This is a genomic window from Citrobacter sp. RHBSTW-01044 (assembly GCF_013781945.1).
GTDB lineage: Bacteria > Pseudomonadota > Gammaproteobacteria > Enterobacterales > Enterobacteriaceae > Citrobacter > Citrobacter braakii.
Window position 1 is genome coordinate 1,608,626 of the sequence record NZ_CP056180.1, and the last position, 230,686, is coordinate 1,839,311.

At 52.6% G+C, this 230,686-nt stretch carries 196 protein-coding genes, 1 tRNA gene, 1 pseudogene and 1 riboswitch (2 of these 199 cut by a window edge); of the genes and pseudogenes, 111 read left to right on the forward strand and 87 right to left on the reverse strand.

The genetic code is table 11. The annotated features are described in order from the left end of the window. From yfaE to ubiG, 4 genes are all read right to left on the reverse strand, one after another. On the reverse strand, positions 1 to 203 hold the 5' portion of the coding sequence (yfaE, locus tag HV352_RS07790) for a ferredoxin-like diferric-tyrosyl radical cofactor maintenance protein YfaE (RefSeq protein ID WP_016153800.1). Its footprint begins 52 nt before the window's first position; only the first 203 of its 255 coding nucleotides appear in the window; the start codon lies at positions 201 to 203; its stop codon lies off the left edge, out of view. Continuing rightward, positions 203 to 1,333, reverse strand: a complete 1,131-nt coding sequence (gene nrdB / locus HV352_RS07795; protein ID WP_016153799.1) for a class Ia ribonucleoside-diphosphate reductase subunit beta — start codon at positions 1,331 to 1,333, stop codon at positions 203 to 205. The genes yfaE and nrdB overlap by 1 nt, the downstream gene beginning before the upstream one ends. 112 nt (positions 1,334 to 1,445) lie before the next feature. Beyond that, positions 1,446 to 3,731 carry a class 1a ribonucleoside-diphosphate reductase subunit alpha gene (gene nrdA, locus HV352_RS07800; RefSeq protein WP_016153798.1) on the reverse strand — a complete coding sequence of 762 codons (2,286 nt, stop codon included), beginning with the start codon at positions 3,729 to 3,731 and terminating at the stop codon, positions 1,446 to 1,448. Between the two features lie 443 nt (positions 3,732 to 4,174). After that, positions 4,175 to 4,903, reverse strand: a complete 729-nt coding sequence (gene ubiG / locus HV352_RS07805; RefSeq protein WP_016157023.1) for a bifunctional 2-polyprenyl-6-hydroxyphenol methylase/3-demethylubiquinol 3-O-methyltransferase UbiG — start codon at positions 4,901 to 4,903, stop codon at positions 4,175 to 4,177. Positions 4,904 to 5,061: 158 nt separating this feature from the next. Between ubiG and gyrA the strand changes: the two genes are divergently transcribed. Continuing rightward, on the forward strand, positions 5,062 to 7,698 hold the full coding sequence (gene gyrA, locus HV352_RS07810; protein WP_016153796.1) for a DNA topoisomerase (ATP-hydrolyzing) subunit A: 2,637 nt from the start codon (positions 5,062 to 5,064) through the stop codon (positions 7,696 to 7,698). 43 nt (positions 7,699 to 7,741) lie between these two features. Here gyrA and HV352_RS07815 read toward each other — a convergent pair whose 3' ends face one another. The 6 genes from HV352_RS07815 to atoS form a co-directional block, all read right to left on the reverse strand. Continuing rightward, complete coding sequence (locus tag HV352_RS07815; protein ID WP_181635319.1) at positions 7,742 to 8,926, reverse strand: acetyl-CoA C-acetyltransferase; 1,185 nt, start codon at positions 8,924 to 8,926, stop codon at positions 7,742 to 7,744. A gap of 30 nt (positions 8,927 to 8,956) precedes the next feature. After that, positions 8,957 to 10,279 carry a TIGR00366 family protein gene (locus tag HV352_RS07820; protein ID WP_016153794.1) on the reverse strand — a complete coding sequence of 441 codons (1,323 nt, stop codon included), beginning with the start codon at positions 10,277 to 10,279 and terminating at the stop codon, positions 8,957 to 8,959. Beyond that, the gene (locus tag HV352_RS07825) at positions 10,276 to 10,926 is read right to left on the reverse strand and encodes a 3-oxoacid CoA-transferase subunit B (protein ID WP_016153793.1); all 651 of its coding nucleotides are present in this window, start codon (positions 10,924 to 10,926) and stop codon (positions 10,276 to 10,278) included. Before HV352_RS07825 ends, HV352_RS07820 begins: the two co-directional genes overlap by 4 nt. Before the next feature lie 2 nt (positions 10,927 to 10,928). Further along, the gene (gene atoD / locus HV352_RS07830; protein WP_016153792.1) at positions 10,929 to 11,588 is read right to left on the reverse strand and encodes an acetate CoA-transferase subunit alpha; all 660 of its coding nucleotides are present in this window, start codon (positions 11,586 to 11,588) and stop codon (positions 10,929 to 10,931) included. A 199-nt stretch (positions 11,589 to 11,787) separates the two neighbouring features. Further along, positions 11,788 to 13,173 carry an acetoacetate metabolism transcriptional regulator AtoC gene (atoC, locus tag HV352_RS07835; protein WP_019077262.1) on the reverse strand — a complete coding sequence of 462 codons (1,386 nt, stop codon included), beginning with the start codon at positions 13,171 to 13,173 and terminating at the stop codon, positions 11,788 to 11,790. Beyond that, complete coding sequence (gene atoS / locus HV352_RS07840; protein ID WP_181635320.1) at positions 13,170 to 15,008, reverse strand: two-component system sensor histidine kinase AtoS; 1,839 nt, start codon at positions 15,006 to 15,008, stop codon at positions 13,170 to 13,172. The genes atoC and atoS overlap by 4 nt, the downstream gene beginning before the upstream one ends. A gap of 168 nt (positions 15,009 to 15,176) precedes the next feature. Here atoS and rcsC point away from each other — a divergent pair, with 168 nt between their 5' ends. Continuing rightward, complete coding sequence (gene rcsC, locus HV352_RS07845) at positions 15,177 to 18,023, forward strand: two-component system sensor histidine kinase RcsC (protein ID WP_149381521.1); 2,847 nt, start codon at positions 15,177 to 15,179, stop codon at positions 18,021 to 18,023. A gap of 111 nt (positions 18,024 to 18,134) precedes the next feature. Here rcsC and rcsB read toward each other — a convergent pair whose 3' ends face one another. Together rcsB and rcsD are read right to left on the reverse strand one after the other, a co-directional pair. After that, a complete protein-coding gene (gene rcsB, locus HV352_RS07850; protein WP_003027592.1) occupies positions 18,135 to 18,785 on the reverse strand; it encodes a response regulator transcription factor RcsB in 651 nt (216 codons plus the stop codon). A 16-nt stretch (positions 18,786 to 18,801) separates the two neighbouring features. Continuing rightward, positions 18,802 to 21,471, reverse strand: a complete 2,670-nt coding sequence (rcsD, locus tag HV352_RS07855) for a phosphotransferase RcsD (protein WP_016157016.1) — start codon at positions 21,469 to 21,471, stop codon at positions 18,802 to 18,804. A gap of 738 nt (positions 21,472 to 22,209) precedes the next feature. On the opposite strand from rcsD, the gene HV352_RS07860 reads away from it, so the two are divergent. The 6 genes and pseudogenes from HV352_RS07860 (at position 22,210) to mgtE (ending at position 29,557) form a co-directional block, all read left to right on the forward strand. Beyond that, a complete protein-coding gene (locus HV352_RS07860; protein ID WP_016157015.1) occupies positions 22,210 to 23,334 on the forward strand; it encodes a porin OmpC in 1,125 nt (374 codons plus the stop codon). Between the two features lie 115 nt (positions 23,335 to 23,449). Beyond that, the gene (gene apbE / locus HV352_RS07865) at positions 23,450 to 24,502 is read left to right on the forward strand and encodes an FAD:protein FMN transferase ApbE (RefSeq protein ID WP_016153786.1); all 1,053 of its coding nucleotides are present in this window, start codon (positions 23,450 to 23,452) and stop codon (positions 24,500 to 24,502) included. Between the two features lie 79 nt (positions 24,503 to 24,581). Beyond that, positions 24,582 to 25,646, forward strand: a complete 1,065-nt coding sequence (gene ada, locus HV352_RS07870) for a bifunctional DNA-binding transcriptional regulator/O6-methylguanine-DNA methyltransferase Ada (RefSeq protein WP_181627189.1) — start codon at positions 24,582 to 24,584, stop codon at positions 25,644 to 25,646. Next, positions 25,646 to 26,336: pseudogene (gene alkB, locus HV352_RS07875) on the forward strand (DNA oxidative demethylase AlkB). Before ada ends, alkB begins: the two are co-directional and overlap by 1 nt. Before the next feature lie 35 nt (positions 26,337 to 26,371). Further along, positions 26,372 to 28,015, forward strand: coding sequence for a multidrug ABC transporter permease/ATP-binding protein (locus HV352_RS07880; protein WP_016157011.1), 1,644 nt, complete (start codon positions 26,372 to 26,374; stop codon positions 28,013 to 28,015). Positions 28,016 to 28,120: 105 nt separating this feature from the next. Then, on the forward strand, positions 28,121 to 29,557 hold the full coding sequence (gene mgtE, locus HV352_RS07885) for a magnesium transporter (protein ID WP_016153782.1): 1,437 nt from the start codon (positions 28,121 to 28,123) through the stop codon (positions 29,555 to 29,557). On the opposite strand, the gene HV352_RS07890 is transcribed toward mgtE, so the two are convergent. Beyond that, positions 29,520 to 30,767 carry a SulP family inorganic anion transporter gene (locus HV352_RS07890; RefSeq protein ID WP_181635322.1) on the reverse strand — a complete coding sequence of 416 codons (1,248 nt, stop codon included), beginning with the start codon at positions 30,765 to 30,767 and terminating at the stop codon, positions 29,520 to 29,522. The two genes, mgtE and HV352_RS07890, sit on opposite strands and share 38 nt — an antisense overlap. 278 nt (positions 30,768 to 31,045) lie before the next feature. Here HV352_RS07890 and mqo point away from each other — a divergent pair, with 278 nt between their 5' ends. Next, positions 31,046 to 32,707, forward strand: a complete 1,662-nt coding sequence (mqo, locus tag HV352_RS07895; RefSeq protein WP_047416262.1) for a malate dehydrogenase (quinone) — start codon at positions 31,046 to 31,048, stop codon at positions 32,705 to 32,707. 47 nt (positions 32,708 to 32,754) lie between these two features. Here mqo and eco read toward each other — a convergent pair whose 3' ends face one another. Beyond that, positions 32,755 to 33,252, reverse strand: a complete 498-nt coding sequence (gene eco / locus HV352_RS07900) for a serine protease inhibitor ecotin (RefSeq protein ID WP_029139607.1) — start codon at positions 33,250 to 33,252, stop codon at positions 32,755 to 32,757. Between the two features lie 413 nt (positions 33,253 to 33,665). On the opposite strand from eco, the gene napF reads away from it, so the two are divergent. The 15 genes from napF to HV352_RS07975 all read left to right on the forward strand — a co-directional run bounded on the left by napF (position 33,666) and on the right by HV352_RS07975 (position 45,851). Next, on the forward strand, positions 33,666 to 34,157 hold the full coding sequence (napF, locus tag HV352_RS07905) for a ferredoxin-type protein NapF (RefSeq protein ID WP_016157008.1): 492 nt from the start codon (positions 33,666 to 33,668) through the stop codon (positions 34,155 to 34,157). Further along, on the forward strand, positions 34,147 to 34,410 hold the full coding sequence (gene napD, locus HV352_RS07910; protein WP_016153776.1) for a chaperone NapD: 264 nt from the start codon (positions 34,147 to 34,149) through the stop codon (positions 34,408 to 34,410). The genes napF and napD overlap by 11 nt, the downstream gene beginning before the upstream one ends. Continuing rightward, positions 34,407 to 36,893, forward strand: coding sequence for a nitrate reductase catalytic subunit NapA (gene napA, locus HV352_RS07915; RefSeq protein ID WP_016157007.1), 2,487 nt, complete (start codon positions 34,407 to 34,409; stop codon positions 36,891 to 36,893). The genes napD and napA overlap by 4 nt, the downstream gene beginning before the upstream one ends. A 6-nt stretch (positions 36,894 to 36,899) precedes the next feature. Further along, positions 36,900 to 37,595, forward strand: coding sequence for a ferredoxin-type protein NapG (gene napG, locus HV352_RS07920; protein ID WP_016153774.1), 696 nt, complete (start codon positions 36,900 to 36,902; stop codon positions 37,593 to 37,595). Further along, entirely contained in the window at positions 37,582 to 38,445 is an 864-nt protein-coding gene (gene napH, locus HV352_RS07925) for a quinol dehydrogenase ferredoxin subunit NapH (RefSeq protein WP_049041119.1), read from the forward strand. The genes napG and napH overlap by 14 nt, the downstream gene beginning before the upstream one ends. After that, positions 38,442 to 38,891 carry a nitrate reductase cytochrome c-type subunit gene (napB, locus tag HV352_RS07930; RefSeq protein WP_016153772.1) on the forward strand — a complete coding sequence of 150 codons (450 nt, stop codon included), beginning with the start codon at positions 38,442 to 38,444 and terminating at the stop codon, positions 38,889 to 38,891. Before napH ends, napB begins: the two co-directional genes overlap by 4 nt. A 9-nt stretch (positions 38,892 to 38,900) precedes the next feature. Beyond that, complete coding sequence (gene napC / locus HV352_RS07935; protein ID WP_003027548.1) at positions 38,901 to 39,503, forward strand: cytochrome c-type protein NapC; 603 nt, start codon at positions 38,901 to 38,903, stop codon at positions 39,501 to 39,503. 20 nt (positions 39,504 to 39,523) lie between these two features. After that, a complete protein-coding gene (gene ccmA / locus HV352_RS07940) occupies positions 39,524 to 40,144 on the forward strand; it encodes a cytochrome c biogenesis heme-transporting ATPase CcmA (RefSeq protein ID WP_016153771.1) in 621 nt (206 codons plus the stop codon). Next, on the forward strand, positions 40,141 to 40,800 hold the full coding sequence (ccmB, locus tag HV352_RS07945) for a heme exporter protein CcmB (RefSeq protein ID WP_003027542.1): 660 nt from the start codon (positions 40,141 to 40,143) through the stop codon (positions 40,798 to 40,800). Before ccmA ends, ccmB begins: the two co-directional genes overlap by 4 nt. A 76-nt stretch (positions 40,801 to 40,876) precedes the next feature. Continuing rightward, positions 40,877 to 41,614, forward strand: coding sequence for a heme ABC transporter permease (locus HV352_RS07950; protein WP_047416261.1), 738 nt, complete (start codon positions 40,877 to 40,879; stop codon positions 41,612 to 41,614). Then, a complete protein-coding gene (gene ccmD, locus HV352_RS07955; RefSeq protein WP_016153768.1) occupies positions 41,611 to 41,823 on the forward strand; it encodes a heme exporter protein CcmD in 213 nt (70 codons plus the stop codon). The genes HV352_RS07950 and ccmD overlap by 4 nt, the downstream gene beginning before the upstream one ends. Next, entirely contained in the window at positions 41,820 to 42,299 is a 480-nt protein-coding gene (gene ccmE / locus HV352_RS07960; RefSeq protein WP_016153767.1) for a cytochrome c maturation protein CcmE, read from the forward strand. Before ccmD ends, ccmE begins: the two co-directional genes overlap by 4 nt. Continuing rightward, a complete protein-coding gene (locus tag HV352_RS07965; RefSeq protein ID WP_016153766.1) occupies positions 42,296 to 44,251 on the forward strand; it encodes a heme lyase CcmF/NrfE family subunit in 1,956 nt (651 codons plus the stop codon). Before ccmE ends, HV352_RS07965 begins: the two co-directional genes overlap by 4 nt. Next, positions 44,248 to 44,805 carry a thiol:disulfide interchange protein DsbE gene (gene dsbE / locus HV352_RS07970; RefSeq protein ID WP_181635323.1) on the forward strand — a complete coding sequence of 186 codons (558 nt, stop codon included), beginning with the start codon at positions 44,248 to 44,250 and terminating at the stop codon, positions 44,803 to 44,805. Before HV352_RS07965 ends, dsbE begins: the two co-directional genes overlap by 4 nt. Next, a complete protein-coding gene (locus HV352_RS07975) occupies positions 44,802 to 45,851 on the forward strand; it encodes a cytochrome c-type biogenesis protein CcmH (RefSeq protein WP_047359193.1) in 1,050 nt (349 codons plus the stop codon). Before dsbE ends, HV352_RS07975 begins: the two co-directional genes overlap by 4 nt. 59 nt (positions 45,852 to 45,910) lie before the next feature. On the opposite strand, the gene narP is transcribed toward HV352_RS07975, so the two are convergent. The 4 genes from narP to HV352_RS07995 all read right to left on the reverse strand — a co-directional run bounded on the left by narP (position 45,911) and on the right by HV352_RS07995 (position 48,936). Then, complete coding sequence (gene narP, locus HV352_RS07980; protein ID WP_016153764.1) at positions 45,911 to 46,558, reverse strand: nitrate/nitrite response regulator protein NarP; 648 nt, start codon at positions 46,556 to 46,558, stop codon at positions 45,911 to 45,913. A 207-nt stretch (positions 46,559 to 46,765) separates the two neighbouring features. Then, positions 46,766 to 46,842, reverse strand: a tRNA-Pro gene (locus HV352_RS07985). A 74-nt stretch (positions 46,843 to 46,916) separates the two neighbouring features. Further along, positions 46,917 to 48,677 carry an LPS biosynthesis-modulating metalloenzyme YejM gene (gene yejM, locus HV352_RS07990; RefSeq protein ID WP_075849326.1) on the reverse strand — a complete coding sequence of 587 codons (1,761 nt, stop codon included), beginning with the start codon at positions 48,675 to 48,677 and terminating at the stop codon, positions 46,917 to 46,919. A gap of 31 nt (positions 48,678 to 48,708) precedes the next feature. After that, on the reverse strand, positions 48,709 to 48,936 hold the full coding sequence (locus HV352_RS07995; protein ID WP_003027506.1) for a YejL family protein: 228 nt from the start codon (positions 48,934 to 48,936) through the stop codon (positions 48,709 to 48,711). Between the two features lie 134 nt (positions 48,937 to 49,070). Between HV352_RS07995 and yejK the strand changes: the two genes are divergently transcribed. Next, the gene (gene yejK, locus HV352_RS08000) at positions 49,071 to 50,078 is read left to right on the forward strand and encodes a nucleoid-associated protein YejK (protein WP_016157002.1); all 1,008 of its coding nucleotides are present in this window, start codon (positions 49,071 to 49,073) and stop codon (positions 50,076 to 50,078) included. A 120-nt stretch (positions 50,079 to 50,198) separates the two neighbouring features. On the opposite strand, the gene rplY is transcribed toward yejK, so the two are convergent. Together rplY and HV352_RS08010 are read right to left on the reverse strand one after the other, a co-directional pair. Beyond that, the gene (rplY, locus tag HV352_RS08005) at positions 50,199 to 50,483 is read right to left on the reverse strand and encodes a 50S ribosomal protein L25 (protein WP_016153758.1); all 285 of its coding nucleotides are present in this window, start codon (positions 50,481 to 50,483) and stop codon (positions 50,199 to 50,201) included. A 124-nt stretch (positions 50,484 to 50,607) separates the two neighbouring features. Then, positions 50,608 to 52,368: a DEAD/DEAH box helicase gene (locus tag HV352_RS08010; RefSeq protein WP_032931694.1), complete on the reverse strand. Its 1,761-nt coding sequence runs from the start codon at positions 52,366 to 52,368 to the stop codon at positions 50,608 to 50,610. Positions 52,369 to 52,518: 150 nt separating this feature from the next. On the opposite strand from HV352_RS08010, the gene rsuA reads away from it, so the two are divergent. The 3 genes from rsuA (at position 52,519) to HV352_RS08025 (ending at position 55,110) form a co-directional block, all read left to right on the forward strand. Then, the gene (rsuA, locus tag HV352_RS08015; protein ID WP_016153756.1) at positions 52,519 to 53,226 is read left to right on the forward strand and encodes a 16S rRNA pseudouridine(516) synthase RsuA; all 708 of its coding nucleotides are present in this window, start codon (positions 52,519 to 52,521) and stop codon (positions 53,224 to 53,226) included. Positions 53,227 to 53,241: 15 nt separating this feature from the next. Continuing rightward, positions 53,242 to 54,432 (forward strand): Bcr/CflA family multidrug efflux MFS transporter, encoded by a 1,191-nt coding sequence (locus HV352_RS08020; RefSeq protein ID WP_016157000.1) that lies wholly within the window; start codon positions 53,242 to 53,244, stop codon positions 54,430 to 54,432. A gap of 333 nt (positions 54,433 to 54,765) precedes the next feature. Then, entirely contained in the window at positions 54,766 to 55,110 is a 345-nt protein-coding gene (locus tag HV352_RS08025) for a YejG family protein (RefSeq protein WP_029139605.1), read from the forward strand. A 3-nt stretch (positions 55,111 to 55,113) separates the two neighbouring features. Here HV352_RS08025 and yejF read toward each other — a convergent pair whose 3' ends face one another. From yejF to HV352_RS08070, 9 genes are all read right to left on the reverse strand, one after another. Continuing rightward, positions 55,114 to 56,703, reverse strand: coding sequence for a microcin C ABC transporter ATP-binding protein YejF (gene yejF / locus HV352_RS08030; RefSeq protein WP_047500955.1), 1,590 nt, complete (start codon positions 56,701 to 56,703; stop codon positions 55,114 to 55,116). A 1-nt stretch (position 56,704) separates the two neighbouring features. After that, the gene (locus HV352_RS08035; protein ID WP_016153752.1) at positions 56,705 to 57,730 is read right to left on the reverse strand and encodes an ABC transporter permease; all 1,026 of its coding nucleotides are present in this window, start codon (positions 57,728 to 57,730) and stop codon (positions 56,705 to 56,707) included. Continuing rightward, positions 57,730 to 58,824, reverse strand: a complete 1,095-nt coding sequence (locus HV352_RS08040) for a microcin C ABC transporter permease YejB (RefSeq protein WP_016153751.1) — start codon at positions 58,822 to 58,824, stop codon at positions 57,730 to 57,732. The genes HV352_RS08035 and HV352_RS08040 overlap by 1 nt, the downstream gene beginning before the upstream one ends. Continuing rightward, positions 58,825 to 60,639, reverse strand: a complete 1,815-nt coding sequence (locus tag HV352_RS08045) for an extracellular solute-binding protein (protein WP_181635324.1) — start codon at positions 60,637 to 60,639, stop codon at positions 58,825 to 58,827. Positions 60,640 to 60,738: 99 nt separating this feature from the next. Next, entirely contained in the window at positions 60,739 to 62,298 is a 1,560-nt protein-coding gene (locus HV352_RS08050) for a cyclic di-GMP phosphodiesterase (RefSeq protein WP_181635325.1), read from the reverse strand. 172 nt (positions 62,299 to 62,470) lie between these two features. Next, a complete protein-coding gene (gene mepS, locus HV352_RS08055) occupies positions 62,471 to 63,040 on the reverse strand; it encodes a bifunctional murein DD-endopeptidase/murein LD-carboxypeptidase (protein ID WP_003027474.1) in 570 nt (189 codons plus the stop codon). 413 nt (positions 63,041 to 63,453) lie between these two features. After that, the gene (locus tag HV352_RS08060) at positions 63,454 to 64,167 is read right to left on the reverse strand and encodes a phosphatase PAP2 family protein (protein ID WP_019077242.1); all 714 of its coding nucleotides are present in this window, start codon (positions 64,165 to 64,167) and stop codon (positions 63,454 to 63,456) included. Positions 64,168 to 64,202: 35 nt separating this feature from the next. After that, positions 64,203 to 65,189, reverse strand: a complete 987-nt coding sequence (locus tag HV352_RS08065) for a GTP-binding protein (RefSeq protein ID WP_181635326.1) — start codon at positions 65,187 to 65,189, stop codon at positions 64,203 to 64,205. A 119-nt stretch (positions 65,190 to 65,308) separates the two neighbouring features. Then, positions 65,309 to 66,775, reverse strand: a complete 1,467-nt coding sequence (locus tag HV352_RS08070) for a fructuronate reductase (RefSeq protein WP_181635327.1) — start codon at positions 66,773 to 66,775, stop codon at positions 65,309 to 65,311. 202 nt (positions 66,776 to 66,977) lie between these two features. Between HV352_RS08070 and uxuA the strand changes: the two genes are divergently transcribed. Further along, positions 66,978 to 68,168: a mannonate dehydratase gene (gene uxuA / locus HV352_RS08075; protein ID WP_181635328.1), complete on the forward strand. Its 1,191-nt coding sequence runs from the start codon at positions 66,978 to 66,980 to the stop codon at positions 68,166 to 68,168. A 45-nt stretch (positions 68,169 to 68,213) separates the two neighbouring features. Here the strand turns inward: uxuA and HV352_RS08080 are convergent, their stop codons facing one another. Next, a complete protein-coding gene (locus tag HV352_RS08080; protein ID WP_016156993.1) occupies positions 68,214 to 69,686 on the reverse strand; it encodes a PLP-dependent aminotransferase family protein in 1,473 nt (490 codons plus the stop codon). Positions 69,687 to 69,851: 165 nt separating this feature from the next. Between HV352_RS08080 and torC the strand changes: the two genes are divergently transcribed. From torC to torD, 3 genes are read left to right on the forward strand one after another with little or no spacing between them, the layout of a single operon-like run. Beyond that, a complete protein-coding gene (gene torC, locus HV352_RS08085; RefSeq protein ID WP_181635329.1) occupies positions 69,852 to 70,991 on the forward strand; it encodes a pentaheme c-type cytochrome TorC in 1,140 nt (379 codons plus the stop codon). A gap of 3 nt (positions 70,992 to 70,994) precedes the next feature. Beyond that, a complete protein-coding gene (torA, locus tag HV352_RS08090) occupies positions 70,995 to 73,493 on the forward strand; it encodes a trimethylamine-N-oxide reductase TorA (RefSeq protein WP_104651228.1) in 2,499 nt (832 codons plus the stop codon). Beyond that, complete coding sequence (torD, locus tag HV352_RS08095; protein WP_016156990.1) at positions 73,483 to 74,115, forward strand: molecular chaperone TorD; 633 nt, start codon at positions 73,483 to 73,485, stop codon at positions 74,113 to 74,115. Before torA ends, torD begins: the two co-directional genes overlap by 11 nt. A 57-nt stretch (positions 74,116 to 74,172) precedes the next feature. Here torD and yeiP read toward each other — a convergent pair whose 3' ends face one another. Beyond that, on the reverse strand, positions 74,173 to 74,745 hold the full coding sequence (gene yeiP, locus HV352_RS08100) for an elongation factor P-like protein YeiP (protein WP_016153740.1): 573 nt from the start codon (positions 74,743 to 74,745) through the stop codon (positions 74,173 to 74,175). A 157-nt stretch (positions 74,746 to 74,902) separates the two neighbouring features. Here yeiP and HV352_RS08105 point away from each other — a divergent pair, with 157 nt between their 5' ends. Further along, positions 74,903 to 75,157: a YkgJ family cysteine cluster protein gene (locus HV352_RS08105; protein ID WP_016153739.1), complete on the forward strand. Its 255-nt coding sequence runs from the start codon at positions 74,903 to 74,905 to the stop codon at positions 75,155 to 75,157. On the opposite strand, the gene setB is transcribed toward HV352_RS08105, so the two are convergent. Continuing rightward, entirely contained in the window at positions 75,154 to 76,335 is a 1,182-nt protein-coding gene (gene setB, locus HV352_RS08110; protein WP_016153738.1) for a sugar efflux transporter SetB, read from the reverse strand. The genes HV352_RS08105 and setB overlap by 4 nt on opposite strands. A 368-nt stretch (positions 76,336 to 76,703) precedes the next feature. Here setB and fruB point away from each other — a divergent pair, with 368 nt between their 5' ends. From fruB to fruA, 3 genes are read left to right on the forward strand one after another with little or no spacing between them, the layout of a single operon-like run. Further along, positions 76,704 to 77,834 carry a fused PTS fructose transporter subunit IIA/HPr protein gene (gene fruB, locus HV352_RS08115; RefSeq protein ID WP_181635330.1) on the forward strand — a complete coding sequence of 377 codons (1,131 nt, stop codon included), beginning with the start codon at positions 76,704 to 76,706 and terminating at the stop codon, positions 77,832 to 77,834. Next, entirely contained in the window at positions 77,834 to 78,772 is a 939-nt protein-coding gene (gene fruK / locus HV352_RS08120; RefSeq protein ID WP_003834544.1) for a 1-phosphofructokinase, read from the forward strand. Before fruB ends, fruK begins: the two co-directional genes overlap by 1 nt. 16 nt (positions 78,773 to 78,788) lie before the next feature. Beyond that, positions 78,789 to 80,477 (forward strand): PTS fructose transporter subunit IIBC, encoded by a 1,689-nt coding sequence (fruA, locus tag HV352_RS08125; RefSeq protein ID WP_181635331.1) that lies wholly within the window; start codon positions 78,789 to 78,791, stop codon positions 80,475 to 80,477. A gap of 79 nt (positions 80,478 to 80,556) precedes the next feature. On the opposite strand, the gene HV352_RS08130 is transcribed toward fruA, so the two are convergent. Together HV352_RS08130 and HV352_RS08135 are read right to left on the reverse strand one after the other, a co-directional pair. Further along, entirely contained in the window at positions 80,557 to 81,855 is a 1,299-nt protein-coding gene (locus HV352_RS08130; protein WP_181635332.1) for an anaerobic C4-dicarboxylate transporter, read from the reverse strand. A 76-nt stretch (positions 81,856 to 81,931) separates the two neighbouring features. Further along, on the reverse strand, positions 81,932 to 82,651 hold the full coding sequence (locus HV352_RS08135; protein WP_016153734.1) for an amino acid racemase: 720 nt from the start codon (positions 82,649 to 82,651) through the stop codon (positions 81,932 to 81,934). A gap of 353 nt (positions 82,652 to 83,004) precedes the next feature. Here HV352_RS08135 and hypT point away from each other — a divergent pair, with 353 nt between their 5' ends. The 4 genes from hypT (at position 83,005) to HV352_RS08155 (ending at position 87,431) form a co-directional block, all read left to right on the forward strand. Then, positions 83,005 to 83,916, forward strand: coding sequence for a hypochlorite stress DNA-binding transcriptional regulator HypT (gene hypT / locus HV352_RS08140; protein ID WP_181635333.1), 912 nt, complete (start codon positions 83,005 to 83,007; stop codon positions 83,914 to 83,916). A gap of 303 nt (positions 83,917 to 84,219) precedes the next feature. After that, positions 84,220 to 85,161 (forward strand): pseudouridine kinase, encoded by a 942-nt coding sequence (locus HV352_RS08145; RefSeq protein WP_016153731.1) that lies wholly within the window; start codon positions 84,220 to 84,222, stop codon positions 85,159 to 85,161. Then, positions 85,149 to 86,084 (forward strand): pseudouridine-5'-phosphate glycosidase, encoded by a 936-nt coding sequence (locus HV352_RS08150; protein WP_016156984.1) that lies wholly within the window; start codon positions 85,149 to 85,151, stop codon positions 86,082 to 86,084. The genes HV352_RS08145 and HV352_RS08150 overlap by 13 nt, the downstream gene beginning before the upstream one ends. A gap of 96 nt (positions 86,085 to 86,180) precedes the next feature. Beyond that, positions 86,181 to 87,431: a NupC/NupG family nucleoside CNT transporter gene (locus HV352_RS08155; RefSeq protein WP_047359178.1), complete on the forward strand. Its 1,251-nt coding sequence runs from the start codon at positions 86,181 to 86,183 to the stop codon at positions 87,429 to 87,431. A 43-nt stretch (positions 87,432 to 87,474) separates the two neighbouring features. On the opposite strand, the gene HV352_RS08160 is transcribed toward HV352_RS08155, so the two are convergent. From HV352_RS08160 to HV352_RS08170, 3 genes are all read right to left on the reverse strand, one after another. Further along, positions 87,475 to 88,563, reverse strand: coding sequence for a sugar kinase (locus HV352_RS08160; protein ID WP_047359177.1), 1,089 nt, complete (start codon positions 88,561 to 88,563; stop codon positions 87,475 to 87,477). Between the two features lie 2 nt (positions 88,564 to 88,565). After that, on the reverse strand, positions 88,566 to 89,423 hold the full coding sequence (nfo, locus tag HV352_RS08165; RefSeq protein ID WP_046275457.1) for a deoxyribonuclease IV: 858 nt from the start codon (positions 89,421 to 89,423) through the stop codon (positions 88,566 to 88,568). A gap of 71 nt (positions 89,424 to 89,494) precedes the next feature. Beyond that, on the reverse strand, positions 89,495 to 90,544 hold the full coding sequence (locus tag HV352_RS08170; RefSeq protein ID WP_016153726.1) for a YeiH family protein: 1,050 nt from the start codon (positions 90,542 to 90,544) through the stop codon (positions 89,495 to 89,497). Between the two features lie 244 nt (positions 90,545 to 90,788). On the opposite strand from HV352_RS08170, the gene yieE reads away from it, so the two are divergent. Next, entirely contained in the window at positions 90,789 to 91,661 is an 873-nt protein-coding gene (gene yieE, locus HV352_RS08175; RefSeq protein ID WP_047500977.1) for a DNA-binding transcriptional regulator YeiE, read from the forward strand. Between the two features lie 203 nt (positions 91,662 to 91,864). Beyond that, positions 91,865 to 93,334, forward strand: a complete 1,470-nt coding sequence (gene lysP / locus HV352_RS08180; protein WP_016153724.1) for a lysine-specific permease — start codon at positions 91,865 to 91,867, stop codon at positions 93,332 to 93,334. Between the two features lie 65 nt (positions 93,335 to 93,399). On the opposite strand, the gene HV352_RS08185 is transcribed toward lysP, so the two are convergent. Both HV352_RS08185 and fghA read right to left on the reverse strand, forming a co-directional pair. Further along, positions 93,400 to 95,385, reverse strand: coding sequence for a ligand-gated channel protein (locus HV352_RS08185; RefSeq protein ID WP_016156980.1), 1,986 nt, complete (start codon positions 95,383 to 95,385; stop codon positions 93,400 to 93,402). Positions 95,386 to 95,733: 348 nt separating this feature from the next. Then, positions 95,734 to 96,570, reverse strand: a complete 837-nt coding sequence (fghA, locus tag HV352_RS08190; RefSeq protein WP_049042014.1) for an S-formylglutathione hydrolase — start codon at positions 96,568 to 96,570, stop codon at positions 95,734 to 95,736. 321 nt (positions 96,571 to 96,891) lie between these two features. Here fghA and folE point away from each other — a divergent pair, with 321 nt between their 5' ends. From folE to mglC, 6 genes are all read left to right on the forward strand, one after another. After that, positions 96,892 to 97,560 carry a GTP cyclohydrolase I FolE gene (gene folE / locus HV352_RS08195; protein ID WP_003027410.1) on the forward strand — a complete coding sequence of 223 codons (669 nt, stop codon included), beginning with the start codon at positions 96,892 to 96,894 and terminating at the stop codon, positions 97,558 to 97,560. A gap of 14 nt (positions 97,561 to 97,574) precedes the next feature. Next, a complete protein-coding gene (yeiB, locus tag HV352_RS08200; RefSeq protein ID WP_047500983.1) occupies positions 97,575 to 98,732 on the forward strand; it encodes a DUF418 domain-containing protein YeiB in 1,158 nt (385 codons plus the stop codon). Positions 98,733 to 98,876: 144 nt separating this feature from the next. Next, positions 98,877 to 99,902 (forward strand): HTH-type transcriptional regulator GalS, encoded by a 1,026-nt coding sequence (gene galS / locus HV352_RS08205; RefSeq protein WP_047359172.1) that lies wholly within the window; start codon positions 98,877 to 98,879, stop codon positions 99,900 to 99,902. Between the two features lie 293 nt (positions 99,903 to 100,195). After that, positions 100,196 to 101,194 (forward strand): galactose/glucose ABC transporter substrate-binding protein MglB, encoded by a 999-nt coding sequence (gene mglB / locus HV352_RS08210; protein ID WP_016153719.1) that lies wholly within the window; start codon positions 100,196 to 100,198, stop codon positions 101,192 to 101,194. 71 nt (positions 101,195 to 101,265) lie between these two features. Next, positions 101,266 to 102,786, forward strand: a complete 1,521-nt coding sequence (mglA, locus tag HV352_RS08215; protein WP_016153718.1) for a galactose/methyl galactoside ABC transporter ATP-binding protein MglA — start codon at positions 101,266 to 101,268, stop codon at positions 102,784 to 102,786. Between the two features lie 15 nt (positions 102,787 to 102,801). Next, the gene (gene mglC, locus HV352_RS08220) at positions 102,802 to 103,812 is read left to right on the forward strand and encodes a galactose/methyl galactoside ABC transporter permease MglC (RefSeq protein ID WP_003027393.1); all 1,011 of its coding nucleotides are present in this window, start codon (positions 102,802 to 102,804) and stop codon (positions 103,810 to 103,812) included. Positions 103,813 to 103,869: 57 nt separating this feature from the next. Here mglC and preA read toward each other — a convergent pair whose 3' ends face one another. From preA to HV352_RS08260, 8 genes are all read right to left on the reverse strand, one after another. Next, the gene (preA, locus tag HV352_RS08225; RefSeq protein ID WP_181635334.1) at positions 103,870 to 105,105 is read right to left on the reverse strand and encodes an NAD-dependent dihydropyrimidine dehydrogenase subunit PreA; all 1,236 of its coding nucleotides are present in this window, start codon (positions 105,103 to 105,105) and stop codon (positions 103,870 to 103,872) included. Next, on the reverse strand, positions 105,099 to 106,340 hold the full coding sequence (locus tag HV352_RS08230; protein WP_016156975.1) for an NAD(P)-dependent oxidoreductase: 1,242 nt from the start codon (positions 106,338 to 106,340) through the stop codon (positions 105,099 to 105,101). Before HV352_RS08230 ends, preA begins: the two co-directional genes overlap by 7 nt. A 232-nt stretch (positions 106,341 to 106,572) precedes the next feature. Continuing rightward, positions 106,573 to 106,812 carry a DUF2542 family protein gene (locus tag HV352_RS08235; protein WP_016153715.1) on the reverse strand — a complete coding sequence of 80 codons (240 nt, stop codon included), beginning with the start codon at positions 106,810 to 106,812 and terminating at the stop codon, positions 106,573 to 106,575. Positions 106,813 to 106,814: 2 nt separating this feature from the next. Then, a complete protein-coding gene (gene sanA / locus HV352_RS08240; RefSeq protein ID WP_016153714.1) occupies positions 106,815 to 107,534 on the reverse strand; it encodes an outer membrane permeability protein SanA in 720 nt (239 codons plus the stop codon). A 181-nt stretch (positions 107,535 to 107,715) separates the two neighbouring features. Continuing rightward, complete coding sequence (cdd, locus tag HV352_RS08245) at positions 107,716 to 108,600, reverse strand: cytidine deaminase (protein WP_047500989.1); 885 nt, start codon at positions 108,598 to 108,600, stop codon at positions 107,716 to 107,718. A gap of 148 nt (positions 108,601 to 108,748) precedes the next feature. Next, complete coding sequence (locus HV352_RS08250) at positions 108,749 to 109,444, reverse strand: CidB/LrgB family autolysis modulator (protein WP_016153712.1); 696 nt, start codon at positions 109,442 to 109,444, stop codon at positions 108,749 to 108,751. After that, a complete protein-coding gene (locus HV352_RS08255; RefSeq protein ID WP_016153711.1) occupies positions 109,441 to 109,839 on the reverse strand; it encodes a CidA/LrgA family protein in 399 nt (132 codons plus the stop codon). Before HV352_RS08255 ends, HV352_RS08250 begins: the two co-directional genes overlap by 4 nt. Before the next feature lie 131 nt (positions 109,840 to 109,970). After that, a complete protein-coding gene (locus HV352_RS08260) occupies positions 109,971 to 110,879 on the reverse strand; it encodes a LysR substrate-binding domain-containing protein (RefSeq protein ID WP_016153710.1) in 909 nt (302 codons plus the stop codon). 126 nt (positions 110,880 to 111,005) lie between these two features. Here HV352_RS08260 and HV352_RS08265 point away from each other — a divergent pair, with 126 nt between their 5' ends. The 6 genes from HV352_RS08265 (at position 111,006) to dusC (ending at position 117,003) form a co-directional block, all read left to right on the forward strand. Further along, the gene (locus tag HV352_RS08265; protein WP_181635335.1) at positions 111,006 to 112,364 is read left to right on the forward strand and encodes an aromatic acid/H+ symport family MFS transporter; all 1,359 of its coding nucleotides are present in this window, start codon (positions 111,006 to 111,008) and stop codon (positions 112,362 to 112,364) included. Between the two features lie 11 nt (positions 112,365 to 112,375). Then, a complete protein-coding gene (gene gtdA, locus HV352_RS08270) occupies positions 112,376 to 113,413 on the forward strand; it encodes a gentisate 1,2-dioxygenase (RefSeq protein ID WP_103928379.1) in 1,038 nt (345 codons plus the stop codon). Positions 113,414 to 113,428: 15 nt separating this feature from the next. After that, a complete protein-coding gene (locus HV352_RS08275; RefSeq protein ID WP_181635336.1) occupies positions 113,429 to 114,130 on the forward strand; it encodes a fumarylacetoacetate hydrolase family protein in 702 nt (233 codons plus the stop codon). Between the two features lie 8 nt (positions 114,131 to 114,138). After that, positions 114,139 to 114,783, forward strand: coding sequence for a maleylacetoacetate isomerase (gene maiA, locus HV352_RS08280; protein ID WP_075849054.1), 645 nt, complete (start codon positions 114,139 to 114,141; stop codon positions 114,781 to 114,783). Positions 114,784 to 114,797: 14 nt separating this feature from the next. Then, positions 114,798 to 115,991, forward strand: coding sequence for a 3-hydroxybenzoate 6-monooxygenase (locus tag HV352_RS08285; RefSeq protein ID WP_047359167.1), 1,194 nt, complete (start codon positions 114,798 to 114,800; stop codon positions 115,989 to 115,991). A gap of 61 nt (positions 115,992 to 116,052) precedes the next feature. After that, complete coding sequence (gene dusC, locus HV352_RS08290; RefSeq protein ID WP_019077218.1) at positions 116,053 to 117,003, forward strand: tRNA dihydrouridine(16) synthase DusC; 951 nt, start codon at positions 116,053 to 116,055, stop codon at positions 117,001 to 117,003. Between the two features lie 184 nt (positions 117,004 to 117,187). On the opposite strand, the gene HV352_RS08295 is transcribed toward dusC, so the two are convergent. Continuing rightward, on the reverse strand, positions 117,188 to 117,922 hold the full coding sequence (locus HV352_RS08295; protein ID WP_016153703.1) for a class I SAM-dependent methyltransferase: 735 nt from the start codon (positions 117,920 to 117,922) through the stop codon (positions 117,188 to 117,190). Between the two features lie 169 nt (positions 117,923 to 118,091). On the opposite strand from HV352_RS08295, the gene mdtQ reads away from it, so the two are divergent. After that, positions 118,092 to 119,531: a multidrug resistance outer membrane protein MdtQ gene (mdtQ, locus tag HV352_RS08300; protein WP_109017510.1), complete on the forward strand. Its 1,440-nt coding sequence runs from the start codon at positions 118,092 to 118,094 to the stop codon at positions 119,529 to 119,531. A gap of 24 nt (positions 119,532 to 119,555) precedes the next feature. On the opposite strand, the gene HV352_RS08305 is transcribed toward mdtQ, so the two are convergent. After that, positions 119,556 to 120,128: a DedA family protein gene (locus tag HV352_RS08305; RefSeq protein WP_016153701.1), complete on the reverse strand. Its 573-nt coding sequence runs from the start codon at positions 120,126 to 120,128 to the stop codon at positions 119,556 to 119,558. A gap of 164 nt (positions 120,129 to 120,292) precedes the next feature. Here HV352_RS08305 and HV352_RS08310 point away from each other — a divergent pair, with 164 nt between their 5' ends. Together HV352_RS08310 and pbpG are read left to right on the forward strand one after the other, a co-directional pair. Then, entirely contained in the window at positions 120,293 to 120,880 is a 588-nt protein-coding gene (locus HV352_RS08310) for a Yip1 family protein (RefSeq protein WP_016153700.1), read from the forward strand. Between the two features lie 180 nt (positions 120,881 to 121,060). Then, positions 121,061 to 122,008, forward strand: a complete 948-nt coding sequence (gene pbpG, locus HV352_RS08315) for a D-alanyl-D-alanine endopeptidase (protein WP_016153699.1) — start codon at positions 121,061 to 121,063, stop codon at positions 122,006 to 122,008. Between the two features lie 100 nt (positions 122,009 to 122,108). On the opposite strand, the gene dld is transcribed toward pbpG, so the two are convergent. Beyond that, the gene (gene dld / locus HV352_RS08320) at positions 122,109 to 123,818 is read right to left on the reverse strand and encodes a D-lactate dehydrogenase (RefSeq protein ID WP_016153698.1); all 1,710 of its coding nucleotides are present in this window, start codon (positions 123,816 to 123,818) and stop codon (positions 122,109 to 122,111) included. 232 nt (positions 123,819 to 124,050) lie between these two features. Between dld and bglX the strand changes: the two genes are divergently transcribed. From bglX to HV352_RS08345, 5 genes are all read left to right on the forward strand, one after another. After that, positions 124,051 to 126,348 (forward strand): beta-glucosidase BglX, encoded by a 2,298-nt coding sequence (bglX, locus tag HV352_RS08325; RefSeq protein WP_181635337.1) that lies wholly within the window; start codon positions 124,051 to 124,053, stop codon positions 126,346 to 126,348. A 217-nt stretch (positions 126,349 to 126,565) separates the two neighbouring features. Next, positions 126,566 to 127,483: an ABC transporter substrate-binding protein gene (locus HV352_RS08330; protein WP_181635338.1), complete on the forward strand. Its 918-nt coding sequence runs from the start codon at positions 126,566 to 126,568 to the stop codon at positions 127,481 to 127,483. A gap of 15 nt (positions 127,484 to 127,498) precedes the next feature. Beyond that, complete coding sequence (locus tag HV352_RS08335; protein WP_016153695.1) at positions 127,499 to 128,665, forward strand: ABC transporter permease; 1,167 nt, start codon at positions 127,499 to 127,501, stop codon at positions 128,663 to 128,665. After that, entirely contained in the window at positions 128,658 to 129,605 is a 948-nt protein-coding gene (locus HV352_RS08340) for an ABC transporter ATP-binding protein (RefSeq protein ID WP_016153694.1), read from the forward strand. Before HV352_RS08335 ends, HV352_RS08340 begins: the two co-directional genes overlap by 8 nt. Then, the gene (locus HV352_RS08345; protein ID WP_016156966.1) at positions 129,589 to 130,320 is read left to right on the forward strand and encodes an ABC transporter permease; all 732 of its coding nucleotides are present in this window, start codon (positions 129,589 to 129,591) and stop codon (positions 130,318 to 130,320) included. The genes HV352_RS08340 and HV352_RS08345 overlap by 17 nt, the downstream gene beginning before the upstream one ends. Here HV352_RS08345 and HV352_RS08350 read toward each other — a convergent pair. Together HV352_RS08350 and mlrA are read right to left on the reverse strand one after the other, a co-directional pair. Beyond that, positions 130,301 to 130,408 carry a protein YohO gene (locus tag HV352_RS08350; RefSeq protein WP_003027354.1) on the reverse strand — a complete coding sequence of 36 codons (108 nt, stop codon included), beginning with the start codon at positions 130,406 to 130,408 and terminating at the stop codon, positions 130,301 to 130,303. The genes HV352_RS08345 and HV352_RS08350 overlap by 20 nt on opposite strands. 74 nt (positions 130,409 to 130,482) lie before the next feature. Then, on the reverse strand, positions 130,483 to 131,214 hold the full coding sequence (gene mlrA, locus HV352_RS08355) for an HTH-type transcriptional regulator MlrA (protein ID WP_016153692.1): 732 nt from the start codon (positions 131,212 to 131,214) through the stop codon (positions 130,483 to 130,485). A gap of 225 nt (positions 131,215 to 131,439) precedes the next feature. Between mlrA and HV352_RS08360 the strand changes: the two genes are divergently transcribed. Genes HV352_RS08360 through HV352_RS08370 form a run of 3 tightly spaced genes read left to right on the forward strand, consistent with a single transcriptional unit; the run spans position 131,440 to position 134,358 of the window. Continuing rightward, complete coding sequence (locus HV352_RS08360; protein WP_016153691.1) at positions 131,440 to 133,125, forward strand: sensor histidine kinase; 1,686 nt, start codon at positions 131,440 to 131,442, stop codon at positions 133,123 to 133,125. Further along, positions 133,122 to 133,841 carry a two-component system response regulator BtsR gene (gene btsR, locus HV352_RS08365; RefSeq protein WP_016153690.1) on the forward strand — a complete coding sequence of 240 codons (720 nt, stop codon included), beginning with the start codon at positions 133,122 to 133,124 and terminating at the stop codon, positions 133,839 to 133,841. The genes HV352_RS08360 and btsR overlap by 4 nt, the downstream gene beginning before the upstream one ends. 46 nt (positions 133,842 to 133,887) lie before the next feature. Next, the gene (locus tag HV352_RS08370; protein WP_016156965.1) at positions 133,888 to 134,358 is read left to right on the forward strand and encodes a DUF1456 family protein; all 471 of its coding nucleotides are present in this window, start codon (positions 133,888 to 133,890) and stop codon (positions 134,356 to 134,358) included. Between the two features lie 42 nt (positions 134,359 to 134,400). Here the strand turns inward: HV352_RS08370 and HV352_RS08375 are convergent, their stop codons facing one another. Both HV352_RS08375 and metG read right to left on the reverse strand, forming a co-directional pair. Then, positions 134,401 to 134,859: a YehR family lipoprotein gene (locus tag HV352_RS08375; protein WP_016156964.1), complete on the reverse strand. Its 459-nt coding sequence runs from the start codon at positions 134,857 to 134,859 to the stop codon at positions 134,401 to 134,403. A 207-nt stretch (positions 134,860 to 135,066) separates the two neighbouring features. Next, entirely contained in the window at positions 135,067 to 137,100 is a 2,034-nt protein-coding gene (gene metG, locus HV352_RS08380) for a methionine--tRNA ligase (RefSeq protein WP_181635339.1), read from the reverse strand. A gap of 164 nt (positions 137,101 to 137,264) precedes the next feature. Between metG and apbC the strand changes: the two genes are divergently transcribed. The 6 genes from apbC to HV352_RS08410 all read left to right on the forward strand — a co-directional run bounded on the left by apbC (position 137,265) and on the right by HV352_RS08410 (position 143,971). Further along, positions 137,265 to 138,374 carry an iron-sulfur cluster carrier protein ApbC gene (apbC, locus tag HV352_RS08385; RefSeq protein WP_016153686.1) on the forward strand — a complete coding sequence of 370 codons (1,110 nt, stop codon included), beginning with the start codon at positions 137,265 to 137,267 and terminating at the stop codon, positions 138,372 to 138,374. Positions 138,375 to 138,638: 264 nt separating this feature from the next. After that, positions 138,639 to 138,920 carry a DUF2574 family protein gene (locus HV352_RS08390; protein WP_181635340.1) on the forward strand — a complete coding sequence of 94 codons (282 nt, stop codon included), beginning with the start codon at positions 138,639 to 138,641 and terminating at the stop codon, positions 138,918 to 138,920. A 272-nt stretch (positions 138,921 to 139,192) separates the two neighbouring features. Then, complete coding sequence (yehD, locus tag HV352_RS08395; RefSeq protein WP_181635341.1) at positions 139,193 to 139,732, forward strand: fimbrial protein YehD; 540 nt, start codon at positions 139,193 to 139,195, stop codon at positions 139,730 to 139,732. Positions 139,733 to 139,795: 63 nt separating this feature from the next. Next, positions 139,796 to 140,476, forward strand: coding sequence for a fimbrial assembly chaperone (locus HV352_RS08400; protein WP_049041084.1), 681 nt, complete (start codon positions 139,796 to 139,798; stop codon positions 140,474 to 140,476). A gap of 13 nt (positions 140,477 to 140,489) precedes the next feature. Next, positions 140,490 to 142,976: a fimbrial biogenesis outer membrane usher protein gene (locus HV352_RS08405; RefSeq protein WP_181635342.1), complete on the forward strand. Its 2,487-nt coding sequence runs from the start codon at positions 140,490 to 140,492 to the stop codon at positions 142,974 to 142,976. Between the two features lie 11 nt (positions 142,977 to 142,987). Further along, entirely contained in the window at positions 142,988 to 143,971 is a 984-nt protein-coding gene (locus tag HV352_RS08410; protein WP_103928370.1) for a fimbrial protein, read from the forward strand. A gap of 53 nt (positions 143,972 to 144,024) precedes the next feature. Here the strand turns inward: HV352_RS08410 and HV352_RS08415 are convergent, their stop codons facing one another. Further along, a complete protein-coding gene (locus HV352_RS08415; RefSeq protein ID WP_019077205.1) occupies positions 144,025 to 144,357 on the reverse strand; it encodes an RcnB family protein in 333 nt (110 codons plus the stop codon). 221 nt (positions 144,358 to 144,578) lie between these two features. Next, positions 144,579 to 144,675: riboswitch (TPP riboswitch) on the forward strand. Positions 144,676 to 144,706: 31 nt separating this feature from the next. Here HV352_RS08415 and thiM point away from each other — a divergent pair. The 3 genes from thiM to HV352_RS08430 are packed head-to-tail and all read left to right on the forward strand — an operon-like array spanning position 144,707 to position 147,080. Beyond that, a complete protein-coding gene (gene thiM, locus HV352_RS08420) occupies positions 144,707 to 145,495 on the forward strand; it encodes a hydroxyethylthiazole kinase (protein ID WP_103766534.1) in 789 nt (262 codons plus the stop codon). Continuing rightward, positions 145,492 to 146,292: a bifunctional hydroxymethylpyrimidine kinase/phosphomethylpyrimidine kinase gene (gene thiD, locus HV352_RS08425; RefSeq protein WP_181635343.1), complete on the forward strand. Its 801-nt coding sequence runs from the start codon at positions 145,492 to 145,494 to the stop codon at positions 146,290 to 146,292. Before thiM ends, thiD begins: the two co-directional genes overlap by 4 nt. A gap of 41 nt (positions 146,293 to 146,333) precedes the next feature. Further along, entirely contained in the window at positions 146,334 to 147,080 is a 747-nt protein-coding gene (locus HV352_RS08430; protein WP_181635344.1) for a GntR family transcriptional regulator, read from the forward strand. On the opposite strand, the gene HV352_RS08435 is transcribed toward HV352_RS08430, so the two are convergent. The 3 genes from HV352_RS08435 to HV352_RS08445 are packed head-to-tail and all read right to left on the reverse strand — an operon-like array spanning position 147,054 to position 150,294. Continuing rightward, a complete protein-coding gene (locus HV352_RS08435; protein ID WP_049269029.1) occupies positions 147,054 to 148,019 on the reverse strand; it encodes a PfkB family carbohydrate kinase in 966 nt (321 codons plus the stop codon). The two genes, HV352_RS08430 and HV352_RS08435, sit on opposite strands and share 27 nt — an antisense overlap. Then, complete coding sequence (locus tag HV352_RS08440; protein ID WP_019077202.1) at positions 148,016 to 149,020, reverse strand: ADP-ribosylglycohydrolase family protein; 1,005 nt, start codon at positions 149,018 to 149,020, stop codon at positions 148,016 to 148,018. The genes HV352_RS08435 and HV352_RS08440 overlap by 4 nt, the downstream gene beginning before the upstream one ends. Beyond that, complete coding sequence (locus HV352_RS08445; RefSeq protein WP_016153674.1) at positions 149,017 to 150,294, reverse strand: nucleoside permease; 1,278 nt, start codon at positions 150,292 to 150,294, stop codon at positions 149,017 to 149,019. The genes HV352_RS08440 and HV352_RS08445 overlap by 4 nt, the downstream gene beginning before the upstream one ends. Positions 150,295 to 150,546: 252 nt before the next feature. Between HV352_RS08445 and fbaB the strand changes: the two genes are divergently transcribed. After that, positions 150,547 to 151,599: a class I fructose-bisphosphate aldolase gene (fbaB, locus tag HV352_RS08450; protein ID WP_016153672.1), complete on the forward strand. Its 1,053-nt coding sequence runs from the start codon at positions 150,547 to 150,549 to the stop codon at positions 151,597 to 151,599. A 22-nt stretch (positions 151,600 to 151,621) separates the two neighbouring features. Here fbaB and yegS read toward each other — a convergent pair whose 3' ends face one another. The 7 genes from yegS to HV352_RS08485 all read right to left on the reverse strand — a co-directional run bounded on the left by yegS (position 151,622) and on the right by HV352_RS08485 (position 157,239). Next, positions 151,622 to 152,521 carry a lipid kinase YegS gene (gene yegS, locus HV352_RS08455; protein WP_046275436.1) on the reverse strand — a complete coding sequence of 300 codons (900 nt, stop codon included), beginning with the start codon at positions 152,519 to 152,521 and terminating at the stop codon, positions 151,622 to 151,624. A gap of 131 nt (positions 152,522 to 152,652) precedes the next feature. Further along, positions 152,653 to 153,384: an arginine ABC transporter substrate-binding protein ArtJ gene (gene artJ, locus HV352_RS08460; protein WP_016153670.1), complete on the reverse strand. Its 732-nt coding sequence runs from the start codon at positions 153,382 to 153,384 to the stop codon at positions 152,653 to 152,655. A gap of 246 nt (positions 153,385 to 153,630) precedes the next feature. Next, a complete protein-coding gene (gene artM / locus HV352_RS08465; protein ID WP_016153669.1) occupies positions 153,631 to 154,299 on the reverse strand; it encodes an arginine ABC transporter permease ArtM in 669 nt (222 codons plus the stop codon). Further along, positions 154,299 to 155,015: an arginine ABC transporter permease ArtQ gene (artQ, locus tag HV352_RS08470; RefSeq protein WP_016153668.1), complete on the reverse strand. Its 717-nt coding sequence runs from the start codon at positions 155,013 to 155,015 to the stop codon at positions 154,299 to 154,301. The genes artM and artQ overlap by 1 nt, the downstream gene beginning before the upstream one ends. A 6-nt stretch (positions 155,016 to 155,021) precedes the next feature. Then, complete coding sequence (artI, locus tag HV352_RS08475; protein WP_016156951.1) at positions 155,022 to 155,753, reverse strand: arginine ABC transporter substrate-binding protein ArtI; 732 nt, start codon at positions 155,751 to 155,753, stop codon at positions 155,022 to 155,024. A gap of 16 nt (positions 155,754 to 155,769) precedes the next feature. Next, complete coding sequence (gene artP / locus HV352_RS08480; RefSeq protein WP_016156950.1) at positions 155,770 to 156,498, reverse strand: arginine ABC transporter ATP-binding protein ArtP; 729 nt, start codon at positions 156,496 to 156,498, stop codon at positions 155,770 to 155,772. 225 nt (positions 156,499 to 156,723) lie between these two features. After that, positions 156,724 to 157,239 carry a lipoprotein gene (locus HV352_RS08485; protein WP_016153666.1) on the reverse strand — a complete coding sequence of 172 codons (516 nt, stop codon included), beginning with the start codon at positions 157,237 to 157,239 and terminating at the stop codon, positions 156,724 to 156,726. A 251-nt stretch (positions 157,240 to 157,490) separates the two neighbouring features. On the opposite strand from HV352_RS08485, the gene HV352_RS08490 reads away from it, so the two are divergent. Together HV352_RS08490 and HV352_RS08495 are read left to right on the forward strand one after the other, a co-directional pair. Beyond that, the gene (locus HV352_RS08490; protein WP_001160725.1) at positions 157,491 to 157,814 is read left to right on the forward strand and encodes a heavy metal-binding domain-containing protein; all 324 of its coding nucleotides are present in this window, start codon (positions 157,491 to 157,493) and stop codon (positions 157,812 to 157,814) included. Then, positions 157,811 to 158,641 (forward strand): N-acetylmuramoyl-L-alanine amidase, encoded by an 831-nt coding sequence (locus HV352_RS08495; protein ID WP_016153665.1) that lies wholly within the window; start codon positions 157,811 to 157,813, stop codon positions 158,639 to 158,641. The genes HV352_RS08490 and HV352_RS08495 overlap by 4 nt, the downstream gene beginning before the upstream one ends. On the opposite strand, the gene HV352_RS08500 is transcribed toward HV352_RS08495, so the two are convergent. The 4 genes from HV352_RS08500 to poxB all read right to left on the reverse strand — a co-directional run bounded on the left by HV352_RS08500 (position 158,638) and on the right by poxB (position 163,946). Continuing rightward, entirely contained in the window at positions 158,638 to 159,651 is a 1,014-nt protein-coding gene (locus HV352_RS08500; protein ID WP_016153664.1) for an NAD(P)-dependent oxidoreductase, read from the reverse strand. The genes HV352_RS08495 and HV352_RS08500 overlap by 4 nt on opposite strands. Positions 159,652 to 159,745: 94 nt before the next feature. Next, positions 159,746 to 161,179, reverse strand: coding sequence for an SDR family oxidoreductase (locus HV352_RS08505; protein WP_016156947.1), 1,434 nt, complete (start codon positions 161,177 to 161,179; stop codon positions 159,746 to 159,748). 10 nt (positions 161,180 to 161,189) lie between these two features. Next, positions 161,190 to 162,191, reverse strand: a complete 1,002-nt coding sequence (gene ltaE, locus HV352_RS08510) for a low-specificity L-threonine aldolase (protein ID WP_181635345.1) — start codon at positions 162,189 to 162,191, stop codon at positions 161,190 to 161,192. A 36-nt stretch (positions 162,192 to 162,227) separates the two neighbouring features. Next, positions 162,228 to 163,946 carry a ubiquinone-dependent pyruvate dehydrogenase gene (poxB, locus tag HV352_RS08515; RefSeq protein WP_181635346.1) on the reverse strand — a complete coding sequence of 573 codons (1,719 nt, stop codon included), beginning with the start codon at positions 163,944 to 163,946 and terminating at the stop codon, positions 162,228 to 162,230. A gap of 152 nt (positions 163,947 to 164,098) precedes the next feature. Here poxB and HV352_RS08520 point away from each other — a divergent pair, with 152 nt between their 5' ends. Then, entirely contained in the window at positions 164,099 to 164,533 is a 435-nt protein-coding gene (locus HV352_RS08520) for a DoxX family membrane protein (protein ID WP_016156945.1), read from the forward strand. Positions 164,534 to 164,605: 72 nt separating this feature from the next. Here HV352_RS08520 and HV352_RS08525 read toward each other — a convergent pair whose 3' ends face one another. The 5 genes from HV352_RS08525 to aqpZ form a co-directional block, all read right to left on the reverse strand. Further along, positions 164,606 to 166,222, reverse strand: a complete 1,617-nt coding sequence (locus HV352_RS08525) for an FAD-NAD(P)-binding protein (protein ID WP_181635347.1) — start codon at positions 166,220 to 166,222, stop codon at positions 164,606 to 164,608. 201 nt (positions 166,223 to 166,423) lie between these two features. Beyond that, the gene (gene hcr, locus HV352_RS08530) at positions 166,424 to 167,392 is read right to left on the reverse strand and encodes an NADH oxidoreductase (RefSeq protein WP_047414009.1); all 969 of its coding nucleotides are present in this window, start codon (positions 167,390 to 167,392) and stop codon (positions 166,424 to 166,426) included. 10 nt (positions 167,393 to 167,402) lie between these two features. Further along, on the reverse strand, positions 167,403 to 169,055 hold the full coding sequence (gene hcp / locus HV352_RS08535) for a hydroxylamine reductase (protein ID WP_016153657.1): 1,653 nt from the start codon (positions 169,053 to 169,055) through the stop codon (positions 167,403 to 167,405). Between the two features lie 155 nt (positions 169,056 to 169,210). Continuing rightward, positions 169,211 to 170,110, reverse strand: coding sequence for a lysine exporter LysO family protein (locus HV352_RS08540; protein WP_016153656.1), 900 nt, complete (start codon positions 170,108 to 170,110; stop codon positions 169,211 to 169,213). 144 nt (positions 170,111 to 170,254) lie between these two features. Further along, on the reverse strand, positions 170,255 to 170,950 hold the full coding sequence (gene aqpZ, locus HV352_RS08545; RefSeq protein WP_016156940.1) for an aquaporin Z: 696 nt from the start codon (positions 170,948 to 170,950) through the stop codon (positions 170,255 to 170,257). A 372-nt stretch (positions 170,951 to 171,322) separates the two neighbouring features. Between aqpZ and HV352_RS08550 the strand changes: the two genes are divergently transcribed. Continuing rightward, a complete protein-coding gene (locus HV352_RS08550) occupies positions 171,323 to 172,981 on the forward strand; it encodes an ATP-dependent endonuclease (RefSeq protein WP_016153655.1) in 1,659 nt (552 codons plus the stop codon). On the opposite strand, the gene HV352_RS08555 is transcribed toward HV352_RS08550, so the two are convergent. Beyond that, complete coding sequence (locus HV352_RS08555) at positions 172,978 to 173,928, reverse strand: VirK/YbjX family protein (RefSeq protein WP_016156939.1); 951 nt, start codon at positions 173,926 to 173,928, stop codon at positions 172,978 to 172,980. The genes HV352_RS08550 and HV352_RS08555 overlap by 4 nt on opposite strands. A gap of 160 nt (positions 173,929 to 174,088) precedes the next feature. Between HV352_RS08555 and macA the strand changes: the two genes are divergently transcribed. Together macA and macB are read left to right on the forward strand one after the other, a co-directional pair. Continuing rightward, positions 174,089 to 175,204 (forward strand): macrolide transporter subunit MacA, encoded by a 1,116-nt coding sequence (macA, locus tag HV352_RS08560; RefSeq protein WP_016156938.1) that lies wholly within the window; start codon positions 174,089 to 174,091, stop codon positions 175,202 to 175,204. After that, positions 175,201 to 177,147, forward strand: coding sequence for a macrolide ABC transporter ATP-binding protein/permease MacB (gene macB, locus HV352_RS08565; RefSeq protein WP_016156937.1), 1,947 nt, complete (start codon positions 175,201 to 175,203; stop codon positions 177,145 to 177,147). Before macA ends, macB begins: the two co-directional genes overlap by 4 nt. Before the next feature lie 74 nt (positions 177,148 to 177,221). On the opposite strand, the gene cspD is transcribed toward macB, so the two are convergent. Further along, entirely contained in the window at positions 177,222 to 177,446 is a 225-nt protein-coding gene (cspD, locus tag HV352_RS08570; RefSeq protein WP_003036813.1) for a cold shock-like protein CspD, read from the reverse strand. 323 nt (positions 177,447 to 177,769) lie between these two features. Between cspD and clpS the strand changes: the two genes are divergently transcribed. Both clpS and clpA read left to right on the forward strand, forming a co-directional pair. Continuing rightward, on the forward strand, positions 177,770 to 178,090 hold the full coding sequence (clpS, locus tag HV352_RS08575) for an ATP-dependent Clp protease adapter ClpS (protein WP_003036810.1): 321 nt from the start codon (positions 177,770 to 177,772) through the stop codon (positions 178,088 to 178,090). Positions 178,091 to 178,120: 30 nt separating this feature from the next. Next, positions 178,121 to 180,397, forward strand: coding sequence for an ATP-dependent Clp protease ATP-binding subunit ClpA (clpA, locus tag HV352_RS08580; RefSeq protein ID WP_016153651.1), 2,277 nt, complete (start codon positions 178,121 to 178,123; stop codon positions 180,395 to 180,397). Positions 180,398 to 180,657: 260 nt separating this feature from the next. Here clpA and yegQ read toward each other — a convergent pair whose 3' ends face one another. The 8 genes from yegQ to HV352_RS08620 form a co-directional block, all read right to left on the reverse strand. After that, a complete protein-coding gene (gene yegQ, locus HV352_RS08585; protein WP_046275427.1) occupies positions 180,658 to 182,019 on the reverse strand; it encodes a tRNA 5-hydroxyuridine modification protein YegQ in 1,362 nt (453 codons plus the stop codon). A 159-nt stretch (positions 182,020 to 182,178) separates the two neighbouring features. Further along, the gene (locus HV352_RS08590; RefSeq protein WP_181635348.1) at positions 182,179 to 182,511 is read right to left on the reverse strand and encodes a YegP family protein; all 333 of its coding nucleotides are present in this window, start codon (positions 182,509 to 182,511) and stop codon (positions 182,179 to 182,181) included. A gap of 135 nt (positions 182,512 to 182,646) precedes the next feature. Further along, positions 182,647 to 183,369: a two-component system response regulator BaeR gene (gene baeR / locus HV352_RS08595; protein ID WP_019077149.1), complete on the reverse strand. Its 723-nt coding sequence runs from the start codon at positions 183,367 to 183,369 to the stop codon at positions 182,647 to 182,649. Further along, positions 183,366 to 184,769: a two-component system sensor histidine kinase BaeS gene (baeS, locus tag HV352_RS08600; RefSeq protein WP_016153606.1), complete on the reverse strand. Its 1,404-nt coding sequence runs from the start codon at positions 184,767 to 184,769 to the stop codon at positions 183,366 to 183,368. The genes baeR and baeS overlap by 4 nt, the downstream gene beginning before the upstream one ends. Beyond that, on the reverse strand, positions 184,769 to 186,181 hold the full coding sequence (locus HV352_RS08605) for an MFS transporter (protein ID WP_181635349.1): 1,413 nt from the start codon (positions 186,179 to 186,181) through the stop codon (positions 184,769 to 184,771). The genes baeS and HV352_RS08605 overlap by 1 nt, the downstream gene beginning before the upstream one ends. Continuing rightward, positions 186,178 to 189,252, reverse strand: a complete 3,075-nt coding sequence (mdtC, locus tag HV352_RS08610; RefSeq protein WP_016156934.1) for a multidrug efflux RND transporter permease subunit MdtC — start codon at positions 189,250 to 189,252, stop codon at positions 186,178 to 186,180. The genes HV352_RS08605 and mdtC overlap by 4 nt, the downstream gene beginning before the upstream one ends. After that, entirely contained in the window at positions 189,253 to 192,375 is a 3,123-nt protein-coding gene (locus HV352_RS08615) for an MdtB/MuxB family multidrug efflux RND transporter permease subunit (RefSeq protein ID WP_181635350.1), read from the reverse strand. Further along, a complete protein-coding gene (locus HV352_RS08620) occupies positions 192,375 to 193,622 on the reverse strand; it encodes an MdtA/MuxA family multidrug efflux RND transporter periplasmic adaptor subunit (protein WP_181635351.1) in 1,248 nt (415 codons plus the stop codon). The genes HV352_RS08615 and HV352_RS08620 overlap by 1 nt, the downstream gene beginning before the upstream one ends. 279 nt (positions 193,623 to 193,901) lie before the next feature. On the opposite strand from HV352_RS08620, the gene HV352_RS08625 reads away from it, so the two are divergent. Continuing rightward, positions 193,902 to 193,961 (forward strand): type I toxin-antitoxin system Ibs family toxin, encoded by a 60-nt coding sequence (locus HV352_RS08625; RefSeq protein WP_109017525.1) that lies wholly within the window; start codon positions 193,902 to 193,904, stop codon positions 193,959 to 193,961. A 99-nt stretch (positions 193,962 to 194,060) separates the two neighbouring features. On the opposite strand, the gene yegD is transcribed toward HV352_RS08625, so the two are convergent. After that, positions 194,061 to 195,413 carry a molecular chaperone gene (yegD, locus tag HV352_RS08630; protein ID WP_046275425.1) on the reverse strand — a complete coding sequence of 451 codons (1,353 nt, stop codon included), beginning with the start codon at positions 195,411 to 195,413 and terminating at the stop codon, positions 194,061 to 194,063. Positions 195,414 to 195,549: 136 nt separating this feature from the next. Between yegD and alkA the strand changes: the two genes are divergently transcribed. After that, positions 195,550 to 196,419, forward strand: a complete 870-nt coding sequence (gene alkA / locus HV352_RS08635) for a DNA-3-methyladenine glycosylase 2 (RefSeq protein WP_181635352.1) — start codon at positions 195,550 to 195,552, stop codon at positions 196,417 to 196,419. Here alkA and HV352_RS08640 read toward each other — a convergent pair. Beyond that, positions 196,387 to 199,716, reverse strand: a complete 3,330-nt coding sequence (locus tag HV352_RS08640) for a diguanylate cyclase (protein ID WP_155574507.1) — start codon at positions 199,714 to 199,716, stop codon at positions 196,387 to 196,389. The genes alkA and HV352_RS08640 overlap by 33 nt on opposite strands. 315 nt (positions 199,717 to 200,031) lie before the next feature. On the opposite strand from HV352_RS08640, the gene udk reads away from it, so the two are divergent. The 3 genes from udk to asmA all read left to right on the forward strand — a co-directional run bounded on the left by udk (position 200,032) and on the right by asmA (position 203,222). Then, positions 200,032 to 200,673 carry a uridine kinase gene (udk, locus tag HV352_RS08645; RefSeq protein WP_003036776.1) on the forward strand — a complete coding sequence of 214 codons (642 nt, stop codon included), beginning with the start codon at positions 200,032 to 200,034 and terminating at the stop codon, positions 200,671 to 200,673. 91 nt (positions 200,674 to 200,764) lie between these two features. Further along, positions 200,765 to 201,346, forward strand: a complete 582-nt coding sequence (dcd, locus tag HV352_RS08650; protein ID WP_016153598.1) for a dCTP deaminase — start codon at positions 200,765 to 200,767, stop codon at positions 201,344 to 201,346. A gap of 25 nt (positions 201,347 to 201,371) precedes the next feature. Next, positions 201,372 to 203,222, forward strand: coding sequence for an outer membrane assembly protein AsmA (gene asmA, locus HV352_RS08655; protein WP_103766506.1), 1,851 nt, complete (start codon positions 201,372 to 201,374; stop codon positions 203,220 to 203,222). Between the two features lie 44 nt (positions 203,223 to 203,266). Here the strand turns inward: asmA and HV352_RS08660 are convergent, their stop codons facing one another. Beyond that, positions 203,267 to 204,850 carry a TerC family protein gene (locus tag HV352_RS08660; RefSeq protein ID WP_019077138.1) on the reverse strand — a complete coding sequence of 528 codons (1,584 nt, stop codon included), beginning with the start codon at positions 204,848 to 204,850 and terminating at the stop codon, positions 203,267 to 203,269. Positions 204,851 to 205,504: 654 nt separating this feature from the next. On the opposite strand from HV352_RS08660, the gene HV352_RS08665 reads away from it, so the two are divergent. The 23 genes from HV352_RS08665 to rfbC form a co-directional block, all read left to right on the forward strand. After that, on the forward strand, positions 205,505 to 206,644 hold the full coding sequence (locus HV352_RS08665) for a polysaccharide export protein (protein ID WP_047499630.1): 1,140 nt from the start codon (positions 205,505 to 205,507) through the stop codon (positions 206,642 to 206,644). A 5-nt stretch (positions 206,645 to 206,649) separates the two neighbouring features. Further along, positions 206,650 to 207,099 carry a low molecular weight protein-tyrosine-phosphatase Wzb gene (gene wzb, locus HV352_RS08670; RefSeq protein ID WP_016156925.1) on the forward strand — a complete coding sequence of 150 codons (450 nt, stop codon included), beginning with the start codon at positions 206,650 to 206,652 and terminating at the stop codon, positions 207,097 to 207,099. Next, positions 207,096 to 209,258 carry a tyrosine-protein kinase Wzc gene (gene wzc / locus HV352_RS08675; RefSeq protein ID WP_181635353.1) on the forward strand — a complete coding sequence of 721 codons (2,163 nt, stop codon included), beginning with the start codon at positions 207,096 to 207,098 and terminating at the stop codon, positions 209,256 to 209,258. Before wzb ends, wzc begins: the two co-directional genes overlap by 4 nt. Positions 209,259 to 209,378: 120 nt before the next feature. Continuing rightward, on the forward strand, positions 209,379 to 210,221 hold the full coding sequence (gene wcaA / locus HV352_RS08680) for a colanic acid biosynthesis glycosyltransferase WcaA (RefSeq protein ID WP_016153592.1): 843 nt from the start codon (positions 209,379 to 209,381) through the stop codon (positions 210,219 to 210,221). 2 nt (positions 210,222 to 210,223) lie between these two features. Next, a complete protein-coding gene (gene wcaB / locus HV352_RS08685; protein ID WP_016156923.1) occupies positions 210,224 to 210,712 on the forward strand; it encodes a colanic acid biosynthesis acetyltransferase WcaB in 489 nt (162 codons plus the stop codon). Continuing rightward, the gene (wcaC, locus tag HV352_RS08690) at positions 210,709 to 211,926 is read left to right on the forward strand and encodes a colanic acid biosynthesis glycosyltransferase WcaC (RefSeq protein WP_181635354.1); all 1,218 of its coding nucleotides are present in this window, start codon (positions 210,709 to 210,711) and stop codon (positions 211,924 to 211,926) included. The genes wcaB and wcaC overlap by 4 nt, the downstream gene beginning before the upstream one ends. Continuing rightward, complete coding sequence (wcaD, locus tag HV352_RS08695; RefSeq protein WP_065554135.1) at positions 211,901 to 213,118, forward strand: colanic acid polymerase WcaD; 1,218 nt, start codon at positions 211,901 to 211,903, stop codon at positions 213,116 to 213,118. Before wcaC ends, wcaD begins: the two co-directional genes overlap by 26 nt. Positions 213,119 to 213,123: 5 nt before the next feature. Further along, positions 213,124 to 213,870, forward strand: a complete 747-nt coding sequence (gene wcaE, locus HV352_RS08700; RefSeq protein ID WP_019077134.1) for a colanic acid biosynthesis glycosyltransferase WcaE — start codon at positions 213,124 to 213,126, stop codon at positions 213,868 to 213,870. A 9-nt stretch (positions 213,871 to 213,879) separates the two neighbouring features. Continuing rightward, entirely contained in the window at positions 213,880 to 214,434 is a 555-nt protein-coding gene (gene wcaF, locus HV352_RS08705; RefSeq protein WP_016153587.1) for a colanic acid biosynthesis acetyltransferase WcaF, read from the forward strand. A gap of 24 nt (positions 214,435 to 214,458) precedes the next feature. Then, on the forward strand, positions 214,459 to 215,580 hold the full coding sequence (gene gmd / locus HV352_RS08710) for a GDP-mannose 4,6-dehydratase (protein WP_016156920.1): 1,122 nt from the start codon (positions 214,459 to 214,461) through the stop codon (positions 215,578 to 215,580). A gap of 2 nt (positions 215,581 to 215,582) precedes the next feature. Continuing rightward, entirely contained in the window at positions 215,583 to 216,548 is a 966-nt protein-coding gene (locus tag HV352_RS08715; protein ID WP_181635355.1) for a GDP-L-fucose synthase, read from the forward strand. Positions 216,549 to 216,550: 2 nt separating this feature from the next. Then, on the forward strand, positions 216,551 to 217,030 hold the full coding sequence (locus HV352_RS08720) for a GDP-mannose mannosyl hydrolase (protein WP_019077132.1): 480 nt from the start codon (positions 216,551 to 216,553) through the stop codon (positions 217,028 to 217,030). Continuing rightward, complete coding sequence (wcaI, locus tag HV352_RS08725) at positions 217,027 to 218,253, forward strand: colanic acid biosynthesis fucosyltransferase WcaI (protein ID WP_016156917.1); 1,227 nt, start codon at positions 217,027 to 217,029, stop codon at positions 218,251 to 218,253. The genes HV352_RS08720 and wcaI overlap by 4 nt, the downstream gene beginning before the upstream one ends. Then, positions 218,253 to 219,689, forward strand: a complete 1,437-nt coding sequence (gene cpsB / locus HV352_RS08730; protein ID WP_019077131.1) for a mannose-1-phosphate guanyltransferase — start codon at positions 218,253 to 218,255, stop codon at positions 219,687 to 219,689. Before wcaI ends, cpsB begins: the two co-directional genes overlap by 1 nt. 127 nt (positions 219,690 to 219,816) lie before the next feature. Beyond that, positions 219,817 to 221,187 (forward strand): colanic acid biosynthesis phosphomannomutase CpsG, encoded by a 1,371-nt coding sequence (gene cpsG / locus HV352_RS08735; protein WP_019077130.1) that lies wholly within the window; start codon positions 219,817 to 219,819, stop codon positions 221,185 to 221,187. A 54-nt stretch (positions 221,188 to 221,241) separates the two neighbouring features. Further along, positions 221,242 to 222,636, forward strand: a complete 1,395-nt coding sequence (gene wcaJ, locus HV352_RS08740; RefSeq protein ID WP_016156914.1) for an undecaprenyl-phosphate glucose phosphotransferase — start codon at positions 221,242 to 221,244, stop codon at positions 222,634 to 222,636. A 1-nt stretch (position 222,637) separates the two neighbouring features. Beyond that, the gene (gene wzxC, locus HV352_RS08745) at positions 222,638 to 224,116 is read left to right on the forward strand and encodes a colanic acid undecaprenyl disphosphate flippase WzxC (RefSeq protein ID WP_019077129.1); all 1,479 of its coding nucleotides are present in this window, start codon (positions 222,638 to 222,640) and stop codon (positions 224,114 to 224,116) included. A 23-nt stretch (positions 224,117 to 224,139) separates the two neighbouring features. Beyond that, positions 224,140 to 225,420, forward strand: coding sequence for a colanic acid biosynthesis pyruvyl transferase WcaK (gene wcaK / locus HV352_RS08750; RefSeq protein WP_016156912.1), 1,281 nt, complete (start codon positions 224,140 to 224,142; stop codon positions 225,418 to 225,420). Then, positions 225,417 to 226,637 (forward strand): colanic acid biosynthesis glycosyltransferase WcaL, encoded by a 1,221-nt coding sequence (gene wcaL / locus HV352_RS08755; RefSeq protein WP_019077128.1) that lies wholly within the window; start codon positions 225,417 to 225,419, stop codon positions 226,635 to 226,637. Before wcaK ends, wcaL begins: the two co-directional genes overlap by 4 nt. A gap of 11 nt (positions 226,638 to 226,648) precedes the next feature. Continuing rightward, entirely contained in the window at positions 226,649 to 228,043 is a 1,395-nt protein-coding gene (wcaM, locus tag HV352_RS08760; RefSeq protein WP_137379542.1) for a colanic acid biosynthesis protein WcaM, read from the forward strand. A gap of 164 nt (positions 228,044 to 228,207) precedes the next feature. Then, entirely contained in the window at positions 228,208 to 229,101 is an 894-nt protein-coding gene (gene galF, locus HV352_RS08765; RefSeq protein ID WP_000609089.1) for a GalU regulator GalF, read from the forward strand. 425 nt (positions 229,102 to 229,526) lie between these two features. Beyond that, entirely contained in the window at positions 229,527 to 230,426 is a 900-nt protein-coding gene (gene rfbD / locus HV352_RS08770; RefSeq protein ID WP_019077126.1) for a dTDP-4-dehydrorhamnose reductase, read from the forward strand. Beyond that, positions 230,426 to 230,686, forward strand: partial view of a dTDP-4-dehydrorhamnose 3,5-epimerase gene (rfbC, locus tag HV352_RS08775; protein ID WP_019077125.1) — the 5' end (the start) only. 294 nt of this gene lie beyond the right edge of the window; only the first 261 of its 555 coding nucleotides appear in the window; it begins with the start codon at positions 230,426 to 230,428; the stop codon falls past the right edge of the window. Before rfbD ends, rfbC begins: the two co-directional genes overlap by 1 nt.

Sequence of the window (230,686 nt, forward strand, 5' to 3'; positions counted from 1 at the left end):
TCACCTGGCTGAATGAAGGCCAGAGGTTCGGCAATCCAGTCGACCTGTCCCGCTACCAGACGGGTACGGCAGGAGCCGCAATAACCTGCGCGGCACTGGTATTCAACTTCAACATTGTGCGATTCGAGCGCGGCAAGCAGGGAAGGGTGTTCATCCTGGCACAGCAGTTGTGTGCCAGAGATGCGCAGAGTAACGCGGCCCATCAGAGCTGGAAGTTACTCAGGTCGTCGGTATCGACTTCCGAATCGATCTGGCCGACCAGGTAAGAGCTGACTTCCACTTCCTGCGGCGCAACCTGCACGTTATCAGACACCAGCCAGGTGTTGATCCATGGGATTGGGTTAGAGCGGGTCTGGAACGGCAAGTCGAGTCCGACAGCCTGCATACGGATGTTGGTGATGTACTCAACGTACTGGCACAGAATGTCTTTGTTCAGGCCAATCATTGAGCCGTCACGGAACAGATAATCCGCCCACTCTTTTTCCTGCAGCGCGGCCTGTACGAACAGGTCGTAGCATTCTTGTTTACACTCTTCGGCGATTTCCGCCATTTCCGGATCGTCCACGCCGCTGCGCAGCAGATTCAGCATATGCTGGGTCCCGGTCAAATGCAGGGCTTCATCGCGGGCGATCAGGCGAATAATTTTCGCGTTGCCTTCCATCAGTTCGCGTTCGGCGAAGGCGAAGGAGCAGGCGAAGCTGACGTAGAAGCGGATCGCTTCCAGCGCGTTCACGCTCATCAGGCACAGATACAGCTTCTTCTTCAGTTCACGCAGGCTTACGACAACCGTTTTACCGTTAACGGTATGCGTGCCTTCGCCCAGCAAATGCCAGTAGCTGGTCATCTCAATCAATTCGTCGTAATAGCTGGAAATGCCTTCCGCGCGTTTCTGGATCTGCTCGTTGGTGACGATGTCATCAAACACCACCGCCGGATCGTTCACGATGTTACGAATGATGTGGGTGTAGGAACGGGAGTGGATCGTTTCTGAAAACGCCCATGTTTCCACCCAGGTTTCCAGCTCAGGGATCGAGATTAACGGCAGCAGCGCCACGTTCGGGCTACGTCCCTGAATGGAGTCCAGCAGCGTCTGATATTTCAGGTTGCTGATGAAGATATGCTTTTCATGTTCCGGCAGCGCCTGGAAGTCGATGCGATCGCGAGAAACATCAACTTCTTCCGGACGCCAGAAGAAAGAGAGCTGCTTTTCGATCAGTTTTTCGAAGATGTCATATTTTTGCTGATCGTAGCGGGCGACGTTCACCGGCTGGCCGAAGAACATCGGTTCCAGAAGTTGGTTATTTTTCGTCTGTGAAAAAGTGGTGTATGCCATTGATGTGAATCCTGTGTGGGATGAGTGCCGGATGGCGTTACAAGCACCCTTTCCGGCCTACAAACCAAGCTACTGTAGGCCGGGTGAGCCTGGTGCCACCCGGCATCGTTCATCAGATCTTACATGCGCCGCTTTCGCAGCCATCGTCCTGAATGGACGGCACCAGATCGTCCTGAGAATCTTCCGCACCGTCACGGGTGTTTTGATAATACAGCGTTTTGACACCAAATTTGTAGGCGGTGAGCAGGTCTTTCAGTAACTGCTGCATCGGTACTTTTCCGGATGGGAAGCGCGACGGATCATAGTTGGTGTTGGCGGAAATCGACTGATCGATAAATTTCTGCATGATACCTACCAGTTGCAGATAGCCATCGTTGTTCGGCATTTCCCACAGCAGTTCGTACGCGTCGTGCAGGTGTTCGTAGTCCGGCACGACCTGGCGCAGAATACCGTCTTTCGACGCTTTGATGCTCACATAGCCGCGCGGTGGTTCAATACCGTTGGTGGCGTTAGAGATCTGCGAAGAGGTCTCCGATGGCATCAGGGCTGACAGCGTGGAGTTACGCAGACCGTGCGTTTTGATGGATTCGCGCAGTTGTTCCCAGTCCAGATGCAGCGGCTCGTTGACAATAGCATCGAGATCTTTTTTATAGGTATCGATCGGCAGAATACCTTTGGAGTAAGTCGTTTCGTTAAACCACGGGCACGCGCCTTGCTCTTTCGCCAGCTCGTTAGAGGCTTTCATCAGGTAATACTGAATGGCTTCAAAGGTTTTGTGAGTCAGGTTGTTCGCGCTGCCGTCAGAATAACGCTTACCGTTTTTCGCCAGCCAGTAGGCGTAGTTGATCACGCCAATACCCAGCGTACGGCGACCCATCGCGCCGCGTTTGGCGGCAGGAATCGGATAATCCTGATAATCGAGCAGCGCATCCAGCGCGCGCACCGCCAATTCGGCCAGCTCTTCCAGCTCGTCCAGGCTGTTGATAGCACCGAGGTTAAATGCGGACAGCGTACACAGCGCAATTTCGCCGTTTTCGTCGTTAACGTCGGTCAGCGGTTTGGTCGGCAGGGCGATTTCCAGGCACAGGTTAGACTGGCGCACCGGAGCGACAATTGGATCAAACGGGCTATGAGTGTTGCAGTGGTCAACGTTCTGAATATAGATACGCCCGGTAGAGGCACGTTCCTGCATCATCAGTGAAAACAGCTCAACGGCTTTCACGCGTTGCTTGCGGATACTGTCGTCGTTTTCATATTTGGTGTACAGACGTTCGAATTCGTCCTGGTCAGCGAAGAACGCATCATACAGGCCCGGGACGTCGGACGGGCTGAACAGCGTGATGTCGCCGCCCTTCAGCAGACGGGTGTACATCAGTTTGTTGATCTGTACGCCGTAGTCCATGTGACGCACGCGGTTGCCTTCGACGCCACGGTTGTTTTTCAGGACCAGCAGGCTTTCAACTTCCAGGTGCCACATCGGGTAGAACAGCGTTGCAGCACCGCCGCGTACGCCGCCCTGGGAGCAGGATTTTACCGCGGTCTGGAAGTGCTTGTAGAACGGAATACAACCGGTGTGGAACGCTTCACCGCCGCGGATCGGGCTACCCAGCGCACGGATGCGACCGGCGTTGATACCGATGCCGGCGCGCTGGGAAACGTATTTCACAATCGCGCTGGAGGTGGCGTTGATGGAGTCCAGGCTGTCGCCGCACTCGATCAGTACACAGGAGCTGAACTGACGGGTAGGGGTGCGCACGCCGGACATAATCGGCGTCGGCAGCGAAATTTTAAACGTAGAAACGGCGTCGTAGAAACGTTTTACGTATTGCAGACGCGTTTCACGCGGATAGTTAGAGAACAGGCACGCCGCTACCAGAATGTAGAGGAACTGCGCGCTTTCATAAATCTCACCGGTAACACGGTTTTGTACCAGGTATTTACCTTCTAACTGCTTCACCGCAGCGTAGGAGAAGGTCATATCGCGGTCGTGTACGATGAACGAGTCCATCTGCTTGAACTCTTCTTCCGTGTAGTCTTCCAGCAGATGATTGTCGTATTTGCCCATTTCAACCATTTTCACGACATGGTCGAACAGTTTCGGCGGTTCAAACTCGCCGTAGGCTTTTTTGCGCAGATGGAAAATTGCCAGGCGAGCAGCCAGGTACTGATAATCCGGTGCCTCGCGCGAGATCAGGTCGGCGGCAGCTTTGATGATTGTTTCATGGATATCGGATGTCTTGATACCGTCATAAAACTGAATGTGGGAGCGCAACTCGACCTGAGAAATCGATACGTTATTCAGTCCTTCTGCCGCCCAATCCAGAACTCGGTGGATTTTGTCGAGATTGATGCGCTCTGTACTACCATCACGCTTTGTCACCAGCAGACTCTGATTCATGTGGTTTTTTACCTGTCCGTGAAAGAAAAAATATCCCCCATATTATCCACAAAGTCATGTTGTGACTAAGTCTGTGGATAAATACTATATGTAGGGGTTGTTTGATAAAGTAGACGCTATATGGTGAGTATTCTAGTAGGGATTCTTTTCAGTACAAGAGTTGATTTTGAGGTTAAATTGAGGTTGCAAAAGGGTAATAATCGCTAAGTGCGCGTCTTATAAGGCCTGGCGAGGATGTCAATAATTGAGAAAAAAAATAGAAAATTTGATCGAGTGCTGATTTCTTCATCTAAGGCAAGGTAAGTTCTTATGACCTGGCGCAAAAATTGCCCTGACGATCCTACTCAGGATTGGTAGGCGATGCGCAGGCCCGAAAGCTGCGCACTATCAGGTACGGTGCCGGATTGCGGCGTTGCACGCCTTATCCGGCCGGGTGGAGGAGGTTAATCTGCTTGCGCGGTAGTGTGTAGCATATAGTTCACATCAACGCCGGGGCCGAGTTTAAAACTGTTGGTGATCGGGTTGTAGTGCAGGCCGGTCATATGACGCTCTTTCAGCACGGTCTGGTCAACCCACTCTAACAGTTCAGCCGGCTTAATGAATTTTTTCACATCATGCGTACCTTTCGGCACCATACGCAAAATATATTCCGCGCCGACCACCGCCATTAGCCAGGATTTGCCGTTGCGATTAAGCGTGGAGAAAAACACTTCGCCGCCCGGTTTGACCAGTCTGGCGCAGGCCCTGACCACCGATTGCGGGTCCGGTACGTGCTCCAGCATTTCCATGCAGGTCACAACGTCATACTGATGCGCATGTTTTTCCGCATGTTCTTCAACCGTTTCTTGAACGTATTCCACCTGGATGCCACTCTCCAGCGCATGCAGTTTTGCTACCTGTAACGGTTCAAAGCCCATGTCCAGCCCGGTGACGGTTGCGCCCTCGCGCGCCATGCTTTCCGCCAGAATGCCGCCGCCGCAGCCGACGTCGAGTACCTTTTTACCAAACAGGCCGCCTGAGCGCTCCGTGATATAGCCCAGGCGAAGTGGGTTAATACGGTGCAGTGGCTTAAATTCACCCTCAAGATCCCACCAGCGTGACGCGACTGCTTCAAACTTGGCAATTTCTTCCTGATCAACGTTGTGAGTTACCGGAGGTTTTTCGGCATTCATTGGGGCTTCTACTCCTAAATTTGCGATGCAAATGAGTATATCAGCCTGACGGGATGAATAAAGCCTCTGTCAGGGGGAATCCATTTACCTGAATCTGCACGGATGTGTTATAATTTGCGACCTTTGAATCCGGGATACAGTAGAGGGATAGCGGTTAGATGAGCGACCTTGCGAGAGAAATTACACCGGTCAACATTGAGGAAGAGCTGAAGAGCTCCTATCTGGATTATGCGATGTCGGTCATTGTTGGCCGTGCGCTGCCGGACGTCCGAGATGGCCTGAAGCCGGTTCACCGTCGCGTACTTTACGCCATGAACGTATTGGGCAACGACTGGAATAAAGCCTATAAAAAATCTGCCCGTGTCGTTGGTGACGTAATCGGTAAATACCACCCTCATGGTGATACCGCCGTTTACGACACCATTGTTCGTATGGCGCAGCCATTCTCCTTGCGTTACATGCTGGTAGATGGTCAGGGTAACTTTGGTTCTGTCGATGGCGACTCCGCAGCGGCGATGCGTTATACGGAAATCCGTATGTCGAAAATCGCCCATGAGCTGATGGCTGACCTGGAAAAAGAAACGGTGGATTTCGTCGATAACTACGACGGCACCGAACAAATTCCTGACGTCATGCCAACCAAAATTCCTAACCTGCTGGTGAACGGCTCGTCCGGTATCGCGGTAGGTATGGCAACCAACATTCCGCCGCACAACCTGACGGAAGTGATCAACGGCTGCCTGGCATACATTGACGATGAAGACATCAGCATTGAAGGGCTGATGGAACATATTCCGGGTCCGGACTTCCCGACCGCCGCGATCATCAACGGTCGTCGTGGTATTGAAGAAGCCTACCGTACCGGCCGTGGCAAAGTGTACATTCGCGCACGCGCGGAAGTCGAAGCGGATGCCAAAACTGGCCGTGAAACCATCATCGTCCATGAAATTCCGTATCAGGTGAACAAAGCGCGCCTGATCGAGAAAATCGCCGAGCTGGTAAAAGACAAACGCGTTGAAGGTATCAGCGCGCTGCGTGACGAGTCTGACAAAGACGGTATGCGCATCGTGATTGAAGTGAAACGCGACGCAGTCGGGGAAGTGGTTCTGAACAACCTCTACTCCCAGACCCAACTGCAGGTTTCTTTCGGTATCAACATGGTTGCGTTGCACCATGGACAGCCGAAAATCATGAACCTGAAAGATATTATTGCTGCGTTTGTACGTCACCGCCGTGAAGTCGTAACCCGCCGTACTATCTTTGAACTGCGTAAAGCCCGCGACCGTGCGCACATCCTTGAAGCACTGGCGATTGCGCTGGCGAACATCGATCCGATCATCGAACTGATCCGCCGTGCGCCGACCCCGGCAGAAGCGAAAGCAGCGCTGGTCGCGCGTTCGTGGGAGCTGGGTAACGTTTCTGCCATGCTGGAACGTGCCGGCGATGATGCCGCGCGTCCTGAATGGCTGGAACCGGAATTTGGCGTGCGTGACGGTCAGTACTACCTGACTGAACAGCAGGCCCAGGCCATTCTGGATCTGCGTTTGCAGAAACTGACCGGCCTTGAGCACGAAAAACTGCTCGACGAATACAAAGAGCTGCTGGAGCAGATCGCTGAACTGCTGCACATTCTGGGTAGCGCCGATCGTCTGATGGAAGTCATCCGTGAAGAGATGGAGCTGATTCGTGAACAGTTCGGCGACGCACGTCGGACCGAAATCACCGCGAACAGCGCTGACATCAACATCGAAGATCTGATTAGCCAGGAAGATGTTGTCGTGACCTTGTCTCATCAGGGCTACGTGAAATATCAGCCGTTAACCGATTACGAAGCGCAGCGTCGTGGCGGTAAAGGCAAATCTGCAGCACGAATTAAAGAAGAAGACTTTATCGACCGCCTGCTGGTGGCCAACACCCATGACACGATCCTCTGCTTCTCCAGCCGCGGTCGTTTGTACTGGATGAAGGTTTATCAGTTGCCGGAAGCAAGCCGTGGTGCGCGTGGACGTCCTATCGTCAACCTGCTGCCACTGGAAGCTAACGAACGTATCACCGCAATTCTGCCAGTACGTGAGTACGAAGAAGGCGTCAACGTCTTCATGGCAACCGCCAGCGGTACCGTGAAGAAAACAGCGCTGACCGAGTTCAGCCGTCCGCGTTCAGCCGGTATCATTGCGGTTAACCTGAACGAAGGCGATGAGCTGATTGGCGTTGACCTGACGTCTGGTAGTGACGAAGTTATGCTGTTCTCTGCTGCCGGTAAAGTGGTGCGCTTCAAAGAAGGGGCTGTTCGTCCGATGGGACGTACCGCGACCGGCGTACGCGGTATCAAACTGGCGGAAAGCGACAGCGTGGTATCGCTGATCGTTCCGCGCGGTGAAGGTGCTATCCTCACCGTTACCCAGAACGGCTACGGTAAACGTACGGCGGCGGAAGAGTATCCGACCAAGTCTCGTGCGACCCAGGGCGTTATCTCCATCAAAGTCACCGAGCGCAACGGTTCCGTTGTCGGCGCAGTGCAGGTTGAAGATACCGACCAGATCATGATGATCACCGATGCAGGTACGCTGGTGCGTACTCGCGTGTCGGAAATCAGCGTGGTAGGGCGTAACACCCAGGGCGTTATCCTCATCCGTACTGCGGAAGATGAAAACGTTGTGGGTCTGCAACGCGTTGCTGAACCGGTTGATGATGAAGAGCTCGACTCCATCGACGGTAGCGCTGCTGAAGGGGACGAGGATATCGCGCCTGAAGCGGAAAGCGATGACGATGCAGCGGACGACGCTGAAGAGTAATTAAGACGTGATAAAAAGGGCCGGAAATATCCGGCCCTTTTTTTTAATTCATTCGCTCCACTATCATCGCAATGCCCTGACCGCCGCCGATGCACAGCGTGGCCAGTCCAAGCGTTTGATCCCGTGCCTGTAGCGCATGCAGCAGCGTCACCAGTATTCGCGCGCCGCTGGCGCCGATAGGGTGTCCCAGCGCAATTGCCCCACCGTTGACGTTAACCTTTTGCGGATCAAACCCCAGCGTTTTACCAACGGCAAGAAACTGAGCAGCAAATGCCTCGTTAGCTTCGATCAGATCGATATCAGAAAGCTGTAAGCCGCTCAGTTGCAGTGCCTTCAGCGTGGCGGGAACCGGCCCCATGCCCATCATAGCCGGTGCTACGCCGCCACTGGCCCAAGATTTGATTCGCGCCAGTGGCTTCAGCCCAGCCTCCAGTGCTGCGGACTCTTCCATTACCACTAATGCCGCTGCACCGTCGTTGATCCCCGAGGCGTTACCTGCGGTGACGGTTCCTGCTTTATCAAAGGCTGGACGCAATGCGGCGAGGCCTTCTGCCGTCGAGTCAGCTTTGGGGAATTCGTCACGCTCAACGATGATGGTTTTCTTCCGTGATGACACGCTGACGGGCACGATTTCAGCCTCAAATGCGCCAGACTCGATTGCGGCAACGGCTTTACGCTGTGACTGCAGAGCCAGTTCATCCTGCATTTCGCGGCTGATGCCATACTCTTTGGCAACATTTTCTGCAGTGATCCCCATGTGGTAACCATGCTCGGCGCAGATCAGGCCGTCGCGCAGAATCACGTCGGACAATTGCCCGTCACCGAGGCGATAGCCCCAGCGGGCTTTTGCATCTAACAGGTAGGGGGCAAGGCTCATGTTTTCCATCCCTCCCGCGACGATCGCCTGGGCTTGTCCGGCCTTGATAGCGAGGGCGGCAAGCGCCACGCTTTTCAGGCCAGAGCCGCACACTTTGTTGACTGTAAAGCCGCAAACGGTGTCGGACAGGCCGCTTTTTAATAATGCCTGACGCGCTGGGTTTTGCCCGAGTCCTGACTGCAGCACGTTGCCCATAATCACCTCGTCCACGCGCTGTGGGTCAAGGTGCGCGCGTTCAAGAGCGGCTCTAATGACGATTGATCCAAGCTCGACGGCACCCGTAGTTGCCAGTGCGCCGTTAAAACTGCCGATTGCGGTACGTGCCGCGCTGACGATGACACAGTTTTTCATTTTTCAGTTCCTTTAATTAAGTTGTTGCCGTCAGAACAAGGTCAATCCAATAACAAAAATGACGCCGGAGAAGAGCAGGGCGGTGATGCAGTAGCCCATAATGTCGCGTACTCCGAGACCGGCGATGGCCAGCGCGGGTAGCGCCCAGAACGGTTGTGCCATGTTCATCCACTGCTCACCGTAGGCGATGGCCATGACTGATTTGCCAAGATCGGCACCCAGCGCCTGAGCGGCAGGCATGACGAACGGTCCCTGAATAACCCAATGGCCACCGCCGGATGGCACGGCAAAGTTAATCAGTGCTGAACTGAAGAAAGTCATCAGTGGGAAGGTATCTTTGTTGGCAACGTTGATGAAAAATTCAGTAATGAGCCCACCGAGGCCGGAGTGCTCCATCATCAACTGAATGCCGGCATAGAAGGGGAATTGCACCAGAATCCCGGCGGTACTCCGTGCGGCAGCACTAACGGCACGCATATAGGCCATCGGCGTTTTGTGCAGCAGCAGACCGGCAATCATAAACATCAGGTTGACGGTATTGATGGTGATGTTGAAACCTTTCTCGGCAAAATAGATACCCAGATAGGCAATCCCTAATGCACCGATGATCAGCGCCAGAATGCGGCTCTCTTCCAGTTTTTCAGATGGCGGCGCATCTGGCGGCAGTTTCTTTTGAAAATCAGCTTCTTCCAGTAACAGTTTCGGATCGATGCTCACCACATCTGAAGGTTTTGGCGTCATCATCCGGGTGATAAACGGCATCACCACAATCAGGCCGAGCGTGATGAAAATATTGAAGCCGGTGAACAGGGTATCCGCGACAGGAATGAGGCCCGCTACGTGCTCGACCGGGTTGCCAGGCGTTGCCGCCAGCAAAGGCATTGAGCCGGAGAAGCCGCCGCCCCAGGTCAGGAACCCGATGTAGGCGCAGGCAATCAGTAACGGATAATCGGAACCCGGTACCCGACGAGCAACTTCGCGGGCGAACATCGCCCCGACCACCAGACCAAATCCCCAGTTAATAACGCAGGCAACTGAACCAAAAAAAGTCACCAGCATGACGCCCTGAGCGGGGGTTTTGGCGGCGGATGCCGCCGTACGCAGCAGGCTTTTCACCGGCCCGGAACTGGCTAACGCATGGCCGGTTACGATGATCAGCGCCATCTGCATACCAAACGCCAGCAGGTTCCAGAAACCGTCACCCCAGAATTTCACCATGCTGATGGGGGTCTGCGGCGTTAACCACAGCGCGATGCCAAAGGTCAGCAACGTTAATAACATGGCGAAAATCAGTGGGTCGGGCAGCCAGCGGCTGACTACCCGTGTCATAAAGCGAGCGATGCGGCCAATCATGCGTCACCTCGCAGGATGCGCAGATCGTCGGCAATTTCAAACTGTGCTTCGGTTTTTTCACATAGCGTGGCGATGTCGCATCCTTCGATGATTTCAGTCAGCCACATCTTGCCATCTATAAAGCGGAATACAGCCAGCTCGGTGACCAGCATATGCACAGCATGCTGTGCAGTGAGCGGCATGGTGCATTGACGCAGGATTTTTGCGGAGCCGTCTTTTGCGCAATGCTCCATGGCGATAATGACTTTACGCGCACCGGTCACCAGATCCATTGCGCCACCCATGCCGGGCACCATCTTGCCGGGAACCACCCAGTTGGCGAGGTTTGCCTGCTCGTCGACCTGCAACCCGCCAAGCACACAGGCATCAACATGACCGCCGCGAATCAACGCGAACGACATGGCGCTATCAAACATCGCCGCGCCCGGCAAAATACCGCACGGTTGGCCGCCCGCGTTCACCAGGTCAGGATGGGCGGTGGTGACTGGGCCCAGTCCCAGAAAACCGTTCTCAGATTGCAGCGTAATGTGAATATCAGCAGGTAAGTAGTTAGCTACCATCGTTGGCAGGCCGATACCTAAGTTGACGATATCGCCATCGCGAAGTTCTTGCGCCACCCGGCGCGCAATACGTTGTTTAGCATCCATGATTAGCTCTCCTGTGGAATGACGATATGGTCGATAACGGCGGCGGGGGTCACAATCTGGTCAGGCTGCAGCTCCCCTGTTTCAACCATTTCGTCCGGTTCGACCAGCGTGATATCAGCGGCGAGGGCAATCAGAGGGTTAAAGTTACGGGCGCTGAGCTGGTAGGTGAGGTTGCCAAGCATGTCAGAGCGGTGGGCGCGAATAAGCGCTAAATCGGCGCGTAATGGGCGTTCAAGCAGCCAGGTTTTACCCTCAAGCGTCATGGTTTGCTTGCCTTCTTCCACGATGGTGCCAACGCCAGTGGGGGTCAGAAAGCCGCCAAGACCCGCGCCGCCGCAACGAATCTGCTCGATCAGGGTACCTTGCGGAACCAGCTGTACATCCATCTCGCCGGCAATCATGCGACGACCGGTTTCCGGGTTTGTACCAATGTGCGAGGCAATCACTTTGCTCACCCGCCCATTGACGATCAGGGGGCCGATACCGGTATCGACAAAGGCGGTATCGTTAGCAATCAGTGTCAGATCTCTGACGCCGGATTCCAGCAGGGCTTCAACCAGACGAGGTGGTGTGCCAACGCCCATAAAACCACCGACCATGATGGTCATGCCGTCACGAAAGAAGCCTGCAGCGTCTTGTAAGGTAATCAGTTTTGTTTTCATTATGTTTCCCTTTTTGCATACTCCATTTTGGGTACGCTCAGGGAATTGCAAGCAGGGTGCCAGAATGACTAAAGAAACGTATTAATGTTTAGTTGATTGAATTTATTGGTTTATTTTTGTGGTCTTGGTGAAAGGAGACCACGAGGGGTTATGCAGAATTTTGCGCAGTGTGCAAAATTCTGCATAGCAAATTTGCGTATCAGGAACCCGATGGGTCGATGCCGTACTCTTGTAATTTATACATTAAAGCGCGACGGCTAATTCCCAGCATCAGCGCCGTGCGGGTGCGATTGCCGTCCTGATTGTCGAGGACTTCGAGGATAATTCGTTTTTCCTCACGCTTAATCTCTTCTTTCAGATTGCGTTCCCCGGAGTAAGTCGGTTTTGTTTCTGTTGTGGCGCTCACCGGGTTGCGCAACGGGTCGGGGAGATCGTCGGCAAAGATCACCGCACCGGTATTCATAACGACTGCACGTTCGATGACGTTTGACAGTTCGCGAATGTTACCGGGCCAGGGCCAGGCGGTGAGGATCGACATCGCCGTCGGGTCGATTTCGATAATATCCCGCTGATTTTCAGAGCTGAATTTTTGTAAAAAGTGGTTTGCTAATAAGGCAATATCTTCACGACGCTCGCGTAATGGCGGCAAAGTCAGATGGATAACGTTGAGACGGTAAAACAGATCTTCTCGAAACGTTCCTTCCTTCACCATCGTTTGCAGACAGCGGTTGGTGGCGGCGACGATTCGAATGTCAACGCGAATGGTCTGGTGACCGCCGATGCGTTCAAACTCCCTCTCCTGCAAAATGCGCAGCAGCTTGGCCTGCAGCACCAGCGGCATCTCGCCAATTTCATCAAGCAATAAAGTTCCCTGATGAGCGCGTTCGAACAATCCCTGGCGTAATGTCTGTGCCCCGGTAAACGCGCCTTTTTCGTGACCAAATAGCTCGCTTTCCAACAACGATTCCGGCAGGGCCGCGCAGTTAATTTTGATAAAAGGGCCATTGGCGCGTTTGCTGTTGTAGTGAATGGCGCGGGCGATCAGTTCCTTTCCTGTGCCGCTTTCACCACTAATCAACACGTTTGCCTGGGAGAGGGCGATTTTCGCCGTGTCTTTACAGATATCCATCATACGCGGGCTGGTGGTCAGAATATGTCCCCACTGCCAACTGGTGGTCAACGCTTTATGCAGATTGCGGATTTCCTGTTTCATCTCCTGCAGTTGCAATGCGCGTTGAATCACCATGCTTAGCTCGTCGAGATCAAAGGGCTTAATCACGTAGTCGAATGCGCCGCTACGTAAAGCTTCTACTGCGGTTTCTACTTCAGCGTAAGCGGTCATCAGAATGACGGGGATCCGTGGTTGCTGCGTGCGCATAACTTTCAGCGCGTCGATACCGTCCATCTCCGGCATGCGAATGTCCATCAGCACCACGTCTGGCTGCGTTTCGCTAAACAGGCTCAGCGCGGCTTTCCCGTCGCTGGCGCAATGTGTCTCATGCCCTTGCAGGGAAAATGCGGTGGCAAGCATACGGCGAACATTTTCTTCATCATCAACGATGAGAATACGATAGGTCGTTTTCATTCTGACGGATTTCCCTGCGGGTTAAGAGGTAAAATCAGAGTGAATATCGCCCCGCAGCCAGGCTGGCTGGTTACGTGGATATCCCCCTGATGCGCGTTGATGATGCGCTGGCTCAGCGCCAGTCCAAGACCGGTGCCTGATGCTTTTGTCGTAAAAAAGGGATCGAATATTTTCTTCTGTATGGCGAGATCGATACCGTTGCCATTATCTTCAATCATCACGGCCTGTTGCGAGGCCGAGTATTGCCAGGTACGGATGCGAATTTCGCCTCGCGCAGCGATCGCCTGTACCGCATTGATTAAAATATTGAGGATCACCTGTTTGAGAAGCTCGCGATCGGCGACGATCGGCGGCAGGCTGGGATCTAATTCCGTTGTAAAGGCGATCCGTGCCTGCAGGCCAGCGGTTTGCACCAGGATTAGCGTCTCTTCAATGAGTGCATTGAGCTGAATCTGTTGCCACTGGCTTTGTCGTGGGCGAGAGAAATCTAACAGTTGTTGAATAACTTTATTGATGGAATCAATTTCATTCAGCACAACAGATAAATATTCCTGATGTTCCGGCAGCGAGGTTTGCTGGCGGATGATCTGGACGTAGCCACGAATTGCGGTCAGCGGGTTTCGCACTTCATGTGCGACGCCGGCCATCAGCTCACCCAGGGTGGCAAGCCTTTCGGTTTGCGCCAGCCGACGCTGGGTCTCTTTACGGGCGGTTAAATCGGAGAAAATAACCAGCGCGCCAATCAGCTCGCCGTGTGCGTTATGGATCCGACTGGTGGTTACACTGATCTCAATGGTGCGTTCTCGTCCAGGAAAGCTAATCTCCTGGGCCACATGTTCAGTACCGTGCTCAAGGGTGTCCAGTACCGGGCTATAAAACTGCGTATTGGCAAAGAGCGTCGCATAGGGCTGTCCGACCAGCTCATGCAGCGTGTAGCCCGTTATCTGTTCTGCCGCCGGGTTCATGGTGGTAACGTCGCCTTGCCTGTCGATGGCGATCACGCCATCTGCGGCATTTTCAATGATCAGATCGTTAAGGGTTTTGGTTTCCCGTAGCGTTTGTGCCAGCGCATTGACGCTACGGCTGATTTGTCCTAACTCGCCGGGGAGTTCAGGCAATCGGGTAGGGGTTTTTTGTGCCAGCGTGGAAAGCCCATCGGTGATGATGTCGATATTCGCACTGAGTCGACGTGAGAAGTGCACGATGAGCAGCAGGCTACAGATGAGCCCGGCAACCAGTACGGCAATAATCCTGACATCCATTCTCCAGGCCTGCTGGCGGATATCTTCGGTGAGCTCATTGGCCCAGATATACCCAATAACCTCTCCCTGGCGCGCTATTGGGATCATCGAGTTGAGTATGTCGCCGCGAACCTGTCGCCCGGAATAGACCACAGGCGCGTTGCTACTCATCACTTCGCGCCCGGGATGATCCTCGGTGATGGTGATACCTACGTTGCCTTGGTAAAGCGCGGAGGGAGCGTAGGTGATAATGGCATCCAGCGCTTTGTGATAATACCCGGCGCCAATGCCGGGAAACGCTTGCGTAATGCGCTCGGTGATGGGGGCCAACTCTTGATTAAGCGCGCGAATGCGTGCTTCACGCGGCAAATTTGGGTAGTGACTAAAGCGGTCGCCCAGCGCATCGTTTAGCAGGGTTATCACCGATGACAGTTTTTTCTCTTTTTCAGATAAGACTGCTGAACGGCCTTCAGTTTCTACGATATAACCTATAGATATCGTCGGAATGATGACCATCAGGATGGCCATCATGATCATTTGGTTGCGTAATCGTCGTGGGTATAACCGACGAGCCAGCCATCTCAGGTCGCGCATTCTGACATCCGTGCAGTGTTTTTCAGGCAAACGACGATTATCACGGGTTAAGACAATGGTTTCAGAGCGGTGTATCATATTCCCGTAAAGAGAGGGCATTGCGACGCCGGACATTTACCGCTACCTTAACCACACTCTATTAATGCCCTGAGGCGGAGCTTCGCCCCTTTGAAATACCTTGCTTCCGTTCATTCAACGCTAAAAGTCTCACGCTATCTGTTCAGGGCGTTGGCGCTCCTGATCTGGGGGCTAATCGCATTTGCCTCCGTTTTCTACATCGTGAATGCGCTGCACCAGAGAGAGTCCGAGATTCACCAGGAGCTTAACCTCAGTTCCGATCAGGCCCAACGTTACATTCAGCGCACCTCTGATGTGATTAAAGAGCTGAAATATATCGCGGAGAATCGCTTAACGGCGGAAAACGGCGTGATGTCGTTGCGCGCGCGGGATGATAAAACCGCCGTGCCAAACTTTGAGCCGCTGTTTGCCGACTCCGACTGCTCGGTGATGGGCAACGCCTGGCGAGGTTCTCTGGAATCGCTGGCGTGGTTTATGCGCTACTGGCGGGATAACTTTTCCGCGGCCTATGATTTGAATCGTGTGTTCCTGATCGGCAGCGACAACCTTTGCATGGCCAATTTCGGTCTGCGTGATATGCCTGTCGAACGTGACGGGGCGTTGAAGGCGCTGCATGAGCGCATTATTAAGTATCGCAATGCACCGCAGGACGAAAACGGTAATAACCTGTTCTGGATTAGCCAGGGGCCGCGGCCGGGGATAGGCTATTTCTATGCGCTGACGCCGGTTTATCTCGCTAATCGCCTGCAGGCGCTGTTGGGTGTGGAACAGCCTATCCGCATGGAGAACTTTTTCACGCCGGGCAGTTTGCCGATGGGAGTGACCATCCTTGATGAAAATGGTCATGCGCTGATTTCGCTCACCGGCCCCGAGGGGAATATTAAGGCTGAACCTCGCTGGATGCAGGAGCGCTCCTGGTTTGGCTATACGTCGGGTTTTCACGAACTGGTGCTGAAGAAAAACCTGCCCCCGTCATCGCTAAGCATTGTTTATTCAGTACCGGTCGATCTGGTGCTGGAGCGGATCCGCATGATGATCCTGAACGCTATTCTGCTGAATGTGCTGGTTGGCGCGGCGTTATTTATGCTCACGCGCATGTATGAGCGGCGCATTTTTATTCCTGCGGAAAGCGATGCCCAGCGTCTGGAAGAGCACGAGCAGTTTAACCGTAAAATCGTGGCTTCCGCGCCGGTTGGGATTTGTATTCTGCGTACGATAGATGGCATTAACATCCTGAGTAATGAGCTGGCGCACACCTATCTCAACATGCTGACGCATGAAGACCGGCAACGGTTAACGCAAATTATCTGCGGCCAGCAGGTCAATTTTGTTGATGTGCTGACCAGCAACAATACCAATCTGCAAATCAGCTTTGTGCACTCGCGCTATCGTAATGAAAACGTGGCAATTTGTGTGCTGGTTGACATCAGCGCGCGCGTTAAAATGGAAGAGTCGTTGCAGGAGATGGCGCAGGCGGCGGAGCAGGCGAGCCAGTCCAAATCGATGTTCCTTGCGACGGTAAGCCACGAGCTGCGTACGCCGCTGTATGGCATTATCGGTAACCTTGATTTGTTGCAAACCAAAGAGTTACCCAACGGAGTGGATCGCCTGGTGACGGCGATGAACAACTCTTCCAGCCTGCTGTTGAAAATTATCAGCGATATTCTCGATTTCTCGAAAATTGAATCTGAACAGCTGAAGATTGAACCGCGCGAGTTTTCACCGCGCGAAGTAATGAATCATATTACGGCTAACTATCTGCCGCTGGTGGTTCGCAAACAGCTGGGGTTGTACTGCTTTATCGACCCGAATGTACCGGTGGCGCTCAATGGTGACCCGATGCGTTTACAGCAGGTGATTTCCAATCTGCTGAGTAATGCTATCAAGTTTACCGATACCGGCTGCATTGTGCTGCACGTGCAGTGTAACGAAGACTATCTCAGTATTCGCGTGCGTGATACCGGGGTTGGGATCCCTGCCAAAGAGGTCGTCCGCTTGTTCGATCCTTTCTTCCAGGTGGGAACCGGCGTACAGCGTAATTTCCAGGGAACCGGGCTTGGTTTGGCTATCTGTGAAAAACTGATCAGCATGATGGATGGGGATATTTCCGTCGATTCTGAACCGGGAATGGGTAGCCAGTTTATGCTGCGTATTCCGCTTTATGGCGCGCAGTACCCGCTGAAAAAAGGTATCGAAGGGCTTGTCGGCAAACGTTGCTGGCTGGCGGTGCGTAACGCGTCGCTGTACCAGTTTATTGAATCCAGTCTGGCGCGTAACGGGATGACGGTGCAGTGCTATGAGGGACAGCAACCGGATGCGGATGACCTGCTGATTGCCGACGATGTGCTGGACCAGGCGTGGCAGGGACGCGCCGCGGTGATTTTCTGCCGTCGTCATATCGGTATTCCGCTGGAAAGGATGCCCGGGGAGTGGGTGCACAGCGTGGCATCGCCTCACGAACTGCCCGCGCTGTTGGCGCATATCTACAGCCTTGAGCTGAGCAGTGAAGAGCTTTCAACGGCGTTGCCAGCCCCGGATAAAGTTGCTGCAACTAACGATGACATGATGATTCTGGTGGTCGACGATCATCCTATCAACAGGCGTTTACTGGCCGATCAGTTGGGATCGTTGGGGTATCAGTGTAAAACCGCGAATGACGGCGTGGACGCACTCAATGTACTGAGTAAAAACCATATCGACATCGTGCTGAGCGACGTTAACATGCCGAACATGGATGGTTATCGCCTGACCCAGCGTATTCGCCAGTTAGGATTAACCCTGCCGGTTGTCGGCGTGACGGCCAACGCGCTGGCTGAAGAGAAGCAGCGTTGTCTGGAGTCAGGTATGGATAGCTGTCTGTCTAAGCCGGTGACGTTAGATGTATTGAAGCAAACGCTGACGGTCTATGCGGAAAGAGTGAGAAAGGCGCGGGAATAAAAGAGGCCGGATGGGGCGTTTGCCTTATCCGGCCTACGTAACACGCACAACATCGTGTCATTCGTAGGCCTGATAAACGCCGTGCCATCAGGCACGTCGATGTTAAAAGAATTACTCTTTGTCTGACGGACTCAGCGTGACGGAAGAAAGGTAATTCAACAGGGCGATATCGTTTTCCACACCGAGTTTCATCATTGCCGACTTTTTCTGGCTGCTGATGGTTTTAATACTGCGGTTGAGTTTTTTCGCGATTTCAGTAACCAGGAAACCTTCGGCAAACAGGCGCAGAACTTCGCTCTCTTTCGGTGACAGACGTTTGTCGCCGTAACCGCTGGCGCTGATTTTTTCCAGCAGACGAGAAACGCTTTCCGGGGTGAATTTCTTACCCTTCTGCAGCGCGGCAAGCGCTTTCGGCAGATCTGTTGGCGCGCCTTGCTTCAGGACAATTCCTTCAATATCGAGATCCAGTACCGCGCTCAGGATTGCCGGGTTGTTGTTCATGGTGAGAACAATAATCGACAGGCTCGGGAAATGGCGCTTGATATACTTAATTAACGTGATCCCGTCACCGTATTTATCTCCCGGCATGGAGAGGTCGGTAATCAACACATGAGCATCTAACTTAGGCAAATTGTTGATCAGTGCAGTGGAGTCTTCAAATTCGCCGACAACGTTTACCCACTCGATTTGCTCAAGTGATTTACGAATACCGAACAGTACAATCGGGTGGTCATCGGCAATAATTACGTTCATAGTGTTCATGTATTGGGCTACCTTGCTACAGCAAGCTCTTGACGTAATCGTCAATGTCGCTGATGTATTTTTCTATACCTGGAGCATCTTTCTCTTGAATAAGATGTTCCAGCGCTTCACATAACTGCTTGCCGGGTACCAGATTAAGCATGGCAAACACGCCTTTCAGGCGATGGGCCGTTTGGGCTAACGCAGCGAAATCGCTGGTTGCTGCCTCAGTATACAACCTCTTAACATCATCCGGTACTGTGTCTACAAAGAGTGCATAGTAACCACTGGCATGAAGTTCGGCGTTTTCATCTCCGCCGAGGGGAAGTTCCTGGATCTCTTCTTGTGCCAGCTGCTCTTCTATCAGCTCGAGGACAGCTTCCTGCATAGCATTGCTCATATTAAAGTTGACGCGCAGCTGACCAGGGCCAATTTTCCGCACGCCAGACTCATCATCGCTTAAAAGAAGGCCTGAGGCAGTAAGATTAGACGGATTATCTGTTAAAAAGAGATCATATTCTTGACTATTCAACCGCTCATCAGGCGTGATGCAGGTTGCTCCCCAGTTCTCCAGTTGGCGTAATACGATGCTGCGTACGTCATTAGAGGTGACATCAACCATTATGCAGACGTCATCTAACAAACGCTCTTCACTTTCAGCATGTTGATCGTGCAGCGGCATTTTAACATGGACTATATAACGTGTTCCAAGTTCTTCCCGCGCTTTAATGTTCAGGTGTCCACCTAGCTTGCGGGCGAGCTGATCGCATAACCAGAACGTCAGCGGGTTGGCCTTGCTATACCGATCGCCCTGGGTGTCATTGATGAACGGGAAGTGCAGGTTATCAACTTCATTCAACGTGACACCTTGCCCGGTATCCAGAATGCGGAAGGTCAGGCGTTCAGTCTCCGATTCATCCTGGTCGACTTCCAGCGTGATTTTGCCAATTTGCGTAGTGGTTACCGCATATTGGATCAGCAACAGCAAAATACGGCGCAGGGCATCGCGGTCGCCGCGGCGTTCATCATGGGCGCTAAGGTGATTTTTAATCAGTAGCTGCAGCCCTTTACGTTTAATGGCTGGCAGAACCTCCGGAACCACGTCATCAATTAACGACTGCACGGAAAACAGCGTCGATTCACTTTTCCAGGCGTCGCTTTCCAGCAGGTTGGCCAACTGGATTTCATCTACCATACGCACCAGAACGTCTGCCTGATTGGCCAGTTTCTGGCTGTCCGGGCTATTCAGTGCGGCAGCATTAGCGGCAAGTGTTTTCGCCGGGTCTTTCAGTGCGCTGCCGATATTCTGCATAAAGGCCGCCCGGGCCTGCTGGTTTTTCTCATACAGTCGCTGCGCTTGTTTCAGCTTCTTATTAACCAGCACTTCGCGGTCCTGGTCACGAATAATAAAGATCTGTGTTCTCGATGAGATCTGGCTACGGAACAGCCGGATCTCATACAGCTCATTATTGATGGTGGCCTGAATCACCCCCTGATGCTGCTCCGCCATACTGGTAATGTTTTGCAAATTTAAATGCGGTAACAGGTGGTCGGCAATTTTATTGCTGATAACCGTGCGGTTTGCTTCTTGATCGTGCACCAGCAAGCCCAGAGGCAGCAAAGACACTATCTCTTCATTGATGGCGCGCAGAACACGCAGTTCATTATTTGCCGCAAGGTTTGGTGCCACTTCGGTGGAACGGGCAGGGAGGTGGCGAAAGGTGGTATAGCCAAACAGCGCCAGGGCCAACAAAGCAATGTTGAGTAACAGCGGCAGCAGAATGCTTTGCAAGGTGTCGAGCAGCAATGAGCCAAACGGAACCTGCCACACCAGCCGCATATCCGTTGAGTTTAGCGCCGAAGAGATCTCAATTTTACTGTTGTTGAAATTAATGCTGACGCTGTCAGGCGACTCTTTTTCATTCAGATGCTCGGTTGTTGACGTGGCATCTGGAACCAGATGGAAGCTGTCCAGCGGCATGCCGGGTGGGATCAAGTCATTAATCGGCAGGTCAAAGGCGACAACCGTTGCCAGATGTCCAGGCTGATTAAAGGTCGTGCGTAGCGTGAAGTAATGCCCGTTCTGCCACGCCAGACGGCGCAGTGAAGAGAAGCTTTCACGTTCATCCAGCGCATTGGCCTGTTGTAACATTTCCGCGCGCCGTGAATCGACAATATTACCAATCGTCGACTCTTTAAAACCGGAAGTCAGATCTTTTAGCGGCAACGTTGAGATAAGGATCAGGCTATTGTCCTGACCATTCAGGTAATACATAGACCACGGAACATTTTCCGCGCCCCACAGCGTATCAAGATAGGTTGAGATGCGTTGGGTCATCTCCAGCGTAGAACTGTCATGGGAACCGAAAATCAGCGCCTCGGTCTTTCTGCGCGGTTTCTCAAGATAATAGACGTCTTGTTTCAGACGCGTTTCCTGCAGTCCTTCTGCACCAGGTGAACTGGCCGTGGCGGCAATATTGTCATAGATTTGCCAGGTCACGTATCGCCAGGTATCGACCCTTTTATGAATGGCATGGGTGATATCGACAATCTGATAGCTCTTATCCTTTAACCAGGTGTTGACGGCGCTCTGGACCATAACGCCCATCATCACCAACAGCACAACGATCAGTAATAAGAAGAAACGGGTAATACTTCCCGGTAGCAGGGAGAATCGGGTAGAAGCCGTTGTGTCAGACTGACTCATTCGTGTTTATGACCTGTTAAACGACGCGAAAGATGATGGGGCAGTATAAAGGGTAATATATGAATTGCCACACTTACACCACGCCGGATGGCCCGCATTTTTTACGCTCCATTCTGTTGCAGCTATGACAATGCAAAGGTGTACAGTGAATAAAGGCGGGTACAAATATTTGTACGGAATGTATACATTTAGCATTAAATAACAAGAAATTATTAATCAGATTTATATCTGAATACGACGCAATGAGATAGTTAATAGTTGTTATAGTTTTGCATCGGTAGCACAGAACGGTAAGTTTTGTGTAAAGAAGGGTAAAAAAAAACCGAACGCGAAGCATTCGGTTGAAATAGGGGTAAACAGACATTCATGAATGAATGACGGTAATAAATAAAGTTAATGATGATAGCGGGTCTATTTTAGTTGCGAGTGAAGATTTTGTTTTGTCATTCAGTGCTATAACTATTTTCAATGTAACTTATTGATTTTAAATTTAATTAAAACAGTTCTTGATTATTTGTGCTTATTTTGCCTGTTTTTTGATTTTAAAAAAGTTCCCTCTTATTAATATTTTGAAACATCTATGTCGATAAATGAAACACCTTAAAAGTTTTAGTATCATATTCGTGTTGGATTATTCTGTGTTTTTGCGGAGAATGAAGTTGCCGACTGGTTAATGACCTTAATCAGTATGCAGTGGCATAAAAAAGCAATAAAGGCATATAACAGAGGGTTAATAACATGAAAGTTAAAGTACTGTCCCTCCTGGTACCAGCACTGCTGGTAGCAGGCGCAGCAAATGCGGCTGAAATTTATAACAAAGACGGCAACAAATTAGACCTGTACGGCAAAGTCGACGGGCTGCACTATTTCTCCGATAACAAAGGTGATGATGGTGATAAGACTTACATGCGTATCGGCTTCAAAGGCGAAACCCAGGTTAACGACCAACTGACCGGTTACGGCCAGTGGGAATACCAGATTCAAGGCAACCAGAGTGAATCCAGCAACGACGCCTGGACGCGTGTGGCATTCGCAGGCCTGAAATTCGCTGATGCAGGTTCTTTCGACTACGGTCGTAACTACGGTGTAACTTATGATGTAACGTCCTGGACCGACGTCCTGCCAGAATTCGGCGGTGACACCTACGGTGCGGACAACTTCATGCAGCAGCGTGGTAACGGTTATGCGACCTACCGTAATACAGATTTCTTTGGCCTGGTTGATGGTCTGAACTTTGCCCTGCAGTACCAGGGTAAAAACGGCAGCGTAAGCGGTGAAAACGAAGGTGGTCGTAGCCTGCTGACCCAGAATGGCGATGGTTATGGCGGCTCTCTGACTTACGATCTCGGCTCTGGCTTTGGTATCGGTGGTGCGATCACTACCTCTAAACGTACCGCTGATCAGAATGCTCTTGGCGTGTACGGTAATGGTGACCGTGCAACGGTTTATACCGGTGGTCTGAAATACGACGCTAACAACGTTTACCTGGCTGCACAGTACTCCCAGTCCTATAACGCAACCCGTTTCGGTACCTCTAACGGTAGCAACCGGACTGCTGCATATGGCTTCGCAGATAAAGCACAGAACTTTGAAGTTGTGGCACAGTACCAGTTCGATTTCGGTCTGCGTCCTTCCGTGGCTTACCTGCAGTCAAAAGGCAAAGACATCAGCAATGGCTTCACCAACTACGGTGACCAGGATATCGTGAAATATGTTGATGTTGGCGCGACTTACTACTTCAACAAAAACATGTCTACCTATGTTGATTACAAAATCAACCTGCTGGATGACAATGCGTTTACCCAGGCAGCAGGTATTGCTACCGATGATATCGTAGCGCTGGGTCTGGTTTACCAGTTCTAATCTGCGCTCATGTCGTTAAAAGGCCCTGCGGGGCCTTTTTTAATGCCGTTTTTTCGTCGTACAAACAACGATTTTTGGTGTACTCTTGCGCCCGTTCGCATGAGGATAATTACGTATGGAAGTGAATTTCTATCGCGCAGCACTACTGGCTGTGACGATCTTTTTTGTCGGGTGCGATGAAGCCCCGAAACCTGCCCAGACCACACAACCTGCCACCGTTCTGGAAGGTAAAACCATGGGCACTTTCTGGCGGGTCAGTGCGGTGGGCGTAGATGCCAAACGCGCCGGGGAACTGCAGGCGAAGATCCAGGCTCAGCTGGATGCCGACGATCAGCTTCTCTCTACCTATAAAAATGATTCTGCGTTAATGCGCTTTAACCTGTCGAAAAGCCTGTCGCCATGGCCGGTTAATGATGCTATGGCCGATATCGTGACTTCGGCGTTACGCATTGGCGCAAAAACCGGTGGGGCCATGGATATTACCGTGGGTCCGTTGGTCAATTTGTGGGGCTTTGGCCCGGATCAGCAACCGGTGCATATTCCTACGCAGGCGCAAATTGACGCCGCAAAAGCGCAAACCGGGCTTTCACATCTGAAGGTTGTTAATGAGGCGCATCGGAACTACCTGCAAAAAGATTTGCCCGAGCTGTACGTGGATCTCTCGACCGTAGGCGAAGGTTATGCCGCCGATCATCTGGCACGATTAATGGAGCAGGAAGGGATCGCCCGTTATCTGGTATCTGTTGGTGGAGCATTGAACAGCCGCGGTATGAATGCAGACGGGCTTTCGTGGCGAGTCGCGATTCAGAAACCGACCGATCGCGAAAACGCGGTACAGGCGATCGTCGACATTAACGGGCATGGCATTAGCACCTCCGGCAGCTACCGTAACTATTATGAGCTGGATGGTAAGCGCCTTTCCCATGTTATCGATCCGCAAACCGGTCGTCCGATTGAACACAACCTGGTATCTGTAACGGTAATCGCACCAACGGCGCTGGAGGCTGACGGTTGGGATACCGGTTTGATGGTTCTCGGCCCGGAAAAGGCCAAAGAGGTGGTGCGTCGTGAAGGACTCGCGGTCTATATGATTATAAAAGAGGGCGAGGGGTTTAAAACCTGGATGTCGCCGCAGTTTAAAAGCTTCCTGCTCAGCGAAAAAAATTAAAAAGCAAGATTGCGGGTTTTCGTATCCGGCTATGGGGACACACTGAGGCTAAGCGCTATGCTTAACAAAGGAGTCCATAATGAAAAATCGTTTACACATAACTGATGATGACCGCTGGCAGTCCGTTGTGGATCGTGACGCCGACGCTGACGGTCAGTTTGTTTTCGCCGTCCAGACCACCGGCATTTTCTGCCGTCCGTCCTGTCGGGCGAAACATGCGCTGCGCAAAAATGTCACTTTCTTTGCCGATGCCCGGCAGGCGCTGGCCGCCGGTTTTCGTCCCTGTAAACGTTGTCAGCCGGATAAAGACAGCGCCCACCAGCATCGGCTGGAGAAAATAGCCCACGCCTGCCAGTTGCTGGAGCAGGAATCTCCCCTCACGCTGGACGAGCTGGCGCAGCAGGTGGCGATGAGCCCGTATCACTTACATCGCCTGTTCAAAGCCACAACGGGCATGACCCCCAAAGCGTGGCAGCAGTCCTGGCGCGCCCGTCGTCTGCGCGATGCGCTGGCGAAAGGCGTTCCGGTAACGCAGGCAATTCTCAACGCCGGATTTCCCGACAGCAGCAGCTACTACCGAAAAGCGGATCAGACGTTAGGCATGACCGCAAAGCAATTTCGTAAAGGTGGCGACAACGTTTCTGTACGCTATACCCTGGCAGATTGCACTCTGGGTCGCTGTCTGGTGGCGGAAAGCGAACGTGGTATCTGCGCGATCTTACTAGGTGATGATGACGCTACGTTGGTTGCGGATCTGCATGAGCTGTTTCCCGCCGCTCAGGATGTGCCAGCAGATGCCGATTTTCAGCAGCGCGTGCGCGAAGTGATCGCCGCAATCAATGCGCGTGACGCGCCGTTATCGCTGCCGCTGGATATCCGGGGAACCGCATTTCAGCAGCAGGTGTGGCAGGCGTTGCGCGCAATTCCGTGCGGCGAAACGATGAGCTACCAGCAACTGGCCAGCGCCATCGGCAAACCGAAGGCGGTGCGTGCGGTGGCCAGCGCCTGTGGGGCGAATAAACTGGCAATCGTCATCCCGTGTCACCGGGTGATCCGCGGCGATGGCGCACTTTCGGGCTACCGGTGGGGCATTGCGCGCAAAGCACAGTTACTGCAACGTGAAACGACTGGCGAGGAAACATAATGCTCGATCTCTTTGCGGATGCGAAACCCTGGCAGGAGCCGCTGGCGTCAGGCGCGGTTATTCTGCGACGCTTCGCTTTTGACTGCGCACCGTCTCTGCTGCAGGCGATAGCGGCTATCGCCAGACAGTCGCCGTTTCGCCAGATGGTGACGCCCGGCGGCTACACGATGTCGGTGGCAATGACCAACTGCGGTCGTCTGGGTTGGACAACGGATCAACATGGTTACCTTTATTCTCCTTTTGATCCGCTAACCGGCGCGCACTGGCCGCCGCTGCCGGATGCATTCGATGACCTGTGCCAACAGGCAGCGACGGCGGCGGGCTATGCTGATTTTCAACCCGATGCCTGTCTGATTAACCGCTACACGCCAGGGGCAAAACTGTCCTTACATCAGGATAAAGACGAACCCGACCTGCGGGCGCCGATTGTCTCGGTGTCGCTAGGATTGCCGGCCATCTTTCAATTTGGCGGCTTGCGCCGTAATGACCCCTTAAAGCGTTTGCTGCTGGAACATGGCGATGTGGTGGTGTGGGGCGGTAATTCGCGGCTGTTTTATCATGGGATCCAGCCGCTTAAGACGGGGTATCATCCGTTGACCGGAGACTGTCGCTACAATCTGACGTTTCGTCAGGCGGGTAAAAAAGAATAAAAATAAGAATTATTTTTGCTGTCAGCGAAGAGATGTTTAAACTGCGGGCTGTTATTACTTGTCCGGGTTGTTCGCATGGAACTTTTACTTCTTGTCTGGCGGCAGTATCGCTGGCCATTTATCAGCGTCATGGCGCTCAGCCTCGCCAGCGCTGCGTTGGGGATTGGGCTGATTGCGTTTATCAACCAGCGTCTGATTGAAACGGTCGACACCACGCTGATGGTGCTGCCGGAGTTTCTTGGCCTGCTGCTGCTATTGATGGTTGTCACTCTCGGCTCTCAGCTGGCGTTGACCACGCTCGGCCACCACTTTGTCTACCGTCTGCGTAGCGAATTTATCAAACGTATTCTGGATACCCACGTCGAGCGTATTGAACAGCTTGGCAGCGCCTCGTTGCTGGCCGGTTTAACCAGCGATATTCGCAACATCACCATCGCCTTTGTTCGTCTGCCTGAGCTGGTGCAGGGGATTATCCTGACCATCGGGTCGGCGGCGTATCTGGCGATGCTGTCGACCAAAATGCTGCTGGTGACGGCAATCTGGATGGCAATCACCATCTGGGGGGGATTTGTACTGGTGGCGCGGGTGTATAAGCACATGGCTACCCTGCGCGAAACAGAAGACAAGTTGTACAACGATTATCAGACGGTTCTGGAAGGGCGCAAAGAGCTGACGCTCAACCGCGAGCGCGCCGAGCATATCTTTAATCAGATGTACGTCCCGGATGCCAAAGAGTACCGTCACCATATTATTCGCGCCGATACCTTCCACCTGAGCGCGGTCAACTGGTCAAACATTATGATGCTGGGCGCCATTGGCCTGGTGTTCTGGATGGCGAATAGTCTGGGCTGGGCGGATACCGCCGTGGCGGCGACTTACTCACTGACGCTGTTATTCCTGCGTACGCCGCTGCTCTCTGCCGTTGGCGCGCTACCGACCCTGCTCACTGCGCAGGTGGCTTTCAACAAGCTGAATAAATTCGCACTGGCACCTTTTAAGGCCGAATTCCCGCGCCCAACCGCCTTTCCAAACTGGCAAACGCTGGAACTGCGTAACGTGGTTTTCCACTATCAGGATAATGCCTTTTCCGTAGGGCCGGTCAATCTGACGATTCATCGCGGTGAACTGATCTTCCTGATTGGCGGCAACGGCAGCGGGAAATCTACGCTGGCGATGTTACTGACCGGGCTATACCAGCCGCAGTCAGGTGAAATTTTGCTTGATGGTAAGGCCGTGGCCGTTGAAAAGCCGGAAGATTATCGCAAGCTGTTCTCCGCCGTGTTTACCGATGTCTGGCTGTTCGACAAACTGCTGGGGCCGGAAGGTAAAGAAGCCAATCCGCAGCTGGTAGCGAAGTGGCTGGAACATCTGAAGATGGGTCACAAGCTGGAGATGAACGATGGCCGCATCCTCAATCTGAAGCTGTCGAAAGGGCAGAAGAAACGCGTGGCGCTGCTGCTGGCTCTGGCGGAGGAGCGCGACATCATTCTGCTGGATGAATGGGCTGCCGATCAGGATCCCCATTTCCGTCGTGAGTTCTATCAGGTCCTGTTACCGCTGATGCAAGAAATGGGTAAAACTATCTTCGCCATTAGCCATGACGATCACTATTTTATTCACGCCGATCGTCTGCTGGAAATGCGTAACGGACAGTTGAGTGAACTGCTGGGCGATGAGCGTGATGCCGCCTCGCGTGACGCGGTGGCCCGCACTGCGTGATCCCACATGCCGCCGGTTTTTTATCCACCCGGCGGCACTGTTTATTGTTATTTACATAAAACGGCATCATGATTAATGATATTTCATATCATGGATTTATGATTAATGCCTGTAACAAACAAAAACAGCGCCAGACTGCGTGATGAAGAGCGTGCGCGTCTTATCTGGCTGCTGACCACTGATAAAGCCGTTGTTTCAACGCTATTGGGCAAGCTTACCCTGGCTGAGCAATATGATGTCGGCACGTTAGCCGACGATATTGCTGAGGTAGGGGCGCTGGTTGCCCACCTGCCGCCGCCCGATCTGGCGGATACCCTCGAAGCATTACCTTCTGAAGAGCGTCACGCCCTGTGGCGGCTGGTCGAAAGTGAAAAGCGCGGTAACGTCCTGCTTGAGGCGTCTGAAAACGTCTGGGACGACCTGATCGATGAGATGAGCGATCGTGAGCTGCTGGATGCGTTGCAATACCTTGATATCGACGAACAGATTTATCTGGTTCAGCATCTCCCTCGTAACCTCACGGGTCGACTGTTGGCGACGTTACCGGCCGAGGAGCGGGCGCGCGTCCGCCAGGTGCTGCACTACGAGAAGAATCGCGTCGGTGCGATTATGGAGTTCGAAGTTATCACCGTGCGTCCGGACGTGACGCTGGAAGTGGTGCAACGCTACCTGCGGCGGCTGGGAAAAATGCCGGAGAACACCGATAAACTCTTCGTGACCGACCGCAATAAAGTGCTGGTCGGGGAACTGACGCTCACCTGTATTCTGCTCAATGACGTGCAGCGAAAAGTCAGCGAGGTGATGGAAGATGATCCGCTCACCTTTTCTCCGGAAGATATCGCCGAACACGCCGCGCGAACCTTTGAACGTGACGACCTGGTCAGTGCCGCGGTCGTTGACTCTTCAGGTAAACTGATGGGCCGTTTAACCATCGATGAGATCGTCGATGTGGTCTATGAAGAAACCGATACCGATCTGCGTCGAATGGGCGGCTTAAGCGCCGGAGAGGATGTGTTTGCCCCCGTCACGAAAGCGGTAAAAACCCGCTGGGCGTGGTTGGCCGTTAACCTTTGTACCGCCTTTATTGCTTCGCGAGTGATCGACGGCTTTGAACATACAATTTCGCAACTGGTCGCGCTGGCCTCGCTGATGCCGATTGTGGCGGGGATCGGCGGCAACACCGGGAATCAAACCATCACCATGATTGTTCGCGCGCTGGCGCTACAAAATATTCAGCCGGGAAACCTGACGTTTTTGATCCTGCGCGAAATGGGCGTGGCGTTGATTAATGGCCTCGTGTGGGGCGGAATTATGGGCGGCATTACCTGGTGGCTGTACGATGACATGGCGCTCGGCGGCGTAATGACCCTGGCGATGATGCTCAATTTGCTGATGGCGGCGTTGATGGGCGTTATTATTCCGATGACGATGGTGAAGCTCGGGCGCGACCCGGCGGTCGGCTCGAGCGTCATGATTACGGCAATCACCGATACCGGTGGTTTCTTTATTTTTCTCGGTCTGGCAACGCTGTTTCTGATGTAGCCGCACGTTTGCCTCTGACGATACGCGGCAAAATGAGCATCGTCATCACCCCGGCAACCACGCCAAGCGCCAGGTTGCCGGTTGACACCGTTGCCGCGACGGTCATTAGCATCACCAGCGTTTCAGTAACGGGGAGTTGCCGCAGCGTAGCGGGCTGGATGCTGTGCCAACTGAAGGTTTTCACCGCCACAATCACCATAATTCCCGCCAGCACCGACATGGGGATTTTCGCCATTACTTCGCTTAACCCAGTGACCAGCAACAACAGCACCAGCCCGGCGGCGACCGTCGAGACGCGGCTGCGTCCTTTGCCCATCTCGACGTTAACGATGGTTTGACCAATCATCGCACACCCGGCGATGCCGCCATAAAAACCGGCCAGAATATTGGCTATCCCCAACCCGGCGCTCTCGCGATTCTTATTCGACGGCGTAGCCGTCAGGTCATCCACCAGACGGGCGGTTAACAGCGACTCCATTAATCCGACAAAAGCGATGCTCAGCGCGCAGGGCCAGATAATCGCCAGCGTTTGCAGGTTGAGTGGTACCAATAACTGCGTGAATCCCGGCAGGCCGCCGCGCATTGAACCTTCGTCACCGACGGTCGGTAATAGTTGTCCGCTGGTGACAGTGAACACCGTCAGCAGCACGATGGCGATAAGCGGCGCGGGGATCGTTTTAATAAAACGCGGAACCCACAGCACAATCAACAGGGTCAGGACAAACAGCCCCCAGATTAGCGGGCTTTTACCCCAGAAATGCGGGACCTGGGCAAAGAAAATCAAAATACCCAGCGCGTTCACAAAACCGGTCATGACGGCTGTAGGAATGAATCGCATCAGACGCGCCATCCCCAATACGCCAAACAGGATCTGAATAATCCCGGCCAGCACCACCGCAGGCAGGATGTACTGGACGCCGTGTTGATGCACCATCGGGCCAATCACCAGCGCGACCGATCCTGCCGCTGCGGTAACCATTGCCGGACGGCCACCTAAAAATGACATTGCCAGGCACAGTACGACTGAGGCTATCAGGCTGACTTTAGGATCGACGCCGGCGATAACGGAAAAAGAGATCACTTCCGGGATCAGCGCCAGGGCGGTTACCACACCGGCCAGCGTTTCGCGAACCAGTAAACGGGGTTGGCGCAGCACTGCGCGCGTCGCGTGCTCCGCTACTGCGACAGAGGAGGGTTGAGTTGCAGACATCGTTACTCTTAGGTCAAAAATGGCCCGGTAAAGCAGACCGACAGGCATCCGTGCGGTGAATAGCAAAGCGCAGCATAGTACCTGTCTGACGGACCGGTTTCCAGAAATGATTGTCAATAACCGTATAAACTATCAACGTATTAATAACATTTTTAAAAATTAAATATAATTTATAAACAATATTTAAATATTTTTACTTAAGTGTTAACGTTGATACCGCTCGATTTTCACCTGCATTAAAAGCAAAAAAGCGATACTAAAAGTAAGGCATTAACATTATGAAAAAAGTGACTGCCATGCTCTTCACCATGGCCGTTGGGCTGAATGTTGTCTCGATGGCGGCAAAAGCGAAAGCGGCGGAAGAGCAGGAAACGGATGTACTGTTGATTGGCGGCGGCATCATGAGCGCCACGCTGGGAACCTATTTACAGGAGCTGGAACCGCAATGGTCAATGACCATGGTTGAGCGACTGGATGGTGTAGCGCAGGAAAGCTCAAACGGCTGGAATAACGCCGGAACAGGCCACTCCGCACTGATGGAGCTGAACTACACGCCTAAAAAGGCCGACGGTAGCATCAGCATTGAAAAGGCAGTCGAAATCAACGAAGCCTTCCAGATCTCCCGCCAGTTTTGGGCCTATCAGGTCAATAATGGCGTAATGCATGAACCACGCTCATTTATCACCACCGTTCCGCACATGAGTTTTGTCTGGGGTGACGAGAACGTGAACTTCCTGCGTGCCCGTTACACCGCACTGCAGCAGAGCACGTTATTCCGTGGCATGCGTTATTCCGAAGATCACGCGCAGATTAAAGAGTGGGCGCCGCTGGTCATGGAAGGCCGCGATCCGAAGCAGAAAGTCGCGGCAACGCGTACCGAGATTGGTACTGACGTAAACTACGGCGAAATCACGCGCCAGCTGATTGCCTCGTTGCAGAAAAAGCCCAACTTTGCGCTGCAGCTGAGTACCGAAGTGCGTGGCTTTAAACGCAATGCCGACAATAGCTGGACCGTCACGGTCGCCGATCTGAAAAATAACGAAGCGGAACATGATATTAAGGCGAAGTTTGTCTTTATCGGTGCCGGTGGCGCTGCGCTGAAGCTGTTGCAGGAAACCGACATTCCGGAAGCGAAAGGTTATGCCGGATTCCCGGTTGGCGGGCAGTTCCTGGTTGCGGATAATCCGGACGTGGTGAATCGCCACCTGGCGAAAGTGTACGGCCAGGCCTCCGTTGGCGCGCCGCCGATGTCCGTGCCGCACATCGATACCCGTATCCTTGATGGCAAGCGCGTCGTGCTGTTTGGGCCATTCGCGACATTCTCCACCAAGTTCCTGAAAAACGGTTCATTGTGGGATCTGCTCAGCTCGACCACCACCTCGAACTTTATGCCGATGGTCAACGTGGGTCTGGATAACTTCGATCTGGTGAAATATCTGGTAAGCCAGGTGATGCTCAGCGATGACGACCGTTTTGCCGCGCTGCAAGAGTACTATCCGCAGGCGAAAAAAGAAGACTGGCGTTTATGGCAGGCGGGCCAGCGTGTGCAGATCATTAAAAGTGATGCGGAGAAGGGCGGTGTGCTGCGTCTGGGTACCGAAGTCGTCAGCGATAAAGAGGGCACCATTGCCGCGCTGCTGGGCGCTTCTCCGGGGGCATCAACCGCGGCGCCGATAATGCTGCATCTGATGGAAAAAGTGTTTAAAGATAAAGTGGCCAGCCCTGAGTGGCAGGCGAAACTGAAAACCATTATTCCGTCTTATGGTACCAAGCTGAACGGTAACGTTGAGGCTACGGAACAAGAGCTGCAATACACCAGTGACGTTCTGGGGCTGAAATATGACAAGCCGCAGGCTGCTGATGAAGCGCCGCAACCTCAGCTGAAACCTCAGGCGCAACCGCAGCCTGAGCAGAAAGCTGTAGCGGATATCGCACTGTAAATAAAATGCCGGATAAGGCGGTACGCCGCCCTCCGGCACATTCTTACTTATCGCGCGACTGCGTCCTGAATCTTCTCTTCCGCTTTCCAGATACGGTATTTCACTTCCACGTTCTCCGGCGTATAGACCACAATCGGTAACTTGCTGTTGTAGCGCAGCATGCCGTCATCACCCAGATACGCGGTGATAAATTTCTTCTCTTTCTTACCGTCCGGGCAGGCCATCATGGTTGAAACCGGAGACGTCACTTTGTCGAAGACATAGTAGTCATATCCCCAACCTTCCAGCGTTTTGCTGTCCAGTTCTCCGCCCAGGCGGTGTTGGTTGCAGTCAACTTCCAGCGTTTGTCCGATCAGCAGTTCTACTTTCAGAGTAGATTCATCTTTCTCAGGAGTAAGCTGGATAACCTGGCGCTTCATACCCTTTTCCGCCTTAGGATAAGGGGCGACTTTTTCCAGCGGCTGAGCGCCGGCATCGTTACTGGCAGCCCATGCAGAGGCGCTGGCAAAGGCGGCGAAAAGTACGGCAGGGACAATTGTTTTCATCTTATTGTTCACAGTGTTTCCTTTCTTCTGTCTTATGAACGAGTCTGGGGCAGGTTAACATATTTACATAATCGATTAATCTGGATTTACTTATATTTTAAGTGTATTTGGTAGAAGTCTGCTTTCATGCTAGCGATATATTCTAAGAATAATCTTAATTATAAAATCATTCTCTTTTTGAGTGGTTCGCTATATACAGTGTTATATAACTCATTGAAATGTGAGCAAAAGCGCATTTTTTCCCGCCAACTCAACACTCCTTTGATCCGGCAACAGCATTTACCCCGATTGGGGTATGCACCTCTAACACATCCTGAAATATCTTACGACTAAAAATAACTACTCATAAATAGTGCAGTTTTTTATGTCGTTCAACCCGCCAGGGAAGGGCGTCATTATGGAAGGACAATGTCATGGTTGATTTATCCCGTCGAGGCATGTTGACAGGCAGTTGGCGAAACGCCAACTCAGGGATCCGTCCGCCCTGGAGCAAGGAAGACTCTCACTTTCTGGCCCATTGCCTTCGTTGTGACGCCTGCATCCAGGCGTGTGAAACCGACATCCTGCAGCGAGGCCAGGGCGGTTACCCGAGCGTAAATTTCAAACACGGCGAGTGTAGCTTTTGCTATGCCTGCGCAGAGGCCTGTTCTGAATCCCTTTTTCTTCCGCGCCACACCAGGGCATGGGATCTGAATTTTACGATTGGGGAAAACTGTCTCGCACATCAGTCCGTTGAATGTCATCGCTGTCAGGATAGCTGTGAGCCCATGGCCATAACCTTTCGTCCCACGCTGTCCGGCATTTATCAGCCGCAGCTCGACAATCAGGACTGTAACGGATGTGGCGCATGTGTCGCTATCTGCCCGGTATCAGCCATTAACGCGGAGTACAACCATGGACAATAACTGGCAGGTCTGCAGCCTGGTCGTTCAGGCCAAAAGTCAGCATATCAATGATATCGCCACGCAGTTGCGTTCGTTCCCAGGTTGCGAAGTTGCACTCAGCGATGTGGAAAGCGGTCAACTGATCGTGGTGGTGGAAGCTGAGCACAGCGAAACGTTAATGAAAACTATTGAGTCAGTGCGCAACGTTGCGGGCGTGCTGGCGGTGTCGCTGGTTTATCACCAGCAGGATGAGCAAGGTGAGGAAACACCATGAAACTCAGTCGTCGTAGCTTTATGAAAGCTAACGCCGTTGCGGCCGCTGCGGCGGCTGCCGGGTTAAGCGTGCCGGGCGTAGCCCGTGCGGTAGTCGGTCAGCAAGAAGCCATCAAATGGGATAAAGCCCCGTGCCGTTTTTGCGGGACGGGCTGTGGCGTATTGGTCGGGACGCAGCAAGGGCGTGTTGTGGCATGCCAGGGCGATCCGGATGCGCCGGTTAACCGTGGGCTTAACTGCATCAAAGGTTACTTCCTGCCGAAAATCATGTACGGAAAAGACCGTTTAACGCAGCCGATGCTGCGCATGAAGGACGGTAAGTATCACAAAGAAGGCGAGTTCACCCCGATTAGCTGGGACCAGGCCTTTGACGTGATGGAAGAGAAATTCAAAACGTCCCTGAAAGAGAAAGGCCCGGAGTCTATCGGTATGTTCGGCTCGGGTCAGTGGACGATTTGGGAAGGTTATGCCGCTGCCAAATTGTTTAAAGCGGGTTTCCGTTCGAATAACATCGACCCGAACGCGCGTCACTGCATGGCATCAGCGGTCGTCGGCTTTATGCGTACCTTCGGTATGGATGAACCGATGGGCTGCTATGACGATATCGAGCATGCAGATGCTTTCGTCCTGTGGGGCGCGAATATGGCGGAGATGCACCCGATCCTGTGGTCGCGCATCACCAACCGTCGTCTGTCCGATCCCAATGTTAATGTCGCGGTGCTCTCCACCTTCCAGCACCGCAGCTTTGAGCTGGCGGATAACGGCATGGTCTTCACGCCGCAAACCGATCTGGTGATCCTCAACTACATCGCTAACTACATCATTCAAAACAATGCGATCAACCAGGATTTCTTTAGCAAGCACGTTAATCTGCGTAAAGGCGTGACGGACATCGGCTACGGTCTGCGTCCAACCCATCCGCTGGAAAAAGCGGCGAAAAACCCGGGATCCGATGCCTCTGAGCCGATGAGCTTTGAGGCTTACAAAGCCTTTGTTGCCGAGTACACGCTGGATAAAACCGCCGAAATGACCGGCGTACCGAAAGATCAGCTGGAACAGCTGGCGCAGCTGTATGCCGATCCGAAGAAAAAAGTCATCTCCTACTGGACGATGGGCTTCAACCAGCATACCCGCGGCGTGTGGGCCAACAACCTGGTCTATAACCTGCACCTGTTGACCGGTAAAATCTCCCAGCCAGGCTGCGGTCCGTTCTCTTTGACCGGTCAGCCTTCCGCCTGCGGTACCGCGCGTGAAGTCGGTACGTTCTCCCACCGTCTGCCTGCGGACATGGTGGTTACGAACGAAAAACACCGCGATATCTGCGAGAAGCACTGGAATATTCCGGCGGGGACCATTCCGGCAAAAATCGGTCTGCATGCCGTGGCGCAAGACCGTGCGCTGAAAGATGGCAAGCTCAATGTCTACTGGGCGATGTGTACCAACAACATGCAGGCCGGTCCGAACATCAACGAAGAGCGTATGCCGGGCTGGCGCGATCCGCGCAACTTCATCATCGTCTCCGATCCGTACCCGACGGTCAGCGCTCTGTCGGCCGACCTGATCCTGCCGACCGCGATGTGGGTAGAGAAAGAAGGTGCTTACGGTAACGCGGAACGCCGTACACAGTTCTGGCGTCAGCAGATTAAAGCGCCGGGTGAATCGAAATCGGATCTGTGGCAACTGGTGCAGTTCTCTCGTCGCTTCAAAACAGAAGAAGTGTGGCCGGAAGCGCTGTTGGCACAGAAACCGGAACTGCGCGGCAAAACGCTGTATGACGTACTGTTTGCCACGCCTGCAGTGACGAAATTCCCGGTGGCTGAACTGGCTGAAGATCAGCTGAACGATGAATCCCGCGAGCTGGGTTTCTATCTGCAAAAAGGGCTGTTCGAAGAGTACGCCTGGTTTGGTCGCGGTCACGGGCATGACCTTGCGCCATTTGACGATTACCACAAAGCGCGCGGTTTACGCTGGCCGGTCGTTGAGGGCAAAGAGACCCAGTGGCGCTACAGCGAAGGCAACGACCCTTACGTGAAAGCGGGTGAAAGCTACAAGTTCTACGGTAAGCCGGACGGCAAAGCGGTCATCTTCGCGCTGCCATTTGAACCTGCCGCAGAAGCGCCGGATAAAGAGTACGACCTGTGGCTGTCTACCGGACGTGTGCTGGAGCACTGGCATACCGGCAGCATGACGCGTCGCGTACCTGAGCTGCACCGTGCTTTCCCGGAAGCTGTGCTGTTTATCCATCCGCTGGATGCAAAAGCACGCGATCTGCGCCGTGGCGACAAAGTCAAAGTGGTTTCCCGTCGTGGTGAAGTTATCTCGATAGTTGAAACGCGCGGGCGTAACCGTCCACCGCAGGGGCTGGTCTACATGCCGTTCTTCGACGCCGCACAGCTGGTGAACAACCTGACGCTGGATGCGACGGATCCGCTCTCCAAAGAGACGGATTTCAAGAAGTGCGCTGTGAAACTGGCGAAGGTGTAACGCGTTATGTCCCGGTCAGCAAAACCCCAAAATGGCCGCCGCCGCTTTCTGCGCGATATGGTTCGCGCAGCGGGCGGACTGGCCGTCGTTGGCGTGGCGCTGGGGTTGCAACAGCAAACCGCACGAGCAACCGGCGTGCGGCTACGCCCGCCAGGCGCACTGAGCGAGGAGGCATTCGCCAGTGCCTGCGTGCGCTGTGGTCAGTGCGTTCAGGCCTGCCCGTATGACACGCTGAAGCTGGCGACCCTGGCCTCAGGGCTGGCTGCCGGTACGCCGTATTTTGTCGCGCGTGATATTCCCTGCGAAATGTGTGAAGACATTCCGTGCGCCAAAGTTTGCCCCAGCGGCGCGTTGGACAGGGACATTGAATCTATTGACGATTCACGCATGGGGCTGGCGGTACTGCTGGATCACGAAAACTGCCTCAACTATCAGGGATTACGCTGCGACGTTTGCTATCGCGAATGCCCGAAAATCGATGAGGCTATCACCCTGGAGCTGGACCGCAACATGCGTACCGGCAAGCATGCGCGGTTTATTCCAACCGTGCACAGCGATGCCTGTACCGGCTGCGGGAAATGCGAAAAAGTGTGCGTCCTGGAGCAGCCAGCAATAAAAGTGCTGCCCCTGTCGCTGGCGAAAGGGGAGTTAGGACACCATTACCGCTTCGGTTGGCTGGAGGGGAACAATGGCAAATCGTAAACGTGACGCCGGGCGTGAAGCGCAGGTAAAAAAAGGATGGTGGAAGAGTCATCGCTGGCTGGTGCTGCGTCGTCTGAGCCAGTTTCTGATACTGGCGATGTTCCTTAGCGGCCCGTGGCTTGGCGTCTGGATCCTGCATGGCAATTACAGTAGCAGCCTGTTGCTGGACTCCATCCCGTTCACCGATCCGTTGATTACCCTGCAAAGCCTGGCCAGCGGGCACCTACCGGCGACGGTTGCGTTAACGGGGGCGGTCATCATCACGGTGCTGTATGCCCTGGCGGGTAAGCGACTGTTTTGCAGTTGGGTTTGTCCCATGAACCCTGTCACCGATTTAGCCAGTTGGTTGCGCAGAAGGTTTGACCTGAATCAGTCTGCAACCCTGCCGCGCCATATACGGTACGTCCTGCTGGTGGTTATCCTGGTCGGTTCCGCCGTGACCGGTACGCTGCTGTGGGAGTGGATAAACCCAGTCTCTCTGCTCGGACGGAGCCTGGTCATGGGATTTGGCAGCGGGGCGCTGCTGATCCTCGCGCTGTTTTTATTTGATCTACTGGTCGTTGAGCATGGCTGGTGCGGGCATCTTTGCCCACTGGGTGCGCTGTATAGCGTGGTGGGGAGTAAAGGTGCATTAACCGTTTCGGCAAAAGAACGTAACAGATGTAACCGCTGTATGGATTGTTTTCATGTTTGCCCGGAACCGCATGTGCTACGTGCGCCGGTGCTGGATGAGCAAAGTCCGGTGCAGGTAACCAGCCGCGATTGCATGGCCTGCGGTCGCTGTGTGGATGTCTGTTCTGAGGATGTTTTTACAATAACAACACGATGGAGTTCGGGAGCGAAATCATGAAAAGCCATGACCTGATTAAAGCGCTGAGTCAATGGACGGCTGCGCTGGCCCTGGTAGTCAGTGGGGCCGTTTGGGCTGCAAACGGAGTGGATCTGAGTCAGTCACCGGAAGTCTCAGGGACACAAGAAGGGGCGATTCGCATGCCGAAAGAGCAAGTGCGTATGCCGCTGAACTATGTGAATCAGCCGCCGATGGTTCCGCACAGCGTTGAAGGGTATCAGGTGACGACTAACACTAACCGCTGCCTGCAATGTCACGGTGTGGAAAGCTATCGCACCACCGGTGCGCCGCGCATCAGTCCGACGCACTTTATGGACAGCGACGGTAAGGTATTGGCTGAAGTCGCGCCGCGTCGTTATTTCTGCCTGCAATGTCACGTTCCGCAGGCTGACGCCGCGCCGATTGTTGAAAATACCTTCACCCCCTCGAAAGGTTACGGGAAATAAGAGGTCATTATGGAAAATTCTAACCGTAAACCAGGCTGGATTAAGCGCGTCTGGCAATGGTGGCGTCGCCCCAGCCGTCTGGCGCTCGGCACGCTGTTGTTAATCGGCTTTGTGGGCGGCATTATTTTCTGGGGCGGCTTTAATACCGGTATGGAAAAGGCCAATACAGAAGAGTTCTGCATTAGCTGTCACGAAATGCGCAATACGGTGTACCAGGAATACATGGAAACCGTACACTACAACAACCGTAGTGGTGTGCGAGCGACTTGCCCTGATTGCCACGTCCCACATGAGTGGGGTCCGAAAATGATTCGTAAGATCAAGGCCAGTAAAGAGCTGTACGCGAAAGCACTGGGGCTGATAGATACACCGCAGAAATTTGAAGACCATCGTTTAACGATGGCGCAAAATGAGTGGCGGCGTATGAAAGATAACAATTCGCAAGAGTGTCGAAACTGTCACAACTTCGAGTTTATGGATTTAACCGCCCAGAAAGGCGTTGCGGCCAAAATGCACGACCAGGCCGTGAAAGACGGGCAAACCTGTATTGACTGTCATAAAGGGATAGCGCACAAACTGCCTGATATGCGCGAAGTCAAACCGGGATTTTAACAGGATGTAGATAACCAGGTATGCTTGAAGCCAGAGAATTACTTTGCGAGCGGGATGACAGAATACTGTTCAGCGATTTGTCATTTCGCGTCAACGCAGGGGAATGGGTACAAATTACCGGCAGCAACGGCGCAGGGAAAACCACTTTGCTGCGGTTACTTACCGGGCTGGCGCGTCCCGACGCAGGGGAGGTTTGCTGGCAAGAGCAACCGCTGCATCACGTGCGGGACAGCTACCATCAACAACTGCTGTGGATCGGACATCAGCCGGGGATAAAAACCCGGCTTTCGGCGTTGGAAAACCTGCGTTTCTTCCACCATGACGGCGACGTCGCACAGTGTCTGGCTGCGCTGGCGCAGGCGGGGCTTGCCGGATATGAAGATATCCCGGTGAATCAACTCTCCGCCGGACAACAGCGGCGCGTGGCGCTGGCCCGTTTGTGGCTGACCCGCGCCCGGCTGTGGATCCTCGACGAACCCTTTACCGCCATTGATGTGAACGGCGTTGAGCGACTGACTCAGCGTATGGCGCAGCATACGGAGCAGGGCGGTATTGTTATTCTCACCACCCACCAACCGCTCAATGTCGAGACCGATAAAGTGCGACGTATTGCGCTGACCAGCGAGAGGGCAACGCAATGATGTGGCGAATCTTCCGTTTAGAACTACGAGTTGCGTTTCGTCATAGTGCGGAAATCGCCAATCCTTTATGGTTCTTCCTGATTGTTATTACGCTGTTCCCGCTGAGCATTGGGCCGGAGCCGCAACTGCTGGCGCGTATTGCGCCGGGCATCATCTGGGTTGCGGCGCTGCTGGCGTCGTTGCTGGCGCTGGAGCGCCTGTTTCGTGATGATCTGCAGGACGGCAGCCTTGAGCAACTGATGCTGTTGCCGCTGCCGCTGCCGGCAGTGGTGCTGGCGAAAGTGATGGCGCACTGGGTCGTGACCGGCCTGCCGCTGCTGATCCTCTCGCCGCTGGTGGCGTTGCTGCTGGGCATGGACATGTACGGCTGGAAAATTATGGCGCTGACCTTGTTACTCGGGACGCCGACGTTGGGCTTCCTCGGCGCGCCGGGCGTGGGGTTGACGGTGGGCTTAAAGCGCGGCGGCGTGCTGTTAAGCGTGCTGGTACTTCCACTCACCATACCCTTACTGATTTTTGCGACCGCGGCGATGGATGCGGCTTCCATGCACTTACCGGTTGAAGGGTACATGGCGATTCTGGGCGCGTTGCTGGTCGGCAGCGCCACGCTAAGCCCGTTTGCCACAGCTGCGGCGTTACGGATCAGCGTGCAGTAGCGCAGTTGAGATATGCAGGCCGGGCAAGGCGCCCCGGCACAACGGATATTAATTTACGGAGTCTGGTGACTGAACTATGTGGAAAACACTTCATCAATTGGCGATGCCTCCTCGGCTCTATCAGATCTGTGGCTGGTTTATCCCGTGGCTGGCGATTGCCAGCGCGGTGATACTGATAACCGGGTTGATCTGGGGCTTTGGCTTCGCGCCTGCGGATTATCAGCAGGGGCAGAGCTATCGCATTATTTATCTGCACGTTCCGGCGGCAATCTGGTCGATGGGTATTTATGCATCGATGGCCGTTGCCGCGTTTATTGGCCTGGTCTGGCAGATGAAAATGGCCAATCTGGCGCTGGCCGCGATGGCGCCCATTGGTGCCGTGTTTACCTTTATTGCGCTGGTGACGGGCTCTGCATGGGGCAAACCGATGTGGGGCACCTGGTGGGTCTGGGATGCCCGACTCACCTCTGAACTGGTATTGCTGTTTCTCTACGTCGGCGCCATTGCGCTGTGGCATGCCTTTGACGACCGCCGTCTGGCTGGTCGCGCTGCCGGCATTCTGGTGCTGATTGGCGTGGTCAACTTGCCGATTATTCACTACTCGGTCGAGTGGTGGAATACGCTGCATCAGGGGTCGACCCGTATGCAGCAGAGTATCGATCCGGCAATGCGTGCGCCGCTGCGTCTGGCGATCGTCGGCTACCTGTTACTTTTTGTCACGCTGGCGCTGATGCGCATGCGTAACCTGATTTTGATGATGGAAAAACGCCGCCCGTGGGTGAGCGAACTGATCTTAAAAAGAGGCCGCCAATGACCCCTGCATTTGCATCATGGAGTGATTTTTTCGCGATGGGCGGTTACGCCTTGTATGTCTGGCTGGCTGTGGCGATGAGCATTGTCCCGCTGGTGGCGCTGGTGCTGCATTCTGCGTTACAGCATCGTGCAATCTTACGCGGTGTCGCGCAGCAGCGGGCGAGAGAAGCGCGCATGCGCGCGGCGCAAGTGCAACGGGAGGCGGCGTGAACATTCGACGTAAAAATCGGTTATGGATAGCCTGTGCGGTCCTGGCAGGTCTGGCTTTGACCATTTCGCTGGTGCTCTACGCGCTGCGTTCCAATATCGACCTGTTCTATACGCCGGGAGAGATACTCTACGGTAAGCGCGAAACGCAGCAAATGCCTGAAGTCGGCCAGCGCCTGCGCGTGGGCGGTATGGTTATGCCTGGCAGCGTAAAGCGCGATCCGCAGTCGCTGAAGGTGAATTTCAGCATCTATGACGCCGAAGGTGTGGTGGATGTCACCTATGAAGGCATTCTGCCGGATCTGTTCCGCGAAGGGCAGGGCGTCGTCGTTCAGGGCGAACTGGACGGGGGAAATCATGTGCAGGCCAAAGAAGTGCTTGCTAAACATGATGAAAATTACACTCCGCCGGAAGTCGAAAAAGCGATGCAGGAAAACCACCGTCGCCCGGAAAGTGTTTATAAGGATAAAACGTCATGATGCCTGAAATTGGCAATGCGCTGTTGTGCCTTGCGCTTGGCGTTGCATTACTGCTGTCGGTCTATCCGCTGTGGGGCGTAGCGCGCGGCGACGTGCGGATGATGGCCTCCGCGCGTCCCTTTGCCTGGGTACTGTTTATCTGTGTGATGGGGGCGTTCCTGATTCTGGTCAACGCCTTCGTGGTTAATGACTTTACCGTGACCTACGTCGCCAGCAACTCCAACACCCAGCTTCCGGTCTGGTATCGGGTGGCGGCGACGTGGGGGGCGCATGAAGGCTCGTTGCTGCTGTGGGTGCTGCTGATGAGTGGCTGGACGTTCGCCGTTGCGGCGTTCAGCCAGCGCATGCCGCTGGATATCGTCGCCCGCGTGCTGGCGGTCATGGGAATGGTCAGCGTCGGTTTCCTGCTGTTTATTCTGTTTACCTCTAACCCGTTTGCCCGCACGTTGCCGAACTTCCCGATTGAAGGACGTGACCTGAACCCGCTGTTGCAGGATCCGGGGCTGATTTTCCATCCGCCGCTGCTGTACATGGGGTATGTCGGCTTCTCGGTTGCCTTTGCGTTTGCGATTGCTGCGCTGATGAGCGGACGACTGGACAGCACATTCGCCCGTTTTTCGCGTCCGTGGACGCTGGCGGCGTGGGTGTTTCTGACGCTGGGCATTGTGCTCGGTTCGGCCTGGGCCTATTACGAGCTGGGCTGGGGCGGCTGGTGGTTCTGGGATCCGGTTGAAAACGCCTCGTTTATGCCATGGCTGGTGGGAACGGCGCTGATGCACTCGTTGTCGGTAACCGAGCAGCGCGCCAGCTTTAAAGCCTGGACGCTGCTGCTGTCAATCTGCGCATTCTCACTTTGTCTGTTAGGTACTTTCCTGGTGCGCTCCGGCGTACTGGTGTCGGTGCATGCTTTCGCCTCCGATCCGTCGCGCGGGATGTTTATTCTGGCCTTTATGGTGCTGGTAATTGGCGGCTCTCTGCTGCTGTTTGCGGTGCGCGGTCACAAGGTTCGCTCACGGGTAAACAACGCGCTGTGGTCGCGTGAATCGCTGCTGCTGGGGAATAACGTCCTGCTGATTGCCGCCATGCTGGTGGTGCTACTGGGCACGCTGCTGCCGCTGGTGCACAAACAGCTGGGGCTGGGCAGCATTTCGATTGGCGAGCCGTTTTTCAACACCATGTTCACCTGGCTGATGGCGCCGTTCGCACTGCTGCTGGGGATTGGGCCATTAGTGCGCTGGGGCCGTGACCGACCGCGTAAACTGAAAACGTTATTGCTTATCGCGTTTGTCACCACCCTTGTTCTGTCGCTGCTGCTGCCGTGGCTGCTAGAGGATCGCATTGCCGCCATGACAGTGGTGGGGCTGGCGATGGCGTGCTGGATATTCGTACTGGCGATGTCCGAAGCGTTCCTGCGTATTTCCCGTGGGACAAAGCTGACGCCAAGCTACTGGGGCATGGTATCGGGTCACGTTGGGCTGGCGATTACCATTGTTGGTATTGCCTTTAGCCAGAACTACAGCGTTGAACGCGATGTGCGCATGAAAGCGGGTGATAGCGTTAGTATCCATAACTATCAGTTCACTTTCCGCGAAGTGAAAGATATTACCGGGCCAAACTACCGGGGCGGCGTTGCCATTATTGGCGTTACCCGAGATGGTAAGCCAGAAGCTACGCTGCATGCGGAAAAACGCTTCTATAACAGCACCAGTTCGATGATGACCGAAGCGGCAATTGACGGCGGATTCACGCGCGATCTGTACGCTGCGCTGGGTGAAGAACTGGATAATGGCGCATGGGCTGTACGCCTGTACTACAAACCGTTTATTCGCTGGATTTGGGCCGGAGGATTGCTGATGGCGCTGGGCGGGTTGTTCTGCCTGTTTGATCCACGCTATCGCCAGCGGACGCGTCCTCGCGCCGCGGTGCAAAAAAATGCGTCGGAGGCTGTATGAAGCGCAACGCACTGTTAATTCCGTTTATTATTTTTCTCATCATTGCGGCGGCGCTGTTGTGGCAGCTCGCGCGTAACGCTCAGGGGGACGATCCCACTAATCTGGAATCGGCGCTGATCGGCAAACCTGTTCCGACATTCCGCCTGGAGTCACTGGAAAATCCGGGTCAGCACTATCAGGCCGATGTGCTGACGCGGGGCAAACCGGTATTGCTGAACGTCTGGGCGACCTGGTGCCCGACCTGTCGCGCCGAGCATCAGTATCTGAATCAGCTGTCTGCGCAAGGCGTGCGGGTAGTGGGTCTGAACTATAAAGATGATCGTCAGAAAGCCATTGTCTGGCTGAAAGAGCTGGGTAATCCTTACTCATTAAGTCTGTTTGACGGCGACGGTATGCTCGGTCTGGATCTTGGCGTGTACGGTGCTCCGGAGACGTTCCTGATCGACGGCAAAGGCATTATTCGCTATCGCCATGCCGGCGATCTGAACGCCCGGGTGTGGGAGAGCGAGATCAAACCGTTATGGGACAAGTACAGTAAGGAGGCTGCGCAATGAGATTTTTACTGGGCCTGCTAATGCTGGTTATCTCGGGATCCGCGCTTGCGACTATCGACGTGATGCAGTTTAAGGACGAAGCGCAGGAGCAGCAGTTCCGCCAGCTTACTGAGCAACTGCGTTGTCCTAAATGCCAGAACAACAGCATTGCCGATTCTAACTCGATGATTGCCACCGACCTGCGTCAGAAAGTGTACGAACTGATGCAGGAAGGAAAAAGCCAGAAAGAAATTGTCGATTACATGGTGGCGCGCTACGGCAACTTCGTCACGTACGATCCGCCGTTAACGCCGCTCACCGTGCTGCTGTGGGTGATGCCGGTGGTAGCGATTGGTCTGGGGGGCTGGATTATTTTCGCCCGTACTCGCCGACGCGTTCGGGTGAAACAGGAAGAGTTTCCTGACGATGTTATTCCGAATGGCAAGCGCGGTGGATTCGGGTTGTTTGTGCCTGGTATCGTGGTGGCGCTGGTGGTTGGCGCAGTAAGCTATTACCAAACCGGCAGCTATAAGCAGGTTCAGGTCTGGCAGCAGGCCACCGCTCAGGCTCCGGCGTTGCTGGAGCGAGCGTTGGATCCGAAAGCGGAACCGCTCAATGAAGAAGATATGGCGCGTCTGGCGCTGGGGCTGCGTACGCGTTTACAAGCCGATCCCGCAAATGTTGAAGGCTGGATCATGCTTGGACGCATTGGCATGGTTCTCGGTAACGCCAGTACGGCCACTGAAGCCTATGCCAATGCCTATCGACTGGATCCTAAAAACAGCGATGCGGCGCTGGGCTATGCGGAGGCGCTGACCCGTTCTTCCGATCCTGATGATAACCGTCGGGGAGGGGAGCTGCTACGCCAACTGGTGCGTGGCGAACATGCCAATGTGCGGGTTCTCAGCATGTACGCTTTCAACGCCTTTGAACAGCAGCGCTTCGGCGAGGCGGTTGCGGCGTGGGAGATGATGCTGAAACTATTACCTGCCAACGATACCCGTCGGGCGGTAATAGAACGAAGCATTAAGCAGGCAATGGAGCAGCTAACGCCGCAGGAGAAATAAGTATCCAGAATAGCCCCGATAGCGCTTCGCATATCGGGGCTATCCGGCCTCTTCATGGATTACTGCATTCCACGCGTTTGTAAAAACAGGATAGTGGCAGCAACGCGAGAGCGCACATTGAGTTTGCGCAGCAGGTTGCGAATATGCACTTTCACGGTCTGTTCGGAAATATTCAGCACTGACGCAATCTGTTTGTTCGACAGCCCCTGAGCCAGTTCATGCAATACATCCAGTTCACGCTCGGTGAGAATGCTGAAGGGATCTTCTTGTGCGCCGAACAGGTCGCGTTCGCGCAGATATTCGCTGACGCGTGTGCTAAAAGCTTTACCGCCTTTGGCGCCGCTGCGAATGGCCTCCAGCAAGACTTCAGGATCGCTGTCTTTGAGTAAATAACCATCCGCGCCGGCATCAATTAAGGCGTACACATCGCTGGCGGCATCCGAGACGGTAAGAATAATAATTTGCGCGGTGACGCCATCCCGGCGCAGCGCATTCAGGGTGTCCAGTCCGCTCATGCCTTTCATATTGAGATCCAGCAGGATCACATCCAGGTCCAGACGGTTAGCCAGATCGATAGCGCTGGCACCGTCACCTGCTTCCGCGACTACGTTAAATGCGGGATCCAGTTGCAATAATTGACTAATTCCTCGCCGCATTAGTGGGTGGTCGTCGACAATCAGCACCCGAAAAGGCGTTGCTTCAGGCATACTATTCTCCTGAGTTTTTATTAGTATCATTATTGTTTTCAGCGCATCACTCGTCTAGTTTCATCGCGCTGATGAGAGGGTAAATTTTACCCCAATTTGTGCATGGGTAAGTAGTAAAACCTGTGCTAAAGGCCGGGGTAATAATAAGGAACGTGGAATCGCGGGCATAAAAAAACCAACCATGAAGGTTGGTTTTTCAGGGATTTTTGGTCGGCACGAGAGGATTTGAACCTCCGACCCCCGACACCCCATGACGGTGCGCTACCAGGCTGCGCTACGTGCCGACGCTATGGCTGCTAATACTACTGCTTTCCGCTGCGAATGCAAGGGGAAGCATCGCTAAGTGATTTATAATTAATCAGTTAGCAATAAATCGTTTCTCATCCGTCAGAACCTGTAGCAGCAGGCTTAGCTGCGGTTTCTGATCTTTTATTTTTTCGCCGCGTAAATCATAGGTCTGATAATTACCGTTGTTGTTCAGCACCAGCGTCATCTCTGGCGTGGTAACGGCCATCGTGCTGCCGTCGGCGGCGGTAACCCAGTAATGGCGGCGGTTTGCATTGAACAGATCCTGCCCCTGCGAGTATTCGTTAGCAGGCGTGCTGACGTGCAGCAGGCGCTGCATGAGCGTTGTCATCAGGTCTGTATGATCGGTCAGGCTATTGATGCGTTGGGCAGGCGTTCCCGGCCAGTGAATAACCATCGGAACCTGTAGATGGCCACGCGACCAGGCAAAATTGTTCTCTTCCTGAGTCAGCGGCACGCCCCGACCTGCGGTAATAATCACCACCGTGTTGTTCAGTTTACCGGAGTCGCGCAGGGCACTAAGAACACGGTTAATATTGGCATCCACATCCTGAGCGGCGCTGGCATAGCGTTTGGCAAAGTTCTTCTGGTTGCTGTTATCAAGGTTCGTCCCGTTAAAGGAGACCCACGAGAACCAGCGGTTATCTTCCTGCGCGTAGCGTCCCAGCCAGTTAATCCACTGGCTTGCGGTTTGTTCGTCAGATTGCGTTTGTACGCTTGGCATGGAGAAGTCTGACAGCAGCGCCTGGCGATACAGCGGGCTGGTAAAGCCATCCGAGGAGAATAGCCCTAACTGGTAACCCTGCTGGTTCAGTGCAGTAATCAGCGCCGCAGGCGTACGGGTCGACAAAATGCCGTCCATGTAGCTTGGCGAAACGCCATAGAACAGGCCAAAGATGCCGTTATCCGTGGTGTTGCCTGAGCTCATGTGACGCGTAAACGAGATATTCTGCCCGGCGAATTCAGCCAGCGCAGGCATCTGTTTTTCAAAGCGTGAGTAGTTCAGACCGTCGACGGTAATCAGCAGCACGTTCTGACCGGTGCCCATATCGCGATAGCGCAGTTCGCTGAGCGGGTACTGCACGGAAACCGCTTCTGGATTGCCCTGTTCGATCAGGCGACGCTGATACTCTTGCGCATCCAGCAGGCCATGTTTTTCCAGGAATTTACGTGCCGTCATCGGGTAGGAGAGCGGCAGATTCGCACGCTGCATGGTAATCGGGCGATAGAAATTGGCATCCGCCCAGATATACACCACGTGCGAGGCGATAAAGGAAACGAAGAAGAATGCTGCTAACGGTTTAGCAAAATGGCGACGACGCGTCAGGCTGCGCAGCTTTTGCCAGCTCCAGGTCGCAAACAGCATTTCAATTAACAGAATAACCGGTACGCTGATAAACATCAGCTGCCAGTCACGCGCCGCTTCATTCTGGTCTGGGTTGATGACCAGTTCCCAGACGATCGGATTGAGATGCAGGTGGAAGCGGGTAAAAACTTCGCTGTCGATTAGTAACAGCGTCATGCCAGCCGTCGCCAGAATAGCTGATAAGAATCGCATCAGCCTCTGGGACATGACGATAAACGTCAGGGGAAACAGGATCAGCAGATAGGTGGCGAACACCAGAAAGCTAAAATGCCCGACAACGCTCAGGTAGGAATAAACACGACCTGCAAGGGTTGTCGGCCAGTCGGCGACAAACAGGTAACGGCTACCGAGCACCATGGCCAACAGAATGTTGAACAAGGCAAACCAGTGCCCCCAGCTAACCATCTGGGAGACTTTCTCACGGTAGCGTTGACGATGAGTTACCATAAACTGTTGTTCGTTTCCCCGGAGCAGGCTCTTAATGCGCTTGGTCGTCGTTTACCGAAGACTGCAATGCGCGGGCAAAAGAGTTGGCAATCGCCTGGCGCTGGGCCGGTGCGATGCTTGTATTGATAAGGTTAGTCACCATATTTCCCAGTACCATCAGGGAAAGGTCGGTCGGCGCCTTATGTTTTTCCAGTACGTTGAGCATCTCATTCAGCAGTTGTTCAACGTGTTCGTCACTATAGCGGGAAATTTGTGGCATAAATCGAAATCAGTCTGTTCATGAAAGGGCAACATATTACCGTACAGACAGTTTTTTTTCTGCTTTTTTATCTTCTATTGCGTCACTGCCCGGCAGGTGGTTGAATACCGCCCGGTCTAAAAGGAGAGTTTATCATGAGTCTGGATATCAACCAGATTGCCCTGCACCAGCTTATCAAACGTGACGAGCAGAACCTTGAGCTGGTCTTGCGCGATTCATTACTGGAACCGACAGCGACCGTTGTCGATATGATGGCTGAGTTGCATCGGGTGTACAGCGCCAAGAATAAAGCTTATGGCCTGTTTAGCGCAGAGAGTGAACTGGCGCAAACGCTGCGTTTACAGCGTCAGGGCGAAGAGGATTTTCTGGCCTTTAGTCGTGCAGCGACAGGGCGCTTGCGGGACGAACTGGCGAAATATCCTTTTGCTGATGGCGGCATTGTCCTGTTCTGCCATTACCGCTATCTGGCGGTAGAGTATCTGCTGGTCGCCGTGCTGAACAATTTAAGCAGTATGCGCGTCAATGAAAATCTGGATATCAACCCGACACACTATCTGGATATCAATCATGCGGATATCGTGGCGCGTATTGATTTAACCGAGTGGGAAACCAACCCGGAGTCCACGCGCTATCTGACGTTCCTGAAAGGGCGGGTAGGGCGCAAAGTCGCCGATTTCTTTATGGACTTCCTGGGCGCCAGCGAGGGGCTTAACGCCAAAGCGCAAAACCGCGGCCTGTTGCAGGCGGTCGATGACTTTACCGCCGAGGCGCAACTCGATAAAGCTGAACGCCAGAACGTGCGTCAGCAGGTGTACAGCTACTGCAACGAGCAACTGCAGGCCGGTGAAGAGATCGAGTTGGAGTCGCTGTCCAAAGAGCTTTCCGGCGTCAGTGAAGTCAGCTTCAGCGAATTTACCGCTGATAAAGGCTACGAACTGGAAGAGAGCTTCCCGGCAGATCGCAGCACGCTGCGCCAGTTAACCAAATTTGCCGGAAGCGGCGGCGGGTTAACCATCAACTTCGACGCCATGTTATTGGGTGAGCGTATTTTCTGGGATCCAGCCACAGATACTTTGACCATCAAAGGTACGCCGCCGAACCTGCGCGATCAGCTACAGCGTCGTACCTCGGGCGGGAAATAAAGCCGTTTGCCGGATGGGGGCGTTAACGCCTTATCCGGCTTGCGTGATTCATCTTTACCGCCAACAAAATCCCATAAAAAAACCCCGCCGAGGCGGGGTTTTTCTTCAACTTGTAGGCGATTACGCGCGAACGAAGTCGATGTGTGCCAGCTTCGGCTTGAACGGGTGACGCTGTACAGCCTGAGCTTTAACTTTCACTTCTTTACCGTCAACAACGATGGTCAGAACTTCGCTGTAGAATTCAGCTTTAGCTTGCATGTTCATAACTGCATCGTGATCCAGTTCGATAGCAACCGGGGCTTCTGCGCCACCATAGATGATTGCCGGGAACTTGTTAGCGGCACGCAGGCGGCGGCTCGCACCCTTACCCTGCTCTTTACGTACTTCAGCGTTGATAGTAAACATTTAAATCTCTCTTTTATAATTCCTGCTACAGGCGACCCAGCAACAGGTAAGTGATCTGCTTTGCGTATGCAAAAGCGGGCGAGATTCTATACTTAAACGGCTGGTACATCAATCAAAAGTACGATTAACCGCGTAATTCATGTGCCCGACGATAGCGTCCTTCATAATCGAAGACCTTTTCACGGACCTGCCAGTACTGACCTTTCATGCGCGCCACCACGAAATCAGGATGACGTAACAGCGCCTGCTGGGCGAGGATATCGGCGGCGGTTATCCAGCGTAAGGGAATGCCGGGCGTTCGGGTGTGCGGGCGAATAAACAGTTGCTCGAAAGCCGTACGTTGCGCGGGAGTATGCAGGCGAAAGCGTTCGCTAACGTCGGCACCATCTTCATCGTAATAGGTGATTTTTAGCCATTCGCCTTTTTCATCCTGGCCGTTTTGTAACACCATGCCGCTACAGCGCAGGACCAGCGCATCTTTGAGCCTGAGCGCGGCTTTCAGCATGTCATCCGGGTCAACCAGCACCGTGTCGCACTCCCGACAACGGCGGGCGGCGATATCATTTTCCGCGTTGCATTGTGGGCAGTTTTTAAAACGAAAACGAAAATCGCACTGTTCGCGATGGCCGTCATCATCTTCAAACCACCCCTGACAGCGGCGACCAAAGTGTTCAATCAGCGTGCCGTCTGCCGTTGTTTTGCCCCAGAAGGTGTTTGCAAACCCGCAGGCGGGACAGAACACCTGCACCGGAACGTTATCGCTTTTCCCTTTCGGCGCACCCACTTCCGGCGCGTAAAGATCGTGCGGGTTACCGGCATAATCGAGGATCAGACAGTCGGTTTTACCCGGCGCCAGGCGCAGGCCGCGACCGACAATTTGTTGGTAAAGGCTAACTGACTCCGTCGGGCGCAGAATGGCGATAAGGTCGACGTGCGGGGCATCGAAGCCAGTGGTCAGGACCGACACATTCACCAGATAGCGAAAGCGCTGGGCTTTGAACTCTTCAATCAGCACATCACGCTCAGCGCCAGGCGTGTCTCCGGTGATTAGCGCGGCATCGTCAGCAGGCAGCAGGCCCAGGATTTCTTTGGCGTGCTCCACTGTAGCAGCGAAAATCATCACCCCTTTGCGCGTCTGGGCAAACTCGACAATCTGGCTGATGATATGCGGCGTTATTCGCTGCTGCTTTTTCAGTTCCTGATTGAGATCTGTTTCGCTAAACAGGCCGTTACTCTGTGCCTGCAGCCGGCTGAAGTCATACTGCACTACCGGCATGTCGAGGCGTTCTGGCGGCGTCAGGTAGCCGTGTTTAATCATGTAACGCAACGGTAATTCATAAATGCAGTCACGAAACAGCGCTTTTTCATCGCCGCGCACCATACCGTGATAATGAAAGTGATAAATCCAGCCTTTGCCCAAACGAAAAGGAGTGGCAGTAAGCCCGAGCAGGCGTAAGTGGGGATTTACTTTGGTCAGGTGAGTGAGGATTTGCTGATATTGACTCTCGTCATCATCACCAATACGGTGACATTCATCGACGATAAGCAGCGAGAATTCTCCCTGAAAGGCGTCAAGATTACGCGCTACCGACTGTACGCTGCCAAATACCACTTTCCCGTGGCTCTCTTTACGCTTCAGACCTGCGGCAAAAATATCGGCTTCCAGCCCCAGCGCGCGATATTTGGCATGGTTTTGCGCGACCAGTTCTTTAACGTGCGCCAGTATCAGCACGCGACCACGCGCCACGCGGGCCAGTTCAGCAATCACCAGGCTTTTTCCCGCACCGGTTGGCAGGACGATAACCGCTGGCGTGCGATGGTGGCGAAAATGGTTGAGCGTGGCATCCACGGCTTCTTTTTGGTACGGGCGAAGAGTAAAAATCATGGGCTCATTAAGGTAAGCAGCAACAATGTATAGTATGCCATGAATCATTTCCCTTGAGGGATGGTGTAACGCCGCTATACTGGGCGGATAATCGTCCCACTTTTCGGGCGCAATCCCGCTTCTTGTTTTTTACAGGCAAAAATCACACTCATGCGACTTGATAAATTTATCGCTCAGCAACTCGGCGTCAGCCGCGCTATTGCCGGGCGTGAGATCCGTGCTAACCGCGTTACCGTCGACGGTGAAATCGTCAAAAACAGTGCCTTTAAGCTGCTGCCAGAACACGACGTAGAATATGACGGCAATTCCCTGATTCAACAAAATGGCCCGCGCTATTTTATGCTGAATAAACCTCAGGGTTATGTTTGCTCAACGGATGACCCGGATCACCCGACAGTGCTCTATTTCCTTGATGAGCCGGTTGCCTACAAACTGCATGCGGCAGGGCGCCTGGATATCGACACCACCGGACTGGTGCTGATGACCGATGACGGACAGTGGTCGCATCGCATCACTTCGCCACGTCACCATTGTGAGAAAACCTATCTGGTGACGCTGGAGTCGCCGGTGGCAGATGATACCGCTGAACAGTTTGCCCATGGCGTACAACTGCATAATGAGAAAGACCTGACCAAACCGGCCGTGCTGGAGGTTATTACGCCAACTCAGGTGCGATTGACCATCAGCGAAGGGCGCTATCATCAGGTTAAACGTATGTTTGCCGCCGTCGGTAACCACGTTGTGGAACTGCACCGTGAACGGATTGGTGACATCAAGCTTGATGAGGATCTGGAGCCGGGTGAATACCGTCCATTGACCGAAGAAGAAATCGCCAGCGTTAACTTAACCCCGCGTTAATTTCAGGAGCTAAATGTGACCACCCGGCAGAACTCGTCAATTGCCATTGTCTTTATCCTTGGCTTGTTAGCCATGCTGATGCCGTTGTCGATTGATATGTATCTTCCGGCACTACCTGTTATCTCTGAACAGTTTGGTGTGCCTGCAGGTAGCGCGCAGATGACCCTCAGTACCTATATTCTTGGGTTCGCGGTGGGGCAGTTACTCTATGGTCCAATGGCTGACAGCATTGGGCGCAAGCCGGTGATTCTGGGCGGGACGCTGGTGTTTGCGGCGGCGGCAGTTGCCTGTGCGCTGGCACAAACTATCGATCAGCTGATCGTGATGCGTTTCTTCCATGGTCTGGCTGCTGCAGCGGCGAGCGTGGTTATCAACGCCCTGATGCGCGATATCTATCCGAAGGAAGAGTTTTCGCGCATGATGTCCTTTGTCATGCTGGTCACGACAATTGCACCCTTACTGGCACCCATCGTGGGCGGCTGGGTATTGGTATGGCTGAGCTGGCACTACATCTTTTGGATCCTCGCCGTGGCGGCTATTCTGGCGTCGGTGATGATCTTTACGCTGATCAAAGAGACCTTGCCGGTTGAGCGCCGCCAGCCGTTTCGCTTGCGTACTACTCTCGGCAACTTTGCCTCGCTGTTTCGCCACAAGCGTGTACTGAGCTATATGCTGGCCAGTGGGTTTAGTTTTGCCGGGATGTTCTCGTTCCTGAGCGCCGGACCTTTTGTTTACATTGAGATCAACCACGTTTCACCGCAGCATTTCGGCTATTACTTCGCGCTGAACATTGTTTTCCTGTTCGTGATGACCATCATCAACAGCCGCTTTGTTCGTCGGGTTGGGGCGTTGAATATGTTCCGTGCTGGCCTGTGGATCCAGTTCGTGATGGCGGGCTGGATGGTCTTTAGCGCGCTGTTCGGGGTTGGTTTCTGGGCGCTGGTGGTGGGCGTTGCGGCGTTTGTTGGCTGCGTGTCGATGGTGTCATCCAACGCCATGGCGGTCATTCTGGATGAATTTCCGCATATGGCGGGAACGGCGTCATCGCTGGCAGGGACGTTCCGTTTTGGCATTGGCGCCATCGTTGGGGCGCTGCTGTCACTGGCGACTTTTAACTCGGCCTGGCCGATGATCTGGTCAATAGCGTTTTGCGCTACCTGCTCAATTCTCTTCTATCTCTACGCCAGCCGCGCCAAAAAACGGTGATCTATTACACAACCTGGGGGCGATAGGGCCTCCAGAGTTGATGTACATCAACCGAAAATCTATCAATTTCCCCGCTTATGTTTATTTTATGTAAAATCAATTTATGTAAAAAGTCACATCATTGTAGTTAAAAAGGTTGAGTTAGATCGCAGAAACGAGTACATATAGCGCGGAAATATGCCAGAACCGTTGAATAAATTTAAATATTTGGTTCGGAAAGTGGCATAAAGTCAGGGTGTAAACGTTTACGAACTGTTTAAAGACGTATTGTCAATGATGTGTTAATATTGATGTAAAATAATTGTGAAGTGATTGTACTTCCAGGGAAAGAAAGTGATGACATTACAACTCTCAATCGTTCATCGTCTGCCACAGTGCTATCGTTGGTCGGTGGGTTTCGCAGGTTCAAAGGTTGAACCGATTCCGCAAAACGGTCAGAGCAATGAGAACAGCCTGGTGGCGCTCAAATTGCTTAGCCCTGATGGTGACAGCGCGTGGTCAGTCATGCATAAACTCAGCCAGGCCCTCAGCGACATTGAGGTACCTTGTTCCGTGTTGGAATGCGAAGGAGAGCCGTGCCTGTTTGTGAATCGCCAGGATGAATTTGCCGCGACCTGCAGACTGAAAAATTTCGGCGTAGCCATCGCAGAGCCGTTTTCAAATAACAATCCGTTTTGAGCGTCAGCTTAGCGCGAGCAGCTGACGCGTATATGCCTGCTGTGGCGCGTTAAATACGTGCTCGCATTGTCCTTGCTCCACGACCTCTCCCTGCCTTAGCACAATAACCTGATGGCATAACGCGCGTACTACGTGCAAATCATGGCTGATAAAGATATAAGCCAGGCGATGCTTTTCCTGTAAAGACTTTAATAACGTCAGGATTTGCGCCTGTACGGTTCTGTCGAGCGACGATGTTGGTTCATCCAGAATGATCAGGGAAGGCTTGAGAATCAAGGCTCTGGCAATGGCTATGCGTTGACGTTGACCGCCGGAAAACTCCGCCGGGTAACGATGCCGCGTTTCGCTATCCAGTCCCACTTCCGCCATTACCGCTTTCACCTGCGCTTCGCGCTGTTCGGCTGACAGAGTTGGCTGATGAACGCGTAGTCCCTCCTCAATAATCTGTAGCACGCTCAGGCGCGGGTTCAGCGAGGAGTTGGGATCCTGAAACACGACCTGAATGCGGTGACGTACCGGTAACAGCTGGCGGCGATTTAAGGTATGCAGCGCCAGGCCATCGAACACAATGCTTCCCTGTGAGGTGATTAACCTCAGTAGCGCCAGCCCGGTAGTGCTTTTCCCCGATCCTGACTCCCCGACCAGCCCCAGCGTTTCACCGGGGCGGAGGGAAAAACTGACGTTGTTAACCACAACGTTATGGTCCACCACGCGCTTCAGGATACCTTTACGGATGGGGAAGGCGACGCAGAGTTTTTCCACTTCCAGCAATGGCGCTTGCCCGGCAGGTACAGGCACCGGATCGCCGGAAGGTTCGCTGTTTAACAATTTCTGCGTGTAGGGATGCGTTGGCGCAGTGAGCAGTTGTGCTGCTCGATTTTGCTCAACGCACTGGCCGTTTTGCATCACCGCAACGGTATCGGCCAGTTTTTTCACAATGCTGAGGTTGTGGGTGATAAACAGTAATCCCATATTCAGTTCGCGCTGTAGCTCCCGCAGCAACTGCAGGATTTGCGCCTGTACGGAGACATCCAGCGCGGTGGTCGGTTCATCGGCAATAAGCAGCTCCGGTCGCGTAAGCAGCGCCATGGCGATCATCACGCGCTGGCGTTCACCGCCGGACAGCTGGTGCGGATAGTCTGCGAGACGTTTGGCCGCCTGACGGATGCCGACCCGATCCAGACAGGTCAGTATTTCTGCCCGCGCGGCCTCCCGACGCATTCCCCGATGCAGCGACAGCACTTCATACAGCTGTTTTTCAAGGTTGTGAAGCGGGTTTAGCGACACCATTGGCTCCTGGAAAATCATGGCGATTTTATTCCCGCGAACGCCGCGAAGCGTCTGCTCATCGGCATGAAGCAATGATTCACCATGAAAACGGATGTCGCCGGAAAGGTAGACTGCGGGAGGGGTCGGTAATAACCGTAGAATAGAAAGCGCGGTCACGCTTTTACCCGAACCGGACTCGCCCACTAGCGCCAGAGTTTGCCCGGCTTCAACCCTCAGTGAGAGGGTATTGACCACGGTACGCACGGTCTCCTGTTGGCGAAAACCTACCGATAAATTTTCAATAGCTAACAGCGGTTGTGTCATCTTAAATCGCCTTGTTGGGATCGAACGCGTCGCGTACCGCTTCACCAATAAATATCAGTAGCGATAATAGCAGGGCAACGGAGATGAACGCGGTGATACCAAGCCACGGTGCCTGCAGGTTGTTTTTACCCTGTAACAGGAGTTCTCCCAGCGATGGCGAGCCAAGCGGTAAGCCGAAGCCAAGAAAATCCAGCGAGGTCAGAGTGGTGATCGAGGCGCATAATATAAACGGTAAAAAGGTCAGGGCAGCGACCATCGCATTGGGCAGCATATGGCGCAGAATAATACTGCGATCGCTCACGCCAAGCGCCTGAGCGGCACGAATGTAATCAAAGTTTCGGGTACGTAAAAATTCCGCGCGTACCACGCCAACCAGGCTCATCCAGCCAAACAGCACGGTAATGCCCAGTAGCCACCAGAAGTTTGGCTGGACCACGCTCGACAGCAGTATGATCAAAAACAGCGTTGGCATACCTGACCAAACCTCAATGAATCGTTGCCCCCACAGATCCACCTTGCCGCCATAATAGCCCTGGATTGCGCCAGCCATGATCCCCATCACGCTGGAGCACAGGGTTAGCATTAATCCGAACAGGACAGAAATACGAGTGCCGTAGAGGATCCGTGCCAGCACATCACCACCGTTGGCGTCCGTTCCCAGCCAGTTTTGTGCAGAAGGCGGGGAAGGGAAGGGCTTATCAGTGGCAAAGTTAATGCTGGTGGCTCCAAAGCGTATCGGCGCCCACAGGATCCAGCCCCGGTTTTCCAGGCGCTGCTGTAACCACGGATCCTGATAATCAGCCTGGGTCGCCAATGGTCCGCCGAAGTCGCTTTCACTGTAGTTTTTGAACAGGGGGAAATACCAGCTACTGTCGTAGCGCACCAGTAGCGGCTTATCATTGGCAATCAGTTCTGAACACAGGCTAAGGCCGAAGAGCAGTAGAAAAATCCACAGCGACCAATAGCCGCGACGGTTATGGCGAAAACGCGCCCAGCGGGCCTGATTGACGGGGCTTAATCGCGACATTAGCGTCCCTCAAAATCAATACGGGGATCGACCAGCGTATAGCTGATGTCGCTGAGGATATTCAGCAGCAGACCGATCAGGGTGAAGATATAGAGCGTGCCAAACATTACCGGGTAGTCACGTGATACGGTGGATTCATAACCCAGTAGTCCCAGACCGTTAAGCGAAAACATCACTTCAATCAGCAGCGAACCGGTAAAAAACATGCTGATAAACGTTGCCGGGAAGCCAGCGATTACCAGCAACATGGCATTGCGAAACACATGTTTCCACAGAATGTTTTTCTCGCTGACCCCTTTGGCGCGCGCGGTGACGACATACTGTTTGCGTACCTCATCCAGAAATGAGTTTTTGGTCAGCATGGTTAGCGCGGCAAAACCCCCAACCACCGTCGCCAGCACTGGCAGGGTAATATGCCAAAGGTAGTCGGTCACTTTCTGATACCAGGGCAGGGAATCAAAATTGGCGGAAACCAGTCCGCGAAGCGGGAACAGGTCGTAATAGCTGCCCCCGGCAAAAAAGACGATCAGTAAAATCGCAAACAAAAAGGCCGGTATGGCATAGCCAATAATAATGAATGCGCTGCTCCAGACATCAAATCGGCTGCCGTTGTGAACGGCTTTGCGGATCCCAAGCGGTATCGACACCAGATAGATAATGAGCGTACTCCATAGCCCCAGCGTGACGGAAACAGGCAGGCTGTCTTTGATAAGCGTCAGCACTGAGGCGCTACGAAACAGGCTGTCGCCGAAATCGAAACGAATATAGTCCCAGAGCATTTTAAAATAACGCTCATGAATGGGCTTATCGAACCCGTAACGGCGAGTGATTTCGGCGATCACTTCCGGGTCAAGACCACGGCCACCTCGGTAATTACTGTCGCTGATATTGCCTACGCCGGTTTGCGCGTGGCTGGCGCGAATGCCTTCACTACCCGCGCCGGGTAATGCCCCGCTTTGTCCGAACTCAATAGCGGCGACGGCCTGCTCAACCGGACCACCGGGGGCAATCTGCACGATAAAAAAGTTGATGGTGATGATGGCCCAAAGCGTTGGGATCACCAGTAGCAGACGTCGAATCAGATAAGCGCCCATTTAGTCTCCCTGCCGTCTGGCTGCTGGCAGTTTCGCCGCTTTGTTAAAGTCGTACCACCAGTTGTCGAGACCAATGGTATAAATGGGGCGAATAGCTGGATGCGAAAACTTATCCCACCAGGCGATGCGATCCTCTGCCATAAACCACATCGGCAACATGTAGTAGTTCCAGGTTAATACCCTGTCCAGTGCCCGACCGAGTGGGACTAGTTTGGCTTTATCACCTTGCGCCGCGATGATTTGGTTGATCAGTTTATCAATCACCGGGCTTTGCACGCCCGGGGCGTTATAGCTGGAGTCAATATATTCAGAGGCCCAGAGAATTTGCAGGTCCGAACTTGGCCACGGCATTGCGCGATACAATCTCGGCATCATGTCATAGTCACGACTGCGCAGCCGGTTTGTGATTTGTGAGTTATCAACCTGGCGGATGTTCATTGTAATGCCTAAGCGCTGCAGGTTGTGCTGGAACGGCAGAACCCACTGGCTGTTACTGCCCGCCGGGAGCAACAGTTCAAAGCTCAGGGGTTTACCGTTGGCGCTGTTTACGCGCTGTTGTCCCTTAAGTACCCATCCGGCCTGCTCCAGTAAGGCATCGGCTTTCAACAGGTTGTCACGATCGTAGCCATCGCCTTTTGATTTCGGCGGCTGATAAATTTGGCTGAAGACCTCAGGAGGGAGATCTTTTTTCAAGGGCGCAAGTATTACCAGTTCATCCGCATCGGGGTAATTTTTAGCGGCATACTCGGTATTCTGAAAATAGCTGTTGGTCCGGCTCCAGGCGTTATAGAACAGAGCTTTATTCATCCATTCAAAATCAAATGCCAGGGTGATGGCTTCTCGCACCCGTCGGTCGCTGAACACCGGGCGCTGAATATTAAACGCCAGCCAACGCGTATCCTGGGCGGATTCGTTTTTTTGCTCATCTTTGATGATGTAATGATTCGAGAAATTTTTACCGGTATAACGTGTCGCCCAGTTTTTGGCATCGTTTTCAAGACGCAGGTCAAACGCTCCAGCCTTAAACGCTTCAAAGGCGACGTTGTCATCCAGATAGTAGTCGTAGCGGATGGTATCAAAGTTCCAGCGGCCACGGTTGACGGGCAGATTAGCGGCCCAATAATCGTTGACGCGCGAATAGACAATGTACTGACCCATCTTCCATTTCGTGATGCGATAAGGACCGCTGGCGAGCGGAGGCGATGATAAGGGATCGCTGAGCTTATGATCTTTCCAGTACTTCTCTGGCATCACGGGTAATGAAAACAGGCTGAGCATGTCCTCTTTACCCGGTTTGGCTAATTCAATACGTACGGTTAATGGCGCGATCGCTTTTACCGTTGTTCCCTTGTAGACCAGGCGAAATTGCGGCACGCCTTCAGTCATAAATTTGTGGAAGGTGAATGCGACATCGCTGGCGGTAATGGGGGAGCCATCGTGAAAACGCGCTCGCGGATTGATGGCGATTTCTACCCAGGAATAGTCATCAGCATAGCGTGCGCTGTCGGCGATGAGCGGATAATAGCTGCCAGGTTCATCGTCAGAGGTAGTAAACAGCGTATCGTAAAGCGTTTCGGTACGTGCTCCGGGATTACCGCGCATCGCATAGCGGTTGAAGTTATCGAACGTGCCGATGGCGGAGAGGGTGATTTGCCCGCCTTTGGGGGCCGCAGGGTTGACGTAATCAAAGTGATTAAAGTTAAACGCGTACTTCGGTTCGCCCAGTACGGCAAAAGCATAGCTTTCTTTGATGGACTGCGACTCGGCGCTAAACCCGATGAGGGCGATAAACAGCAGCAATACGCGAGGGATCATTAAATGCGATTTCCTTTTCCTGCCACAACCCGACGGGCATCATGCCTGAAAGATAAGGGATGTGGCGGCGAGTGAGAGTATATGATTCGCATACTGCGATCACCACGTCGGCTTATTGGGCTGCGCCATCCAACGCACGAAATCAGCAAGTTTTAATGGTCGGCTAATCCAGTATCCCTGGAAAAAATGCACCCCACGATCGCGCAGCCAACGGGCTTGCTCAGGCGTTTCAACCCCTTCAGCCACCGTCAGCATATTAAGACGCTTAGAGAGTGTCAACACGGCGTCCAGAACCGGAGAGGTCAGGGTCTCTGTTCCAATGGCGTTAATAAACCCGCGATCGATTTTCAGGTAGTCAACGGTAAAGCGTTCCAGATAAATCAGCGCGCTATGACCGGTGCCAAAATCATCAATGGCAATTTCAAAACCTGCGGAATGAAGCCATTCAAAAAGCTTTGTGGCTTCGTGTTGATTAAGCATATCCCGTTCGGTGATCTCCAGCACCATCTGGAAATGGTTTGCGGGAAGCGAGGCCTGCAGGTGATGAATGTCGTCTTTAAACGTCTCGCCGTGCAGATGCGTTGGCGCGATATTGATCCCCAATTTAGCACCTGCGGGTAACACTTTTTGCAGCATCGGTGCGTCCTGGGCTATCAACTTAAAGAGATGCTGGGTCAGCGGGACAATCATTTTCTGGGATTCGGCGTAGTGAATAAAAGCATCCGGTGGGATCTCACCCGTTGTCGGATGATTCCAGCGTAATAACACCTCTACACCTTTCACCTTCAGTGTCTGCACCTCTACCACGGGCTGGTACACCACATAAAACTGGTTATGTTTGATAGCGTTGAGGATATCTTTGCCAGGACGTAAACGGATGGTGTAGATGTAGTACCAGAGAAGAAGCGCGGCAATAATCCCCGCCATGCATCCCAACATAATCGAATACCAGATGTCGGTATAGGTCCACTCATCGGCATATAAACGAATCTGTAGGGGAATACCTTCCACGGTCGCCTGCCGCCAGTGAGAGTGGGGCAGAGCGGAGGCATCAATAATCCGTGATGAAAATGTTGAAATCGCGTTATCACCGACGACTATGGCAATGCCATTAAAATCATCCTGTCGGGCGGTATAAAGCAGGTAAGGGGCCAGATTAATATTCAGTGAGGTAAACACGCCGCTATCAGTGAACGATGGGTTCCGGTGCCAAATCATTATCGCCGGCTTGTTCGGCATCATGGGCGTACCGGGGAGTAATTCCACATCAATATTTCTGCTGATATCAAGGCTTGGGACCAGATCTAAAATCGGGGTGAACATTGCGCCCGTTGCGGAGGAGCAGAAAGCAATGCCGTTTTTGACCAGTAAAAATGCGCGAACGTTGAGGCTAAAGGCCGCGCTGGAGGTCAGTTGAGCAGCGACTTGTTGGCAACTGTTGGCGACCAGTGGCTGAAGGTCATCTGTGGTGGATTTGAGATCGGCGAAGTAGCTGCTGACATAATTCTGGATATCGGAAAGGAGCGTGTCGTACTTAATGTCCCGTTTATGCCAGGTCACGAAAAATTGCAGGGTACTCACCAGGAGCGCGACGATAAGCCCCGTTAACATACAGGAAAGCAGGATTTTCTGATTGGATGAAGAGGAGCGTTTAAACATAGTTCCTTATGTTTACCTGAGTTAACCGCTTATTCTGTATGAATATAACCTGAAATGACTCACCTTGTGAGATTTTTCTTAGTTACAAGACAAAGCAAAAAAAAAGCACCGCCGAAGCAGTGCTTTTCAAAATGTCTCATCAGGATAGCCAAGGGATAGCTGCCAAACGAAATTAACTGCGGCTCAGGACCCGGCGAGCTTCGTTGTAACGTTTTTTCCAGTAAGGTTCGTTCATGCTGGAAATGATAACGCCGCTGCTGGTCGAGGCGTGTACAAACTGGTTGTTGCCGATATAAATACCGACGTGACGGCCAGTGGAGCCAGCACGGAACAGAACCAGATCGCCTGTGCGCAGGTTAGTGCGCGAAACGGATTTACCCGTTTCCTGTTGTTCGTAGGTTGAGCGAGGAAGCTCTAAACCAAATTGCTCGCGGAACGTACGTTGTACGAAGCTTGAACAATCAATGCCTTTTTTGGTGCTGCCGCCAAGGCGGTAACGCACGCCTTTCCAGTCAGCATACTGGTCCATAATACGTGATTTAACATCGATATTACGGACCATATTTTCAAATTCATCCTGAGAGGCTTGCAGTGAAGAGTTATCTCCATTGCCCACAGCATGCGTCTCAGAATGCATATTCCTGGCGGTGTTCGTTGTGCTACATGCAGAAAGCAGAACCGCAACTGCTATCGCGGGTATGCCCCGCAAGATATATCTCAAAATCGGTTGAGATTTGACCATTTTGTTTGTTTTCCCTTGAAGTCCTTAACGATAAATATCGTTATAAAAAATGCCAAACGTGACGAGACTAATTACCATCGCACGATGAGACAATTCTTTAAGGTCAAATCTGTGGCAGAACGCACAAATTTATTCCTGAAGAGAATAATTATCCCGCGAGGCAAAACGAGTTCGAGATTACCCGATCGGTCCGGTCATTGCGAGTGAATTTACGTGATTTCTTATAAGAAAAATTGATACAGAAAGTGAATAACCGGCATTGCCTAAATTAAGAACAATCGGGATAAAAAAGACGCAACCCAATCATTTTAAAGATGAATAAGATGACGGGAGAATGACAGCCAGAATGATGAAATATTGACAAGCATCATCAGGGAATCAGAGTTTTCCCTGATGATGTTAATTACTGTGCGTTATTTGTTTAAAAAATGTTTGTTTTTACCGGGCAGATAATTCGCAAACAGAGTGACTAATCGGTCGCTTAACGGTGTCATTAGCCACCAGGGCAGACCAATCAAGACGACAGTCATCGAACCGATCACGATATCGGTGAGCCAGTGAGCGCCAATCATTATGCGTGGAAAGGCAAAAACCACAGCGATAATAAGGCCGATTATTCCGGCGACTTTTCCGAAATAACGTAGCATAAATGCGGAAAAAATAAGCAGCATCATACCGTGATCGCCGGGGAAACTGTCTCTGGACGCATCTTTAGTCGGAATATGCAGCAGTTCGCTGACGCGATAAATATTATCCAGCATCAGAGTAGGGCTGGCGCGTTTAACGGGAATAAGCGCCTGGCCTAACTGATTTAATACCACTGCGGTGAGCAGCATAACCAGGCCAATAGCGACAATGCGTCGGCGACCTTCCGACGTCTCTTTCAGCCAAAAATGCAGCATCAAGGCGCCCATTGCCAGCAATGAGCAACCATCAAATGCCCGGTTATTGGTAATAGCAACAATCCACAAGAACTGCGGGCTTTCCACCAGTTTCTGGTTAAAGAAGCGGAAAACGCCCGTATCCAATGAAGACCAGATCCCATGCCCGGCAGGAAGATACCAGGACAGAAACAGCGCCAGCCCCGCAATATTGAGTAGGAGAATAAGAGGGTATCGAGTTTTCATCATCGTTTACCATTGCTATAAAAACGAAGGCAACCTTACGCGTTAGCGTCTAAACGAAGTCTCAACAATGCACTCTGTAGCGTATTCCAGTCGGTCTCAGTATCGGCGATGAGTTCAATACGGCTATCCGGTGGCGCGACGTTTTGCGTCTCAATATGCCAGTCCTCTCCCTGGCGGTTAATGCGCACCAGCCCTTCCTTTATACGCATGACACCTTTCACGCGCCCCACGGGGGCAAGACGGGACCATTCCAGCAGACCGATGGTATCGAACACCGTATCGGCGTCAAAAATCCAACCGCAGGCCTGATGGCCCTGGCCGCTGTTCAGGCTGCGCCGCCAGCGCTGCTGTGACGGCAGACTCAATGCCGCCAGTCCCTTTTTGTCTGCATGGCTATGGGCGTGCTCTGCGCTTGCAGGAAGCTCTGCCAGGTTTAGTCGGGGTAAATCCAGTAACTGCCCGTCAATTTGCCCATGGTCGGCATGAACCAACTGGCGATTGGCGCCGTAGTGTTGCCACCAGGTTTGCAAGGCGTTTTCGCTTTCCGCTGTGGCGCGGTCGGCTTTATTGGCAACAATGATATCTGCGGCGGCCAGCTGATCGCGGAAATTGTCATTGGCGACGCTTTTTTCATCCAGTAACAGCCGGGGATCAAGAATACAGAGGGTCGCGCGCAGATCGATCCACGGTTCGTAAACCGGTGCGGTGAGTAAATCCAGAATTTGTTTAGGGTGTCCGAGGCCAGTAGGTTCAATCAGCAATCGATCGGGTTTTCCCTGACGCAGCAGCGTATTGAGGCCAACCTGCATCGGTAGACCGTTAACGCAGCACATACAGCCGCCGGGGATCTCTTTTAGCAATGCGCCGCTGTCGGCTAACAGGGCGCCATCAATACCTACTTCACCAAACTCATTGACCAGCACGGCCCACTTCTCTGCGGGATCCTTGTTCGCCAATAGATGAAGAATAGAGGTGGTTTTGCCACTGCCGAGAAAACCAGTGATGAGATTGGTTTTAGTCACAATTACTCCAGAATCATAAATTACCGTAATGGCATTTAACAATCCTGGCGAAAAATGGGGAAAAAGAGAAGGGGTGAGGGGACGAAGACGTGCTTCGTCCGGTTTAATGGCAGAAATCGTTAATTTTTTAACGTTTCAATGACAGCCTGATGCGCACCGTATTGGGCAATACGTTGCCAGGCCTGTTGAATGGCCGCGACAAACTGCGGATTCTGTACGAGATCGGCGGAGAAAATCTCATGCAGCGAAAGCAGGGCGCTGACGCGTTCTGATTCAGTGCTCTGTGCCACCAGAGCGGCAATTTTCTCACTGAGCGGGTCACGAATATCAATCGTAGCGCCTGAATCATCCACACCGCTCACGTAGCGCATCCAGCCTGCGATGCCGAGCGCCAACAGCGGCCACTCGCTTTGACGTGCTAAATGCACGCGGATCCCTTCCAGCATTCGCTGGGGTAATTTCTGGCTACCATCCATCGCGATTTGCCAGGTTTTGTGTTTCAGCGCCGGGTTGGCAAAGCGGTCCAGCAGGCTTAAGGCATACTGGTTTAAATCAACATCGGTAATTTGCAGCGTGGGGGCCTGTTCGGTGAGCATCAGCCGGTAAGCGGCTTCACGAAATGCGCTATCCTGCATACAGTCGCTGATGTGCTGGAATCCGGCCAGATAGCCGAGATATGCGAGAAACGAATGGCTGCCGTTCAGCATCCGCAGTTTCATTTGTTCCCACGGCAAGACGTTTTCAACCATCTGGACACCCGCGGTTTCCCATTGCGGACGACCACAGACAAAGTTGTCTTCAATCACCCACTGAATAAACGGCTCGCAGCTGATTGCGCAAGGATCGGCAACGCCAAGCTCGTGGGCGATTTCAGCCAGCGACTCTTCGGTGGCGGCGGGAACAATCCGATCCACCATCGTACCCGGGAAACTGACTTGTTCCTGGATCCAGTGCGCCAGCTCAGGAGAGCGTTTTTCCGCCATCCCCAGTACGGCATTTTTTACCACATGACCATTGTCCGGGATGTTATCGCAGGAGAGGACGGTAAACGGTTGCAGTCCACGTTCACGTCGGCGGTGCAGCGCTTCAACGATAATACCGGGGGCGGAGTGCGGTTCAGCCGGTGTCTGCAGATCGTGAATAATACGCGCATTAGAGAGATCTAACGAACCCGTTGCCGGATCGATGCAGTAGCCTTTTTCCGTGATGGTTAACGAGACAATCGCGACCTGAGGCTCGCAGAATTTTTCAATAATGGCCGCCAGCGAATCCAGCGTGGCGTTCAGGCATTCGTTAACGGCACCGATAACAATAGGCTGGTTGCCGTTAGCCCCTTTTTCTAACACGGTAAATAAATGATCTTGTTCGCGAAGCTGACGCATCAGCCGATCGCCACTGAACAGGCTGATCTCGCAAATTCCCCAGTCTCCGCCCTGCGCATTCAGCACCCTGTCGGTTAATAACGCCTGATGGGCGCGATGAAAAGCACCGAAACCAAAATGTACAATCCGCGTTTTTAATTGTTGGCGGTCGTACCGCGGCATCATGACATTTTCCGCCAGTGGCGCTGAGGCAATAGTTTTCATTAAATACACCTGATTAACCATTAATTAACAATGGCAGTATAAAGTTATATGACAGCAAATTGAATTGGTGTGCCTTATTTATCCGGGGAATGTGAGCTGGATCAATCAATGATAGGCCATCTGTTGAACATCTTCGGGATGGCTGTATGGTAGTCGTCATTCGGGTAGTTTAATTTGGTATAACAACTTGTGGGGTGAAACAATGGAACAAACCTGGCGTTGGTACGGGCCTAACGATCCGGTATCGCTTGATGATGTGCATCAGGCTGGCGCAACGGGTGTTGTGACCGCCTTGCACCACATTCCCAACGGTGAAGTGTGGCCGGTAGAAGAGATTCAACAGCGTCAGGCTATTCTGGCTGAAAAAGGGCTGACCTGGTCGGTGGTGGAAAGTATTCCTGTCCACGAAGATATCAAAACGCGTTCAGGCCAGTACCAAACGTGGATTGCCAATTATCAGCAGAGTATCCGTAATCTGGCGACCTGCGGCATCGATACCGTGTGCTATAACTTCATGCCGATCCTCGACTGGACGCGTACCGATCTCGAATATCAGCTGCCGGACGGCTCCAAAGCGCTACGTTTTGACCAGATTGCTTTTGCGGCCTTCGAACTGCATATTCTTCAGCGCCCAGGCGCCGCAGCGGATTACACCGCAGAAGAACAACGCCAGGCGCTGAATTACTTCAATGCTATGAGCGATGCCGATATCGAAAAGCTGACCCGCAATATCATTGCCGGCCTGCCCGGTGCGGAAGAGGGCTATACGCTGGATCAGTTCCGTGCGCGTCTCGCTGAATATGACGGCATCAGCAAAGACGATCTGCGCGATAATATGGCGGTATTCCTGCGGGCGATTGTGCCTGTGGCGGAAGAAGTCGGCGTGCGTCTGGCTGTCCACCCTGACGATCCGCCGCGTCCGATCCTCGGCCTGCCGCGCATTGTTTCGACTATCGAAGATATGCAGTGGCTGAAAGAAACCGTCGACAGCATCAATAACGGTTTCACCATGTGCACCGGTTCCTACGGCGTGCGCGCCGATAACGATCTGGTGAAAATGATCGAAACCTTTGGCGATCGAATCCACTTCACGCATCTGCGCTCCACCTGCCGTGAAGATAACCCGAAAACCTTCCACGAAGGTGCGCACCTGCAAGGCGATGTGGATATGGTATCGGTGGTTGCTGCCATCCTGAGCGAAGAACAGCGCCGTAAAAAGGCGGGCGATTTGCGTCCTATCCCGATGCGTCCGGATCACGGACACCAGATGCTTGACGACCTGCACAAGAAAACCAACCCAGGCTACTCCGCGATTGGTCGCCTGAAAGGGCTGGCGGAAGTTCGCGGCGTTGAACTGGCGTTAAAACAAACGCAGTTCCGCGATCTGCTGTAAGGTTAACAACAGGGATTGTGCCGCAGGCGCGATCCCTGAAATTCATCAAGGCTGCGCTAGCGCCTGCTCCAGTACCGACAGCACCTTTTTGATCTGCTGTATCTGCAATCCGCCAAACCCGAAAAACATAACAGCATCGCTATTCTCCCTACGCCATGCGGCTCCTGAGCCATTTTCTATATCTGGCAGAGTGTCAAAGCGGATCCCTGCCAGCAGGCAGCGCTGTTGCAGCCTGGCTATCATATCTGGGTGCCTGTCAACGCGTAACGAGAGGTGCAGACCCGCCGTTGCGCCAGCGATTTTCCCTGACGGAAACAGAACAGAAAGGCCATCGCGTAATAGATTGAGGCGCGCCGCATAGTTGCAGGCCAGCTTGCTGATGTGCGAGTAAAACACCTGATTTTGCATTAATTCGGCTAAAAATTGCTGCAATAGCCACTGACTGCCGTTGTTGTTGAGCGCTTTCATATTCTTTACTGCCGGGAGCAGTTCATCAGGACAAATGAGATAGCCAAGACGCGTTCCCGGCCCCAGCGTTTTGGAAAATGTCCCCATGTAGATAACCCGGTTGTGATAATCCATAGCTTTCAGTGCAGGAAGGGGGTTCTCGCCATAGGTAAAAACAGCATCGTAGTCGTCTTCAAGGATATAAGCGCCGACGCGCTGCGCCCACGTCAATAATGACTGACGGCGCTCCAGCGAAAGGACGCTTCCCATTGGATACTGGTGAGCCGGAGTCACATAGCAAAGCTGGGTTTCATATTCAGGTAATTTATCTGTTTGCAGCCCGTGGTTATCTACAGCAATTGACGTAATGTCTGCACCGTAATAATTAAACAGATGCCATGCGCCAGAATAGCAAGGGGATTCGGCCACAACGTGGCACTTTTTTTGCTGACTGACGGCATGATGAACAATAAATATTTGACTGAGCAGCGACAATCCTTCCTGAATCCCATTGGTAATGATGATGTTCTCCGCCCGGGTATTAATGCCGCGAGATAAATTAAGGTACCTGGCTAGTTGCTCACGCAGTGAAAATAATCCATTTGATGAATGATATCGGGTAAACAATTGCTCTTTAAGTACGCTTGGCGCGTTATTCCATTTTCGCCAGCTTGCCCAGGGAAAAGCATTGGGATCGGGGACGCCCATCCGGCAGTAGCACTCCCGCCCAGGCTCTGCGTAAACATCGGTAGAGACCCCGGCCGCTTTTGGTGTTACTGGCGGAGAGCCCTGGGGTACGGACACATGCGCTGGAGTTACACGTACAGGCGTGGTGAATATCACCTCATAGCCAATGCCGTGTCGGCTCTTAATTAACCCAGCCGCCATCAGCTTATCATAGGCCATCACTACCGTTATTTTGGCAATGTTCAATGCCTGAGCCTGCTCGCGAATAGAGGGGAGTTTATCTCCACACAGCAAATCACCCCGCTGAATGGCCTGTAAATAAAATTGAAATATCTGCAACTGCAGCGGAGTCCGGCTTTCTCTATCGAGAGTCAGTTTGAGCATGATAAATTCCTTATTTATAGATGGTAATTATATTACGGACTTCTGCTCTTTACTATTTGACGAACCTCATAGAGTGGATGCTGTTCCTATAATCTGCCTTCGCTGTCTCTATTTTTGATTTTTTTTATCCCTTAGCGTGTCGCTATTAAAAAAATGGAGGCAAGCATGTCGTGGATAAGAAAAAACGCACTATGGTGCGCATTCGCCGGGGCGGTAGCAATGGCCCTGGCTATTTGGGGAACGTGGCAAGGCGTTCATTACACCAGTTCTACCGAGTTTTGTTTATCGTGTCACTCGATGCGCACATCTGGCGAGGAGTATAAAACCAGCATGCATTTTCGTAATGCTTCAGGTGTGCGTGCGGAGTGTAAGGATTGTCATATTCCGCCAGGCATCGTCCCAACGCTGGTTCGTAAAACGCAAGCCTTAAACGACCTCTACCACACCTTTATCTCTCCTTCGATCGATACCCCGGAAAAATTTGCCGCAAAGCGGGCGGAGTTGGCCCAGCGAGAATGGGCGCGCATGAGCGCGAATAATTCAGCGGCGTGTAAATCCTGCCATAGCTATGAGGCGATGGATCACGGTAAGCAATCGGCAAATGCAGCGGCGCAAATGACCGCGGCGGCGGCAAAAGACAGTAACTGTATCGATTGTCACAAAGGCATTGCCCATCACAAACCCGATATGAGCAGCGGTTTTCGCGATCGTTACAAGCAGATGCAGCGTCAGGGAGAGCAGTTACCCACGGCGACGACGCTGTATTCGTTAGGCGAAAAATCACTGACTGTGACAGCAGAGAGCCCGGCAGGTAAAGCCATGCTGTACCCGGCAACGCAAGTGCGTGTGCTGAAAAGAGAAGGAAAAAACGTTCAGATAGAGCTGACCGGCTGGCGGGAAAGCAAAGGACGTGGACGGGTGATTACCCAGTATATGGGTAAACGCGTTTTTGCTGCCGTATTAGATGCCTCGCTGATGAGCAATGTGAAGGTTGAGCAAACACAGGTTGATCCGGAGTCACATCAGGAGTGGCAGCAGGTCAGCGTGATGGCCTGGAGTTCGGCGGAGGGTTTTACCGACAATATTGACCCCCTCTGGCAATACGCCGATCAGATGTTGCAATCCACCTGTAGCGCTTGCCACAGCACGCCGCCGCCGACCCGTTATTCCGCGAATGGCTGGATCGCCGGACTGAAATCCATGTCCACCTACTACCGGCTTAATCCGGTGGAAGACCGTACGTTGTTGAAATATCTCCAGACTCACGCCAGCGATATACCTCAACCTAACAATTCAAAAGGATAATTTATGGATATTCATGATTTTAATCCGTCACGTCGACGGTTTTTAAGCGGAATGCTGGCAGTCGGTGCCGTCAGCGCTTTAGGGCCAAATCCACTGATCTCAAAGGTCTGGGCAGCGGGTGAAAACCCGGAGCAATGGATCCAGTCTGGCTCGCACTTTGGCGCTTTTGAAGCCAAAGTCGTGAACGGTGAATGGGTCGATACCCGCCCCTTCAAACATGACAAATACCCCTGCGATATGCTAAATGCGGTGCGTGAAGTGGTCTACAACCCATCGCGCGTGCGCTACCCGATGGTGCGGCTGGACTGGCTGCGCAAGCGTGAAAAGTCAGATCGCAACCAGCGCGGCGATAATCGCTTTGTCCGTGTGAGCTGGGATCAGGCGTTGGATCTGGTTTATGAAGAGCTGGAGCGGGTACAAAAGACCTACGGATCTTCTGGTGTCTTTACCGGGCTGGCGGACTGGCAAATTGTTGGCAAATTTCATAAGGCCGGCGGCGCGATGGATCGGGGACTCGGCTTGCACGGTAGCTATGTAACGACCGTCGGCGACTACTCGGCAGCCGCAGCGCAGGTGATTTTGCCGCATGTGATTGGTTCGCTGGAAGTTTATGAGCAGCAAACGTCACTCCCGATGGTTATCGAAAATACCCAAACCATCGTGCTGTGGGGCTGCGATCCTATCAAGAATCTGCAGATCGAGTTCCTGGTTCCCGATCACGATGCGTTTGGCTATTGGCAGCAGATTAAAGAAGCGGTTGCGCAGGGTAAGATGCGCGTTATCAGCGTTGATCCGGTGCGTAGCAAGTCGCAAAACTATCTTGGCTGTGAGCAGTTGGCGCTGCGACCGCAAACGGATGTCGCGTTATTGCTGGCGCTGGCGCATACCCTGTACGAAGAAAAACTGTATGACGTGGCGTTCATTAACGATTATACCGTGGGCTTTGAACAGTTCTTGCCGTATCTGCTTGGGGAAAGCGACAAGCAGCCGAAAAACGCCGAATGGGCGGCGGAAATCTGCGGTCTGACGGCGGAGCAGATCCGCGACTTCGCCCGCCTGCTGGTCAAAGGCCGGACACAGTTTATGGGCGGCTGGTGCGTGCAGCGTATGCACCATGGCGAGCAGTATCCGTGGATGCTGGTGGTGCTGGCCAGCATGGTTGGCCAAATTGGCTTGCCGGGCGGCGGAGTAGGGTTTGGCTGGCACTATAACGGCGGCGGGACGGTCACCTCTGCCGGTCCCGTCCTGTCCGGCCTCGGGAGCATCAACAATCCCCCGGCCGCGAAATACAAAGCGGATTTCCGCGGCGCTTCAGAGCATATTCCTACCTCGCGAATGATCGATTGTCTGCTGGCGCCAGGCAAAAAGATCGCTTTCAACGGTGAAACATTAACTTTCCCTGATATCAAAATGGCGATTTTCAGCGCCGCCAATCCGTTCCATGCGCAGCAGGATCGTAACCGCATGATCGAAGCGTGGAAGAAGCTGGAAACCGTGGTCGTTCTGGATCATCAGTGGACAGCATCCTGTCGTTTTGCCGATATCGTCCTGCCTGTGACCACGCGCTTTGAGCGTAATGACATTGAGCAGTTCGGTACACACTCGAATAAAGGGCTGATGGCGATACATCAGGTGGTTAAACCGCAGTTTGAAGCGCGACATGACTTTGATGTCTTTGCCGGTCTGTGCAAACGCTTTGGTCAGGAAGAGACATACCGCGAAAAGCGGGATGAAATGCAGTGGATAAAAGCCATTTATGATGAGGGCGCGAAAACGGGAGCGTCCCTTGGCGTGAGTATGCCGAACTTCGAGAGCTTCTGGCAGGGCGAAGGATACATTGAATATCCTGCCGGGAAGCCGTGGGTGCGTCACGGAGAATTTCGCGAACAGCCGGATATCAACCCGTTAGGAACACCCTCTGGTCTGATTGAAATTTACAGCAAAACCATCGCGGGCTTTGCCTACGATGACTGCCCGGGGCATCCGGTGTGGATGGAACCCTTTGAGCGTACCCATGGCAGCAAAACAGATAAATATCCGCTGCATCTGCAGTCCTGCCATCCGGATAAACGTCTGCACTCCCAGCTGTGCTCAAGCGAGGCGTTTCGTAACACCTATGCGGTGGCAGGAAGAGAGCCGCTGTACATGAGCGAGTCGGATGCCCGCGCACGTGGCCTGAAAGCCGGGGATATTGCGCGCGTGTTTAACGCCAGAGGCCAGGTGCTGGCCGGGGTGGTGATCAGCCCGGATTACGCGCCTGGCGTCGTCCGGATTCATGAAGGCGCGTGGTATTCGCCGCAGGAAGGCGGGAAAGCGGGCACACTATGCACTTATGGCGATCCGAATGTGCTGAGTGCGGATATCGGTACATCACAACTGGCGCAGGGGCCTTCGGCGCATACGGTGCTGGTCGAGGTGGAGCGGTACCAGGAGAATGCCCCGCAGGTCACAGGCTTCGGCGGGCCGGAGGTTGTGAAAGAGGAGGGGGCAAGTGCAGCATAATCATATTCATCGACAGCGGGCGGCGGTGTACCAGTGGTTTTCGCAACTGCTGTTCCGCGAGCTGGACGAGGAGCAACTCATCCGCCTGGAAAGTGGGGAAAGCCGAAAGTGGCTGGCGTCGTTGACGGCTATCCCTGGGTTATCCGTTGATGTCAAAAACCTGGAACGTAGTCTCGTTCGGGCGCTGCGCCGGGAAAGCCGACAGCTGGAGCTGGCGGCGGACTATGCCTCGTTGTTTTTGCTGGCACCTCCCGGCGGCGTTTCTCCCTATGCGGGGCATTATCCGCATACGACCGCGCCTGATGAACGCAAGGAAATGAATGTGCTGTTAGTCGAGTATGGGCTGACCCCGCAGGACAACGAGCCTGCCGACCATATTGCTGTACAGCTGGCACTGATGGCGAGAATGGTTACCAAAAAGGAGACGTTATCGGCGCAATATTACTTTTTGCATCATCACATTATGTGCTGGGCACCCCTGCTACGGGAAAGTTGTTTACACCGGGACGAAGAGGGGGTTTATCCTCAGGCGGTTAACGTCATAACGCATTTTATGCGTGAGGATGAGCTGTATCTGGAATCTCTGTTGGTGGATGATTTTTACCTCAGCAGCCAGGGCTGAAAAGAAACAAAGGGACAGCAAATGCTGTCCCTTTTCGCCGGTGTCGCAGCAGAAAAGTTAGTCTGCGCGGCCCATATAGCGACGTTCTTCGATATGAATACGGATTTTTTCACCTGCACTCAGATATTCAGGAACCAGGATAACCAGACCGGTGCTCATGGTCGCTGGTTTGTTACGCGCACTTGCTGACGCGCCTTTAATGCCCGGTGCCGTTTCAACGATTTCCAGGTCTACCGTTTGCGGCAGTTCAAGCGCCAGCAACTGACCGTCCCAGGTCAGTACCTGCATATCCGGCATTCCGCCTTCCGGGATGAACAGCAATTCTTCTTCGATCTGGTCTTTGGTGAAGGTATACGGGGTATAGTCTTCTTTATCCATGAAGACGTATTCGTTGCCATCGACATAGGAGAAATCAACGCCACGACGGCTCAGGGTGACGGTATCAACGATGTCATCGCCTTTGAAGCGCTCTTCAACTTTCAGACCGGTACGAACATCAGAAAAACGCATTTTGTACAGCGTGGCGGCGCCACGTGCGGTTGGTGATTGAATATCAATATCTTTTACAATCAGCAGTTTGCCGTTGTAATTCAGTACCATACCTTTTTTAATTTCGTTCGCTCTTGGCATCGAAAAAATCCTGTAATGAGGAGTGTCTAAAATATCGCGTAAAACTACTCGCGCCGGGGCATTCAGGCAAGCGGAATTGATGCTTTTGCTGGTGCAAAAAAGGTGTTACTGTGCGCTTCCTGCACAATCCGATGGTTTACGATAAAGAGAGTACTGTATGGAATGCCGTCCGGATTGTGGTGCATGTTGCACCGCGCCTTCAATTTCCAGTCCCATCCCCGGCATGCCTGATGGCAAGCCCGCTAATACACCATGCGTTCAGCTGGATGAATCCCTGCGCTGTAAAATTTTTGCTTCGCCTCTGCGGCCAAAAGTGTGCGCCGGTTTACAGCCCAGTGCGGAAATGTGCGGACAGACGACGCACCAGGCCATGGTCTATCTCATCGAGCTCGAGGCGCTGACCGCACCTTAAACGTCTTTGATGCGCGTCAGACACGCGACGGTGGCGACGATCATCACCAACGCAAACCAGAATACCGCGTGATAGTTCCAGATTTCAGCGGCAATACCCGCCAACGATCCGGCAATAATCCAGCCCACGCGAATGGTATTTGTATAGAGAGTTGTGGCTGAACCCGCTTGTCCCGGCATCAGATCCTGGAAATAGAGCATGCCAATCCCGCCGAGGATGCCGATGTAAATCGCGTTCAGCAGCTGTAAGCCAAGCAATATCGCCGGAGAGTGGGCCAACAGCATGCCGGCATAAAAGAAAAATCCGGCGACAACGGCGATTCTCATTAACAGGCGTTTGCCCAGACGCTTCGCGAAGTATCCGGCAATCAACATGGTTGGGATTTCCAGCCCCGCGGCAGTTCCCATCATGATGCCCGCCAGCTTTTCCGGCAGATGCAGTTCGTTGATAATAAACAACGGCATATTAATGATATAGAGACTGTTAGTCCCCCACATTAACGTGCAGATAACAAACAGCAGCAGCGTGTCGCGTCGATTGCGGCGCGGGGCTTCTACCGCGCCTGTCGCGAGAGGCACGTTTTTACTCATCGAGGGTAAGAACAGCCAGACCATTACGCCGCAGACAACAAACGCCACCGCCGCGCTGAGGTACATCACCGTAAAGCTAAACCCCATGGCCAGCGCGTAGGCCAGCGGTGGGCCAATCACCCAGGCCAGCGAAACCTGCGCACGTAATATCGAGCTGAACATGACGGCTTCCCGACCCGTACGGTCGGCGTGCTCGCGGGCGAGAGCAAACATTTGCGGGTTGGCGGTCGAACCGAAGCTGCTGAGGAATACCCCGACAAATAGCAGAATAAAATAGTTACGGTTCCAGGCGAACAGCACGCAGGCCAGCATCCCCAGCACGCAGCAAAACACAATCAGGTTTTTGCGATCGCCTTTTTTATCTGAACGTCCGGCCAGAAACTGACTCACCAAAATGCCGATTACGGCGCTACCGGTAAAAAAGAACCCGACCATGCCGGGACGGGCATGGACTTCATCCGTCAGAAAAAGGCTGAGGGTTGGCGTCTGCAACGCACCGGCGATACCCGTCAGAAATGCGACAAGCAGGAACGCCGAAGACGTTAAATCAAACGCCTTGGGTGTGGCGGCTACGGGGGTGTTGTGCATGTTTTGATATCAATAATGTGAAGAGACGCGGAGTTTACGCTGCTTGTCAGAAAATAAACAGGGAGCCAAATCAAAATCGGCATCAAAAATCAAAATAGCATTTCAGTCAGAGAAAGCAGTTTGCTGACGCTGCTGAATCTGACAGGCTGACGCCGTTTTTGCGTCAGCAATTTTTTCTCCTCCGCGGAAAAAATGTGCGTTATCTCTAAATTCAGCAAGTAATTTGTCAACTTTACTTGTGTGCTGAAGAAAAAAGAGCAAGACTTCTTGAAACGTTTCAGCGTCATCTCGCCATAACTGATGGAGTCAGGTGACGCCTTTTTTCTCATGTTAGCTGAATCGTTTCAAATCAGCGGGAGAGGAGAACCATGTTCCAGTTATCTGTTCAGGATATTCACCCGGGCGAACAGGCCGGGAATAAAGAAGAGGCTATTCGCCAGGTTGCCGCTGCCTTAGTGCTGGCAGGTAACGTAGCGGAAGGCTACGTCGATGGCATGCTGGCGCGTGAACAACAGACGTCCACGTTCCTCGGCAACGGTATTGCTATTCCTCACGGTACGACGAACACGCGCGATCGGGTGCTGAAAACCGGCGTGCAGGTGTTTCAGTTTCCGCAGGGCGTGATCTGGGGTGAAGGGCAGGTTGCTTATGTGGCAATCGGCATCGCCGCCAGCTCTGATGAGCACCTCGGTTTATTGCGTCAGCTGACGCACGTGCTGAGCGATGACTCCGTCGCTGAACAGCTGAAATCTGCGACCACGGCGGAAGAGTTGCGCGCGTTGCTGATGGGGGAAAAGCAAAGCGAACAGCTGAAGCTTGATAACGAAACGCTGTCGCTGGACGTCGTTGCCAACTCGCTGGTCACGCTGCAGGCGCTCAACGCCGCACGGCTGAAAGAGGTCGGCGCGGTTGACGCCACCTTTGTGGCCAGAGCCATTAATGAGCAACCGATGAATCTCGGTCAGGGGATCTGGCTGAATGACTGTGCTGAAGGCAATGTGCGCAGCGCCGTTGCGGTCAGCCGCGCAGCAACAGCGTTCGATGTACAAGGTGAAGCGGCAGCCCTGCTGGTGACCGTCGCCATGAATGACGAACAACCGGTTGCGGTGCTGAAGCGCCTTGGCGATTTGCTGCTGAATAATAAAGCTGACCGTTTGTTGAAAGCCGATGCGGCAACGGTGCTGGCGCTGCTGACCAGCGATGATGCCTTAACTGATGATGTACTGAGCGCCGAATTTATTGTGCGCAATGAGCATGGTTTACACGCCCGCCCGGGCACCATGCTGGTGAATACGATTAAACAATTTAACAGTGAAATTACCGTGACAAATCTTGATGGAACCGGCAAGCCGGCGAATGGACGCAGTCTGATGAAAGTTGTGGCATTAGGCGTGAAGAAAGGACATCACCTGCGCTTTACCGCCCAGGGTGAAGATGCTGAACAGGCGCTGAAAGCGATTGGCGAAGCCATCGCGGCGGGTCTTGGGGAGGGCGCGTAATGAGCAGACGTGTTGCTACTATCACCCTTAACCCAGCCTACGATCTGGTGGGTTTCTGCCCGGAAATTGAACGCGGTGAAGTGAACCTGGTTAAAACGACCGGTCTGCACGCGGCAGGGAAAGGGATTAACGTCGCTAAGGTTTTGAAAGATTTAGGTATCGATGTAACGGTGGGCGGTTTCCTCGGTAAAGACAACCAGGATGGTTTTCAGCAGTTGTTCAGCGAGCTGGGTATCGCCAACCGTTTTCAGGTTGTACAGGGGCGTACCCGTATCAACGTCAAGCTGACCGAAAAAGACGGCGAAGTGTCCGATTTCAATTTCTCCGGCTTTGAAGTTACCCCGGCTGACTGGGAACGCTTTGTGAATGACTCGCTGAGCTGGCTGGGCCAGTTCGACATGGTGTGCGTCAGCGGCAGTTTGCCGACCGGCGTTAGCCCGGAAGCATTCACCGACTGGATGACGCGCCTGCGCAGTCAGTGTCCTTGCATTATCTTTGATAGTAGTCGTGAAGCACTGGTGGCCGGTCTGAAAGCGGCGCCGTGGCTGGTAAAACCAAACCGTCGTGAACTGGAAATCTGGGCTGGCCGTAAGCTGCCAGAAATGAAAGATGTGATTGAAGCTGCACATGCGTTGCGCGAGCAGGGTATTGCTCACGTGGTGATTTCACTTGGCGCGGAAGGTGCGCTGTGGGTTAACGCTTCGGGTGAGTGGATTGCTAAACCGCCGTCAGTCGAGGTGGTAAGCACCGTAGGCGCGGGTGATTCAATGGTTGGTGGCCTGATTTACGGCCTGCTGATGCGTGAATCCAGTGAACACACCCTGCGTCTGGCAACCGCTGTTGCCGCCCTGGCGGTAAGCCAAAGCAATGTGGGCATTACCGATCGTCCTCAGTTGGCCGCAATGATGGCGCGTGTCGACTTAAAACCGTTTAACTGACAGCAGGAGAGGCATAATGAAAACGCTGCTGATTATTGACGCTAATCTCGGCCAGGCTCGCGCTTATATGGCGAAAACCCTGCTTGGAGCGGCGGCGCAGAAAGCACATCTGGAAATTATTGATAATCCTAATGATGCCGAACTGGCAATTGTTCTGGGCGACACGCTTCCTGCCGACAGTTCGCTGAACGGCAAAAAAGTCTGGCTGGGCGATATTGGTCGTGCGGTTGCGCATCCTGAACTTTTCCTCAGTGAAGCGAAAGGTCACGCAAAACCTTATAGCGCTCCGGTTGCGACAGCGTCCGTGGCCAGTAGTGGTCCAAAACGCGTGGTGGCGGTGACGGCTTGTCCAACTGGTGTTGCCCATACGTTTATGGCCGCTGAAGCTATTGAAACGGAAGCGAAAAAACGTGGCTGGTGGGTGAAGGTTGAAACCCGTGGTTCTGTTGGCGCAGGCAATGCCATTACGCCGGAAGAGGTGGCTCAGGCGGATCTGGTGATTGTGGCGGCTGACATTGAAGTTGATTTGGCGAAGTTTGCCGGAAAACCAATGTACCGTACTTCTACTGGCCTTGCGCTGAAGAAAACGAAGCAGGAACTGGACAAAGCGCAGGAAGAAGCAACGCCGTACCAGCCAGCCGGCAAAGCGCAGTCTGCAACCACTGAAGGTAAGAAAGAGAGCGCTGGCGCGTATCGTCACCTGCTGACGGGCGTATCCTACATGCTGCCGATGGTGGTTGCTGGCGGTCTGTGTATTGCACTCTCATTCGCTTTTGGTATCGAAGCGTTCAAGGAGCAGGGTACGCTGGCGGCGGCGCTGATGCAGATTGGCGGTGGTTCAGCTTTCGCGCTGATGGTGCCGGTTCTGGCGGGCTACATCGCGTTTTCCATCGCTGACCGTCCGGGTCTGACGCCAGGTCTTATCGGCGGTATGCTGGCGGTGAGCACCGGTTCCGGCTTTATTGGCGGGATTATTGCCGGTTTCCTTGCCGGTTATGTGGCGAAGCTCATCAGCACGAAGCTGAAACTTCCGCAGAGTATGGAAGCGCTGAAACCGATCCTGATAATTCCGCTGCTCTCAAGCCTGGTGGTTGGTCTGGCCATGATCTACCTGATCGGTAAACCAGTGGCGGGCATTCTGGAAGGTCTGACCCACTGGCTGCAAACCATGGGAACCGCGAACGCGGTGCTGCTTGGAGCGATTCTTGGCGGCATGATGTGTACCGATATGGGCGGTCCGGTTAACAAAGCGGCGTATGCTTTCGGTGTGGGCCTGCTTAGTACGCAAACCTATGCGCCGATGGCGGCGATTATGGCGGCGGGTATGGTGCCTCCGCTGGCCCTGGGGCTGGCAACGCTGGTGGCGCGTCGTAAGTTCGACAAAGCGCAGCAGGAAGGCGGTAAAGCTGCGCTGGTACTGGGCCTGTGCTTTATTACCGAAGGGGCTATCCCATTTGCTGCCCGTGACCCGATGCGCGTTCTGCCTTGCTGTATCGTTGGCGGCGCGATTACCGGAGCTATCTCGATGGCGGTGGGGGCTAAGCTGATGGCGCCGCACGGCGGTCTGTTCGTGCTGTTAATCCCTGGCGCAATCACTCCGGTGGTTGGATACCTGCTGGCCATTATTGCCGGTACGCTGGTAGCCGGTCTCTCCTACGCGGTGCTGAAACGCCCGGAAGCAGAGGTTGTGGCAAAGGCGGCCTGATTTAACGCTGACATCCGGGGCAGAGATTTCTCTGCCCCTTTTTTTATCCATTAGATCTGCCTGGTAGTGTTAAACCGGTTCAGGCAATCATTGGCGCGATGATAAAACCAAAGGCAACGCCAGCAATGATCCCGCCAAGCCCTGGCAACATAAACGGATGGTTTAAGACATACTTACCCACGCGCGTTGTCCCGGTGGTGTCGAACTCCATTGCCGCCAGCGAAGTCGGATAAGTTGGCAGAACAAACACGCCGGTCACTGCGACATAGGAAGCCAGAATGGCCCATGTGGGTACGCCGAGCGCGACGGCAAGAGGGATAATCAGCGGCGTGGTGGCTCCCTGCGAATAGAGAAGCGCGCAGGTACCAAACAGCACCAGCGCCAACAGCATCGGATAAGCCCGTAGAATATCGCCCGCGATATCCTTTATCCCCGTTAAGTGGGCATCAATGAAAGTTGTGCCCAGCGTAACAATCCCCAGAATCACTGCCAACGAACTCATACCCGCCCGAAACGTGGATGTCAGGACAATCGCGTCTGTTGATGTTTTGCATAGCACCACCATCAGACACGCGGCAGCTAGCATGCAGATAATGATAATATCCCGGGTATTCATGGGGTTACCTGCATCGAATCCAGGGCGAAATTGAGGGCATGCGGCAAGAATAACGATGACCACCGTTGCCAGCATAAACAGGGCGACTGACAGTCTGGCACCTGGCGTTGTGCTGTTTTGCCCTGCATATTTACGCACCAGTCCTTTTTGCAGGCGTTCCAGATAGACTTCATCATCCTGTAGCTCACATCCCTGACGTGAGGCGATAAAAGCGGCGACCATCGCGGCGACAAATGAGGCAGGCAGACATACCGCCATAACCTGAATAAAGCTGATACCGTTGCCTTCCATAATAGTCAGCATAGCGGCCATTGCGGCACTGATCGGTGAACCGGATATCGCCACCTGAGAAGCGACTACGGAGCCTGCGAGCGTACGAGAAGGGCGAATACCTGACTCTTTGGCAACTTCGGCAATCACCGGCAGAGTAGAAAAGACGATGAACCCTGTTCCCGCCATAATCGTCATCGACCAGGTAATAATCGGCGCAATAATATTGATATATTTAGGGTTACGGCGCATAAAATTACCGGCAATGCGAACCAGATAATCCATGCCTCCGGCGGCCTGTAGCGCCGATGCCGCCACCACCACCGTCATAATAATGAGAATAACGTCAACGGGTGGTGAACCAATTTGCAGCCCAAATCCCAGCGTTAAAATAGCCAGCCCCAGCCCGCCGCATAAACCAATACCAATTCCGCCAAGGCGGATACCGAAAAATATTGCGCCCAACACTACGATAATTTCTAGCCAAATCATAATGGCCTCCGCCAGAGAGTAATTTGTAATTAAAATGGATTTTTATTTAATGCAACAATTAAACAGGTATGGACATTCATTGTGCCAAAAGGTGATTTTTACCCACGCGTTTCTCGTACCATTTAATACCGGCACGAACCAACGAACCGGTTGAATCAATATATTTCTCAGGTGACTTGTTGACTGCTTCGGCAAGAATGACAGGAACTTCAGTACATCCGAGCACGATGACTTGTGCCCCGCGTGAGAAGAGTGCTTCAGCCTGTTCATTCATCAGCGTTTGCGCCCGCTTAGCATCACCAGCTTTTAAGCAATAGATGCTTTCCATCACTTTTTCCTGACTGGATGAGTCAGGGCTGATGCAGGTTAACCCAAGAGATTCTATGCCTTTTTGATAGAGGCCCATGTATAAAGTGGCGTTGGTGGCGAGTAATCCGATTTGCGATTTCCCGCAGTTTTTAACCTCATTGATGGTCGTTTCAACGATACTGAGCAGCTCTGTATGGCAGCACGCTTTTAATTCATTAAACCAAAAGTGGGCGGTGTTACAGGGGATCACAATACACTCGGCGCCAGCATCTTCGAGTTTATGCATATAATCGCGCATTGCCGGAAGTGGGGAATGACCATGATGCATTAACGCGTCGGTTCGGTCTGGAATGTCAGGAATAGATGAAATAATTAAGGGGATATGTTCCTGGTCACGTTGCGCAGCGGTAAAAGTGACGAATTTATTAAACAGATCGACCGTTGCTGCAGGTCCCATACCACCAAGCACGCCAATTAAACCTTTCACGATATATACCTCAATTCACCGATAATTAATATTCAGAGCCGGGTTGTGTCTGCTGATAATGTTTAACAGCAGTGAGACGTGAGGAGAAATGCAATAATGTATGGTTCAATGCAAAAACCGCATGACTGTTGTTTATTGTGTAACCTCAGCAGGCCGGTATTCGGCCAGAGGCTACGCGTTACGCGGCGGAAAAGCGGTCGTAACCGATAGGGAGAGAAGTATGTTAATGTTAAAAATGAAGCCTTTATGCAAAAAACGAATCACCAGGCGCTAATGATGAATGTCATCTCCGGAACTATTCAGGCATGATGCTTTAAGGCTAATAGGCATATTTAAATATCCGCGTGATAAGCATGAAAAATATTGAGACAAAATGGTTATACGACTTTCTTACGTTGGAGTCATGCCGTCATTTTTCCCAGGCGGCTGAGGAGCGCAACATATCCCAACCGGCATTTAGTCGGCGGATCAAGGCGCTCGAATCAGCCGTGGGTGTGCTGCTTTTTGATCGCACAACGAGCCCACTGCAACTCACGGAGGAGGGCAAGCTATTTCATTCGCAAACCCGTAGTTTGTTGCAACAGCTGGAATGTAATCTGGATGAGCTAAGCGGCCACAATTTACTGGGTGTACCCAATATCAAAATAGCAGCGGCACATTCTTTGTCGCTGACGATGTTGCCCAGGTTGGTGCACTCAATGGCGGCCTGGGGGGAGGAGTTTGTCTATCACGTTGAAGCTATTGATGTTGTTCAGGCGGTGAATACTCTGCGCGAGGGGAAAAGCGATTTTATTATCTCCTTTCGGGATGAAGACTTAATGCAGTCACCTTTCTGCGGCTTGAAGGTTTTTGAGTCTGAACTGTACCCCGTGTGTGCTGCTGATGCGCAGGGTAAGGCGTTGTTTGATATCTATCAGTCGCAGGCGCCGATTCTGAACTATACCAGCACATCCTACATGGGAAGATTGGTAAACCGTCATCTGGCGGAAGTAGGCGGCATTTCAGCCCGTACGCTGTTTATGTCTTCGATGAGTGAGTTATTAAAAAATATGGCATTGGATGGGCATGGTATCGCCTGGCTGCCGGCGTGGACAATCGTAAACGAACTGCGCGAAAAGCGGCTGGTTTGTCTGCAGACGCCGGAACTGATGGTGCCTATTCAGGCTTATATTTACCGAATGGATACCCGGTTGAATAAAACGGCTGAGCACTTCTGGCGGATTTTGTACAACCATATGCCAGAGGACCTTGTTTCGCTCAGTTGATACGAACCGGATCGTCTGGCGCATCTGAAAAATCTCCGGTTATGCCGGAGTTAAACTCTTTAGACTGCTTGAATTGTGTACTACTTCTCATTTTCTCTTTCCTTTACAGACTGTATCTATAAAAAATTGTGATTCTGTTCATATCTATTGAGTTTAGATCTTGAATATGGATTTACTTTGTCAAAAACACGCTTACTATGAACATATGTTTGATAGTGAACACGTGCTCTAATAACCTGATGTGTGGCGTTGGTTATTTTTAACGAACTCATTTGTGGCAAGTTAATTGCCAGGGGATGTGCTATGCGTGAAAAGGAATACATAGTAACTATTGGCTCGGCCAATATGGATGTTGCTGGGTATTCGCATGCTTCTCTAAATTATGCGGATTCGAATCCAGGAAAGATAAAATTCACCCCCGGCGGAGTTGGACGTAACATTGCACATAATCTCGCGCTGCTGGGGAAAAATTCATGGTTACTGACGGCGGTTGGTAATGATTTTTATGGACAATCGTTATTGGCGCAAACCAATCAATCCGGAGTTCATGTTGATAAGTGTCTTATCGTTCCCGGAGAGAATACGTCCAGTTATTTATCATTGCTTGATAATACCGGTGAAATGTTGGTTGCCATTAATGATATGAGCATTACCGAACATATTTCAGCAGATTTTTTATCACAGCATCATGATTTTATTCGGCAGGCGAAAGTCATCGTCGCCGATTGCAATATCAGCGAAGATGCCCTGGCATGGGTGCTGGAAAATGCCGGAGAGGTTCCGGTGTTTGTTGACCCGGTATCGGCATGGAAATGCGTCAAAATTCGCGAGCGGCTTGGACAAATTCACACTCTTAAACCCAACCGGCTTGAAGCCGAAACGCTAAGCGGTATTGCGCTTTCCGGGCGTGATGACGTGGGTAAAGTCGCCGCCTGGTTTCATGATCGCGGCTTAAATAGGCTGGTGCTCAGCATGGGCGGTGACGGTGTTTATTACAGTGATATTGCGGGGAGCCGTGGTTGGTCACTGCCGATTAAAACTCACGTCATTAATGTTACCGGGGCTGGCGATGCAATGATGGCTGGACTGGCTTCCTGCTGGGTAGACGGCATGCCCTTTATTGATTCGGTTCGATTTGCGCAGGGTTGTTCATCAATGGCGTTAGCCTGTGAATATACCAATAACCCTGATTTGTCTGTTGCGAATGTAAGCTCATTAGTGGAGAACACAGAATGTCTGAATTAACTCTTTCCTCTGAATTATTACAAATATCTCCAGAAGTACAGGAAGCATTAAACAGTAAGAAGCCGATTGTTGCACTTGAATCAACCATTATTTCTCATGGAATGCCATTTCCGCAGAATGCCCAGACAGCGATTGAAGTAGAAGAAACTATTCGTAAACACGGTGCGGTTCCTGCGACCATTGCCATTATTGGCGGAATAATGAAAGTTGGTTTAAGCAAAGATGAAATTGAGCTGCTTGGGCGGGAAGGTCATAGCGTTACGAAAGTAAGTCGTCGTGATTTGCCTTTTGTGGTCGCGGCAGGAAAAAATGGTGCAACGACTGTTGCCTCAACCATGATTATTGCCGCCCTGGCGGGAATTAAAGTATTTGCGACAGGGGGAATAGGTGGGGTTCATCGTGGTGCTGAACATACCTTTGATATTTCCGCGGATCTGCAAGAACTGGCGCATACCAATGTCACGGTAATTTGTGCCGGGGCGAAATCTATTCTTGATCTCGGCTTAACTACTGAATATTTAGAAACCTTTGGTGTGCCGTTAATTGGGTATCAAACCAACGCGTTGCCAGCATTTTTCTGCCGTACCAGTCCGTTTGAGGTCAGTATACGTCTGGACAGTGCGCAAGAGATTGCCCGTGCCATGGCGGTGAAATGGCAAACGGGTCTCGACGGCGGTCTGGTTGTTGCGAACCCCATCCCAGAGCAGTTTGCGATGGCCGAAGAGAAAATTAATGCGGCAATCGATCGGGCGGTAAAAGAAGCGGAAGATCAGGGCGTTGTGGGCAAAGAGAGTACGCCGTTCCTGTTAGCGCGGGTTGCAGAGCTGACCGGTGGTGACAGCCTGAAATCAAATATTCAGCTGGTGTTCAACAATGCGGTACTGGCCTGTGAAATTGCGAAGGAGTATCAGCGCCTCGTCTGACAGAGTATCCCGGGCAGAATGCGGTCGCCCGCGAATATCAAACCTACCAAAACCTGGCGATAACGCCGGGTTTCCTGGCATGAAGGGAATTTCATTATGGATATAATGAGAAGTGTTGTGGGTATGGTGGTATTACTGGCCATCGCGTTTCTGCTGTCAGTAAATAAAAAACGTATAAGTCTGCGCACGGTCGGGGCTGCACTGGTACTGCAAATCGCAATCGGCGGCATTATGCTGTACTTCCCGCCAGGAAAATGGCTGGTTGAACAGGCTGCGCTCGGTGTCCACAAGGTGATGTCATACAGTGACGCGGGAAGCGCATTTATCTTTGGCTCCCTGGTTGGGCCAAAAATGGATGTGCTGTTTGACGGAGCCGGGTTTATCTTCGCTTTTCGGGTGCTTCCGGCCATCATTTTTGTGACCGCACTGATCAGTCTTCTCTACTACATTGGCGTGATGGGGCTGTTGATCCGCATCCTCGGCGGTATTTTCCAGAAAGCGCTGAACATCAGTAAGATCGAGTCATTTGTCGCCGTAACGACGATTTTCCTCGGGCAAAACGAGATCCCGGCGATCGTGAAGCCGTTTATTGACCGCCTGAATCGCAATGAGCTGTTTACCGCTATTTGTAGTGGGATGGCCTCGATTGCTGGCTCAATGATGATTGGTTACGCCGGAATGGGCGTTCCGATTGACTATTTGCTGGCGGCATCGTTGATGGCAATCCCTGGCGGTATTTTGTTCGCGCGTATGCTGAGTCCGGCTACTGAAGAATCTCGCGTCACCTTTGAGAACCTGTCATTTACTGAAACGCCACCGAAAAGCATCATCGAAGCAGCGGCGAGCGGAGCGATGACCGGGCTGAAAATTGCTGCTGGCGTGGCGACGGTCGTAATGGCATTTGTTGCCATTATCGCGCTGATTAACGGCATTATTGGCGGAATTGGTGGGTGGTTTGGCTTTGGTCACGCCACTCTGGAAGGGATCTTTGGCTATGCGCTAGCCCCGCTGGCGTGGATTATGGGTGTGGACTGGGGCGATGCGACGCTGGCAGGCAGCCTGATCGGACAGAAGCTGGCGATTAATGAGTTTGTCGCTTATCTCAACTTCTCGCCGTATCTGCAAACGGGTGGAACGCTGGATGTGAAGACCATTGCGATTATCTCGTTTGCGCTGTGCGGTTTCGCTAACTTTGGTTCGATTGGCGTTGTCGTCGGGGCATTTTCGGCGATAGCGCCACAGCGTGCCCCGGAAATCGCGCAGCTTGGCATGCGCGCGCTGGCAGCAGCAACGCTGTCAAACCTGATGAGCGCCACTATAGCCGGTTTCTTTATCGGGCTGGCATAGCGAAAATAATGCCGGATACGCGTAGCGCCATCCGGCATTACATTTAAGCAGTTTGCAGCAAATACAAGGCGTTATCTGCTGAGAGGGTTGGGTTATTGATGCTGACGCTGGCTCGCGATAATGCCGCGCAGGCCATGGCAAAGTGAGCGCTTTCACGAAATTCACTACCTTCCAGAAAGCTGTAAAGCAATCCCGCCATAAAAGCATCGTCGGCGCCAAAACTGTCTACAACCGTATGCTCAGGAGGCGTCAGTAAAAACTGTTCTCCGTCCTTTTCGCTGCAAAAAACGGATTCATCTTCCAGGCAAACAAAGATTCGTTTTACCCCTTGCTGATGGAGACTATTAACGGCCAGTACGCGATCGGCATCTGAATGAATAGGTTGACCCCACAAAATCGCCAGCTCTTTCTGCGTTGGTTTTAGCGTATGAATACGCGTAAACCAGGTCTTCATTTTTGCCGCTTTGAACTCTGAAACGGTGTCAATGAATACCGGAATATCATCAGCAATAGTAAAGACCCACTCAATGGCTTCGGCAGTCAGATTGCAATCTGCCAGTACGACACCGGAATGGCGGATCAAATCTCGCGAACTGTTCAGTAACTGCGGCGTCAATTGTTGCAGGATATGGGTATCGTTAATTGCCAGTACGGTCTCTTCCTGCTGATTAGCGATCGACAGGTAAGTTGAGGTGTTATGTCCATGCAGGCGTATGCAACTGGAAACGTTAACACCGGCCTGACGCGTTTGTTCCAGCAATGTTTCGCCATAGAAATCACTGCCAACAGCGGAAATTAAGTGGACGTCACGGCCCAGCAGCGCCAGGTTGTGGGCGATGTTGCGTCCCACGCCGCCTGCCGAGCAGTGAATGTTACCAGGGTTAGAGGCAGCCTGAGGATAGTGGATGTCAGCAACACCACGAATATCCATATTGATCGCCCCGACAACCACGCAATAATCCTGTTCGGTAAGGATATAACCTTTACCTTTAATCATGCCTTTACGCATCAAATCCATAATATGCGCAGCAACGCGTGAACGGCTGATCTGCAAAATATCGGCGATTTCATTCTGCTGAATCAACGGATTGCGACGCAGGATCTTAAGGATCTGCTTTTCCCTGTCGTTCATGATTATGCCACCGCTTTTTCTGTTTGCTGGGCTTTCAGCCAGGCAATCTCTTCTGCCCAGATATCCGGATTAATCGTTTCGAGCACCAGCGGAATGCCGTCAAAACGATTGTCCTGCATGATCCAACGGAAGGCATCGTGGCCAATATTGCCTTCACCTAAGCTGTGGTGACGGTCAACGCGACTGCCAAATGCGCTCTTGGCGTCGTTCAGGTGCATACCGCGTAGGTACCTGAAGCCGACAATACGTTCAAATTCCGCAAACGTCTTTTCGCATTCCTCGACGGAGCGCAAATCGTAACCGGCCGCGAAGGCATGGCAGGTATCAATACAGACGCCGACGCGGGACTTATCTTCAACGCCGTCGATAATGGCGGCAAGGTGCTCAAACTTAAATCCAAGGTTGCTGCCTTGTCCGGCGGTATTTTCGATAACTGCCGTAACGCCCTGGGTCTGAGCAAGGGCGATGTTGATGGATTCGGCAATGCGCGCCAGACACTCATCTTCCGGGATCTGCATCAAATGGCTGCCCGGGTGAAAGTTCAGCAAGGATAAGCCCAGCAGTTCACAGCGCTGCATTTCATCTATAAACGCATCACGTGATTTTTCCAGCGCATCGCTAACCGGATGACCGAGGTTAATCAGGTAACTGTCGTGAGGCAGGATCTGGGCGGCAGTATAATGATACTTCTCGCAGGCAGATTTAAAATCATCAATGATTTCGGTGGTCAGCGGCGCGGCACGCCACTGGCGCTGATTTTTGGTGAACAGGGCGAATGCGGTCGCTTCGATTTCTGCGGCTCGAATAGCGGCGTTAGCCAGACCGCCAGCGGCGCTTACGTGCGCTCCGATATATTTCATAAATTTAACCCGCCATACTCAAATACAAAAAGGGAGAGTATAGCGGGTTAATAGAGGTGAGTCGTGATCGTTTATGCCATCAGCGCGTGGATAGCGACGTTAATCGCACCGCCACCCACAATCAGCCAGACAAACAGCAGCAGGGCCATCAGTAACGGTTTGGCACCGGCTTTTTTCAGCGCGCTAACGTGCGTGGTCAGCCCCAGGGCAGCCATCGCCATTGCCAGCAAAATGGTGTCCAGCGTTACCAGCATGTTCACTACTGACTGTGGCAGCAGGTGGAACGAGTTAAAAATTGCGACCACAATGAACAGGATGGCAAACCATGGAATGGTTATTTTGCTCTTCTCACCGCCCGTGGCCGGAGACAGTTGTTTAACGCGTGCGGCCAGGAGGATAAGGAACGGTGCAAGCATCATGACGCGCAGCATTTTGGCAATAACCGCGGCGTTTTCCGCATCCGGGCTAATGGCGTGCCCGGCAGCCACAACCTGTGCAACTTCATGCATGGTGGAGCCAATGTAAATGCCGTAGGTTTCTGGGCTAAACCAGTGTGAAAGCAACGGATACATCGCCGGATACAGGAAGATAGCGATAGTACCGAAGATAACCACGGTGGCGACAGCGACGGTCACTTTACTGGCTTCTGCTTTCACCACTGGTTCGGTTGCCAGCACGGCGGCGGCACCACAAATGCTGCTCCCCGCGCCAATCAGCCAACTGGTGTGACGGTCCAGACCAAATACTTTCTGCCCCAGGAAACAGGCAATCATAAAGGTACTGCTTAGCGTTAACACATCAATCACGATACCGCTGACGCCGACGTCAGCAATTTGCGCGAAGGTGAGGCGGAAACCGTAGAGGATAATCCCCAGACGTAATAAATGTTGTTTCGCGAACAGCACGCCGCCGTCACAGCTTTTCCAGATGTGCGGATAGACGGTGTTGCCGAGAATCATCCCCAATAAGATGGCTAAGGTGAGGGCGCTGAACCCGGCACCTGCGACGGCGGGAATGGATCCTCCCCATAAGGCGACCCCAGTGATAACTGCACTCAGGGCAAGCCCCGGAATAAAATGCCACGCTGTACGACGATGAGTCTGTAAGGTGAGTTCTGTCATATCCTTCTCCTTTATCTGGGTAAAAGAGTAAGGCGAAGTGGTTTAAAAATAAAATTGATTATATATTTATAATTAATCTATATAAGTGGTATACCCGTCATACTTCAAGTTGCATGTGCGTTGGCTGCGCTCGTTCACCCCAGTCACGTACTTAAGTACGCTCCGGGGGATGCTCTCTCTTGCCGCCTTCCTGCAACTCGAATTATTTAGGGTATAAGTAACGGCTATCCGGTGGAAAATGACTATGCATATCACCCTGCGACAACTTGAAGTGTTTGCTGAGGTACTAAAAAGCGGCTCAACAACCCAGGCATCTGTCATGCTGGCATTGTCGCAGTCGGCGGTGAGTGCGGCGCTTACCGATCTGGAAGGGCAACTTGGCGTGCAACTGTTTGACCGTGTTGGCAAACGGCTGGTGGTTAACGAACACGGACGCTTGCTTTATCCGCGCGCGCTGGCGTTACTTGAGCAAACGACCGAAATCGAACAGCTTTTTCGCAAAGATAATGGCGCCATTCGGGTCTATGCCAGTAGCACCATCGGTAATTATATTCTGCCCGCCATGATCGCCCGTTATCGCCAGGACTTCCCTGATTTGCCGCTGGAACTTAGCGTGGGCAACAGCCAGGACGTGATCAATGCGGTGCTGGATTTTCGGGTAGACATCGGGCTGATTGAAGGGCCGTGTCACAGTACGGAAATCATCTCTGAACCGTGGCTGGAGGACGAACTGGTGGTGTTTGCCGCACCGTCGTCACCGCTCACAAAGGGGCCCATTACGCTGGAACAGCTGGCTGCTTCGCCGTGGATCCTGCGTGAGCGAGGATCGGGGACGCGTGAACTGGTGGATTACCTGCTGTTGTCTCATCTGCCAAGATTTCAGATGGCGATGGAGTTGGGGAACTCCGAGGCCATTAAGCATGCGGTGCGCCATGGTCTCGGGATCAGCTGTTTGTCGCGTCGGGTCATTGCGGAGCAGTTACAGGCAGGGACGCTGAGCGAAGTTACCGTGCCACTGCCGCGTTTAGTGCGCACTCTCTGGCGCGTTCATCACCGGCAAAAACATATCTCCAATGCCATTACGCGTTTTTTATATTACAGCGACCAGGTTGAGTAGGGCGAATAGCGCGCTAACTCTCGTCAGGCCACCCTATCCATAATGGCTGTAACGTCTTAACCGCCTTGTGCCGCCCGTTTTCTGCTTTACTTATAATCCGCGGCCAGTCATGAAGGTCTCTTATAACAGCGCATTTGTGCCGGAAGAATGCCATTTCGTCTGCTACAATCGCGCCTCATTTTTTGGATGGATAGCATTTTCACATGGTTTCCGAAACTAAAACCACAGAAGCGCCCACGCTACGTCGTGAACTGAAGGCGCGTCACCTGACGATGATTGCCATTGGAGGCTCCATCGGTACAGGTCTTTTCGTTGCATCTGGTGCAACTATTTCTGCGGCGGGTCCTGGCGGCGCGTTGTTCTCTTATATCCTGATCGGTCTGATGGTGTACTTCCTGATGACCAGCCTCGGTGAACTGGCTGCCTATATGCCGGTTTCCGGCTCGTTCTCCACTTACGGTCAAAACTACGTAGAAGAAGGCTTTGGCTTCGCGCTGGGCTGGAACTACTGGTACAACTGGGCGGTAACGATTGCCGTTGACCTGGTGGCCGCACAGCTGGTGATGAGCTGGTGGTTCCCGGACACGCCGGGCTGGATCTGGAGCGCACTGTTCCTCGGCGTTATCTTCCTGCTGAACTACATTTCCGTTCGCGGATTTGGTGAAGCGGAATACTGGTTCTCGCTGATCAAAGTCACCACTGTAATTATCTTCATCGTGGTTGGCGTGATGATGATTTTCGGTATCTTCAAAGGTACTCAGCCAGTGGGATGGAGCAACTGGACGACTGGTGATGCACCGTTTGCCGGGGGTTTTGCCGCTATGATTGGCGTGGCGATGATCGTCGGCTTCTCCTTCCAGGGAACAGAGCTGATCGGTATCGCGGCAGGCGAATCTGAAGATCCTGAAAAGAACATTCCACGTGCGGTGCGTCAGGTGTTTTGGCGAATCCTGCTGTTCTATGTGTTCGCGATTTTGATTATCAGCCTGATTATCCCGTACACCGATCCGAGCCTGCTGCGCAACGATGTGAAAGACATCAGCGTTAGCCCGTTCACGTTGGTATTCCAGCATGCGGGTCTGCTGTCAGCCGCAGCAGTAATGAACGCGGTTATCCTGACGGCGGTACTGTCAGCGGGTAACTCCGGGATGTATGCCTCCACGCGTATGCTTTACACCCTGGCATGCGACGGTAAAGCGCCGCGTATTTTCGGCAAACTGTCTCGTGGCGGTGTACCGCGTAACGCGCTGTATGCGACGACTGTGGTGGCGGGGCTGTGTTTCCTGACCTCTATGTTTGGTAACCAGACCGTGTACCTCTGGCTGCTGAACACCTCAGGGATGACGGGCTTTATCGCCTGGCTGGGGATCGCGATTAGCCACTATCGCTTCCGTCGCGGTTATGTGTTGCAGGGTCACGATGTGAAGGATCTGCCGTACCGTTCTGGCTTCTTCCCGCTGGGTCCGATCTTCGCCTTTGTGCTGTGCCTGATTATCACTCTGGGCCAGAACTACGAAGCGTTCCTGAAAGATAGCATTGACTGGGGCGGCGTGATGGCAACCTATATCGGTATCCCGCTGTTCCTGATTATCTGGTTTGGCTATAAGCTGGCGAAAGGAACTCATTTTGTTCGCTACAGCGAAATGAAATTCCCGGATCGCGTGAAGAAATAACAGTATAAAAAGCATAACAAAAACCCCGGCATGATGAGTGCCGGGGTTTTTTTATTGCGCCAAACTTAGAAGCTGTAAGTCAGGCCAACCGTGTAACGACGACCATCGAGAACAGTGTCGTAGGTATCGTAATCGATTTGCTTATCCAGCACGTTATACACGCCAGCGGTCATCAGCAGATCTTTGTTAGCATAATAGCGTAAACCAACATCGACCTGAGTATAGGACGGGGTGCCCTGCGCCATGGAGGTACGGCTCAGGTATTCAGACGTTTTCCCGCGCAGATTCAGACGGCTCCAGAAACCGAGATCCTGCGTGGCCTGCCAGTCCAGCGTGGTGTTGAACATATGCTTTGGCATTTTGTTCAATGGCTGACCGGAGAACTGACCGCTTTTCTGTTCAGATTCCGTGTAAGTGTAGTTCGCCGTCCAGTTGATGTCGGAAGTCATCTTCCAGCCGAAAGTGGATTCTACGCCGCGCATATTGGCTTTATCGACGTTAACGCGATCGCTGACGAAGTCATAGTGGGTATTGCCGATGGTACAGGCCGGATCGGAGCTGCTGTTACAGCGGCGCACTTCGGTGATTTTGTCTTTGAAGTCAGTATTGAACAGCGTGACGCCCGCGTTGAGATCGTTGCCGTTATCCCACAGTAAACCGATCTCTTCGCTGAGGCTTTTCTCCGGCTTCAGGTCCGGGTTGCCGACAATGATTCCGTTCAGTCTACCGCCGCCGGTGACCTGTCCCCAACTGGCAGACGACTGGCGCAGATCCGGTGCGCGATAGCCCGCTGAAACGCCGCCTTTTAAGGTCCATTGATCGCTCAGATGCCATACGCCATAACCGCGCGGCGTCCAGTTGTCGCCGTAGTTTTCATCTTTATCCATACGCAGACCGCCAGTCAGCGTGAAGGTATCGGTAACGGCCCACTCATCTTCAGCAAACAGCGCCCAGCTCCAGCGGGTCAGTTTGTTCAGTCCATCAGCAGCTTGCAGCTGGTTGCCGTTATCACTCAGTTTTTCATAACGGTATTGCCCGCCCAACGTCAGGGTGTGCGCCCCAAGGAAGACCTGGTTCTGGTTATTGAAAATCGTGTTGTAGGACTTCATCTGGCGACCTGGGTTTTCGGTCTCTTCCTGCTGGACATAGCTGGTGGAGTTGAAGTCGTCGTAATAACCGCTGTGGGTTAGTGAATACGTTGTGTGCACATACTTGTTTTCGCTTTTACTGTTAGGCTTGCAGCTTCCGTTGCGGCAGCTTTCCTCGGCCATGGATTTGCCTGGCGTGCTGTCGCGATCCTGCAGTTCACGTGCGTAATCGAAGTCGATGTCATTTTTATCATCTGGCGTAAAGTTCAGGGTTAAGCCCCCGTTACGCATACGCTGTTCATTGTAGCCATTGAGGATTTTGTCCTCCGCCCGATGAGAGAATAATCCGGTCACTTTTGCGCCGAGTAATCCGTCAATCAGTGGCCCAGACGCATAGGCGTTGGTCTGATAAATATCGCCGGAGTCTCTGTCTTCCTGGAAAGTGGCATCGCCGTGCAGAGAGCCGGTCCAGGCTTTGGTATTCGACACTTTCTTGGTGATGACGTTAATGACGCCGCCCATCGCATCGGAGCCGTACAGAGATGACATTGGGCCACGGATTACCTCGATACGCTCAATGGATTCCAGTGGCGGCAGCCAACCTTGCTCAATACCTGAGTTGTCGCTGTTAGGACGTGTGCCGCGTGTGCTGATGCGTTTACCGTTGACCAGGAAGAGCGTGTATTGCGAAGCCATACCACGAATACTGATATCGCTGCTGCTACCCCCGCCGGTGACGACGACGCCAGGGACATCTTTTAGCGCATCGGTAACATCGCGATAGGCTTTGTCCTCAATCTGCTGCTTGGTAATAACAGATATCGAAGCGGGAGCGTCCTGAATTTTCTGTTCGAAGCCGGTGGCGGTAACCACCACGGTGTCTTGTTCAGCGGCATGCCCGAGTGATGGGAGACTGGCGACGCATACTGCGGCAGCTACAGCCTTAACGTGAGGTATAGTCATTTGTATCATTCCATTTAAATGAATTTACCCGGCATACTTCAAGTTGCAGATGCGTGGCTACGCGCGTTCATACAACTCGAATTATTTAGGGTAACGATCAGCGCGTCATGTGAAAGGCCATGACAATTGTATGTATTTGTCTTTTAAGGACTCTTTTCAGTAAAGAAGCGAATGGATTGTACAAAAGTATGAATATTTGTAAACACAAATGATAATCGAAATCATTTGTGTTTGATCTCGTTTTGAGGGTAATGCTTTTTAAATCAATAGGATAGTGGAAAAAGAAAAAAGGAGAAAAAGTGAAGGAATGATGGAGAAATGAAGAGGGCTGGCGCCCTCACTCAGGCGTTACTTCAACAAATACTGGGCGTGGAAGCGCAGGTGATCCTCAATAAACGACGCAATAAAGTAATAGCTATGGTCGTAACCTGGCTGGATGCGTAGCGTCATTGGCCATGCGGTTTGACGGGCCGTTTCGGCTAGTACCGCGGGTTGCAGCTGATCGGCGAGAAACTGATCGCTGTCTCCTTGATCAATAAGCGTCGGAATCGCGTCTGCGGGCTTGCTGGCCAACATTAACTCGCAGCTGTCCCACGCGGCCCACTGTGATTTATCTTCACCCAGATACGCGCTAAAAGCCTTCTCCCCCCACGGAACGCGGCAAGGATTTACGATCGGTGCAAAGGCGGAAATGCTGGTGTATTTCCCGGGATTTTTCAGCGCCATAATCAATGCGCCGTGACCGCCCATGGAGTGTCCACTGATGGCGCAGCGATCGCTGACGTTAAACTGCGATTGAATCAGTGCCGGCAGCTCATCACGCAGATAGTCATACATGCGAAAATGCGTTGCCCACGGCTGTTGGGTGGCATTGAGGTAAAATGCCGCCCCCTGGCCTAAATCGTAGCCATCATCATTGGCAACCTGCTCGCCGCGCGGACTGGTGTCCGGCATCACCAGTACAATGCCCAGCTCAGCCGCAATGCGTTGTGCGCCGGCTTTAGTCGTGAAGTTTTCATCATTGCATGTCAGACCCGACAGCCAGTACAGCACCGGAGGCGGGGTGTTATCGCGCGGGGGAGGAAGAAAAATACTGAAGGTCATGGTGCAATTTAACGTGGCGGAGTCGTGACGCCAGCGTTGCTGCCAGCCTTCAAAACAGCGGTGCTCTTCAAGCATTTCCATGCGGGGCTCCTTGTTGTGTTGTACCTGAATATGTTTGCGAACTCACCATAATACAGATTATTCATGGCACTGTGAGCAACTTTCACTTCCGCATTGAGCAAACATACTTCATCATCTATATAACTTTACATTAACACTCGACGTCGCCGGGTAGAACGACAAGTGAAATCGCTACGCTGAAAGGCTGTACCAATTTCAATAATTATCGCGGTGAATACTGGATTATGTGCGCCGCCTCACGCACAATGTTCTGGCTGTGACACAGCCTAAAAACTTTGCCCCATGCAGGGCAGAGGCGCCCCACCTGCAGGAGAAGAAGAAATGTCATCACTCAGTAAAGAAGCGGCCCTGGTTCATGAAGCGCTGGTCGCGCGTGGTCTTGAAACGCCACTACGCCCGCCCGTGCAAGAGATGGATAACGAAACGCGCAAACGTCTTATCTCGGGCCATATGACCGAGATTATGCAGTTGCTCAATCTCGATTTGAGCGATGACAGTTTGATGGAAACTCCGCATCGCATTGCGAAAATGTATGTCGATGAGATTTTCTCCGGCCTCGACTACGCCAACTTCCCGAAAATTACCGTCATTGAAAACAAAATGAAGGTGGACGAGATGGTCACGGTTCGCGATATCACGCTGACCAGCACCTGCGAACACCACTTTGTTACTATCGATGGCAAAGCGACGGTGGCGTATATCCCGAAAGATTCGGTTATTGGTCTGTCGAAGATTAACCGCATTGTGCAGTTTTTCGCACAGCGTCCGCAGGTTCAGGAACGTCTCACCCAGCAAATTCTCACCGCGCTGCAAACGCTGCTCGGGACGAATAATGTGGCGGTGTCGATTGATGCGGTACATTACTGTGTGAAAGCGCGTGGCATTCGCGATGCGACCAGTGCGACCACGACCACTTCTCTTGGCGGATTGTTTAAGTCCAGCCAGAACACGCGTCAGGAGTTCCTGCGCGCAGTACGTCATCACAACTGATTAGGGCAGGGACCATGGAGCGTAATGTCACGCTGGATTTTATTCGTGGCGTCGCCATTCTTGGTATCCTGCTTCTCAATATTAGCGCCTTTGGCTTGCCAAAGGCGGCATACCTCAATCCCGCGTGGTATGGCAACATCACCTTATCCGACGCCTGGACCTGGGCGCTGCTCGATCTCTTTGCGCAGGTAAAATTCCTCACGCTGTTTGCGCTGCTGTTCGGTGCCGGTCTGCAAATGCTGCTCCCGCGCGGCAAACGCTGGATCCAGTCGCGGCTTACGCTGCTGGTTCTATTGGGTTTTATTCACGGTTTACTCTTCTGGGATGGCGATATCCTGCTGGCATATGGCTTAATCGGCCTGATTTGTTGGCGGTTGATCCGTGATGCGCCGTCGGTGAAAAGCTTATTTAACACTGGCGTACTGCTTTATCTGGTGGGCGTTGGCGTATTGCTGCTGCTGGGGGTAATCTCCGGGAGTGAGACCAGTCGTGCCTGGACGCCGGATGCCTCAGCGTTGCTGTATGAAAAATACTGGAAAATAAACGGTGGAATGGAAGCCGTCAGCAATCGCGTGGATATGATGTCCAATAGCTTGCTGGCGCTGGGCGCGCAGTACGGCTGGCAACTGGCGGGCATGATGCTGCTCGGCGCGGCATTGATGCGCAGCGGTTGGTTAAAAGGGCAGTACAGCTTACAGCATTACCGACGCACCGGTGTACTGCTGGTCATTCTCGGGATGGCGATTAACCTGCCTGCTATCGTCGCTCAGTGGCATCTGGACTGGGCATATCGCTGGTGTGCCTTCTTGCTACAAGCCCCGCGAGAGCTGGGCGCGCCGTTGCAAACCATTGGTTACGCCGCGCTGATGTTCGGCTTCTGGCCGCAGCTTAGCCGCTTAAAATGGGTCATTGCCATCGCCTGTGTGGGGCGCATGGCATTAACTAACTATCTGTTACAAACCTTAATCTGCACCACGCTGTTTTACCAGGTCGGCTTATTTATGAAATTTGACCGACTGGAGCTGCTGTATTTCGTCATTCCGGTTTGGGCCGTTAACCTACTTTTCTCCGTCATATGGCTACGTTTTTACCGCCAGGGCCCGGTGGAATGGCTGTGGCGTCAATTAACCCTGCGTGCTGCGGGGACATCATTGCCGCGTACATCCAGATAACGATCTGGATCACATTCATTAACAAAACGGATGTAAGCGCTTTCATTCCTGTGACATCTCTCACGCAGTGCGTTTCATTGTGCTGACAAAATACCCAGCCTGGGGTGTCTGCGGGCAACCGCAATCTAAAACAGGGCAGTGAATATGATCACCATACGTGATGTGGCACGACAGTCTGGCGTTTCTGTAGCGACCGTTTCCCGCGTACTGAACAACAGTGCGCTGGTGAGTCCCGATACGCGTGAAGCGGTAATGAAGGCAGTTACTCTGCTGGGCTATCGACCCAATGCCAACGCGCAAGCGCTGGCGACGCAGGTGAGCGACACGATTGGTGTTGTGGTCATGGATGTATCAGACGCCTTTTTTGGCGCGCTGGTAAAAGCCGTGGATATGGTTGCCCAGCAGCATCAGAAGTATGTCCTGATTGGCAACAGCTATCATGAGGCTGAAAAAGAACGTCATGCCATTGAGGTGTTGATTCGTCAGCGCTGTAACGCACTGATTGTACACTCTAAAGCACTGAGCGATCGGGAACTCGCCGAGTTTATGGATCAGATCCCCGGCATGGTGCTGATCAACCGTCTGGTGCCGGGGTACGCCCACCGCTGCGTCTGTCTGGATAACATCAGCGGTGCCAAAATGGCGACCCGAATGCTGCTGAATAATGGTCATCAACGCATCGGTTATCTGGCGTCAAGCCATCGCATTGAAGATGACACCATGCGCAAAGAAGGGTGGTTAACAGCCCTGAAAGAGCAGGGGATTGTTGCGGCAGAAAGTTGGGTCGGCACCGGTTCGCCCGATATGCAAGGCGGAGAGTCTGCGATGGTAGAACTGCTGGGACGTAACTTACAACTGACGGCGGTTTTCGCCTATAACGACAATATGGCTGCCGGCGCGCTGACCGCGCTAAAAGACAACGGCATCGCTATTCCATTACACCTTTCTATCATTGGCTTTGATGATATTCCTATCGCGCGTTACACCGATCCGCAACTGACCACCGTACGCTATCCCATTGCCTCCATGGCAAAAATGGCGACGGAGCTTGCGCTACAGGGGGCTGCAGGCACGTTAGACCTGGAGGCGACGCATTGCTTTATGCCGACGCTGGTGCGTCGCCATTCTGTGGCGCTTCGGCAGAATGCGGCACCGATCACTAACTCATAACGTTGCGCGATGTAACCGCTTTCAATATGTGAGTAAATTCACAGTATATTAACAATGCGATAGCTATGATGACACTGTTTGTTGCGCTGTAACTACTATGTAACGGTGAATAATCACTTTCACCGAGGTAAAGGTGCCTTAAACAAAAATTAAAGCCTGTTTTTGGAGCGTTGCCAGACACGGAAGAAATATTTTTTAAAAGTGAGCTTCGGCGTTCAGTAACACTTCAGTAACGTTCTGCCTGCCGAGCATTTATCTCAAGTACTACCCTGCATAATAAAACCGGAGATACCATGAATAAGAAGGTGTTGACCCTGTCTGCTGTAATGGCAAGCATGTTATTCGGCGCGGCTGCGCACGCTGCTGATACCCGCATTGGTGTGACTATCTATAAGTATGACGATAACTTTATGTCTGTAGTACGTAAGGCTATTGAAAAAGATGCCAAAGCGGCGCCAGATGTACAGCTGCTGATGAATGACTCGCAGAACGACCAGTCCAAACAAAACGACCAGATCGACGTGCTGCTGGCAAAAGGCGTTAAGGCACTGGCGATTAACCTGGTTGACCCGGCAGCGGCAGGCACGGTCATTGAAAAGGCACGCGGGCAGAACGTACCGATCGTGTTCTTTAACAAAGAACCTTCTCGTAAGGCGCTGGACAGCTATGACAAAGCGTTTTACGTCGGTACCGACTCTAAAGAGTCCGGTATTATTCAGGGTGATTTGATCGCCAAACACTGGGCAGCGAACCCGAACTGGGACCTGAACAAAGACGGCAAAATTCAGTTTGTTCTGCTGAAAGGCGAACCGGGACACCCGGACGCTGAAGCACGTACCACTTACGTGATTAAAGAGCTGAACGATAAAGGCATTAAAACTGAGCAACTGCAGTTAGATACTGCAATGTGGGATACCGCTCAGGCAAAAGATAAAATGGATGCGTGGATGTCCGGTCCGAACGCCAACAAAATCGAAGTGGTTATCGCAAACAACGATGCGATGGCAATGGGCGCAGTTGAAGCACTGAAAGCGCACAACAAAACCAGCGTACCGGTATTTGGTGTGGATGCGCTGCCTGAAGCGCTGGCTCTGGTGAAATCTGGCGCAATGGCTGGTACCGTGCTGAACGACGCCAACAACCAGGCGAAAGCCACCTTCGATCTGGCGAAAAACCTGGCTGACGGTAAAGGTGCGGCAGATGGCACTAACTGGAAAATTGAGAACAAAATTGTTCGCGTTCCGTACGTAGGTGTCGATAAAGATAATCTGGCAGAGTTTACCAATAAGTAAATATTCCGTCTTTGGGCGCAATGTCATTGCGCCCTTAATAACGCACTCTGCAAGGCCAACAAGGTATAATTATGGTCAGCACACATACTCAGTCGTCAGGCGAATACTTGTTGGAAATGACCGGCATCAACAAGTCCTTCCCCGGCGTTAAGGCTCTTGATAATGTCAATTTAAAAGTCCGCCCACATTCCATTCATGCCTTAATGGGGGAGAATGGCGCGGGGAAATCAACATTATTGAAATGTCTTTTCGGTATCTATCAAAAAGATTCCGGTAGTATTTTATTTCAGGGTAAAGAAATCGATTTTCATTCTGCTAAAGAAGCGCTTGAAAATGGTATTTCGATGGTACACCAGGAATTAAACCTGGTATTACAACGTTCTGTGATGGATAACATGTGGCTGGGACGCTATCCCACCAAAGGCATGTTTGTCGATCAGGACAAAATGTACCGCGATACCAAAGCGATATTTGATGAGCTGGATATTGATATCGATCCGCGTGCGCGCGTTGGTACATTATCCGTTTCTCAAATGCAGATGATTGAAATTGCGAAAGCGTTCTCCTATGACGCAAAAATCGTCATCATGGATGAGCCAACGTCATCGTTAACCGAGAAAGAAGTTAATCATCTGTTTACCATTATCCGTAAGCTGAAAGAGCGTGGATGCGGTATTGTTTATATTTCTCACAAGATGGAAGAAATCTTCCAGCTATGTGATGAAATTACCGTGCTGCGCGATGGCCAGTGGATTGCGACCCAGCCGCTGGAAGGGCTGGATATGGATAAGATCATCTCCATGATGGTCGGCCGTTCACTGAACCAACGTTTTCCGGATAAAGAAAACAAACCCGGTGAAGTCATTCTGCAAGTGCGTAACCTGACCTCGCTGCGTCAGCCGTCGATTCGGGATATCTCGTTTGATTTGCACAAAGGGGAAATTCTCGGGATTGCCGGGCTGGTCGGCGCAAAACGTACTGATATCGTTGAAACGCTTTTTGGTATTCGTGAGAAATCATCGGGTACGATTACGCTACACGGCAAAAAGATTAATAACCACAGCGCAAATGAGGCCATTAATCATGGTTTTGCGCTGGTCACGGAAGAGCGCCGCTCAACCGGTATTTACGCGTATCTAGATATTGGTTTTAACTCGTTAATCTCCAATATCCAAAACTATAAAAATAAAGTTGGTCTGCTGGATAATTCCCGCATGAAGAGTGATACCCAGTGGGTAATTGACTCAATGAGGGTGAAAACGCCGGGCCATCGTACACAAATCGGTTCACTGTCCGGTGGTAATCAGCAAAAGGTGGTTATTGGTCGCTGGTTATTAACGCAGCCAGAAATCCTGATGTTAGATGAACCCACGCGTGGTATCGATGTTGGCGCGAAGTTTGAAATTTATCAGCTGATTGCCGAACTCGCGAAAAAGGATAAGGGGATTATTATTATTTCCTCTGAAATGCCGGAGCTGCTAGGTATTACCGATCGTATTCTGGTGATGAGCAATGGTCTCGTTGCCGGAATTGTTGACACTAAAACAACAACGCAAAACGAAATCCTCCGTCTTGCGTCTTTGCACCTTTAAGATTAGGGGCTCCTCATGAGTGCGTTAAATAAGAAAAGTTTTCTTACTTATCTGAAAGAAGGCGGAATTTACGTTGTTCTTTTGGTTTTGCTGGCGATTATTATTTTCCAGGATCCCACTTTCTTAAGCTTACTGAACCTGAGTAATATTCTGACGCAATCCTCGGTGCGTATTATTATCGCATTGGGCGTGGCCGGGCTGATTGTTACCCAAGGGACAGACCTGTCGGCAGGACGTCAGGTTGGCCTGGCGGCAGTCGTGGCGGCAACCTTGCTACAGTCGATGGAGAACGCCAACAAGGTGTTCCCGGAAATGGCTACAATGCCAATCATCGTGGTGGTGCTGATTGTTTGCGTGATTGGCGCCATTATCGGTCTGGTGAACGGTATTATCATTGCTTATCTGAATGTGACGCCGTTTATTACCACCCTGGGTACGATGATCATCGTTTACGGGATCAACTCCCTGTACTACGACTTTGTCGGCGCATCACCAATTTCTGGCTTTGACAGCGGATTCTCCACCTTCGCGCAGGGCTTTATTGCGCTGGGTAGTTTCCGCCTCTCCTACATCACCTTCTATGCGCTGATTGCGGTGGCGTTTGTCTGGGTGCTGTGGAACAAGACCCGCTTCGGTAAAAACATTTTCGCCATCGGCGGAAACCCAGAAGCCGCGAAAGTGTCCGGGGTCAACGTTGCGCTGAACCTGCTGATCATTTATGCGTTGTCTGGCGTGTTTTATGCCTTTGGTGGTTTGCTCGAAGCCGGGCGTATCGGCTCGGCGACTAACAACCTCGGCTTTATGTATGAGCTGGATGCGATTGCGGCGTGCGTGGTTGGCGGCGTGTCGTTCAGCGGCGGGGTCGGGACCGTGTTTGGCGTGGTGACCGGTGTGATTATCTTCACCGTCATCAACTACGGTCTGACCTACATTGGCGTGAACCCTTACTGGCAGTACATTATCAAGGGCGGCATTATCATCTTCGCGGTCGCGCTGGACTCACTGAAGTACGCGCGTAAAAAGTAATCGTATACCGCAAAAAGCCCGGTGCAGCGTAATCTGTACCGGGCTTTTTTGTCAGCGTTACAACGTTAACGCATGCTCTTTCTCACCGGGTTTAAATTTCACCTCACCCAGCTCAATACAGGCTACCGGGCAAACGTGACCACACAACAGGCATCCCACACATTTTTCTGTGTTGCAATGCGGTGTGCGGGTTTCCTCATTCCATTCCATCGCCTGATGTCCGCCGTCATAACAGGAGATGTAACAGCGGCCACAGCCAACGCATTTATCAAGATGGATGTACGGGTAGACGATGTAGCTACGGTCAAGATCCTCCGCGGGGATGATATTGGCATTGGCAAGACCAACCATCTCCTCCAGTGAGTCAAACCCTTGATCGGCGAGGTAATGTGACAGCCCGCTGGCCATGTCCTCCACAATCCGGTAGCCATACTGCATGATCCCGGTGGTCACCTGCAGCGTGGCCGCGCCTAACAGTAAAAACTCGGCGGCATCTTCCCAGGTCTCAATTCCCCCGATGCCGCTAATCGGGAAATTGCGCAGTTCAGGGTGCATGCGCAGTTGTTGGATAAATCGCAAAGCAATAGGTTTAACGGCCTTGCCGGAGTAGCCGGAAATACTGGATTTACCGTTGACGATCGGCATCCCGATTTTTCGGTTCAGATCGATATTCGTGATGGATTTAACCGTATTGATGGTCGCGATACCGTCGGCACCTCCGTGTTTTGCTGCCAGAGCCACCTCACACATATCACCAATGTTCGGTGTCATTTTCGCCAGCATCGGCAGGGACGAGCCGCGTTTAACGGCCCGACAATACTTTTCAACCAGCTCAGGGCTTTGCCCGACATCGCTACCCATGGCATGTGAGGTCATTTGCGGGCACGAGAAGTTACACTCGATCATGTCTGCACCCGCGTCTTCAACCAGGCGGGCCAGTTCCTGCCATTGCTGCTCATTTTCCCCCATAATCGACGCAATCAGGACTTTGTCCGGGTAGTCCTGTTTCAGTCGACGAATTGCGGCCAGATTCTCCTCCAGCGGATGCTCGGCAATTTGTTCCATGTTTTTGAAGCCAATAAAGCCGGTATCTTCTTTGGTGAGATGGTCAAAACGTGGGGAGACTTCATTAGCAATAAAGAACCCGATCGTTTTAAAAACAATGCCACCCCAGCCGCTATCATAGGCTTTGGCGCACATTTCATAACAGTTGCCCACCGGAGAGGAAGAGAGGCAGAACGGGTTGGGGAATTTGACGCCGCAAAAAGTAATAGAAAGATCTTTCGTTAACATGAGCAAGCTCCCTCTAAATAGTGATGAATGGCCTGAGCGGCTTCTTTTCCCGTTTTCACGGCGTAAACAACGGTTTTATCGCCTTTAACAATATCGCCCGCAGCAAACAGAGCCGGATCGGCGGTTTGATAATTGTGCGTATCGATAAGATTGCGCTGTGGCTTTAACGCGGCGAAATTATCAAGCTGAGCATGTTGGCCGACGGCGAGAATAATCTGTTCGGCTTCAAGCGTGAGTTCTCCAGGCTGACGTACGTGCTTAAAGGTGACTCGATTTCCGCTAACCGCCACGGGCGTGAAGCCGTCAATTATCGACACCCCTAAAGCCTGTGTGCTGCTGAATTCTTTGTCGCTGGCCGGGAAGTCGGCGAGTTCTTCACGCGCGACACAGGTGACTGACGGGCAGCCCAGCAGCTTCAACGTACTGGCGACATCCATCGCCACGTCGCCACCGCCGATGATTAATGCACTTTGTGCGACGGTAATATCGCCGTTGGATTGCCGGGCTCGTTGCAGAAAATCGACGGCGATTTCTACGTGATTCGCCCTCTCAAACAGAGGTAACGTTGAACCGTAAGACATCCCAACGGTAACCAGTACGGCGCGGTATTCTGCTTTGAGTTGCTCAACGGAAAGGGCATTGCCGACTTCACAATTGCACTTGATGGTCACGCCCATTTCAACGATACGGGCAATTTCAAGATCCAAAACTGCTTGCGGCAGACGAAACTCAGGAATGCCATAACGCAACCAGCCACCTGGCTGGGCCTGTTTTTCGAAGATTGTGACATCATAACCAAGATTACTTAGCGTTACGCTGGCCTGTAACCCTGCCGGACCCGCCCCGATGATAGCTACCTTGCCGAGCGTTTTTGTTGCCGGCTGATAGATTTTCATTGCGGTCTGCTGTTCAAAATCGGTAATAAAGCGTTGCAGACGTGCAATATCGATAGGTTTATCAATTCCTGAGCGCGTACATCCGCGCTGGCATAATTTTTCGGTTGGGCAAACCCGGGCGCACACCGCACCGAGCGCATTATTTTCGCGGATAGTTTCGGCAGCGCCTTTAAAATTACGAAAATAAATAGAGCGAATAAATTTCCCTGGGTCTGTTTGCGCCGGGCAATCATGACTACAGGGGGCGTCGTGACATAATAAACAGCGGGAAGCCTCTTTTATTGCTAATAATGGGGTAAAAGCAGGCGTGAGCTCATCCAGATAATTTTGTTGTGGCATATTTTCTTCCTTAATGCTTGAGTAAATTAAGGCAAACCGTTAATAACAAAATATAAAAAGTGAAGGCTATTCTTAAGGCTAAGCACTGCAGGAAGAGTATTCTGTGAAAGGATTCACAAATAGAAGATAGTCTGAGGGAAATGCTGGCGGGCAGCATTAATCCCTTACATTGAAATGGTAACTATTATCAAAATATTAGCTATTCTCAAATGCTAATATAAAGGAAAATTCTTTAGCGATAAAAGACTAAGTAAATAACCATCCCGAAGGATAAACATCCGCACCCGGCATAAACCAGCACATAAGACCAAAATTGCAGGGGCTCTTGATTGCGATAAGCGTAAACCGGTTCGCGCGCATTCTTTTTAATTTTATCTACGGCCCCAGAGCGCCAGCCTTTCCATGCTTCGCGAAAACAAAATACGGGAATGAGCAAAAAGGCCAACACGACGAAAAGGGTTTGTACATCCATGCTTATTTTCCTTGTTTCTTTTGTAATTCGAGTAGTTGTTCAGGCGTGACCGCCGGATATCCCTGTGCATCGTCCGGTACCTGATGCATGGTAGGGATGGGCACTAGCGGGCCTAAAAAGCGGGGTTCACGTTTGAAAATATAGAGATCGGCCAGTGCGCCAAAGCGGGCGCCAAATTCACGTACCCGCACGGTGAGCATATCTTTTGGTGAGGGCACCGCATAGCACTGGGCCTGGATGCCCATATGCAGCGCAATAAACAAGGCGCGCTCACAGTGGAATCGCTGAGTAATAATGATGAAATCGTTGGTATCGAACACCTTGCGGGTTCGTACAATTGAATCGAGCGTCCGGAACCCGGCGTAATCAAGCACGATGTCAGCGGGATCGACACCTGCGGCAATCAGATCCTTACGCATCGTCATGGGTTCGTTGTAGCTTTGTTGTGCGTTGTCGCCGCTCAGCAGCAGATAGTTTACCTTTCCACTGTTATAGGCGTTCAATGCGCCCTGAATGCGGTAGCGGTAATACTGGTTGATGACGCCGGTGCGATAGTATTTCGCCGTGCCCAGGACCACACCGACCTGGCGGTAGGGTAAATCCTGCAATTCGTCGTAGATGTAGGGAGCGGTCTTCCAGCTCATCCACCTGTCGAGCCCAAGCACAGTCAAAAGCAGCAAGCCTACCAGGACTAACAGGCTGTAAAACACGCGCTTTAACATGCAGAAAACTCGTTATTTGGATGGAATTTCAATCAGGCTACTGTACCGGAAGACGTAGCGCAAGAAACAGCAATCTGATTGAGGGGATTTTCAGCAAAACGGCCCTGTTGGATGGTAGCAACAGCAAATCTGGCCGACAACCTGGAGCGATTGCAGGCCAGATAAGCGTAGCGCCAGGCAATTAACCGAGCAGCACGCGCTCAATATTATTGCAGCCCAGCGCTTTCAGGGTAGCGGAGGTCGCATCCCACTGAATCAACGGCGCATCGGCTTTTTCAGCCAGCACAGCACGCTGGATATCCGGGTAGTCATAACCGTTAAGGTTCAACAGGTTTAACGCGCCTTGCAGCGGCGGCAGGGTCGGGTTGAAGGCGGCATTTTCCGCATAGCTACCGCTAAAAATTCGACCATCTTTACATTCCAGCGCCACGCCGCTTGGGGAGTTGCTGTACGGCATATGAGATCTGTTGGCGGCGGTGATAGCCGCTTGGGTCAACGCATCGCCCTGCAGTGCGAAGCCGTGATCCTGATCGTCCATCAGCAGTGTTTTAATCTCCAGATCTTTCGGTCCGAAGGCATCTGGCAGGTAATCGCGCAGCACGTGTGGCGCACGTCCCGGCAGATGAATACGTAAATCCAGTCCGCTGTTCAGTTCGTTCATAAACTGGCGACAGTGGCCGCACGGCGTGTAGTTGACGGTGATGGCGGCGAGCCCTTTTTCACCGCGCAGCCAGGCATGGCTGATGGCGCTTTGCTCGGCATGAACGGTTTGCTGCATGGTCGCCCCCAGGAACTCCATGTTGCCACCGAAGTACCAGGTGCCGCTGATGCCGCGAGAAATTGCCCCAACGTTGAAGTTGGACAGCGGAGTACGCGCGCAGGCCGCAGCCAGCGGCAGTAGAGCGAATGCCAGCGCGTCTTCGTCCAGTCCCGATTCGCGTTTCAGCAAAGAGACCTGCTCAGCAGTCAGCATGGCGGGGAAATGCGCATCCGCCAGAACAGGCGCCAGGGCTGATTGCAAGTTATCCGCGAGTTGGGCAAAAGCAGTTTGAAAACGTGGATGCATGGCGATGCCTCATAACAATGTAATGGAATCGTAGTTTACGGGCCTGTTACGGCTTTATATGTGATCCAAATCTCATTGTGTATGCAACTTATGAAACTTAAATTAAAAATGTGCAACGCATCGCAAATAATTAGCCAAAAATTGAAGGTTAACCGACCAGGGCCAGAATAATCGGGAACAGGAATGGGGCGACCAACGAGGTGATAATGCCGCAAATAACCAGCGCTAGAGAGCTAAACGCACCTTCCTGATAGTCCAGCTCTGCACAGCGTGCGGTACCCAGGGCGTGCGAAGCGGTACCCATGGCCAGTCCACGTGCGGCTTTGGTGCGAATACGCATCGCATTGAGCAAAGTATGACCAAACACAGCCCCGAGGATACCAACAAAAATGACGCACACGGCGCTGATGGCCGGAATACCACCAATGCTGCCTCCCACTGCCATAGCGATAGGCGTGGTTACCGATTTCGGCATGATTGACGCAGCAATTTGCGGCGATGCGCCCATCAACAAGGCGATTGTTGTACCTGTAACCATCGCCACAACGCTCCCCGCAAAGCAGATGGCAATAATTGATTTCCAGCGAGCGCGAATCTGGTGCAGCTGTTCGTATAACGGATAGGCCAGCGCGACCACGGCAGGTTGCAGTAAATCGTTCAGCACCTCACTGCCTTTGAAATAGTGATCGTAGGGAATTCCGGTCAGCATCAGAATGGGAATGATCACCACCATGGCGACCAGTAGCGGGTTCAATAGCGGCATTTTAAATCGTGCAGCCAGCTTACGTGCGCCAAAAAATACCGCCAGCGTAAGGGGTAACGACCACCAGATATACGACATCATTCTTTAGACCCTTTTTGCCCAACGATTTTGCGCTCACCGTGCACAATGTGAGAACTCCAGCTCACCACCAGGAAAACGACGAGCGTACTGATGGTACAGGACACCACTACCGGACCAAATTGCGCACGGAGCAGATCAAAGTACTGCATGATCCCCACGCCAATCGGGACAAACAACAGGGCCATATAGCGAATCAGCACATAGCAGCCGGGGTTAACCCATTTTGCCGGTAGCACCTGCAAAGCCAGTAAGACAAACAGAATCAGCATGCCGATAATGCTGCCCGGAATGGTGATGGGGAGTAGCGATGCAAGAAAAATACCTGCATAGAGGCAGGCATAAATCAGGACGAATGCGCGCAAATATTGCCAGATAATGTTCAGTGCTTTGCTCATAGTTGAAACCCTTGACGAGACTGATTCATCATACAATTAAACTTCAAAACGTGCTACCGATCACATCATGAATTCTAAGCATAGAAGAAATAGATATCTGGAACATCGGGCGATGGCCCTAACTGTTCACGTTAAACCTGTGCCAGGTAATACAGAAAACGATTCAGGGCGGTCGTGGGTGTTTCATTGTTGCGCCAGAACACGCCTACGCTGCCTTTTTGTTCAATCTTCGGCAGATTCAGGATAGCCAGCTGTCCCTGGGCGGCATAACGCTGCGCCAGGCGTAGAGAAAGAATAGAGATCATGTCGCTACTTTGCAGCAGGTTGGTGCTGACGTTTATCGACGCCGACTCAATGATGTTTTCCGGTAGCATGACGCCGTTATCTACCAGCGCGTTGTCAATGCTTATCCGGATGGGCGTTCCCGTCGGCCAGACAATCCAGCGCCAGTTAGCCAGATCATGCCAGGTGAGCAGGGGATATTTTGCCAGCGGATGGTCGGGGCGCGCGACGAAACAGACCGGCTCGGTATACAGCACCTGGTAATTGAGCGGCAACTGAAGCGCCCGGCCACCGACGCGTCCGACCACCACATCCACCGAACCCGCGAGCAGATCGTGCAACAGCGGGGTCATCACCTTCTCTTCAATATTAAGATGCAAGGTCGGCAGCTCTGTGAGCAAACCCAGTATCGCCTGTGAAACGCAGTCCGTCGCCACCGGCGAGCAGCCAATCTTCAGACTCCCTACCAGGCCTCCCTGCTTAAAACGGGCGATTTCATACTGTGAACGTTCCATATCATTGATCAGGCGTTGGGCATGCTGCAGTAGCAGCTTGCCGCCTTCTGAAGGGCGTAAGCCTTTGCTATGACGTTCAAAGAGTGTGATACCCATCTCATCTTCGAGCTGTGATAACCATTTTGACAACGCTGGCTGGGTGATATTCATCATTCGGGCGACGTGAGTCAAATTCCCCTGTTCGCCCAGCGCAATAAGCGTTTGCAGGTGGTGTAACTTAAGTTTCTGCGCCCAGTTAGCCATTTGCTATAACCTCCAGGTTATGCCTCTGCATGAAAAGCCATTGTACATTTCATCTCCAAACATACAAAGTCGCAACATACCTAAAACAAAACAGACATCTACTCTACCTGCACTGAGGCATTCACTATGACTCAACAACGTGATCTACAAGCACTGATCGATTCCGCCCCCGTCGGTAAGACCCAGTGGCGCGTTATCATTTGCTGTTTTTTGGTCGTCATGCTCGACGGTTTTGATACCGCGGCTATTGGTTTTATCGCGCCCGACATTCGCACCCACTGGCAACTGACGGCCGGAGATCTGGCGCCGCTGTTTGGCGCAGGCCTGCTGGGTCTGACCGCTGGCGCACTGCTCTGCGGTCCGCTATCGGATCGTTTTGGCCGCAAACGGGTGATTGAACTCTGCGTGGCGCTGTTCGGCGCACTGAGCCTGATCTCGGCTTTTTCCCCCGATCTACAAACGCTGGTTATTTTGCGCTTCCTTACCGGGTTAGGCCTGGGCGGCGCGATGCCAAATACTATCACTATGACCTCAGAATACCTGCCAGCGCGTCGGCGTGGTGCACTGGTCACCATGATGTTCTGCGGTTTTACCCTGGGCTCGGCGATGGGCGGGATTGTCAGCGCACAGCTGGTGCCGGTTATTGGCTGGCACGGCATCCTGGTGCTGGGAGGCGTGCTACCGCTGATGCTATTTGTGGCTCTGCTGTTTGCGCTGCCGGAATCCCCGCGCTGGCAGATTCGTCGTCAGTTGCCGCAAAACGTGATTGCCAGAACCGTCAGCGCCATCACCCGGGAACGTTATGACAATACCCAATTTTATCTCAACGAGGGCGCCGCGATTGCCAAAGGCAGCATTCGCCAGCTGTTCGTCGGGCAACAGTTGCCCATTACCCTGATGTTATGGGTGGTGTTCTTTATGAGCCTGCTGATTATTTATCTGCTCTCCAGCTGGATGCCAACGCTGCTTAACCATCGCGGAATTGACCTGCAGCATGCCTCATGGGTGACCGCCGCCTTTCAGATTGGCGGTACGCTCGGTGCGCTGGTGCTGGGAGTTCTGATGGATAAATACAATCCTTTCCGCGTGCTGGCAGTGAGCTATGCGCTGGGCGCGGTATGTATTGTCATGATTGGTCTGAGCGAGAACGGCCTGTGGCTGATGGCGCTGGCCATTTTTGGCACCGGCATCGGCATCAGCGGTTCGCAGGTGGGTCTGAATGCCTTAACCGCCACGCTTTATCCGACGCAGAGCCGGGCCACGGGCGTCAGCTGGTCTAATGCGATTGGCCGCTGCGGCGCGATTGTCGGCTCGCTCTCCGGCGGCGTGATGATGGCGATGAATTTCTCATTCGATAACCTGTTTTTCATTATTGCCGTTCCGGCGGCCATCAGCGCGGTGATGCTTATGCTGCTGACGGTTGTTATCCGCCAGTCGGCCTCTGTCCCTGACGCGTTGTCACGCGTAGGCATCGTGAACAAATAAGGAGAATCTCTATGTCAGAACTTAATCAGGATGTTAAGAACAGCCGTCAGCAGTTTTACCAGCATATTTCCGGGCAGAATCTGACCCCGCTGTGGGAGTCGCTGCACCGCCTGGTACCGCCAACGCCGAACGCACATTGTGCTCCTGCGTACTGGAACTACCAGGAGATCCGCCCGCTGCTGCTGGAAAGCGGCGATCTGATTGGCGCGAAAGAGGCAATTCGTCGCGTACTGGTGCTGGAAAACCCCATGCTGCGCGGACAGTCTTCAATCACCCCAACGCTGTACGCCGGATTGCAGTTAATCATGCCGGGCGAGGTTGCGCCGAGTCACCGGCATAATCAGTCTGCGCTGCGCTTTATTGTCGAAGGGAAAGGGGCATTTACCGCGGTGGATGGCGAGCGCACCCAAATGCATGAAGGCGATTTTATTCTGACGCCACAGTGGCGCTGGCACGACCACGGCAACCCAGGCAGTGAACCGGTGGTGTGGCTGGACGGTCTGGATCTGCCACTGGTGAATCTGCTGGGTTGCGGCTTTGCGGAAGATTACCCGGAGGATCAGCAGCCGGTCACGCGCAAGGAAGGGGATTACTTACCACGCTACGCGGCCAATATGCTGCCGCTGCGTCATCAGAAGGGTAACTCATCGCCAATTTTCAACTATCGCTACGATCGCAGCCGTGAAGCGCTGCATGACCTGACCCGCATGGGCGACGCCGATGAGTGGGACGGTTACAAGATGCGTTACGTCAACCCGGTAACCGGTGGTTATCCCATGCCTTCAATGGGGACCTTTTTACAACTGTTGCCGAAGGGCTTTTCCTCGCGGATGGCGCGTACCACCGACAGCACTATCTATCACGTGGTGGAAGGAAGCGGGCAGGTCACCATCGGCACCGAGACTTTAAATTTTTCGCCAAAAGATATCTTCGTGGTGCCAACCTGGCACGGCGTGTCATTCCAGGCCCACGAAGATGCCGTCTTATTTAGTTTTTCGGACAGACCGGTTCAGGAAGCGCTGGGGTTGTTCCGTGAAGCACGTTATTAATTTGGGAGAGAGAAAATGACGCAATACGTATTCGAACCACAAGCGCCTGTTACCGTTCCGGTCGTTGGCAGTAATGAACAGTTTCCCGTGCGTCGCGTTTACTGCGTGGGCCGCAACTATGCCGCTCATGCGCGTGAAATGGGTTTTGATCCGGATCGCGAACCGCCGTTCTTCTTCTGTAAACCTGCCGATGCGGTGGTTCCGGTGACGGCCGGTCAAACCCTCGAGCTGCCATACCCGTCGCAGACCGATAACTATCACTATGAGATAGAGCTGGTGGTGGCGATCGGTAAAAAGGGCAGCGATATACCGCTGGAAAAAGCGCACGAATATATCTGGGGCTATGCCACTGGTCTGGATATGACCCGCCGCGACAGGCAGATGGAGATGCGCCAGATGGGGCGTCCGTGGGAAATCGGCAAAGCATTTGATCTCTCAGCCCCCATCGCGCCGCTGCATAAAGCCAGCGAAAGTGCGGATGTTAACAACGCGCCTATCTGGTTGCAGGTCAACGGCGACGATCATCAGCGTAGCGATATTCGCCACCTCATCTGGTCCGTTAATGAAACGATTAGCTATCTGTCCGGCTTTTTCGAACTACAGCCGGGTGATTTGATCTACACAGGCACGCCAGAGGGCGTGGGCGCAGTGGTGAAAGGAGATGTGATCACCGGCAATGTAGACGGTTTAACCCCCATCGCTGTGAAGATTGTCTGAGGTGGATGATGAAGCTGTACAGTTTCTTTAACAGCTCCGCGTCATATCGCGTACGCATTGCGCTGGCGCTGAAGGGGCTTGATTACCAGACGGTGGGTGTCAACATTCGCATCGGTCAGCAGAACGAGCTGGCCTACCGGCGGATGAACCCGGTAGGGCTGGTACCGACGCTGGTCACTGATGAGGGAGAATCACTCGGGCAGTCGCTGGCGATAACCGACTGGCTGGATGGTCACTTTCCGCAGTCGCCGCTGCTGCCAGCCGACTTCCCGGCGCGCAGCCGGGTGCTGGAAATTGTTTATGCCATCGCTTGTGATATCCATCCCGTGAATAACATGCGGGTACTGCGCTACCTGAGCGAAGAGCTAAAGGTCAGTGAAGAGGATAAAAAACGCTGGTATGCGCACTGGATCCAGCAAGGGTTAAGCGCGGTTGAACAGATGCTGCGCCAGAGTCAGTCGGGGACGTTCTGCGTGGGGGATGCGCCGACGCTGGCGGATTGCTGTCTGATCCCGCAGTGGGCGAACGCGTTACGTATGGGCTGTGATCTGAGCGGGTATCCGCGCTGTAAGGCGGTATATGATGCCTGTACCCAGCTTCCGGCGTTTATCGCCGCCGCGCCCGAGAATCAACAAGACAAAATTCCAGCCTGATAAGGAGAACGACAATGGCTAAAGTGACACGCGCAATTATCGTGGGTGGCGGGATTGGCGGCGCGGCGACCGCGCTGTCGCTGGCCCGTCAAGGCATTAAAGTGATGTTGCTGGAGAAAGCGCACGAGATTGGTGAGATTGGTGCGGGCATTCAGCTCGGGCCGAACGCGTTTTCTGCTCTGGATAGCCTTGGTGTGGGTGACGTCGCTCGCAAGCGCGCCGTTTTTACCGATCACATCACCATGATGGATGCGGTAAACGCGAAAGAGGTTGTACGCATTGAAACCGGGCAGGCGTTCCGCGATCACTTTGGCGGTCCTTATGCGGTTATCCATCGGGTTGATATTCATGCTTCTGTCTGGGAAGCGGCACTGGTTCATCCCAACGTTGAGTATCGCACTTCAACTAACGTGGTTGATATTCGCCAGACAGAAGATGATGTGACGGTCTTTGATGAGCACGGTAACAGCTGGACAGCGGATATTTTGGTGGGCTGTGACGGTGTGAAGTCGGTTGTGCGTCAGTCTCTGATTGGCGATGCGCCACGCGTGACCGGGCACGTGGTCTATCGCGCGGTGATTGATTGCGATGATATGCCGGAAGATTTGCGCATTAACGCGCCGGTGCTGTGGGCCGGACCGCACTGCCACCTGGTGCACTATCCATTGCGTGGCGGCAAGCAGTATAACCTGGTGGTGACCTTCCACAGTCGTCAGCAGGAGGAGTGGGGGGTAAAGGATGGCAGTAAAGAGGAAGTGCTCTCCTATTTTGCCGGTATTCATGCGCGTCCGCGCCAGATGCTGGATAAGCCGACCTCATGGCGTCGCTGGTCCACCGCTGACCGCGAACCGGTAGAGAAATGGGGGACCGACCGCATTACGCTGGTGGGTGATGCTGCGCATCCGGTGGCACAATATATGGCGCAGGGCGCCTGTATGGCGCTTGAAGATGCCGTCACTCTCGGTAAGGCGTTACAGCAGTGTGACGGCGATGCGGCTGATGCCTTTGCCTTGTATGAGTCGGTGCGTATTCCGCGTACTGCGCGCATCGTCTGGTCGACGCGCGAAATGGGACGTGTGTACCACGCCGCAGGCGTCGAGCGCCAGGTGCGTAATCTGCTGTGGAAAGGCAAATCTCAGGCGGAATTTTATCGTGGTATGGAATGGCTGTACGGCTGGAAAGAAGATAACTGCCTGTTGCCGCGCTGAGCCTCTTTAATCTCCCGAACGGAGGCGCTACCATAGCGCCTCTTTTTTTGCGGGTGACGATATGCGTGTTTTACTGGCGCCGATGGAAGGCGTGCTCGACTCACTGGTGCGCGAGCTGCTGACTGAAGTGAATGATTACGATCTGTGCATCACCGAGTTTGTGCGCGTGGTGGATCAGCTCCTGCCGGCAAAAGTATTCCATCGGCTCTGCCCGGAACTGCATAACAATAGCCGGACGCCATCCGGCACGCGGGTGCGCATACAGTTGCTGGGACAGTATCCGCAGTGGCTGGCGGAGAACGCGGCGCGCGCGGTAGAACTGGGCTCGTTTGGTGTCGATCTGAACTGTGGCTGCCCGTCGAAGCTGGTCAACGGCAGCGGCGGTGGCGCAACGTTATTAAAAGATCCTGAACTCATCTACCGGGGCGCAAAAGCCATGCGCGAGGCGGTGCCTGCGCATCTGCCCGTGACGGTGAAAGTGCGTCTGGGCTGGGACAACAGCGACAGGCAGTTTGAAATTGCTGATGCCGTTCAGCAGGCTGGCGCCAGCGAGCTGGCGGTGCATGGCCGAACCAAGGAACAGGGCTATAAGGCCGAGCATATCAACTGGCAGGCGATCGGTGAGATCCGCCAGCGGCTTACCATTCCGGTTATCGCAAATGGCGAAATCTGGGACTGGCAAAGCGCCCAGGATTGTATGGCTATCAGCGGATGCGATGCGGTGATGATTGGCCGTGGGGCATTAAATATTCCGAACCTGAGTCGTGTGGTGAAGTACAACGAGCCACGTATGCCGTGGCCTGATGTCGTGATGCTATTGCAAAAATATACCCGTCTTGAAAAGCAGGGTGATACCGGGCTGTATCACGTGGCGCGGATTAAACAATGGTTAGGGTATTTGCGTAAAGAATACTCAGAGGCAACCGCGCTGTTTCAGGAAATTCGCGCATTAAACAATTCACCGGATATCGCGCGCGCGATTCAGGCCATTGATATCGCTAAATTGCATTAACACATTAATCGGCCACCGGAGTGGCCTTTTTTTCAAAAAATCATCTTAAACACGCCAGTCACCACCAATAACCCAATCAGAAAAATAACTAAAATAATCCACAGTAAGATTTTCATCAGCGTTCCTTTTTTGGTGAGTTCAGGTTAAGTATAGGAAAGCCTCTGAAAATCTTCCTGTAATGACCTTACTCCGGTTTACGTGCGCTGAGCAGAAACACCATTGGCCGCTCTTTTTCTTCATCCAGCGCCGGGTTTTCAGCAATCTGTTCAGCGGACGGTCCCCATTCATCGACACAAACGATTTCGAATCCGGCGGCTATCAGCGCATTAATCCAGGTCGCCAGCTTACGGTGCTGTTTTTTGACACCCTCCGCGAACCAGTTACTGATGCGTGTGCCTTCCTGCTGATAATGATTGACCGGCCAGGACTGTTGCCCGGTTTTATCTTTTATCCAACCTTGATTAAGCGGTGCAGTATAAATGGGATGCTCGGCAGAGAATACCAACATGCCTCCCGGTGTTAACGACTGGTAAATCGTTACGAATAATCGCGCGATATCGCGCAAATAGTGCAGGGCAAGTGAGCTATAAACCAGGTCAAAAGAATTTGGTGACAGGGAAAGCGTCTCGAGATCTTCACGGCGATAAACGATGCCATTACCCTGCGTCATGCTGTGCGCCTGGGTTAACATCTTTTGTGAAATATCCAGTCCCACTACGCTGGCCGCCTGGTTATCGCGCGCGTAGCGGCAAAACCAGCCATATCCGCAACCCAAATCGAGGATATTTTTTCCCTGCAGAGCGGGGAGCATCGCTTGTATTGTCGGCCATTCTGGCGCACCGTCGAGCCCTTTTACTGAACGGTCCAGCGTGGCATATCCGGCAAAGAACTCGGGATCGTCATAGATATTCTGTGACATAATGTCTCCATCCATAAATTATTAAAATTAATTAATCTAAATTATTTGTTGGGTGTATATTTTTCCGATTATATATTTTTATTGCCAAAGGTGTATTGCCACGCGTAACTAAAAAAGGAAACGCGACAAGTCGTAATCTCAGCACATCTTTTCTTACCTGTGTCTCTCCATGAATCGTAATTCTGCTTTTGTCACGACGGCATTGTTGCCGCTTTTTATTTTGATGTCAGGTTGCGCGCCGATGCATGATGACCGCCAGTCTCTGTCACAGCAGACCCCCGCTGCGAATGTCGATACCACATTGCCTGCGGCGTTAAAAAATGGCTGGCCGGACAGCCAATGGTGGAAGGCATACCATGACCCCCAGCTTAATGCGCTGATTGACAGCACGTTACGCAACTCCCCTGATATGCAGGTCGCGGAACAGCGCATTCAACTGGCGGAGGCGCAGGCTAAGGCTGTGGAGGCGCAGGATGGCCCGGAGATCGATTTCTCAGCAGATGTAGAGCGTCAGAGAATGTCAGCCGAAGGGCTGATGGGTCCGTTTGCCATTACCGATCCGGCCGCCGGGACGACCGGGCCGTGGTACACCAACGGCACCTTGGGTTTAACTGCTGGCTGGAATCTGGATCTGTGGGGTAAAAATCGGGCCGAAGTGACGGCACGTATTGGGGCCGTTAAGGCGCGTGAAGCCGAGCGCGAGCAAACGCGACAGGTGCTGGCGAGTGGTGTGGCTCGTCTTTACTGGGAATGGCAAACGCAGGCCGGGCTGAAAACCGTGTTGACGCAAATCGAAACCGAGCAGCAGAACGTCATTAACGTTGATCGTCAACTGTATCAAAATGGTCTTACTTCTTCGGTGGAAGGTGTTGAAACCGATATCGATTCCAGCAAAACAGAGCAGCAACTGAACGATGTCAGCGGTAAAATGAAGGTGATTGAAGCGCGGTTGAGCGCGCTGACCAACTCGCAGTCCACAGCCCTGAAACTCCATTCGACCCCGCTGCCCGCGGTGGAAAGCCAGCTCCCGTCCCAGCTAGGTTATTCGCTGCTGGCCCGCCGACCGGATTTGCAGGCGGCGCACTGGTACATTGAGTCATCGCTGAGCAGCATTGATGCGGCGAAAGCGGCGTTTTATCCCGATGTAAATCTGATGGCATTTTTACAACAGGATGCGTTACATCTGAGCGACTTGTTTCGCCATTCCGCGCAGCAAATGGGCGTAACGGCCGGGCTGACGCTGCCTATCTTTGATAGCGGCAAGCTGAACGCGAATCTCGACATTACTAAAGCGCAAAGCAACCTGACGGTGGCGAATTATAACAAAGCCGTGGTGGATGCGGTGAATGACGTGGCGCGTGCAGCATCGCAGGTAGAAACACTGGCGCAGAAGAATCAGCATCAGCAGCAGATTGAGCATGATGCACTGCGCGTAGTGGGTCTGGCGCAGGCGCGCTTCAATGCCGGAATTATTGCGGGCTCCCGGGTCAGTGAGGCAAAGATCCCGGCATTACGTGAACAGTGCAACGCTCTGCTTTTACAAGGGCAATGGCTGGATGCCTCAATCCAGTTGAACCGTGCGCTGGGGGGCGGCTACCACGCTTCGTAACGCACCCGCCCGGTAGACATCGCGCTATCGGGCCGTACTTTTGCTGCTGCGTTTTTTTAACCACCACCGAACGCCTGGCACCAGCACAATCACCAGAGCCAGCCATATCCAGTGCTTAATATGCTGGTCGAGATTGTGTAGCCACGGCGCAATGACTTCTCCCCCCACGTAACCCAGAGTGGTAAATATCAGCGCCCACGCCAGCGCCCCCAGAATATTCAACGGCAGGAAAATTTTAGGCGGCAAATGGCTTGCGCCAATCAGCAACGGGCCGATCACGCGAAAACCATACATAAAACGGGTGCCAATTACGAACAGATAAGGACGGCGCTGGATCATTTTCTGCGCCCGGCGGATTTTGTCGCGATGTTTTGAGAAACGACGCAAAATTTTTCCACCGTAACGACGCCCAAGCAGATACAGCAATTGATCGCCAATCATCCCGCCCAGGGCCACAGAGATAACCACCAGAGGAAATTTAAGTAATCCCTGATGTGCCGCCACGCCGCCCAGCAGGGTAATGGTTTCACCTTCGGCCAAACTGCCAATGACCAATGCGGCGTAACCGTAATGTGCAATAAGACTGTTTATATCCATATGTCTGGATGACCTCCCGACGTTAAGCATACACCCTGTGAATCATCGTGGGGTTTAAAAGCGCTGAATTAGCGGTTCGTTATTTTTGTTGTTGTACAAAAATTAATCCAAAGCTGAATTATACTTGAACTGTTGAGGTCCGGAGCTGACAAGAAGGGGGCGGTATGAACCATGTCTGGGGGCTGTTTTCCCATCCCGATCGTGAAATGCATGTGATCAACAGCGAAAACGAAAGCGTTTCGCATCACTACACCCACCATGTACTGCTGATGGCGGCAATCCCGGTTGTTTGTGCGTTCATCGGTACCACACAAATCGGCTGGGATTTTGGCGATGGCAATATCCTGAAATTATCCCTGTTGACTGGATTTGCAATGGCGATTCTGTTTTACGGGGTGATGCTGGCGGGCGTTGCCGTCATGGGCCGGGTTATCTGGTGGATGGCGCGTAACTACCCGCAGCGTCCGTCGCTGGCGCATTGTATGGTCTTTGCCGGATATGTCGCGACGCCGCTTTTTTTAAGCGGGCTGGTCGCACTTTATCCGCTGGTCTGGCTGTGCGCATTAGTCGGGACTCTCGCGCTGTTTTACACCGGCTATTTACTTTATCTCGGCATTCCAACGTTCCTGAATATCACTCGTGAGGAAGGGTTGAGTTTTTCCAGTTCGACGCTGGCGATCGGTGTGCTGGTACTGGAGGTACTGCTGGCTATTACGGTAATCCTGTGGGGTTACGGCTATCGGTTATTCTGACGGATAAACCTGTCTACGCTGCGTTGTTGACGTAAAAGTCAGCAACGCAGCATTTCGAGACGATTCTCCTGTGGCAGCAAACCTGCCGGATCGTTATGATGCCTGAGCTAGCTTGAGATAATACTTAATCTCTGGCGGTGTGCGTTGTGACGTGCGTGAACCATTATCAGAAATCTCATCATGCTGAAATTCCGAGTTTCATTATTAAGCCTTGCCCTGGTGCTGGCCGTTCCTTTTGCACCCCAAGCCGTGGCGAAAACGGCAACTACCGCAGCGGCTTCTCAACCTGAGATAGCGTCCGGTAGCGCGATGATCGTTGATCTGAATACCAACAAAGTTATCTATTCGAACCACCCGGACCTTGTGCGTCCGATTGCGTCGATTACCAAATTAATGACGGCGATGGTGGTGCTTGATGCACGACTGCCGCTGAATGAAAAGCTGAAAGTCGATATTAGCCAGACGCCGGAGATGAAAGGCATATACTCTCGCGTACGACTGAACAGCGAAATCAGCCGTAAAGACATGTTACTACTGGCGCTGATGTCATCAGAAAACCGCGCGGCGGCGAGCCTGGCGCATCATTACCCGGGCGGATACAACGCGTTTATCAAAGCCATGAATGCCAAAGCGAAAGCGCTCGGCATGACTCAGACACGCTTTGTGGAACCCACTGGCTTGTCGATTCACAATGTCTCGACCGCCCGTGACTTAACCAAGCTGCTGATCGCCAGCAAACAGTATCCGCTGATCGGCCAGCTAAGTACCACGCGTGAAGATATGGCGACGTTTGCCAACCCTGCGTATACGCTGCCGTTTCGTAACACCAACCATCTGGTATACCGCGATAACTGGAATATTCAGTTAACGAAAACCGGGTTTACCAATGCGGCAGGTCACTGTCTGGTGATGCGCACGGTGATTAATAACAAACCGGTGGCGCTGGTGGTGATGGATGCCTTTGGCAAATATACTCACTTTGCCGATGCCAGCCGTTTACGTACCTGGATTGAAACGGGCAAGGTGATGCCGGTTCCGGCGGCGGCGCTGAGCTATAAAAAGCAAAAAGCTGCACAGATGGCGGCGGCAGGTTCGGCGAAGGGCGAGCAAACCGCGCAGAACGATTAAATAAGATATCTTTTCCGGCCTACGCATAGCGAATGTAGCAGTAGGCCGGGCAAGCGAAGCGCCCCGGCAACATGCCCGGTAGCGCTTATCTTTTTCAGGTTTACGATTCTTTCCAGAACTTCTGCTTACTCGTTTTCCCAATACCCGGATTCATACTGTTGGTGGGGTCATTCTCACGGTAAAAACGGGTCAAGGTTTCCGGTGCCTGATACAGATGCCCGACGTTATGCTCTGCCGGATACTGCGCCCCACGCTCACGCAGGAGTTCCAGCATCTGCTCTTTGAGCGCATGCGCATCCACGCCTTTTTTCACGATGTAATCCTGATGGAAAACGTAACACATAAAGTGACCGTAATAGAGTTTGTGCACCAGTTGACTGTCGATCTCTGGGGGCAGATGCTCGTACCATTCGGTGTCGTTACGACGCAGCGCGATATCCAGCGCCAGAATATCTTCCACCTCATCCGCATGTACGGCCTGATAACGAATAGCCGCGCCAGCCGCCGCAAAGCGGTGCAAGAACGCCTTGCTGCCTTCTTCCGCCGTACAGGCAAAGAAGTCGCCTTCAGCGGTTTTGAAATACTCGCTTAGCCAGTTTTGGGCTTCAGCCACGCCGCCACCGGCCATTTTTAACAGCAGGTGATGCTCGTACTTATCGCGCCAGCTTTTCATGCGCGCCGGTAAGTGACTGGGGAATAAATGACCAAATTTCTGCATTGCCCGGTCGGTGAAGTGAGGACGGAAAATTTTCACTTTTTCCAGCATCGCATCGGTGCGGCCTTTCAGGGTGAAGAAGAACGGCATTTTGTCGGTGCCGAGCTTGTCGATCATCAGAAACGTATCTTTGCCGTATTGCTCAGCGATGTCGTAAATATCGCGGTGCATATATTCACCGGCGACCGGCAGATGCTCGAATTTTGCCAGAATATGACGGCGGATCTCCGTCAGCACCTCTGGCTGGTTGGTGCCGATGTAAAAGACCTGCTGGTTTTTTTCGGCTTCGAAGGTGTCCAGACGCACGGCAAAGACCGCGAGCTTGCCTGCACAACCGGACGATTCAAACAAGCGATCCGGGTCGGCGTTATAGCGTGCGGGCGTGTCCGCGTCGATATCTCTGACGCGGGTAACGTAGTCATGATCGTGCGCGTGACGTCCGTCGTGGCGAACATCGTCATCTCTAATACGCTCGTCATCCAGTTTGCTCAGGATCTGCTCCGGGGTCTGGCCCAGCTCGATACCCAGATGGTTAACCAGCTGTAATTTTCCCTGTTCATCAATACGCGCAAACAGCGACATCTCCGTGTATGCCGGGCCGCGCTGTACCAGCGAGCCGCCGGAGTTGTTGCAAATGCCACCGATAACCGAAGCGCCGATACAGGAAGATCCGATTACCGAATGCGGCTCACGGCCAAACGGTTTGAGCGCTTTTTCCAGCGAATAGAGAGTGGTTCCTGGATAGGCCAGCACCTGTTCACCTTTGCCGATGACGTGCAGCTTATCAAGACGCAGGGTGCTGATAATGACAATCTCGCGGTCGTAATCATTACCGCTCGGCGTAGACCCTTCGGTCAGACCGGTGTTAGCGGCCTGCATCAGGATAATTTTATCCGCGGCGACGCAGGCGCTCAAAACGCGCCACAGTTCTAAAAGCGACCCGGGGAACACGACGGCAAGCGCATCGCCCTGGCCGGAGCGGAATCCCTTGCGATAGCGGGCGGTTTTAGCAGGTTCTGTCAGCAGGTGTGAATGACCCACCAGACGGGTCAGTTCATTCAGGAAAGCTTTATTATCTGTTGTAATGGAAGACATTCTCCACTCCTTGTGGTGGGACTCAATATCAGGAACAAGCATAGCGCTTTGTATGACAATACGCTTTCTCATTCATATTGTCTCTGGTTCGTCTTTTACTGATTCGCGCTGGTTTCGAAAATTAGGAGAATAACCTTAGCTTTCTTTATCGCTCCCGTTTAGTCTTACGGCAAACTGCGGTTTTTGTTATATTTTCGCTGCCTCGTCGGGAAAAAATAAAGAGAGAATCAACATGAAATGGCTATGTTCTGTAGGTGTCGCGGTGAGTCTGGCATTGCAACCAGCGTTGGCGGACACTCTGTTTGGTAACCATCCACTGACGCCAGAGGCGCGGGATGCCTTCGTTACCGATTTACTCAAGCAGATGACTGTGGATGAGAAGATTGGGCAACTGCGTTTGATAAGCGTCGGGCCTGATAACCCGAAAGAAGCCATCCGCGAGATGATCAAAAACGGGCAGGTTGGGGCAATTTTTAACACCGTCACGCGCCAGGATATCCGCAAAATGCAGGATCAGGTGATGGATCTCAGCCGCCTGAAAATCCCTCTCTTTTTTGCCTACGACGTATTGCACGGTCAGCGTACTGTATTCCCGATAAGCCTCGGTCTGGCGTCCTCCTTTAATCTCGATGCGGTCAGAACCGTTGGTCGGGTGTCTGCGTATGAAGCCGCCGATGATGGTCTGAATATGACCTGGGCGCCGATGGTCGATGTCTCGCGCGATCCTCGCTGGGGCCGCGCCTCGGAAGGGTTTGGCGAAGATACGTATTTGACCGCCACGATGGGCAAAACCATGGTGGAAGCGATGCAGGGTAAAAGCCCGGCCGATCGCTATTCGGTGATGACCAGCGTCAAGCACTATGCCGCCTATGGCGCGGTTGAAGGCGGCAAGGAATACAACACTGTCGATATGAGCCCGCAGCGTTTGTTCAACGACTATATGCCACCGTACAAAGCCGGACTGGACGCCGGTAGCGGTGCGGTGATGGTGGGGCTTAATTCGCTGAACGGCACGCCGGCGACTTCGGATGCATGGCTGTTAAAAGACGTGCTGCGCGATGAGTGGGGCTTTAAGGGCATTACCGTTTCCGATCACGGCGCGATTAAGGAACTGATTAAGCACGGTACCGCCGCCGATCCTGAAGATGCGGTGCGTGTGGCGATCAAGTCCGGCATCAACATGAGCATGAGCGATGAGTATTACAGCAAATACCTGCCGGGGTTGATTAAGTCAGGTAAGGTGACGATGGCGGAGCTGGACGACGCTGCGCGTCATGTGCTGAACGTGAAATATGATATGGGGCTGTTTAACGATCCGTACAGCCATCTGGGGGCTAAAGAATCTGACCCGCAGGACACCAACGCGGAAAGCCGTTTGCACCGCAAAGAGGCGCGTGAAGTGGCGCGTGAAAGCCTGGTGCTGCTGAAAAACCGTCTGGAAACATTGCCGCTGAAAAAATCCGCCACCGTAGCGGTTGTCGGTCCGCTGGCCGACAGCAAGCGTGATGTGATGGGGAGTTGGTCTGCTGCCGGGGTTGCCGATCAGTCGGTAACGGTGCTGACGGGGATTAAAAATGCCATCGGCGAGCAGGGCAAAGTGGTATACGCCAAAGGGGCGAACATCACCAACGACAAAGGCATTGTCGACTTCCTCAACCAGTATGAAGAGGCGGTGAAGGTTGACCCGCGTTCGCCGCAGGCGATGATTGATGAAGCCGTTAACGCCGCGAAGCAGTCTGACGTGGTGGTCGCGGTAGTTGGTGAAGCGCAGGGAATGGCGCATGAAGCCTCCAGCCGCACCGATATCACCATTCCGCAGAGTCAGCGTGACCTGATTACCGCGCTGAAAGCCACGGGTAAACCGCTGGTTCTGGTACTGATGAACGGTCGTCCGCTGGCGCTGGTTAAGGAAGATCAACAGGCCGATGCGATCCTCGAAACCTGGTTTGCCGGGACGGAAGGCGGTAACGCCATCGCCGATGTGCTATTTGGCGATTATAACCCGTCAGGCAAGTTGCCGATGTCTTTCCCGCGCTCTGTCGGACAGATCCCGGTCTATTACAGCCATCTTAATACCGGTCGCCCGTATAATGCCGATAAGCCGAATAAGTACACGTCGCGCTACTTTGACGAAGCGAACGGTCCGTTGTATCCCTTTGGCTATGGCCTGAGCTACACCACATTCACGGTTTCTGATGTGAAACTCTCTTCTCCGACGATGAAGCGTGACGGGACCGTGATGGCCAGCGTGCAGGTGACCAACACCGGCAAACGCGAAGGTGCGACGGTGATTCAGATGTATTTGCAGGATGTTACCGCTTCAATGAGTCGTCCGGTAAAACAGCTGAAAGGTTTTGAGAAAGTGAATCTTAAGCCGGGTGAAACCCAAACCGTTAGCTTCCCAATTGATGTTGAAGCGCTGAAATTCTGGAACCAGCGTATGCAATACGATGCCGAACCGGGCAAGTTCAACGTCTTTATCGGCGTGGATTCTGCCAGAGTGAAGCAGGGCGAATTTGAACTGCTGTAATTGATATCATGCCTGATAGCGTGACGCTTATCAGGCCTGCGAAATCGTACCATCCGGTAAACTCACTTTGGGTTTGCCGGATTTTTTTATTGTATTATCGCCTTACCGCGAGTAACTCTCAGTGTTACTACCCAATTGCCAGGTTAAGGCTTGATTTTTCGACTATGCTTTTTCCTCAAGTCTCTGAAAAGGGCCGTAAAAGAATGAGGAGTGCAGCATGATAATTTCAAAAGTTTGGGTGGGTTCGCTGGCGTTATTTGCCGCGATCAGCTTGCCCTTACAGGCCGCGTCACCCGTCACGGTCGGTTCAAAAATAGATACCGAAGGGGCGCTGCTCGGCAACATTATTTTGCAGGTGCTCGAAAGTCACGGCGTGAAAACCGTTAATAAAGTACAGCTGGGTACCACTCCGGTGGTGCGTGGGGCAATCACCTCTGGTGAACTGGATATTTATCCGGAATATACCGGCAATGGCGCATTCTTTTTTAAAGATGAGAATGATCCTGCATGGAAAAATGCGCAGGCCGGTTATGACAAAGTGAAAAAGCTGGACGCAGAGCAAAATAAGCTGATCTGGCTAACGCCTGCGCCCGCCAACAACACCTGGACCATCGCGGTTCGCCAGGATGTCGCGCAAAAGAATAAGCTTGAGTCCCTTGCCGATTTAGGCCGTTACCTGAAAGACGGGGGGACGTTCAAACTTGCCGCCTCTGCGGAATTTATCGAACGGGCTGACGCGCTGCCTGCCTTTGAAAAAGCCTATGATTTCAAACTGAATCAGAATCAGCTGTTGTCGCTGGCGGGGGGGGATACCGCGGTGACGATTAAAGCAGCGGCGCAGCAGACCTCTGGGGTCAATGCGGCGATGGCCTACGGTACCGATGGTCCGGTTGCGGCGCTCGGTCTGCAAACATTAAGCGATCCACAAGGCGTGCAGCCCATTTATGCGCCAGCGCCCGTTGTGCGTGAATCGGTGCTGAAGGACTACCCGCAAATGGCAGAATGGCTACAACCGGTATTTGCCAGCCTGGATGAAAAAACGCTGCAACGGCTGAATGCCAGTATCGCCGTGGAGGGGCTGGATGCGAAAAAAGTCGCAGCAGACTACCTGAAGCAAAAAGGATGGGTGAAGTAACGGAGTTTGCAGCAGGTGGGTGTTTTGTCGAATATTTCAGTAAATCGGGTGCTGTTGCTGCTGGTGTTTCTTACCATCGCGGCGGCAGCGCTTCCTTTCATCAGCTATGCTCCCAATCGCCTGGTTTCCGGTGAAGGTCGTCAACTCTGGGATATCCAACCCGACATGGCGTGGGGATTAGCGGCGGCCTGTGTGCTGCTGTTTCTTCTGTGCTTTGTACCGGGAAAATCCGGCAATATATTGACGCTTATTGTTAGCCAACTGTTGGTGATTGCGGCGCTGGTCATCGCCGGCACAACGGCAACGTATCTGGCTCAGACGGGTAGCCCGCTGGCCAGAACCAGCCTGGGCAGCGGGTTCTGGTTAGGGCTGGGACTGATGCTGCTGGCAGCCAGTGACGCCATTCGTCGCATCACCGAACGGGCGTCGTGGCGTTGGTTATTGCACGCACAAATATTCATTTTGCCGCTTGTGTTACTGCTCTCCGGTACGTTTAACGATCTTTCTCTGCTTAAAGAATATGCCAATCGCCAGGATGTCTTTAACGACGCGCTGGCGCAGCATCTGACGATTCTGTTCGCTACCGTGGTGCCCGCGCTGCTCATTGGCGTGCCGCTGGGCGTCTGGTGTACATTTTCTGTCTCCCGTCAGGGGCCGGTATTCGCGGTACTGAACATCATCCAGACTATTCCCTCCGTCGCGCTGTTTGGCCTGTTAATTGCGCCGCTTGCCGGACTGGTGAAGCACTTTCCCTTGCTGGGTTCGCTTGGCGTAGCGGGAACCGGTCTGACGCCTGCACTTATTGCGTTGGTGCTGTATGCGCTCTTACCGCTGGTTCGCGGCGTAGTGGCCGGGTTGAATCAGGTTCCACGCGATGTACTTGAAAGCGCCCGGGCGATGGGGATGAGCGCGCGTCAGCGGTTTATCTCGGTGCAGTTTCCACTGGCGCTGCCGGTCTTCTTGCGCAGTTTGCGAGTGGTGATGGTCCAGACGGTGGGGATGGCGGTGATAGCCGCGCTGATTGGTGCAGGGGGATTTGGCGCGCTGGTCTTTCAGGGATTGCTCAGTAGCGCCGTTGATTTAGTGCTGTTGGGCGTGATCCCGGTCGTTGTGCTGGCTGTGTTGATTGATGCGCTGTTTGATTTAGGGATCGCGCTGCTAAAGGTATCGAATAATGATTGAATTTCGCCATGTCAGTAAAACCTATGGCCAGCAAAAAGCCGTCGACGACCTTAACCTGCAGTTAGGAGAAGGCAGCTTTTCGGTATTAATTGGCACGTCAGGTTCGGGCAAGTCTACCACGCTAAAGATGATCAACCGGCTGGTTGAACATGACAGCGGGCAGATCCGTTTTGCCGGGGAGGAGATCCGCAGCCTGCCAGTGCTGGAGTTACGACGGCGCATGGGGTACGCGATTCAGTCTATTGGTTTATTTCCCCACTGGACCGTCGCGCAGAATATTGCCACCGTACCGCAGCTGCAAAAGTGGTCACGTTCACGTATTGATGACCGAACAGATGAACTAATGGCGCTGCTGGGCCTCGAGGCGAGTTTGCGTCACCGTTATCCGCATCAGCTTTCCGGCGGACAACAGCAGAGGGTTGGGGTTGCGCGAGCGTTGGCGGCAGATCCGCAGGTGCTACTGATGGATGAGCCTTTTGGCGCGCTGGACCCGGTCACCCGCGGCGCGCTGCAGCAGGAGATGACGCGTATCCACCGTTTATTGGGACGTACCATTGTGCTGGTGACGCATGATATCGACGAGGCGCTGAGACTGGCGGAGCATCTGATTTTGATGGATGCGGGAAAAGTTGTGAAGCAAGGCACGCCGCTGTCGATGCTCACTGCGCCAGCGAATGATTTCGTGCAAACTTTTTTTGGCCGCAGTGAACTGGGCGTAAGGCTGTTGTCGCTGCGTACGGTAGGGGATTTTATCCGTCGCGGTGAACACTCAGACGGCGAGCCGCTGGTGGATGAGATGACGCTACGTGATGCATTGTCGGTGTTCGTGGCGCGTGGCTGCGACGTCTTGCCGGTCGTGACGCCGCAGGGGTTACCCTGCGGGACGCTTCATTTTCGCGATTTGCTTTCGGAGACGCCGACCCGTGAAACGTCTTGCTGATCCATTGCTATGGCTTGTTGCGCTGTTTCTGATCCTGTTGGTGGGGTTGCCTCACAGTCAGGCCCTGTTTAGTTCGCTATTTCCGGCGCTGCCGCGTCCCGTGTATCAGCAGGAAAGTTTTACGGCGCTGGCGTTGAGCCATTTTGCGTTGGTGGGGATTTCAAGCCTTATTGCCGTCATCATTGGCACCGGCGCGGGAATAGCGGTAACCCGGCCCTGGGGCGCGGAATTCAGGCCGATGGTGGAAACGATTGCCGCCGTGGGGCAGACATTTCCTCCGGTCGCCGTGCTGGCGATCGCCGTACCGGTGATGGGGTTTGGGCTTGAACCCGCGATTATCGCGCTGATTTTGTATGGCGTGTTACCAATTTTGCAGGCAACTCTGGCGGGACTCGGCGGAATTTCTCCCAGCGTGATGGATATCGCCAGCGGAATGGGCATGAGTCAGGGCCAGCGGCTGCGGAAAGTGGAGTTGCCGCTGGCGGCACCGGTTATTCTGGCGGGAATTCGCACGTCGGTGATTATTAATATCGGCACCGCTACGATAGCCTCAACCGTCGGGGCGAACACGTTGGGCACGCCGATTATCATCGGGCTGAGCGGGTTCAATACCGCCTATGTGATTCAGGGGGCGCTGCTGGTCGCGCTGGCTGCGGTGATAGTTGACCGCGGGTTTGAGCGATTAGCGAGCCACCTTACCCGGCACGTAAAATGAATGTGTAGCCTGCCAGCATGACGCCGCCGATACCGCCGATGGCCATCAGCAGGAAGAGGGTGATGACACCGATTTTAGCTGCGCTCATTATGCACTCCTTATGTGAATCTAAGGATTGTACACGTTTGTTAACAGAATATTAAGAGCCGATCCTGGTTGGCTTTAAATACCGAGCGGATAAATATCGTGACCTAACGCGCGCCATTCGTTCAGTTGTTGCTGCTGAGCGGGCGTTTGGCTTTCGCCGCACCAGACCAGTAAGGTTCGCCCTTCAAACAATTCCGGTCGCAATTGGTTTAGCGAGTGGGCGAGGACGTCAACGCGCCATCCCTGCTGGCTGGCAACCCAACCCTCCAGCCATAAGCGGGTGGTATCATGAATGTTCCAGCCGACAACCAGGGCATCTTTACCCTGTTTCTTGCGCGCCGAGGCCAGACAAATCGCGATGTAGTTGATGAGGACACCGTCGAGGATCCCCAGTAACGCCTGCAGGATCGGCTGCTGACATTGCAGGCGGCGGCGTAACGGAATGAACAAATGGGTGTTGAGCGTTTGTGCGGGATAATCCTGACCGCGCTCTTTGATCCACATCCTGAGGCTATGCAGATTATTACTTTGCAAATAGCTCAACAGCGTCTCTTGCTGTTCGCGCCAGCCGTTATGCACATCAATGTTCTCATTACTGAGCAACATTTTTACCTTACTGACCTGAACGCCGTTATTTATCCAGCGTTTTATCTCACGGATCCGGTCGATATCCGCGTCGTTAAACAGGCGATGCCCGCCGTCTGTTCGCTGCGGTTTCAGTAATCCGTAACGCCTCTGCCACGCGCGTAAAGTGACAGGGTTGATATCACAAAGCAAAGCCACTTCACCTATTGTGTAAAGCGCCATCGTCGTCTCACTTATGCTCGCGAGGTCCCAGTTTTACTTTAGACGCTCTTTTGCGAACCAGGTAGTTTTGTCTGTTTTTTGATCAACAAATGGGTGAATTTGTAGTCATGCTCGCGCTTTCGAGTGATCGTTCTCACAAATTCCTTTTTTTTTGCAACACTTCAAAGAAAGTTACGCGCAGCCCATGTATGTTACGCGCTTTTAAGTGATGTGTGGTTGGCAGGTATGTACGAGTTTAATCTGGTGTTGCTGCTGCTTCAGCAGATGTGTGTGTTTCTCGTTATCGCGTGGCTCATGAGCAAAACGCGTTTGTTTATCCCGCTGATGCAGGTCACGATCCGGCTCCCGCACAAGCTGCTTTGCTACGTTACCTTTTCCATTTTCTGCATTTTGGGCACCTATTTCGGGCTGCACATTGATGATTCTATTGCTAATACCCGTGCTATCGGCGCGGTGATGGGTGGGCTGCTTGGCGGCCCGGTGGTCGGCGGTTTGGTCGGTCTAACCGGTGGCTTACATCGCTATTCAATGGGCGGAATGACGGCGCTCAGTTGCATGATTTCGACCATTGTGGAAGGTTTGCTCGGCGGGCTGGTGCACAGCGTGCTCACCCGTCGTGGCCGTACCGATAAAGTCTTTAGCCCACTGACCGCGGGTGCCATTACTTTTGTCGCCGAACTGGTGCAGATGCTGATCATCTTGTTAATCGCCCGGCCGTTTGACGATGCGTTTCGGCTGGTCAGTAATATCGCCGCGCCGATGATGGTGACGAATACCGTGGGTGCAGCCTTATTTATGCGTATTTTGCTCGATAAACGGGCGATGTTTGAAAAATATACCTCTGCTTTTTCCGCCACTGCGCTCAAAGTTGCCGCCTCAACGGAGGGTATTTTGCGCCAGGGGTTTAACGAGGTTAACAGCATGAAGGTCGCTCAGGTGCTGTATGAAGAGCTGGATATCGGTGCTGTGGCAATTACCGACCGCGAGAAGCTGCTGGCATTTACCGGCATTGGTGACGATCACCATCTACCCGGAAAACCTATTTCGTCGTCGTACACCCAACGGGCGATAGAAACCGGAGAGGTGGTGTATGCCGATGGGAATGAAGTCCCTTACCGCTGTTCTTTGCACCCGCAATGCAAATTAGGCTCGACGCTGGTGATCCCTTTGCGGGGGGAAAACCAGCGGGTGATGGGGACCATCAAACTGTATGAAGCCAAAAACCGCCTCTTTAGCTCGATCAACCGCACGCTGGGGGAAGGGATCGCCCAGTTGCTTTCGGCGCAGATTCTGGCCGGGCAGTATGAGCGGCAAAAAGCGATGCTCACGCAGTCGGAAATCAAACTCCTGCATGCACAGGTGAACCCCCATTTTTTGTTTAATGCGCTCAACACCATCAAAGCCGTGATCCGACGTGATAGCGAGCAGGCCAGCCAACTGGTGCAGTATCTGTCGACGTTCTTTCGCAAAAACTTAAAACGTCCGTCGGAGATTGTGACGCTGGCTGATGAAATTGAGCACGTTAATGCCTATCTGCAAATTGAAAAGGCGCGATTTCAGTCGCGCCTGCAGGTGACTTTGACGGTGCCAGATGCGCTTTCGTATCAGCAATTACCTGCCTTTACCCTACAACCTATTGTGGAGAATGCCATTAAGCACGGTACCTCTCAGCTACTGGATACCGGCGAAGTGTCGATTACCGCCCGCCGTGAAGGGCAGTATCTGATGCTGGATATTGAAGATAACGCCGGGTTGTATCAGCCAACGTCTGAGGCCAGCGGATTGGGTATGAATCTGGTTGATAAACGACTGCGCGAGCGGTTTGGCGACGATTTTGGCATCAGCGTAGCGTGTGAACCTGACCGCTTTACCCGAATCACTTTACGACTTCCTCTGGAGGAACTGGCATGATCAAAGTGCTGATTGTCGATGACGAACCGTTAGCGCGGGAGAATCTGCGGATCCTGTTGCAGGCGCAAAGCGACATCGAGATCGTCGGCGAATGTTCGAATGCGGTGGAAGCCATCGGCGCGGTACATAAACTGCGTCCGGATGTCCTGTTCCTTGATATTCAGATGCCGCGTATCAGCGGTCTGGAAATGGTTGGCATGCTTGATCCTGAGCATCGTCCGTATATTGTTTTCCTTACTGCCTTTGATGAATATGCGGTGAAAGCTTTTGAAGAACACGCGTTTGATTATCTTCTCAAACCGATTGAAGAGGCGCGACTGGAAAAAACGCTGAGCCGTTTGCGTCAGGAGCGCACGAAGCAGGATGTATCGCTACTGCCGGAGAATCAGCAGGCGCTGAAGTTTATTCCGTGCAGCGGCCACAGCCGAATCTATCTGCTGCAAATGGATGACGTGGCGTTTATCAGCAGCCGCATGAGCGGCGTGTATGTGACCAGCAGCGATGGTAAAGAAGGTTTCACCGAACTGACGCTCAGAACGCTGGAAAGCCGTACACCTTTGCTGCGCTGCCATCGGCAATATCTGGTGAATATGGCGCAATTGCGGGAGATCCGTCTGGAAGAAAACGGTCAGGCCGAACTGATTTTACGCAACGGGCTGACAGTTCCGGTAAGTCGCCGTTATCTTAAAAGCCTAAAAGAGGCGATTGGACTGTAAAACTGATACACTGCGCGCCATTGCATCACCGACAGTTGAAGGCTCTATGCTAAGTAACGATATTCTTCGTAGCCTGCGCTACACCCTGAAAGCGAACAATAACGACATGGTGCGTATTCTTGCGCTTGCTGACATGGAATCCACCTCCGCAGGTTTTGATACCTGGATGACAAAAGAAGATGAAGCCGGGTTTATTCGCTGCCCGGATATCATTCTCTCCGGATTTTTAAACGGTCTGATTTATCATCTGCGTGGTAAAGACGAGTCTGCGCCGGAACTGGCGCTTGAGCGTCGTGTTAACAACAACACTGTGCTGAAAAAGCTGCGTATCGCCTTTTCGCTGAAAACCGATGATATTCTTGCCATTATGACCGAGCAGAAGTTTCGTGTGTCGATGCCTGAAATTACCGCCATGATGCGCGCGCCGGATCATAAGAACTATCGCGAATGCGGCGATCAGTTTCTGCGTTACTTCCTGCGGGGTTTGACGTCGCGAGTGCACAAAACGAAAGCGTAAAACGACGCTGGCGACCGCGATGAATATCGGGTCGCCAGGGTGTTATTTCACTTCTTTAAAACCCGCCGATTCCATTACCGTTTGCATTTGCTTCATGCTGATATTTTTATCGGCTTTCTCAGAAAGCTTCATCCCGGAAATTGCCTGCAACGCTTTTATATCGACTTTTTCCATATCAATAGTGACATTTTCCTGTGCGTAGGTATCTGTATAGGTGAGCTTTTCTTCTACGCCTGCAATATTTTGATATTTGGCGCTTAACGCATCGAATACTTTTGCGGCTTCCTCTTTATTGCTGGCGCCGACAGACGCATAGCTGATTTTACTTTCGGAGCTTTGTTTCAGAACTTTGTCACCTTTATAGGTGTAAGAGACGGTGATATCCGAACCGTTAAGATTGGCATTGAATGTTTTCGTTTCTTCTTTATCACCACAACCCGCCAGGGAAAAAACCACAACCGATGCCACGGCGAGAGAAACTAATTTTTGTAACGCTGTCATGTAAAACTCCATTTTATGAATATCGAATGCTAAATAATAACGCCAATGAATATGAGGGCCGGGCGGCCTTAATAGCAGAGCAGTATAGAATAAATCTAATAGCGATGGCTAAGCAGTCCGAAAATGGAGTGGGGGAGTGTGTTTAAGATTAAAGGTAAATCACTCAGCAAAAAAAGCGCTGCAGTTGCAGCGCTCGAGATGTCTGATTTATTTCACCTGTTGGCCAGGTTTTGCGCCTTCGTCCGGGCTTAACAGGAAGATATCTTTCCCGCCAGGACCTGCCGCCATGACCATCCCTTCAGAAATGCCGAAGCGCATCTTACGAGGTGCCAGGTTAGCAACCATAATTGTCTGACGTCCAACCAGGGTCTGCGGATCCGGATAGGCAGAACGAATACCAGAGAAGACGTTACGCTTCTCGCCACCGAGATCCAGCGTCAGACGCAGCAGTTTGTCAGAACCTTCCACAAACTCGGCGTTTTCAATCAATGCCACGCGCAGGTCAACTTTGGCGAAATCGTCAAAGGTAATGGTTTCCTGAATCGGGTCATCCGCCAGCGGGCCGGTTACCGGTGCGGCAGCGGCCTTCACTTCTTCTTTCGACGCTTCCACCAGTGCTTCAACTTGTTTCATGTCGATGCGATTGTAGAGCGCCTTAAAGGTGTTGACCTTGTGACCGAGCAGCGGTTGCTTAATGGCATCCCAGCTCAGCTCGCTGTTCAGGAAAGCTTCTACATGTTCAGCAAGCGTTGGCAGAACCGGTTTCAGGTAAGTCATCAGGACGCGGAACAGGTTGATACCCATGGAGCAGATCGCCTGCAGGTCGGCATCGCGGCCTTCCTGTTTAGCAACGACCCACGGAGCCTGTTCGTCAACGTAGCGGTTTGCCACATCGGCCAGCGCCATGATTTCACGGATAGCTTTACCAAATTCACGGCTTTCCCATGCTTCGCCAATCACCGCAGCAGCGTCAGTGAAGGTTTTATACAACGCCGGGTCGGCCAGTTCAGCCGCCAGTACGCCGTCAAAACGCTTGCTGATAAAGCCTGCGTTACGTGATGCCAGGTTGACTACTTTGTTGACGATATCGGCGTTTACACGCTGAACGAAGTCCTCCAGGTTCAGGTCGATGTCATCAATGCGTGAAGAAAGCTTCGCTGTGTAGTAGTAGCGCAGGCTGTCGGCGTCAAAGTGCTTCAGCCAGGTGCTGGCCTTAATGAAGGTACCGCGAGATTTGGACATCTTCGCACCGTTTACCGTCACATAACCGTGTACGAACAGGTTGGTCGGCTTACGGAAGTTGCTGCCTTCCAGCATCGCCGGCCAGAACAGGCTATGGAAGTAGACGATGTCTTTACCGATGAAGTGATACAACTCAGCGTCGGAATCTTTCTTCCAATACTCATCAAAACTGGTCGTGTCGCCGCGCTTATCGCACAGGTTTTTGAACGAACCCATATAGCCAATTGGTGCATCCAGCCAGACATAGAAGTACTTGCCTGGCGCATCCGGGATTTCAAAACCGAAGTATGGGGCATCGCGGGAAATATCCCACTGCTGCAGGCCGGATTCGAACCATTCCTGCATTTTGTTGGCGACCTGCTCCTGCAACGCGCCGCTGCGTGTCCAGGCCTGTAGCATCTCGCTGAATGACGGCAGGTCAAAGAAGAAGTGTTCGGAGTCGCGCATTACCGGCGTCGCGCCAGAAACGACGGATTTCGGCTCGATAAGTTCGGTCGGGCTGTAGGTTGCGCCGCAGACTTCACAGTTATCGCCGTACTGATCCGGAGATTTACATTTCGGGCAGGTGCCTTTAACGAAACGGTCCGGCAGGAACATGCCTTTTTCCGGATCGTAAAGCTGGGAGATAGTACGGTTCTTAATAAAACCGTTCTCCTTCAGGCGCGTATAAATCAGCTCAGACAGCTCACGGTTCTCTTCGCTGTGCGTAGAGTGGTAGTTGTCATAGCTGATGTCAAAACCCGCAAAATCAGTCTGATGCTCCTGACTCATTTCACCGATCATCTGCTCTGGCGTGATCCCAAGCTGCTGTGCTTTCAGCATGATTGGCGTACCGTGTGCGTCGTCCGCGCAGATGAAGTTAACCTGGTGGCCGCGCATTCGCTGGTAACGGACCCAGACATCAGCCTGGATGTGCTCCAGCATATGGCCGAGGTGGATAGAGCCGTTGGCGTACGGCAGCGCGCACGTTACCAGAATTTTCTTCGCGACTTGAGTCATAGTGGGCAATTACTTCTTTTGTAGTGAAAAGGGCTTTGATAGTACCAAAATGGTAATTACTGCGCCAAGCGATAAGGGCATTTATCCGTAAATGAATAATTGTTGCGGTTGGAGTAAACTACCTGGTGACTATTGTATTTTCAGAACAACAAAAAGGAGTCGGGATGAACGCACAATCCCAGGCCAAATCACCAGAGACCCTGCGCGCGATGGTTGCCGGGACGCTGGCGAATTTTCAGCATTCAACCCTGAAGCATAATCTGACGACGCTTAAAGCGTTGCATCACGTCGCCTGGATGGATGACACGTTGCACGTTGAGCTGGTCATGCCGTTTGTCTGGCAGAGCGCGTTTGAGGACTTAAAAGAGCAATGTAGCGCCGATCTGCTGCGTATTACTGGTGCGAAAGCGATCGACTGGAAACTGTCGCATAACATTGCGACGCTGAAACGCGTGAAAAACCAGCCGGGCATTAATGGTGTAAAAAACATCATCGCCGTCAGTTCGGGTAAAGGTGGCGTGGGTAAATCCTCTACTGCCGTGAACCTGGCGCTGGCGCTGGCTGCGGAAGGGGCTAAGGTAGGGATACTGGACGCCGATATTTATGGCCCGTCAATCCCGACGATGCTCGGTGCGGAAAACCAGCGTCCAACCTCTCCAGACGGTACCCATATGGCGCCGATCATGTCTCACGGCCTGGCGACAAACTCTATTGGTTATCTGGTTACTGACGATAATGCGATGGTGTGGCGCGGCCCGATGGCCAGCAAAGCCCTGCTGCAGATGCTGCAAGAAACCTTATGGCCGGATCTTGATTACCTGGTACTGGATATGCCGCCGGGTACGGGTGATATCCAGTTGACGCTGGCGCAAAACATTCCGGTCACGGGGGCTGTTGTGGTGACCACTCCGCAGGACATCGCGCTGATCGATGCGAAAAAAGGCATCGTGATGTTCGAAAAAGTCGAAGTGCCAGTGCTGGGTATTGTTGAGAATATGAGTATGCATATTTGCAGCAACTGCGGTCATCACGAGCCAATCTTCGGCACCGGTGGCGCGCAGAAACTGGCTGAGCAGTATCACACCCAACTGCTGGGACAGATGCCGCTGCATATTTCTCTGCGTGAAGACCTGGATCGTGGTACGCCGACGGTCATCAGCCGTCCTGACAGCGAATTTACCGCCATTTACCGCGACCTTGCAGGACGTGTCGCTGCCCAGCTCTACTGGCAAGGGGAAGTGATCCCGGGTGAAATTGCCTTCCGCGCGGTGTAATTAATAGCGTTAAAAATATTCACCGTATCAATAATGCATTGATGCGGTGAATATATTGGATGAAAAATCTCACTCAATTATTTATCCGGACTGTATAATTCATGTCTTTTTCTGAATAAATACCCTCAATGCATCATTTAAATTGATCAAATTGGTCGAATTAATCTACAATCTCAATTAGCCTTAGCGAGGCAGTTAATCCATAATCTACTGGAAAGACGGCTTGTGTGCTGTTTCCCAACCGATACAGGAATAATGAACGTAATGAAAAAAAATTTATTCTTGGGAGTTATTACTTTGGCTTATGGAATGAGCGCTTCTGCTTTCGCCACAGATACTGCCACCCTGAATATCAATGGTCGGGTAACTGAACCCACCTGTAGCACTGATGTTGTAAATAACGAAGTGCAGCAACGCTGTGGCAATGCCATTTCCTTTTCAAACGTCAGAGCGGGTGTTTCCAATCCAACAAAAGGTGCGGTAACTGAAATTGTTACTATCACCGGTGACGCTACACGACAAATAGTGATGACGCGTTACGATTAAACGTCTTTTATCAGCCATGCATTATTATTGTGAATAATACGTGGCTGATCATTTCTCTGAAGAATTCCATTCCGACAGTTAATCTCGTAAATTTATTAATTTAAAAGAATAAAAAAATCGACTGATTTGTTTCTATTATATTGCGCTTTGCAATTTGTTTTAAATCAATAAAACAACGCGTTTACATTGCGGTAACGTTTCTGGTGTGCGAATTTAATTTCACGGGTTAAGTCCTCTTAACCAATAGAAGTTAATTCATTAAGGAATATACGATGAAACGTTCAATTATTTCCGCTGCTGTTCTGTCCGCTGTAGTTATGAGCGCTGGGGCTTTTGCTGCTGATTCTGATCAGGGTGAACTGATTATTACTGGTAAGGTAGTAGGGACCACTTGTAAATTTACAGGGGATGCCACTGCGACCATTGGTATGAACCAAATTGGTGCTGACAGATTAAATGCCTTAAGTGCTGGTGGTGTTTATGAAGGATACTCAAATAAAACCACCGTGCCATTGACGGTTGAATGTACAGGAAGTAAAGCACCAAAAATTACTTTCTCCAGTTCTCAATTTGACAGCAATAATAAATATATTACACGAAATACCGCAGCAAATAATGGTGCTGGCTTCACCGTTTACTATGGTGATGATTTTACTAAACAGGTTAACCCCGATACAGGTATTGAGTTAACTAAAACTGCGGACAATAAATATACTCTGAACTTTAGCGCACGCTACGCAAAAATTGGTTCTGCCGATGTCTCCGCTGGTGATGTGGCCTCTTCGCTGACGATGACTGTTGTTACTGATTAAGATGACTATCCTGTTTGTCGGCGGCTCTGGCCGCCGATTATTTCCGCAGTAAGGATAATTATAATGAAAAAAATACTCGTGTTTTTACTGGCCGGTACAGTAATGCCTGCGTGGGGCGGCATATACATTTACGGCACCCGTGTCATTTATCCGGCACAGAAAAAAGAAATTACCGTGCAATTAATGAATGAAGGCAGTCGCAGCTCGCTGGTTCAATCCTGGATAGATGACGGAGATACCAGTCTGCCACCCGAAAAAATCCACGTGCCATTTGTAATGAGCCCTCCGGTGGCAAAGGTCAGCGGAGGCTCTGGTCAACAACTGAAAATTAAGCAATTGGCAAATACGCTACCGGAAGATCGTGAAAGTCTTTTTTTCCTGAATGTGTTAGATATTCCTCCTAATTCTGCGGAATCAGAAGGCAAGAACATGATTAAATTTGCTATGCAGAATCGCATCAAATTTATATATCGCCCGCAGGGTATCGCCGGTGTAGATGAAAAAAGCTTTTCTCGCTTAAGCGTCAGAGATATCAGCGGTGGCATTAATATCAAAAATAATTCTGCCAACTGGATTACTATTCCTGAACTAGTGGGTAATTCAAAAATAAACAGCGAGACAGTATTACTTGCTCCGTGGTCAGATAAAAAGGTCATCACCACTGCTGTCGTTAATCATTACAAAGTTACTCTTATTGATGATCACGGAAACTACTTAAGTGAAAAAATAAAAACGGAAAGATAGTCAAGGATTGATTATGTCAAAGATAAATTCTATTACACTGTCAATCCTGTCGGTGTTGGCCGCTTCATCCGTATGGGCTGAAGAAGACACGTTTGATACCCACTTTATGATCGGTGGTTTGAATGGTGAGAAAATCTCTCGCTATCAAATTGATGGCGATAAGCCAATGCCCGGTATATATGAAATGGATGTTTATCTTAATAATAAGTGGCGTGGTCGGTACGATATTGATATTAAAGATGATCCCGAACTGACATGTCTGCCCTGGGCACAATTGCAGCAAATTGGTATTCGCACCGGGAACATTAAAACGGATAAACAAGAAGGCTGCGTGCCGCTGCGTGCAGCAGTGCAGGGCGGCAGTGTTAGTTATGACATTGGGGAGTTTATTCTAAATTTAAGCGTGCCTCAGGCGTATGTGGTTGAATATGAACCAGGATATATGCCGCCTGAAACCTGGGATCGCGGGGTGAACGCTTTTTATACCTCTTATTACGCCAGCCAGTATTACAGTAATTATAAACACGGTGGTGATGATAAAAGCAGCTATGTGAACCTGAATAGCGGGTTGAACCTGCTGGGGTGGCAGTTGCATTCAAGTGACAACTATACGAAAGGTAATGAGGGCAACGGCAAATGGAAGAGCAACACGTTATATGTGGAACGTGGTGTGCCGTCGATTCTTGGTACATTGCGCGCCGGTGACATGTATACCGGGGCAGATATTTTTGATGCCGTACGTTTTCGTGGTGTGCGTATCTGGCGCGATATGCAAATGTTACCAAACTCAAAACAGAATTTTACCCCTGTAGTTCGTGGGATTGCCCAGAGCAACGCCCTGGTAACCATCGAACAAAATGGTTTTGTTATTTACCAGAAAGAAGTGCCACCAGGCCCATTTGCTATTGATGATCTACAACTCGCTGGTGGCGGTTCGGATTTAGATGTCAGTGTGAAAGAGGCTAACGGTTCGATATCTCATTATCTGGTGCCTTTTTCATCTGTGCCAAATATGCTGCAATCTGGCGTATCGAAATATGATTTCGCTGCAGGGCGTAGCCATATTGAAGGGGCTGGCAATCAGTATGATTTCCTGCAAGGGAGTTATCAGTATGGTCTGAACAATCTGCTAACGGTCTATGGCGGTACAATGCTGTCGCAAAACTATTCTTCATTTGTGCTTGGGACTGGCTGGAATACCCCCATTGGCGCAGTATCGGTAGACGCCACGCGATCGCATAGCGAGCAGGATAATAGTGATGTTTTTGATGGTCAGAGCTATCAGGTTGCATGGAACAAATATGTCACGCAGACCGGTACGCAGTTTGCACTTGCAGCTTATCGTTATTCCTCGCGGGATTATCGTACCTTTAATGACTACGTGTGGGCGAATAATAAAAATAACTATAATCGCGATAAAAACGACGTTTATGACATTGCGGACTACTATCAAAATGACTTTGGCCGCAAGAACAGTTTTTCACTGAATATAAATCAAGCGTTACCCGAAAACTGGGGATCCCTGGCGGTCAGTGGCCTGTGGCGCGACTATTGGCAACGCAGTGGAAACGGCAAAGATTATCAGCTTAGCTACTCTAACGCCTGGCAGCGAGTTAGCTATACCGTTGCCGTGAGTCAAACGTACGATGAGGACAACCACGAGGATAAGCGTTTTAACCTGTATATCTCCATCCCGTTCTCGTGGGGGGACGGTATTTCCACTCCTCGACGCGATCTGTTCGTCTCTAATTCCACGACGTTTGATAATGACGGCTTTCAGTCGAATAACACCAGCTTAAGCGGGGTGACGGGTCATCGCGATCAATTCAGCTATGGTGCCAACCTCAGTCAGCAACGACAGGGGAACGAGACAACTGCGGGCGTTAGCATGGTCTGGCGCGCGCCAGTGGCGACGGTAGGCAGTAGTTACAGCCAATCGAATAAGTATCAACAGGCCAGCGGCAATATTCAGGGGGGGATCGTGGTGTGGTCTGAGGGCGTGGCTTTGACTCCCCGGCTTTCAGATACATTCGCCATTGTTAAAGCGCCTGGGTTACAGGGTGCGGCTGTGCAAGGGCATCGTTACCTAACGACCAACAGTAAAGGTTACGCGGTTTACGACAGTCTGACGCCGTACCGTGAAAATATGCTGATGCTGGATCTTTCCGACACTAATAGCGATGTGGCATTACTGGGCAATCGAAAAGGTACAGTACCCTATCGCGGTGCGGTCGTGATGACGGAGTTTGAAACCGATCGGCGCAAACCCTGGTACTTCCTGGCCGAGCGTCCGGACGGCTCTCCGTTATCTTTCGGTTATGAAGTGGAAGATGATATCGGTAATAATGTTGGTTTGGTGGGGCAGGGTAGTCGGTTATTTATTCGCACCAACGACATTCCCGCGTCGGTACGTGTTGCAGTTAATAAACAGCAGGGACAGTTCTGTACAATTACCTTCGATAGGGTGATTGATGAGAATAAAGTCTATATTTGCCGATAAGGATGCAAGATATGAAAGGATACGTATTTTTGATATTTTTGCTGCTGTCATCCTTTGGTGCTGATGCCGGGTGTACATTTCAGACAAAAAATGGCGGGTTAACGACAATTAATCTGGATATGACATCTGGAACAGCAACAAATCAAATTAATCTCAGTTCCAGTGGCAACATAGTGTGTACAGCCAACAGTGATAGCTTATATTATACAACACCGCTCAAGGATTACATTGTTGCAATTCAGGGGGGCAGCGGCAAGAAGGTTTTAATTAATATCAATCTGACCAGCAATGATTTTCCAGTAAGTATTGGTAAGAAAACGGTTAGTGCCGGCGAAGTGCTGGATACCAAAAGTTTCACCATCTCAGCAAGATATGTAAATTCAGGGACTATTAAGCAGACAGTATCCGGTGATGCGTTTAGTCTGAGCGACCCGGCAGTAAGTATTACCTCTGATAATTCTTGTACTTCAAACTGGTTAGCTTATCTTTATTGCTGGGTTACCGGACGTTTATCGAGTAATTCAGCTTTTACACAGAATTTAAGCTTTACAGTAACGCATAAACCCACCACGTGTCAGTTTTCATTACCTCGATACGAAATTAAAATGCCAGATACCACATTAAATGAAATGCTCACGGTTAATAATACCAAATCGGGTTCCACAAATCTGGTATTGAATTGCGAAAGTATATATAACGTCACCACTAATCCCGTCACTTTTAAGGTGGTGCGCGGTGACTGGGATGAAAGCGGGAAAATACTAAAAAACACGATAGCAAATGGCGCCAAAGGTGTGGGGTTCCAGATATATAATGGCACCGCGACTTCTCCCCTAAAACAGGGGGATAATCTGATGAACAGAATGACCAAACTGGAAGCAATCAGTAATCAGTACACTTTCCCTATCACTGCGAAATATGTTCGCGTGACAGGGGAATCATTACTGCCTGGTGAAGTACAAAGTAAAGTGATATTTGCAGTATCTTATGACTAATTGATTTGCGGGTATTTCACGTACTTTCTTGCTGAAAGTACGTGTTTTTTCTATTAACGATGATAAAAAATCTCGCCGTCGTAGGCTTTAATGATCTTACCGTCAGCATCGTTGATCAGCACGTACGCACCACCCATGTAGGTCCAGTGGGTACCGGCGGTAGGGGCTGGCAGGTTGCGTTGGTTCCATTGCTTAATCGCATATTCGTCAGTACGGTACAGCGGTGGGACCGTGTCACCAGGTTTAAAATGGGTAAAGTCGGCGATGAAACCGCTCAACTCATACTTATCAATTCCGGTGGGAGCAGCTGTTGCGGCCGGCGCGGCCCAGACGACGCTGCTTGCAAGCAGGAGTGCACCCAGCAACATTTTATTCTTCATACCCATCCTCTTTACCTGTTCGGGTCATCAACATCAGTCGTGTATCATTCCTGGCTTATAGGGCATCTGACAAGAACTTTTTTGTGATCACGCCAGTCATTTCGTAAAAAGTGTAAATGAATGTACAGAATAGCTACAACCTTACCCCGTAATTTCGTGGAGGGCCATGGTGCTGCGCTAATTTACATCATCAAGCGTAGGCAGTATTCTGTTACCGAAACTTGTGTTTCAACGACTCGGGGTGCCCTTCCTGGTGAAGGCTGAGAAATACCCGTACCACCTGATCTGGATAATGCCAGCGTAGGGAAGTCTGACACTGCTCGTGTCCCTTCTTCGCGCGGGCAGGAGCTGAACCATGCAGCCTGACCTGCACAGCCGCACACTCGCGGCTCACACCTTACACCAATTTAGAACGCTTTCCCCTCTCACACACTGCATGACCAACGAGGTCGTGCAAAGCTTTACGGCCAATACGCTGCTGGCGCTGGGCGCATCACCTGCAATGGTAATCGAGCCTGAGGAAGCCAGTCAGTTCGCGGCTATTGCCAGTGCATTACTGGTTAACGTCGGCACCTTAACCCGGGAACGGGCTACGGCGATGCGTGCCGCAGTTGAGCGGGCACAACTTGCTAAAACCCCGTGGACGCTCGATCCCGTTGCCGTGGGGGCGCTGGAGTTTCGTCGTCGCTTCTGTCTGGATTTGTTGGCGCTACAGCCTGCAGCTATCCGCGGCAACGCTTCGGAAATACTGGCTCTGGCGGGTATGAACGGTGGGGGACGCGGCGTGGATACGACCGATACGGCAGCCGCTGCGCTTCCTGCAGCGCAGGCACTGGCTCGTCAGGTTGGGACCATTGTCGTGGTTACCGGCGAAATTGACTATGTCACCGATGGTCAGCGTACCGTCTGCGTGAACGGCGGTGATCCGTTGATGACGCGCGTGGTGGGCACCGGATGCGCGCTGTCGGCGGTCGTTGCGGCCAGCTGCGCCCTGCACGGTGACCGGCTTGATAACGTCGCCTCCGCCTGTAGCTGGATGAAACAGGCTGGACAAATAGCCACTCAACAATCAACCGGACCGGGCAGTTTTGTCCCGGCATTTATCGACGCCCTCTATAACCTGAACGCGCAGGAGCAACTATGAAACGGATTAACGCATTAACCATTGCCGGAACCGATCCAAGCGGTGGCGCAGGTATTCAGGCCGATTTAAAAACGTTCTCGGCGCTTGGCGCTTACGGCTGCTCGGTTATCACGGCGTTGGTGGCGCAAAATACGCGCGGGGTGCAGTCGGTGTATCGCATTGAACCTGACTTTGTCGCCGCACAACTGGATTCCGTATTTAGTGATGTGCGTATCGACACCACTAAAATCGGTATGCTGGCGGAAACGGATATTGTTGAAGCGGTCGCCGAACGTTTGCGTCGCCATCGGGTGCAAAATGTCGTGCTGGATACCGTGATGCTGGCGAAAAGCGGCGATCCGTTGCTGTCTCCCTCGGCGGTTGAAACGCTGCGTACCCATTTGCTGCCGCAGGTTTCGATTATCACCCCAAATTTACCCGAAGCTGCGGCGCTGCTCGGGGCTCCCCATGCGCAGACTGAGCAGGAGATGTTAGAGCAGGGAAGGGCGCTGCGGGCGCTGGGTTGCGAGGCGGTGTTGATGAAAGGCGGTCATCTGGTGGATGCGCAAAGCCCCGACTGGCTCTTTACCCGTGATGGCGAACAGCGTTTTACCGCGCCAAGGGTGATGACCAAAAATACCCACGGTACTGGCTGTACGCTATCGGCGGCGCTGGCGGCGCTGCGTCCGCGCCATGACAACTGGGCACAGACAGTGCAGGAAGCTAAGTTGTGGCTTTCAGCGGCATTGGCGCAGGCCGACACCCTGGAAGTCGGTGAGGGAATTGGTCCGGTGCATCATTTCCACGCGTGGTGGTAATGAGTATACTGGCTGCAGAAACGGCTGCAGGAAAAAGATAAATGGAACAAGCGCATACCCAGCTTATCGCGCAACTGAATGAACGTATTTCCGCGGCAGATAACACGCCGCTGTATATGAAATTTGCGCAAACGGTGAAAAACGCTGTGCGCAGCGGGATTCTGGAGCATGGAAACATCCTGCCCGGCGAGCGCGATCTCAGCCAATTGACTGGCGTTTCGCGAATTACGGTTCGTAAGGCGATGCAAGCCCTGGAAGAAGAAGGCGTCGTGACGCGCGCCCGCGGTTACGGGACGCAGATCAACAACATCTTCGAGTATTCGCTAAAAGAAGCGCGTGGTTTTTCACAGCAGGTGGTGTTGCGCGGTAAAAAACCAGATACGCTGTGGGTTAACAAGCGGATTGTGCCTTGCCCGGAAGAGGTAGCGCAGCAGCTGGCTGTTGCCACGGGGAGTGACGTCTTCTTGCTCAAGCGCATTCGCTACGTAGATGAAGATGCGGTTTCTATTGAAGAGTCATGGGTTCCTGCCCATCTAATTCATGACGTGGATGCCATCGGCGTTTCACTGTATGACTATTTTCGCAGCCAGCATATTTTCCCGCAGCGCACCCGCTCACGTGTCAGTGCCCGAATGCCTGACGCAGAGTTCCAGGCGCACATTCAAATGGACAGAAAAGTGCCGGTGCTGGTGATCAAGCAGGTAGCGCTTGACCAGCAGCAACGGCCCATTGAATACAGCATCAGCTATTGTCGAAGCGATCTATACGTGTTTGTGTGCGAGGAGTAACGCCTCGCGCGTAGGGGCGCAATCGCCCCCGCGATGCCCTACCACCCAGGACGCCACGGCGTTTCCAAGCAGTACCGCGTCAGCCAGCGACCAGCCAGACGCCAGTCCGGCCAGCATGCCGCCAGCGTGGCTGTCACCTGCGCCAATGGTATCAACGACCGCTGTCGAAAATGCCGGTATGCAACCGGAAGTTTGGGTGCTGAAATACCACGCACCGTCTTTATCGTGGCGTACCACCACCGGTGTGGCAAAACGTTGCACCCATTGTGCGCCAAAACCTTCTATATCCTGGCTTAATGCAAACCGCTCGGCGGCAATTTCCGCCTCCTGCCGATTGAGCGATACCAGTGGACGGCAGGCCATAATTCTTGCCAGTAAGGGCTCGGGAATGTCGCCGATGCGTGGGCCAAAATCGATAAACGGCGTCACTTCCTCCAGCCCTTCCAGCCAATGCACCAGCAACTCACCACACGGAGAGGCTAACTGATAGCCCGAGAGATAAACCAGGCTGTGACGTGGGATCTCCAGCTGTGCCAGCCAGTCAGCGTTCCACTGATTTTCGACGCCACTAAAGGACATAAAGGTACGTTCGCCATCCGGCTCGACCAGAGCGAGACACCAGCCGTTATCGCCTGCGGCGTTATCGATCAGGCTGTGCAGTCCCTCTTTTGCCATCCGGTTGCGGATAATATCGGCCCACACCCCCTGACCCAGCGGTAAAGCATTACTGGCGTCGATACCTAACCGCTTGAGTGCTACGGCGATATTGAGCGCGCAGCCGCCAACGTTCACCCCTTGCTGTTTGAGTTCAATGTCACATCCGCGCCAGGGAAGGGCATACGCATCGGCAATGACATCAATCACCGCCGCACCCACCACCGTAACGGGTCGCTGTGTGCGTAACTGCGGGAGAAGTTGTTGCAGACGCGTGGTGCTCATAGTGCCTCCCGCTGCTCGCGCAGTCGCATCAATCCACTGGCGTAGCGGATAAAGTCCAGCTGATTTACCGCATCGAGCTCATGTTTCAATGCCGGATTAATCGCACTTACGCCGTGGAGCGCGCCACAAATGGCGGTTGCCATCGCCCCGATGGTGTCGGTATCGCCCCCGAGGTTCGCGCACAGAATGGCGCAGCGGTTAGGATCGGTCTGCGCCAGCTCAACCATAGCGATGGCGCAAGGCACGGATTCAATGGTGCTGGTTCCGGCCCCCACAACCTGATACAACTGCTCGCAGGCAGACTCAATGCCGTCAGCGTTACGGACAATTTTCAGCGCCAGTTCAAGGCGTGCAGAGAGCGATGCGCTAAAGGTAGTGATCCTTTTTTGCTGCGCATGCCGGGCAATGGCTGGCAGCGCGTCGACAATCTCTGACCATTTTCCGCCATCGATAGCGCGTGATACCGCCCACGCGACCACCACTGCGCCAGCGATAGCCAAATCCGATTTATGCGTCGGGCTGGAGGCTAATGCCACATCATCGATAAAGGCATCGAGATCGCGCGCGGGGAGCAGACATCCCAGCGGTGAAACGCGCATTGCCGCTCCGTTGGTAACGCCGTTATTTTCCAGTTCGGCGACAGGTTTGCCGTCGCGAATGGCTTTTAGCGCAATTTTTGAGGTCGGGCCGAGCACGTTTTTATTAAAAGCATCAAAACGTTCGGCCCAGGCCAGAATATTGCGGCCAATAACGTCGGGTACAATCTCTCCGTCGCACTCAAGCAGGGCATCAGCCAGACACAGCGCCATGGAGGTGTCATCAGTGAACTCCGCCTGGTTAAAATAGCAGGCGGCATTATTCTCCGCAGGGCCGGGTAAAAAACGGTCGATCCAACCGAAATGGGCTTTAACCCGGGTTCTTGGCCACAGTTCCGACGGCATACCCATCGCATCCCCTAACGCCTGCCCATAAAGAGCACCGAGAATACGTTCTGCTTTCATTTTACTTCCCCTTGTTTCAACGCTACATCGCGATCATCCACCTTAATGGCGGTGATTTCTTTATCTGACTCGCGAAAGAAAATCATAAACATTACGGCAATGACGGCGATCATGACCGCGCCAAATCCCCACATGCCAGCCCAGTTAAAGGTAAGACCATTCACCGGTTCCTGATAAGCAAACATTTTTTCCATCATCACGCCGCCCAGACGATAACCGAGCAGGCTACCGAATCCCTGACAGCAGAGGGTGATAAGCCCTTGCGCCGCGGTGCGCATATGTACGGGCGCTTTTTTATCGACATAAATGTAGGCTGTGACGTAGTAGAAGTCGTAACTGACGCCGTGCAGCAGAATGCCGAGAAACAGCAGAGCGTAAGTGAAATATTCTTCCGCGCCGCCGTAAACGAAAAATCCGTAGCGGATAGCCGCAGTAATAAGACCAAGCAGCAATACCTTTTTAATGCCAAAGCGTTTGGTGAAAAACGGTAGCGCCAGCATAAAGAAGATTTCAGAGAACTGGCCCAGCGTCATCCAGCCGGTGGCGTTTTTCATCCCGACTTCTGTCAGATAACCGTTGGCGAAGATGTAATAGAACGCCAGCGGCATCGCGAACAGAAAAGAGCAAAAGAAAAAGACGAGGAAGTTCTTATCCCGCAGTAGGATCAGCGCATCCAGACCCAGCATGACCTTGAAATCCATTTTGCCGGTACTTTTCGGCGGCGTATCCGGTAAAAAGAACGCAAAGACGCCCAACAGAGCGGAGCTTCCGGCAGTGATAAGCAGAGGAATATTGGTAGGGGAGATGTCACTATAGCCAAGCATTTGCGGTAAGAAACCGCAGGCCAAACCAGAGGCGATCCAGCCAATGGTCCCCATCACACGGATGCGCGGGAAATCACGCTCAACGTCACTGACGTTGGCAAAAGCGATACTGTTGGTCAGCGCAATCGTCGGCATATAGGTCAACGAATAGGCCAGTAACAGCGGGAAAAATCCGCTGAAGGTGGTTTGCTGGGCGGCGAAGTACATCAAAATAGCGCCGACGAACATCAGCACCGCCAGCACTTTTTGCGCGGAGAAAAAACGGTCAGTGACAGAACCGACCAGGATGGGCGACAGGATCGCAGCAATCGCGGTACAGGCGTAGGACCAGCCGATCTCCCCGGCGCTAAAGCCACTTTTACTCAGCCACAGCCACAGCGGTACAAACCAGGCGCCCCAGATAAACCACTCTACAAACATCATGAACGACAGCTTAACTGTAGTTTTCATCTTTAAATCCTTCATGACAGGTAAGGTACGCACTGATAGTACCATTCGATAATACCTTTAAAATACCTTTGAGGTCTAAATTTGACCGCCTTAACATTATTTCTTCCTGAATCGAGCCAGCAGAAGTTGCTGAAAAGTGCGCTAAAGATGGAAAAAAAACGCAGTCGGTACCAGGCTTATTGCTGCCCGCAACAAAGCGGGTCAGGACAATCCACATTCCGGTTTCAAATCGGAACTTACGGGAGCATAGCTATGACTGATATTGCGCAGTTGCTTGGCAAAGATGCCGACAACCTTTTACAGCATCGTTGTATGACCATTCCTTCTGACCAACTTTACCTGCCTGGACATGATTACGTCGATCGCGTGATGGTGGATAACAACCGTCCGCCAGCGGTGCTGCGTAATATGCAAACGCTGTATAACACGGGCCGACTGGCTGGGACAGGTTATCTGTCAATTCTACCGGTGGATCAGGGCGTGGAACACTCCGCGGGGGCATCGTTTGCGGCTAACCCGCTGTACTTTGATCCGAAGAATATTGTGGAACTGGCTATCGAAGCAGGGTGTAACTGCGTGGCATCGACCTATGGCGTGTTGGCTTCCGTCTCCCGTCGCTACGCGCACCGCATTCCGTTTCTTGTAAAAATTAACCACAACGAAACGCTGAGCTACCCCAATACGTTTGACCAGACGCTGTATGCCAGCGTAGAACAGGCATTCAATATGGGCGCGGTTGCGGTAGGGGCAACCATCTATTTCGGTTCAGAGGAGTCCCGTCGCCAGATTGAAGAGATTTCTGCGGCGTTCGAGCGTGCTCATGAACTGGGCATGGTCACCGTGCTATGGGCGTATCTGCGTAACTCCGCGTTTAAAAAAGATGGCGTGGATTACCATGTTTCCGCCGATCTCACCGGGCAGGCTAACCATCTGGCAGCCACTATCGGGGCGGATATCGTTAAGCAGAAAATGGCGGAAAATAACGGCGGGTATAAAGCAGTCAACTTTGGCTACACCGACGATCGCGTTTACAGCAAGCTGACCAGCGACAACCCAATCGATCTGGTGCGTTATCAGCTGGCGAACTGCTATATGGGGCGCGCCGGATTAATTAACTCTGGCGGTGCGGCTGGCGGCGAAACCGATCTGAGCGATGCGGTACGTACGGCAGTGATTAACAAACGTGCTGGCGGCATGGGGCTGATTCTTGGACGAAAAGCATTCAAGAAAACCATGGCTGACGGCGTTAAGCTGATTAACGCCGTGCAGGATGTTTATCTGGACAGCAAAGTCACCATTGCCTGATTCCAGTTGGGGTGTCGTCGTGTTAACGCAGTAGCGGACAACCCGGCGGCAGTCTGCAACGTAGCGCTGCGGGCAGGATTTCAATATGAAATTCTTGTCCGCTAAGCGGTTCGCCATCGAGATTAAACGTAATTTCATGCGGGGCGCGGATATCAAACCACGATGATGCGCCTTCGATGATGTTAGGGTTGTCTTCGGATTGCGTTAACGCCGAAAGCAGCCCTGGCAACAACTCTTCGCCGGTAAAAATACGCAGTTGCAGCAGACCATCGTTGATCAGCGCTGTCGGGCAAAGCTGTTGCCCACCACCGGCCTGACGACCATTACCGATACCAATGACCAGCGCCTTACCCTGCCAGTGAAAATCTTCCCCACGAATGTCGCAGATATCGGGTTTGAGCGTATCCATGCGCATTAATCCGTGAATAAAGTACGATACGCCACCTAATGCGGCCTTGAGTTTTTCTGGCGTCTCGCTGGTGATGCGTGTGCCGAAGCCGCCGGTCGCCATATTGATAAAACAGGTTTTATCATTGACCTGAACCATATCGATATCAGTCGCATTTCCGGCGATAGCCAGTTTTAACGCCTTATCAAGGGCGTCGGGTATGCCTACGCTGGTTGCAAAATCATTCGCCGTTCCCAACGGTAAAATACCGAGCGCCGGGATATTGCCGCCCTGCGACTGGATCAGCGCCGTCGAGACTTCGTTAATTGTGCCGTCGCCGCCGCCGGCAATCACCGTTGCAACGCCTAACTGGCGAGCTTCATCAACGTAGCGTTGTGCGTCGCCTTTTTCCCAGGTAACGCGAACATGGATTTCCACGCCTTCATCGCGTAGCTCTGCAATGACATCACGCAGGGGGAGATTATCAGCACTTTTTCCATTGAGGATCAGTAAACTGGCAGGGAACGCTATCATCCGTTTGCCTCACTTTTTTTCGTTTTAACAAGTGTACGCCAGGAATGGGTTTATGGCGTAAGAACTGACTGAAAGCGAAGGCGAAGAGATAAAAAAAGCCGCAGAATGCGGCTTTTCAGATTGGGTGGACGTTACTGTGGGAACCACTGATCGCTGATTTTTTGGTACGTGCCGTCAGCTTTGATTGCGGCCAGCGCGCTATTCAGTTTTTCCAGCAGGGCTTTGTTATCCGGGCGAACCGCAATGCCAAGACCAGTACCGAAGTATTGTGGGTCGGTCACTTTGTCAGTGGCTACGCCTAACTGCGGGTTGGTTTTCAGCCACTCGTTAACCACGGCGGTATCGCCAAATACGCCATCAATACGACCATTTTTCAGGTCGATAATCGCATTCTGATAGCTGTCGTAGGCCACGGTTTTCACTTCAGGGTGTTTGTCCTGCAGGTATTTCTGGTGCGTGGTGCCGTTTTCCATGCCAATGCGTTTCCCTTTCAGGTCGGCAAAGGTTTTATAGGTGTCTTTTTTCGCAATCACCAGCGCGGAGTTTGCATAGTAAGGCTGAGTAAATGCCACCTGCTTGCTACGCTCAGGCGTGATGTCCATTCCGGAAATCACCGCATCATATTTTTTGAATTTCAGCGCGGGAATCAAGCTATCAAAAGCATGATTGGTGAAAGTACAGTCAGCCTGCATTTGTTTGCACAGTGCCGTTGCCAGGTCGATGTCAAAACCGACAATTTTATTGCTTGCATCCAGTGACTCAAATGGCGGATAAGTCGCTGATACACCGAAACTAATTTTATCAGCAGCTGAGGCGCCTGCGGCGAAAGTAGCAAGTAATGCGGCCAGTACTAACTTTTTCATGGTGGAACTCCCGTCTGTCAATCTTATGATTATTTACCGTGTCTGCGGCGTGAATTAACAATGCCATTTAATGAATTTATATGCAATAAAAATGATTAGTTATTTTTAAAGATATAAAAAAAGACGGACAATTTAGGTTGTTGTCCGTCTTTTTTATTTTGGCTTTATGCATATTCACCGGAGAGTGTACAACGGAAGATGAATCGTAGCCTGATAAGCGTAGCGCCATCAGACATAAAAACCGATTTAATTCCGGTGTTCAAACGCCAGCGCTTTACGTTCGATCAAGCGCATCATCAGCGTCAGCAAACCGTTGACGATCAGGTAAATCACACCCGCCGCGCCGAAAACCATGACGTCATAAGTGCGACCATACAGCAGCTGACTATAGCCCATGACTTCCATCAGCGTGATGGTGTATGCCAGTGAGGTACTTTTAAACACCAGCACCACTTCGTTAGAATACGAGGAGAGGGCGCGTTTAAAGGCGTACGGCAACAGAATCGCCAGCGTATCCTTCTTACTCATCCCCAACGCTCCACAGGACTGCCACTGGCCTTCCGGGATTGCGCGGATAGCACCGTAGAACAGCTGGGTGGTATAAGCCGCACTGTTTAACGATAGCGCAATTAAGGCGCACAGCCACGGTTCAGAGAGCAGGTGCCACAGTACCGGATACTCCTGTAGCGTCGGGAACTGCCCTGGCCCGTAGTAGATCAGGAAGATTTGCACCAGCAGCGGAGTACCGGTAAACAACGTGATATAAGCGCGAACCAACCAGACCACAATCGGCGTTTTTAGCGTCAGGATGACGGTGAAAACCAGCGCCAGCACCAGAGCAACCACGATGGAGGCGACCGTCAGCGTCAGGCTGGTATGCAGCCCTTTTAACAATTCAGGTAAATACTCAAGCATCAGCCTGGTCTCCGCTCAAATCGTGTCGCGCGCAGGTCAATGCGTTTGAGAATGTACTGACTCACCAGCGTAATCACCAGGTAAATAGCCGCCGCCACAATGTACCAGGTAAACGGCTCCTGGGTACGGGTGGCAATGCTCTTGGTTTGCAGCATCAGATCGTTCACGCTGATAAGGCTGACCAGCGCGGTATCTTTCAGCAATACCAGCCACTGGTTACCCAGTCCCGGCAGAGCGTGACGCCACATCTGCGGCATCACCAGGCGAAAGAAGATCGCGGCTTTAGACAAACCCAACGCCTGACCTGATTCCCATTGTCCGAGTGGTACGGCCTTCAGCGCGCCACGCAGCGTTTGCGACGCGTAAGCCGCATACAGCAATGACAGCGCAATCACACCGCACAGGAACGGGCTGACGTCGAAGTTTTCGATCTGCATCTGAACCGGGATTTGTACAAACCCGAGATTGATCGTAAAGCCATCGGCCAGCGTCAGCAGCAGTTGTGAAGAGCCGAAATAGATGAACAGAACCACCAGAATTTCCGGCAGACCACGCAGGATGGTGACCAGAGCTGAACCCGTCCATGCCACCGGACGCCATTTTACTGACTCCCAGACGGCAAAAAACATGGCGAGCGCGAGGCCAATAATCAGCGCACAAACGGCAAGGCCGACGGTCATCCCGGCGGCGCTTGCTAAAGGAAAAAATTCATTCATCAAGTATTACTTCTGGAACCATTTGTTGTAGATGGTCTCGTAAGTCCCATCTTTCTTCACTTTTTCCAGCGCAGCGTTAAATTTCTGCTGCAGCTCGGTATTGCCCTGGCGCACAGCGATGCCCAGACCCGTACCGAAGTAATCTTTATCCGTCACTTTGTCGCCAACTGCGGCCAGCTTTGGATTATCTTTCAGCCATTCGGTCACCACTGCGGTATCACCAAATACGCCGTCAATACGACCATTTTGCAGATCGAGTTTGGCATTCTGGTAGCTGTCATACGGTACGGTGGTCACTTCCGGATGTTTATCCATGATGAATTTCTGGTGCGTAGTACCGTTTTGTACACCGACTTTTTTGCCTTTCAACTGGTCAATGCCGGTGTATTTACCCTGTTGGCCAACAAACAGGGCAGAGTTGTCGTAATACGGGGTGGTGAACAGAACCTGTTTTTCACGCTCTGGCGTGATGTCCATACCGGCCATCACCGCGTCAAAACGACGGAATTTCAGGCTCGGGATCAGGCTGTCGAAGGCCTGATTGGTGAAGGTACAGGTCGCGTCAATCTCTTTACACAGCGCATTCGCCAGATCAACGTCAAACCCTACGATTTTGTTATTCGCATCAATAGATTCAAACGGAGGATAAGACGCTTCGGTGGCGAAACGAATGGTTTGGGCTGCGGTAGCGGAAAGGCTAAAACCTGCGATTAGCGCGGCAATCAGAACTTTTTTCATTGTATTGTCCCGAATCTTAGTGAGAGAGATAGTTTTTAAACGCTTCGGTTTGCGGGTTGGCAAAGCAGCTCGCATCCCCAAACTCGACGATATGACCGTTTTCCATATACACCACACGGCTGGCCGTTTTACGTGCAACTTCCACTTCGTGGGTGACGATCACCTGAGTAATGTTGGTTTCCGCCAGTTCACGAATGATGCTGACGATTTGGGCAGTAATTTCCGGATCAAGCGCTGCGGTAGGTTCATCAAACAGCAGCACCTGCGGCTCCATCATCAACGCGCGGGCAATGGCCACACGCTGTTGCTGGCCACCGGAGAGATGCAGTGGGTAGCGATCGCTGTACGGCTTCAGGCGCAGACGTTCCAGCAATTTTTCGGCACGCGCCAGCGCTTGATCTTTTGTCAGACCCAGTACGCGGCAGGGCGCTTCAATCAGATTCTGCACAACCGTGAGATGCGGCCAAAGGTTGTATTGCTGGAAGACCATGCCCACGTTCTGACGCAGCTCCCGAATGGCTTTGTCTGATGGGGTCTTCGTGAAGTCGAAACGGTTTCCCGCAATAGAGAGCGTGCCCGAGCGCGGCATCTCAAGCAGGTTGAGTACGCGCAGCAGCGAGCTTTTCCCGGCTCCACTTGGGCCAAGTAACACCAGTGTTTCACCCTGAGGGCAATCCAGCGTGATATCGAACAGCGCCTGATGTGCGCCGTAGAAGCAGTTAATGCCGTTTAATTGAATACTCATTGACACTCGATACTGGCAGTCTGATAGCTATTGAAGCCGCAGATACTACCTTTGACAGAATAGTTATGCAATATTTATGCGTTAAAAGTTAAATGCAAACCGCATTCTTATCTAAACATAGCACAAAATAGCGGGGCCACCAGTGGGCAAGAATAATTGTCGGCATTCTATGCAGAATGCCAGACAATTTATGGGGGTTATGTTTCAGGCAGGTGAATGGGGCGGTTAGCGGTTTTCGACAGACTGGCGCAGCGTCCCGGCTGGCGCGTGTACGCTGCCGCCCAGATAGCGGACATCGTCAACTACCCAGCACTGGCCTTCGCGGATCATCAGCACTTCATCACGCCAGCTTTGGTCACCCTGTTTAAGCTCTACGCGCAGCGGAATGTTGCGTGCATCACTATTCGGAATGGTCGATGCGCTGGCGACGCTGGCACTGTCCGGTAACGTAGCGCGACTAGAGAACGGATCGCTGTTAAACAGATCGCGATGCGCGTTATCACGGCTGGCATCGTTCAGCAGTTTCGCCAGATTATCGCTGAGGTACGGACGAAGGGGGGTAATGTCATTGTTTCGGTGCTGAATACGGTAATCATAGAATTGTTGAGCCACGCTGTCTGGCCCGCCTTCTACGCATGAGCCGCTACGCGTGCCGTTATCTTTGTAGGCCGGCGTTACGGTAGTACAGGCGCTGAGAAGTAGTGCACATGGAACCAGCAGAGAGAGTTTCGAGTAGCGCATAATGATTTCCTTATTAGCTTTCTACTATTAGTGTTCTACGTTGATTGACATGTCATACTTCAAGTTGCTTGTGCGTTGGCTACGTGCGTTCACCCCAGTCACATAGTTATCTATGCTCCTGGGGATTCACTCTCTTGCCGCCTTCCTGCAACTCGAATTATTTTGTGTAAAGAATATATCCTTTCAATGATAGTGGATCGGTTCGATAATGCTTTTGAGATCGTGCTCTTAGCGCAAAAAGGAGATTAACCATGCAGTTTTCGACTACCCCTACGCTGGAAGGGCAGAGCATCGTGGAATACTGCGGTGTTGTGACTGGCGAAGCCATTTTAGGCGCGAATATCTTCCGCGATTTCTTCGCCGGCATTCGCGATATCGTCGGCGGTCGCTCCGGCGCGTATGAAAAAGAGCTGCGTAAAGCGCGTGAAATTGCTTTTCAGGAGCTTGGTGAACAGGCAAAAGCGCTCGGTGCTGATGCGGTAGTCGGTATCGATATCGATTACGAAACCGTGGGCAAAGACGGTAGCATGCTGATGGTGAGCGTCAGCGGCACCGCGGTGAAAACTCGCCGATGAAGCGTTTGTTGTCTCTGCTGGCATTAACACTGCTGCTGGTAGGATGTGCTGGCGAAAAAGGGATTGTCGACAAAGACGGGTATCAGTTAGATACCCGTCGTCAGGCACAGGCTGCTTACCCGCGCATTAAAGTGCTGGTTATCCATTACACGGCCGATGATTTCGACTCTTCTCTGGCTACGCTGACTGATAAAAACGTCAGCTCGCACTATCTGATCCCGGCAGTGCCGCCGCTCTACCACGGCAAACCGCGTATCTGGCAACTGGTAGCGGAAAAAGATCTGGCCTGGCATGCGGGGATTAGCTTCTGGCGCGGCGCTACGCGAATTAACGATACCTCGATCGGCATTGAGCTGGAAAACCGTGGCTGGCAAAAATCGGCGGGCAGCAAGTATTTTGCGCCGTTTGAACCCGCGCAAATTCAGGCGTTAATCCCCTTGGCGAAAGATATTATTGCCCGCTATGACATAAAACCACAGAACGTGGTGGCCCATGCGGATGTCGCACCGCAGCGCAAGGACGATCCAGGTCCGCTGTTTCCATGGGAAGAACTGGCTGCGCAAGGAATTGGCGCGTGGCCGGATGCTCAGCGAGTGGCGTTTTATCTTGCCGGGCGAGCGCCCGATACACCGGTAGAAACCTCATCATTGCTCGATCTGCTGTCGCGCTATGGTTATGAGGTAAAACCTGAAATGACGCCGCGTGAACAGCGGCGGGTGATTATGGCCTTCCAGATGCACTTCCGCCCGACGTTGTGGAACGGCGTGGCGGATGCAGAAACTCAGGCGATTGCCGAAGCGTTACTGGAGAAATACGGGCAGGGTTAACGCGGCAGCTTGCCGTGGTCACGCAACCAGGCCGCGGTACGCTCAATCCCTTCATCCAGCGTCACAACGGGCTGATAGCCTAATTCTTCCTGAGCGCGGGTGGTATCCAGCGTAAAGTCAAAATTCAGCTTCGAGACGCCGTAATGCGTAAGCTTTGGCTCTTTCGCCGATTTATTGCCTAACCGCTCCATGCTGCGGGCAATCATGTCCAGCATCGGGTAGGGTACGGAGCGGATACGACAATCAATATTTAGCTCGTCGATGAGTTTCTGCACAATACTGCGCAGGGTGCGATGCTCGCCGTTGGTAATGTTGTACGCGCGACCCGACGGCAGATTATCGCAGGCTTGCTGACTTGCCAGCCACATCGCGTGCACCGCATTCTCGTAGTAGGTCATATCCACCAGCGCACTTCCGCCGTGCGGCAACAGAATGCTGCCGTAGTGGTACATCATATGGGCCAGGCGTGGGATAAAGACTTTATCGTGTGGTCCGAACAAGCTTTGCGGACGCAATACCGTAAAACGGGTTTGCGGGTTGGCCTGTGTCAGCAACGCAATCACATCTTCGCCAGCCGCTTTACTGCGGGCGAATTCATTGGCGAAGCGTTGGGGGCGGAAGTCCTCTTTGATATCGCGATGGTGGTGATAATCAAAATAGAGCGACGGTGATGAGATATGAATGAAGTTACGAACGCCCCAGGCCACGGCCCACTCGCCCAGACGGCGGGTTGCGCGAACGTTGGCCAGATCGAAAGCTTCCTGAGTTCCCCATGGTGAGGTAAAACTGGAGCAGTGCCACAGCGTATCGATACCGGCGAGCATCACTTTTGCCTGCGAAGAGACCAGCTCGGTCAAATCGGCATGCACAAACTCTGCGCCCATTTTCTCCAGCAGCTTGCCCATCGCTTCGTTGCGACCGGTAGCTCTGACGCTGACGCCTTTGCTGCATAAAAACTCAACCGCGTTTCGGCCTAAGCCGCTGGTGGCTCCGGTAACCAGTACCTTCATATCAATCCACTGTGTTTAAAAAACGTCGTGCGCATTCTTCCGTGAATTTCGTCTGTATGCAATGGGAAACATGAAAGAATACAGGCTCTTTTTATCATGAGTCTGTGATTTGTTCTGCAAGTTTAGCAATACGCTTCGCCATCCCTCTGAAAATGAACAGATGCGCCGGGATCATCAGCAGCCAATAGAAGAGGCCTGGCATGCCGTGCGGATGCCACCAGGCGCGGACATCAATGCGTCGGTGGTCGCCTTTATCTTCCAGCGTGAAGCTCAGTCGACCCAATCCTGGCGCTTTCATCCCAAACAGCAGCGTCAGCTGTTTTTCTGGCTCAACGATGATAACTTTCCAGCTATCAACGGTATCGCCAACCTGCAACAGAGAGTGTTGCGGTCTGCCTTTCGCCAGCTTATGGCCGACCAGCAGGTCCAACGCCGCGCGCGTTTTCCATAAAATATTGCCAAAGAAATAGCCTTCTTTGCCGCCGAGGCGATTCACCACCTGCCACAGCGCCTGCCGACTGGCGGAGGTTTCAACGCTAAAGCCAGCTTGTTTAGCGAAATAGCCATATTCGGGGCGCCAGCGGGCAAATGCCTGCGCGTCGTAACCCCAGTCGCTGGAATTGACCAGCTTCTCTTCTTCTTTCAACGTGCTGCGCACCGCGTCATCAAAGGCAATCAGCTTTTGCGGGATCAGCGTGCGTAATTCGGTGTCATCGGCCAGCAGGTCGTGTTTTAACCCCTGTATCAGCGCTTTTGCCGTGGTCGGCGGCACTGACGTTATGACGTTCAAAAACCAGACCGAAATCCAGCGGGTAGGAAAGGGGACAGGGATGAGCAGGCGATGTTTACCGCTGACCGCCATAAAATGCTCGAACTGCTCCTGATAGCTCAATACCTGCGGCCCGGCGGCTTCGAGCACGCGGTGTTGGCGTGTAGGATGATCCAACAACGCCACCAGGTAGTACATTAAATTCTCCAGCGCGATAGGCGTGGTACGCGAGCGCACCCAGCGCGGAGGGGTGAGTACCGGCAGGTTGTAGACCATGTCGCGCATCACTTCAAAGGCGGCAGAACCTGCCCCTACGATAATACCCGCGCGCAATTCGGTCATCGGCACGCCTGATTCGCGCAGGGTGTCCGCGGTTATCTGTCGCGCACGTAGATGATCGGATTGTTCATGCCGGGGAGCCTGTAATGAGCTCAGGAAAATAAGCTGTTTGACTGGCGTATCACGTAGCGCATCGCGCACGTTCATTGCTACCTGGCGCTCATGGGCGATAAAATCACCGCCTTCTCCCATGCCATGGACCAGGTAATAGACCGTATCAACGCCGGTCAGCAGCGGCGTTAGGTTATCTGGCCAATTCAAATCGACCTTATGGCAGCTGACGTTGGCCAACTGCTGCTTTTCCAGCCGCTCGATGCGGCGTGCCGCAGCCAGCACCTGATGCCCTTGCTGACTGAGCGCCTGTACCAGATGCTGACCAATGTAGCCACTGGCGCCAAGAACCAAAATCCGTTGCGGCACGCCCATCTCCTTAGCGGGTTAAAAAAGCGCGCCAGTGGGCGACGACTTCAGCAAGCTGTTCACGCGATACGTCCAGATGCATCACCAGACGCACAATCGGCGAGGCGTTAATCAGCACGCCTTGCGCTTTCATGTACTCGCCCAGTGCCGCAGCGTGTTCTTCGCCAACGCGGACAAACAGCATGTTGGTGTCGTGGCGCATGACGTCCGCTCCTGCTTCGCGCAGTTGTTCCGCCATCCAGGCGGCGTTGTCATGGTCTTCTTGTAAGCGCGACACGTTATTTTTCAGCGCATACAGTCCCGCCGCCGCCAGAATACCGGCCTGACGCATTCCGCCACCGGTCATTTTACGCCAGCGAATGGCGCGCTTGATGTACTCGTGGCTGCCGACCAGCAGTGAGCCTACCGGCGTTCCTAAACCTTTGGAGAGACAAATGGTGAACGAATCGCAGTATTGCGTGACATCTTTTAACTCACAGCCATAGGCGACGATGGCGTTAAAAATACGCGCGCCGTCGACATGCAGCGCAAGATTGCGCTCACGGGTAAATTCCCAGGCCTCTTTCAGATACTCGCGTGGTAGCACTTTGCCGTTGTGGGTGTTTTCCAGGCTGAGCAGACGCGTGTGGGCAAAATGGATATCGTCCGCTTTGATTTTTGCCGCCACTTTGTCCAGCGGCAAAGAGCCATCCGGCATGGCGTCGATAGGTTGCGGTTGAATGCTGCCGAGTACCGCTGCGCCACCCGCTTCGTAGAGATAGTTATGCGCGCCCTGACCGGCGATATACTCTTCCCCGCGCTGACAATGGCTGAGGAGAGCCACCAGGTTCGCCTGAGTGCCAGTGGGTAAGAAAATTGCGGCTTCTTTGCCAGAAAGCTCGGCTGCGTATTGCTGGAGGGCATTAACGGTAGGGTCATCACCGTAGACGTCGTCCCCGACCGGGGCGGCCATCATCTCTTCGAGCATGGCGCGACTTGGTCGGGTGACGGTATCACTGCGTAAATCAATCACGGGCATTCCTTTTTAAGTGAGGTAATGCCCTCTGTTTTACCTGAGCCAGTTAGTTTTCGCCAGTTCGATCACTTCATCACCGCGCCCGCTGATGATTGCGCGCAGCATATACAGGCTAAAACCTTTAGCTTGTTCGAGTTTGATCTGCGGCGGGATCGCCAGTTCTTCTTTCGCGACGACCACATCGACCAGCACCGGACCGTCAATCGACATCGCCCTTCGCAGCGCTTCATCAACCTCTGAGGATTTCTCCACGCGAATGCCCGTAATGCCGCAAGCCTCGGCAATCCGTGCGAAATTTGTATCGTGCAGTTCGGTGCCGTCGGTCAGATAACCGCCAGCTTTCATCTCCATCGCCACAAACCCCAAGACGCTGTTGTTGAAGACAATAATCTTCACCGGCAGCTTCATTTGCACAACCGACAGAAAGTCGCCCATCAGCATGCTAAAACCACCGTCACCGCACATTGCGACAACCTGACGTCCCGGTTCGGTCGCTTGTGCGCCGAGCGCCTGGGGCATGGCATTGGCCATCGACCCGTGGTTAAACGAACCGATCAGACGGCGTTTACCGTTCATTTTCAGATAACGTGCTGCCCACACCGTTGGCGTGCCAACGTCGCAGGTGAAGATGGCGTCGTCAGCGGCAAAGTGGCTGATCTGCTGCGCCAGATACTGCGGATGAATGGCTTTATCGCTGGGTTTGGCTAAATCATCCAGCCCTTTACGCGCCTCACGATAGTGTTCCAGCGCTTTATCCAGGAACTGCCGATCGGTTTTTTCTTCCACCAGCGGCAGCAGGGTGCGGAGTGTGGATTTAATATCGCCTACCAGCGCCATATCAACTTTACTGTGCGCGCCAATGCTTGCCGGATTGATATCGATCTGAATAATCTTGGCGTCGGTGGGGTAGAACGGGCGATAGGGGAACTGGGTACCGAGCAGGATCAGCGTGTCGGCATTCATCATGGTATGGAAGCCGGATGAAAAGCCAATTAGCCCGGTCATGCCCACGTCGTAAGGGTTGTCGTACTCAACATGCTCTTTACCACGCAGGGCGTGCACAATCGGCGCTTTTATTTTAGCAGCAAACTCAACCAGTTCTTTATGCGCACCGGCGCAGCCGCTGCCGCACATCAGGGCGATATTGCTGGAGTAGCGTAGCAGTTGCGCTAGTTTTCTGAGCTCTTCTTCTTCCGGAGTGACCACCGGGAGCGGCGCATGATACCAGTGAGTGCTGGCGCTTTCTGGTGCTGGCTTCAGCGCAACGTCGCCGGGTAATACCACCACGGAGACGCCGCGGTTGAGCACCGCTTTACGCATGGCAATTGCCAGCACCTGTGGGATCTGCTCAGGGCTGGAAACCAGCTCGCAATAGTGGCTACATTCGCGAAACAACTCTTGCGGGTGGGTCTCCTGAAAATAACCGCTGCCTATCTCACTGGATGGAATGTGAGCAGCAATTGCCAGCACCGGGACGTGGTTGCGGTGGCAATCAAACAGGCCGTTAATCAGGTGCAGGTTGCCTGGTCCACACGAGCCTGCGCAGACGGCCAGTTCTCCCGTCAACTGCGCTTCAGCGCCCGCGGCGAAGGCCGCAACCTCTTCATGACGGGTTGGCATCCAGTCAATCGTTCCCATACGATTCAGACTGTCACTAAGGCCATTTAGCGAGTCACCCGTCACACCCCAAATGCGTTTAACGCCAGCTTGTTCGAGTGTTTTAGCAATAAAAGCGGCAACCGTTTGTTTCATGGTTTTCCTTCTCCTTTAATGTGATACCGGTTACAAGTTTAGATGAAGATAATAGTTATGCTTATCATTACCTCTTATTTCCGGCAGGTTTCATTAAGCCTGTATTAAGCGTAGTTTGTTATTGGACATGGTGAAACAAGGAATAAATTCAAATGGTTATAAAACTATTAAATACAGTTAACCGGGTACTGACTCATGAAGATTTTGGCAAGTTTTTGTTACGTATTGCCGTGGGGGGATTAATGCTGTTTCATGGGCTGCATAAACTGTTCGCGGGTATTGATGGCATCAGTGGCATGCTGATAGCGAAAGGTTTCCCTGGCTTTATTGCGTATGGCGTTCTGCTGGGAGAGGTTGTGGCACCGTGTCTGATTATTCTTGGGATCCTGACGCGTCCGGCGGCGTTGGGGCTCGCGTTTACGATGGTGGTGGCATGGCTGATGGTCGGGATGGGTGAAACCTGGTCACTGGATAAAACCGGCGCATGGGCAATTGAAAGTCTGGTGTATTTCTTCATCGGCGCTCTGGCCGTGGCATTTTTGGGCGCGGGGCGTTTCTCCGTTGCCGGAAACTCGGCCTGGCGATAGTTTGCCATCCGAGAATCAAGACAGAGGCGGGGACGCGATAACCTATCTCCGCCTCGCCATTAAGTCTGGCCGCTAATCCATCTCGTCACTGCTCCACAGTTTGTGCCGACGTTTCAGTGCTCGTTGCGTCAATGCCTTTGCCATCGCCGCACCTATTTCAGCGCTAACCACCAGCCCCTGAATAAAGGGACGGTCGTGCATCAACCACGGCAGTCCGCCAAAGGCGATGCGGTTGCGGGCGTTTTCCGGCGCTTGCAGCGTGTAATCTTCGCCGATATCCGGGATCTCATCGCCACAGGCCAGCAGTTGATCGCGTAGCGTTGGGAACGGAATATCTTTGCTCTGCAATGCCCGTTGTCCTCGGGCGTCAATAAATACATCAAATTCACTGCGTTGACCGTGGTGGTAAATGACCGTCCTTACCTGCTTATTTGTACGCTCATAATCCTTGCCGAGTGCGAGGATCTCAATCAGCCCGGCATCGTGCAGAGCCAGCAATCGGCGGATAGATTCAGACGGGATCGCCGCATAGTTATCAATAAAGACGCGCGCCAGTCCGTGCCTGAAACGTTTTTCGTCGCGAGCATCAAGATGAGGAACGATCTCTTCAATAACCTCGTGTAGGCGCAATAAGGTATAGCGCCAGGCGACGGTATGTTGTTCCTGCTTGTTGCGTTCAACCTCCACCAGGTTACGCCTCGCCCAGTCAAAAGGGTCATGCTTGAGCCTGTCGGCAAAATAGACCTCGGGGAATGTGTCGGCGTTAAGCGTTGCAAGTGCAACCTGTTGGCACCACCCAGGGGCCGCGTCTTGCAGTTGTTGCACAATAAGCCGGAAGATGCGGTCCAGTAATCCGTTTTGGCCCTCGGCAATGGCGTTTTCAATCGCTTCTTGCGTCACGATATTCAGCGGTTCATAGGGAAGAGGGCAGTAAAAATCCGCTTCAGGCAGCACACCGCTGCGCGACATCAGGGTCAGCTTCAGGTTTTGGCTGTCGGGTTTACGCGTGAACTGCAGTGAATGGTCGGTATTGGTGGTGAAGTTACCATGCTGACTGACCACGGCCATCGCCGCGTCGATAGCGCTTAGCGAGGTGCCCAGAATACCCACCCTGCAAGCGCTAATCCGCGCCTCCATCAGGCCGGTCCACGGACTGGGGAAAAACTTGCGTGCCTGAGCATCAGTTTCTGGCCACAGATGACCGCTGGCGATAGCGGCGAAATCCACTTCGACGGGCTGTGACGCGTGATTGATCCACAGGGAGACCCCAGTCGGGTTTGCTTGCAGGTCGGTGACTTTACTTGATTCATATACGCGAATTGTGAACCCGGATCTTTGCGCTTTATCGACAATGGCTAAAAAACGTTCGCGATAATAGTCGCCGAGGATCACGCGGGGCAAAAATTGCCGCTCATGCAACGATGTACGTTCAAGCCGAAACTGCGCCAGGTATTCATCGCTTTGATTCTGTAGCCACGTCAGATAACTGATATAAATCGGCGGGATCTCAATGCTGGCTATATTGGCCAGCATGTGGTCTGCGTTGTTGTCGCTGTTATAAGGCATGCCTACGCCAGCTTCCTCAGCTTGCTCATAAAGCTGTATCTCCAGCGGTTCACCGCGCTCAACGAGGGCATGAAACGTATAAATTCCGGTGGGACCTACGCCGACGATGGCCACTTTTTTCATGGGGATCCTTTGTAGAAAGTTCGACGTGGTAGTCGGGGTTTTGCTTAACCTGTGCCAGGTAAGTGTGGTCGATAATTCGCGAGAGGAAGACGGTATTTTGCCTGGGAGGGGGAAAAAATAGGAATTTTGCAGCGTCTGACAGCATAAAAAAAGGCCACCCGATATAACCGGGTAGCCTTTTGTACATCAGATATCGGCCAATTACGCCAGCACTAAATCACCCTGCGGATGACAGGAGCAAGCCAGCACATAACCTTCAGCAATTTCTGCGTCGGTCAGCGTCATGGTGCTGCTGACCGTGTAGTTACCGTCAACCACTTTGGTTTTGCAGCAGCCGCAAACGCCCGCACGGCATGCGGCGACAACCGGCACTTTATTGCTTTCCAGCGCTTCCAGCAGCGTACTGCCTACCGGCGCATAAAACTCTTTTGCCGGCTGCAGTTTGGTGAACTTCAGACCGCTGGTGGCGGCTTCAGCTACCGGGGTGAAGAACTGCTCTTTAAAGAAGCGTGTCACGCCCAGCGCGTTGACTTCTTTCTCGACCAGATCCATATACGGCGCCGGGCCGCAGGTCATCACGGTGCGAGAAGCCAGGTCCGGTACGCTTTGCAGCAGTTCGGTGGTCAGTCGGCCGGAAACAAAACCTTCAGTGGCATTGTTTTCAGCAACTAAGGTCACCGGATACTCGCGCCATTCGTCGGCAAAAATGACATCTTGCGGTGAACGGACGTTAAAGATCACCTGCACATCTGCCTGTGGGCGGTATTTTGCCAACCAGCGACGCATTGACATGATTGGCGTGACGCCACAGCCAGCGGCCAGCATCAGGAACCTGTCTTCCGCTTTATCTTCACAGGTGAATTCACCCATTGCATCGGACAGCCAGATATAGTCGCCGCGCTTCACGTCGCGGGTTAACCACTGTGAGCCTGCGCCATCGTCAATGCGGCGGATGGTCAGCGTGATGTATTCGCTAACGCCCGGCGTTGAAGAGAGGGTGTAAGCACGCAGCGTGTCCGCTGAATTACGTACGCTGACCAGTGCATACTGCCCGGCGCGGTACGGATAATAGTCGTGGCACAGCAACGAAATTGTCCATACATCCGGCGTTTCCTGATGGATGTGATGAACCTGCATCCGCCATGGGCACTGATGAGTTGGCATTGTCATTCTTTACTCCTTACGCGCTCAGCAGTTGCTTCATGTCTTCTTCAACGGTGGTCACGGAACGCAGACCGAACTTCTCGTTGAGAACTGCCAGCAGGTCCGGCGTGAAGAAGCCAGGCGCAGTCGGGCCAGTGACGATGTTTTTCACACCCAGAGACAGCAGGGTCAGCAGAATGACAATCGCTTTCTGTTCGAACCAGGAGAGCACCAGAGACAGCGGCAGATCGTTCACGCCACAGCCCAGTTTCTCAGCCAGAGTTACTGCCAGGATGATGGCAGAGTATGCATCGTTACACTGACCTGCATCGACCAGACGCGGCAGACCTTCGATATCGCCGAACTCCAGTTTGTTGAAACGGTATTTACCGCACGCCAGGGTCAGGATCAGGCAGTCGTCCGGCACGCTGGTGGCGAAGTCGGTGAAGTAGTTACGTTCGCCACGCGCGCCATCACAACCGCCAACCAGGAAGATGTGACGCAGTTTTTCGCGGCTTACCAGGTCGATCAGGGTATCAGCCGCGCCCAGCAGAGTCTGACGACCGAAACCAACGGTGATCAGGTGCGGAATTTCGCTGTACGGGAAGCCCGCCATCTGCTGAGCCTGAGCGATTACCGGAGCGAAGTTGTCGCCTTCGAGGTGGCTTACACCCGGCCAACCGACGATGCTACGAGTCCAGATACGGTCATCGTAGGCACCAACAGTTGGGTCGATGATGCAGTTAGAGGTCATTACGATTGGGCCCGGGAAGCGGGCAAATTCAACCTGCTGATTCTGCCAGCCGCTGCCGTAGTTACCGATCAGGTGTTTGAACTTACGCAGTTCCGGGTAGCCGTGCGCCGGCAGCATTTCACCGTGGGTATAGACGTTAACGCCGGTACCTTCGGTCTGCTCCAGCAGGTTGTACAGATCTTTCAGGTCGTGACCGGAGATCAGGATGCACTTACCTTCGGTTGCTTTGACGTTGACCTGAGTTGGCGTCGGGTGGCCGTATTTAGTGGTTTCGCCAGCATCCAGAATGCTCATCACTTTGAAGTTCATCTGGCCGATTTCCATTGAGCACTCCAGCAGAGCGTTCATATCGGAAGGCCAGGTTCCCAGCCATGCCATGATTTTGTGGTACTGAGCGTAGATGTCGTTGTCGTACTGACCGAGAACGTGCGCGTGCTCCATGTAAGCTGCCGCACCTTTCAGGCCGTACAGGCACAGCAGACGCAGGCCGAGAATGTTCTCGCCGATGGCTGCTTTGTCTTTGTTCGGGGTAAATTCAGCGGCCTGACGTTGCAGGTCGCCCAGATCGTCGCTGACCAGTTGCAGATCGGCCATCGGGTTAGCGACCGCTGCGTTCGCGTCGATGTTCAGGCATTGCGCTTTCAGGGCGTCGCGCATGGCGATAGCTTCACGGGCATAGCCAACAATACGCGGAGAATCGAAGTTAACGTTGGTCAGCGTGGAGAAGAATGCACGCGGCGCAAAGTTATCAACCTCATGGTCGATGATGCCGTATTCACGTGCCTTAACAGCCCATGCAGACAGACCTTGTAGGGAAGCAATCAGCAGATCCTGCAAATCGGAGGTTTCAGCCGTTTTACCGCACATACCCTGCGCGTAAGAGCAGCCGTTTCCTGCCGGAGTACGGATGGTTTGTTCACATTGCACACAAAACATGGTCACACCTTTTAAAGTTATATTTAATATACATGTTTAAGGTTATGCCTGTGCGCGAAGGGATAAAAGGGATTTCTGCTACAACTTGCAGGGAGATTGATTTAGCGCAATTTTGGCGGTAGATGACTACCGCCAGAGAGGTATTTGTCCTGACTTCAGGCGGAGAAAAACGCCATCAGCAAAGGCACTAACAGACTCAGAATAAAGCCGTGGACGATGGCTGCCGGAACCATCTCCAGACCGCCGCTGCGTTGTAGCACCGGTAAGGTGAAATCCATTGATGTCGCGCCACATAGCCCCAGCGCGGTTGAGCGGCTGCGGCCCACCATTCCAGGAATCAACATAATGGCAATCAGCTCGCGGGCCAGGTCATTAAAGAAGGCGGCGCTACCAATCACCGGCCCGAAGGATTCGGTTAACAGAATACCGGACAGGGAATACCAGCCAAAACCTGATGCCATCGCCAGCGCGGTTTTCAGCGGCAGGCCGAGGATCAACGCATTGATAACCCCCGCCAGCATCGAACTGGCGACGACGACCACCGCAACAATCATCCCCCGGCGATTCAGCACAATTTGCTTTAAGGTCATACCGCTGTTGCGCAGTTGAATCCCGACCAGGAACAGTAAAAAGATTAACGTATATTCGCTGGCTTCGGTGGCGTGCTGCAGAATAGGAAGACCGGTGAGGCCGAGCAGAAAACCCACGACGACGACGCCACAAAGCTGGAGCGACTCAAGTGCCATCGCAATTCGCGAGGGTAGCTTTTCTTGCTTGTGGTTATGTCGCCAGGGCAGTGAACGCTCCAGCCAGAACAGCGCCGCAATATTACACAACAAAATGACCGTCACGCTGACCGCAGAATAATGAAGAATGGCTAACAGGTTGCTGGCGAGATTATCCAGAAACGCCAGGCTGATACCCATAAAAAAGAGAATAAGGTAGACGATCCAGCTCAACAGGCGATTGATGAGTTTTAATGCAGCCCTGTGCCGAAGCGGAATAAGGTAGCCCACAATAAGGGGAACCAGAATGATTAACAGCCCTGAAAACATGAAAACCAGATCCTTGCTGAGAGTAAGACGAAATGCGCCAGCACACACTACTCAATGCAATGAAGGGAGTAAAGTTGCAAATAAAAGGAAATATAGCGGGGGAAAAAAAAGACCTGACTTGCGCCAGGCCTTTTTTGTTATCGATTAATCGCGTTTTTCCAGCAGAGTGCGGTAAATAAGACCGCCGAGGACCCCACCGATAATCGGCATAACCCAGAAGAACCACAATTGCTGTAATGCCCAGCCGCCCTGGAAGATGGCTACAGCGGTACTACGTGCCGGGTTAACGGAGGTGTTGGTAACCGGAATACTGATCAAGTGGATCAGGGTTAACGCCAGACCAATCGCAATGGGTGCAAAACCTACCGGAGCATGTTTATCGGTCGCACCGTGGATCACTAATAAGAAACCAGCGGTCAAAATAATTTCAATTACGACGGCAGACATCATTGAATAGCCGCCAGGTGAATGTTCACCAAAGCCGTTCGAGGCAAAACCACTGGCAGTTGCGTCAAAACCAGCTTTACCGCTGGCAATAAGATACAGTGCCGCTGCTGCAACAATACCGCCCACAACCTGAGCGATAACATAACCAATAACGTCTTTTGCCGGGAAGCGACCGCCCGCCCATAAACCGAAGGTCACCGCCGGGTTAAAGTGTCCGCCGGAAATATGACCTACGGCGAATGCCATGGTTAATACGGTCAAACCAAACGCCAGCGCGACACCGGCAAATCCAATCCCCAACTCCGGGAATGCTGCGGCCAGAACTGCGCTACCGCACCCACCAAAGACGAGCCAAAACGTACCGAAGAATTCGGCTGCTAATTTCCTGAACATAACCACCTCAATTAAAAGTTCCGGGTTCGTGTTCCTTACCCGGTAATTCATCGCTAAAAGGGACGATGATGAAAGAGCCGGTATTTTAGAAAAAAACATCATCCCTTCGCCAGTTAAATTGATGAAAAAATTTGATTTAAGGCAATATGTTGTGATTCCTTTTTGAATATTGGATGAATGAAGCATAGTTCAATTAGCAAAACGACGATGATTGAGTTCTGAAATAATATTCCAGGGAAAACATAAGAAGAATATTCTTATATTTTTTGATTTCTGCGACTAACCTCCTGATCATATCGGGTGTCTTGAGCGCCCGCTTGCCGTTATACTCCTGATAACTTGAAGGAAAAAGTTAGCATTTCCGGAGGCTATATGATTCTCGAACGCGTTGAGATTGTTGGATTTCGTGGTATTAACCGTCTGTCGTTGATGCTGGAGCAAAGCAACGTGCTGATTGGGGAGAACGCGTGGGGTAAGTCCAGTCTGCTGGATGCTTTAACCCTGTTGCTGTCGCCGGAAACTGATTTGTACCACTTTGACCGCGAAGATTTCTGGTTCCCGCCGGGCGATATTCAAGGCCGGGAACATCATCTGCATATCATCCTGACGTTTCGTGAGTCTCAACCGGGTCGCCACCGCGTGCGCAGGTATCGTCCTCTGGAAGCCAGCTGGACGCTGTGTCAGGATGGCTATCACCGCATTTTCTATCGGCTGGAAGGTGAATGTGCGGACGACGGTAGCGTTCTGACGTTACGCAGTTTTCTGGATGGCGAGGGCCATCAGCTTCCCCTCGACGACATTAACGATCAGGCGCGGCACCTCGTGCGTTTGATGCCAGTACTGCGCCTGCGCGACGCGCGTTTTATGCGACGGATCCGTAACGGTACGGTGCCGGATTCGGCGGATGTCGAAGTGACCGCGCGGCAACTGGATTTTCTGGCACGTGAACTGGCTACCCGACCGCAAAACCTGACAGATGGGCAGATACGTCAGGGGTTATCGGCCATGGTACAGCTATTGGAACACTATTTTTCTGAGCAGGGTTCCAGTCAGTCCCGCTATCGTCTGATGCGTCGACGTTCCAATAACGAACAACGTAGCTGGCGCTATCTGGATATTATCAACCGTATGATTGATAGACCGGGCGGACGCACGCACCGCGTGATCTTGTTGGGATTGTTTTCGACGCTGTTACAGGCCAAAGGTACGCTGAGGCTGGATAAAGACGCCCGGCCGTTACTGTTGGTAGAAGATCCTGAAACGCGTTTACATCCGATTATGCTGTCGGTTGCCTGGCACCTGCTGAATTTGCTTCCTCTGCAACGGGTGGCGACCACCAACTCAGGTGAGTTACTGTCCCTCACCCCCGTGGAACATGTTGTCCGCCTGGTGCGTGAGTCCTCCCGCGTCGCCGCCTGGCGGCTTGGGCCAGGTGGGATCAGCGCAGAAGATGGTCGGCGTATTGCCTTTCATATTCGTTTTAACCGTGCATCGTCGTTGTTTGCCCGCTGTTGGCTGCTGGTGGAAGGCGAAACGGAAACCTGGGTCATTAACGAACTGGCCCGCCAGTGTGGGCACCACTTTGATGCGGAAGGTATCAAAGTCATTGAATTTGCCCAGTCCGGCCTTAAGCCGCTGGTTAAGTTCGCCCGCCGGATGGGTATCGAGTGGCATGTGCTGGTTGATGGTGATGAAGCCGGGAAAAAGTATGCCGCTACGGTGCGGAGTTTGTTGAATAACGACAGAGAAGAAGAGCGCGATCATTTAACCATGCTTCCCGCGCTGGACATGGAACACTTTATGTATCGCCAGGGGTTCGCTGACGTATTCCACAGGGTGGCGCAAATCCCCGAAAACGTGCCCATGAATATGCGCAAAATTATCTCGAAGGCGATTCACAGGTCGTCAAAACCAGATTTAGCCATTGAGGTGGCGATGGAAGCCGGGCGGCGCGGCGTTGACGCGGTGCCAACGCTGCTGCGAAAAATGTTTTCCCGCGTGCTGTGGTTGGCACGCGGCAGAGCGGATTAGTTGCGAAACATCGACGACAGCTGCGAGTGGATGCTGTCCAGTAACTGGTAGCGACGGCGGTATTCCGCGCGTTTTTTGCTGGCAATGTCCGCTTCGCTTTTTCGCGCCATTGTGCGTGGGATATGGTAATAGCCGTGACTGTCGCACTCACCGCCAACCGACTCCCAAAATGCGTTGTAGTCGGAAAGTATCACCTTGTTTTTATCGTGGTAACGCGGGCTGCGAAAGATATGCTGTTCATTGCTGACAGCCAGAATTTGTTTAATATTCAATTGTTCTGCAAAACAGCAAATGGCTTCCATCACAATACGTTTAGGGAAAATTCCGTAGCATGATTTGGTCGCTTTTTGAATTTCTTCATGTGGCAGTAATCGACTGCCTCCCTGTAACCCGCCAATAAACAGTGTGCTGCTTCCTTGATAATTGCACAGCGTAAACGTCATTTCCGCTAAAGTCTCGCCAGCGCTATTGCGTACCAGAATGGTACTTTCACCTTCTTTATCCAGTGAGATAAATGAGCCCAGTATTACGCTAAATATTTCGCTATTTTTGCCTTCAATTTGTGCCAGTTGTAATCCATCCGCACTTAAATAAGCTTTATATTCCGTGGCTGAAAAAGAGCTGCGGATAGCATTGTAATGAAAACGCACAGCATCCAGTTTCATTTTCCGATCAAGGTTTTGTGCGAGATAGGCGCGATGTAGGCGAACCGGCAGACGAGGCTGGCGTGCCAGTACGCTATCGAGATCAGGCCATTGCGCCAGTTCAGTCATCCATTCATGCATTAATCGTGGCATAAGCGCTGAGCGCAACAAAAACTTACGACGGAAGCTACGCTGATGCCAAAATTTTCCAGGGCGCCAATGTCCGGTCATCAGGCTACAAAAGAGGCTAAAACTTGTGGCGGGTTTTGAAGAATGAAAAGTGCTGTCAGTTAGCTGGCTCATAATAACAATCCGATGGATACTCTGGTACTAATTTCAACACAGCGGATCTTAACCATTCATCAATAACTCTGTTATTCTTGCGTTTTTCAACGGCTATTTATTTAACGTTGATGTTTACCACTCCACTCTGGTGGACGTATTGGGGGAAATTGGGACATTTATGAAGCTCAAGGGAAAAATCAAAAAGCGCTATTTTCTCTTCGCCATCATCATTATTGTGGCGATAATTGCACTTTGGCGAACGCTTAATGCGCCTTTACCTCAGTATCAAACGTTAATTGTGCGTCCGGGCGATCTGCAGCAAAGCGTACTGGCAACCGGCAAACTGGATGCGTTGCGTAAAGTTGACGTCGGGGCGCAGGTAAGCGGGCAGTTAAAAACGCTGTCGGTCGCGATTGGCGACAAAGTAAAAAAAGATCAACTGCTTGGCGTTATCGATCCTGAACAGGCGCAAAACCAGATTAAAGAGGTTGAAGCGACGCTGATGGAATTACGCGCTCAGCGTTTACAGGCTGAAGCCGAGTGGAAGCTGGCGCGGGTAACGCTTTCCCGTCAGCAACAGCTGGCGAAAACCCAGGCTGTCTCGCAGCAGGATCTCGACACGGCGGCTACTCAGATGGCGGTCAAACAGGCGCAAATCGGCACAATTGATGCGCAAATTAAGCGTAATCAGGCCTCTCTCGATACGGCAAAAACCAACCTTGATTACACCCGCATCGTCGCGCCAATGGCAGGCGAAGTCACGCAAATTACTACCCTTCAGGGGCAAACCGTTATTGCTGCCCAGCAGGCACCTAACATTCTGACATTGGCAGATATGAGCACCATGCTGGTGAAAGCGCAGGTTTCCGAGGCGGATGTGATTCACCTGCATCCCGGGCAAAAGGCCTGGTTTACCGTACTGGGCGATCCTCAGACGCGCTACGAAGGTAAGCTCAAAGATGTTCTTCCGACGCCAGAGAAAGTGAATGATGCAATTTTCTACTATGCTCGCTTCGAAGTTCCCAACCCGAAAGGGATCCTGCGTCTGGATATGACCGCGCAGGTCCATATCCAGCTCACGGATGTGAAAAATGTCCTGACGATCCCGCTGTCGGCGCTGGGCGATCCTATTGGCAACAATCGTTATAACGTCAGGCTGCTGCGTAACGGCGAAACCCGTGAACGCGAAGTGGTTATCGGCGCGCGTAATGACACCGATGTGGAGATCGTGAAAGGGCTGGAAGAGGGGGATGAAGTCATCACCGGTGAGGGCAACGCTGGAGCGCCAAAATGACGGCATTGCTTGAACTGAGCAATATCCGCCGCAGCTATCCGTCAGGCGAAGGTCAGGTCGAGGTATTGAAGGACGTATCCTTGAGCATTCAGGCCGGGGAAATGGTAGCGATTGTCGGGGCGTCTGGCTCGGGTAAATCGACGCTGATGAATATTCTCGGCTGTCTGGACAAACCCACCAGCGGTACGTATCGGGTTGCCGGGCGCGATGTCTCCACGCTGGATAGCGATGCGTTAGCCCAGCTGCGTCGCGAACATTTCGGTTTTATCTTCCAGCGTTATCATTTGTTGTCGCATTTAACCGCCGCGCAAAACGTTGAGGTGCCTGCAGTCTACGCTGGCACCGATCGTAAGCAGCGCCTGGCCCGTGCGCAAGAACTCCTGCAGCGACTGGGTCTGGGCGACAGAGTCGACTATCAGCCTTCCCAGCTTTCCGGTGGTCAGCAGCAGCGGGTCAGTATTGCGCGTGCGCTGATGAACGGGGGACAGGTTATCCTCGCCGACGAACCCACCGGCGCGCTGGACAGCCATTCAGGCGAAGAGGTGATGGCGATTTTGCATCAGCTGCGCGATCGCGGGCATACGGTGATTATCGTCACTCACGACAGCCAGGTCGCCGCACAGGCCGAACGCGTCATTGAAATTCGTGACGGCGAGATTGTGCGCAATCCACCGTCGCACAAACCCTCTACCGGGCGCGATATCGCGGAGCCGACGGTGAAAACGGCGTCCGGCTGGGGGCAGTTTGTCAGCGGTTTTCGCGAAGCGCTCACTATGGCCTGGCTGGCAATGGCTGCGAATAAAATGCGAACGCTACTGACCATGCTTGGGATCATCATCGGTATTGCTTCGGTGGTGTCGATTGTGGTGGTAGGCGATGCGGCTAAACAGCTGGTACTGGCAGATATTCGTGCTATTGGCACCAATACCATCGATATCTATCCTGGCAAAGATTTCGGCGACGACGACCCACAATATCAACAGGCGCTGAAGTATGACGATTTAACGGCGTTACAGAAGCAGCCCTGGGTCAGTTCGGTGACGCCTGCGGTGTCGAAAAACCTGCGGCTACGCTATGGCAATATCGACGTGGCCGCCAGTGCTAATGGCGTTAGCGGCGACTATTTCAACGTCTATGGCATGACGTTTAGCGAAGGGACCACTTTTAACGCTGAACAACTGGCGGGGCGCGCTCAGGTGGTGGTGCTCGACAGCAATACCCGTCGTCAATTGTTCCCCAACAAAGCGAAAGTTGTCGGCGAAGTCGTGCTGGTGGGGAATATGCCTGCCACGGTGATTGGTGTTGCAGAAGAGAAACAGTCGATGTTTGGCAGTAGCAAGATCCTGCGGGTCTGGCTGCCTTACAGCACCATGTCCGGGCGAATTATGGGGCAGTCGTGGCTGAACTCGATCACCGTGCGGGTGAAAGACGGTTTTGATAGTGCCCAGGCTGAGCAGCAGCTCACCCGACTACTGACGCTACGCCACGGCAAGAAGGATTTCTTCACCTGGAATATGGACGGTGTCTTGAAAACCGCTGAAAAGACCACACGTACATTACAACTCTTCCTGACGCTGGTGGCCGTGATTTCGCTGGTGGTCGGTGGAATTGGTGTGATGAATATTATGCTGGTTTCGGTAACCGAACGAACGCGCGAGATTGGCATTCGTATGGCGGTTGGCGCCCGCGCCAGTGACGTACTGCAGCAGTTCTTAATTGAAGCGGTGCTGGTGTGTCTGGTTGGCGGCGCGTTGGGCATTAGCTTGTCGATGCTGATCGCCTTTACGCTTCAGCTATTCCTGCCTGGCTGGGAAATAGGTTTCTCACCCGTAGCCTTATTGACGGCGTTTCTGTGTTCGACTGCGACCGGGATTTTGTTTGGCTGGCTACCGGCGCGAAATGCGGCGCGGCTGGATCCGGTAGATGCTCTGGCGCGGGAATAATACTATCGAGATAAAAATGCCAGCCGCAAAGGCTGGCATTTTGACTGCGGGATGTACACAATGAAACAGAAGAGCTATGCGACAGCTTCTGCTTCAATGACAGGCACGATGACACTGGCATGATTGCCTTTTGGCCCCTGGTGGACATCAAACTGGACAGACTGTCCGGCTTTTAGCGTTCTGTAACCATCCATCTGAATGGTGGAGTAATGGGCGAAAATATCTTCGCCGCCGCCTTCGGGGCAGATGAAACCAAACCCTTTGGCGTTGTTGAACCACTTAACAGTACCCGTTTCCATGCTTCGACATCCTTCGTAAATCTTATATAAGTAAGATGGAATGAACCGGTGGCGGAGTGGGGGCTGTTCAAAACCTCGCCAACTCTCGAAACTACAATTTAGAGAAATCAGGCGAGGCGTCAAGCGCCAGGCTGACGGAATAGGGTAAAAATGCATCAAAATTTGAAGCAGTTAACGCTATTGTCGGTTATGTGACAGATGTCGCGGATGGCACTAATAGATGATAGTTATCTAATACTTGAGGTAGATTGATTGTGCGCATAGGCTGCTTGTCAGCGGCAAGATTTTCTGCCGGAAACCGTAACTGAAGATGACGACTGACAATGGGTAAGACTAACGACTGGCTGGATTTCGATCTGCTGGCGGAAGATAAATTGCGCGACGCGCTAAAACCGCCATCTATGTATAAAGTGATATTAGTCAATGATGATTACACTCCGATGGAGTTTGTTATTGACGTGTTACAAAAATTCTTTTCTTATGATGTAGAACGTGCAACGCAACTGATGCTTGCCGTTCACTATCAAGGTAAAGCGATTTGCGGCGTATTCACTGCCGAAGTGGCTGAAACCAAAGTTGCGATGGTGAACAAGTATGCGAGGGAGAACGAGCATCCGTTGCTGTGTACGCTAGAAAAAGCCTAAATGCAGGCATAAATATTGGGGGAGGTGCCTATGCTCAATCAAGAACTGGAGCTCAGTTTAAACATGGCTTTCGCCAGAGCGCGCGAGCACCGACATGAGTTTATGACCGTCGAGCACTTGCTACTGGCATTGCTCAGTAACCCATCGGCCCGCGAAGCGCTGGAAGCGTGTTCTGTGGATCTGGTGGCGCTGCGTCAGGAACTCGAAGCCTTCATTGAACAAACCACACCCGTATTGCCTGCCAGTGAAGAAGAGCGCGACACGCAGCCAACGTTGAGTTTTCAGCGTGTGTTGCAACGCGCGGTCTTTCATGTTCAGTCCTCCGGGCGCAATGAAGTTACCGGTGCTAATGTGCTGGTCGCCATCTTCAGCGAGCAGGAATCTCAGGCGGCTTATCTGCTGCGTAAGCATGAAGTGAGTCGCCTTGATGTGGTTAATTTTATTTCTCATGGCACGCGCAAAGACGAACCAAGTCAGTCCTCTGACTCTGGTAATCAGCCGAATAACGAAGAGCAAGCTGGCGGGGAGGACCGTATGGAGAACTTCACGACTAACCTTAACCAGCTTGCCCGTGTGGGCGGAATTGATCCGCTCATTGGCCGGGACAAAGAGCTGGAACGCGCCATTCAGGTACTGTGCCGTCGTCGAAAAAACAACCCGCTGCTGGTGGGTGAGTCTGGCGTCGGTAAAACCGCTATTGCGGAAGGCCTCGCCTGGCGTATTGTCCAGGGCGACGTGCCGGAAGTGATGGCTGATTGTACCCTTTACTCTCTGGATATCGGCTCGCTGCTGGCGGGTACCAAATACCGTGGCGATTTTGAAAAACGCTTTAAGGCGCTGCTGAAACAACTGGAACAGGATACTAACAGCATTCTGTTTATCGATGAGATCCACACCATTATCGGCGCGGGTGCGGCATCGGGCGGCCAGGTAGATGCGGCTAACCTGATCAAACCGTTGCTCTCCAGCGGTAAAATCCGTGTGATAGGCTCCACAACCTATCAGGAATTCAGCAATATCTTTGAAAAGGACCGCGCGCTAGCACGCCGTTTCCAGAAAATCGATATCACTGAGCCGTCGGTAGAAGAGACCGTGCAGATCATCAACGGTCTGAAGCCGAAATACGAAGCGCACCATGACGTTCGCTACACCGCCAAAGCGGTGCGTGCAGCGGTCGAACTGGCGGTGAAATACATTAACGATCGTCATCTGCCGGACAAAGCGATTGACGTGATCGATGAGGCGGGCGCGCGGGCACGTCTGATGCCGGTCAGCAAGCGCAAGAAAACCGTCAACGTGGCGGATATCGAGTCCGTTGTGGCCCGCATTGCGCGGATCCCGGAGAAGAGCGTTTCGCAGAGCGATCGCGATACGCTGAAAAACCTGGGCAATCGTCTGAAAATGCTGGTATTCGGACAGGATAAAGCCATTGAGGCGCTGACTGAAGCGATCAAAATGAGCCGTGCTGGTCTGGGACACGAGCATAAACCTGTCGGTTCGTTCCTGTTTGCCGGACCGACTGGTGTAGGTAAGACCGAAGTCACGGTGCAGTTGTCCAAAGCGCTGGGTATTGAGCTGCTGCGGTTTGATATGTCCGAGTATATGGAACGTCACACCGTCAGCCGCCTGATTGGTGCGCCTCCGGGATATGTCGGTTTCGACCAGGGCGGTTTGCTGACGGATGCTGTCATTAAGCATCCGCATGCGGTACTGCTGCTGGATGAAATCGAAAAAGCGCATCCGGACGTCTTTAACCTGCTGCTGCAGGTGATGGATAACGGTACGCTGACCGACAATAACGGGCGTAAAGCGGATTTCCGCAACGTGGTGCTGGTCATGACCACTAACGCCGGCGTGCGTGAAACTGAGCGTAAATCGATTGGGCTGATTCATCAGGACAACAGTACTGATGCGATGGGCGAAATCAAAAAAGTGTTTACGCCGGAATTCCGTAACCGTCTCGACAACATTATCTGGTTCGATCATCTCTCTACTGAGGTGATTCATCAGGTTGTTGATAAGTTTATCGTCGAACTTCAGGTTCAGTTGGATCAGAAAGGTGTCTCTCTGGAAGTGAGTCAGGAAGCCCGTGACTGGCTGGCTGAGAAGGGCTATGACCGCGCAATGGGCGCACGCCCGATGACGCGTGTTGTCCAGGATAACCTGAAAAAACCATTGGCTAACGAACTGCTGTTCGGCTCGCTTGTGGATGGCGGTCAGGTGACCGTTGCGCTGGATAAAGAGAAAAATGAGCTGACCTATGGTTTCCAGAGTGCGCAAAAGCACAAGCCAGAAGCAGCACATTAATATCTAACCACCTAATGAACCGGGCGTAATGCCCGGTTTTTTTTCGCCTGAAAGTCGTGATTTGAATAGGGGGGAGTTAAACGGCAGGCAAAAAATAAGCCTGCGTAAGGGAGATTACGCAGGCTAAGGAGGTGGTTCCTGGTACAGCTAGCATTTATGGGTTATGTTTTTCAGCGGATGGGATAATACCCTTAATGAACGAAGCGGTATGTGATCGATTTCTAAGAATCTTCCGAACGCTGAAAAATAACCGTAATTAACTACTTAGCATGTGGGTTGCGCGTGGACTCACCGGTAAAATTACGCATCAACAATGCATAATTCAGATCGATATCCTCCGGTACAGGCATCCACACGGTGTAACCATCGCCCGGCGCAACCGGCATCGCTTCGCCTTTCGCGTTTTCCATCTGTTCGAGGGTAAAGTTGATGTTGCCCTGTGGGGTCATCAGCTCCAGGCTGTCGCCGACGGTGAATTTATTTTTCACCAGCACAGCCGCCAGTTCACCTTTACGTTCGCCAGTGAATTCGCCGACAAACTGCTGACGCTCGGAAACAGAGAAGCCGTATTCGTAGTTCTGATAGTCGTCATGCGTATGGCGGCGCAGGAACCCCTCGGTGTAACCGCGATGCGCCAGACCTTCCAGCGTTTCCAGCAGTTGCGGGTCGAACGGTTTACCGGCAGCGGCATCATCAATGGCCTTGCGATAAACCTGCGCGGTACGTGCACAGTAATAGTATGATTTAGTACGGCCTTCAATTTTCAGCGAATGCACGCCCATCTGAGTCAGGCGCTCAACGTGGGCAATGGCACGCAAATCCTTCGAGTTCATGATGTAAGTGCCGTGTTCGTCTTCAAACGCGGTCATGTACTCACCCGGACGCTGGGCTTCTTCGATCATAAAGACTTTGTCAGTCGGCGCGCCAATACCCAGCGTCGGCTCAACATTTTGTACCGGGATAGGCTCGTACTTATGCACGATATTGCCCACCACGTCTTCTTTGCCTTCCTGCACGTTGTATTCCCAGCGGCAGGCATTGGTACAGGTACCCTGATTTGGGTCACGCTTGTTGATGTAGCCAGAGAGCAGGCAGCGGCCGGAGTAAGCCATGCACAGCGCGCCGTGAACAAAGATCTCAATTTCCATATCCGGCACCTGGGTGCGGATCTCTTCAATTTCTTCCAACGACAGTTCGCGGGACAGGATCACACGGGTCAATCCCATCTGCTTCCAGAATTTCACCGTTGCCCAGTTTACGGCGTTAGCCTGTACTGAAAGGTGAATGTCCATGTCAGGGAAGTTTTCGCGCACCAGCATAATCAGACCGGGGTCGGACATGATCAGTGCATCCGGCCCCATTTCCACCACCGGTTTCAGGTCACGAATGAAGGTCTTCAGCTTGGCGTTATGCGGGGCAATATTAACCACCACATAGAATTTTTTACCCAGTTCATGGGCTTCATTAATGCCTAGCTGCAGGTTTTCGTGATTGAATTCGTTGTTGCGTACGCGCAGTGAGTAACGCGGTTGGCCCGCATATACAGCGTCTGCGCCATAGGCGAAAGCGTAACGCATGTTTTTCAGCGTTCCCGCCGGGGAAAGGAGTTCCGGTTTAAACATAATTTTCTCGTTCTGATGACAGGTCAGACTCGCCTCACTCAATGAGGCGGTTAGGGGAGTGCCCCCATATTAAGGGCGGGCATTGTAGCGCTGTGGGGAAGACAGGTAAAGAAAAACGCCGGGCGACAGCGTGGCGTTACCCGGCTGAGCGAGTCATTATCAGGTTTTATCTTTTATCGTCTGAGTTACACCATTGGTCTTAACTGAAGCAATACCGGTCTCGCGCGACTGTTCATTCGCATACAGTTGACTGCTACCAATAATCTGGTGGTTTGCTGCTTTCAGATTGAAATGCAATTTGCCATTAGCTGCCGTTTTTTTCTCGTAACGCTCGGCCAGAGGGCTGTTAGCCTGGACAGATACGATCCCTTTTTCTGCCGCGCCTTTTGTCGTGTAAAGCTCACTGGTAAGGATCGTTTCCCCGTTTCCAGCCTTAAGAACAAAGCGGTACTGATCATCGCTACTCTTGCTTAATTCAAACCAACCAGCCATATGAACTCCTTGATTAAAGTTTTATATCAAACAGTTATTGACGACAGTGTTGCCACAAAGAGTATGAGCGATATTTGGAGAGTTGCTAGTCAACAGGACTCCACGAAGCCGCGGAGTCCTGCAGGACGGGAGTGTTTACGCAATTCGACAGGCGTCGGCTTCCCAGCGATACCCTACGCCATAGACCGCGCGGATAAACGACTGCTCCGCATCCAGCGATTCCAGCTTGCGTCGCAGGTTCTTGATATGGCTGTCGATGGTTCGGTCGGTAACGACACGGTAATCGTCATAGAGATGATTGAGCAACTGTTCACGGGAGAACACTTTTCCCGGTTCATGCGACAACGTTTTGAGTAAGCGAAATTCAGCAGGCGTTAAGTCGAGCATTTTCCCACGCCAGGACGCCTGAAAACGACCTTCATCGACGATCAACGGGCTGTCAGCATCCATCTGTTGCAGTTCGCGCTGCGGCTTGCAACGGCGCAGAATCGTCTTCACGCGAGCAACAACTTCACGCGGGCTGTAGGGTTTGCAAATATAATCATCCGCACCGATCTCCAGCCCCAGCAGGCGATCAATTTCTTCTATCTTGGCGGTTACCATCATGATGGGGACTTCAGAGAATCGGCGGATTTCCCGGCACAGAGTCAGGCCGTCGGTACCAGGCAGCATCAGATCCAACAAGATCAGATCGGGCGGCGTCTGACGCACGTAAGGAAGAACCAGATCGCCGTGGCTGATGAGCGTAGGAGCGTAGCTTGCCGCGCGCAGGTAGTCGATAAGCAGTTGCCCCAGCTTGGGCTCGTCTTCCACGATCAGAATACGCGGCGTGTTTTCATCAATGGGTAACTCAGTCATACATCTCTCTGTAAATCGCGTTCCAGCGGTAATGTTACTGTAATGCTAACCCCGCCAAAAGGCGAATGGGCGGCGCGAATCAGACCATTATGCGCCTGTACGATATTGACGCAAATTGCCAGCCCCAGCCCGGAACCACCGCTGGCACGGTTACGCGAGCCTTCGGTGCGATAAAATCGTTCAAACAGCTTCTGTAACTGGTCGTCACTTACGCCGGGAGCGGAATCAGCGAAGGTTAATAAAACCATACGCTCGCGTTGTTCGGCGCTGATGTGCAGTCCGCCGCCGCTGTCGGTGTAGCGCAGACTGTTTTCCAGCAGATTGTTGAACAACTGCATCAAACGATCCCTGTCGCCAAATACTGTCATGCTGTCCGGGAGTGAAAGCTGTATCGTCAGTCCACGGCTGGCAAAGCGTTCACGAAATGCGCCACTTGCCACTTCCAACAGGGGGATGAGATCCAGCGATGTTTTCTGGTAGGCCAGCGCGCCTTCATCGGACATGGAGAGCTGATGCAGATCGTCCACCAGCTTGGTGAGCGTACCCACTTCAGCTTGCAAAGAGGCAACGGAGTCAGGGGTGAACTGGCGTACGCCATCCTGAATGGCCTCCAGTTCACCGCGCAACACCGCTAACGGCGTACGCAGTTCGTGAGAAATATCGGCCATAAAGTCACGACGCATCTGCTGGTTTTTTTCCAGCGTACTGGCAAGCTGGTTGAAGTCCTGCGCCAGCTTGCCCAGCTCATCCGTACTGGTCGGCGCAACGCGAGTGGTGAAATCGCCAGCCGCCAGTTTGTGCGTGCCTTCTACCAACCGCTTGACCGGGGCCAGCAGGCTGCGCGCCAGCGTAAACGTTGCCAGCGCCGCCAGGATCGTGGAGAGCGCGACGATGAGCCAACTGGAACGCCTTTGCTGCATGTCGAAATTGATATCCGTATTGCGCGTTAAGCGTTCCACGGGAGAGGCAATCACGGCACCGACTTCGCTACCGTTGACGCGGATCGGATGGCGCATACCGTCACGGGGGACCGGAGCACGCGGACCGACCAGCACGCGGGCATTTTGGTCGACAACCCAAAACTGCGTACGCCAGCCGTGCGGCGGCATGCCGGGGCCGGGTTTATCATCGTCGTTGTCGTGTTCAAAAGAGCGCAGGATCTGAAAAACAAACCGATCGTTATTGCGTAAGAATCGCCAGTTGCCGTGCTGTTCATACTGCTCGCTTAATGCGTCGCTGAGCATTTGCAGCCGCTGTTCGTTACCGTGCTTGATATAGTCAATAAAACCGCGTTCGAAGCTTATGCGTACGGCCCAGTGCATGCTGATCAGCAATACGATGCAGGTGGCGAAAATCGCCAGAAACAGTTTGCCGGTGATACCGGGCCGCCAGAACTTCATCAGGTGCTCCTCTTGCGCCGTGAAATCACCGCGTTGGTTTGCGTGTCGTTCGGCACGCGGGCAAAAATAATGGCGGGCAGCGCGATAATGAATGCGATGCACAGCCAGGTATACATAAAGACGGTATGCGTACTTCCGCTGTCGATGACGCTATGCTGCTGACCGAACATGCCTAGCAGCAGTCCCGCGATTGTCACCCCGATACTCATCGACAGCTGCATGATCATTGACAGCAGGCTGTTACCACTGCTGGCGAGATCGTCAGGCAGGTCTTTTAACGTCAGGGTGTTCATGGATGAAAAGCGCGTTGAGTTGACCATTCCCTGTAAGAACAGTACGAAGGGCAGGGCGTAATACCAGCCGAGCAGCGCGGTGCTCATCAGCAGCAGACTGACCAGCGACAGGCCAAGCGTTGTAGCGACCAGTACGCGACGGTAGCCAAAGCGGTTAACAACCTGCACCACAATGCGCTTCATGCCCATACTGCCGAGCACCATCGGGATCATCATCAGCCCGGCATGAAAGGGGGAAAAACCGAGGCCTATTTGTAAAAACACCGGCGTCATAAACGGCAGCATACCGCTACCGATGCGTCCGGCAAAACTGCCGAAAAGACCCAGCGAGAAGGTCGGTGTGCGAAACAGACTCAGGCTGAACAGCGCGCGTGGATTACGATGGGCGTGTTTCAGATACAGCGCAATAGCCAGCACTCCGCAGATAACCAACGCTGCCAGCGAGATACTGGAGATGCCGGTTCCTTTACTGCCATCAAGTGCCAGCGTCAGTACCGCCATGCCGACTGCCAGCATCGCAAATCCGGAGAGATCGAAGCGTCGGGTTTGCATGGTGTAGTTGGGCATCAGCATTAACGTCGCTATCGCGCCGACAATACCAACCGGAATGTTAATCAAAAATATCCAGTGCCAGGAGGCGTACTCAACCAGAATACCGCCTAATGCCGGTCCCAGTAGCGGGCCAATCTGACCGGGCAATGTGACAAACGTCATCGCCGCCATATATTGCTCACGCGGGACGATTTTCATCACCGTTAGCCTGCCGACCGGCACCATCATCGCACCGCCAACGCCTTGTAAGACGCGCGCCATCACCAGCTCGTTGAGTGTGCTGGACCCGGCGCAAAACAGCGAGCCAAGCGTAAACAGGATGATGGCGGTGAAGAAGATATTACGCACGCCAACTTTGTCCGCCAGCCATCCGCTGGCGGGCAGCATCACGGCAACGGTTAAAACATATGACACAATGACCATATGCATGTGTAACGGGCTTTCCCCGAGGCTTGCCGCCATCGAGGGAAGCGCAGTATTCACGATGGTGGTATCCAGCGACTGCATAAAAAAGCCGAATGCCACAATCCAAAGCTGCCAGCGGGTGCTGTCGGGAAGTTCTGTCATAACTCTGCTACCGGTTTGCTGTTTTTACGCGAAAAACGCAGACGGTCGAAAAAGAGATAGACCACAGGCGTGGTGTACAGCGTCAGGAGTTGACTCACGACCAGCCCGCCGACAATGGTTATCCCCAAAGGTTGACGTAGTTCGGAGCCATCCCCGGCGGATAACACCAGCGGCAGCGCGCCAAACAACGCCGCCAGCGTGGTCATCATGATTGGGCGAAAGCGCAGCAGGCAGGCCTGGAAAATGGCTTCTTCTGGCTGCAGCTTGCCGTTTCTCTGTGCTTCCAGCGCAAAATCGACCATCATGATGGCATTTTTCTTCACAATGCCAATTAATAGCATTATCCCTATCAGGGCGATTAGGCTGAACGGGGCATTGAACAGCTCCAGCGCCAGCAAAGCCCCGACGCCAGCTGAAGGTAGCGTGGAGAGAATGGTCAGGGGATGGACATAGCTTTCATACAGCATCCCCAGAACGATGTAGACTGTGGCAATGGCGGCGATAATCAGGATCACCTGTGAGTTCATGGTGTCCTGAAATACCTGTGCCGTGCCGGCAAAGCTACCGCGAACCGTGGAGGGGACGCCGAGCTGGGTCATGGTTCTGTTGATAGCCTCTGTCGCCTCAGACAGTGAAGAACCTGTTGGCAGGTTAAACGACACGGTTGAGGCAGCGGACAAGCCCTGATGGTTTACCGACAGCGGGGCATTCGCCGGTTGCCATTTGGCAAAGTACGATAGCGGGATTGCCTTACCGTCATTGTTGATGACGAACATTTTATCCAGCGCACTGATATCCTGGGTGTAACGTCGATCGACCTCCATCACCACTTTGTACTGGTTCATCGGTTGATAAATAGTTGAAATTTGCCGTTGTCCAAAAGCGTTGTTCAACAGGCTGTTAGCGGCTGCAACGTCGATCCCCAGACGAGACATGGTGTCGCGATCGTAGACCAGGTTCATTTCCGCGCCATTGTCCTGCTGATCTGAGTTGACATCCGCCAGTTGGGGCAGGGCGGCAAGCGCTTTACGGATCTTCGGTTCCCACTCGCGCAGCGCCGCCAGATCGTCGGAAAGCAATGTGTATTGATAGCTGGCATTGGCCTGGCGGCCGCCGACGCGAATATCCTGCACCGCCATCAGAAACAGATTCGCGCCAGGCTCTTTTGCAAGCGCGACGCGCAGGCGGTCGATCACCTGCTGAGCGGTTTCACCGCGCTCATCGCGTGGCTTGAGGGTGATAAACATCATCCCGCTGTTAACCCGGGAACCGCCGGTAAAACCGGTGACGTTATTCACCGCCGGGTCGTCGCGGATGATCTTCATAAAGTCCTGCAGTTTGCCGCGCATCGCCTGGAAAGAGATGCTCTGGTCGGCCTGAATCCCCCCCATCAACACGCCCGTATCCTGCTCCGGGAAGAAGGTTTTGGGGATGGAAATATAAAGCCAGATATTCAGCGCAATGGTGCCAAGTAACACCACGCCAACCAGTCGCGTATGGCGCAGCACCCATTTAAGCGAAGTGCCGTAACTCTGTTGCAGTGCCACCAGCACACGACCAAAACCCCGTTTACGAGACTGTTCACGCGGAGCGCTGGATTTGAGCATCCAGCCACACATCATTGGCGTTAATGTCAGCGACACCAGCAGCGAGATACCGATAGCAACTGACAGCGTGACGGCAAATTCGCGCAGCAAGCGCCCAGGCAATCCGCCCATTAACAGCAGCGGGAGGAACACCGCTACCAGCGACAGGCTCATTGAGAGCACCGTGAATCCCACTTCGCGCGTACCTTGTAGCGCCGCCTGCAGTGGCTTCATTCCCGCTTCCAGGTGGCGGGCAATATTTTCCAGCACCACGATCGCGTCATCAACGACAAATCCCGTGGCAATGGTCAACGCCATTAATGACAGGTTGTTCAGGCTGAACCCGCACAGATACATGGCGGCAAAGGTACCGATCAGCGAGACCGGAACCGCTACCGCAGGGATCAGGGTCGCGCGCCCGGAGCGCAGGAAAACAAAGACCACCAGAATAACCAGCGCAACGGAGATAATCAGCGTCTGTTCGACTTCCTCCAGCGAGGCGCGAATGGTCGGTGAACGGTCCTGGGCAATTTGTAGATCGATGGCGGCCGGGACCAGCGTTTGTAACTCCGGTAATTTGGCCCGAATGCTGTCTACCGTCTGAATAATATTGGCTTCTGGCAACTTGCGGATCATCAGCAGGATAGCCGGTTTTGCGTTGGTCATCCCCGCGTTACGTACGTCCTGCACCGAGTCGCTCACAGACGCAACATCGCCCAGCCGCACCGCAGCGCCGTTATTGTAGTGGATGATAATCGGCTGGTACTCGGCGGCGGTTTTCAGCTCATCGTTGGTTTGTACCTGCCAGCGGTGGGTATCATTCTCGATAGCTCCCTGCGGCTTACGCACATTGGCGTTAGCAATCGCGCTACGCACGTCGTCCAGCGACACCCCCTGATTAAACAGCGCTTGCGGATTAAGCCCTACGCGCACGGCAGGCAGAGAGCTGCCCCCAACGTCGACGTCACCCACGCCGTCGATTTGCGCGATGGTCTGTGCTAATTGGGTTGATGCGAAATCGTACAGCTCACCCTGCGAGTAAGTGTCCGACGTGAGCGTCAGGATCATGATTGGCGCATCGGAAGGGTTGGCTTTGCGGTACGTGGGGCGGCTTGGCATGCCGCTGGGTAGCAGGCTTTGCGCTGCGTTAATCGCGGCCTGAACATCCCGCGCCGCGCCATTGATGTCACGGTCGAATTTGAATTCAAGAATAATGCGCGTACTGCCAAGGGAACTGCTCGAGGTCATTTCGTTCACGCCCGCGATGCGCCCCAGTGAGCGCTCCAGCGGGGTGGCTACCGAAGACGCCATCGTTTCAGGGGAAGCGCCGGGTAATGATGCGCTGACCATGATCACCGGGAAATCCACCTGCGGCAGCGGAGCTACCGGCAGCAGACGAAAGCCCAGTATCCCGCACAGGGTGATGGCCACCGAAATGAGAATGGTCGCCACCGGACGATGAATGAAAAGCGCGAAAAATTTCATTTACGCTTCCTCTTCCTGACGCGGGAAGCGGCTTTTCACGTACAGCGACAGACGGTCAAACAGCAGATAAATCACCGGGGTGGTAAACAGGGTTAATACCTGGCTTACCAGCAGACCGCCGACCATACCAATTCCTAATGGGCGACGTAATTCGGCCCCCACGCCGGTACTTAACATCAGCGGCAACGCGCCGAGGAGTGCCGCCAGCGTAGTCATCAGAATCGGGCGAAAACGCAGCAGACAGGCCTGGAAAATAGCGTCGCGTGGGGTCATGCCCTGTTCGCGCTCCGCGGCAAGGGCGAAGTCGATCATCATGATGGCGTTTTTCTTGACGATACCGATAAGCAAAATAATGCCGATAATCGCGATGACGTCCAGTTCACTGCCGGCAATCATTAACGCCAGGAGGGCGCCGACGCCCGCCGTGGGTAGCGTGGAGAGAATGGTAATCGGGTGAATAAAGCTCTCATACAGCACGCCGAGAACGATATACATCGCGACAACCGCAGCCACAATCAACCAGATGGTATTACCCAGTGCGGCCTGGAAAGCGAGCGTACTGCCCTGGAACTGGGTGGTAATATTTGCTGGCAGATTGAGCGTTTTTTCGGCATCCAGAATTGCCTGCACCGCATCGCCCAGCGAATGACCGTCCGGTACGTTGAACGAGATGGTGGTGACCGGGAACTGATCGAGGTGGTTAATCGACAGCGGAGCGAAACGCTGTTCAATGCTGGCGATTGCGCTGAGCGGAACCACGCCGCCGTCGCTGCTGGTCAGACGGATAGTGTCCAGTGCAGCAAGTCCCGGCGTACTGTTGGTGTCATGTTCCAACACGACGCGATACTGGTTGGCCTGGGTGTAGATGGTTGAAATCAGTCGCTGGCCGAAGGCGTTGTACAGGGCGTTATCGACATCCGCCATGCTGATGCCTAAACGGCTGGCGCTATCGCGATTGACGTTCACATACGCCACCAGCCCTTTGTCCTGCCAGTCGCTACTGACATCAGACAGTTGCGGTAGCTGGTGAAGTTTTTCTAACAGCTGTGGAACCCAGGTGCTGAGAGCATCAAGGGTCGTTGCTTGCAGCGTAAACTGATATTGCGTCCGGCTGACCTGGGTATCAATCGTCAGGTCCTGGGTGGGCTGAAGATAGAGATCAACGCCGGGTACTCTGTCAACCGCGTCCTGTAGGCGTGCGATCACTTTCTGCACGCGATCGTCGCGATCGTCCAGCGGCTTAAGGTTGATTTGCAGACGCGCGCTGTTCAATGCCGGATTAGTACCATCCACGCCGACAAAAGCGGTCAGGCTCTCTACCGCCGGATCTCGAAGGATGACATCGGAAACCTGGCGCTGGCGCTGGGCCATGCTGGCAAATGAACTGGACTGCGGCGCCTGCAGCGTACCCTGGATGATGCCGTTGTCCTGGATTGGGAAGAACCCTTTGGGGATAAAGACCCATAACATAACGCTCAGTGCCAGCGTGCCGAGCGCCACGCCCAGCGTGAGCCACGGATGGTTCAGCACTTTTGCCAGCCAGTGACCGTACCCGGCAATGACGCGATCGAACATTCGCTCCGAGGCACGGGAAAAGCGGTTTTGCTTACGCAACGAGGCCTGATTAAGCATGCGCGCGCACATCATCGGCGTGAGGGTGAGCGAGACGACGGCGGAAATCAGAATTGCCACGGCCAGCGTAACGGCAAACTCGCGGAATAATCGGCCAACGATATCACCCATAAACAACAGTGGGATCAGCACGGCGATTAGCGAAAATGTCAGAGAGATGATGGTAAAACCAATCTCACCAGCCCCCTTCAGGGCGGCAGTCAGCGGTTTTTCGCCTTTTTCGATATAGCGAGAAATATTCTCGATAACCACGATAGCGTCATCCACTACGAATCCTGTCGCGATGGTTAGCGCCATTAGGGTCAGGTTATTGATGGAGAAATCAAGAAATACCATCACCGCGAAGGTGCCGATGAGCGACAGCGGAACGGCGACCGCAGGAATAATCGTCGCCGGAATATTGCGCAGGAACAGGTAGATGATCATCACCACCAGCGCAATCGCCAGCATTAGCTCAAACTGGGTGTCTGCAACGGACGCACGAATATTGGTCGTACGATCCGAAAGCACGCTGACCTTAACTGATTTGGGCAGGCTTTCGGTGAGCTGCGGCAGCATTTGACGGATACTGTCTGCCGTGGAGATGATGTTCGCCCCAGGTTGGCGCTGAACATTCATTACAATGGCTTGTTGCTTATTGGCCCATGCGCCCAGCCAGCTATTTTCTGCCCCTTGTTCGACGGTGGCGACATCGCCCAGACGAACCGGCGCACCGTTTTTATAGGCCACGATGAGCTGGCGATATTCGTCTGCGGACTGCATCTGGTCGTTGGCGGAAAGGGTGACAGCACGCGTTGGGCCATCAAGACTCCCTTTTGCCGAATTGACGTTAGCCCCGGTAATGGCTGTACGGATGGTTTCGCTGGTCAGACCGAGTGCGGCAATAGCCTGTGCGTTAAGCTTCACGCGGACCGCCGGTCGTTGCCCGCCGGAAAGTGTTACCAGACCGACACCGGAAACCTGAGAGATTTTCTGCGCGACGCGGGTTTCGACCATATCTTCCACCTGCGTCATCGGCATGGCGCTGGACGTGACCGCCAGCGTCATGATCGGTGGATCTGCCGGGTTTACCTTGCTGTAGACCGGCGGATTGGGCAGATCGCCCGGTAATAAATTGGTGGCGGCGTTAATCGCAGCCTGAACTTCCTGCTCGGCAACATCCAGCGGCAGCGTCAGTTGAAACTGCAACGTGACGACCGATGCGCCGCCGGAACTTTGCGAGGACATCTGTTTTAAGCCGGACATCTGTCCGAACTGACGCTCAAGCGGCGCGGTTACCGCCGAGGTCATGACGTCCGGGCTGGCGCCCGGGTACAGCGTAACGACCTGAATCGTGGGGTAATCGACTTCCGGTAAGGCGGCGATCGGCAGGAAACGATAACCGATAATACCGGCAAGCAAAATCGCGACCATCAGCAGCGTGGTGGCGACAGGTCGCAGAATAAACAGGCGTGATGGCCCGCCTGTGTTGTGCGGAGGTAACACCTGCATCAGGAGTTAGCTCCTTTTTTGCCGTATCCGCGGGGCGCAGTTTTCTCGTCCTGAGCTGAGGCGTCATGCGCCTCTACAACTTCTACTTTTGCGCCTTCTGTCAGGCGGTCAATACCGTCGGTTACGACCCGATCACCTGCGGACAACCCGGCGGCGATCACTACTTTTTGGCTATCCTGAATACCTGGTTTAACCAGATGTTTGCTCACTTTATTCTCGCTGTTCAGCACCCAGACAAAATGGCCCTCATTGCCCATCTGCAGGGCGGCCGTTGGGATCACCACGGCGTTTTGTTCCGTGTCGACCAGCATGCGGGCGTTAACAAACTGGTTAGGGAATAAAGCATCATCCTGATTGTTAAAACGGGCTTTAACTTTGATGGTTCCGGTCGTGGCATCAATCTGATTGTCGAGACTGAGCAGGACGCCTTCGCTCAGTTTTTGCGAATTGGTCCGGTCCCAGGCTTCGACCTTTAACGGAGACCCCGATTTTTGCGCCCGCAACACGGTGGCAATGTCGTTTTCAGGCAAGGTGAATATCAGGTCGATAGGATGGGTTTGCGTAATGACGACGATTCCGGTGGTATCGCCGCTGGAAATTTGGTTACCGACGTCGACCTGCTTCAGACCGACACGCCCCTCTACAGGCGCGGTTATCCGACTCCAGTCAAGCTGCAATTGTGCGCTGGCGACGCTGGCTTCATCGGCTTTGATTGTCCCTAATGTTTCATTTACCAGCGCCTGCTGGGCATCCAGCTCCTGGCGGGAGACCAGATTAGTTTTCACCAGCTGTTGATAGCGGGCAAGATCGCGACGGGCATTTGCCAGCGTGGCTTTATCTTTTGCCAGCTGGCCCTGCGCCTGAGCCAGAGCAACTTTGAACTGGCTGGGATCTATCTCTGCCAGCAGGTCGCCGACTTTTACCTGCTGTCCTTCCTCGAAGTGTAAGGCAATGAGCTGACCATCCACCCGGCTACGTACCGTGGCGGTATTTGCGGCAGTAATGGTACCCAGTCCTGTCAGGTAACGCGGAACGGCTTCCATGGCGGCGGTGGCAGCCTGAACGGGAGCCAACGGCCCGGAGCGCATTCCACGCCGTCCCGAACCTGGCGTGTGCTGCGCTGGTTTGGTCGCGCCCGGTGCGCTTTCCTGGGCGTCGTTACGGCTTTGCCAGAACCAGATGGCGGCGACGGTGGCCACAACGATCGCGATTGCTATCACCCAGCGGGATTTTTTACTGCCTTTCATTGTTATAAGTTTCTCATCCTGAAACGATTCGCGGAATGATACTAGTTTAGCCAGCGAACAAGGGAGAAAAATGGAGGAATTATGAAACACTGTCGGGATTCGTCTGAATGCTAATGCGGCTTTGCGAAGCGTTACGCAACAATCGGTGGTGAAGATAGCGAATACGTGATTGTGCGTTAGAGTGCTGACAAGGCAAAAAGGAGGAAAGCCAGAGATTTCAGCGGGACGCTGGAACGGGAAAGCCCCTCCCGAGGAAGGGGCCAAAATAAGGAAAGGGTTATGATGAAGCAGGTCATCATCCTGGTGATACTCTTAGTGATTAGCTTACCGGCTTACTAAGACACCAGGGGGAGGGGAAGCCCTCCCTAACCCTCACTCCTGAAAATAAGCCACAGCAATGGTGATGTCAATACGCGTACTTTTCAGCATGCGAGCCGCTTAGCGGAAAACAACGTCAGCCCAGCGGGCCAGTCCGGCAGTAACGGAACCGAAATCATCGCCCCCCGCGATCGGAATCCCGGGAAGTTGCTGGGCGAGGGCTTTTTTAATCAGCGGCGAACGCGCGCTACCGCCGGTCAGGTAAATCACGTCCGGTTTTTCCTGCGCGTTTTCCAGCGCCAGTTGAACCTGCTCCAGAATGCGCGCCAGGGGCTGATTGAGCGCAGCTTCCAGCCCGTGTTGACTGATATCGGTTGCCAGCGTGTCGCTGATAAACGGTATCGCCGCCGTCACAATGGTCTGATCGGAGAGCGCGATTTTGCTCTCTTCTGCGCTGCGCACCAGGCGATAGCTCAGACGCTCGCGCCAGACTTTAAGCAGTAGGGCGACTTTATCGGCTTCTTTCGCGTCGCGGACAAGATCGTTGAGCAAGCGACCGTTGGCGCTACTGTAGAAGTCACTTTGCGCGGGAACATCGTTGATCGCGACCGCGTTCCACCAGGGCAGAATAGGTAAGGCGATCCCTTTTTCCGTTTCTCCCCCCATACCGAGCAGCGGCATCAGATGTTTAAACGCCAGAGCAATATCCAGATCGTTCCCGCCAACGCGGCAGCCGCTGTGCCCCAGCAGGCTGTTTTCGCGATCGGCGCGCTGGTGCCATTGCGGCCCCATCAGCAGCAGTGAACAGTCGGTTGTACCCCCGCCAATATCCACCACCAGCACGCGTTTTTCTTCCTGCAGCGTGGCTTCGTAATCCAGACCAGCCGCTACCGGCTCGTACTGGAAGACGACATCCTGAAAACCGGCGCGTTTAGCCGCACGTTCAAGAATACCCTGCGCCTGGGCGTTGGCGTCATCGCCCCCTAACCCCTGGAAGTTGATGGGACGACCAATAACGGCCTGGGTGATGGCTTCCGGCAACTGATTTTGTGCCTGGTTGCGTATGTGCAGCATCATCGCGCAGACCAGATCTTCAAACAGCGCAACCTGCTGCGGCTTCAGACCGCTGGCACCCAAAAATGATTTTGGCGATTTAACGAAATACACCTCTTCCGGGTCTTCAATATATTGACCCAGCGATGCCAGACCGAACTGCACGCTGTTGGCGTTAACGTCGATGTCTTCTTCGCGGTTATAGCGCATCGCGCGGCGAAGCAGCGCCTGCGTTTCGTCGTCCGTGGTTGGGATGTCGTGATGGCGATACAGCCACTCGCTGACCGCTTCGCGCGTTGGCGCGCACAGCATTGAAGGCAGAAGCGTGCTGTTATTTTCCATTTTGAGCAGGTGAGGCTGCCCGTCACGCATAACGGCCACTGAACAGTTTGCCGTACCGTAGTCAAAACCAATAAACACCGTAAAAATCCCCATGCCAGTGAAGAAGGGGCGTGACTTTAACGAAATGTTGACGCTCCGACAACTGGAATATGAAAGCAAGGCGCATCGATTGAATACCGTTTATGCTGTAGGTTTGCATAAAAAGGAAAACTGAATGTTCACGCTGAGCTGGCAACCGCCTTATGACTGGCCCTGGATGCTGGGATTTCTTGCCGCCCGTGCGGTTGACGGTGTCGAAACGGTGGAGGAACTGAGTTATACCAGAAGCCTGTCCGTAGGGGAGCATCGGGGTCTGGTGCGCGTCGTACCGGATTTGCACGCCAATGTGCTACACGTGACGTTAAGTTCGGGATTACAACCCGCCGCCCCCGAGTGCCTGGCGAAAATAACCCGTTTGTTTGATCTTACCTGCTGCCCGCAGCAAATTGTCAGCGCGCTGGGAAGCCTTGGTGCGGCGCGTCCGGGACTGCGCCTGCCGGGATGTGTCGATGCTTTTGAGCAAGTGGTACGGGCGATTTTAGGGCAGTTAGTCAGCGTGGCTATGGCGGCAAAACTGACAGCGAAAGTCGCCCATGCTTATGGCGACACGCTGGAGGATGCGCCAGGGTATGTTTGTTTTCCCACGCCTGAAGCGCTTGCTGACGCCGAACCGTTGCACCTGAAAGCGTTAGGGATGCCGCTCAAACGCGCTGAAGCGTTGATTCACCTGGCGCGTGCAACGCTTGAAGGAACGCTTGCGACAGAAGCGCCTGACGATATTGAGCAAGGCGTTAAGCAACTACAAACGTTTCCCGGAATAGGGCGCTGGACCGCCAACTATTTTGCGCTGCGTGGTTGGCAGGCGAAGGATGTTTTTCTGCCGGATGATTATCTGATTAAACAGCGTTTTCCCGGCATGACGCCAGCCCAGATCCGGCGGTATGCAGAGCGTTGGAAACCCTGGCGCTCCTATGCACTCTTGCATATCTGGTACACGGATGGCTGGCAACCGTCAGTTGATGGCGAAATTACTGGTATTCAGTAGCAGATCCAACGGTTGGGCGTTGGCAATAATGTCGCCATAAATCATGTCAATACCGATGCCAGAAAGCGCATCCATGATAAGCGGCAACTGCACCGGACCGGCGATGCTTTTAATGTCCAGACGCTGGGCATGGCCCTGGATAATGGACACCCACATCTCGTCAATCAGGTCTCCGTGAGCGCTGGCGCTTAGCTCGCTGTCAAGCAACAGGTAATCGACAATGCGGTATTTCAGATTGTCAAAAAGCTCTAAATCACGACCGACCTGACTTAACACAATTCGACAACCGAACTGACGTAGCCGATGCAGGGCGGATATCGCCTGCGTTGGATTCGTTTTGATGACGCTGGCCGGAACGGTCAGGTGCAGCAGCCGCGGCGGTAACGGACTATGTTGCAATTGTTCCAGCAGCTCATCAACAAGTTCTGAATTGAGCAGCCCGGCGGCGGAAAGGGGGAGCGCAACACTGAGGCCCTTGCTGGCGACTGCTGGGGCCGCATTCTGGAAGAATTCGCTGAATACCCGACGGTCGAGCGCTTGATTCAATGTGGGATCGACCAGCCCGGTACGGAATGTCTGCTCTTCAATCACTTCGCCTTCAGCGGTCCCTAAGCGTAGCGATATAAGCCAGAAGCTAAACGTCTCAGGTATACGTGGAGAAGCCACGCCTCTGGCGATCATCAGCATCGGGCTGTGCGTAATGGTATGCTTTTGTTCGTCCAATGACAGTTGGCTACGCGCGGCATGCGCCTGGCTTTGCTGGGGTTCATAGACGCAGACACGCCCACGTCCGCTGTTTTTCGCCGCGTAGCAGGCGATATCCGCCTGAGACATGACGTCAGTCGCGATATGGTTTTTGTCATCAATCAGCGTAATTCCCGCACTGGCGCCAATGCGGTGCAAGCGGCCATCCCACATGAAGTGGTAATCGTTAATAGCACTGATGATGCGACCTGAGATGAAGCGGGCGCTTTCGATATTACAATCCGGCAGCAACAGACCAAACTCGTCGCCGCCAAGGCGCGCCAGCATATCGCTGGACCGCAGCATGCTTAGCATCAGTGAAGAGAGTTCGCGCAGCAGGGCATCGCCTGCGGCATGCCCTGCGCTATCGTTCACCGCTTTAAAACGATCAAGATCGATAAAAACCAGCACATGACTCTGGTGTGCGTCGTGCACCGTATGCAGCAACTGTTTGAGATGGTTTTCAAAGCTGACCCGATTGGCCAACTGCGTCAGGTCGTCATGCGAAGCGCTGTAGCTAAGCTGGCGCAGCATCTTACGTGACTCGGTGACATCCTGAATGACCAGCACCGAGCCAATGCTGCCGCCATCAAGGGTGCTGAGGGGCGTGATGCTGTACTGAATGTCATAACTGTTGCCGTTGCGACAATGCAGGACGACTTCCTGCTCCATTGCCTTACGCGACATGTCGGCACTGTAGATATTTTCCATCAGCGGACCGTTATCGCCGAAAGTAATACGCAGTACCGTCAGGAGCGGAATGCCAATTGCGTTTTCCTGCTGCCAGCCGCTCATTTTCTCAGCGACCGGATTCATAAAGGTCACATTCATGTCGACATCAATACAAATCACCGCCTCGCCGATGGAGTCCAGCGTAATATGCAAACGCTCTTTTTCTTGAAACAGCGCTTCGTTGAGCTGCTTCACCTCGGTCATATCCATATTGATGCCAAGTAAGCGTTCAACTTCACCGTCTTTATTCAGTACCCGGTTGGCCAACGAGCGGATATGCCGTATGCCACCTTTTACTGCGATACGAAACTCAAGCTTAAACGGGGCTCGTGCGGCCAGCGAATCGCGAATCACATTTTCGGCGTGTTCGCGATCTTCAGGCACAACGCATTCATACCAGACTTGCCAGCTGGGCTTGATATGTGCCGGGACTTCGTAGAGATCGAACATACGCTTATCCCAACTGATCACATCAGGCTGCAGTTCCCATTCCCAAATGCCGATCCCCCCGGCTTCATTAGCGAGCGTAATGCGCTCCATCAGCCGTTTGTTCATCCACTCGGTGTGCTTCAGATCGTTAATGTCCTCAATCTGCGCAATAAAGTAGAGTGGGGTGGTGTCGCTATGGCGCACCAGCGAAACGGCCAGCAAAGCCCATACCACCTCGCCTGCGCGCGTGTAATAGCGTTTCTCCATGGAATAGCTGTTAATTTCCCCGCGCGCCAGCATGTTTAACTGTTCGAGGTCATTGTTCAAATCTTCCGGCCAGGTTAATTGCTGGAAGGTGAGCGAACGTAGCTCCTCCTGGCTATAGCCCAGAAACTGGCACAAGGCTTTATTGGCCTGTAGCCATTGCCCCTCGGTCCCGACCAGCGCCATGCCAATTGCGGAATACTCCATAGCATTGCGAAAGCGCGCTTCGCTTTCTGAGATGTGCTTGCGTTCAGCCCGAAACGCGTACATCACCATGGTCATCATATTGGCTGGCAACAGGATCATCAAAAACGGCAGCCACGGTATGCTGGTCATCATGTTCTGTTTGGGGGTGTAGAGCAGCGAAGGGTCAGCGGCCAACATCAGCGAAACCATCATCACGGTGCTGAGGAAAATTAAAAACGCCTCCATACGCGGCAGACGGACAGCGCTCCACATCAACAGGACAATAACGCAGGTAAACGGCCATGGAATGAACATCATCGACAGCCAACTGAACGTTAACGTCACCAGAAGCGTAATCAGAGTTTCAAGCAGTAATCGCGGATTGCGGTGGCGCAGCAGATAATGTGGCTTAAACAGTAAACCTAATGGTACCAGCGCCAGCGCGCCGATGGATTCTGACAGCACCCAAATGAGGAAGGTATTTAACGACGTTTCTTGCGGTAATAATAACCAGAGTAATACGCCGCCCAGCAGCGGAGGGACCACTGCGCTGCCGAATGCCAGGCGCGCCCAGTCGTTGAGATTTTGTAAAGGATTATACCAGGGCAGCAGTTTGCGCAATAACATTGCCCCCACGACAGCCTCAATAATGTTGATGGCCGTGTAGGTAAAGCTAAGCGACTCTCCGGGGAAGAAGAGCAAAGAACCCGCGATGTTACCCAATGAGCACGCCAGCGCGATCCCCGGCCACATTTTTCCCGCATGACGGTAAAAAGCCACCATCATGATTGAGGTCGGAAACCACAGCGGCGCCAGTTGCGCCCCGAAACGAGACAGTTCCAGCGAGAACAGCGTAAAGATGAAAGCCACCAGACCTAAACTGGCCAGGCGCAGTAGAGGATGAGGTAAGGTAACTAAAACATGTTGGGATTGTTTACTCATTACCACTCTACCCAAATAGCCGTTGTCGCCCAGTAGAGATGCCGGACGCATCACATTTAATCTGGGTTTATGCTAGTACAAATAATTTACAATTTATACGCCAGCTGCTCATAAATTAACACTCTCAAGCTATTAATTACTAAGGCTGGCGAATAAATGTAGCGCATGCTTTAAATATGACCGTTTTAATTTGCGACAGGGAAGGCATTGGTGCAGCCTGGGCTGGCGTCGCGCCGCTGAAATCCCTATAATTGCCGCGTTTGGCGTTTCGGCGCCGCCCTTCCTAACATCCAGGTTAATCAGGTCGCTAAATTTATGACTGATCAGTCCCATCAGTGCGTCATTATCGGCATTGCCGGCGCATCGGCTTCCGGCAAGAGTCTTATTGCCAGTACTCTTTATCGCGAATTGCGTGAACAAGTCGGTGACGAACATATTGGCGTTATTCCCGAAGACAGCTATTACAAAGATCAAAGCCATCTATCGATGGAAGAGCGTGTAAAAACCAACTACGACCATCCGAACGCGATGGATCACAGCCTGCTGTTCCAACATCTGCAAACGCTGAAACGCGGTAGTGCCATTGAGCTGCCAGTGTACAGCTACGTTGAGCACACGCGCACGCAAGACACTATTCATATCGAACCCAAGAAAGTCATCATCCTGGAAGGCATTTTGCTGCTGACGGATGCGCGTTTGCGTGATGAGATGAACTTCTCTATTTTTGTTGATACCCCGCTGGATATTTGCCTGATGCGCCGTATCAAGCGCGATGTGAACGAACGTGGTCGTTCAATGGATTCAGTGATGGCGCAATATCAGAAAACCGTCCGTCCAATGTTCCTGCAATTTATTGAGCCTTCAAAACAGTACGCCGACATCATTGTGCCGCGCGGGGGTAAAAACCGCATCGCCATCGATATTCTGAAGGCTAAAATCAGTCAGTTCTTTGAATAAGTTCAGCGAATTGTGTACCGTTCAGTGATAACCTGGTTCACCCTTAATGCACCTGGCATTAAGGGGTTGAAGCACGAAAGGAGAAAGTGCCATGCGTTTATGTGACCGAGATATTGAAGCCTGGTTGGATCAAGGTCGTCTGTCGATCAATCCACGCCCTCCTGTCGAGCGAATCAACGGCGCCACGGTAGATGTGCGCCTTGGCAACAAATTCCGTACGTTCCGCGGGCATACGGCAGCGTATATCGATCTGAGCGGACCGAAAGATGAAGTCAGCGCCGCGCTGGATCGCGTGATGAGTGATGAAATCGTCCTCAAAGACGGCGAGGCATTTTTCCTGCATCCGGGCGAACTGGCGCTGGCAGTGACGTTCGAATCCGTGACGCTGCCTTCCGATCTTGTGGGTTGGTTAGATGGCCGCTCTTCGCTGGCGCGTCTGGGACTGATGGTACACGTCACCGCACACCGTATCGATCCGGGCTGGTCTGGCTGCATCGTACTGGAGTTTTACAACTCCGGAAAACTACCGCTGGCCCTGCGTCCTGGCATGCCGATTGGCGCATTAAGCTTCGAACCGCTTTCCGGTCCGGCGGCGCGACCTTACAACCGTCGTCAGGATGCAAAGTATCGCGATCAGCAAGGCGCCGTTGCCAGCCGGATCGATAAAGACTGAGTATTTTCAGTCCATTGGGGATAGCATGAGACGATTTCTGACGACGCTGATGATCCTACTGGTCGTGCTGGTGGCCGGTTTTTCTGCGTTAGTACTGTTGGTGAATCCGAATGATTTCCGCGCATATATGGTCAAGCAGGTTGCTGCGCGTAGCGGATATCAGCTGCAGTTGGATGGCCCTCTGCGTTGGCACGTATGGCCACAGCTGAGTATCCTCTCGGGGCGCATGGTGTTAACGGCTGAAGGCGCCAGCGAACCCCTGATTCGTGCCGACAATATGCGTCTTGACGTCGCGTTGTGGCCGCTGTTGAGTCACCAGCTCAGTGTGAAGCAGGTGATGCTCAAAGGCGCGGTGATTCAACTGACCCCGCAAACTGAAGCGGTGCGCGGCAAAGATGCGCCCGTTGCCCCAAAAGACAATACCTTGCCCGACCTGGCTGAAGACAGAGGATGGTCGTTTGATATTGCCCGCCTGCGTGTTGCCGATAGCGTTCTGGTATTCCAGCATGAAGACGATGAACAGGTCACGGTTCGCGATATTCGTCTGGACATGGAACAGGATAACCAGCACCGTGGCACGTTTGATTTCTCCGGGCGCGTTAACCGCGATCAGCGTGACCTCGCGTTATCCTTCAACGGCAGCGTTGATGCCTCCGACTATCCGCATAACTTATCCGCGAATATTGAGCAGCTAAGCTGGCAACTGCAGGGGGCCGATCTACCGGCGCAGGGGATCAAAGGCCAGGGACAGTTTCAGGCACAGTGGCTGGAAGAGAAAAAACAGCTCGCGTTTAGCCAGATTCATTTGACCGCTAACGACAGCTCTCTCGCCGGGCAAGTTCATGTGACATTGTTGGATAAACCAGAATGGGCCGTCGACCTGAAGTTTGGTCAGCTCAATCTGGACAATCTGCTCGTACAGCGTGAGGCTGTGACGACGAACGGTGAGGTTCAGCAAGGTCAGAGTCAGTCAACGCTGGCGCGCCCCGTCATTGCTTCCCAGGTTGATGCCGTTTCGTATCAGGGACTGAAGGGATTTTCGGCAGACATCGCTTTGCAAGCTGACAAAGTGCTGTGGCGGAAAATGGCGTTTGACAATGTCTCGGCAAAAATTGACAACCAGTTCGGCTTATTGAACGTTACGCAGTTGCAGGGGAAAAGTGACGGCGGACTGGTGTCGCTTCCTGGTATGCTGGATGCCAGAAAAGGACAGCCGCGAGCGGTCTTCCATCCGCGCCTGGAAGGCGTAGAAATTGGTACTATCCTGAAAGCCTTCGATTACCCCATCGCCCTCACCGGTAAGCTGTCACTGGCAGGGGATTTCTCTGGCTCAGATATTGATGCCCAGGCGTTTCGTCATAGCTGGCAAGGGCAGGCCCATGTCGAAATGAGCGATACGCGAATGGAAGGAATGAACTTCCAGCAGATGATACAACAGGCCGTGGAACGTAGCGGTGGGGATGTTAAAGCTCAGCAAAACCTGGATAACGTGACCCGGTTGGATCATTTTGTAACCGATATGACGCTGGATAACGGCGAGGTTACGCTGGATAACATGGCGGGTGAGTCGGCGATGCTGGCGCTGACCGGCAAGGGAACGCTGGATCTGGTGAAGCTGAATTGCGACACGCTGTTTAACATTCGCGTGCTGGGCGGCTGGGATGGCGAAAGTAAGCTGATTAACTTCCTGAAGGCTACCCCGGTTCCTCTCAGAGTCTACGGTCAGTGGCAGGCGCTAAACTACAGTCTGCAGGTCGACCAGATTTTGCGTAAGCATTTGCAGGATGAAGCGAAACGTCGCCTTAACGATTGGGCCGATCGCAATAAAGACTCCCGCAACGGTAAAGATGTTAAAAAGTTGCTGGATAAACTCTGATTCATATTGCCGGATGGCGGTTGATGCCGCCTCCGGCTCGTGATTTACACCTCGTAATCCATCTCTTCTTCACTGTGCAGCGGTATCAGTTGTACTTTTTGCACGCGATGATTTTCCACCTGCAGGGTTTTTAGTCGATAGTCGCCAACCTGAACTTCCTCCCCGGTTTTCGGGATGCGCTGCAAATACTCCATTAACAGTCCGGCAATGGTGTGATATTCACGCTTATCATCTAACGGGATAGGCACGTACTGCACCAGATCTTCCAGCGGCATGTGTCCGTTTGCGGTCCATGAACCATCCGCGTTTTTCTGAATGTCATGGCGGGCGTCAATCTCCTCTACCTCATTTGGCAGGTTACCGGCGATGGTTTCCATCACGTCACTGAGCGTTACAATCCCTTCAACTGACCCAAATTCATCGGCCACAAAAGCGAAGTGCGTCCGGGCGTTACGAAACTGTTCAAGCGCCGGAAGCAGCGGCAGAGTTTCCGGGAACACCAACGGCTGGCGAATCAAGACGCGTAAGTCGAGCGGCTCGCCGCGAAGAGATTGCTGCAACAGGTCGATGACATGCACCACGCCCAGCAAGTCTTCCTGCTCATCTTCGCCGGTGACCACCAGACGCGTATGCTGGTTTTTTTCCAGCAAAGCGCGGATTTCTGTTTCCGGCGCATTGAGGTCGATGTGCTCAATATCATGGCGCGAGGTCATGATGCTGCTGACCGTACGCTGATTAAGGTTCAGCACACGTTCAATCATCCGCCGTTCCTGAGGGGCAAAAATTTGGCCTTCATGATGGTCTGCCAGCATTGCCGCGGTTTCGGCATCCAGTTCGGCGTCTTCTTTTTGCCCGCTCAGCAGTCGCATTACCGCCTCGGCGGTGCGCTGGCGCAGGGTATGGTTGGCTGACAGGAAGCGACGGCGGTTAAAGATAGCTAACTGGTTCAATGCTTCTATCATGACCGAGAAGCCGATGGCGGCGTACAGGTAACCTTTCGGAATATGGAAACCAAACCCATCGGCGACCAGACTGAAACCAATCATCAGCAAGAAGCTCAGGCACAGAATGACGATAGTTGGATGGCTGTTGACAAAGCGCGTCAGCGACTTGCTGGCAAGCACCATCAGGCTGATGGCAATAATCACCGCAGCCATCATTACTGCCAGGTGATCGACCATCCCTACGGCGGTAATGACGGAATCCAGGGAGAAGATAGCGTCCAGCACGACTATTTGCGCGACGACGCCCCAGAACTTAGCGCCTTTACGCTGGGTCGGGTTCTCGCTGTCTTTGCCTTCCAGCCGTTCGTTTAGCTCCATGGTGGCTTTAAACAGCAGGAAGAAACCGCCGAACAGCATGATCAGATCGCGCGCGCTGAAGCTCAGGCCGCGAATGCTGAACAGCGGCGTGGTCAGCGTTACCAGCCATGATATTGATGCCAACAGCAGCAGGCGCATGACCATCGCCAGCAGTAGCCCGGTAATACGCGCCTTATCCCGCTGGGCAGGAGGCAGTTTCTCCGCGAGGATGGCAATAAAAACAAGATTATCAATGCCAAGAACAAGTTCGATCACGATTAGCGTGACGAGTCCGGCCCAGATTGACGGATCGGCAATCCATTCCATAGTAAATGCTATACCCATAGTTGTATGACAATTGTCACAATTCGATCATGGGTAAAACTGGCGAAAAATGCAATGGCGAGGAGGGATTTCTCTGTAGCCTATTACAACCAGGTACGGGATATTAGCCTTAATGTAACTACAGGAAATAATATTATTAATCCAAAGCTCTTTAAGAAATATCGCAGGTGGGATATTTATATATTAATGTTGTCAATATCAATAAAATCCTAAAAATATAGAAATTCAACGCTTAATATTAATCTTAAAAGCAAGTTGTCGGTAACTTGTTACCTTGCCTGATATTCGCTTAGCTGCAACAATTCCTCCGGTAATAATCAAAAGATAAATATTTCCTTATCAACCAGCGGCGCTATTCCTGATGCGTTCCCGTTGTGAATGTGATGAAAATAAAGGGGAAGATAAAAATTTAAATTAATCAGTGCATTGGTAGCTAATGAAGCCAGGGGCGGTAGCGTGTCTGGTCGCCTGAGACGAGCCTAAATTATTCTGTCAAGAGACCGCAGATGAATTCATTTTTTTTAGGACAGATGCCAGTTAAATTCCTTTTCAATTAACGGCAAGGTAAATGCGTACAGGCGAAGTCGCTATTTAGATCGCACGTGATAATTACTCTGCCAAAGTGATAAATAATCAATGATGAAATCCAAACTTAAATTGATGCCTGTATTGGTATCGGTAATCTTGATAAACGGTTGTACCGTGCTTCCGGGCAGCAATATGTCTACGATGGGCAAAGATGTGATTAAACAGCAGGACGCTGATTTTGATATCGATCGCATGGTGAATGTTTATCCACTCACCCCACGACTGGTCGAACAATTACGTCCCCGACCAAATGTTGCGCAGCCTAATATGTCTCTCGACCAGGAGATTTCCGGGTATCAGTACCGGGTCGGCCCGGGCGATGTCCTGAATGTTACCGTCTGGGATCATCCTGAACTCACCACGCCGGCCGGGCAGTATCGTAGCTCAAGTGATGCCGGCAACTGGGTGCAGCCTGATGGCACCATGTTTTACCCCTACATCGGCAAAGTTAGCGTGTCAGGGAAAACGTTGGCCGAAATTCGTAGTGATATTACCGGGCGCTTAGCGAAGTACATTGCTGACCCGCAGGTGGACGTTAATATCGCCGCTTTCCGTTCGCAGAAGGCCTATGTCTCCGGGCAGGTGAACAAATCCGGCCAGCAGGCCATCACCAACGTGCCGCTTACCATTCTCGATGCCATTAACGCCGCAGGCGGTCTCACCGAGGCGGCAGACTGGCGCAACGTTGTACTGACTCATAAAGGGCAGGAGCAACGCATTTCACTCCAAGCGCTAATGCAAAATGGCGACCTGAGCCAGAACCGTCTGCTCTATCCTGGCGACATCCTGTTTGTTCCGCGTAATGACGATTTGAAAGTCTTCGTGATGGGGGAAGTGAAAAAACAGAGCACCCTCAAAATGGACTTCAGCGGCATGACGCTCACCGAAGCGCTAGGCAACGCGGAAGGTATCGACCTGACCACCTCCAACGCCAGCGGCATTTTCGTTATTCGTCCATTGAAAGGCGAGGGCGGGAACAACGGCAAGATTGCCAATATCTATCAGCTTGATATGTCCGATGCGACATCGCTGGTGATGGCGACGTCATTCCGACTCCAGCCATACGATGTGGTGTACGTCACTACCGCGCCGGTTGCTCGCTGGAACCGTTTGATCAATCAGTTGCTGCCGACTATTAGCGGTGTTCGCTATATGACGGACACGGCCAGCGACCTTCACAACTGGTAATCGTCATGTTTAACAAAATCTTAGTTGTCTGTGTGGGGAACATTTGCCGCTCTCCGACGGCAGAGCGCTTGTTAAGGCAATTTCACCCGGCGTTGACGGTCTCTTCTGCCGGCCTTGGGGCGTTGGTAGGCAAAGGCGCGGACCCGTGCGCCATCAGCGTGGCGCAGGCGCACAACCTGTCACTGGAGAATCATTGTGCCCGGCAGATCTCGGGACGAATGTGCCGGGAGTATGACCTGATCCTGACCATGGAAAAACGCCATATCTCTGCCCTGTGTGAAATGGTGCCGGAGATGCGCGGCAAAGTGATGTTGTTTGGTCACTGGGACAGCGAGCGCGAAATTCCCGATCCGTATCGTAAAAGTCGTGATGCGTTTGACGCGGTGTACGCATTACTTGAACGGTCTGCCCGCCAATGGGCTCAGGCATTGAACGCAGAGCAGGGAAAACAATGACAGAAAAAGTAAAACAGTCTGCTGCGCCGGTAACGGGCAATGATGAAATCGATATTGGTCGTCTGGTGGCAACGGTGGTGGAAGCCCGCTGGTGGGTGCTTGGTATTACTGCGGCATTTGCATTATGCGCAGCGGTCTACACGCTATTTGCCACTCCCATTTACAGTGCGGACGCGCTGGTGCAAATTGAGCAAAATACCGGAAATTCACTGGTGCAGGATATTGGCTCGGCGTTGTCGAACAAACCTCCGGCCTCTGAAGCGGAAATTCAGCTCATCCAGTCACGGCTGGTATTGGGGAAAACGGTAGACGATCTCAACCTGGATATCGCGGTTACCAAAGATACGTTCCCCATTTTTGGCGCGGGTTGGGATCGGTTGATGGGTCGCCAGAACGAAACGGTTAACGTGACGACTTTCACGCTGCCAAAGGCAATGAATGAACAGACCTTCACGCTAAGCGTGCTGAATGACAAAAGTTATCAGCTGGTGAGTGACGGAGGTTTTAGCGCCCAGGGGCAGGTTGGGCAGGTGCTGAAACATGACGGCGTGACGATGCTGGTCGAGGCGATCCATGCCAGCCCTGAGAGCCAATTTACCGTCAGCAAATTCTCCACGCTGGGCATGATCAACACCTTGCAAAATAACCTGATGGTGACGGAAACCGGCAAAGACACTGGCGTACTGAGCCTGACCTTTACCGGCGAAGACCGCGAGAAAATCCGCCAGATCCTTGACAGTATTACCCGCAACTACCTGCAACAAAACGTGGAGCGTAAATCTGAAGAGGCCGCCAAAAGTCTGGCGTTTCTGGCAAAGCAGTTGCCCGAGGTACGTAACCGGCTGGACGTTGCCGAAAACAAGCTGAATGCCTTTCGTCAGGACAAAGACTCCGTGGATTTGCCGCTGGAAGCCAAAGCGGTGCTGGATTCCATGGTGAATATTGATGCGCAGCTTAATGAGCTGACCTTCAAAGAAGCGGAGATTTCCAAGCTGTTCACCAAAGCGCACCCTGCGTACCGCACCTTGTTGGAAAAACGCCAGGCGCTGGAAGATGAGAAAAGCAAGCTGAATGGGCGCGTAACGGCGATGCCGAAAACGCAGCAGGAAATTGTCCGCCTGACGCGTGACGTGGAGTCCGGCCAGCAGGTCTATATGCAACTGCTGAACAAGCAGCAGGAGCTGAAGATTACCGAGGCCAGTACGGTCGGAGATGTACGCATCGTCGATCCCGCGATTGCCCAGCCAGGCGTGCTGAAGCCGAAAACGACGCTGATTATTCTCGGTAGCATCATTCTTGGTTTGATGCTTTCAGTGGTGGGCGTACTGCTGCGTTCCCTGTTTAATCGCGGCATTGAAAGCCCACAGGCGCTGGAAGAGCATGGTATCAGCGTGTATGCCAGCATTCCGCTATCAGAATGGCAAAAAGCACGCGATAACGTGCAGACCATTAAAGGCGTGAAACGCTACAAACAAAGCCAGTTGCTGGCAGTGGGGAATCCGACGGATCTTGCGATAGAAGCGGTCCGCAGCCTGCGTACCAGCCTGCACTTTGCCATGATGCAGGCGCGCAACAACGTCTTGATGCTGACCGGCGTCAGCCCGTCAATTGGTAAAACGTTTGTCTGCGCCAACCTGGCGGCGGTCGTTAGTCAGACCAACAAACGCGTGCTGTTGATCGACTGCGACATGCGCAAAGGCTATACCCACGAGCTGCTGGGGACCAATAACGTTAACGGTCTGTCTGAGATCCTCATCGGCAAGGGGGATATCTCATCCAGCGCGAAACCGACATCGATTCCACATTTTGATCTGATCCCTCGCGGACAAATTCCCCCCAACCCCTCCGAGCTGCTGATGAGTGAACGCTTTGGCGAACTGATTGCATGGGCCAGCTCGCACTATGACCTGGTGCTGATCGATACCCCGCCAATACTGGCGGTGACCGACGCGGCTATCGTGGGTCGTCACGCTGGAACCACGCTGATGGTGGCGCGTTACGCGGTCAACACGCTGAAAGAGGTGGAAACCAGCCTGAGTCGCTTTGAGCAAAACGGCATTCAGGTGAAAGGGGTGATCCTGAACTCGATCTTCCGCCGCGCCAGCGGGTATCAGGATTACGGGTACTACGAATACGAGTACACCTCGGATTCGAAATAGGTAACGAACATTGCCGGATAGCGGCCCACAAAAACATATTTATACCCTAAATAACTCGAGTTGCAGGAAAGCCAACGCAGATGCAACTTGAAGTATGACGGGGATATCTGGGAAACGAAAATGACGACAGACAACCCGCTAATTTCAATTTATATGCCCACCTGGAACCGTCAGCAACTGGCCATCCGGGCGATTAAATCGGTACTGCGCCAGGACTATCCTCACTGGGAGATGATCATTGTGGATGATTGCTCTTCCTCGTATGAGCAACTGCAGCAATTTGTTGAAGAACTCAACGATCCGCGTGTGTCGTATACGCGTAATCCCACTAACTCCGGAGCCTGTGCGGTGCGTAATCAGGCCATCATGCAGGCCAGTGGGCAATATATTACGGGTATTGATGATGATGATGAATGGACGCCGAACCGCCTGAGCGTATTTCTCAATTATCGCCATCATCTGGTGACGCGGGCGTTTCTGTATGCCAATGACTATGTCTGTGAAGGCGAAGTATATTCGCAGCCGACCAGTTTGCCGCTCTATCCGAAGGCCGTTTATTCACGCCGTAAATTTTACAAGCGCAATATTATTGGTAATCAGGTATTTACCTGGGCCTGGCGGTTTAAAGCATGCCTGTTCGATACCACGCTGAAAGCGGCGCAGGATTATGACATTTTCCTGCGTATGGTGGTGGCGTATGGCAAACCGTGGAAGGTAAAAGAGGCAACGCAGATCCTGCATGTGAATCACGGTGAAATGCGTATTACCTCATCCCCGCATAAATTCTCCGGCTACTTTCAGTTCTACCGTAAGCACAAAGGCAAATTTGACCGGGCCAGCAAGAAATACCAGCTGTTTACCCTCTACCAGATCCGCAATAAACGGATGAACTGGCGCACGTTGCTGACGCTGCTTTCTGTTCGCAATAGTAAGCGCCTGGCCGACGGACTGCGAGGACGCTAAGTATGCTGGAAGATTTACGCGCGAACGGCTGGAGTCTGCGACCCTGCTGCATGGTGGTGGCCTATCGGATTGCCCATTTTTGCTCCGTCTGGCGTAAAAAAAATGTCTTGAACAACCTGTGGGCGGCGCCGGTGCTGGTGATGTATCGCCTTATCACTGAATGCGTGTTTGGCTATGAAATCCAGGCCGCTGCATCTATTGGTCGTCGTTTCACCATCCATCATGGCTATGGGGTGGTGATCAATAAACACGTGGTGGCGGGGGATGATTTCACCCTGCGCCATGGCGTCACCATCGGCAATCTTGGCGGCAACGATCTGTCCTGTCCGGTCATCGGTAACGGCGTTGAGCTGGGGGCCAATGTCACTCTGCTTGGCGGCGTTGCCATTGGCGATAACGTGACGATTGGCGCCGGGAGCGTCGTAGTGGATAGCATCCCGGACAATACGCTGGTCGTGGGCGAGAAGGCACGGGTGAAGGTAATAAAATGAAGATATTACAGTTTAATGTGCGACTCGCAGAAGGCGGGGCGGCAGGCGTGGCGTTAGATTTGCATCTGAGGGCGCTGGAGAAAGGGCTGTCATCGCGTTTTGTCTACGGCTATGGCAAAGGCGGTAAGAAAAGCGTCAGCCATGCGAATTACCCGCAGGTTATCAAACATACGCCACGTCTGACGTCGGCGGCGAACATTGCGCTGTTTCGTTTCGCGAACCGCGACATGTTTGGCAATCTCGACAAGTTGTACCGTACGGTAACCCGCACTTCCGGCCCGCTGGTACTGCATTTTCATGTGTTGCACAGCTACTGGTTGAATCTGGAAGAAGTGGTCGCCTTTTGCCAAAAAGTGAAGGCGCATAAACCGGATATCACCTTTGTCTGGACGCTGCACGATCACTGGAGCGTGACCGGGCGCTGTGCCTTTACCGATGGCTGCGAAAGCTGGAAAACGGGCTGTCAGAAATGTCCAACGCTCAGTAACTATCCGCCGGTAAAAATCGATAAAGCCCATCAACAGTTGCCTGGTAAACGGCAGATGTTTCGCGCCATGCTGGCGCTGGGCTGCCAGTTCATCTCGCCCAGTCAGCATGTGGCCGATGCATTCAACAGTCTGTATGGCGCCGGTCGTTGCCGCATTATTAACAACGGCATCGATGTGGCAACGGAAGCCATTCTTGCCGAACTTCCCGCTAAGCATGAGGAAAGCGGCAGACCAAAAATCGCCGTAGTGGCCCATGACCTGCGCTATGACGGTAAAACCAGTCAGCAACTGGTGCGAGCGATGATTGCGCTCGGAGAAAAAATTGAGCTGCATACCTTCGGCAAATTTTCCCCGTTTGTGGGGGATAACGTCATCAATCACGGGTTTGAGATCGATAAGCGCACGTTGATGAGCGCGCTTAACGAGATGGATGGGCTGGTGTTCAGCTCGCGCGTTGATAACTACCCGCTGATTCTGTGCGAAGCGCTTTCCATCGGCGTACCGGTGATTGCTACGCACAGCGATGCCGCGCAGGAAGTGCTGGCGAAATCGGGCGGCAAAACGTTCAGCGAAGCGGACGTTTTGCACCTGGTGCAACTGAAAAGATCAGACATTGCGCAGGCGGTATTTGACACGTCGCTTGCCGCGTTCAGCCAGCGCAGCCGGGTGGCATACAGTGGGCAACAGATGCTGGAGGAGTATGTCTCGTTCTATCAGAATCTGTAGCTATCTGGTGCTACCGCTGCTTTATCTGCTGGTTAACGTCAAACTCGCCCAGCTTGGCGAGAGCTTCCCGATAACTATCGTCACGTTCTTGCCCGTTCTGCTGTTGCTGTTTGTCGAGCGCATCAATATTAAAAAATTAATGATTGCGCTGGGCGTAGGAAGCGGACTGACGGCGTTTAACTATCTGTTCGGACAATCACTGGATGCCAGCAAGTACGTGACGTCCGCAATGCTGTTTGTCTATACCGTGGTGATTATCGGTATGGTGTGGAGTATTCGCTTCAAAACCATTTCGCCGCATAACTACATTAAGATCTTGCGTTTTTTCTGGCTGGTTGTGGGCCTGGTGGTGGGGTTAGCTGCGGTGGAAATGGCGCAGATAATTCTTAGTGGCGGCAGCAGTTTAATGGAAGTTATTTCGAAATATCTTATTTACAGTAATAGCTATGTTCTGAACTTTATTAAGTTTGGTGGGAAGCGTACCACTGCACTCTATTTCGAACCGGCATTCTTCGCTCTGGCGTTAATCTCAATTTGGCTCAGTATCAAACAGTTTGGTATCAAAACGCCTAAGTCCGATGCTATGATTCTGGCAGGGATAATATTATCAGGATCGTTTTCAGGGGTAATGACATTTATTTTGTTTTACCTCCTGGAGTGGGCGTTCCAGTATCTGAATAAAGATGCGATAAAAAAGAAGTTGCCGCTGGCGATAATCTCATTAAGCGTGTTTGTCGTTGGTGTGATATTTGCGTTTCCGTACATCGCGACACGGCTTGGAGATTTAGGAACTGAAGGCTCATCATCGTATTATCGTATCGTGGGACCATTAGTAATGGTCGGTTATTCGTTACTTAACGTTGATGGGGTAGTGAGATTCGGCTCACTTTATGAATATGTTGCGTCATTCGGAATTTTTAACGGTGCAGATGTTGGTAAAACGATAGACAATGGCTTGTATCTGCTGATTATTTATTTCTCATGGTTCGCGGTGATATTAGCCCTGTGGTACATGGGGAAAGTCATGAAGATGATGATCAATGCGTTTGGTGATAATCAGAATTATCGGGTGCAGCTTTATCTTTTTACGCCGCTGTCGCTGTTTTTTACAGGTTCAGTATTTAGTCCGGAATACGCATTTTTAATTGTATGTCCGTTTATTTTGCGCAAGGCGCTGAATATAGCGAGGTAGAACGCATGCTGCTCAGTATTATTACCGTCGCCTTTCGTAATCTGGAAGGGATCGTCAAAACTCACGCGTCGTTAGCTCATCTGGCGCAGGCGGGTGATATCAGTTTTGAGTGGATTGTTGTTGATGGCGGCTCCTCTGACGGTACCTCGGCCTTTCTTGAAGGGCTCAGTGGAGAGCACCGGTTACGGTTTGTCAGCGAGCCGGATAAGGGCATCTATGATGCAATGAACAAAGGTATCGCTATGGCGCGAGGGCGGTTTGCGCTGTTCCTCAACTCCGGGGATATTTTGCATGCAGATGCTGCTCATTTTATCCGCCAGCTAAAAACGCAGAGCGATAAAGCGATGGTCATTGGCGATGCGTTGCTGGATTTCGGTAATGGTAACAAAATTAAGCGGCGGGCCAAGCCGGGTTGGTATATTTATCACAGCCTTCCCGCCAGCCATCAGGCCATCTTCTTTCCTCTCTCTGGACTGAATGTCTGGCGCTATGATTTGCAATATAAGATATCGTCTGATTACGCACTGGCAGCCAAATTATACAAGTCAGGTTACGCGTTTAAAAAGCTGAGCGGGCTGGTGTCAGAGTTTTCCATGGGTGGGGTGTCAACGACGAATAATCTGGAATTGTGCCGGGATGCAAAAAAGGTACAGCGCCAGATATTACACATGCCAGGTTTTTGGACCGGGTTGTCAGAATATTTACGTCTGCGCACAACTGGTAAAACAAAAACCTTATATGGAAAAGCGTAAGGGTACATTATGCAGGATTTAAGCGGCTTCAACGTGCCGGGAGGTTTTCGCGGCGGCGGTGCCATTAAAGTGCAATTATGGTGGGCAGTGCAAGCCACATTATTTCGCTGGTCCCCGCAGGTAATGTATCGCTGGCGTGCGTTTTTATTGCGAATGTTTGGCGCAAAAATAGGAAAAAACGTAGTTATTCGACCTTCAGTAAAAATTACTTATCCGTGGAAATTAACCCTGGGAGATTATTCCTGGGTGGGTGATGACGCGGTTTTATATACGCTGGGTGATATTACGATTGGTGCGCACGCGGTTATTTCGCAAAAAAGTTATTTATGCACCGGGAGTCATGATTATGCCAGTCAACATTTTGATATTAACGCCACACCAATTGTAGTTGGTGATAAATGCTGGCTGGCGACAGATGTCTTTGTCGCGCCTGGCGTGACGATTGGCGATGGCACCGTCGTCGGAGCACGCAGCAGTGTATTTAAATCGCTGCCAGCCAATGTCGTTTGTCGGGGAAATCCCGCAATAGTCACACGCGAACGCGTCGAGAAAGTTACTCCCTGAGGGGATCATTTAAGAGGTAATAACATGTCAAAAGTCGCTCTCATCACTGGCGTAACCGGGCAGGATGGTTCTTACCTGGCAGAGTTCCTGCTGGAAAAAGGGTATGAAGTGCACGGTATTAAGCGCCGCGCTTCATCATTCAACACCGAACGAGTGGACCACATCTATCAGGATCCGCATTCGGGCAATCCCAAATTCCATCTGCACTATGGCGATTTGACGGACTCCTCCAACCTGACCCGTATTTTACAGGAAGTGCAACCGGATGAGGTCTATAACCTCGGCGCCATGAGTCATGTCGCGGTGTCGTTTGATTCACCGGAATACACCGCGGATGTCGATGCTATCGGCACCTTGCGTTTGCTGGAAGCTATCCGCTTCCTCGGGCTGGAAAAGAAGACCCGTTTTTATCAGGCCTCCACCTCTGAACTGTACGGCCTGGTACAGGAAATCCCGCAGAAAGAGAGCACGCCGTTCTACCCGCGCTCGCCGTATGCCGTTGCCAAGCTGTACGCCTACTGGATAACCGTCAACTACCGCGAATCTTACGGTATGTATGCCTGTAACGGCATTCTGTTTAACCACGAATCTCCGCGCCGCGGCGAAACCTTTGTCACGCGCAAAATTACGCGTGCGATCGCCAACATCGCGCAGGGGCTGGAGTCTTGCCTGTACCTGGGCAATATGGATTCGCTGCGTGACTGGGGGCATGCCAAAGATTACGTCAGGATGCAGTGGATGATGCTACAGCAGGACAAGCCGGAAGATTTCGTGATTGCCACCGGCGTGCAGTATTCCGTGCGCCAGTTTGTGGAAATGGCCGCCGCTCAGTTGGGGATTAAATTGCGCTTTGAAGGCGAGGGCGTGAATGAGAAAGGCATCGTGGTTTCCGTAACCGGACACGACGCGCCGGGTGTGAAACCTGGGGATGTCATGATTGCCGTCGATCCGCGCTATTTCCGTCCGGCAGAGGTGGAAACGCTATTGGGCGATCCGGCCAAAGCGCATGAAAAACTGGGCTGGAAGCCGGAAATCACGTTGCGCCAGATGATCTCGGAAATGGTTGCCAACGATCTTGAAGCAGCGAAGAAGCATTCCCTGCTGAAGTCGCACGGTTACGAGGTCGCCATCGCGCTGGAGTACTGAGGATGAAGACACAACGTATTTTTGTGGCGGGCCATCGCGGGATGGTGGGGTCCGCCATCGTCAGACAATTGTCGCAGCGAGATAATGTCGAGCTGGTGCTGCGTACCCGCGACCAACTTAACCTGCTGGACGCCAGTGCGGTGCAGGCGTTCTTTGCCACTGAACGTATTGACCAGGTTTATCTGGCGGCGGCTAAAGTTGGCGGGATCGTGGCGAATAATACTTATCCTGCTGATTTTATTTATGAAAACATGATGATTGAGAGCAACATTATTCATGCTGCGCATTTGCATAACGTGAATAAACTGCTGTTCCTCGGATCATCCTGTATTTATCCAAAGCAAGCCACCCAGCCAATAGCCGAAAGCGAGCTGTTGCAGGGGCAGCTGGAACCGACCAATGAGCCGTATGCGATTGCCAAAATTGCCGGGATCAAGCTGTGCGAATCGTATAACCGCCAGTATGGCCGCGATTATCGCTCGGTGATGCCGACCAATCTGTATGGGCCGCATGACAACTTCCACCCGAGTAATTCGCATGTGATCCCGGCGCTGCTGCGCCGCTTTCATGACGCTCGCGAGCACAATACGCCGGAGGTGGTGGTGTGGGGAAGCGGGACGCCAATGCGTGAATTTCTGCATGTTGACGATATGGCTGCGGCCAGTATCCACGTGATGGAGCTGGCTCAGGAAGTCTTGCAGGAATATACCCAGCCGATGCTGTCGCATATCAACGTGGGCACCGGCGTGGACTGCACCATCCGCGAACTGGCGCAAACCATCGCGCAGGTCGTGGGTTACAAGGGGCGCGTGGTGTTCGACGCCAGCAAACCGGATGGAACGCCGCGCAAATTGCTCGATGTTACGCGTCTGCATCAGTTGGGCTGGTATCACGAGATATCACTGGAAGCGGGGCTTGCCAGTACCTGGCAGTGGTTCCTTGAAAACCAGCAGCGCTACCGGGGGTAAGCATGTTTTTACGTCATGAGGATTTTGCCACCGTAGTACGTTCAACTCCGCTGATTTCCATCGATTTGATCGTGGAAAACACCCACGGTGAATTTCTGCTCGGTAAGCGTCTCAATCGTCCGGCGCAGGGTTACTGGTTTGTGCCCGGCGGTCGGGTGCAAAAAGATGAACCGCTGCACGTGGCCTTTGAGCGGCTTACCGAAACGGAGCTGGGGTTACGTTTACCTCTGTCCGCTGCGGAGTTTTACGGTGTCTGGCAGCACTTCTATGACGACAACTTTTCTGGGGATGATTTCTCAACGCATTACATCGTGCTGGGATTTCGTCTGCGGGTGTCGGAAAACGACTTGCAACTGCCTGATGTTCAACATGATGCGTACCGTTGGATGGCGGCTACACAGATTCTGGTCAGTGACCACGTGCACGACAACAGTCGGGCTTACTTCTGTAAAACAAGTCAGGCCGGAGTACCCGGGCTATGAAGATCCTCGTGTATGGCATCAACTATTCGCCGGAGTTGACCGGTATCGGCAAATACACCGGTGAAATGGTGGAATGGATGGCGCAGCAGGGGCATGACGTTCGGGTGATCACCGCGCCGCCTTATTATCCCCAGTGGAAGGTAAACGGCAGTTATTCATCCTGGCGCTACCGTCGTGAAGAGGGCGATGCCCTCGTCTGGCGTTGTCCGCTGTATGTGCCTGAGCAACCCTCAACGCTCAAGCGCCTGCTGCATTTGGGCAGTTTCGCCCTGAGCAGTTTTTTCCCGCTACTGGCGCAACGTCGCTGGAAGCCGGATCGCATTATCGGCGTAGTGCCGACGCTGTTTTGCACGCCGGGCATGCGCCTGCTGGCAAAGCTTTGTGGCGCACGTACGCTATTGCACGTTCAGGATTACGAAGTCGATGCCATGTTGGGGCTAGGAATGGCGGGCAAAGGCACGCGCGGTATGGTGGCAAAACTGGCCAGCGCCTTTGAGCGCAGTGGGCTGTTGAATATGGACCATATTTCGACGATTTCCCGTTCCATGATGCACAAAGCCATGGAAAAAGGCGTTGCGCCGCACAAGGTTATTTTCTTTCCGAACTGGTCAGAAGTGACGCGCTTTCGTGATGTGAGCGACGCCGATGCCCTGGCGTTGTCTAGGCAACTGGGATTGCCTGCCGATCAAAAGATCGTTCTTTACTCAGGCAATATCGGTGAAAAGCAGGGGCTGGAGAGCGTGATAGACGCAGCGGTCGAGTTGAGCGAACACCCCTGGCTGTTTGTGATTGTCGGGCAGGGCGGTGGTAAAGCTCGGCTGGAGAGCATGGCCAGCGAACGCGGCCTGAATAACGTGATGTTCTTTCCGCTGCAATCATATGACGCGCTGCCAGCGTTGCTCAAGATGGCGGATTGTCATCTGGTCGTGCAAAAGCGTGGTGCGGCTGATGCCGTACTGCCCTCCAAATTGACCAATATCCTCGCTGTTGGTGGTAACGCAGTTATTACTGCCGAACCTGAAACCGAGCTGGGTCAGCTTTGTGACGCTCACCCTGGCATTGCGGTGTGCGTGGAGCCGGAGTCGGTAAACGCGCTGGTTTGCGGTATTAAACGGGCATTGATGATGCCAAAAGTAAACACGGTGGCACGTGATTATGCCGAACGCACGCTGGATAAAGAAAACGTGCTGAGTCAATTTCTTGCAGATATACGGGGTACATGATGAGTCAAAGCAAACTCTTTCCGGTGGTGATGGCCGGTGGCTCGGGTAGCCGTTTATGGCCACTGTCCCGCGTGCTGTACCCAAAGCAGTTCCTGTGCCTGAAAGGCGATCTCACCATGCTGCAGACGACGATTTGCCGTCTGAACGGCGTGGAGTGCGAAAGCCCGGTGGTTATCTGTAATGAACAACACCGTTTTATCGTAGCGGAACAGTTACGACAGCTGCACAAACTGACTGAGAACATCATTCTCGAACCTGCCGGGCGTAACACGGCACCGGCGATAGCGCTGGCCGCGCTGGCGGCAAAACGTCAAAGTCCGGGTGAGGATCCGCTGCTGCTGGTCTTGGCGGCCGATCACATGATTGCCGACGAAGAGGCATTCCGCGAGGCGGTTCGCAATGCGATGCCCTATGCCGGAGCGGGTAAGCTGGTGACGTTCGGTATCGTGCCGGACCAGCCGGAAACCGGCTATGGCTATATCCGCCGGGGGGAAGTCTCGCCGACGAATACCGACGCCGTGGCTTTTGAAGTGGCACAGTTTGTTGAAAAGCCTAATCTGGAAACCGCGCAGGCTTACGTGACGAGCGGCGACTACTACTGGAACAGCGGCATGTTCTTGTTCCGGGCCGGACGTTATCTGGAAGAACTGAAAAAGTATCGTCCCGATATTCTTGAAGCCTGTGAGAACGCCATGAGCACGGTCGACCCCGATCTCGATTTTATCCGCGTTGATGAACAGGCGTTTCTCGCCTGCCCGGAAGAGTCTGTGGACTATGCGGTAATGGAACGTACCGCCGATGCGGTGGTGATGCCAATGAACGCAGGCTGGAGCGATGTTGGCTCCTGGTCATCGCTGTGGGAAATCAGTGCCCATACCGCTGAAGGCAATGTGCATCACGGCGATGTCATAAGCCACAAAACGGAAAACAGTTACGTGTATGCCGAATCCGGCCTGGTGACGACCGTCGGGGTGAAAGATCTGGTGGTGGTGCAGACCAAAGACGCGGTGCTGATAGCCGATCGCAACGCGGTGCAGGACGTCAAAAAAGTGGTAGAGCAAATTAAGGCTGACGGGCGTCATGAGCATCATATTCACCGCGAAGTTTATCGTCCGTGGGGCAAGTACGACTCAATTGATGCCGGAGAGCGTTACCAGGTGAAGCGAATTACCGTCAAGCCTGGTGAGGGATTGTCTGTGCAGATGCATCATCACCGGGCTGAACACTGGGTTGTGGTTGCCGGTACCGCGAAGGTGACAATCAATGATGATATCAAACTGCTTGCTGAAAACGAGTCTGTCTATATTCCGCTGGGGGCGACCCATTGTCTGGAGAACCCCGGGAAAATCCCGCTCGATCTGATTGAAGTGCGCTCCGGATCTTACCTCGATGAGGATGATGTGGTGCGGTTTGCGGATCGCTACGGGCGCGCGTAACACAACATCATCGTTGCTGGATGGCGGCGTGAACACCTTATCCGGCCTAAAAACTAACGGCTAGTCATTTTGTGAAAAATATCTCCAGTCAGGAGAGGGCTAACTGTTGCCTGAAGAAGGGGAAATCATGACGAAATTAACCTGTTTCAAAGCCTACGATATTCGCGGCAGGCTGGGCGAAGAGCTGAATGAAGAGATTGCGTGGCGAATTGGCCGCGCTTACGGCGAGTTCCTGAAGCCTAAATCTATTGTTCTGGGCGGCGATGTGCGTCTGACCAGCGAGACGCTAAAGCTGGCGCTGGCGAAAGGGCTGCAGGATGCGGGGGTGAATGTGCTGGATATTGGCATGTCGGGCACCGAAGAGATTTACTTCGCCACCTTCCACCTTGGCATTGACGGCGGTATTGAAGTGACCGCCAGCCATAATCCGATGGATTACAACGGCATGAAGCTGGTGCGGGAAGGGGCGCGGCCCATCAGCGGTGATACCGGTCTGCGCGACGTGCAGCGCCTGGCGGAAGCCAACGACTTCCCGGCGGTTGATGTGACAAAACGTGGCCACTACCAGCGTATTACTACCCGCGATGCCTACATCGACCACCTGCTGGGTTACATCAATCCCGGCAGCCTGAGACCGATGAAGCTGGTGCTCAACTCCGGCAACGGTGCGGCAGGTCCGGTGGTTGACGCCATTGAAGCCCGTTTTAAGGCGCTGGGGGTGCCGGTCGAGTTCATCAAAATTCACAATACGCCGGATGGCAATTTTCCCAACGGTATCCCCAACCCTCTGCTGCCGGAATGCCGGGCCGACACGCGCAATGCGGTGATTGAACACGGTGCGGATATGGGGATTGCCTTCGACGGTGATTTTGACCGCTGCTTCCTGTTCGATGAAAAAGGTCAGTTCATTGAGGGCTATTACATTGTCGGCCTGCTGGCAGAAGCGTTTCTGGAGAAGAATCCGGGGGCGAAAATTATCCACGACCCGCGCCTGTCCTGGAACACAGTGGATGTGGTGACGGCGGCAGGCGGTAAACCGGTGATGTCAAAAACCGGGCACGCGTTTATCAAAGAGCGCATGCGCCATGAAGATGCCATTTATGGCGGTGAAATGAGCGCGCATCACTATTTCCGTGATTTTGCTTACTGCGACAGCGGAATGATCCCCTGGCTGCTGGTGGCGGAACTGCTGAGTCTGAAAGGACAGTCGCTGGGTGAACTGGTCCGTGACCGGATGGTGGCCTATCCGGCGAGTGGGGAAATCAACAGCACGCTGGCAGAGCCGGCGGCAGCGATTGCGCGTGTGGAGCAGCACTTTTCCCGTGAGGCGCTGACGGTGGACAGAACGGACGGTATCAGCATGGCGTTTGTCGACTGGCGCTTCAATTTACGCTCTTCCAATACCGAACCGGTGGTGCGCCTGAACGTGGAATCGCGCGGAGATATTCCGTTGATGGAAGCGCGAACGCGCACTCTTCTGGCGTTACTGAATCAGTAATGCCGGTGCTTCCTTTGCCCGCTTATGGGCAAAGGGTGACTAACAGGAACCACGATGACACATCTAAAAAAGCGCGAACGCGCCAAAACCAATGCGTCGTTAATTTCGATGGTGCAACGCTTTTCAGATATCACCATCATGTTTGGCGGGTTGTGGGTGATCTGCGAATTAAGCGGTTTGCCTTTCCTGTATATGCACCTGCTGGTGGCGCTGATCACGCTGGTCGTTTTTCAGATGCTCGGTGGCATAACGGATTTTTATCGCTCCTGGCGCGGCGTCAAAATTTCCACTGAGCTGGTGCTGTTACTACAAAACTGGACGCTGAGCCTGATTTTTAGCGCAGGTCTGATCGCCTTTAATAACGATTTCGATAACCGTCTCGCCGTCTGGCTGGCATGGTATCTCCTATCAAGCGTCGGCCTGGTGTTGAGTCGTTCGTTTATTCGCTACGGTGCGGGGTGGCTGCGTAATCGTGGTTACAACACCCGCCGGGTGGCGGTGGCTGGCGACCTGCCCGCCGGACAAATGCTGCTGGACAGTTTTCGCCATGAACCGTGGCTGGGATTTGAAGTGGCGGGGGTCTATCACGACCCAATCCCTGGAAAAAACTCCCGCGACTGGGCCGGTAATCTGCAACAACTGGTGGACGACGCCAAAGCTTCACGCATTCATAACGTTTATATCGCCATGTCGATGAGCGATGGCGCCAGCGTAAAAAAACTGGTGCGTGAGTTGGCCGACACCACCTGCTCGGTGATCCTCATTCCTGATGTCTTTACCTTCAACATCCTGCATTCACGGATTGAAGAGATGAACGGCGTTCCGGTAGTGCCGCTGTATGACACGCCGCTCTCGGGGATTAATCGTCTGTTAAAGCGCGCGGAAGATATCGTGCTGGCTTCACTGATCCTGCTGCTTATTTCCCCGGTGCTGTGTGGTATTGCGCTGCTGGTAAAACTGACCTCCAAAGGTCCGGTGATTTTCCGCCAGACCCGCTATGGCATGGACGGGAAGCCGATCAAAGTCTGGAAGTTTCGCTCGATGAAAGTGATGGAGAACGACGCGGTGGTGACGCAGGCGACGCAAAACGATCCGCGCGTTACTCCTGTGGGAAATTTCCTGCGCCGGACGTCGCTCGATGAACTGCCGCAGTTTATTAACGTCCTGACCGGGGGGATGTCTATCGTCGGGCCACGTCCGCATGCGGTGGCGCATAACGAACAGTACCGCCAACTGATCGAGGGGTACATGTTACGCCATAAGGTAAAACCGGGCATTACCGGCTGGGCGCAAATCAACGGCTGGCGCGGTGAAACCGATACGCTGGAAAAAATGGAAAAACGTGTGGAGTTTGACCTCGAATACATTCGCGAGTGGAGCGTGTGGTTCGATATCAAAATTGTTTTTCTGACGGTATTCAAAGGCTTTGTGAACAAAGCGGCGTATTAACATGAGCTTACGAGAAAAAACGCTTAATGGCGCAAAGTGGTCGGCGATTGCTACGGTGATCATTATTGGTCTGGGACTTATCCAGATGACCGTCCTGGCGCGGATTATTGATAACCACCAGTTTGGGTTGTTAACCGTGTCGCTGGTGATCATTGCGCTGGCCGATACGCTGTCGGATTTCGGTATCGCCAATTCAATTATTCAGCGCAAAGACATCGGTTATCTTGAGCTGACAACGCTGTACTGGCTCAACGTTGGGCTGGGTATGGTGGTATGTGTGGTGATGTTTCTGCTTAGCGGGACGATTGCCAGCGTGCTCAATAATCCCGAACTGGCGCCACTCATCAAAACCTTATCGCTGGCGTTTGTGGTGATACCGCACGGGCAGCAGTTTCGCGCGCTGATGCAAAAAGAGCTGGCCTTCAACAAAATTGGCATGATTGAAACCAGTTCGGTGTTGGCCGGTTTTACCTTTACCGTGGTCAGCGCCCATTTCTGGCCGCTCGCGCTGACGGCCATTCTCGGGTATCTGGTGAACAGTACGCTACGAACTCTGCTGTTCGGCTATTTTGGTCGCCGGATTTACCGTCCGGGACTGCATTTTTCGCTGGCATCCGTTTCGTCTAATCTGCGTTTTGGCGCGTGGCTGACGGCAGACAGTATTATCAATTACCTCAATACCAACCTTTCCACGTTGGTTTTAGCCAGAACGTTGGGCGCAGGTGTGGCGGGCGGATTCAATCTCGCCTGGAACGTGGCGGTTGTTCCCCCGATCAAACTGAACCCGATTATTACCCGTGTCCTGTTTCCGGCGTTTGCCAAAATTCAGGACGACAGTGAAAAGCTACGGGTGAATTTTTACAAGCTGCTGTCGGTGGTTGGGATCATCAACTTCCCGGTACTCCTGGGATTGATGGTGGTGTCGAACAATGTGGTGCCGCTGGTATTTGGCGAGAAGTGGAACGGTATTATTCCCGTCTTGCAACTGCTGTGCATTGTTGGACTGCTGCGATCCGTGGGGAATCCGATCGGTTCACTGCTGATGGCGAAAGCACGGGTCGATATCAGCTTCAAATTCAATGTGTTCAAAACCTTTCTGTTTATTCCCGCCATTTTCATCGGTGGTCATCAGGCCGGGGCGATTGGCGTGACGCTGGGCTTTTTGCTGGTCCAGGTGATTAACACGATCCTCAGTTACTTCGTGATGATCAAACCTGTTCTTGGCTCCAGCTACCGCCAGTACATGCTCAGTCTGTGGCTGCCATTGTATCTCTCTTTACCGACCCTTGTGGTGAGCTATGCGCTGGACGTAATGCTGCGCAGCCAACTGTCGCCAGGTGCGTTGCTGGGGATCCAGGTAGCGGCAGGAGCACTGGCGTTCGCGGCGATGATTGTGGTGTCGCGCCATCCGTTAGTGGTGGAAATAAAACGCCAGCTCTGCCGCAGTGAAAAAATGAAAACCTTGCTTCGTGCAGGATAAGAACAACGCTTTAAGAGGTCATAATGAAACTATTAATTTTAGGCAACCATACCTGTGGGAACCGTGGGGATAGCGCGATTCTGCGCGGTTTGCTGGATGCCATTAACGCGTTGCGTCCTGAGACTGAAGTGGATGTTATGAGCCGTTATCCGGTGAGTTCTTCGTGGTTACTGAACCGCCCGGTGATGGGCGATCCGCTGTATTCGCAGATGAAGCAACACAATAACGCCGCGGGCGTTATGGGACGCGTGAAGAAGGTGCTGCGTCGTCGCTATCAGCATCAGGTGCTGCTCTCGCGTGTCACCGATTCCGGTAATCTGCGCAATATCGCGATCGCCCAGGGGTTTACCGATTTTGTTCGTCTGCTGTCGCGCTACGACGCCATTATCCAGGTCGGCGGATCGTTTTTTGTCGATCTGTATGGCGTACCGCAGTTTGAACATGCCCTGTGTACGTTTATGGCGAAAAAACCGCTGTACATGATTGGCCACAGCGTGGGGCCATTCCAGGATGAACAGTTTAATCAACTGGCGAACTACGTTTTTGGACACTGTAATGCGTTGATTTTGCGTGAATCCGTCAGTCTGGATCTGATGAAGCGCAGTGCAATAAACACGGATAAAGTCGAAACCGGGGTAGATACCGCCTGGCTGGTAAATAATCATGATGAGGATTATGAGCCTGGTTATGCCGTACAGCACTGGTTACACATGGCGGCAAAACAGAAGACCGTTGCCATTACTCTGCGTGAGCTGGCTCCTTTTGATAAGCGTCTGGGGACAACGCAGCAGGCCTATGAGCAAGCCTTTGCCGGGGTAGTGAACCGCATCCTTGATGAAGGTTACCAGGTGATAGCGCTGTCAACCTGTACCGGTATTGATAGTTACAACAAAGATGACCGCATGGTGGCGTTGAACCTGCGCCAGTATATTAACGACCCGGGCCGTTATCACGTGGTGATGGATGAACTCAACGACCTGGAGATGGGGAAAATTTTGGCTGCATGCGATCTGACGGTGGGGACTCGTTTACACTCGGCCATCATCTCGATGAATTTTATGACGCCAGCCATCGCCATTAATTATGAGCATAAATCGGCAGGGATCATGCAACAACTGGGGTTAGCAGAGATGGCCGTCGATATTCGCCATCTGCTCGATGGCAGCCTGGAAGGGAAGGTCGCCGATGCTCTCGGACAGCTACCTGAGCTGAACATACGTCTCGGCGACGCGGTTAGGCGTGAGCGTGAACGTGGGGTGAACATGGTGCAATCGGTTTTAACGCGTATTGAGGGGGAAAAATGAAGGTTGGCTTTTTCCTGCTTAAATTTCCGCTCTCCTCCGAGACCTTTGTACTCAATCAGATTACCGCATTTATCGACATGGGCTACGACGTGGAAATTGTCGCGTTGCACAAGGGCGATCTTGAAAATACCCATGCTTCATTTAATACCTACCGTCTGGGTGAAAAAACGCGCTGGTTACTGAATGAGCCGAACAGCAAACTGGCGAAGCTTAAGTATAGGGCAGTGGCGGCCCTGCGCGGTATTACCCGCTCAGCCACCTGGAAAGCGCTGAATGTTTCACGCTATGGCGATGAGGCGCGCAATCTGATTTTGGCGGCCATTTGTGGCGCGAACCCGCGGGCGTTTGAAGCGGATGTGTTTATCGCTCATTTTGGACCCGCAGGCGTAACGGCCGCCAAACTGCGTGAGCTAGGGATGATCCGCGGCAAAATCGCCACGGTATTTCACGGCATTGATGTTTCGCATCGGGATGTGCTTGCCCACTACACCCCTGAATATCAGCAACTGTTTGAACGTGGGGATTTGATGTTACCCATCAGCAACCTCTGGGCCGGACGTTTAAAAAATATGGGGTGCCCGCCGCAGAAAATCGCGGTCTCGCGCATGGGAATCGATATGACGCGCTTTACGCCCCGCCAGTTGAAATCGCCAGCCGCACCGCTGGAGATTATCTCTGTAGCCCGGTTAACTGAGAAAAAAGGACTGCACGTTGCCATCGAAGCCTGTCGTCAGTTGAAAGAGCAGGGCGTCGCATTCCGTTATCGCATCCTTGGCATTGGCCCCTGGGAGCGTCGTCTGCGTACGCTAATTGAGCAATATCAACTTGATGATGTGATTGAGATGCCTGGCTTTAAACCCAGCCATCAGGTGAAGGAAATGCTTGAGCAGGCGGATGTCTTTTTGCTGCCGTCGATCACCGGAAGGGATGGCGATATGGAGGGGATCCCGGTGGCGCTGATGGAGGCGATGGCAGTGGGGATCCCGGTGATTTCCACCGTCCATAGTGGGATCCCTGAACTGGTCGAGTCGGGCAAATCTGGCTGGCTGGCACCGGAAAATGACGCGCAGGCGCTGGCAGAGCGATTAGCGGCATTTAGCCTGCTCGACAGTGAGCAGGTGCAGCCGATTGTGCAGTGCGCGCGAGAAAAAATTGCAACTGAATTTAATCAGTTAGCGATCAATAAACAGTTAGCCAGTCTGCTGCAAACGATGTAAATCGAGGTTGTATGTCAGAGAAAAAACTCTCACGCCGTACTTTTCTGACGGCAGGCTCTGCGCTTGTCGTGCTGCATTCTCCCGTTGTTCGGGCGCTAGAATCACCGGGCAGCGTCAACATTCAGGATTACAACCCACAGGATTGGGTGGCTTCTTTCAGGCAGGCGTTCAAAGAAGGACAAACGGTCGTCGTACCAACAGGACTTGAATGTAAGGATATCAATACCGCCATCGTTATCCCGCCAGGCAAAACGCTATTCCTGCAAGGGCGAATAAGTGGCAATGGCCGTGGGCGCTTTGTTCTGCAGGATGGATGCAAGGTGATGGGCGAGCAGGGCGGGAGCCTGAGGAACGTTACCCTCGATGTGCGGGGGTCGGACTGTGTGATAAAAGGGATTGCCATGAGCGGTTTCGGTCCGGTGACGCAAATCTATATCGGCGGTAAAACCTCGAGGCTGATGCGTAATCTGATTATCGATGATATTACCGTCACGCGTGCTAACTATGGCATTTTGCGTCAGGGTTTTCATAATCGAATGGACGGCGTAAAGATCACGAACAGCCGTTTTAGCGATTTACAGGGTGATGCTATCGAGTGGAATGTAGCGATAAACGACAGCAACATCCTCATTTCTGACCATGTCATTGAACGTATCAACTGTACCAACGGCAACGTGAACTGGGGCATTGGCATCGGTCTGGCGGGGAGTACCTATGACAATAGCTATCCCGATGAACTGGCGGTAAAAAACTTTGTGGTAGCGAACATCACTGGTAGCGACTGCCGACAGTTAGTGCATGTGGAGAACGGCAAACACTTTATTATTCGTAATATTACCGCGCGAAATATCACTCCGGATTATAGTAAGAAAGCGGGCATTGATAATGCGACGGTCGCTATTTACGGATGTGATAATTTCGTAATTGATAATATCAATATGGAGAATAGCGCAGGTATGCTCATTGGTTACGGCGTAATCAAAGGGCGTTATTTATCCATTCCACAAAACTTTAAGTTAAATAATATCCATCTGGATAATACGAAACGTGAATACAAATTGCGCGGTATTCAGATCTCCTCTGGTAATGCGACATCATTTGTGGCGATTACCAATGTGGAGATGAAACGTGCCACGCTTGAGTTGCATAACCAACCACAGCACCTTTTTTTACGTAACATCAGGGTTATGCAGCAATCCGCGACGGGACCCGCGCTTAAGATGCACTTCGATCTCCGTCAGGATGTGCGCGGCAAGTTTATGGCAAAACAGGACACATTACTCTCGCTGGCGAATGTCCATGCGGTAAACGAAACCGGGCAAAGCTCAGTTGACATCGACCGGGTAAACCATCAGGTGGTGAATGTCGAAGCGGTGAATTTTCGACTCCCGGGACGGGAGAGGTAACTTTGCGACCATTCCTGGCTAAAGTGACACTCCCTGGGATTAAGATTACTGCATTGCGAAGTTAAGCGGCGTAACATACGCTGCATCGGAGTAATGTAATTCATACTGGCTAAAACAAGCTAAAAAGCTATAATTCAGCAACAATTGAATAGGTGAATGACTTAATGATTAATTTGAAAGCAGTTATTCCGGTAGCAGGTCTGGGGATGCACATGTTGCCTGCCACGAAGGCAATCCCTAAAGAGATGCTACCGATCGTAGACAAGCCGATGATTCAATACATTGTCGACGAAATTGTAGCTGCAGGTATCAAAGAAATCGTGCTGGTGACTCATGCGTCTAAGAACGCGGTTGAGAACCACTTCGACACCTCTTACGAACTCGAATCGTTGCTTGAGCAGCGTGTTAAGCGCCAGCTATTAGCCGAGGTGCAGTCTATCTGTCCTCCTGGCGTGACTATTATGAACGTTCGTCAGGCTCAGTTACTGGGCCTGGGTCATTCAATTCTTTGTGCTCGCCCAATTGTTGGGGATAACCCGTTTGTCGTCGTATTACCTGACGTTGTTCTTGATACAGCGAGCGCGGATCCGCTGCGCTACAACTTGGCTGCCATGGTTGCTCGTTTTAATGAAACCGGGCGTAGTCAGGTGCTGGCTAAGCGTATGGAAGGCGATCTGTCTGAGTACTCTGTTATTCAGACCAAAGAGCCTTTAGATAATGAAGGCAAAGTCAGCCGTATAGTTGAATTCATTGAAAAACCAGACCAGCCGCAGACTCTGGATTCCGATCTGATGGCAGTAGGGCGCTACGTGCTTTCTGCTGATATCTGGGCAGAACTGGAGCATACCCAGCCAGGTGCCTGGGGGCGTATTCAGTTGACGGATGCTATTGCTGAGCTGGCGAAAAAACAGTCTGTTGACGCCATGCTGATGACGGGTGACAGCTACGACTGCGGGAAGAAAATGGGCTATATGCAGGCGTTTGTTAAGTACGGCCTGCGTAACCTGAAAGAAGGGCCGAAGTTCCGTAAGAGCATTGAGAAGTTGCTCGGAGAATAGAAACAGGCTGCAGCAACGACATTGGAAGGAAAGTCGCGGTAACTGACTACCTCATATCGACATTTGATAAGGTTGGGCGTTAGTGCCGCTTTTTACTTAGAACAAGCTAACAATATAGCTTTAACCTACTAAGTTTAATCTTGCTGTTGTCGGATTTTTTCTTGTTTCTGACTACATTTGGTAAGACAATTAGCGATTGATTTTTAGGTTTTCTGCGAGTATTTGCAGAAGCTAACGTCCAATTTGTTTATACGTAGTGCACTGGTAGCTGTTGAGCCAGGGGCGGTAGCGTTATCAAATGCCATAGTTTATTCAACATATGAAAAGCATTGGAATTGATTGGTTGACTTTTCAATAGCCTTGATTATATGAAGCTGTATCTTGGTATTAAAAGCTTTTCATCTGGTTGTATTGATGGGATAGAAATGAGAATTTTACTATTTGGGAAAAATGGTCAAGTAGGATGGGAACTGCAGCGCTCACTTGCTTTATTGGGTGAAGTATTAGCATTAGGCCGAAGTGACTATTTTCCGTGCGGTGATTTGAGCAATTTGAAAGGCATAGCTGATACGATACAACGATTTCGCCCAGATGTTATTGTTAATGCTGCCGCATATACAGCTGTCGATAAAGCCGAACAAGAGCAAGATTTAAGCTGGTTGATAAATGTTCGGGCCGTAGAAGTAATGGCAATCGAGTCGAAAAAGTTAGGCGCATTATTGATACACTATTCATCTGATTATGTTTTTTCGGGTGATGGGAGTTCATGGCAAAAAGAAGAAGATATTGCTGCGCCAATAAATCACTATGGTTTGGCTAAACTAGCCAGTGAAGAGGTAATTACTAAATTTAACCCAAAAAGTCTAATATTTCGAACAAGTTGGGTTCATAGCTCGCGCGGTGCTAATTTTATTAAAACGATATTAAATATTGCTAAAAGTAAAAAAGAAATATCAGTTGTTGATGATCAATTTGGTTCTCCAACTTCTGCTGAATTAATTGCAGATTGCACTGCACATGTTATTCGTAAAGTGTTACCAGATAATAATCACTATGGGATATACCATTTGGTGTCGAGTGGATATACAACATGGTTTGATTATGCTCAGTTTATTATGAATCATATTGATAGTGCAAATTATCTACTGAATAAAATAAATAACATTACTTCAAGTGAATATAATATGTTAGCGAGAAGACCATTAAACTCTAGATTAAATAACAGAAAATTCCAAGAACAGTTTAACTTACTTCTTCCCGATTGGCAGTTTGGTGTTAAAAGAACACTTTCTGAAATTGAAAAAGCTTGTAAAGAAGGCAAATAATGAAAATTACAAAAACGGAATTGAATGATGTAGTAATTATTGAACCTAGCATTTTTGGGGATGAACGTGGGTATTTTTATGAGAGCTATAATAAACAAAAATTTGATAATGCAATTGGTGAAGATATTATATTTGTTCAAGACAACATTTCATTGTCACAGAAAGGGGTATTGAGGGGATTACATTATCAAGCATCACCGTATTCGCAAGGTAAGCTTTTAAGTTGTCTGGAAGGTGAGATTTTCGATGTGGTTGTAGAT

Bases quoted from the DNA above. Each gene is read 5' to 3' on its own strand.
- nrdB (WP_016153799.1), bottom strand. From the start codon at position 1,333: ATGGCATACACCACTTTTTCACAGACGAAAAATAACCAACTTCTGGAA.
- nrdA (WP_016153798.1), bottom strand. From the start codon at position 3,731: ATGAATCAGAGTCTGCTGGTGACAAAGCGTGATGGTAGTACAGAGCGC.
- ubiG (WP_016157023.1), bottom strand. From the start codon at position 4,903: ATGAATGCCGAAAAACCTCCGGTAACTCACAACGTTGATCAGGAAGAA.
- gyrA (WP_016153796.1), top strand. From the start codon at position 5,062: ATGAGCGACCTTGCGAGAGAAATTACACCGGTCAACATTGAGGAAGAG.
- HV352_RS07815 (WP_181635319.1), bottom strand. From the start codon at position 8,926: ATGAAAAACTGTGTCATCGTCAGCGCGGCACGTACCGCAATCGGCAGT.
- HV352_RS07820 (WP_016153794.1), bottom strand. From the start codon at position 10,279: ATGATTGGCCGCATCGCTCGCTTTATGACACGGGTAGTCAGCCGCTGG.
- HV352_RS07825 (WP_016153793.1), bottom strand. From the start codon at position 10,926: ATGGATGCTAAACAACGTATTGCGCGCCGGGTGGCGCAAGAACTTCGC.
- atoD (WP_016153792.1), bottom strand. From the start codon at position 11,588: ATGAAAACAAAACTGATTACCTTACAAGACGCTGCAGGCTTCTTTCGT.
- atoC (WP_019077262.1), bottom strand. From the start codon at position 13,173: ATGAAAACGACCTATCGTATTCTCATCGTTGATGATGAAGAAAATGTT.
- atoS (WP_181635320.1), bottom strand. From the start codon at position 15,008: ATGCGCGACCTGAGATGGCTGGCTCGTCGGTTATACCCACGACGATTA.
- rcsB (WP_003027592.1), bottom strand. From the start codon at position 18,785: ATGAACACTATGAACGTAATTATTGCCGATGACCACCCGATTGTACTG.
- rcsD (WP_016157016.1), bottom strand. From the start codon at position 21,471: ATGAGTCAGTCTGACACAACGGCTTCTACCCGATTCTCCCTGCTACCG.
- HV352_RS07860 (WP_016157015.1), top strand. From the start codon at position 22,210: ATGAAAGTTAAAGTACTGTCCCTCCTGGTACCAGCACTGCTGGTAGCA.
- apbE (WP_016153786.1), top strand. From the start codon at position 23,450: ATGGAAGTGAATTTCTATCGCGCAGCACTACTGGCTGTGACGATCTTT.
- ada (WP_181627189.1), top strand. From the start codon at position 24,582: ATGAAAAATCGTTTACACATAACTGATGATGACCGCTGGCAGTCCGTT.
- HV352_RS07880 (WP_016157011.1), top strand. From the start codon at position 26,372: ATGGAACTTTTACTTCTTGTCTGGCGGCAGTATCGCTGGCCATTTATC.
- mgtE (WP_016153782.1), top strand. From the start codon at position 28,121: ATGCCTGTAACAAACAAAAACAGCGCCAGACTGCGTGATGAAGAGCGT.
- HV352_RS07890 (WP_181635322.1), bottom strand. From the start codon at position 30,767: ATGTCTGCAACTCAACCCTCCTCTGTCGCAGTAGCGGAGCACGCGACG.
- mqo (WP_047416262.1), top strand. From the start codon at position 31,046: ATGAAAAAAGTGACTGCCATGCTCTTCACCATGGCCGTTGGGCTGAAT.
- eco (WP_029139607.1), bottom strand. From the start codon at position 33,252: ATGAAAACAATTGTCCCTGCCGTACTTTTCGCCGCCTTTGCCAGCGCC.
- napF (WP_016157008.1), top strand. From the start codon at position 33,666: ATGGTTGATTTATCCCGTCGAGGCATGTTGACAGGCAGTTGGCGAAAC.
- napD (WP_016153776.1), top strand. From the start codon at position 34,147: ATGGACAATAACTGGCAGGTCTGCAGCCTGGTCGTTCAGGCCAAAAGT.
- napA (WP_016157007.1), top strand. From the start codon at position 34,407: ATGAAACTCAGTCGTCGTAGCTTTATGAAAGCTAACGCCGTTGCGGCC.
- napG (WP_016153774.1), top strand. From the start codon at position 36,900: ATGTCCCGGTCAGCAAAACCCCAAAATGGCCGCCGCCGCTTTCTGCGC.
- napH (WP_049041119.1), top strand. From the start codon at position 37,582: ATGGCAAATCGTAAACGTGACGCCGGGCGTGAAGCGCAGGTAAAAAAA.
- napB (WP_016153772.1), top strand. From the start codon at position 38,442: ATGAAAAGCCATGACCTGATTAAAGCGCTGAGTCAATGGACGGCTGCG.
- napC (WP_003027548.1), top strand. From the start codon at position 38,901: ATGGAAAATTCTAACCGTAAACCAGGCTGGATTAAGCGCGTCTGGCAA.
- ccmA (WP_016153771.1), top strand. From the start codon at position 39,524: ATGCTTGAAGCCAGAGAATTACTTTGCGAGCGGGATGACAGAATACTG.
- ccmB (WP_003027542.1), top strand. From the start codon at position 40,141: ATGATGTGGCGAATCTTCCGTTTAGAACTACGAGTTGCGTTTCGTCAT.
- HV352_RS07950 (WP_047416261.1), top strand. From the start codon at position 40,877: ATGTGGAAAACACTTCATCAATTGGCGATGCCTCCTCGGCTCTATCAG.
- ccmD (WP_016153768.1), top strand. From the start codon at position 41,611: ATGACCCCTGCATTTGCATCATGGAGTGATTTTTTCGCGATGGGCGGT.
- HV352_RS07965 (WP_016153766.1), top strand. From the start codon at position 42,296: ATGATGCCTGAAATTGGCAATGCGCTGTTGTGCCTTGCGCTTGGCGTT.
- dsbE (WP_181635323.1), top strand. From the start codon at position 44,248: ATGAAGCGCAACGCACTGTTAATTCCGTTTATTATTTTTCTCATCATT.
- HV352_RS07975 (WP_047359193.1), top strand. From the start codon at position 44,802: ATGAGATTTTTACTGGGCCTGCTAATGCTGGTTATCTCGGGATCCGCG.
- narP (WP_016153764.1), bottom strand. From the start codon at position 46,558: ATGCCTGAAGCAACGCCTTTTCGGGTGCTGATTGTCGACGACCACCCA.
- yejM (WP_075849326.1), bottom strand. From the start codon at position 48,677: ATGGTAACTCATCGTCAACGCTACCGTGAGAAAGTCTCCCAGATGGTT.
- HV352_RS07995 (WP_003027506.1), bottom strand. From the start codon at position 48,936: ATGCCACAAATTTCCCGCTATAGTGACGAACACGTTGAACAACTGCTG.
- yejK (WP_016157002.1), top strand. From the start codon at position 49,071: ATGAGTCTGGATATCAACCAGATTGCCCTGCACCAGCTTATCAAACGT.
- rplY (WP_016153758.1), bottom strand. From the start codon at position 50,483: ATGTTTACTATCAACGCTGAAGTACGTAAAGAGCAGGGTAAGGGTGCG.
- HV352_RS08010 (WP_032931694.1), bottom strand. From the start codon at position 52,368: ATGATTTTTACTCTTCGCCCGTACCAAAAAGAAGCCGTGGATGCCACG.
- rsuA (WP_016153756.1), top strand. From the start codon at position 52,519: ATGCGACTTGATAAATTTATCGCTCAGCAACTCGGCGTCAGCCGCGCT.
- yejF (WP_047500955.1), bottom strand. From the start codon at position 56,703: ATGACACAACCGCTGTTAGCTATTGAAAATTTATCGGTAGGTTTTCGC.
- HV352_RS08035 (WP_016153752.1), bottom strand. From the start codon at position 57,730: ATGTCGCGATTAAGCCCCGTCAATCAGGCCCGCTGGGCGCGTTTTCGC.
- HV352_RS08040 (WP_016153751.1), bottom strand. From the start codon at position 58,824: ATGGGCGCTTATCTGATTCGACGTCTGCTACTGGTGATCCCAACGCTT.
- HV352_RS08045 (WP_181635324.1), bottom strand. From the start codon at position 60,639: ATGATCCCTCGCGTATTGCTGCTGTTTATCGCCCTCATCGGGTTTAGC.
- HV352_RS08050 (WP_181635325.1), bottom strand. From the start codon at position 62,298: ATGTTTAAACGCTCCTCTTCATCCAATCAGAAAATCCTGCTTTCCTGT.
- mepS (WP_003027474.1), bottom strand. From the start codon at position 63,040: ATGGTCAAATCTCAACCGATTTTGAGATATATCTTGCGGGGCATACCC.
- HV352_RS08060 (WP_019077242.1), bottom strand. From the start codon at position 64,167: ATGAAAACTCGATACCCTCTTATTCTCCTACTCAATATTGCGGGGCTG.
- HV352_RS08070 (WP_181635327.1), bottom strand. From the start codon at position 66,775: ATGAAAACTATTGCCTCAGCGCCACTGGCGGAAAATGTCATGATGCCG.
- uxuA (WP_181635328.1), top strand. From the start codon at position 66,978: ATGGAACAAACCTGGCGTTGGTACGGGCCTAACGATCCGGTATCGCTT.
- HV352_RS08080 (WP_016156993.1), bottom strand. From the start codon at position 69,686: ATGCTCAAACTGACTCTCGATAGAGAAAGCCGGACTCCGCTGCAGTTG.
- torC (WP_181635329.1), top strand. From the start codon at position 69,852: ATGTCGTGGATAAGAAAAAACGCACTATGGTGCGCATTCGCCGGGGCG.
- torA (WP_104651228.1), top strand. From the start codon at position 70,995: ATGGATATTCATGATTTTAATCCGTCACGTCGACGGTTTTTAAGCGGA.
- yeiP (WP_016153740.1), bottom strand. From the start codon at position 74,745: ATGCCAAGAGCGAACGAAATTAAAAAAGGTATGGTACTGAATTACAAC.
- HV352_RS08105 (WP_016153739.1), top strand. From the start codon at position 74,903: ATGGAATGCCGTCCGGATTGTGGTGCATGTTGCACCGCGCCTTCAATT.
- setB (WP_016153738.1), bottom strand. From the start codon at position 76,335: ATGCACAACACCCCCGTAGCCGCCACACCCAAGGCGTTTGATTTAACG.
- fruB (WP_181635330.1), top strand. From the start codon at position 76,704: ATGTTCCAGTTATCTGTTCAGGATATTCACCCGGGCGAACAGGCCGGG.
- fruK (WP_003834544.1), top strand. From the start codon at position 77,834: ATGAGCAGACGTGTTGCTACTATCACCCTTAACCCAGCCTACGATCTG.
- fruA (WP_181635331.1), top strand. From the start codon at position 78,789: ATGAAAACGCTGCTGATTATTGACGCTAATCTCGGCCAGGCTCGCGCT.
- HV352_RS08130 (WP_181635332.1), bottom strand. From the start codon at position 81,855: ATGATTTGGCTAGAAATTATCGTAGTGTTGGGCGCAATATTTTTCGGT.
- hypT (WP_181635333.1), top strand. From the start codon at position 83,005: ATGAAAAATATTGAGACAAAATGGTTATACGACTTTCTTACGTTGGAG.
- HV352_RS08145 (WP_016153731.1), top strand. From the start codon at position 84,220: ATGCGTGAAAAGGAATACATAGTAACTATTGGCTCGGCCAATATGGAT.
- HV352_RS08150 (WP_016156984.1), top strand. From the start codon at position 85,149: ATGTCTGAATTAACTCTTTCCTCTGAATTATTACAAATATCTCCAGAA.
- HV352_RS08155 (WP_047359178.1), top strand. From the start codon at position 86,181: ATGGATATAATGAGAAGTGTTGTGGGTATGGTGGTATTACTGGCCATC.
- HV352_RS08160 (WP_047359177.1), bottom strand. From the start codon at position 88,563: ATGAACGACAGGGAAAAGCAGATCCTTAAGATCCTGCGTCGCAATCCG.
- nfo (WP_046275457.1), bottom strand. From the start codon at position 89,423: ATGAAATATATCGGAGCGCACGTAAGCGCCGCTGGCGGTCTGGCTAAC.
- HV352_RS08170 (WP_016153726.1), bottom strand. From the start codon at position 90,544: ATGACAGAACTCACCTTACAGACTCATCGTCGTACAGCGTGGCATTTT.
- yieE (WP_047500977.1), top strand. From the start codon at position 90,789: ATGCATATCACCCTGCGACAACTTGAAGTGTTTGCTGAGGTACTAAAA.
- lysP (WP_016153724.1), top strand. From the start codon at position 91,865: ATGGTTTCCGAAACTAAAACCACAGAAGCGCCCACGCTACGTCGTGAA.
- HV352_RS08185 (WP_016156980.1), bottom strand. From the start codon at position 95,385: ATGACTATACCTCACGTTAAGGCTGTAGCTGCCGCAGTATGCGTCGCC.
- fghA (WP_049042014.1), bottom strand. From the start codon at position 96,570: ATGGAAATGCTTGAAGAGCACCGCTGTTTTGAAGGCTGGCAGCAACGC.
- folE (WP_003027410.1), top strand. From the start codon at position 96,892: ATGTCATCACTCAGTAAAGAAGCGGCCCTGGTTCATGAAGCGCTGGTC.
- yeiB (WP_047500983.1), top strand. From the start codon at position 97,575: ATGGAGCGTAATGTCACGCTGGATTTTATTCGTGGCGTCGCCATTCTT.
- galS (WP_047359172.1), top strand. From the start codon at position 98,877: ATGATCACCATACGTGATGTGGCACGACAGTCTGGCGTTTCTGTAGCG.
- mglB (WP_016153719.1), top strand. From the start codon at position 100,196: ATGAATAAGAAGGTGTTGACCCTGTCTGCTGTAATGGCAAGCATGTTA.
- mglA (WP_016153718.1), top strand. From the start codon at position 101,266: ATGGTCAGCACACATACTCAGTCGTCAGGCGAATACTTGTTGGAAATG.
- mglC (WP_003027393.1), top strand. From the start codon at position 102,802: ATGAGTGCGTTAAATAAGAAAAGTTTTCTTACTTATCTGAAAGAAGGC.
- preA (WP_181635334.1), bottom strand. From the start codon at position 105,105: ATGTTAACGAAAGATCTTTCTATTACTTTTTGCGGCGTCAAATTCCCC.
- HV352_RS08230 (WP_016156975.1), bottom strand. From the start codon at position 106,340: ATGCCACAACAAAATTATCTGGATGAGCTCACGCCTGCTTTTACCCCA.
- HV352_RS08235 (WP_016153715.1), bottom strand. From the start codon at position 106,812: ATGGATGTACAAACCCTTTTCGTCGTGTTGGCCTTTTTGCTCATTCCC.
- sanA (WP_016153714.1), bottom strand. From the start codon at position 107,534: ATGTTAAAGCGCGTGTTTTACAGCCTGTTAGTCCTGGTAGGCTTGCTG.
- cdd (WP_047500989.1), bottom strand. From the start codon at position 108,600: ATGCATCCACGTTTTCAAACTGCTTTTGCCCAACTCGCGGATAACTTG.
- HV352_RS08250 (WP_016153712.1), bottom strand. From the start codon at position 109,444: ATGATGTCGTATATCTGGTGGTCGTTACCCCTTACGCTGGCGGTATTT.
- HV352_RS08255 (WP_016153711.1), bottom strand. From the start codon at position 109,839: ATGAGCAAAGCACTGAACATTATCTGGCAATATTTGCGCGCATTCGTC.
- HV352_RS08260 (WP_016153710.1), bottom strand. From the start codon at position 110,879: ATGGCTAACTGGGCGCAGAAACTTAAGTTACACCACCTGCAAACGCTT.
- HV352_RS08265 (WP_181635335.1), top strand. From the start codon at position 111,006: ATGACTCAACAACGTGATCTACAAGCACTGATCGATTCCGCCCCCGTC.
- gtdA (WP_103928379.1), top strand. From the start codon at position 112,376: ATGTCAGAACTTAATCAGGATGTTAAGAACAGCCGTCAGCAGTTTTAC.
- HV352_RS08275 (WP_181635336.1), top strand. From the start codon at position 113,429: ATGACGCAATACGTATTCGAACCACAAGCGCCTGTTACCGTTCCGGTC.
- maiA (WP_075849054.1), top strand. From the start codon at position 114,139: ATGAAGCTGTACAGTTTCTTTAACAGCTCCGCGTCATATCGCGTACGC.
- HV352_RS08285 (WP_047359167.1), top strand. From the start codon at position 114,798: ATGGCTAAAGTGACACGCGCAATTATCGTGGGTGGCGGGATTGGCGGC.
- dusC (WP_019077218.1), top strand. From the start codon at position 116,053: ATGCGTGTTTTACTGGCGCCGATGGAAGGCGTGCTCGACTCACTGGTG.
- HV352_RS08295 (WP_016153703.1), bottom strand. From the start codon at position 117,922: ATGTCACAGAATATCTATGACGATCCCGAGTTCTTTGCCGGATATGCC.
- mdtQ (WP_109017510.1), top strand. From the start codon at position 118,092: ATGAATCGTAATTCTGCTTTTGTCACGACGGCATTGTTGCCGCTTTTT.
- HV352_RS08305 (WP_016153701.1), bottom strand. From the start codon at position 120,128: ATGGATATAAACAGTCTTATTGCACATTACGGTTACGCCGCATTGGTC.
- HV352_RS08310 (WP_016153700.1), top strand. From the start codon at position 120,293: ATGAACCATGTCTGGGGGCTGTTTTCCCATCCCGATCGTGAAATGCAT.
- pbpG (WP_016153699.1), top strand. From the start codon at position 121,061: ATGCTGAAATTCCGAGTTTCATTATTAAGCCTTGCCCTGGTGCTGGCC.
- dld (WP_016153698.1), bottom strand. From the start codon at position 123,818: ATGTCTTCCATTACAACAGATAATAAAGCTTTCCTGAATGAACTGACC.
- bglX (WP_181635337.1), top strand. From the start codon at position 124,051: ATGAAATGGCTATGTTCTGTAGGTGTCGCGGTGAGTCTGGCATTGCAA.
- HV352_RS08330 (WP_181635338.1), top strand. From the start codon at position 126,566: ATGATAATTTCAAAAGTTTGGGTGGGTTCGCTGGCGTTATTTGCCGCG.
- HV352_RS08340 (WP_016153694.1), top strand. From the start codon at position 128,658: ATGATTGAATTTCGCCATGTCAGTAAAACCTATGGCCAGCAAAAAGCC.
- HV352_RS08350 (WP_003027354.1), bottom strand. From the start codon at position 130,408: ATGAGCGCAGCTAAAATCGGTGTCATCACCCTCTTCCTGCTGATGGCC.
- mlrA (WP_016153692.1), bottom strand. From the start codon at position 131,214: ATGGCGCTTTACACAATAGGTGAAGTGGCTTTGCTTTGTGATATCAAC.
- HV352_RS08360 (WP_016153691.1), top strand. From the start codon at position 131,440: ATGTACGAGTTTAATCTGGTGTTGCTGCTGCTTCAGCAGATGTGTGTG.
- btsR (WP_016153690.1), top strand. From the start codon at position 133,122: ATGATCAAAGTGCTGATTGTCGATGACGAACCGTTAGCGCGGGAGAAT.
- HV352_RS08370 (WP_016156965.1), top strand. From the start codon at position 133,888: ATGCTAAGTAACGATATTCTTCGTAGCCTGCGCTACACCCTGAAAGCG.
- HV352_RS08375 (WP_016156964.1), bottom strand. From the start codon at position 134,859: ATGACAGCGTTACAAAAATTAGTTTCTCTCGCCGTGGCATCGGTTGTG.
- metG (WP_181635339.1), bottom strand. From the start codon at position 137,100: ATGACTCAAGTCGCGAAGAAAATTCTGGTAACGTGCGCGCTGCCGTAC.
- apbC (WP_016153686.1), top strand. From the start codon at position 137,265: ATGAACGCACAATCCCAGGCCAAATCACCAGAGACCCTGCGCGCGATG.
- HV352_RS08390 (WP_181635340.1), top strand. From the start codon at position 138,639: ATGAAAAAAAATTTATTCTTGGGAGTTATTACTTTGGCTTATGGAATG.
- yehD (WP_181635341.1), top strand. From the start codon at position 139,193: ATGAAACGTTCAATTATTTCCGCTGCTGTTCTGTCCGCTGTAGTTATG.
- HV352_RS08400 (WP_049041084.1), top strand. From the start codon at position 139,796: ATGAAAAAAATACTCGTGTTTTTACTGGCCGGTACAGTAATGCCTGCG.
- HV352_RS08405 (WP_181635342.1), top strand. From the start codon at position 140,490: ATGTCAAAGATAAATTCTATTACACTGTCAATCCTGTCGGTGTTGGCC.
- HV352_RS08410 (WP_103928370.1), top strand. From the start codon at position 142,988: ATGAAAGGATACGTATTTTTGATATTTTTGCTGCTGTCATCCTTTGGT.
- HV352_RS08415 (WP_019077205.1), bottom strand. From the start codon at position 144,357: ATGGGTATGAAGAATAAAATGTTGCTGGGTGCACTCCTGCTTGCAAGC.
- thiM (WP_103766534.1), top strand. From the start codon at position 144,707: ATGCAGCCTGACCTGCACAGCCGCACACTCGCGGCTCACACCTTACAC.
- thiD (WP_181635343.1), top strand. From the start codon at position 145,492: ATGAAACGGATTAACGCATTAACCATTGCCGGAACCGATCCAAGCGGT.
- HV352_RS08430 (WP_181635344.1), top strand. From the start codon at position 146,334: ATGGAACAAGCGCATACCCAGCTTATCGCGCAACTGAATGAACGTATT.
- HV352_RS08435 (WP_049269029.1), bottom strand. From the start codon at position 148,019: ATGAGCACCACGCGTCTGCAACAACTTCTCCCGCAGTTACGCACACAG.
- HV352_RS08440 (WP_019077202.1), bottom strand. From the start codon at position 149,020: ATGAAAGCAGAACGTATTCTCGGTGCTCTTTATGGGCAGGCGTTAGGG.
- HV352_RS08445 (WP_016153674.1), bottom strand. From the start codon at position 150,294: ATGAAAACTACAGTTAAGCTGTCGTTCATGATGTTTGTAGAGTGGTTT.
- fbaB (WP_016153672.1), top strand. From the start codon at position 150,547: ATGACTGATATTGCGCAGTTGCTTGGCAAAGATGCCGACAACCTTTTA.
- yegS (WP_046275436.1), bottom strand. From the start codon at position 152,521: ATGATAGCGTTCCCTGCCAGTTTACTGATCCTCAATGGAAAAAGTGCT.
- artJ (WP_016153670.1), bottom strand. From the start codon at position 153,384: ATGAAAAAGTTAGTACTGGCCGCATTACTTGCTACTTTCGCCGCAGGC.
- artM (WP_016153669.1), bottom strand. From the start codon at position 154,299: ATGCTTGAGTATTTACCTGAATTGTTAAAAGGGCTGCATACCAGCCTG.
- artQ (WP_016153668.1), bottom strand. From the start codon at position 155,015: ATGAATGAATTTTTTCCTTTAGCAAGCGCCGCCGGGATGACCGTCGGC.
- artI (WP_016156951.1), bottom strand. From the start codon at position 155,753: ATGAAAAAAGTTCTGATTGCCGCGCTAATCGCAGGTTTTAGCCTTTCC.
- artP (WP_016156950.1), bottom strand. From the start codon at position 156,498: ATGAGTATTCAATTAAACGGCATTAACTGCTTCTACGGCGCACATCAG.
- HV352_RS08485 (WP_016153666.1), bottom strand. From the start codon at position 157,239: ATGCGCTACTCGAAACTCTCTCTGCTGGTTCCATGTGCACTACTTCTC.
- HV352_RS08490 (WP_001160725.1), top strand. From the start codon at position 157,491: ATGCAGTTTTCGACTACCCCTACGCTGGAAGGGCAGAGCATCGTGGAA.
- HV352_RS08495 (WP_016153665.1), top strand. From the start codon at position 157,811: ATGAAGCGTTTGTTGTCTCTGCTGGCATTAACACTGCTGCTGGTAGGA.
- HV352_RS08500 (WP_016153664.1), bottom strand. From the start codon at position 159,651: ATGAAGGTACTGGTTACCGGAGCCACCAGCGGCTTAGGCCGAAACGCG.
- poxB (WP_181635346.1), bottom strand. From the start codon at position 163,946: ATGAAACAAACGGTTGCCGCTTTTATTGCTAAAACACTCGAACAAGCT.
- HV352_RS08520 (WP_016156945.1), top strand. From the start codon at position 164,099: ATGGTTATAAAACTATTAAATACAGTTAACCGGGTACTGACTCATGAA.
- HV352_RS08525 (WP_181635347.1), bottom strand. From the start codon at position 166,222: ATGAAAAAAGTGGCCATCGTCGGCGTAGGTCCCACCGGAATTTATACG.
- hcr (WP_047414009.1), bottom strand. From the start codon at position 167,392: ATGACAATGCCAACTCATCAGTGCCCATGGCGGATGCAGGTTCATCAC.
- hcp (WP_016153657.1), bottom strand. From the start codon at position 169,055: ATGTTTTGTGTGCAATGTGAACAAACCATCCGTACTCCGGCAGGAAAC.
- HV352_RS08540 (WP_016153656.1), bottom strand. From the start codon at position 170,110: ATGTTTTCAGGGCTGTTAATCATTCTGGTTCCCCTTATTGTGGGCTAC.
- aqpZ (WP_016156940.1), bottom strand. From the start codon at position 170,950: ATGTTCAGGAAATTAGCAGCCGAATTCTTCGGTACGTTTTGGCTCGTC.
- HV352_RS08550 (WP_016153655.1), top strand. From the start codon at position 171,323: ATGATTCTCGAACGCGTTGAGATTGTTGGATTTCGTGGTATTAACCGT.
- HV352_RS08555 (WP_016156939.1), bottom strand. From the start codon at position 173,928: ATGAGCCAGCTAACTGACAGCACTTTTCATTCTTCAAAACCCGCCACA.
- macA (WP_016156938.1), top strand. From the start codon at position 174,089: ATGAAGCTCAAGGGAAAAATCAAAAAGCGCTATTTTCTCTTCGCCATC.
- macB (WP_016156937.1), top strand. From the start codon at position 175,201: ATGACGGCATTGCTTGAACTGAGCAATATCCGCCGCAGCTATCCGTCA.
- cspD (WP_003036813.1), bottom strand. From the start codon at position 177,446: ATGGAAACGGGTACTGTTAAGTGGTTCAACAACGCCAAAGGGTTTGGT.
- clpS (WP_003036810.1), top strand. From the start codon at position 177,770: ATGGGTAAGACTAACGACTGGCTGGATTTCGATCTGCTGGCGGAAGAT.
- clpA (WP_016153651.1), top strand. From the start codon at position 178,121: ATGCTCAATCAAGAACTGGAGCTCAGTTTAAACATGGCTTTCGCCAGA.
- yegQ (WP_046275427.1), bottom strand. From the start codon at position 182,019: ATGTTTAAACCGGAACTCCTTTCCCCGGCGGGAACGCTGAAAAACATG.
- HV352_RS08590 (WP_181635348.1), bottom strand. From the start codon at position 182,511: ATGGCTGGTTGGTTTGAATTAAGCAAGAGTAGCGATGATCAGTACCGC.
- baeR (WP_019077149.1), bottom strand. From the start codon at position 183,369: ATGACTGAGTTACCCATTGATGAAAACACGCCGCGTATTCTGATCGTG.
- baeS (WP_016153606.1), bottom strand. From the start codon at position 184,769: ATGAAGTTCTGGCGGCCCGGTATCACCGGCAAACTGTTTCTGGCGATT.
- HV352_RS08605 (WP_181635349.1), bottom strand. From the start codon at position 186,181: ATGACAGAACTTCCCGACAGCACCCGCTGGCAGCTTTGGATTGTGGCA.
- mdtC (WP_016156934.1), bottom strand. From the start codon at position 189,252: ATGAAATTTTTCGCGCTTTTCATTCATCGTCCGGTGGCGACCATTCTC.
- HV352_RS08615 (WP_181635350.1), bottom strand. From the start codon at position 192,375: ATGCAGGTGTTACCTCCGCACAACACAGGCGGGCCATCACGCCTGTTT.
- HV352_RS08620 (WP_181635351.1), bottom strand. From the start codon at position 193,622: ATGAAAGGCAGTAAAAAATCCCGCTGGGTGATAGCAATCGCGATCGTT.
- alkA (WP_181635352.1), top strand. From the start codon at position 195,550: ATGTTCACGCTGAGCTGGCAACCGCCTTATGACTGGCCCTGGATGCTG.
- HV352_RS08640 (WP_155574507.1), bottom strand. From the start codon at position 199,716: ATGAGTAAACAATCCCAACATGTTTTAGTTACCTTACCTCATCCTCTA.
- udk (WP_003036776.1), top strand. From the start codon at position 200,032: ATGACTGATCAGTCCCATCAGTGCGTCATTATCGGCATTGCCGGCGCA.
- dcd (WP_016153598.1), top strand. From the start codon at position 200,765: ATGCGTTTATGTGACCGAGATATTGAAGCCTGGTTGGATCAAGGTCGT.
- asmA (WP_103766506.1), top strand. From the start codon at position 201,372: ATGAGACGATTTCTGACGACGCTGATGATCCTACTGGTCGTGCTGGTG.
- HV352_RS08660 (WP_019077138.1), bottom strand. From the start codon at position 204,850: ATGGAATGGATTGCCGATCCGTCAATCTGGGCCGGACTCGTCACGCTA.
- HV352_RS08665 (WP_047499630.1), top strand. From the start codon at position 205,505: ATGATGAAATCCAAACTTAAATTGATGCCTGTATTGGTATCGGTAATC.
- wzb (WP_016156925.1), top strand. From the start codon at position 206,650: ATGTTTAACAAAATCTTAGTTGTCTGTGTGGGGAACATTTGCCGCTCT.
- wzc (WP_181635353.1), top strand. From the start codon at position 207,096: ATGACAGAAAAAGTAAAACAGTCTGCTGCGCCGGTAACGGGCAATGAT.
- wcaA (WP_016153592.1), top strand. From the start codon at position 209,379: ATGACGACAGACAACCCGCTAATTTCAATTTATATGCCCACCTGGAAC.
- wcaB (WP_016156923.1), top strand. From the start codon at position 210,224: ATGCTGGAAGATTTACGCGCGAACGGCTGGAGTCTGCGACCCTGCTGC.
- wcaC (WP_181635354.1), top strand. From the start codon at position 210,709: ATGAAGATATTACAGTTTAATGTGCGACTCGCAGAAGGCGGGGCGGCA.
- wcaD (WP_065554135.1), top strand. From the start codon at position 211,901: ATGTCTCGTTCTATCAGAATCTGTAGCTATCTGGTGCTACCGCTGCTT.
- wcaE (WP_019077134.1), top strand. From the start codon at position 213,124: ATGCTGCTCAGTATTATTACCGTCGCCTTTCGTAATCTGGAAGGGATC.
- wcaF (WP_016153587.1), top strand. From the start codon at position 213,880: ATGCAGGATTTAAGCGGCTTCAACGTGCCGGGAGGTTTTCGCGGCGGC.
- gmd (WP_016156920.1), top strand. From the start codon at position 214,459: ATGTCAAAAGTCGCTCTCATCACTGGCGTAACCGGGCAGGATGGTTCT.
- HV352_RS08715 (WP_181635355.1), top strand. From the start codon at position 215,583: ATGAAGACACAACGTATTTTTGTGGCGGGCCATCGCGGGATGGTGGGG.
- HV352_RS08720 (WP_019077132.1), top strand. From the start codon at position 216,551: ATGTTTTTACGTCATGAGGATTTTGCCACCGTAGTACGTTCAACTCCG.
- wcaI (WP_016156917.1), top strand. From the start codon at position 217,027: ATGAAGATCCTCGTGTATGGCATCAACTATTCGCCGGAGTTGACCGGT.
- cpsB (WP_019077131.1), top strand. From the start codon at position 218,253: ATGAGTCAAAGCAAACTCTTTCCGGTGGTGATGGCCGGTGGCTCGGGT.
- cpsG (WP_019077130.1), top strand. From the start codon at position 219,817: ATGACGAAATTAACCTGTTTCAAAGCCTACGATATTCGCGGCAGGCTG.
- wcaJ (WP_016156914.1), top strand. From the start codon at position 221,242: ATGACACATCTAAAAAAGCGCGAACGCGCCAAAACCAATGCGTCGTTA.
- wzxC (WP_019077129.1), top strand. From the start codon at position 222,638: ATGAGCTTACGAGAAAAAACGCTTAATGGCGCAAAGTGGTCGGCGATT.
- wcaK (WP_016156912.1), top strand. From the start codon at position 224,140: ATGAAACTATTAATTTTAGGCAACCATACCTGTGGGAACCGTGGGGAT.
- wcaL (WP_019077128.1), top strand. From the start codon at position 225,417: ATGAAGGTTGGCTTTTTCCTGCTTAAATTTCCGCTCTCCTCCGAGACC.
- wcaM (WP_137379542.1), top strand. From the start codon at position 226,649: ATGTCAGAGAAAAAACTCTCACGCCGTACTTTTCTGACGGCAGGCTCT.
- galF (WP_000609089.1), top strand. From the start codon at position 228,208: ATGATTAATTTGAAAGCAGTTATTCCGGTAGCAGGTCTGGGGATGCAC.
- rfbD (WP_019077126.1), top strand. From the start codon at position 229,527: ATGAGAATTTTACTATTTGGGAAAAATGGTCAAGTAGGATGGGAACTG.